Annotated in this window: 207 protein-coding genes, 4 riboswitches and 1 other annotated feature (2 of these 212 cut by a window edge); of the genes, 39 read left to right on the forward strand and 168 right to left on the reverse strand. The window is 49.5% G+C overall.

All coding sequences use genetic code 11. From position 1 onward, the window contains the following. The 7 genes from SY83_RS08195 to SY83_RS22675 all read right to left on the reverse strand — a co-directional run. On the reverse strand, positions 1-367 hold the start of the coding sequence (locus SY83_RS08195) for a polysaccharide biosynthesis protein (protein ID WP_068610989.1). 1,466 nt of this gene lie to the left of the window's left edge; 367 of the gene's 1,833 nt are visible here — the first part of the coding sequence; the start codon lies at positions 365-367; its stop codon lies beyond the left edge, outside the window. Between the two features lie 298 nt (positions 368-665). Then, complete coding sequence (locus SY83_RS08200; RefSeq protein WP_157279929.1) at positions 666-1,292, reverse strand: CpsD/CapB family tyrosine-protein kinase; 627 nt, start codon at positions 1,290-1,292, stop codon at positions 666-668. 16 nt (positions 1,293-1,308) lie between these two features. Next, on the reverse strand, positions 1,309-2,055 hold the full coding sequence (locus SY83_RS08205; protein ID WP_068605798.1) for a YveK family protein: 747 nt from the start codon (positions 2,053-2,055) through the stop codon (positions 1,309-1,311). Positions 2,056-2,160: 105 nt separating this feature from the next. Next, the gene (locus SY83_RS08210) at positions 2,161-2,517 is read right to left on the reverse strand and encodes a helix-turn-helix domain-containing protein (protein WP_068605799.1); all 357 of its coding nucleotides are present in this window, start codon (positions 2,515-2,517) and stop codon (positions 2,161-2,163) included. A gap of 62 nt (positions 2,518-2,579) precedes the next feature. Further along, entirely contained in the window at positions 2,580-3,662 is a 1,083-nt protein-coding gene (locus SY83_RS08215; protein WP_068605800.1) for a lipid II:glycine glycyltransferase FemX, read from the reverse strand. A 165-nt stretch (positions 3,663-3,827) separates the two neighbouring features. Next, on the reverse strand, positions 3,828-4,580 hold the full coding sequence (locus SY83_RS08220) for a GNAT family N-acetyltransferase (protein ID WP_068605801.1): 753 nt from the start codon (positions 4,578-4,580) through the stop codon (positions 3,828-3,830). Continuing rightward, the gene (locus SY83_RS22675) at positions 4,577-4,729 is read right to left on the reverse strand and encodes an anti-repressor SinI family protein (protein WP_082882394.1); all 153 of its coding nucleotides are present in this window, start codon (positions 4,727-4,729) and stop codon (positions 4,577-4,579) included. Before SY83_RS22675 ends, SY83_RS08220 begins: the two co-directional genes overlap by 4 nt. 30 nt (positions 4,730-4,759) lie before the next feature. Then, a riboswitch (cyclic di-GMP riboswitch) is annotated at positions 4,760-4,849 on the reverse strand. Between the two features lie 199 nt (positions 4,850-5,048). On the opposite strand from SY83_RS22675, the gene SY83_RS08225 reads away from it, so the two are divergent. Then, entirely contained in the window at positions 5,049-5,387 is a 339-nt protein-coding gene (locus tag SY83_RS08225; RefSeq protein ID WP_068605802.1) for a helix-turn-helix domain-containing protein, read from the forward strand. A gap of 13 nt (positions 5,388-5,400) precedes the next feature. Then, positions 5,401-6,261 carry a metallophosphoesterase gene (locus SY83_RS08230; RefSeq protein ID WP_068605803.1) on the forward strand — a complete coding sequence of 287 codons (861 nt, stop codon included), beginning with the start codon at positions 5,401-5,403 and terminating at the stop codon, positions 6,259-6,261. 54 nt (positions 6,262-6,315) lie between these two features. Here the strand turns inward: SY83_RS08230 and SY83_RS08235 are convergent, their stop codons facing one another. The 20 genes from SY83_RS08235 to SY83_RS08330 form a co-directional block, all read right to left on the reverse strand. Beyond that, positions 6,316-8,391: a right-handed parallel beta-helix repeat-containing protein gene (locus tag SY83_RS08235; protein ID WP_197479996.1), complete on the reverse strand. Its 2,076-nt coding sequence runs from the start codon at positions 8,389-8,391 to the stop codon at positions 6,316-6,318. A 165-nt stretch (positions 8,392-8,556) separates the two neighbouring features. After that, positions 8,557-9,270, reverse strand: a complete 714-nt coding sequence (locus tag SY83_RS08240; RefSeq protein WP_068605805.1) for a FadR/GntR family transcriptional regulator — start codon at positions 9,268-9,270, stop codon at positions 8,557-8,559. A gap of 17 nt (positions 9,271-9,287) precedes the next feature. Continuing rightward, positions 9,288-10,019 carry a LutC/YkgG family protein gene (locus tag SY83_RS08245; RefSeq protein WP_068605806.1) on the reverse strand — a complete coding sequence of 244 codons (732 nt, stop codon included), beginning with the start codon at positions 10,017-10,019 and terminating at the stop codon, positions 9,288-9,290. Positions 10,020-10,025: 6 nt separating this feature from the next. Then, positions 10,026-11,546: a LutB/LldF family L-lactate oxidation iron-sulfur protein gene (locus tag SY83_RS08250; RefSeq protein ID WP_068605807.1), complete on the reverse strand. Its 1,521-nt coding sequence runs from the start codon at positions 11,544-11,546 to the stop codon at positions 10,026-10,028. Next, positions 11,543-12,271, reverse strand: coding sequence for a (Fe-S)-binding protein (locus tag SY83_RS08255; RefSeq protein ID WP_068605808.1), 729 nt, complete (start codon positions 12,269-12,271; stop codon positions 11,543-11,545). Before SY83_RS08255 ends, SY83_RS08250 begins: the two co-directional genes overlap by 4 nt. 128 nt (positions 12,272-12,399) lie before the next feature. After that, positions 12,400-13,158: a DeoR/GlpR family DNA-binding transcription regulator gene (locus SY83_RS08260; RefSeq protein WP_068605809.1), complete on the reverse strand. Its 759-nt coding sequence runs from the start codon at positions 13,156-13,158 to the stop codon at positions 12,400-12,402. Between the two features lie 26 nt (positions 13,159-13,184). Then, a complete protein-coding gene (locus SY83_RS08265) occupies positions 13,185-14,654 on the reverse strand; it encodes a rhamnulokinase (RefSeq protein WP_068605810.1) in 1,470 nt (489 codons plus the stop codon). Next, on the reverse strand, positions 14,651-15,871 hold the full coding sequence (gene rhaI / locus SY83_RS08270) for an L-rhamnose isomerase (protein WP_068605811.1): 1,221 nt from the start codon (positions 15,869-15,871) through the stop codon (positions 14,651-14,653). Before rhaI ends, SY83_RS08265 begins: the two co-directional genes overlap by 4 nt. 40 nt (positions 15,872-15,911) lie before the next feature. Further along, entirely contained in the window at positions 15,912-17,981 is a 2,070-nt protein-coding gene (locus SY83_RS08275) for a bifunctional aldolase/short-chain dehydrogenase (RefSeq protein WP_068605812.1), read from the reverse strand. A gap of 127 nt (positions 17,982-18,108) precedes the next feature. Beyond that, a complete protein-coding gene (locus tag SY83_RS08280; protein ID WP_068605813.1) occupies positions 18,109-18,933 on the reverse strand; it encodes a carbohydrate ABC transporter permease in 825 nt (274 codons plus the stop codon). Further along, positions 18,926-19,741, reverse strand: a complete 816-nt coding sequence (locus SY83_RS08285) for a carbohydrate ABC transporter permease (RefSeq protein ID WP_157279930.1) — start codon at positions 19,739-19,741, stop codon at positions 18,926-18,928. Before SY83_RS08285 ends, SY83_RS08280 begins: the two co-directional genes overlap by 8 nt. 238 nt (positions 19,742-19,979) lie before the next feature. Then, complete coding sequence (locus SY83_RS08290) at positions 19,980-21,269, reverse strand: ABC transporter substrate-binding protein (protein WP_068605815.1); 1,290 nt, start codon at positions 21,267-21,269, stop codon at positions 19,980-19,982. Between the two features lie 177 nt (positions 21,270-21,446). Further along, positions 21,447-23,213 carry a cache domain-containing sensor histidine kinase gene (locus SY83_RS08295; protein WP_068605816.1) on the reverse strand — a complete coding sequence of 589 codons (1,767 nt, stop codon included), beginning with the start codon at positions 23,211-23,213 and terminating at the stop codon, positions 21,447-21,449. Positions 23,214-23,232: 19 nt separating this feature from the next. Further along, entirely contained in the window at positions 23,233-24,753 is a 1,521-nt protein-coding gene (locus SY83_RS08300) for a response regulator transcription factor (RefSeq protein WP_068610990.1), read from the reverse strand. 59 nt (positions 24,754-24,812) lie between these two features. Then, complete coding sequence (locus SY83_RS08305; RefSeq protein ID WP_068605817.1) at positions 24,813-25,385, reverse strand: sulfite oxidase-like oxidoreductase; 573 nt, start codon at positions 25,383-25,385, stop codon at positions 24,813-24,815. Positions 25,386-25,426: 41 nt separating this feature from the next. Then, positions 25,427-26,728 carry an MFS transporter gene (locus SY83_RS08310; protein ID WP_068605818.1) on the reverse strand — a complete coding sequence of 434 codons (1,302 nt, stop codon included), beginning with the start codon at positions 26,726-26,728 and terminating at the stop codon, positions 25,427-25,429. 12 nt (positions 26,729-26,740) lie between these two features. Further along, entirely contained in the window at positions 26,741-28,282 is a 1,542-nt protein-coding gene (locus tag SY83_RS08315; protein WP_082882397.1) for a leucyl aminopeptidase, read from the reverse strand. 165 nt (positions 28,283-28,447) lie between these two features. Next, entirely contained in the window at positions 28,448-30,094 is a 1,647-nt protein-coding gene (locus tag SY83_RS08320) for an anti-sigma factor domain-containing protein (RefSeq protein WP_068605819.1), read from the reverse strand. Continuing rightward, complete coding sequence (sigI, locus tag SY83_RS08325) at positions 30,087-30,896, reverse strand: RNA polymerase sigma factor SigI (RefSeq protein WP_068605820.1); 810 nt, start codon at positions 30,894-30,896, stop codon at positions 30,087-30,089. The genes SY83_RS08320 and sigI overlap by 8 nt, the downstream gene beginning before the upstream one ends. 101 nt (positions 30,897-30,997) lie before the next feature. Next, on the reverse strand, positions 30,998-31,426 hold the full coding sequence (locus SY83_RS08330; protein ID WP_068605821.1) for a hypothetical protein: 429 nt from the start codon (positions 31,424-31,426) through the stop codon (positions 30,998-31,000). Positions 31,427-31,654: 228 nt separating this feature from the next. Between SY83_RS08330 and SY83_RS08335 the strand changes: the two genes are divergently transcribed. The 3 genes from SY83_RS08335 (at position 31,655) to SY83_RS08345 (ending at position 35,947) form a co-directional block, all read left to right on the forward strand. Next, complete coding sequence (locus SY83_RS08335) at positions 31,655-31,861, forward strand: KTSC domain-containing protein (RefSeq protein ID WP_068605822.1); 207 nt, start codon at positions 31,655-31,657, stop codon at positions 31,859-31,861. Between the two features lie 127 nt (positions 31,862-31,988). Then, on the forward strand, positions 31,989-33,860 hold the full coding sequence (locus SY83_RS08340; protein ID WP_197479997.1) for a glycosyltransferase family 4 protein: 1,872 nt from the start codon (positions 31,989-31,991) through the stop codon (positions 33,858-33,860). Between the two features lie 125 nt (positions 33,861-33,985). Continuing rightward, positions 33,986-35,947: a glycoside hydrolase family 15 protein gene (locus SY83_RS08345; RefSeq protein WP_068605824.1), complete on the forward strand. Its 1,962-nt coding sequence runs from the start codon at positions 33,986-33,988 to the stop codon at positions 35,945-35,947. A 66-nt stretch (positions 35,948-36,013) separates the two neighbouring features. On the opposite strand, the gene SY83_RS08350 is transcribed toward SY83_RS08345, so the two are convergent. Together SY83_RS08350 and SY83_RS08355 are read right to left on the reverse strand one after the other, a co-directional pair. Continuing rightward, positions 36,014-36,232 (reverse strand): hypothetical protein, encoded by a 219-nt coding sequence (locus SY83_RS08350; RefSeq protein ID WP_157279822.1) that lies wholly within the window; start codon positions 36,230-36,232, stop codon positions 36,014-36,016. Continuing rightward, positions 36,213-36,419: a hypothetical protein gene (locus SY83_RS08355; RefSeq protein ID WP_068605826.1), complete on the reverse strand. Its 207-nt coding sequence runs from the start codon at positions 36,417-36,419 to the stop codon at positions 36,213-36,215. Before SY83_RS08355 ends, SY83_RS08350 begins: the two co-directional genes overlap by 20 nt. A gap of 166 nt (positions 36,420-36,585) precedes the next feature. Here SY83_RS08355 and SY83_RS08360 point away from each other — a divergent pair, with 166 nt between their 5' ends. Next, entirely contained in the window at positions 36,586-37,281 is a 696-nt protein-coding gene (locus tag SY83_RS08360; protein WP_068605827.1) for a LexA family protein, read from the forward strand. 69 nt (positions 37,282-37,350) lie between these two features. On the opposite strand, the gene SY83_RS08365 is transcribed toward SY83_RS08360, so the two are convergent. After that, positions 37,351-37,899 carry a peroxiredoxin gene (locus SY83_RS08365; RefSeq protein ID WP_068605828.1) on the reverse strand — a complete coding sequence of 183 codons (549 nt, stop codon included), beginning with the start codon at positions 37,897-37,899 and terminating at the stop codon, positions 37,351-37,353. A gap of 192 nt (positions 37,900-38,091) precedes the next feature. Then, positions 38,092-39,168, reverse strand: a complete 1,077-nt coding sequence (gene leuB, locus SY83_RS08370) for a 3-isopropylmalate dehydrogenase (RefSeq protein ID WP_068605829.1) — start codon at positions 39,166-39,168, stop codon at positions 38,092-38,094. A gap of 364 nt (positions 39,169-39,532) precedes the next feature. Between leuB and SY83_RS08375 the strand changes: the two genes are divergently transcribed. After that, the gene (locus tag SY83_RS08375; RefSeq protein WP_068605830.1) at positions 39,533-40,447 is read left to right on the forward strand and encodes a transposase; all 915 of its coding nucleotides are present in this window, start codon (positions 39,533-39,535) and stop codon (positions 40,445-40,447) included. Positions 40,448-40,625: 178 nt separating this feature from the next. Here SY83_RS08375 and SY83_RS08380 read toward each other — a convergent pair whose 3' ends face one another. From SY83_RS08380 to ilvB, 4 genes are all read right to left on the reverse strand, one after another. Beyond that, positions 40,626-42,179 (reverse strand): 2-isopropylmalate synthase, encoded by a 1,554-nt coding sequence (locus tag SY83_RS08380; protein WP_068605831.1) that lies wholly within the window; start codon positions 42,177-42,179, stop codon positions 40,626-40,628. Positions 42,180-42,285: 106 nt separating this feature from the next. Next, complete coding sequence (gene ilvC / locus SY83_RS08385; protein WP_068605832.1) at positions 42,286-43,278, reverse strand: ketol-acid reductoisomerase; 993 nt, start codon at positions 43,276-43,278, stop codon at positions 42,286-42,288. 175 nt (positions 43,279-43,453) lie between these two features. Beyond that, the gene (ilvN, locus tag SY83_RS08390; protein ID WP_068610992.1) at positions 43,454-43,939 is read right to left on the reverse strand and encodes an acetolactate synthase small subunit; all 486 of its coding nucleotides are present in this window, start codon (positions 43,937-43,939) and stop codon (positions 43,454-43,456) included. A gap of 7 nt (positions 43,940-43,946) precedes the next feature. Further along, complete coding sequence (gene ilvB / locus SY83_RS08395) at positions 43,947-45,692, reverse strand: biosynthetic-type acetolactate synthase large subunit (RefSeq protein WP_068605833.1); 1,746 nt, start codon at positions 45,690-45,692, stop codon at positions 43,947-43,949. Positions 45,693-46,301: 609 nt separating this feature from the next. On the opposite strand from ilvB, the gene SY83_RS08400 reads away from it, so the two are divergent. Further along, complete coding sequence (locus tag SY83_RS08400; protein ID WP_068605834.1) at positions 46,302-46,754, forward strand: GNAT family N-acetyltransferase; 453 nt, start codon at positions 46,302-46,304, stop codon at positions 46,752-46,754. Here the strand turns inward: SY83_RS08400 and SY83_RS08405 are convergent. From SY83_RS08405 to SY83_RS08430, 6 genes are all read right to left on the reverse strand, one after another. After that, complete coding sequence (locus tag SY83_RS08405; protein WP_068605835.1) at positions 46,751-47,101, reverse strand: hypothetical protein; 351 nt, start codon at positions 47,099-47,101, stop codon at positions 46,751-46,753. The two genes, SY83_RS08400 and SY83_RS08405, sit on opposite strands and share 4 nt — an antisense overlap. A 163-nt stretch (positions 47,102-47,264) precedes the next feature. After that, positions 47,265-47,624, reverse strand: a complete 360-nt coding sequence (rplT, locus tag SY83_RS08410; protein ID WP_068605836.1) for a 50S ribosomal protein L20 — start codon at positions 47,622-47,624, stop codon at positions 47,265-47,267. Between the two features lie 37 nt (positions 47,625-47,661). After that, complete coding sequence (gene rpmI, locus SY83_RS08415; RefSeq protein ID WP_068605837.1) at positions 47,662-47,859, reverse strand: 50S ribosomal protein L35; 198 nt, start codon at positions 47,857-47,859, stop codon at positions 47,662-47,664. A 22-nt stretch (positions 47,860-47,881) separates the two neighbouring features. After that, positions 47,882-48,379, reverse strand: a complete 498-nt coding sequence (gene infC / locus SY83_RS08420; RefSeq protein ID WP_068605838.1) for a translation initiation factor IF-3 — start codon at positions 48,377-48,379, stop codon at positions 47,882-47,884. 108 nt (positions 48,380-48,487) lie between these two features. Then, positions 48,488-48,615: a sequence feature (ribosomal protein L20 leader region), on the reverse strand. 58 nt (positions 48,616-48,673) lie between these two features. Then, positions 48,674-49,912, reverse strand: coding sequence for a glycosyltransferase family 2 protein (locus tag SY83_RS08425; protein WP_068605839.1), 1,239 nt, complete (start codon positions 49,910-49,912; stop codon positions 48,674-48,676). Between the two features lie 147 nt (positions 49,913-50,059). Next, positions 50,060-51,238, reverse strand: a complete 1,179-nt coding sequence (locus tag SY83_RS08430) for a glycosyltransferase family 4 protein (RefSeq protein ID WP_068605840.1) — start codon at positions 51,236-51,238, stop codon at positions 50,060-50,062. A gap of 247 nt (positions 51,239-51,485) precedes the next feature. Between SY83_RS08430 and SY83_RS08435 the strand changes: the two genes are divergently transcribed. Together SY83_RS08435 and SY83_RS08440 are read left to right on the forward strand one after the other, a co-directional pair. Next, positions 51,486-52,013 (forward strand): phosphatase PAP2 family protein, encoded by a 528-nt coding sequence (locus SY83_RS08435; protein ID WP_068605841.1) that lies wholly within the window; start codon positions 51,486-51,488, stop codon positions 52,011-52,013. Between the two features lie 68 nt (positions 52,014-52,081). Further along, complete coding sequence (locus tag SY83_RS08440) at positions 52,082-53,227, forward strand: MGDG synthase family glycosyltransferase (RefSeq protein WP_068605842.1); 1,146 nt, start codon at positions 52,082-52,084, stop codon at positions 53,225-53,227. A 51-nt stretch (positions 53,228-53,278) separates the two neighbouring features. Here SY83_RS08440 and SY83_RS08445 read toward each other — a convergent pair whose 3' ends face one another. The 7 genes from SY83_RS08445 to SY83_RS23285 all read right to left on the reverse strand — a co-directional run bounded on the left by SY83_RS08445 (position 53,279) and on the right by SY83_RS23285 (position 58,195). Beyond that, positions 53,279-53,617 (reverse strand): hypothetical protein, encoded by a 339-nt coding sequence (locus tag SY83_RS08445; RefSeq protein ID WP_068605843.1) that lies wholly within the window; start codon positions 53,615-53,617, stop codon positions 53,279-53,281. A 6-nt stretch (positions 53,618-53,623) separates the two neighbouring features. Next, positions 53,624-54,367, reverse strand: coding sequence for a hypothetical protein (locus tag SY83_RS08450; RefSeq protein ID WP_068605844.1), 744 nt, complete (start codon positions 54,365-54,367; stop codon positions 53,624-53,626). Then, on the reverse strand, positions 54,364-54,747 hold the full coding sequence (locus SY83_RS08455; protein ID WP_068605845.1) for an STAS domain-containing protein: 384 nt from the start codon (positions 54,745-54,747) through the stop codon (positions 54,364-54,366). The genes SY83_RS08450 and SY83_RS08455 overlap by 4 nt, the downstream gene beginning before the upstream one ends. Beyond that, the gene (locus SY83_RS08460; RefSeq protein ID WP_068605846.1) at positions 54,737-55,177 is read right to left on the reverse strand and encodes an ATP-binding protein; all 441 of its coding nucleotides are present in this window, start codon (positions 55,175-55,177) and stop codon (positions 54,737-54,739) included. The genes SY83_RS08455 and SY83_RS08460 overlap by 11 nt, the downstream gene beginning before the upstream one ends. Further along, positions 55,158-56,903, reverse strand: coding sequence for a SpoIIE family protein phosphatase (locus tag SY83_RS08465; protein ID WP_068605847.1), 1,746 nt, complete (start codon positions 56,901-56,903; stop codon positions 55,158-55,160). The genes SY83_RS08460 and SY83_RS08465 overlap by 20 nt, the downstream gene beginning before the upstream one ends. A gap of 178 nt (positions 56,904-57,081) precedes the next feature. Continuing rightward, positions 57,082-57,849 (reverse strand): tRNA (guanosine(46)-N7)-methyltransferase TrmB, encoded by a 768-nt coding sequence (trmB, locus tag SY83_RS08470; RefSeq protein WP_068605848.1) that lies wholly within the window; start codon positions 57,847-57,849, stop codon positions 57,082-57,084. 175 nt (positions 57,850-58,024) lie between these two features. After that, positions 58,025-58,195 (reverse strand): hypothetical protein, encoded by a 171-nt coding sequence (locus SY83_RS23285; RefSeq protein ID WP_197479998.1) that lies wholly within the window; start codon positions 58,193-58,195, stop codon positions 58,025-58,027. A 318-nt stretch (positions 58,196-58,513) separates the two neighbouring features. On the opposite strand from SY83_RS23285, the gene SY83_RS08475 reads away from it, so the two are divergent. The 4 genes from SY83_RS08475 (at position 58,514) to SY83_RS08490 (ending at position 61,694) form a co-directional block, all read left to right on the forward strand. Then, a complete protein-coding gene (locus SY83_RS08475) occupies positions 58,514-59,467 on the forward strand; it encodes a tRNA modification radical SAM protein MnmL/YtqA (protein ID WP_068605849.1) in 954 nt (317 codons plus the stop codon). A 2-nt stretch (positions 59,468-59,469) separates the two neighbouring features. Next, complete coding sequence (locus SY83_RS08480; protein ID WP_068605850.1) at positions 59,470-60,090, forward strand: MnmM family RNA methyltransferase; 621 nt, start codon at positions 59,470-59,472, stop codon at positions 60,088-60,090. Between the two features lie 46 nt (positions 60,091-60,136). Beyond that, a complete protein-coding gene (locus SY83_RS08485) occupies positions 60,137-60,532 on the forward strand; it encodes a VOC family protein (protein ID WP_068605851.1) in 396 nt (131 codons plus the stop codon). A gap of 196 nt (positions 60,533-60,728) precedes the next feature. After that, positions 60,729-61,694, forward strand: coding sequence for a type I phosphomannose isomerase catalytic subunit (locus tag SY83_RS08490; protein WP_068605852.1), 966 nt, complete (start codon positions 60,729-60,731; stop codon positions 61,692-61,694). Positions 61,695-61,940: 246 nt separating this feature from the next. Here SY83_RS08490 and SY83_RS08495 read toward each other — a convergent pair whose 3' ends face one another. Beyond that, entirely contained in the window at positions 61,941-62,441 is a 501-nt protein-coding gene (locus tag SY83_RS08495; protein ID WP_068605853.1) for a hypothetical protein, read from the reverse strand. A 282-nt stretch (positions 62,442-62,723) separates the two neighbouring features. Between SY83_RS08495 and SY83_RS08500 the strand changes: the two genes are divergently transcribed. Then, positions 62,724-63,107, forward strand: coding sequence for a VOC family protein (locus tag SY83_RS08500; RefSeq protein ID WP_068605854.1), 384 nt, complete (start codon positions 62,724-62,726; stop codon positions 63,105-63,107). 13 nt (positions 63,108-63,120) lie between these two features. Beyond that, positions 63,121-63,876 carry a class I SAM-dependent methyltransferase gene (locus tag SY83_RS08505; protein WP_068610993.1) on the forward strand — a complete coding sequence of 252 codons (756 nt, stop codon included), beginning with the start codon at positions 63,121-63,123 and terminating at the stop codon, positions 63,874-63,876. A 121-nt stretch (positions 63,877-63,997) separates the two neighbouring features. Here SY83_RS08505 and SY83_RS08510 read toward each other — a convergent pair whose 3' ends face one another. From SY83_RS08510 to SY83_RS08540, 7 genes are all read right to left on the reverse strand, one after another. Continuing rightward, complete coding sequence (locus SY83_RS08510) at positions 63,998-64,435, reverse strand: NUDIX hydrolase (RefSeq protein WP_068605855.1); 438 nt, start codon at positions 64,433-64,435, stop codon at positions 63,998-64,000. Between the two features lie 85 nt (positions 64,436-64,520). Continuing rightward, positions 64,521-64,952 carry a DUF350 domain-containing protein gene (locus SY83_RS08515; protein ID WP_407944616.1) on the reverse strand — a complete coding sequence of 144 codons (432 nt, stop codon included), beginning with the start codon at positions 64,950-64,952 and terminating at the stop codon, positions 64,521-64,523. A gap of 17 nt (positions 64,953-64,969) precedes the next feature. Next, on the reverse strand, positions 64,970-66,382 hold the full coding sequence (locus SY83_RS08520) for a glutathionylspermidine synthase family protein (protein WP_068605857.1): 1,413 nt from the start codon (positions 66,380-66,382) through the stop codon (positions 64,970-64,972). A 2-nt stretch (positions 66,383-66,384) separates the two neighbouring features. Beyond that, the gene (locus SY83_RS08525; RefSeq protein ID WP_068605858.1) at positions 66,385-66,744 is read right to left on the reverse strand and encodes a hypothetical protein; all 360 of its coding nucleotides are present in this window, start codon (positions 66,742-66,744) and stop codon (positions 66,385-66,387) included. A 16-nt stretch (positions 66,745-66,760) separates the two neighbouring features. Beyond that, on the reverse strand, positions 66,761-67,243 hold the full coding sequence (locus tag SY83_RS08530) for a hypothetical protein (protein WP_068605859.1): 483 nt from the start codon (positions 67,241-67,243) through the stop codon (positions 66,761-66,763). A gap of 9 nt (positions 67,244-67,252) precedes the next feature. After that, on the reverse strand, positions 67,253-68,281 hold the full coding sequence (locus SY83_RS08535; protein ID WP_231891400.1) for an ion channel: 1,029 nt from the start codon (positions 68,279-68,281) through the stop codon (positions 67,253-67,255). An 83-nt stretch (positions 68,282-68,364) separates the two neighbouring features. Next, entirely contained in the window at positions 68,365-69,639 is a 1,275-nt protein-coding gene (locus tag SY83_RS08540; protein ID WP_197479999.1) for an outer membrane protein assembly factor BamB family protein, read from the reverse strand. Between the two features lie 136 nt (positions 69,640-69,775). Here SY83_RS08540 and SY83_RS23290 point away from each other — a divergent pair, with 136 nt between their 5' ends. Continuing rightward, a complete protein-coding gene (locus SY83_RS23290) occupies positions 69,776-70,159 on the forward strand; it encodes a hypothetical protein (RefSeq protein ID WP_197480000.1) in 384 nt (127 codons plus the stop codon). A 337-nt stretch (positions 70,160-70,496) separates the two neighbouring features. On the opposite strand, the gene pdxR is transcribed toward SY83_RS23290, so the two are convergent. Beyond that, complete coding sequence (gene pdxR / locus SY83_RS08545) at positions 70,497-71,867, reverse strand: MocR-like pyridoxine biosynthesis transcription factor PdxR (protein WP_068605862.1); 1,371 nt, start codon at positions 71,865-71,867, stop codon at positions 70,497-70,499. Positions 71,868-71,979: 112 nt separating this feature from the next. Here pdxR and SY83_RS08550 point away from each other — a divergent pair, with 112 nt between their 5' ends. After that, positions 71,980-72,951, forward strand: coding sequence for a DMT family transporter (locus tag SY83_RS08550; protein WP_068605863.1), 972 nt, complete (start codon positions 71,980-71,982; stop codon positions 72,949-72,951). 30 nt (positions 72,952-72,981) lie between these two features. Here SY83_RS08550 and SY83_RS08555 read toward each other — a convergent pair whose 3' ends face one another. Together SY83_RS08555 and SY83_RS08560 are read right to left on the reverse strand one after the other, a co-directional pair. After that, positions 72,982-74,787, reverse strand: a complete 1,806-nt coding sequence (locus SY83_RS08555) for a B12-binding domain-containing radical SAM protein (RefSeq protein WP_068605864.1) — start codon at positions 74,785-74,787, stop codon at positions 72,982-72,984. A 92-nt stretch (positions 74,788-74,879) separates the two neighbouring features. Continuing rightward, complete coding sequence (locus tag SY83_RS08560; protein WP_197480002.1) at positions 74,880-75,746, reverse strand: helix-turn-helix domain-containing protein; 867 nt, start codon at positions 75,744-75,746, stop codon at positions 74,880-74,882. Positions 75,747-75,917: 171 nt separating this feature from the next. On the opposite strand from SY83_RS08560, the gene SY83_RS08565 reads away from it, so the two are divergent. Next, complete coding sequence (locus SY83_RS08565; protein ID WP_082882403.1) at positions 75,918-78,725, forward strand: glycosyl hydrolase family 8; 2,808 nt, start codon at positions 75,918-75,920, stop codon at positions 78,723-78,725. Between the two features lie 47 nt (positions 78,726-78,772). On the opposite strand, the gene SY83_RS08570 is transcribed toward SY83_RS08565, so the two are convergent. The 11 genes from SY83_RS08570 to SY83_RS08620 form a co-directional block, all read right to left on the reverse strand. Beyond that, complete coding sequence (locus tag SY83_RS08570) at positions 78,773-78,982, reverse strand: hypothetical protein (protein WP_068605866.1); 210 nt, start codon at positions 78,980-78,982, stop codon at positions 78,773-78,775. Between the two features lie 104 nt (positions 78,983-79,086). After that, the gene (gene thiE, locus SY83_RS08575; RefSeq protein WP_068605867.1) at positions 79,087-79,758 is read right to left on the reverse strand and encodes a thiamine phosphate synthase; all 672 of its coding nucleotides are present in this window, start codon (positions 79,756-79,758) and stop codon (positions 79,087-79,089) included. Further along, the gene (gene thiD / locus SY83_RS08580) at positions 79,755-80,699 is read right to left on the reverse strand and encodes a bifunctional hydroxymethylpyrimidine kinase/phosphomethylpyrimidine kinase (protein ID WP_068605868.1); all 945 of its coding nucleotides are present in this window, start codon (positions 80,697-80,699) and stop codon (positions 79,755-79,757) included. The genes thiE and thiD overlap by 4 nt, the downstream gene beginning before the upstream one ends. Before the next feature lie 448 nt (positions 80,700-81,147). Further along, a complete protein-coding gene (locus tag SY83_RS08585) occupies positions 81,148-82,005 on the reverse strand; it encodes a thiazole synthase (RefSeq protein ID WP_231891401.1) in 858 nt (285 codons plus the stop codon). A gap of 5 nt (positions 82,006-82,010) precedes the next feature. Further along, positions 82,011-82,214, reverse strand: coding sequence for a sulfur carrier protein ThiS (thiS, locus tag SY83_RS08590; RefSeq protein ID WP_068605869.1), 204 nt, complete (start codon positions 82,212-82,214; stop codon positions 82,011-82,013). A gap of 55 nt (positions 82,215-82,269) precedes the next feature. Beyond that, positions 82,270-83,430 carry a glycine oxidase ThiO gene (gene thiO / locus SY83_RS08595; protein WP_068605870.1) on the reverse strand — a complete coding sequence of 387 codons (1,161 nt, stop codon included), beginning with the start codon at positions 83,428-83,430 and terminating at the stop codon, positions 82,270-82,272. Beyond that, the gene (locus tag SY83_RS08600) at positions 83,427-84,236 is read right to left on the reverse strand and encodes a thiamine phosphate synthase (protein WP_231891402.1); all 810 of its coding nucleotides are present in this window, start codon (positions 84,234-84,236) and stop codon (positions 83,427-83,429) included. Before SY83_RS08600 ends, thiO begins: the two co-directional genes overlap by 4 nt. Positions 84,237-84,259: 23 nt before the next feature. Continuing rightward, a complete protein-coding gene (gene thiC, locus SY83_RS08605; RefSeq protein ID WP_068605871.1) occupies positions 84,260-86,032 on the reverse strand; it encodes a phosphomethylpyrimidine synthase ThiC in 1,773 nt (590 codons plus the stop codon). Positions 86,033-86,175: 143 nt separating this feature from the next. Further along, a riboswitch (TPP riboswitch) is annotated at positions 86,176-86,288 on the reverse strand. 70 nt (positions 86,289-86,358) lie between these two features. Next, a complete protein-coding gene (locus SY83_RS08610; protein WP_068605872.1) occupies positions 86,359-87,468 on the reverse strand; it encodes a Ger(x)C family spore germination protein in 1,110 nt (369 codons plus the stop codon). Then, entirely contained in the window at positions 87,458-88,555 is a 1,098-nt protein-coding gene (locus tag SY83_RS08615) for a GerAB/ArcD/ProY family transporter (protein ID WP_068605873.1), read from the reverse strand. Before SY83_RS08615 ends, SY83_RS08610 begins: the two co-directional genes overlap by 11 nt. Positions 88,556-88,561: 6 nt before the next feature. Then, complete coding sequence (locus SY83_RS08620; protein ID WP_068605874.1) at positions 88,562-89,995, reverse strand: spore germination protein; 1,434 nt, start codon at positions 89,993-89,995, stop codon at positions 88,562-88,564. A 202-nt stretch (positions 89,996-90,197) separates the two neighbouring features. Between SY83_RS08620 and SY83_RS08625 the strand changes: the two genes are divergently transcribed. Continuing rightward, complete coding sequence (locus SY83_RS08625; RefSeq protein ID WP_068605875.1) at positions 90,198-91,493, forward strand: glycoside hydrolase family 140 protein; 1,296 nt, start codon at positions 90,198-90,200, stop codon at positions 91,491-91,493. A gap of 156 nt (positions 91,494-91,649) precedes the next feature. Here the strand turns inward: SY83_RS08625 and SY83_RS08630 are convergent, their stop codons facing one another. From SY83_RS08630 to SY83_RS08650, 5 genes are all read right to left on the reverse strand, one after another. Then, complete coding sequence (locus SY83_RS08630) at positions 91,650-92,750, reverse strand: ABC transporter permease (protein WP_068605876.1); 1,101 nt, start codon at positions 92,748-92,750, stop codon at positions 91,650-91,652. After that, a complete protein-coding gene (locus SY83_RS08635; protein WP_068605877.1) occupies positions 92,747-93,721 on the reverse strand; it encodes an ABC transporter ATP-binding protein in 975 nt (324 codons plus the stop codon). Before SY83_RS08635 ends, SY83_RS08630 begins: the two co-directional genes overlap by 4 nt. Before the next feature lie 53 nt (positions 93,722-93,774). Then, the gene (locus SY83_RS08640; RefSeq protein WP_068605878.1) at positions 93,775-94,218 is read right to left on the reverse strand and encodes a DUF6376 family protein; all 444 of its coding nucleotides are present in this window, start codon (positions 94,216-94,218) and stop codon (positions 93,775-93,777) included. Between the two features lie 69 nt (positions 94,219-94,287). Beyond that, on the reverse strand, positions 94,288-94,785 hold the full coding sequence (locus SY83_RS08645; protein WP_068605879.1) for a DinB family protein: 498 nt from the start codon (positions 94,783-94,785) through the stop codon (positions 94,288-94,290). A 119-nt stretch (positions 94,786-94,904) separates the two neighbouring features. Continuing rightward, the gene (locus SY83_RS08650; RefSeq protein ID WP_068605880.1) at positions 94,905-95,975 is read right to left on the reverse strand and encodes a glycoside hydrolase family 172 protein; all 1,071 of its coding nucleotides are present in this window, start codon (positions 95,973-95,975) and stop codon (positions 94,905-94,907) included. Between the two features lie 391 nt (positions 95,976-96,366). On the opposite strand from SY83_RS08650, the gene SY83_RS08655 reads away from it, so the two are divergent. Then, the gene (locus SY83_RS08655; RefSeq protein WP_197480003.1) at positions 96,367-97,227 is read left to right on the forward strand and encodes an AraC family transcriptional regulator; all 861 of its coding nucleotides are present in this window, start codon (positions 96,367-96,369) and stop codon (positions 97,225-97,227) included. Here SY83_RS08655 and SY83_RS08660 read toward each other — a convergent pair. After that, entirely contained in the window at positions 97,209-97,940 is a 732-nt protein-coding gene (locus SY83_RS08660; RefSeq protein ID WP_068605881.1) for a ZIP family metal transporter, read from the reverse strand. The genes SY83_RS08655 and SY83_RS08660 overlap by 19 nt on opposite strands. Positions 97,941-98,024: 84 nt before the next feature. Here SY83_RS08660 and SY83_RS08665 point away from each other — a divergent pair, with 84 nt between their 5' ends. Beyond that, complete coding sequence (locus SY83_RS08665) at positions 98,025-98,936, forward strand: DMT family transporter (RefSeq protein ID WP_068605882.1); 912 nt, start codon at positions 98,025-98,027, stop codon at positions 98,934-98,936. Positions 98,937-98,946: 10 nt separating this feature from the next. Continuing rightward, entirely contained in the window at positions 98,947-99,753 is an 807-nt protein-coding gene (locus tag SY83_RS08670) for a Cof-type HAD-IIB family hydrolase (protein WP_068605883.1), read from the forward strand. Between the two features lie 66 nt (positions 99,754-99,819). Here the strand turns inward: SY83_RS08670 and SY83_RS08675 are convergent, their stop codons facing one another. From SY83_RS08675 to SY83_RS08690, 4 genes are all read right to left on the reverse strand, one after another. Next, a complete protein-coding gene (locus SY83_RS08675) occupies positions 99,820-100,884 on the reverse strand; it encodes a sulfate/molybdate ABC transporter ATP-binding protein (protein ID WP_068605884.1) in 1,065 nt (354 codons plus the stop codon). 284 nt (positions 100,885-101,168) lie between these two features. Next, positions 101,169-101,945 (reverse strand): sporulation protein, encoded by a 777-nt coding sequence (locus SY83_RS08680; RefSeq protein ID WP_068605885.1) that lies wholly within the window; start codon positions 101,943-101,945, stop codon positions 101,169-101,171. Between the two features lie 150 nt (positions 101,946-102,095). Beyond that, positions 102,096-102,671 (reverse strand): TetR/AcrR family transcriptional regulator, encoded by a 576-nt coding sequence (locus SY83_RS08685; RefSeq protein ID WP_068610997.1) that lies wholly within the window; start codon positions 102,669-102,671, stop codon positions 102,096-102,098. Between the two features lie 160 nt (positions 102,672-102,831). Further along, positions 102,832-103,458, reverse strand: a complete 627-nt coding sequence (locus SY83_RS08690) for a YigZ family protein (protein WP_068605886.1) — start codon at positions 103,456-103,458, stop codon at positions 102,832-102,834. A 533-nt stretch (positions 103,459-103,991) separates the two neighbouring features. Between SY83_RS08690 and SY83_RS23295 the strand changes: the two genes are divergently transcribed. Next, entirely contained in the window at positions 103,992-104,252 is a 261-nt protein-coding gene (locus SY83_RS23295) for a hypothetical protein (protein WP_197480004.1), read from the forward strand. A gap of 424 nt (positions 104,253-104,676) precedes the next feature. Here SY83_RS23295 and SY83_RS08695 read toward each other — a convergent pair whose 3' ends face one another. Continuing rightward, the gene (locus SY83_RS08695; RefSeq protein ID WP_068605887.1) at positions 104,677-106,032 is read right to left on the reverse strand and encodes a glucose-6-phosphate isomerase; all 1,356 of its coding nucleotides are present in this window, start codon (positions 106,030-106,032) and stop codon (positions 104,677-104,679) included. Positions 106,033-106,221: 189 nt separating this feature from the next. Between SY83_RS08695 and SY83_RS08700 the strand changes: the two genes are divergently transcribed. Beyond that, complete coding sequence (locus SY83_RS08700) at positions 106,222-107,505, forward strand: NAD(P)-binding domain-containing protein (protein WP_068605888.1); 1,284 nt, start codon at positions 106,222-106,224, stop codon at positions 107,503-107,505. A 43-nt stretch (positions 107,506-107,548) separates the two neighbouring features. Here the strand turns inward: SY83_RS08700 and ppnP are convergent, their stop codons facing one another. From ppnP to SY83_RS08720, 4 genes are all read right to left on the reverse strand, one after another. After that, positions 107,549-107,863 (reverse strand): pyrimidine/purine nucleoside phosphorylase, encoded by a 315-nt coding sequence (gene ppnP / locus SY83_RS08705; protein WP_068605889.1) that lies wholly within the window; start codon positions 107,861-107,863, stop codon positions 107,549-107,551. 67 nt (positions 107,864-107,930) lie between these two features. Beyond that, positions 107,931-109,943, reverse strand: coding sequence for a transketolase (tkt, locus tag SY83_RS08710; RefSeq protein WP_068605890.1), 2,013 nt, complete (start codon positions 109,941-109,943; stop codon positions 107,931-107,933). Positions 109,944-110,308: 365 nt separating this feature from the next. Then, the gene (gene purU / locus SY83_RS08715) at positions 110,309-111,208 is read right to left on the reverse strand and encodes a formyltetrahydrofolate deformylase (protein ID WP_068605891.1); all 900 of its coding nucleotides are present in this window, start codon (positions 111,206-111,208) and stop codon (positions 110,309-110,311) included. 65 nt (positions 111,209-111,273) lie between these two features. Then, positions 111,274-112,401, reverse strand: coding sequence for a deoxyribonuclease IV (locus SY83_RS08720; protein ID WP_068605892.1), 1,128 nt, complete (start codon positions 112,399-112,401; stop codon positions 111,274-111,276). A gap of 170 nt (positions 112,402-112,571) precedes the next feature. Between SY83_RS08720 and SY83_RS08725 the strand changes: the two genes are divergently transcribed. Together SY83_RS08725 and SY83_RS08730 are read left to right on the forward strand one after the other, a co-directional pair. Then, entirely contained in the window at positions 112,572-113,009 is a 438-nt protein-coding gene (locus SY83_RS08725; protein WP_068605893.1) for a DUF2621 domain-containing protein, read from the forward strand. A 59-nt stretch (positions 113,010-113,068) separates the two neighbouring features. Then, positions 113,069-114,013 (forward strand): hypothetical protein, encoded by a 945-nt coding sequence (locus tag SY83_RS08730; RefSeq protein ID WP_068605894.1) that lies wholly within the window; start codon positions 113,069-113,071, stop codon positions 114,011-114,013. Between the two features lie 21 nt (positions 114,014-114,034). Here the strand turns inward: SY83_RS08730 and SY83_RS08735 are convergent, their stop codons facing one another. Beyond that, positions 114,035-115,012, reverse strand: coding sequence for an alpha/beta hydrolase (locus SY83_RS08735; RefSeq protein WP_068605895.1), 978 nt, complete (start codon positions 115,010-115,012; stop codon positions 114,035-114,037). A gap of 206 nt (positions 115,013-115,218) precedes the next feature. Here SY83_RS08735 and SY83_RS23500 point away from each other — a divergent pair, with 206 nt between their 5' ends. Then, the gene (locus tag SY83_RS23500; protein ID WP_231891440.1) at positions 115,219-115,278 is read left to right on the forward strand and encodes a putative holin-like toxin; all 60 of its coding nucleotides are present in this window, start codon (positions 115,219-115,221) and stop codon (positions 115,276-115,278) included. A 754-nt stretch (positions 115,279-116,032) separates the two neighbouring features. Here SY83_RS23500 and SY83_RS08740 read toward each other — a convergent pair. The 5 genes from SY83_RS08740 to SY83_RS08760 form a co-directional block, all read right to left on the reverse strand. Then, positions 116,033-116,785 carry a C40 family peptidase gene (locus SY83_RS08740; RefSeq protein WP_197480005.1) on the reverse strand — a complete coding sequence of 251 codons (753 nt, stop codon included), beginning with the start codon at positions 116,783-116,785 and terminating at the stop codon, positions 116,033-116,035. Between the two features lie 44 nt (positions 116,786-116,829). Further along, a riboswitch (cyclic di-AMP (ydaO/yuaA leader) is annotated at positions 116,830-116,976 on the reverse strand. 88 nt (positions 116,977-117,064) lie between these two features. Beyond that, positions 117,065-119,512, reverse strand: a complete 2,448-nt coding sequence (locus SY83_RS08745) for a UvrD-helicase domain-containing protein (protein WP_068605897.1) — start codon at positions 119,510-119,512, stop codon at positions 117,065-117,067. Between the two features lie 77 nt (positions 119,513-119,589). After that, the gene (locus SY83_RS08750) at positions 119,590-120,054 is read right to left on the reverse strand and encodes a thiol-disulfide oxidoreductase DCC family protein (RefSeq protein WP_082882407.1); all 465 of its coding nucleotides are present in this window, start codon (positions 120,052-120,054) and stop codon (positions 119,590-119,592) included. Positions 120,055-120,132: 78 nt separating this feature from the next. Further along, a complete protein-coding gene (locus tag SY83_RS08755) occupies positions 120,133-120,753 on the reverse strand; it encodes a response regulator transcription factor (protein WP_068605898.1) in 621 nt (206 codons plus the stop codon). Then, entirely contained in the window at positions 120,750-122,135 is a 1,386-nt protein-coding gene (locus tag SY83_RS08760; RefSeq protein WP_068605899.1) for a sensor histidine kinase, read from the reverse strand. Before SY83_RS08760 ends, SY83_RS08755 begins: the two co-directional genes overlap by 4 nt. 136 nt (positions 122,136-122,271) lie before the next feature. Between SY83_RS08760 and SY83_RS08765 the strand changes: the two genes are divergently transcribed. The 3 genes from SY83_RS08765 (at position 122,272) to SY83_RS23635 (ending at position 124,342) form a co-directional block, all read left to right on the forward strand. After that, entirely contained in the window at positions 122,272-122,676 is a 405-nt protein-coding gene (locus SY83_RS08765) for a pyridoxamine 5'-phosphate oxidase family protein (RefSeq protein WP_082882408.1), read from the forward strand. A 219-nt stretch (positions 122,677-122,895) separates the two neighbouring features. Then, positions 122,896-124,203, forward strand: a complete 1,308-nt coding sequence (locus SY83_RS08770; RefSeq protein WP_157279933.1) for a multi antimicrobial extrusion protein MatE — start codon at positions 122,896-122,898, stop codon at positions 124,201-124,203. Positions 124,204-124,213: 10 nt separating this feature from the next. Continuing rightward, positions 124,214-124,342: a hypothetical protein gene (locus tag SY83_RS23635; RefSeq protein WP_269453474.1), complete on the forward strand. Its 129-nt coding sequence runs from the start codon at positions 124,214-124,216 to the stop codon at positions 124,340-124,342. Between the two features lie 149 nt (positions 124,343-124,491). Here SY83_RS23635 and SY83_RS08775 read toward each other — a convergent pair whose 3' ends face one another. The 13 genes from SY83_RS08775 to SY83_RS08835 form a co-directional block, all read right to left on the reverse strand. Continuing rightward, positions 124,492-125,403: a transposase gene (locus tag SY83_RS08775; RefSeq protein WP_068605901.1), complete on the reverse strand. Its 912-nt coding sequence runs from the start codon at positions 125,401-125,403 to the stop codon at positions 124,492-124,494. A gap of 407 nt (positions 125,404-125,810) precedes the next feature. After that, positions 125,811-126,782: an adenosylcobinamide-phosphate synthase CbiB gene (cbiB, locus tag SY83_RS08780; protein WP_068605902.1), complete on the reverse strand. Its 972-nt coding sequence runs from the start codon at positions 126,780-126,782 to the stop codon at positions 125,811-125,813. Positions 126,783-126,788: 6 nt separating this feature from the next. After that, the gene (locus SY83_RS08785) at positions 126,789-127,505 is read right to left on the reverse strand and encodes an adenosylcobinamide amidohydrolase (protein WP_068611000.1); all 717 of its coding nucleotides are present in this window, start codon (positions 127,503-127,505) and stop codon (positions 126,789-126,791) included. Between the two features lie 91 nt (positions 127,506-127,596). Then, positions 127,597-128,337, reverse strand: a complete 741-nt coding sequence (gene cobS, locus SY83_RS08790; protein WP_068605903.1) for an adenosylcobinamide-GDP ribazoletransferase — start codon at positions 128,335-128,337, stop codon at positions 127,597-127,599. Then, on the reverse strand, positions 128,334-128,939 hold the full coding sequence (locus SY83_RS08795) for a bifunctional adenosylcobinamide kinase/adenosylcobinamide-phosphate guanylyltransferase (protein ID WP_068605904.1): 606 nt from the start codon (positions 128,937-128,939) through the stop codon (positions 128,334-128,336). Before SY83_RS08795 ends, cobS begins: the two co-directional genes overlap by 4 nt. Then, on the reverse strand, positions 128,936-130,090 hold the full coding sequence (gene cobD / locus SY83_RS08800; protein WP_068605905.1) for a threonine-phosphate decarboxylase CobD: 1,155 nt from the start codon (positions 130,088-130,090) through the stop codon (positions 128,936-128,938). Before cobD ends, SY83_RS08795 begins: the two co-directional genes overlap by 4 nt. 29 nt (positions 130,091-130,119) lie before the next feature. Continuing rightward, complete coding sequence (locus tag SY83_RS08805; protein ID WP_082882410.1) at positions 130,120-131,829, reverse strand: cobyric acid synthase; 1,710 nt, start codon at positions 131,827-131,829, stop codon at positions 130,120-130,122. After that, the gene (cobT, locus tag SY83_RS08810; protein WP_068605906.1) at positions 131,830-132,879 is read right to left on the reverse strand and encodes a nicotinate-nucleotide--dimethylbenzimidazole phosphoribosyltransferase; all 1,050 of its coding nucleotides are present in this window, start codon (positions 132,877-132,879) and stop codon (positions 131,830-131,832) included. 130 nt (positions 132,880-133,009) lie between these two features. Next, positions 133,010-133,801: an ABC transporter ATP-binding protein gene (locus SY83_RS08815; RefSeq protein WP_068605907.1), complete on the reverse strand. Its 792-nt coding sequence runs from the start codon at positions 133,799-133,801 to the stop codon at positions 133,010-133,012. 3 nt (positions 133,802-133,804) lie between these two features. Next, complete coding sequence (locus SY83_RS08820) at positions 133,805-134,830, reverse strand: FecCD family ABC transporter permease (RefSeq protein WP_068605908.1); 1,026 nt, start codon at positions 134,828-134,830, stop codon at positions 133,805-133,807. Beyond that, a complete protein-coding gene (locus tag SY83_RS08825; protein WP_068605909.1) occupies positions 134,830-135,846 on the reverse strand; it encodes an ABC transporter substrate-binding protein in 1,017 nt (338 codons plus the stop codon). Before SY83_RS08825 ends, SY83_RS08820 begins: the two co-directional genes overlap by 1 nt. Before the next feature lie 179 nt (positions 135,847-136,025). After that, positions 136,026-136,227: riboswitch (cobalamin riboswitch) on the reverse strand. A 102-nt stretch (positions 136,228-136,329) separates the two neighbouring features. Continuing rightward, positions 136,330-136,560, reverse strand: a complete 231-nt coding sequence (locus SY83_RS08830; protein WP_068605910.1) for a hypothetical protein — start codon at positions 136,558-136,560, stop codon at positions 136,330-136,332. 79 nt (positions 136,561-136,639) lie between these two features. Further along, complete coding sequence (locus SY83_RS08835; RefSeq protein ID WP_068605911.1) at positions 136,640-139,333, reverse strand: alpha-L-rhamnosidase; 2,694 nt, start codon at positions 139,331-139,333, stop codon at positions 136,640-136,642. Positions 139,334-139,452: 119 nt separating this feature from the next. Between SY83_RS08835 and SY83_RS08840 the strand changes: the two genes are divergently transcribed. Further along, positions 139,453-139,902, forward strand: a complete 450-nt coding sequence (locus SY83_RS08840) for a hypothetical protein (RefSeq protein WP_068605912.1) — start codon at positions 139,453-139,455, stop codon at positions 139,900-139,902. Between the two features lie 28 nt (positions 139,903-139,930). Here the strand turns inward: SY83_RS08840 and SY83_RS08845 are convergent, their stop codons facing one another. From SY83_RS08845 to SY83_RS09010, 34 genes are all read right to left on the reverse strand, one after another. Continuing rightward, positions 139,931-140,503, reverse strand: coding sequence for a flavodoxin family protein (locus tag SY83_RS08845; protein WP_331709997.1), 573 nt, complete (start codon positions 140,501-140,503; stop codon positions 139,931-139,933). 19 nt (positions 140,504-140,522) lie between these two features. Continuing rightward, entirely contained in the window at positions 140,523-141,779 is a 1,257-nt protein-coding gene (locus SY83_RS08850) for an ATP-grasp domain-containing protein (protein ID WP_157279825.1), read from the reverse strand. 12 nt (positions 141,780-141,791) lie between these two features. Continuing rightward, positions 141,792-143,006, reverse strand: coding sequence for an MFS transporter (locus SY83_RS08855; protein WP_068605915.1), 1,215 nt, complete (start codon positions 143,004-143,006; stop codon positions 141,792-141,794). Next, positions 142,996-143,940: a transketolase family protein gene (locus SY83_RS08860; protein WP_231891403.1), complete on the reverse strand. Its 945-nt coding sequence runs from the start codon at positions 143,938-143,940 to the stop codon at positions 142,996-142,998. Before SY83_RS08860 ends, SY83_RS08855 begins: the two co-directional genes overlap by 11 nt. Further along, complete coding sequence (locus SY83_RS08865; protein WP_231891404.1) at positions 143,937-144,743, reverse strand: 1-deoxy-D-xylulose-5-phosphate synthase N-terminal domain-containing protein; 807 nt, start codon at positions 144,741-144,743, stop codon at positions 143,937-143,939. The genes SY83_RS08860 and SY83_RS08865 overlap by 4 nt, the downstream gene beginning before the upstream one ends. Positions 144,744-144,746: 3 nt before the next feature. Beyond that, a complete protein-coding gene (locus SY83_RS08870; protein WP_068605916.1) occupies positions 144,747-146,594 on the reverse strand; it encodes a M20/M25/M40 family metallo-hydrolase in 1,848 nt (615 codons plus the stop codon). Further along, positions 146,594-147,643: an N-acetyl-gamma-glutamyl-phosphate reductase gene (gene argC / locus SY83_RS08875; RefSeq protein ID WP_068605917.1), complete on the reverse strand. Its 1,050-nt coding sequence runs from the start codon at positions 147,641-147,643 to the stop codon at positions 146,594-146,596. The genes SY83_RS08870 and argC overlap by 1 nt, the downstream gene beginning before the upstream one ends. Then, positions 147,640-148,962: a DegT/DnrJ/EryC1/StrS aminotransferase family protein gene (locus SY83_RS08880; protein WP_068605918.1), complete on the reverse strand. Its 1,323-nt coding sequence runs from the start codon at positions 148,960-148,962 to the stop codon at positions 147,640-147,642. Before SY83_RS08880 ends, argC begins: the two co-directional genes overlap by 4 nt. Beyond that, entirely contained in the window at positions 148,959-149,621 is a 663-nt protein-coding gene (locus SY83_RS08885; RefSeq protein WP_068605919.1) for a degT/DnrJ/EryC1/StrS aminotransferase, read from the reverse strand. The genes SY83_RS08880 and SY83_RS08885 overlap by 4 nt, the downstream gene beginning before the upstream one ends. 27 nt (positions 149,622-149,648) lie before the next feature. Continuing rightward, the gene (locus SY83_RS08890; protein WP_068605920.1) at positions 149,649-150,536 is read right to left on the reverse strand and encodes an ATP-grasp domain-containing protein; all 888 of its coding nucleotides are present in this window, start codon (positions 150,534-150,536) and stop codon (positions 149,649-149,651) included. An 8-nt stretch (positions 150,537-150,544) separates the two neighbouring features. Beyond that, positions 150,545-150,718: a lysine biosynthesis protein LysW gene (locus SY83_RS08895; RefSeq protein ID WP_068605921.1), complete on the reverse strand. Its 174-nt coding sequence runs from the start codon at positions 150,716-150,718 to the stop codon at positions 150,545-150,547. A 153-nt stretch (positions 150,719-150,871) separates the two neighbouring features. Beyond that, a complete protein-coding gene (locus tag SY83_RS08900) occupies positions 150,872-152,206 on the reverse strand; it encodes an LLM class flavin-dependent oxidoreductase (RefSeq protein ID WP_068605922.1) in 1,335 nt (444 codons plus the stop codon). Further along, positions 152,203-152,745 carry a GNAT family N-acetyltransferase gene (locus tag SY83_RS08905; RefSeq protein WP_068611004.1) on the reverse strand — a complete coding sequence of 181 codons (543 nt, stop codon included), beginning with the start codon at positions 152,743-152,745 and terminating at the stop codon, positions 152,203-152,205. Before SY83_RS08905 ends, SY83_RS08900 begins: the two co-directional genes overlap by 4 nt. Before the next feature lie 31 nt (positions 152,746-152,776). Continuing rightward, positions 152,777-153,268 (reverse strand): DinB family protein, encoded by a 492-nt coding sequence (locus SY83_RS08910; protein WP_068605923.1) that lies wholly within the window; start codon positions 153,266-153,268, stop codon positions 152,777-152,779. Beyond that, positions 153,243-154,451 carry an amidohydrolase gene (locus SY83_RS08915; RefSeq protein ID WP_068605924.1) on the reverse strand — a complete coding sequence of 403 codons (1,209 nt, stop codon included), beginning with the start codon at positions 154,449-154,451 and terminating at the stop codon, positions 153,243-153,245. Before SY83_RS08915 ends, SY83_RS08910 begins: the two co-directional genes overlap by 26 nt. Positions 154,452-154,479: 28 nt before the next feature. Next, a complete protein-coding gene (locus SY83_RS08920; RefSeq protein WP_068605925.1) occupies positions 154,480-155,487 on the reverse strand; it encodes an LLM class flavin-dependent oxidoreductase in 1,008 nt (335 codons plus the stop codon). A 19-nt stretch (positions 155,488-155,506) separates the two neighbouring features. Continuing rightward, complete coding sequence (locus tag SY83_RS08925) at positions 155,507-156,259, reverse strand: amino acid ABC transporter ATP-binding protein (protein WP_068605926.1); 753 nt, start codon at positions 156,257-156,259, stop codon at positions 155,507-155,509. After that, complete coding sequence (locus SY83_RS08930) at positions 156,256-156,966, reverse strand: amino acid ABC transporter permease (RefSeq protein WP_068605927.1); 711 nt, start codon at positions 156,964-156,966, stop codon at positions 156,256-156,258. Before SY83_RS08930 ends, SY83_RS08925 begins: the two co-directional genes overlap by 4 nt. Beyond that, a complete protein-coding gene (locus tag SY83_RS08935; protein WP_068605928.1) occupies positions 156,966-157,745 on the reverse strand; it encodes an amino acid ABC transporter permease in 780 nt (259 codons plus the stop codon). The genes SY83_RS08930 and SY83_RS08935 overlap by 1 nt, the downstream gene beginning before the upstream one ends. A 49-nt stretch (positions 157,746-157,794) precedes the next feature. Further along, entirely contained in the window at positions 157,795-158,637 is an 843-nt protein-coding gene (locus SY83_RS08940; RefSeq protein ID WP_068605929.1) for a transporter substrate-binding domain-containing protein, read from the reverse strand. Positions 158,638-158,755: 118 nt separating this feature from the next. Further along, the gene (locus tag SY83_RS08945; protein ID WP_331709998.1) at positions 158,756-159,736 is read right to left on the reverse strand and encodes a LysR family transcriptional regulator; all 981 of its coding nucleotides are present in this window, start codon (positions 159,734-159,736) and stop codon (positions 158,756-158,758) included. A gap of 159 nt (positions 159,737-159,895) precedes the next feature. Beyond that, positions 159,896-161,824 carry a squalene--hopene cyclase gene (gene shc / locus SY83_RS08950; protein ID WP_331709999.1) on the reverse strand — a complete coding sequence of 643 codons (1,929 nt, stop codon included), beginning with the start codon at positions 161,822-161,824 and terminating at the stop codon, positions 159,896-159,898. Positions 161,825-161,951: 127 nt separating this feature from the next. Beyond that, on the reverse strand, positions 161,952-163,166 hold the full coding sequence (locus SY83_RS08955; protein WP_197480007.1) for a hypothetical protein: 1,215 nt from the start codon (positions 163,164-163,166) through the stop codon (positions 161,952-161,954). 144 nt (positions 163,167-163,310) lie between these two features. Beyond that, positions 163,311-164,432, reverse strand: coding sequence for a hypothetical protein (locus tag SY83_RS08960; protein WP_068605931.1), 1,122 nt, complete (start codon positions 164,430-164,432; stop codon positions 163,311-163,313). A 129-nt stretch (positions 164,433-164,561) separates the two neighbouring features. Continuing rightward, positions 164,562-165,914: a sugar phosphate nucleotidyltransferase gene (locus SY83_RS08965; RefSeq protein WP_068605932.1), complete on the reverse strand. Its 1,353-nt coding sequence runs from the start codon at positions 165,912-165,914 to the stop codon at positions 164,562-164,564. Positions 165,915-165,916: 2 nt separating this feature from the next. Continuing rightward, entirely contained in the window at positions 165,917-167,443 is a 1,527-nt protein-coding gene (locus SY83_RS08970) for a lipopolysaccharide biosynthesis protein (protein WP_068605933.1), read from the reverse strand. Between the two features lie 21 nt (positions 167,444-167,464). Next, positions 167,465-168,637 (reverse strand): glycosyltransferase, encoded by a 1,173-nt coding sequence (locus SY83_RS08975; protein ID WP_068605934.1) that lies wholly within the window; start codon positions 168,635-168,637, stop codon positions 167,465-167,467. Between the two features lie 100 nt (positions 168,638-168,737). Beyond that, positions 168,738-169,859, reverse strand: a complete 1,122-nt coding sequence (locus SY83_RS08980; RefSeq protein ID WP_068605935.1) for a glycosyltransferase family 4 protein — start codon at positions 169,857-169,859, stop codon at positions 168,738-168,740. Further along, on the reverse strand, positions 169,810-171,108 hold the full coding sequence (locus tag SY83_RS08985) for a polysaccharide pyruvyl transferase family protein (protein WP_068605936.1): 1,299 nt from the start codon (positions 171,106-171,108) through the stop codon (positions 169,810-169,812). Before SY83_RS08985 ends, SY83_RS08980 begins: the two co-directional genes overlap by 50 nt. Further along, a complete protein-coding gene (locus SY83_RS08990) occupies positions 171,062-172,435 on the reverse strand; it encodes an O-antigen polymerase (RefSeq protein ID WP_068605937.1) in 1,374 nt (457 codons plus the stop codon). Before SY83_RS08990 ends, SY83_RS08985 begins: the two co-directional genes overlap by 47 nt. A 15-nt stretch (positions 172,436-172,450) precedes the next feature. Continuing rightward, positions 172,451-173,107, reverse strand: coding sequence for a sugar transferase (locus SY83_RS08995; RefSeq protein WP_068611007.1), 657 nt, complete (start codon positions 173,105-173,107; stop codon positions 172,451-172,453). Between the two features lie 5 nt (positions 173,108-173,112). Further along, positions 173,113-174,018, reverse strand: coding sequence for a UTP--glucose-1-phosphate uridylyltransferase GalU (gene galU / locus SY83_RS09000; RefSeq protein ID WP_068605938.1), 906 nt, complete (start codon positions 174,016-174,018; stop codon positions 173,113-173,115). Between the two features lie 135 nt (positions 174,019-174,153). After that, complete coding sequence (locus tag SY83_RS09005) at positions 174,154-174,846, reverse strand: CpsD/CapB family tyrosine-protein kinase (RefSeq protein ID WP_068605939.1); 693 nt, start codon at positions 174,844-174,846, stop codon at positions 174,154-174,156. After that, positions 174,827-175,585, reverse strand: a complete 759-nt coding sequence (locus tag SY83_RS09010; protein WP_068605940.1) for a YveK family protein — start codon at positions 175,583-175,585, stop codon at positions 174,827-174,829. The genes SY83_RS09005 and SY83_RS09010 overlap by 20 nt, the downstream gene beginning before the upstream one ends. Before the next feature lie 235 nt (positions 175,586-175,820). Here SY83_RS09010 and SY83_RS09015 point away from each other — a divergent pair, with 235 nt between their 5' ends. Beyond that, a complete protein-coding gene (locus tag SY83_RS09015) occupies positions 175,821-176,189 on the forward strand; it encodes a helix-turn-helix domain-containing protein (protein ID WP_068605941.1) in 369 nt (122 codons plus the stop codon). Here SY83_RS09015 and SY83_RS23060 read toward each other — a convergent pair. Next, complete coding sequence (locus SY83_RS23060) at positions 176,161-176,328, reverse strand: hypothetical protein (protein WP_157279826.1); 168 nt, start codon at positions 176,326-176,328, stop codon at positions 176,161-176,163. The two genes, SY83_RS09015 and SY83_RS23060, sit on opposite strands and share 29 nt — an antisense overlap. A gap of 580 nt (positions 176,329-176,908) precedes the next feature. After that, a complete protein-coding gene (locus SY83_RS09020; protein WP_068605942.1) occupies positions 176,909-178,039 on the reverse strand; it encodes a metallophosphoesterase in 1,131 nt (376 codons plus the stop codon). Between the two features lie 171 nt (positions 178,040-178,210). On the opposite strand from SY83_RS09020, the gene SY83_RS09025 reads away from it, so the two are divergent. Further along, positions 178,211-179,233, forward strand: coding sequence for an LLM class flavin-dependent oxidoreductase (locus SY83_RS09025; protein ID WP_068605943.1), 1,023 nt, complete (start codon positions 178,211-178,213; stop codon positions 179,231-179,233). 58 nt (positions 179,234-179,291) lie between these two features. On the opposite strand, the gene SY83_RS09030 is transcribed toward SY83_RS09025, so the two are convergent. The 5 genes from SY83_RS09030 to SY83_RS09050 form a co-directional block, all read right to left on the reverse strand. Then, the gene (locus tag SY83_RS09030; protein WP_068605944.1) at positions 179,292-180,893 is read right to left on the reverse strand and encodes an ABC transporter substrate-binding protein; all 1,602 of its coding nucleotides are present in this window, start codon (positions 180,891-180,893) and stop codon (positions 179,292-179,294) included. A gap of 56 nt (positions 180,894-180,949) precedes the next feature. Further along, positions 180,950-181,843, reverse strand: a complete 894-nt coding sequence (locus tag SY83_RS09035; RefSeq protein ID WP_068605945.1) for a carbohydrate ABC transporter permease — start codon at positions 181,841-181,843, stop codon at positions 180,950-180,952. Between the two features lie 9 nt (positions 181,844-181,852). Continuing rightward, complete coding sequence (locus tag SY83_RS09040; protein WP_068605946.1) at positions 181,853-182,779, reverse strand: ABC transporter permease; 927 nt, start codon at positions 182,777-182,779, stop codon at positions 181,853-181,855. 144 nt (positions 182,780-182,923) lie between these two features. Further along, complete coding sequence (locus SY83_RS09045; RefSeq protein ID WP_068605947.1) at positions 182,924-184,534, reverse strand: response regulator transcription factor; 1,611 nt, start codon at positions 184,532-184,534, stop codon at positions 182,924-182,926. Further along, a complete protein-coding gene (locus SY83_RS09050; RefSeq protein ID WP_157279827.1) occupies positions 184,527-186,281 on the reverse strand; it encodes a sensor histidine kinase in 1,755 nt (584 codons plus the stop codon). Before SY83_RS09050 ends, SY83_RS09045 begins: the two co-directional genes overlap by 8 nt. Before the next feature lie 144 nt (positions 186,282-186,425). On the opposite strand from SY83_RS09050, the gene SY83_RS23505 reads away from it, so the two are divergent. Both SY83_RS23505 and SY83_RS09060 read left to right on the forward strand, forming a co-directional pair. Further along, complete coding sequence (locus SY83_RS23505; RefSeq protein ID WP_068605949.1) at positions 186,426-187,964, forward strand: glycoside hydrolase family 76 protein; 1,539 nt, start codon at positions 186,426-186,428, stop codon at positions 187,962-187,964. Positions 187,965-188,094: 130 nt separating this feature from the next. Further along, positions 188,095-188,955, forward strand: coding sequence for a helix-turn-helix transcriptional regulator (locus SY83_RS09060; RefSeq protein WP_231891405.1), 861 nt, complete (start codon positions 188,095-188,097; stop codon positions 188,953-188,955). Between the two features lie 18 nt (positions 188,956-188,973). Here the strand turns inward: SY83_RS09060 and SY83_RS09065 are convergent, their stop codons facing one another. After that, positions 188,974-189,885 carry a phytanoyl-CoA dioxygenase family protein gene (locus SY83_RS09065; RefSeq protein WP_068605950.1) on the reverse strand — a complete coding sequence of 304 codons (912 nt, stop codon included), beginning with the start codon at positions 189,883-189,885 and terminating at the stop codon, positions 188,974-188,976. A 223-nt stretch (positions 189,886-190,108) separates the two neighbouring features. Here SY83_RS09065 and SY83_RS09070 point away from each other — a divergent pair, with 223 nt between their 5' ends. Then, on the forward strand, positions 190,109-192,517 hold the full coding sequence (locus SY83_RS09070; RefSeq protein WP_068605951.1) for a glycoside hydrolase family 10-like protein: 2,409 nt from the start codon (positions 190,109-190,111) through the stop codon (positions 192,515-192,517). A gap of 78 nt (positions 192,518-192,595) precedes the next feature. Here SY83_RS09070 and SY83_RS09075 read toward each other — a convergent pair whose 3' ends face one another. The 6 genes from SY83_RS09075 to SY83_RS09100 form a co-directional block, all read right to left on the reverse strand. Beyond that, the gene (locus SY83_RS09075) at positions 192,596-193,456 is read right to left on the reverse strand and encodes a MurR/RpiR family transcriptional regulator (protein WP_082882414.1); all 861 of its coding nucleotides are present in this window, start codon (positions 193,454-193,456) and stop codon (positions 192,596-192,598) included. Between the two features lie 132 nt (positions 193,457-193,588). Then, positions 193,589-194,431, reverse strand: coding sequence for a carbohydrate ABC transporter permease (locus SY83_RS09080; RefSeq protein ID WP_068605952.1), 843 nt, complete (start codon positions 194,429-194,431; stop codon positions 193,589-193,591). Positions 194,432-194,452: 21 nt separating this feature from the next. Beyond that, complete coding sequence (locus SY83_RS09085) at positions 194,453-195,334, reverse strand: carbohydrate ABC transporter permease (RefSeq protein WP_068605953.1); 882 nt, start codon at positions 195,332-195,334, stop codon at positions 194,453-194,455. A gap of 121 nt (positions 195,335-195,455) precedes the next feature. Beyond that, positions 195,456-196,796, reverse strand: coding sequence for an ABC transporter substrate-binding protein (locus tag SY83_RS09090; protein ID WP_068605954.1), 1,341 nt, complete (start codon positions 196,794-196,796; stop codon positions 195,456-195,458). A gap of 112 nt (positions 196,797-196,908) precedes the next feature. Continuing rightward, positions 196,909-198,495 carry a response regulator gene (locus SY83_RS09095; protein ID WP_068605955.1) on the reverse strand — a complete coding sequence of 529 codons (1,587 nt, stop codon included), beginning with the start codon at positions 198,493-198,495 and terminating at the stop codon, positions 196,909-196,911. A gap of 69 nt (positions 198,496-198,564) precedes the next feature. Continuing rightward, entirely contained in the window at positions 198,565-200,601 is a 2,037-nt protein-coding gene (locus SY83_RS09100) for a beta-galactosidase (RefSeq protein WP_068605956.1), read from the reverse strand. A gap of 197 nt (positions 200,602-200,798) precedes the next feature. Here SY83_RS09100 and SY83_RS09105 point away from each other — a divergent pair, with 197 nt between their 5' ends. Next, the gene (locus tag SY83_RS09105) at positions 200,799-202,283 is read left to right on the forward strand and encodes a glycoside hydrolase family 32 protein (RefSeq protein ID WP_082882415.1); all 1,485 of its coding nucleotides are present in this window, start codon (positions 200,799-200,801) and stop codon (positions 202,281-202,283) included. A 96-nt stretch (positions 202,284-202,379) separates the two neighbouring features. Here the strand turns inward: SY83_RS09105 and SY83_RS09110 are convergent, their stop codons facing one another. From SY83_RS09110 to SY83_RS09180, 15 genes are all read right to left on the reverse strand, one after another. Then, the gene (locus SY83_RS09110; protein WP_068605957.1) at positions 202,380-204,164 is read right to left on the reverse strand and encodes a sensor histidine kinase; all 1,785 of its coding nucleotides are present in this window, start codon (positions 204,162-204,164) and stop codon (positions 202,380-202,382) included. A 108-nt stretch (positions 204,165-204,272) separates the two neighbouring features. Next, complete coding sequence (locus tag SY83_RS09115) at positions 204,273-206,276, reverse strand: methyl-accepting chemotaxis protein (RefSeq protein ID WP_082882417.1); 2,004 nt, start codon at positions 206,274-206,276, stop codon at positions 204,273-204,275. Then, complete coding sequence (locus SY83_RS09120) at positions 206,245-208,575, reverse strand: putative bifunctional diguanylate cyclase/phosphodiesterase (protein ID WP_068605958.1); 2,331 nt, start codon at positions 208,573-208,575, stop codon at positions 206,245-206,247. Before SY83_RS09120 ends, SY83_RS09115 begins: the two co-directional genes overlap by 32 nt. Before the next feature lie 134 nt (positions 208,576-208,709). Next, positions 208,710-209,426 carry a response regulator transcription factor gene (locus SY83_RS09125; protein WP_082882418.1) on the reverse strand — a complete coding sequence of 239 codons (717 nt, stop codon included), beginning with the start codon at positions 209,424-209,426 and terminating at the stop codon, positions 208,710-208,712. Positions 209,427-209,563: 137 nt separating this feature from the next. Next, a complete protein-coding gene (locus SY83_RS09130) occupies positions 209,564-213,031 on the reverse strand; it encodes a response regulator (RefSeq protein WP_068605960.1) in 3,468 nt (1,155 codons plus the stop codon). Between the two features lie 61 nt (positions 213,032-213,092). Continuing rightward, a complete protein-coding gene (locus SY83_RS09135) occupies positions 213,093-214,829 on the reverse strand; it encodes a cache domain-containing sensor histidine kinase (RefSeq protein ID WP_082882419.1) in 1,737 nt (578 codons plus the stop codon). 5 nt (positions 214,830-214,834) lie between these two features. Continuing rightward, entirely contained in the window at positions 214,835-216,415 is a 1,581-nt protein-coding gene (locus tag SY83_RS09140; protein ID WP_068605961.1) for a response regulator transcription factor, read from the reverse strand. Between the two features lie 94 nt (positions 216,416-216,509). Further along, positions 216,510-218,231 (reverse strand): type 2 periplasmic-binding domain-containing protein, encoded by a 1,722-nt coding sequence (locus SY83_RS09145; RefSeq protein ID WP_068605962.1) that lies wholly within the window; start codon positions 218,229-218,231, stop codon positions 216,510-216,512. 88 nt (positions 218,232-218,319) lie between these two features. Further along, a complete protein-coding gene (locus SY83_RS09150) occupies positions 218,320-219,177 on the reverse strand; it encodes a carbohydrate ABC transporter permease (RefSeq protein WP_231891441.1) in 858 nt (285 codons plus the stop codon). A 54-nt stretch (positions 219,178-219,231) separates the two neighbouring features. Continuing rightward, positions 219,232-220,197: an ABC transporter permease gene (locus tag SY83_RS09155; RefSeq protein WP_068605964.1), complete on the reverse strand. Its 966-nt coding sequence runs from the start codon at positions 220,195-220,197 to the stop codon at positions 219,232-219,234. 191 nt (positions 220,198-220,388) lie between these two features. Continuing rightward, positions 220,389-222,212 carry a GH39 family glycosyl hydrolase gene (locus tag SY83_RS09160; protein WP_068605965.1) on the reverse strand — a complete coding sequence of 608 codons (1,824 nt, stop codon included), beginning with the start codon at positions 222,210-222,212 and terminating at the stop codon, positions 220,389-220,391. 223 nt (positions 222,213-222,435) lie between these two features. Then, the gene (locus tag SY83_RS09165) at positions 222,436-224,853 is read right to left on the reverse strand and encodes a GH39 family glycosyl hydrolase (protein ID WP_157279829.1); all 2,418 of its coding nucleotides are present in this window, start codon (positions 224,851-224,853) and stop codon (positions 222,436-222,438) included. A gap of 136 nt (positions 224,854-224,989) precedes the next feature. Beyond that, complete coding sequence (locus tag SY83_RS09170; RefSeq protein ID WP_068605967.1) at positions 224,990-226,471, reverse strand: carbohydrate-binding protein; 1,482 nt, start codon at positions 226,469-226,471, stop codon at positions 224,990-224,992. Positions 226,472-227,014: 543 nt separating this feature from the next. Next, positions 227,015-228,463, reverse strand: a complete 1,449-nt coding sequence (locus SY83_RS09175; RefSeq protein WP_068605968.1) for a glycoside hydrolase family 88 protein — start codon at positions 228,461-228,463, stop codon at positions 227,015-227,017. Between the two features lie 194 nt (positions 228,464-228,657). Further along, complete coding sequence (locus SY83_RS09180; protein ID WP_068605969.1) at positions 228,658-229,215, reverse strand: hypothetical protein; 558 nt, start codon at positions 229,213-229,215, stop codon at positions 228,658-228,660. Positions 229,216-229,395: 180 nt separating this feature from the next. Here SY83_RS09180 and SY83_RS09185 point away from each other — a divergent pair, with 180 nt between their 5' ends. Continuing rightward, positions 229,396-229,902, forward strand: a complete 507-nt coding sequence (locus SY83_RS09185) for a helix-turn-helix transcriptional regulator (RefSeq protein ID WP_197480008.1) — start codon at positions 229,396-229,398, stop codon at positions 229,900-229,902. Positions 229,903-229,970: 68 nt separating this feature from the next. On the opposite strand, the gene SY83_RS23510 is transcribed toward SY83_RS09185, so the two are convergent. Continuing rightward, positions 229,971-230,686, reverse strand: partial view of a fibronectin type III domain-containing protein gene (locus SY83_RS23510; protein ID WP_231891406.1) — the 3' portion only. Its footprint extends 2,923 nt past the window's final position; only the last 716 of its 3,639 coding nucleotides appear in the window; its start codon lies off the right edge, out of view — the gene reads right to left on this strand; it ends in the stop codon at positions 229,971-229,973.

Below are 230,686 nucleotides of genomic sequence, written 5' to 3' on the forward strand. Positions count from 1 at the left end.
CCCGCCGATAGAAGCGTGAACCTCCAATCAGCATCACATGAAGCATCCACGTTACCGTAAGCAGACGAAAGTGGATATCCTCCAACCACATTTGTTGGGCCACACCCGCCGTCAGAATGGAGAAAGATACGGCTTTCATAATGGTTATCAGTTCCCCGATGGAGGCGTACTCCCATGCTTTCTTATACAATTTGTATCGCAGGGAATAACAATGATGACTAAGGAGGAGGATGAGCGAGCTTACGACCACAGGTGTCGTAAAAACATTAAAGCTGGCGCTCAGCAGAAACCGGCTAAAAAAAATAGCCGTCAGCACAATGACGGAATCCAACACAATCAAGAACGAGAATCTTTGCCGATACGTCAAAAAGAACCACCCTTCCCGCATTTCACCTGTCACTTTAATGGAACTCTATCTAAAGTGTTTAACTAGGAGGTCCGATTCCAGGGAACTAAACCTCCTAGTTAAAAACACTAGATTTTGTTTAACAGGGCATTAAACCCATCCTCACACCACACTCTTGACGACTGGCGTCTAAGGTTTATTTCAACCCACAGCATGGCCGAGTGCCTCCGCGGATAACGGCTAGGAGACATTCCCAACGAAATATTCTTTATAACGAACGTTTGATTCAAAAAAAATGCGCCTAACTATTTTATTTAAGCTATCTGTGCTTGTTCATGACGACGCCGATGACATTGGCTTTCACCCGTTCCAGCACTTTCTTCGCTTCCAGAGCGGCCGCTTTGTCTGTACGTCCGCTGTTGATGACAAGAATTACGCCGTCGCATTGGTTAGCCATAATGGAAGTATCCGTAACCGTGAGGACGGAAGGACAATCGAACATCACCAGATCGTACCGTTCCCTGGCTTTGTGCAGCAAAATGTTGACGCCGTTCGAAGCGATTAACTCGGCTTCCCTGCCATGGACCGGTCCGCTGCACAACACATCCAGCCCGTGGATTTCCGTGTGACTGACGGCTTCGTGAAGAGTGAGCTTGCCTGTCAACATCCCGGATAGCCCGCTGACGTTCGGCACATTAAAGGTGACATGCAGCCTCGGTTTACTCAGATCCGCATCCACAAGCAGAACCCGATCTCCTCGCAAGGCCATGGAGACTGCCAGATTGACGGCTGTCGTTGTCTTGCCTTCGCCAATACCTGGAGAAGTGATGACCACGGATCGAACGGTTTGTTCACCTGCGAAAAACTTTATTTGATTGCGAATCGCCCGGTACTGCTCTGAAACCCGGGATTGTGGATTTACAAACGTAAGCAAGTTTCTTTTCACTGCCGCTCTGCTAATACTAGGAACCAACGGTATCACCTCTCAGTCCTGCGGGGACGCTATTGCCTTTATTACGCCGAAAATTCGTGTCCTTCTTCCGAATTCGCGAGACGGCCCCAAGGACAGGATAATCGAGCCATTGTTCCACATCCCGTTCCGTCTTTATGCTGTCATCCAGCGATTCCAGAAGAAAAATGATGCCGATGCCTAAGATCATACCTGCCAACAGGCTTAGGATAATCGTGCTTCTTCCGCTTGAAGTCAGCGGTTGAATCTCCGGAGGGGCAACAGCTTGGGAGAGTACTTTAATATCCGTAAAGTTCATTACCTTGGTAACGATTTCTTTATATTTCTCGATCGTGGTATTGGCGATCTTCGCAGCAAGAACAGGATCCGGATCCGCCACAGTTACGATCGCAACCAGGGAGTTATCTACGCTGGAAACTTGGATTTGATCCCGAAGCTCGCTTTCTGTAACCGGAAGGTTAAGCGCCTGAATCACTTGTTCCATGACCGCAGGCTCGCGAACCATCACTTTAAGTGTATTTAGCATTTCCGGTGTGGCTTTAATAACCACCCGTGTAGAGACTTCATACGTTGGAATTTCAGGTTTCATTTCATAAAGAACACCCAATGCAGTGAACACCGTCATGAACAGTAACATCATCCATATTCGACCTTTAATCACAAGCCATAGTTGTTTCAGATTGATTTCTTTACCCGGAACAGGATTTGCTGTGTTGTGTAACGAGTTCGGATTCACCATAATGTTCACCTATGCCCTTAATTAAGTTTTGTTCTTTATAAAGAACTTAATACCCTCATGATAATTCTATATAACGAACAAGTCAATTGTTTTTTACCCTAATGATCAGCTGTTTGAACCTTCTTTATGTTCATTCCATTTTAAATATTGCAGATAATCTTTAAGTCGCCGAAAATCTTTCTTGCTCATTCCTTCGTCAATCGCTTTATGGATCAGGAACTTCCATTCATCATCCAACACTCCGTTAACTTCCAGCCTTGAGGAATAGGTATTTCCCAACAGGTACTCAATGGTGGTGTCCAGAGGCCCGGCAATCTTGGACAGCATCTGCAGGGATGGATTGTTCTGCAGTTCACGTTCGATGTAACTTAGATAGGATTTGGAAATCCCTGCGAGCTCCGCAAGTTCCGATATGGAATAACCTTTACGTTTCCGCAGCTCCTTAATACGTTGTCCGATCATAAGGCTCTCCTTTTTTTGGGGTTCCGCAGGCTTTGAGCCGTTCAACTAACTTGAACATCAACTTAAACGCGGGAATACGTGCTCACACCTAATGAAGAATGTCGATATAACGGAAAAAAGTTGTCTTGAACCTGAATCTGCCGTGTAAGCATTTCGTAAATTTCCGGATTGTGAACTTTGCGTCCGATGTAGAAATCCAGGGGAGCCTTCTTACTAAACGTGCTTTTGAAACGGAATAATTCATCATTACCGCCGTATCCCCCGCCGAGGTGCAAATATTTATATCCCAGGGATTTAAAGTAACTGGCTGCTTCGCAAATCAGCAGATTATACGGCGCGAACTTTAGATAATCTTTATCCGAACCGGTGAGATGATATGTAACGTAGTCATTGTAATGAAGGAAGAACGTTGAGGCAATGACACGGCCCTCATACCGGGCGACAAATAAACTAACGTGCTGATCCAGTAATTGGACCAGGTCTCTAAAGTAGGGTTCCGAGAAGTAATAGTAGGGATGCGCGTGATTCTTATCCATGGTTGCGTAGTACAGTTCAATAAAGTCTTTGATTTGCGCAGGATCTTCTCTGGACACGCGGACTCCGTTCTTCTGAGCATAACGCACTCGGTTCCTGCATCCGGAGGTTAAGCTATCGATTACGTCTTCCCTGGACGATGTCAGATCCATGCACACCGTATTTCGGAGCGGCGTGGGCTGAACTCCGGAATAGTCTTTTTCGTTATGAAAGAGGGGGTGAAAACGCACAAATTCCGTAACGATCCCGACCATGCGGCAATACGCGCTAAATACTTCGCCAAAGCGTTCGAACAAGGATACGCGTTCCTCTTCGTCCTTTACATTGCATAGCGGTCCGCCATAACCGTAAGGTGTAACAATATCGTACATATTGCGTTGAAGTTGCTTTACCTCCGGCAAATTTAAATCATTAATACTTCTCATCAAGAATGCATAACAAATTATGAATTGTTGCTCACGGTAAACGAACAGTCGGGCCATGCCCTCATTGTTGTTTTCCGCCATCGCGCAATATCCCGGAGAGTAGTAAATATCCGCTCCTCCTACCGAGCGAAGGGCGTCATTCCATTCTTCCGTCTGGGAAGTCATGAATACTTCATAACTAAACATGGATCGCCCACCCCAACCTATTCTAAAAATAGTTTCGTTCTTTAAAAAGAACATTTTGATTAAAAAAATAGGCGCTAATCAGCGTCCCATCCACTATCTAGTTTTATTTACCTAGTTTAATTCTTTATAACGAACATGTCAATGCGGGAATACGCGCTTTAATTTTTATAAACATTTATGCATACGGACGTTAGTGCTTATTAAACCGGCTTTAAAGATGCATTTCCATTCCGGCTCAGGCGTTATGATCAACAAAGAACAATGAGGAAATACAGTTACGATCTCCTCAAGTTGATGATCTTGCAGCAGGTTTCCGCTCCCGCCTGTTATCACACGCAAATATTTACGATGCAAGCAAGCCATGTGAACCTGCCCTGAGTCCGTATCCATCGTGATCTGTGATAAGCCGTCATACATGTCCCAAGCTCGAAAGCCATTTACTTGCCGGGCATCCCGATCAGCAACAGGACTTTCAATCATATGCCAATAAGCATTGGTCCTGATCTGAAAACCCAAAGCTTTATAAAGGTTCAACGCGTTATCATTCCATACGAAACAGTCCAATTGAACTTGAGAGACACCTTGTTCGCGGGCGATGTCAAACGTATCGGACAGAAGCCGGCCGCCGATTCCCTTGCCTCGGTCTTGCTGACTCACCGCGAAGTTATTAATAAACAGACCGTCCTCATTCATAAAGTACTCTATAAATCCAGTTAGGCGCGTGCCCTCGTAAGCGCCCATGAAACACGCGCCGGACGAAGAATTTTCAAGAAGGTCTGTGGTGTAAGCAACATATCCCGGACAAGAAAATTTGGTTAAGTGAAACACAGATGGTTGAACCATGGACATCCACTGCTCGGTCCATGCAGGAATATACTTGGCATCTTGCTTATGTAAAGAGTATGTTACGATCTTCATGGTCTAATGGGCTTTAACGATCCCTGCTGCTTGAATTCCGCGAGAAAGCTCCGGACTTCCTCAACGGTAATGCCGAGCTCATAGGCTGACTTTAATAAATCGATCCACTCTGGATCCATATCTTCTCTATTGATCTGGACGGCTTTCATGTTTATCCTCCCCAATGTAAAACACGGATACCAAGCAATCCAGCTGTCTTAGTCAGGATACAACTTTAAGACCTGTGACTTTGCGTCCCTGCTTTTCAGTCAGGTTTGCCCTACGGTTATTTCTACGTATATGATACTAGCTGTATGGTGAAAAGTATGTCGATTTTTATTGTCTAAAAATGTATTTTTTTACCGATATTATGAAGCGGTTACATTTCTTCCGTTAACCTATTGTTAATTAAAACTTTTTCAGGTAACCTTGTGACAAATGCTCTGTTTGAAATGTAATTAAAAATCCCAAAAAAAGGATCGATTCTACATGATAGGACAACGGATTAAGAATTATCGGTTATCGAAGAAGCTGTCCCTATCGGAACTGGCTGAGCGCGCTGGTGTCGCCAAGTCATATCTTAGCAATATGGAACGGGACATTCAGACCAACCCCTCTATTCAGTTCCTTGAGAAGATTGCCGATGCGCTTGACGTGACTGTTGATGATCTGCTGAACCCTATTCAGAAGCCGGAATCATCCGAAGTTGATCCCGACATGGATCCCCAATGGTACGAACTCGTCCGTGAAGCTATGAATTCCGGCATTAGCAAGGAACAGTTCAAGGAGTTTCTGGAATTCACACAATGGAAGATGAATAATAAATGAAGAAGATAAGTATATGAAGCCCGATATTCATTCTTCAAGGAGAAAGTTTCTGAAGCTGAGCGCCATGGTGTTCGGAGGTTTATTGACCGCTCCCTTTGCCGGCTTCAGCTATGCGCGTTACCTGGAGCCGCAATTGTTGAAGATCAAGCGAATATCGTTAACCCTTCCCCGCCTTCCCGCTTCATTCGACGGAATCCGCGTAGTGCATTTCAGTGATATCCATTTGGATTTTCACTATAGTACGGAACGGTTAGCTAAACTTGCCCATACCATTCAACGAATGAAACCGGATCTCATCTGTTTTACCGGGGATTTATATGACCGCTCTATCGGGAATGAGGGGAAACGATGCGCTGAAATCCTGGCGGGTTTGAGCGCCCCTCTGGGCAAATGGGCTGTCCTTGGAAATCATGATCACATAACCGGTCCCGAGCAAGTAACCTCTATTCTGGATCAAGGCGGCTTCAGCGTATTAACGAACCGTTCAGCGGCGCTCACTCTGGATGGCGCTTCCATCTTGATCGCCGGTGTGGACGATGCGCTGATGGGGTCGCCAAATCTCAAAGAAGCTTTGTCCGGAAAGAGCGATATATTCACGTTATTGTTGTCTCATGTACCTGACTTTGCCGATATGGCTGCGCAATATCCGGTTGATTTGCAGCTTTCCGGACACAGCCATGGCGGACAGGTGCGCATCCCGTTCTACGGCCATGTGTTTACGCCGGAATTCGCCAGGAAGTATCCGGACGGCTTATATCAGATCCGTGAAGGCAAGTTTCAACTTTATACGAACAGGGGCATTGGCGTTTCAACGATACCGATTCGGTTCTGGTGCCGCCCTGAGCTTACGGTCTTTACGTTGCGTCATCATTAAAAAAGAAGCTGTTCCCAAGGTTGAGATACCCCCAGGGACAGCTTCTTCTTCATGTTACTGTTCCACATTACCCGTGCTTTTGTCGTTTGGCTTTAATTGAAGTCGAGCCTTAAAGAGCACATTGTTCTCGACCGTATAACTCGGCGCTCCCGCACCTGCATTGACTGTGGAAATACCCTTAGCTGCTATATTAGTGGTAATGGTATTCCATCTAAACTGCGCTTTATATACATCAACCGGAGCCGGTGTTGCCCAGTAACCCTTAACATTAATTACAGGGGTACTGGTAGAGTTCAGAAACATGGACGTAATTTTACTATCCTGGATGAGCACGGATTTGGCCGCCTCGATCGCAATCGTTTCGCCTGTGCCCGTTGTTACGAATGTACTGTTCTGAACCGTAAATTCGCCGGCGGTATTCACCAGCAGCAAACTTGCGTTCTTTCCGGAGAACGTGCAGCGGTCAAATAAATATTGGCCCGCTTTGTTGGCTTGCGGCGCGGCCCCGGTTGTCGTGCGGAATTCGCAGTTGAAGTATTTACCCGCCGGGAGCTCGCTCGCGTTAAAATCATACATCCTGAGGTTCTCGAAGATCATATCGTTATGACCGTTGCCCGTAATCGCACGCACCAAGTTCGGTCCGTACACCGTTACATTTCGGAGATGCTGCGGCTGTCCGTTGACAACAATTGAGTTATGCATTTTGCCTGTATTACGGATCGTTTCGTTCGATATATTCAGGATAAACGGCGCACTACCGGCTAAATCCAGGGTACCGTCCATATAAGTGTTGTTGTTGGCGATGATGTTCGGTCCGAAGAAACGGGCAAACGTATTACGCACCGTATTATTCGTGAAGATGACGTCATGCAACAACAAGGATGGCGCCCCGTCAAACAGGTTGTTACGGATGACCGCGTTATAGAAGTTTGTGCTGGTCGACAAACCGACGACTTTGGACCGCAGGATGTTGTTCTCCACCACCGCATTCGTACCGTCGTAAAGGATAATATCATAGGCCGCATTGTTGTAGAATTCGTTCTGCCGGATCGTAACGTTATTGTTAAGGAATAATCCGCCTTCCAAATCAATGCCCGATTGCGGATTCGCGCCGCTCATATCATGAATCTTATTGTTCGTAATAAGCACGTTTTCCACGCCGCCGATGGTAATCCCCTGGCGGCGGTTAAACGCGAATTCCGAGTTCTTGATCACGGAATGATGCGTGCGGACTTTGGCGTCGTAGCGGACGAGGAAACCGGAAGTGGAAGCTGTGTTGAATACGGCTCTGAAGTAACTTGCGCCCGCTGGAATGAATACATCTTCGTAAGTGTACCGAATCCCTTTTTGACTCGAAAGATAGGTCCCGTCCCCTTTATAAAAATACACATCGTAACGGGAATCCTTCGACACGCCCTGAGGATAGGAAAGCTGAAAAAACGGGACAACTTTAAATGTCTCGGACGTGAAGCCAAGGGGCTGCTTCAATCTGATTTTGCCAGAGTTCGGAATTAATCTGCCGCTGTCATCAATCGCCCCGGACTCCACCTGGGCTTCGCTCACATTTCGAATATAGTTGTCACTCGTTCCAAAGCAAAGTCCGTCTCCCGTAAATTCAATGGCCTTCACACTGTCAATGGTAATGTTGTAACCGCCTTCAACAAGAATACCATATCCGTTTTCGTGAGTTCCTCCGCTGGAGTAATCATGCGTATATCGGTCTCCCTTATACGTCCCCCCGCGTAACGTTACGTTCCTGACCATCCGGTCCACATAAAGCGTTTCATACCTCGACAGGCCGTTGGTTTCTTTCTGGATCACCGCGCGGTCATTCAGCCAGAACGTAATGTTGCTCACCATGTTAATCCGGCTGTTCTTATCAATGAGATAGGTTCCCGCAGGCACGATAAATTCGTTGACACCGTTCTGATTCGCCCAAATTAATGCTTTGTTGATGCCTTGCGTAGTTTCAACCGGGTGCGTCCCATCGTTGTAGATGCCCCATTTCTGCATTTCTAACACATACGTTTTATTAGCTGTGGGAGCCGTTTCCGCAAGCGTGTTGCCTGTTAAACCCAACATAGCAAATACCATCATAACCGCCAGAAACGAAAGGAATGACTTCCTCATGCTCATTTTCTCCTCCTGTGTGTGGAATAGTCACCGAGATACTCTATCATATGCCTGCTAGATTCATATGGAACTGGACAGAATGAGCTGATCATTTGTACCAATTTATGGCAAAATAAAAATAAACCAGCCCTCAAAGGACTGGTCTTGAACGTTCCTATACTTCTATATGTATTTCAAAAGGATCCGCTCCACATGCGAAAGGTGAGCTTTCATACCCGAGGCGGCCGCTTCCGCATCCCTAGTGTTTATAGCGTCGTATATGAACGTATGCTCCTTTAACAGTTGTCGGGACACCTCGGGGTCCGCATAGATCTCCACTCGGCGTATCTGCTGAATCCCTTGCTCCAACGGTTTAAGGACCGCATCAAACAGTTGCACCATGATGGTATTGTGCGTAGCTTCCGCTAATGCCCGATGGAATCCGATATCCAGCCGTTCCCCTTCAAGATCTTGGCCCAAACTGCGCTCCATCTGCTGAATCAGGCTCTGTAAACCTGCAACATCGCCTTCCGTTCTCTTGGCAGCGGCCATTCTGACGATCGACACTTCGAAGGCATGCCGCGCTTCAAGCAGCTCCAACAAGCTGCTCTTGTTCATGCGCAGGGAATGAAGCTCGGGAAAGTCCCTGCCTGCCCCTCCGGGGGCGCTTGTGATGACCGTGCTGCCTCCGCCTTGGCGGATGTCGATATACCCCATCGCTTTCAACGCGCTCAAGGCTTCACGTGTCGTGGAACGACCTACGCCGAATTGCTCGGAGAGTTCCTTCGCGGAAGGCAGTTTGTCTCCCGCTTTGAGCGTACCGTCTATGATTCGGCGTTTTAACTGCTCCGTTATTTCTTCATAATGATTGCGTTTCTCAAGTTTCGATAGTTCCATGGGATCCTCCGGATGGTTTAACCTACGATTAAAGTATAAACGATACCCGGGCCGTGTACACCTATCGTTAAATCATTCTCGATATCGGCGGAGCGGCTCGGGCCGGAGATGAAGTGCAAGCCTGCCGGCAGATGTTCCCGCCCGGCTTCATCAAGACCTACAAGCACTTCCCCAAGCCGGGTTTGCAACCGCTCCAAAGGTAAAATCACAATCAATACCGTAGGCAGTAAGCTTACGGATCTCCCTTGGGTTGCGGAGGAGCGCACGACAATGGATCCGGTATAGGCAACGGCATGGTCCGCCACCACAATGCCGATGTCCGCTTCGGCCGACCGGGCTTTCCAATCCACAGCTGGATCCCGATTCCAGATCGAGACGGTTGCCGAGGGCAGCGCCGCTTCAAGTTCCATCGTATTCAGCAGGGGCTGATCATTCCGAATGATCCATTGCGCGCCCAGCGCCTCAGCGTGCTCTAAGATAAACTGCTTCGCCTCGCTATACTGGTTCATGCGCCTAACATGGCCGCCGGCATTCCGGAAGTGAGTACTGAAATGTTCTATACGCTCCGGCACGGACCACTGCCATTCATTCCAGTAGGCGGGCGCTCCTCTGTAAGGATGCGCAGGCGGTTCCGTCAGAAACGGCCTGTTCAAGCGATTCGTAATATTCGCGATGAAAGCTTCTTGCTTTCTTCGCGATTCCGTTTCGAGCTGATTTAGCCAAGCTTCATGTGTATGCGGGTTAGACATGACCCCTCACCCCTTTCTATTCGCCAAGTGATCTTCCATCCGCTTCTTCATCGCCGGGTCCATCTCTTGAAGACCCGAGCGAATTTCTTGTTCCAAAGTACCCCATTGCTCGCGGAACGAATGCTTGGACAGGCTTGGGGCCACTCTGTACGAGTTCCATCCCTTCAAAGGACCCAATTTCAGGGAGATTCCGCCATCCCGCACGACTAGTCTTTGACCTAAGCGTCCGAGCTTCAGCAATCCTTTGTACCGTCCCGCATCCGACATGACCGCGGCGTAGGCCTTCATACCGAGTTTCTCTGCCGCATCCGTCTTACCGGATTCATTCTTTCTTCTGCGCAAATAGATTAGCATCTCATGCAGAGGAATCTTGACCGGACAAGCTTCATAACATGCGCCGCATAAGCTCGAAGCGTTAGCGATATCGTCCCATTCCTCCACCGTCTTATTTAGCGCGGGTGTCAGCACCGCTCCGATCGGACCGCTGTAAGTGCCGCCGTAAGCATGACCGCCGATATGGCGATACACGGGGCAAGCGTTCAGACAGGCCCCGCAGCGTATACAATTCAGGAGCTCCTGAAATTCGGGATCTCCGAGCTGAAGGGAGCGGCCGTTATCAATGACAATGATATGCATTTCCTCCGGACCGTCGCCTTCTCCATCCCGCCGCGGTCCTGTAATGCCGGACATATAGACCGTAAGTCTCTGTCCGGTGGCGGACCTTGGCAGCAGCGTGGCCATCACCTCCAGATCCGCCCAGGATGGAATAATACGCTCCATACCCATCAGCGTAATCTGTGTCTTCGGAACCGTCGTTACCATGCGCGCGTTTCCTTCGTTCTCGAAGAGAACCATGGAGCCCGTTTCGGCAATGGCGAAGTTACATCCCGTCATCCCGATATCCGCCTCCAGAAACTTCTCCCGCAGTTTTTTACGGACGAATCCCGCAAGGATTGTCGTATCCGGCGCCAAATCCTCGCCGGCTTCCGCGGATAGGAGCTCCGCAATCTGATAGCGATTTTTGTGAATGGCCGGAATGATAATATGGGAGGGTGTTTCTCCCGCCAGCTGAATAATATATTCGCCCAGATCCGTTTCAATAGCCTCCACACCGATTCCCGCCAACGCTTGATTGAGGTGCAGTTCCTCCGTTACCATCGACTTGGATTTAACTACAGTATTCGCCTGTTTCTGCTTTGCGATCGCTAATGATAAGCTCACCGCCTCCGCCGCAGTATCCGCAAAGTGGACATGAACGCCGTTAGCGCGCGCGTTTTCCGCGAATTGCTGCAGATAATAATCCAGATGGGCAATCGTATGCAGACGAATATGCCGTCCCCGATCCCGCCATTCATCCCAGTTCCCGTGATCCTCGGCTGCCGCTTGCTTACCGCCGCGCAGCCGCTCCGTGGTGAACTTAACCGCTTGACGGAGAAAGTCATCGTTCAGAGCGAGATCCGCGCGCTCTTTCACTGTGGCTCCTGCAGCTCCGGCGATGCCTGACCGGTTACCCCCAGCGTTGCTCATGCTCCCTTCACTCCTTCGTATAGCAGCTCCGCCAAGTGCATGACTCGTACCGGCTGATTCCGATACCGTAAATTTCCCGCAATATTCATCAGACAAGCCAGATCCAGACCGACCAACACCTCAGCCTCGGTCTCCAGCACATGATCCGTCTTTTCGGTAACCATAGCTCCGGAGATATCAGACATCTTTACCGCGAACGTCCCGCCAAAGCCGCAGCAATCCTCTGCGAAAGGAAGCGGAATCAGCTCCATGCCCTTAACCTGGTTCAACAGGGCAAGCGGCTCGGCCGTAACCCCCAGTAAGCGGCTGCCGTGACAGGAAGGATGATAAGTAACTTTATGCGGGAACACAGCCCCCACATCGCTTACCCCCAGAACCTGAACCATAAATTGCGTAAATTCATAAGATTTCCGCTGCAATTCCCGGGCCTTCGCAAGCATCACCGGGTCATGTTCGAACAACTTCGGATAATGATGAATCATGCCTGTACAGGAACCGGAAGGCGAGATGACAAAGTCGCTGTCTTGGAACGCCTCAATAATCGTTGCCGCGGTCGCCTTGGCTTCCTTCCAGTACCCGCTGTTGTAAGCCGGCTGCCCGCAGCAAGTCTGAACGGACGGAAACTGCAGACTAACACCGAATCTGGCCAATAACCGAACCATGGCTTCGCCTACCCGGGGATAAACCGCATCACTTAAACAAGTAATAAATAAGGACACTTTCAAGATGAACGCACCTCTTCTGTTAAAAATGAACAAAATATAACATCGATGTTATCAGGTTATCAGACAAGTTGAAGAAAATAAAGCTTATTCTTGAACCATTATACATTCCGCAAGAATAAGCCTAAGTGTTATACCCGGGATACGGTTAACCCCTTCTCCGTTAACTGAACGTGGATGTCGTCCGGCAGCCGCTGATCGGTAATAATGGTATGGACCCGATCGAGTCCGGCGACATGGGTGAAAGCCTGCACACCGAACTTACTGGCATCCGCGAGCAAAAAGGACTGGTCCGCAATAGCGAGCATTTTCTCTTTCACTCTGCCTTGAAGTTCATTCGATTCGCGTATGCCGCGGTCTAAATGCACGCCTTTGCAAGAAAAGAACAATTTGTTCACATGATACGCATCCAGCGTCCGCTCGGCAAGAGGTCCTACGTAGGAAAGGGAACGCGCGGCAAGCAAACCGCCGGTAGAGATGACTTCAATCTTCTCTTTCCCGCTGAGCTCCACCGCCACTTTAATGGAATTGGTCAATACGGTGAGCGGAATGTCAGGAACATACGAGGCCATATACCATGCGGTCGTACTGGCATCCAGAAGGATCCGGTCCATCGGCTGAATCTGCTTCACCGCTTCTTGGGCGATCCGCTTCTTCTCCTCGGCATGCATAATCTCCCGTTCGGTATAGGGCGTCTCCGCGTGAGTATCCCTCACGCTTACCGCGCCGCCATGCGAGCGCCGTAACCGCCCGGATTGCTCCAAGCGATCCAGGTCGCGGCGAATCGTCTCCTCCGTCACCTCGCACAACTCGCTCAGCTCGGTCACCCGCATACTCCCTCTTTCGTTCACCAGTTGAACAATCTTCTCATAGCGCTCCGCTACTAACATAACGTACCTCTTCCTCTGCCTTGAATTTATTGGAGTCCCGTCTTGTTGACATAACGTCCATACGCGTCTTTCCAGATTTCGGAGTGCTGAGGCTCATACGTTATCAACGGAAATGACTCGCGAATGGCTCCCCGCGCCTCGCCGATATGGGCAAATTCGCCCTGGGCAATCCACTGAACGGCCAGATTGCCGATAGCGCTTCCCTCCGCGGGTCCTGCCCAAACCGGTTTCCCGACAGCATTCGCCGTCCATTGACACAAGAGCAAATTGTTAATGCCGCCGCCCACCATATGCAGACCGTTAAACGTCTTGCCGGAAATCTGTTCCGTCAACTCCATAGCATACCGATATTTTAACGCAAGACTTTCCAGGATGCATCTTGTAATTTCCCCCGGACCGTCCGGAACGGGCTGACCCGTCTGCGCGCACCATGTCCGGATTCTCGCGGGCATATCTCCGGGGGTCAAGAACACGGCGCTATCCGGGTCAATCCAGCTTTGAAAAGCCGGCGCCGCCTCGGCGCGTTCGATAAGCTCGGGAAACGAGTACACCGCGCCTGCCCGCTCCCATGCCCGTTTACTCTCCTGCAGCAGCCACAGCCCCATAATGTTCTTCAGCAGCCGGAAGGTGCCGCTAACACCTCCTTCATTGGTGAAGTTTGCGGCCCTAGCCGCATCGCTCAGCACAGGCTTCTCCACTTCCGTTCCGATTAAGGACCAGGTTCCGCAGCTTAGATAGGCAAAAGAAGGCGAAAGCGCCGGCACGGCAGCCACCGCGGAGCCGGTATCATGCTCGGCGGCGGCATACACCTGCACCGCTGATATACCAAGCTCGGCGGTCACAGTTGATCTCAACTGCCCAACGGCTGTGCCGGGCATCACCACTTGACCGAACAGCTTCTCCGGAAGGCCCAGCTGCCCGATTAATGCCCGGTCCCAATCCATCTGCACCGGATTATAAAGCTGCGTCGTCGTGGCGATGGAGAACTCATGATGCTTCTCCCCCGTAAGTAAATATCGCAGCAGCTCCGGCATCAGCAGGAGGTGTTCGGCCTGCCCGAGGATGGAAGAATCCGCTTCTTTCATCGCATAAAGCTGATACAACGTATTGAAGGGTTGAAACTGAATTCCCGTCCGGCCGAAGAGGTCCGCGGCATCGTGCCTCAGCAGCACTTTCTCCATCATCCCCTCTGTATGTCCGTCGCGATAGTGATACGGATTGCCCAGCAACTCGCCGTCCCGGCCCAATAAACCGAAATCCACGCCCCAGGTATCAATAGCGATACTCTTCAACTCCGTACCGCGGTGCTTGGTCTTCAGCAAGCCTTGCTTCATCTCATGCAAGATACGCAGGATATCCCAATGCAAGCGCGAGCCCACTTGAACCGGATCATTGGAAAACCGGTGAATTTCCTCCACCTCGATTCGCTGTCCCTTGATCCGGCCGAGCATCGCTCTGCCGCTGCTTGCACCAAGATCGTAGCCGAGGATGCTCACCAGCCGGCACCGCCCTTTCCTCTGGTCATCACGGACTTCCCATAATCGCTCTCCAAATAGGCTTTCATCGGATCCGCGGGCAAGCCTTGTTCCTCGCGAATCGCCTGCAATAAAGGCGTCACATCAAACTCATGCGCGCGCCGAACCGCGTCCTCCGCCCCCAGCACATCCCTTCGCTCCTGAGCCTCCGCCACTTCGGCATGGTTAACCAGCAGCGCTTTAGCGTACTGATTTTGCACGTTAAGAACAGACCGGATCATGGCGGGGATCTTCATCTCGATATTATGGGATTGATCAATCATATAAGCAATATTGTCGACGGTACCGCGAACGGCTTCATCCGTATCTTGACCCGCGCATAAAATTTGGTAAAAAATCAAGAACAGCTCATACGGGTTCATCGAGCCTACAACCAGATCATCATCAGCGTATTTGCGAGCATTAAAATGAAAGCCGCCTAAACGCTTCTCGTCGATCAGATAAGCTACTATGTGCTCAATATTCGCGCCCTGCAGATGATGCCCGGTATCCACCAGCACCTCGGCTTGCGGTCCAAGCTTCAGCGCGAGATTATAGGCCATGCCCCAATCCGCCAAGTCTGTGTGGTAGAAAGCGGGCTCAAAGCATTTGTACTCAATCAGCATGCGCATCCGCGGCGTAAGCGCTTTATACATTTCGGCCAGACATTCATGCATCCAGGCTTTACGTTTACGGATATCCCCTTGACCGGGATAATTCGTGCCGTCGGCGAACCATAAGCTTATATCCCGTGAACCGGTTTCTTTGGCGATATCCACACATTCAAGCAGATGCTCGGTTGCCTTACGGCGCACAGCCGCGTCTGTATTCGTCACACTGCCCAGCATATACTCCTCTTCCTGAAACAGGTTCGGATTAACGGCCCCGATCGTAAGTCCCAGACCCTCGGCATGACTGCGCAAAGCTCCGTAATCTTCCACATGATCCCATGGAATGTGAATGGCTACCGACGGGCATAAACCCGTCAGCTTGTGCACTTGTGCGGCGTCCTCGAATTTCTCAAACGCGTTGCGGGGCGCGCCTGCCTTCCTGAACACTTTAAAACGGGTGCCGGAATCCCCGTATCCCCAGGAGGGGGTCTCAATTCGCAATGAACTTAACTGCTTCTTTACTTGCTCCAAATCAATGCCTCTGGCTCGTTGTTGCTCTTCAAACAGTACGTAGGCGCGGTCCGTCATGGGACATCTTCCCCTCTGAATTGTAATGTTACAGTCTTGTTTATCTTGTAAAAGCCGCAGGTACGCCGCCGTCGATCGTCAGCATGCAGCCTGTGGTCTTGTCGGATTTCGAAGAAGCGAAGAAGGCAATGCCTTCGGCAATGTCACGCGGATAGATATTAACTAATAATGTAGTCCGTTTACGATAATATTCTTCCAGCTGATCCGGCTCAATGCCGTAAGCCGCGGCCCGTTCGTTACGCCAGCTTCCGTTCCAGATCGCCGAGCCTTGCAAGATCGCATCAGGCAAGATGGTATTGACCCGAATCCCGAACTCCCCGCCTTCCGCCGCGATACAACGCGCCAGGTGAGCCTCCAATGCTTTGGCCGAACTGTAGGCTGTGGCATTCTTGCCGGCGTAGACCGAATTTTTGGAGCCGATAAACACCATATTGCCGCCCAACCCTTGCTCCTTCATAAGCTTAAACGCCTCGCGCGCCACCAGGAAGTACCCGGTTCCGAGCACGCTCATATTCAAATTCCATTCCTTCAACGAAGTTTCATCGAACGGACTGGAAGTGGCCAAGCCGGCATTGTTGACGATAATATCTACACCGCCGTAGTTCAGCGCTGTTTCCGCATAAGCCGCGGCGACTTCTTCTTCCCTTGTCACATCCATCTTAACAGCGAGCGCACGGTTCTCGCCATACTTGCTGTTCATTTCATCGGCTACCTTCTGCGCGCCCTCCAAATTCAGATCCGCCAACACGACGTGCGCGCCTTCCGACACCAGGCGTCGGGCCGTTTCGCTGCCGATGCCGCCGGCGCCCCCGGTAATCAGCGCGATCTTGCGGCTGAATTCCGCTTCAGCCGGAGCCAGCGAGAGCTTATACAGCTCCAGCGGCCAATATTCCACATTGTAAGATTCGTTCTCGCTCAGCGATACGAATTGACCCAAGGCCGTCGCGCCCCGCATAACGGCAATAGCCCGGTGGTACAGGGCCCCGCTGATTTGCGACATGGCCCAGCTTTTGCCGGTATTAATCATACCGATGCCCGGAATGAGAATGACACGGGGAGCTGCTTCAAACATAACATCACCCTCATGCTTATTTCGTTCGAAATAGGCTCTGTATTGCGCTTTATAGGCTTCGATTCCTGATTTAAGTTTCTTCGTTAAACCCTCTAGATCCTCCGCATTCGGCGTCCAATCGATGAACAGTGGAACAACCTTCGTATGGACCAAGTGATCCGGGCAAGCCGCGCCGACTTGGGACAATGTGGCCGCATCCGCGCCGCCGACGAATTGCAGCACATCCGCGCCGTCATCATAACTGAGAATCATCTTCTTCGCATCGCTGACCGCGCCACGGATGACGGGCATAACCGCCGATGTCAATGCGCGTTGCACGTCCTTCGGCAAAGCCTCATGCTTAACTCCCCCGAACAGCTTCTCTTCTTGCACACGCGCTTCGATATAACGTTCCGCCTCGCTGATGATCTTGATCGTCTGCGCATAACAGGCTTCGGAAGTCTCCCCCCAAGTCACTAATCCGTGCTTCTCCATCAGTACGAGCTCCGCCTTCGGATTGGCCAGGACGCCTTCGGCGATCATCTTCGATAACGTGAAGCCCGGCCGCACATAGGGCACCCAGACGAAACGCTCGCCGAAGATTTCCCGCGCTACGGAAGGACCGTTATCCGCGCAGCATAAGGCGATGATCGCATCCGGATGCGTATGGTCCACGTGCTTGAACGGAAGAAACGCGTGTAACAGCGTTTCAATAGAAGCCCTTGGATGCTTGGCATCCACCATGCATTGGCTCAGATAAGCGACCATCTCTTCATCCGGCATTTCGTCGCGGTCGAACAACGGGCGGATGTCTTCCATCCGAAGCCCGGTGAAATTGCCGGCTTTCATGGATGCCAGATCAGAGCCGCTTCCTTTCACATACATCACTTCAATATCCCGGCCCCGAAAGTCTTTAACCGTTGTCTTCGCGGAAGTGTTGCCTCCGCCCCAATTACACACACGGCGATCACTGCCGATTCGGTTGGAGCGGTAAACCAATTCCTCAAGCCCCCCTTGCGCCTTCGATGCCTTATCAGACTCCCACAAACTTTGAACCATGTTTATACCTCCGTTTATGTTTGTTTATTTTTGTTTATAAGGAGTTTACCATGTTTGTTTCATTTTGAATATAGAAAAAACAAAAAAAACCGGAAGTGCACGGTTACGTGCACTTCCGGTTTAAACCTTATTTCACCGAGCCCATCATTCCGGCGACAAAATGCTTCTGCATCGCGAAGAATAACAGCGCTGTCGGTAAAGTTGCGATGACAATGGCTGTCATAATGACCCCGAAATCCGGCGAGTAACTGGAGCCCAGATTGGAAATCAACAGCGGAATCGTCCGTTGCCCGGGCGACTGAAGCACCACCAGCGGCCACAGGAAGTTGTTCCAGCTGGACATGAACGTGATAATCGCGGCAGCGGCATAGGTGGTTTTCATCGTGGGCACATAAATACGGAAGAAGACCCCAAGCTCGTTCAAGCCGTCCATGCGTCCCGCTTCCAGCATATCCTTCGGAAACATCTTCGTGCTCTGACGGAAGAAGAATATCAAGAACGCCGTAGTCACCGTCGGCAGAATCACCGAGGCCGCGGTATCAATCCCGATAAACGGAAGCGCACCCGAGATGCTGCCGAACATACGGTACAGCGGCACCATCAGCGCGGCGAACGGAATCATCATAGACAAGAGCAGAATGTTGAAGATGCGATCCTTGGTTTTGCTTCTGAAAATTTCAAATCCGTATCCCGCTAAGGACGCGATCAGCAACGCCAGCAACGTGGTTGTAACGGATATTTTCGCCGAGTTCATCAAGGCCGGGACCAAGTCGACCGAATCCAGAAGTTTGTTGAAGTTTTGACCCAGATGGCTGCCTGGGAGCAATCGTCCTTTCGTCACATCTACAGACTTATTCGTGGCGCTTATAATCATCCACAGAAAAGGGAAAATCGATACGATCGCGACAACGGTTAAGAAAAGATAAGTTAAACCGCGTTTCAGGTTACCCATTTCGATCACCTGCCACTTTAAACTGAATGATGGAAAAGATTACAATCAGGATTACGATCGCGTAAGACACGGTGGCCGCATATCCGAAATCCGGGGTGTATTTAAACGATAGGTTGTAGATGTACTGGGACAGCGACATGGTCGCATTACCCGGCCCGCCCTTCGTAATATTTACAACTTCATCAAATAATTGCAACGTACCGATGGTTGAAGTAATGGAGGTAAACAGAATGATCGGACGCAGCATCGGCACAGTGATCCTGAAAAATTGCTGAAATGCGCTTGCGCCGTCAATCTTGGCTGCCTCATAGATCGAGTTATCTATATTTTGCAAAGCGGACAGGTAGAAAATCATGTTATAACCGGTCCAACGCCAAGTGATAGCGATAATGATCGTCATTTTGGCCCAGAACGGGTCGGTCAGCCATTGAATCGGTTCACCGATCAGCGCAACCTTCATTAGCATCGTGTTAATCAGTCCGTTATTGCTGAACAAATATTTAAAGATGACGGAATAGGCGACAAGTGATGTCACACACGGCAGGAAGATGGCGGTACGGAAGAAGCCTTTGAACTTCAGCTTCGGATCATTCAACAGCACAGAGATGAACAATGCGAGAATAATCATAACCGGAACCTGAACGATCAGATAAATAAACGTATTGGTCACTGTGGCAATGAACGTTGGATCTGTAAACAGACGCTTGTAGTTATCCAGTCCGACAAATGTCAGGTTGGTGCCCGCTCCGGATTGGAATGACATTAACAATGCCTGGAGCATCGGGTAAAAATAAAATGCGAATATCATAAACACTGCAAGCGCGATAAAGCTCCACCCTACCACATGCGTTTTCGTAAGCAAGTTCTTTCTGGATTGGGATTGGGTTTGTACGGCTCTCAAATCATTCACTCCTTCCGAAGTTTTCTTAAAAGAAATGAGCCTTGGCGGCTCTGCCCGGTTTTCCCGCCAACTCCGCTACCGGGAATCGGAGGAGCCGGCGAGTTCCAAGGCTCTGTTCTGTGCTATAGCGTGCTGTCCTGCTGTGTTACTTCAGCTGCGCTTCCGCTTGCTTCTGCGCATCCTGCAGTACTTTCGTAATTTCTTTGCCGTTCAGGAAATCTTGCATGGCTACAATAATTACATCCTCAATGGCATACGTATGCAAACCATAATTGATTTGAGGAATTTGCTCGGACCACTTGGCGAAATCGCCGATAATGTTCTGTCCGCCGAAGAATTCGTCTTTCACTTGGTAAGCTTCGCCGCCGGCAGCAGGTTTGTAAGTACCCATAGCGCCGATTTCAGTAATAAACTTCTGGTACAACTCTTTGTTGGATCCGAACGTCTTCGCCAGGAAATCAGCCGCTTGCTCTTTACCCGGAACGTTCAGCACATACCATGAGCTGCCGCCCAGGTTGGAAGCGTGAACAGAGTTCGCTACGCCCGGAAGTGTCGGTTGAGGAACAACCGCCCATTTGCCGGATTGGGACGCTTCCGCTTTCACGGACGGTGTGATCCAGTTCCCTGTCGGTACCGTGGCGACTTCACCGCTGTTGAACGCCGCGAGGAATTGGCTCCAGTCGGAGTTTGGCGCAACGATATCCGCGTCAATCATCGCTTTGTAGGATTCAAATGCCACTTTCAATGCTTCATTCTCTGCAACATCCGGCGTCACACCGTCATCTTTCGTGTACCATGCGCCGCTGGATTGAATCATCATTCGGATAAATCCAAGATCATTCGGATCCAGTGTAATCATTTTCTTGCCTGTTTTCTCTTTCACTTTCTTGCCGATTTCAATGTATTGGTTCCAGTCGATATCTTGCAAATCTTCAGTCGTGTAACCCGCGTCTTTCAGGTAATCCGTTCTGACATACATACCCGATACGCCAGTGTCAAAAGGGAGACCATAATTTTTGCCGTCCAGAGAGGTCGGTGCGATTTTGTACTCCGCGAAATCTTCCGTTTTATATTTGCCTGTCATCTCGTAGAAGGAATCCGGGTAAGCTTGCAGGAAGCTTTGCGCCCGGTAGTCCTCAATCAGCACAATGTTCGGCAAACCTTTCGTAGTACCGGAGCTCAGGCCGGTGTTCAGCTTCTGGATAATATCCGCTTGCGCGTTTTCAATCACATTTACTTTTAAATCCGCGTTTTCTTTAGCGTAAGTTTCTTTGGCAAGTTCCAGAGCTTTGATGTTGAAGTTAGGATCCCAAGCCCATACAGAAATTTCTTTCGCTTCTTTGCCCTCTCCGGCATTGTTTCCGTTGCCCGCATTGGATCCGCAGGCGCTTAGGAACATGACACTGACAAGTAAAGCCGCCACCATTTTTCTCATAGAGTACCCCTCCGTCTGTATATACTTTTTTGTAAGCGCTATCTTTATTACTTCATTATGATAGCACTTACAAAGAGATGTTCGTTAGGAATATATTCGTCATGATTTGTTCAAATATCAGGGATTGTATGCGCTTACTTTAATGAAATTTGTAATATATTTAGAATTATAATGATTTCAAGATTTCAGAATATAAGGCAGTCTGATTCTTACTTTCGTACCTTCGTTTAACTTGCTTGTGATCGTCACGCCGTAAGTATCTCCGTACATTAACAGAATACGTTCATGCACATTTCTCACACCGATGCCTTCAAACAGCTTGCGCTTGCTCTTGAATTCCGGTAATTGATCATCCGCGGAAATTCGCATCCCGTCGCCGTTATCCACAACCTCACAAATGAGCGCATCCCCTTCATGCCACACCAAAACATTGATGGACCCTTCGGCCTTGCGGTTGAAGCCATGAAAGAAGGCGTTTTCCATGAACGGTTGAATAATCAGCTTGGGAATCACAACCTCCATACTGTCAGGAGAGATGAAGTAATTCACCTTGATCCGGTCCCCGTAACGCTTGTGGTTAATGAATACGTAATTCTTCAGATTCTCCAGTTCCTGTTCAATCGTAATCGTTTCACTCACATTACCAATCGCGTTCTGCAGCAGGGAAATAAGCGCATGAATGGTCGCGACCGCCTCTTCCTTGCCGCCTTGCTGCACCATAAATTTAATGGACGCCAACGTATTATAGAGGAAATGTGGATTTATCTGCTGTTGTAACGCCGCAAGCTCCGCATTACGAACTTTTTTCTCGGATTGCACCAGGTTTTCCACATATTCATGAAGCTCGTCCAGCATGGAGTTAAAGGCGATGCCGATTTGCCTCGTTTCGTAAGTGCCCGAAACCGCCACATAATGGTCAAAATCATACTTTGAAACATTTCCGATTTGTTTTACCAGTCTGGACAGCGATTTGGTCAATCTCCGCGACACCAGGAATACAATAATCAGCGCAACCGAGACGACCGCGATAATAATCATAACGATCGCTTGTTTATCAATATACCGGCCGATTGCGGTTTCTTTATCAATTCGGTTCACGAGATACATATCCAGTGAAGGCAGATATTCCGCCAGGACGATGTAATGCTTTCCGTTTTCGGTGGAATTCACATAAGAGAGACCTTCTTTTTCAATATTACGGGCATGCTCCAACAACCCCATCGCAGGGTTACCAATCATTTCTGACCGGTTGGAGGATACGACCCTCCCGCTCTTGTTCATAATGACGACATCATTGCCCGTACTTGTATAGCTTGAGTAAAACCTCTTAAATTGATTCTCTTTAATGGCAAAATACATCGCCCCGTAGATCGTCCCCGCACTACGCTCCATGAAAGCTTTAGAGATGATAATGGTAGGCTCGCCGCCTCCGCCAAACGGTGGAATATCATATTGATAGAGCAACCGGCGGGGATCCTCCAGGGTTTTCTTCGTAATGGTATGCCTGCGAAGTTCATCATCGGATACCGGCCAATAGCTTCGGTCCGTTGAAAAGCTGACGCCGTTCGCTCCTGTAATTGTAATTCCCATTTCATAGACATCCAGATTGGATTTCACGCGTTTCATCTGCTGATTAATATTATAATAAGCGCGCATTAACTCCGGATCCTTATAATCTTCCGTGAGAAATCGTTTAATCGCCCCGCTCTGCAATACATTATTAGACGCGATCACGACGGAATAATGAAAGGACTCGAAGCTTTCACGAATTTGATTCATCACTTTAGCGTTGGTAATGGAGAATGTTTCGGCAAACAATTTCTCCGACATCCGAATGGTGGTCCACGTAATGATAACGGACACGGCAATCATGCTGACTACGGTAATGATGAACATTTTTACAAATAACCCGTTATGTTTAAATCGTTCCCGCCACAATTTCATAGGTTATCCATCTCTTCTCTTATCGTAAATGTTGTTTCCTGTATTGGCTTGGCGATACGCCGGTAATCCGTTTAAACACTTTGCAGAAATAACTGTGATCGGCGTAGCCGACCAGCCCGCTGATTTCGGATATGGGCGCGGCCTCTGTAATTAACAAATCCGACGCTTTCTCAATCCGAATTTTGTTCACATACTCAATGAACCCTTCCTTGTTATGCGCTGTGAAGTAACTCGACAGATACGAAGGATTGAAATGAAAGTGTCTGGCCACCTCTGTCAAACTCAGCGGTTCGGCGTAATGCTCTTCAATATAATTCAGCAACATCTTCATATTCCCATTACCGGCGGGCTGCGTTTCGGAAGCCATATGGCGATGAACCTCATCCATGAATTGATGCCACAGCTTTAGTGCCTCCCCGACATGCCGCGCTTCATCCATTGCTTTGAAATAACTGTATTTCGCTTCTTCCAGCGCTTGAATTTTATAGTTCATGGAACTCAGTAACACTGTAATGTTAAATATAATGTTACTAAGAAATGACTTATACTCAAATACATCCATCGTATAGCAGAGAGACAACGCGTTAATATGATCATCAAGGTAAGCCAAGGCGTCATCTGTGCGTTCCCGCTTGAATTTCATCATAAACCGGTTTAAGTCAAACGCCTCCGCGCGCGGGGCCGGTTTGGGCAGTAGACTTCCGGACAAGAGATGCAGATCCGGGAAATAGAATCGATATTGCTGCAGCTTCGAGAGATCATCCTTATAAATCTTGCTTACTTCGTGCAACTCATCGAACGCAGGACTTAACAAGAAACAGGCTTCCGGAACCTCTTGCGTAAATGCCTGCATGACGGCTGAACATTGATCCATCTCCGCTTGCCCGGCGTTAAGGATATAGGTCGCAGTGGAAGAGAAAGGTTTAAGCGGGTAGATTACGGTGAGCGGAAGCTTGTTTCGTACAAACTTCTCCCAGTCCCCTTTAGCGCTCTCCGGTTCTATGCCTGCCAGTACGTATCGGGCATGGGGGAATGTTCGCTCCGCCATGTCCATATCTTGATCTGCGACCTCATACCCGTTTAACAATCTGTCCAGCGTCTGTTCCGGGGAGAAGGGAAGCGAGGGTTCCCGCGCGGAGATTCGCAAGGAGGGAATTCTGCTTGAGGCCGCTTTCAATACATGGAGCAACCCTTCCGCTTCCAGCTTCGGCTTCAGAATGTAGTCCGCGACACCGCTTTGGAACGTGGACCGCACATAGTTGTATTCACCAAAACTGCTTAAGACGATGACCTCAATCTCGGGATAGGCAGTCTTGATGACCCGGGTGAGCTCTTCGCCGTCCATGATCGGCATTACCATATCGGTAATGACAATGTGCGGTCTCTTCGCCTCGATGATGTCCAGCGCCTCTTGCCCGTTGGAAGCCTCACCGACGATTTCGAAGCCTTCCCGCTCCCAGTGAATATAATGTTTGATGCCTTGCCTGATGAGGATCTCGTCGTCAACAATCAATACTTTGCACAATACTTCCGATGACACAATGGTACCCCCTATCACATAGTAAAACGCCAGCCCCAGAGCTGACGTTTCATGCATTTTTAGTCGAAATCATACCTTTCCTCTTTCCAGGGATCTCCGTACATATGATATCCGTTCCGCTCCCAGAACCCCGGCTTATCCTTGGGCATGAATTCAATTCCCCGCAGCCACTTCGCGCTTTTCCAAAAGTACAGATGCGGCACCACCATGCGCACAGGATAACCATGGTCGGGCGTCAGCAATTCGCCGTTATGACGGAAGCCCAGGAAGGAAGTTTCCGCTAAAAAATCCTCAATCGGCAAGTTTGTCGTCCAACCTTCTTCGGCATGCAGCATCACATACTTGGCTTCCGGTTTGAGCTTCACCTTTTCCATAATGGCGGCGACCGGCACCCCTTCCCATACGTTATCCAGCTTCGACCAGGTGGTTACACAATGAATATCATTATGAAACTCTCGGGTTGGCAGCTTCATAAATTCCTTATAGGACAAGGTAATATCCTCTTCAACCAAACCGAAAATCCGCAGATCCCACTTGCTCATGTCGTTATAATAAGGAACGGATCCGTAGTGTAACACCGGAAACCCCTCGGTCAGCCGTTGCCCCGGCGGGGTGCGCTCACTTTTGTCCATGATTCAATCACTCCTTCTCTTATTGTATTTACCCCTAGCATTTACATAGATACAGAGTTCCCTGAGCCCTTCAACCACTTTATCTTCGGCTCCAGCAATATCTTTCTGCCTATCATCACCACAATCCCCAGCATTATCCCGCCAACTACGGCCGCGATGCCATAGGCTTCAATCCAGTTCGGCCAAGTACGCGCCCCCTTGAATAGCATGCCCCCGATCAGGGGCCCCAAGAACCCCGTAATTCCCGTCAAGCCTGAATACACCGCGATATAAATAGGAACATCGGCCCGTGGAGCATCCTCAATGATGAGGTTAAAGACCAGTTGGTTAAATCCTCCGGTACCAAATCCAAGCAGAATATGGATGGCCACCAACACAGGAAGAATCGGCAAGAGGCTGCCTGCTCCCCATAACAGACAAGAAAGACCTATCATCGGTAAGGTCCAAAACAACAAGGTGCGGGTCCGATAACGAGCGTTCAAATTCCCCCAGATGTAATAGCTGGCCATCATGACCAACATTTGCATCGTGGTAATGATGGAAACCCATTGAATGGAAATGCCGTGCACATCAAGCATCATATAGGAGAATAGAGGCACAACCGCATTTTGTAACAGAATCCAGAGCGCCAGAAACAACGATGCCTTAAAAAATGTCCGATCCTTGAAAGGCTTTAACAGCAGCTTGTAAGACTTGCTTTCACTCGCTTCGGCCATAGTCGGGTTGGGGTAGCAGGCCAAATAATAGATGTTGACGACTGTACAGATCAGGGCGATAGCATATAAAATCATAAATCCCGTTTCTTCCGGCCAACGATCCAGAATTTGTCCACCCACCAGAACAGCCAAGGCTGCCACAGCCCCATGAATCGTATTCCGAATTCCGAAATAGCGCCCTCTGACTTTAGCGGGAACGATATCCGCCACCAATGAGGTCCAGAACACGCCTGAAGCGGAAGCCATCACGAAGGATAACAGAAACATCCCGATAAACGTCCCGACCCACAACTCCTTGGGCATAAGGAAAGGAATGAATCCCGTCAAAGCCCACAGGATGCGGTGACTCCCTCCTAGCAGCACTAAAGCCAGTTTCCGGTTAGGGAACCGATGCATATAGAAAGCGATGAACAGTTGAATCAAATTGGCAAAAGCGGGGATCGCGAGCGCGATGCCCACTTGCTCTGAAGTAGCGCCCAGATACAACATATACCCTGTTAAGAACGGCCCACCCAGCAGGTTTCCGACCATTAAAGCCGGTACACCTTCCAGTGTAAGAGTTCTTAAGCTCCGTCGATTCACCGAAGGCGGTTTATGAAGCTGGGCAGCATTTCGGATCCTTTGCATAGTAGTTGCCCCTTATGTCAGGATAAGTTCAAGTACCGTGCGTACCATCGACCCCGTGGCTCCTTTAGGCTCCGTTCCCTTGTCGCTCCATAACCATGCGGTTCCGCCGGTATCCAGATGAATCCAGGGTGCGCCTTCAGCAAAGGTGCCGATGAACAATCCGGCGGTAATGGCCGCCGCCCACCGCCCTTGCGCGTTCTTGATGTCCGCTACGTCGCTCTTCAGCATATCCCAGTATTCGGGGTAAGAAGGGAGCGGCCATACCTTCTCTCCTGCGCGCTTGGAGGCGGCTTGAAGCTCATGCAGAAAAGTCTCGTCATTCGTTACAGCGCCCGTCGCCACATCCCCGAAGTTGATGAGAATCGCACCGGTTAACGTGGCGACATCAATCAGCTTCTCCGCTCCCAATTGTCTGGCGTAAGTCATGCCGTCCGCCAGCACAATCCGTCCTTCCGCATCCGTGTTCAATACTTCAATGGTGCGTCCGCTCATAGAGGTAATGACGTCCCCTGGTTTGAACGCGTTCCCCGCGGGCATGTTCTCAGCCGCGGGGATGACCGTAATTAGGTTTACCTTCGGCTTTAGGCGGCCGACTGCATCCATGACACCCAGCAACGTGGCGGCGCCGCCCATGTCGCTGATCATTTCCTCCATGCCTTCGCCTTTCTTAAGCGAAATACCGCCTGTGTCGAACGTGATACCTTTGCCGACCAGACCCAGCACATCCGTCCATTCGTCGGCGCCTTGGTATTTCATAACGATCATGCGCGGAGGATTTGCGCTGCCTTTTCCCACGGCAGCCAACCCTCCCATACCCAAGCGTTCAATCTCAACTTCATCATGGACCTCGCAGAACATGCCGTGCTTGGAGGCGATCCGGACCGCCTCCTCCGCCATCCCTTGCGGTGTCAGCAGATTGCCGGGCATGTTCGTGAGATCCCGAGCCACATTCGTAGCTTCACCGTAGACATTCCCTATGAGAAGTTCCCGAGCGGAAATTTCTTGCGCAGGGAGTTGTTTCGCCAGAATATTCACCTGTGTTAATCGGACGTCTTCAGATTTCAACATAGCGTAAGTCCGCATCCGGTAACTGCCTAAAGTGATTCCCTCGGCGATTTTACGCAACAGGATGCCATGATCCATAACCAAAGCGGTACTCGCTCCTGTAGCAGCACCCTGAACCCCGTTACTTTCAGGCAGCGGTGACAACGATACGGTTAACGTTTCAATCTGAAGTTTAAATGCCTCTTTCGCGGCGAAGACAGCTCCGTCTCGAAAAGCATCCTCATGATAAGGGTGGCCTCCGATGCCTGCCAATATCAAATAGTCGTAAGGAATAAGACCCAGTGTAGGTAACACTTTGACCTCGTGAGGCTCAGCTTTGAATAATTTATTGTCCTTCAGCCTTTGTATAGCAACGTCTAACTGCGGATGTATCCATGCGTCATGCTCCAACTCTTCTTTAGAAATATAAACAACTGCAGCCTGAGATCCTTGAAATGCAAGTACTGTATCCGCTTGCACTATTTTGAAATCAATTGATGTTCTTTCCATGGTGGGTACTCCTGCCTCTTATGTAATGTAATGCTTAGCCTTTAAACGAATTGTATCATAATCCCATAGGCATGCAAAAAAGGACAAGAGAATTAATTTCTCCTATCCTTTGAACAGAAATAAGCTCCGTATTCTCCTCGTTTAGAGAATGAGCTTTCATCGGGTTTAGTCATGGTGTGGGTTCTTTACGCCGGCGTACTTGTTGTTGTTCAAGGATGGGTTACGAACATTCTTATTATTCACGTCCGCGCCACCCTTGTTCTTGATCAGTTGCTCGTCGTTATCGTTGGATCTGTTCTTGTCATCATCATTGTCATCATTGTCATTATCATCGCTATTGTGCTTGGCATGATCTTTGCGCTTTTCTGCTTCTTTGCGCTTCTCTGCTTCCTTGCGCTTTTCTGCTTCTTCTTTGCGCTTTTCTATTTCTTCTTTTCGCTTCTCCGCTTCTTCTTTGCGCTTCTGATCTTCCCTGCCCTTCTCTTCCTCTTTGCGTTTAAGTTCTTCCAACTTCCTGAGGGCTTCTTTTTTTCTCTCCTCCTCCAGCTTATTGCGCTCGTTCTCAATGAGATTTACTAGACGATCCCGGTCTGACTCGGTTGTATTTTTAGAGTCGTCATCATTTTTAACGTCGTTTTTATCATCGTCTTGGTCTTTATCGTTTTCTTTGTTGTTCTTGTCATCTTTATCATTATCATCTTTTTTATCATTGTCTCTGTTTTTATCTTCTTTCTTGTGCCCGCTGGAAGTTTTGCCGTCTGTATGCTTTTTTAAGTGCTCCCTTGCTAATTGATCCAAAAGTTTCTGAAGCTTTTCGCGTTCCCGTTCCTCAAGCTGTTGCGATGTTTTTGTAACAATCGGTTGTACTACCTCTGCTTTCGGCTTCTCCGCAGCTTTTGACGGCTTCTCTTCATCTTTCGACGGCTTCTCCGACTTCTTCTCTTCTAAGGAATCATCCGTTTGAGGCTTCTTCTCAGCAGGGATTGACTGCTCAAGCATCCGCTTCAGTTCTATGGGATCCGAAGGCTGATCCATGATGACTTTGAGCTCTTTATGTTCTTTCACCATTTTGTGAATGGACTTCTGCTTGAATTCATCCAGCGGAATATCATTGCCTTTACTTTGCGATTGCAGATAATAGGCCATCTTTGCCGTGGACACACCGCTTTGCAGTGCTGCTTTGCGCATTTCCTTAGGTGTTTCTATCGCGGTTACCGGATAAGCCTTTAGCTTCTTGGCAACCACCCGCTTTTCAATGCTCTCGGTTACTTTTTTCTTCACTTTTTCGGTCAAAAGGTGCTGAGCTGTCCTAGTCTTCTCTTCCAGCATCCAAGTACTGGATATGACGATGTCCCCGTCTTCCTGGTCGAGATAACCTTTCTGTCCAGCCTGATCCATGATGATCCCGGTCGCCTGATCTAATGACGAACCCCTGATTTCCAGTTTATCCAATAGTTGTATACCGTCATCGTTGATTCCGCGCACTTCAATAACATTCTCATTCGTGTCGATGCCCAGTTCCACACTGGGATTAATATCCAGAGTAACATAAGCCGCTACGATCGGTTGGGAAGGCTTGGCTCCGAAACCGCCTGAAGCAGAGAAGATGACAAGAAACAGGATGACCGCTGCCGTAGCCGCGCTGAATAAAGCATGCATAGAGCCTTTGCGCCAGGTGTTAGCGGCGGGGCAATCTACCTCATCACCAATGTGAATATCTTGGGGTGAACGTCTAATCTTTCGAAATTGGCCGTCAGGTGTCATGACGATAACGCTCTTCGTGCCCAACTCCATTACGATGCCTTTATTCATGTTCCTTGCTCCCTTCTGCGGAGTCCATTATATGTAAGTAATCAATTAAATATGGAAAGTTACCGTTAAAGATAACAGAAATCGCAATGATGTATTTACGATTACGTTCCAGCGTTTTTCGGGAGACTTCGACTTTCTCTAGAAGCTCTTTGATGGGCAATGTTTTTTTGGTCATAAGTATGGAGAACAGCGTTTCGTCTTCAGAAAGAATTTTACCTATTCGAAAAAACATTTGCCTGGAATCCGTATGCTTTGGCGAGTTGTTTACAAGATCCTGAAAAGTAATGCCGAACCGGGAAAGCTTCTCCGTAAATTGCAGAATTTCATTGCATCGCTCTTCGCGGATTCGTTCCTTCTCGTACTCATGAATCGCCTGATGCACCTCAATCGGATGCAATTGCCCGTCCTCTTCGTCCTCAGCATCGAACGCGCTGTAAGGAACTTGCTGCAGAAATCGTTGCTCCTTGCGCACATAGTCAATAAGACGGCGCCGAATCACCGTTTCCGCAAACCCGATGAATGATCGGCCTGCGCCCGGAACGAACTGATTAATGGCTTCGTTAAAGGCATTCAATGCTATGCTAAACTCATCGTCCTTCGACGGATCAATGTAGCGTTTACTAAATCGGCTTGCGGCTTTAACAACATAAGGCTGATAGTCCGTTATAAACTGATTGCGCAGACGTAAATCACCCTGTTGAATCCGAAGAACTTGCTCCTCGGCTGTTTCTGTCAGGGGTTCTGCTCCGGATTTGTGAGATTGGTGCTTCCCAAGAAATTTCTTAAAGAGTAGTAATAACAACCTTTCCACCTCACACCATAGAATTCGTTCCCATCGGACGAAATACGGGGGGTATGGCACAAAAAGAAAAAAACGCCTCCCAACAGGAGACGTTCGGTGCTTTAGCGTAAGCCGCCCATTTTCTTCTTGTTCCTCAGTTTGGCCCTTCGAGAGCTTAAAGTTCCCAGTCGTTCCTTCAACTGGGATTCCCATTCCGTGTCCTGCAGGGACTTCGCGACGCTGAGTAAATCCAGCGCCATGTCAATCTGATTGCGTACAACCTCCAAGGGATCTTCCTGTTCATGATTGACGCAGTTCTCATATAGTTCATGATCCGCCTTCGGATCAATATAATCGTCGAAATCGACTTCGGGTGCTCCGTCACCGATGGCGTACTCGGATAGGATTTCGTATTCGTTTTCTGCCATGTAGTGAACCTCGATCTTATGGCATACCGGACAGAATAACAACGGAACGTTGTGAATATGGGTACGCATCTGTTTCAGCGTTCCTTTGGTACCAATCATACTGGCGCCGCAACAAAAACTCATATTCTGATACCCCCTAACGTGGTAAGCACAGCCTTTAAGAATAAATATTCTGCACAGAGGTACAACATTCCTTTTTAAACTTTACCTTCTTTTGGATGGAAAGAAAACCCCCAAATGTTTACAGGGTGCAACCTTCAGTTGTACAAATTCTAATTATTAAGGCGTTTTCATAGGCTAAAACAACCGATAAAAACGGATTAACCACGACTTAACGAAGGGGCGGTTGTTATGAATATCATACCCATCGGGTCCAAGCAAATCAGTTACATCCGTTATGATTCCTGCACGCATGAATTGGTGGCGCATTACCATACAGGCGAAGTCCGAACCTATGCGTCCATAAGTGAGCAGGAGTATGATTTACTGGTGCGTTCTTGCAATAAATATGACGCGTTCGTTTATATTACACAAACTCACGGGGATCTGCACGGCTGAAAAATTACAGCCGTTTGTCAGGTCCCTTCCTCTGAGTGAGGCGTCATCCGTGCAGCCGATGATTTGTAATGCTACAATAGAAGGAACGCGAATCTACGGAATGAAAGAGCGCACGGGAGTGTACGATATGGACAAACAGTCTGACGTTAAATCTGCCCCAAACAACGATACGTATTTAACTTATGCCGTAACCCCCGAAGGGGACATTGCCTGGGAATGGAATGTGTCTTCGGCTATGCAAGCCATGATTACAAGGCATATGAAACAACCATGGCATGAAATCCCGTTGGTGATGCGAACCTACACCTTATCTTCGGATGACCGGGAGGCGGCCTATGAAGATTTCCCGATTAGCGATGAACCTTTAGCGGTTAATAGAACAAGGTGCGGGCTAACCTCTCCTTGGGCCGAGCTAGGTTACCTATCGCATGGGAATCCGTTTATCCCGATCTTACGTTGCGGCCAAGATCCCGATAAGCCGTTTCCTATTATTATATCGACCGGGGACATGTCAAATGTAACAGTAGGCGGTTGGTGGGGTACTGAAGTTTTTGACGGGTATGGTTTAGGGTATAAAGGGAATGATGGGCTGCCCCCGCGGTCAGACGATTCAGCCATGGGTAGACCGCCTTCATACGCAGCACCTTCATCATTCAGCGCAGCCCTGTCTTCAATGAGCGCAGCCCTGTCACCATTCAGCGTAGCACCGTCTTCAATGAGCGCAGCCCCTTTACCTTCAGCTGTATCCCGTGGTTGCAAAAGTAATTTTCCCGCTGTACTGATGCTTAGTTGGGAGTACCCGCCCCATGTTGTTGGAGGATTGGCCGCTTCTGTGGAAGGGTTGTCCCGCGGACTGTCCAGGCTAGGGTGGGAGGTTCATGTGCTCACGATCCAAACGGAGCATGCCCCCGCTTATCAATGGAGCGACGGCGTTCATATTCACAGAGAGCCTGATTTACGTTCAGCTACCCCTCTCCCCTTCATGGAATGGGTGTTCGCGATGAATCTGGCTTTCTTGCGAGGCGCGGAGAGGTTGACCCGCGAAGGCTGTCGGTTCGGGCTCATCCATGCCCACGACTGGTTAACCGGCGCAGCCGCGGCCCAGCTTAAACAAAGCTGGAAGGTACCGCTTGCCGCCACAGTCCATTCGACCGAGGCGGGCCGTTCTTTAGGTCATCAAGGAAGCCGAGGTCAGATGGCTATCCGCGAAGCCGACCGCGCCCTGGCGTATGAAGCGGATCATGTTCTCGTCTGCAGCCGCTATATGGCTGCTGAGATCTTCGCGGAGACGGGAATTTCAGTGTCGAAGCTTACGGTTGTGCGCAATGGCGTGGATGCTGAAGCATGGGCCGGGCAGGACGCTGCCGGCGACCCGAAGGACATCCGTGAAACAAGCCATGGCTTCGTTGGCGAGGCGGCTGACTTGTCCAGTCGGTTCGAGCCAGCCGGCGCCGGGGAGCAACACATCGTGTTCCTCGGCCGGCTCGTTCACGAGAAAGGCGCGCAATACTTGCTGCGCGCCATGCCGCTCTTGCTGCGGCGATGCCCGCAGGCGCGGCTGACGCTCGCCGGCGCGGGCCCGTACGAGCCGCAGCTGCGCGCGCTCGCCGCGGAGCTCGGGCTCGCCGCGCCGCGCGTGCGCTTCGCCGGCTTCGCGGGCCCCGCCGCGCGCCGCGCGCTGCTCGCGGGAGCGGCCGTCGTCGCCGTGCCGAGCCTCTACGAGCCGTTCGGGCTCGTAGCGCTCGAGGCGATGGCGGCGGGCCGCCCGCTCGTCGCCTGCGCCAGCGGCGGCCTGACCGAGCTCGTCGAGCATGGCGTCGACGGGCTTCTGGCTGCGCCGCGCAGCGCGGAGGCGCTGGCGGAGCAGCTGGCCGCCGTGCTTGGCGACGGCGCGCTCGCCGCGCGGCTCGCGGCAGGGGCTCAGCGCAAAGCGCTGAGCTGCGGCTGGGCGGAGCCGGCCGCCGAAGTTAGCCGCTTGTATGCGCGGCTGTTAAACTGATGTTTTTTGGTGCAATCTGATGAAACTTGCACATTTAAGTAGGCAAGGCCGTGCCCTTTTGCTACACTATTGCTAAATCATTACAGAGAAATCAATAATGTTCCTATGGATAAGGAAGTGGTAGAGTGCCTAGACACTTAGTCGTTGGAAACGGAAAATTTCTGGTCAATCTGGATCAGAACAGCTATATTCGAGACATTTACTATCCTTATGTCGGCCAGTTAAACCATGTCAGCGGCTACAAGTTTCGGGTCGGTGTCTGGGTAGACGGTCGGTTCAGCTGGCTCAGTGACGCCGGTTGGGAGTTTAAGTTGGCCTATGCCGAGGATTCACTGGTTACGGAAGTAACCGCGGTGCACGCGGAATTGGGTATTTCCCTGCTTATGAATGACGGTGTCCATCAACGGGACAACATCTATCTCAAGCGGATTGCCATCCGTAATGAAGCTTCCACAGCCCGCGAAGTTCGATTGTTCTTCAACCAGGATTTAGTCATTAACGAGACGGAGGTCGGCGATACTTCCTGCTACTATCCTTATAACAATACCGTTTTTCATTACAAAAAAGATAAATACTTCATGTTCAACGGCATGACCTCTAACAGCGGTATATTTCAATACACAACAGGCGTGAAACGGTTCCACAACGCCGAGGGCACATGGAAAGATGCCGAGGATGGACATCTCATGGGTAACCCTATTGCCCAAGGCTCTGTGGACAGTACGCTTTCCCTCAGATTAGTCCTTGCGGGCGGCGAAGAACAAGATGCTTATTACTGGATGAGCGCCGGCGGCAGCTTGGAAGAGGTTAAGAAACTGGATGCTTATGTAAAGGATAGTCATCCGGGGAAATTATTGGATCGCATTCGGATCTATTGGCAGCGATGGGTGAACAAGGCGGACCGGGACTTTGCCGATCTTGGCGAGGGTGTTGAGCGATTATTCAAGCAGAGTTTGCTTATTGTTCGCACCCAAATTGATCAGAACGGCGCAATCATTGCCGCTAACGATACGGATATTCTGCAATATAACCGGGATCATTACAGCTATATGTGGCCTCGCGACGGCGCGCTGGTTGCTTACTCCATGACGGTTGCGGGTTACCAAGGCATGATTGAGCCTTTCTTCCATTTCTGCGCCGCGGCCCTGACCCCGGAAGGCTACTTGCATCACAAGTATAACCCGGACGGTACGGTAGGCTCTTCCTGGCATCCTTACGTTCACAACGGGATGGAGCAGCTTCCGATTCAGGAGGATGAAACAGGACTGGTTCTGTTTACGTTATGGCAAGATTATTTGCATCATGGCGATATCGAACTGCATCAGTCTCTATACCGGACGTTAATCCGCAAAGCGGCCCGTTTTCTTGTAGAATATATGGAACCGACTTTGGGGCTGCCCAAGCCAAGCTATGACTTGTGGGAAGAGCGTTACGGTATTTACACCTTCACGACTTCGGCCGTGTATGGCGGACTTGTGGCTGCGGCCAACTTCTCGAATTTATTCGGTGACGACCGCAGGTGCCAGCAATATCGTAATGCCGCGGAAACTGTGAAAGCCGGGATTCTGAAGCATCTATGGAATGAAGAGGAAGGCCGTTTCGCCAGAGGTCTCTTCCTGAAGGACGGTCGTTGGGAGCAAGATATGACGCCGGAAAGCAGTGTGTACGGCATCTTCGAGTTTGGCGTGTTACCAGCTGCCGATGAACGTGTGGCGCGGACCATGAAATCGATTAAAGAGAAGCTGTCCGTGAAGACTCAAATCGGCGGAATTGCACGTTACTATCACGATTACTATTTCCAGCGTTCTTCGGACATTGAACAGGTACCGGGAAATCCCTGGATCATCTGTACCTTATGGGTTGCGGAGTACGAAATCGAAGCCGCACAGTCGTTAGCCGATCTGGCAGCACCCAAAGCGACGATTGACTGGGTTGTGGCCCATGCGATGGAAAGCGGAGTCCTGTCCGAGCAGTTGGATCCTTTTGACGGAAGTCCGGTGTCCGTAGCTCCGTTGACCTGGTCTCATGCCACGTTCGTGCTGGCCTGTACCAAATATATGAAGAAATACAAAGAGCTGTCCAAGTAAAATCCAATTACTCTAAATTACCTTAAAGGGAGTCCAATCAGGGCTCCTTTTTTTGCTATTAGCCTTCTACTCTCCGACCATCGTTTCATCCAGTATTCTTTGTGTCATCGCTCGTATTGTCTCCTGTGCCTTAAAGTCTTGGATCATTCTGGCCGCGTCCCTTCCTTTCATTAATTGACTGACGTATAGTATCCGGCTTTGACCGCTGGGGCGATTTAAAATTTCTTTGGCCAGCTCTGTGTTAGGATCCATCATCCAACCTGCCTTATTTGATAAAATCATCAAACGGAATGCCCTTCTGAATACAATACTGCCTCAACTTGCCAAGAAACACAGGACCCGCCTTGCTATCCTTGTTAATCAATTTGTGCAGCTGCGAAACCTGCACGTCCAGGATCCGCGCCAACTCCCGATAATTACCCGCCGCCTCTTCATCTAACAGCTTGCGCACTCTGATTTTATTGATCTCCAATACCCTGCCTCCTCTTACATTACCTGTAGACAACACTCAATTTAGTAAAATCTACCACAAAACATTTCCTGCAGTCAACGGACTCGCAACAAATGTTGCCTACAGAGAACACTTCGGTTATACTGAGCTTAGATTGGTAATGTATCAAAGAGGGGGCGAGAGAGTTTTGAGTCATTTTCACAAAGAGGGCTTTGCTGCCTTGTTATCCGCGGCCAAAGGAAGTCGTTCCCTGAATGCCTATGCGCACGACGCCGGCGTTTCCAGCTCTTATTTGTCCCGTTTAACCAGATCATTGGTAGACGCGCCTCCTGAGGCCGGGACCATCCGAAAGTTTGCGGATGCGGCGTGGCACAATGTAAGCTATGAAGATCTGATGAAGGCAGCGGGTCATTGGAAATCGGACCAGACTTATATAGAAAGTTCGGATGTTACCCCGCAAGGACAATGGTCCGAAACACGAGCAACTTACCTCTCACCACCCGTAGCCATTCCCATACTAAGCCGGATCCAAGCTGACCGTTCGCTTCCTGAGCAGGATGCTATTCAAGGACAAACCTATATATCTTTAGACGGCACTTCATCCAAAGCATGCTTTATATTCATAGCCCAAGAGCACCTCTTATCTTCCTCGCGTATTCTTCCAGGAGACAGGGTTCTTGTTGACCCTCGTCAACCGATTGACAGCGGTGATATTGCGCTTTTACATTATCAGTCTGCAGATGCGGTATTGAGACGTGTTCACTTTGTGGATAATCAACTGGTGCTTACAACCGACACTCCCTTAACCCCGCCGATCTTAACGGCAGCTAAACATGTTCGATTGCTGGGCAAGGCCATTACCGCCATGATTCGTCTAACTTAACGCCAAAAAAGACCTCCGAGATTACTCTCGAAGATCTTCCTAGGTAATACACTCAATATAAATTTTAGCTTATTTCGCTACCAAGTTCTTGTCGCCTGGTTTCCAGTTCATTGGGCACAGTCCGCCGGATTGCAGTGCTTGAAGTACGCGAAGAGTTTCGTCTACGCTGCGTCCGATGTTGTTATGGTTTACTACTTGGTATTGAAGTTCGCCTTCAGGGCTGATAATGAATAGACCGCGCAATGCTACGCCTTCTTCTTCAATCAGAACACCGTAGTCGCGGGCAACCGACTTGTGGATGTCAGCAGCAAGCGGGAAGTTCAATTGGCCAAGGCCGTTTTCAGCTACAGGCGTATTGATCCATGCGCGATGAGAGTGAACGCTGTCTGTGCTAACGCCAAGAATTTCAGCGTCAAGACCCTTAAACGTTTCAGCCGCGGCACTCATGGAAGTGATTTCTGTAGGACATACAAATGTGAAGTCCAGTGGGTAGAAGAACAGGACCAGCCATTTGCCTTTGTAATCGGAAAGAGAAACTTTACCAAAGTCCTTACCGTTACCTGTTGCTGTTTCCATTGTGAAATCTGGAGCTTGTTTACCAACTAAAGTTTGTGCCATTGAATAATTACCTCCTCTAAAATTCTCTACATGAGAAATGTTATCATCCGCCATAGCGCTTGTCAATATTAAAACAAATATTAAATAAGAATGATTCTAAATAAGAACTTTACGCTCAAAATAAATCCCCGAAGCCATCAGGATGTTGACATATCATATCTCAACACCCCGCTTGACCCGGGGACTTTATGTTTATTTCATAGCTGCAACGATGAGGTCTCCCATGACCGTCGTGCCGATGGCGCTGTTCTTGTCAACAGCGATATCACCCGTCCGGTGACCTGCATCCAGCACGTTCTTCACGGCTTCTTCAATGGATGCTGCCGCATCTTCGTAGCCGAAGGTCAGGCGGAACATCAAGGCTACCGATAAGATCGTTGCAATCGGATTCGAAATGCCTTGACCCGCGATATCCGGCGCGGAACCGTGTACCGGCTCATATAAGCCGAAGCTGCCTTCGCCCAGGGAGGCGGAGGACAGCATGCCGATCGAGCCGGTCAGCATCGCCGCTTCATCGCTTAGAATGTCTCCGAACATGTTCTCGGTGACAATGACGTCGAAGCTCGAAGGGCGGCGGAGCAGCTGCATTGCGCAGTTGTCGACGAGAACGTGTTCCACCTCAACGTCCGGGTACTCCGGTGCGATGCCGTTTACAACTTCGCGCCATAGGCGGGAGGTCTCCAGCACGTTGGCTTTGTCGACCGAGGCCAGCTTGCGGCGGCGGGTTCTTGCGATATCGAACGCTTGTCTGACGATACGATCGATTTCGGTTACGTTGTACACGCAGGTGTCTACTGCTTCTTGACCTTGTACGCCTTCACGGCGGAACTTATCGCCGAAGTAGATGCCGCCCGTAAGCTCGCGGACAACGATTAAGTCCGTACCTTCGAGAACTTCAGGCTTTAAAGTGGATGCTTCTTTAAGGCAGTCGAATACGGTTGCGGGGCGTATATTGGAAAATAATCCAAGCGCCTTACGGATACCTAGCAAACCGGTTTCCGGGCGAAGCTCCTTCGGGTTGTTGTCCCACTTGGGACCGCCTACCGCGCCGAGTAACACAGCGTCCGCGCCTTTACAAAGTTCCAGCGTTTCTTCCGGGAGTGGTGTGCCTTTCTCATCAATGGCAATTCCTCCGAATAATCCGTGGGCTGTTTCAAATTTATACCCGAACAACTCTTCTGTTCTTTTTAAAACTTTTTCTGCCTCTGCTACAACCTCAGGTCCGATCCCGTCTCCGGCAAGGACTGCTATCTTTTTGACCTCTGACATATGTATCCGCTCCTTTTCGCTTATCAAACGATATAAGAATATTGTTGCATATATAGTCGATTAGGGGAAAGATATTAAATCTATCAACACTATAGGTTTAACCTATTAGCATGTGGGAGGAGGGCGTTGGATTTTGGGACATTAGTACTTGAAATCAGAACGTTCGTTTGAGCATTATAGGTGTCCTTATTCCCGCCAGTGTTGGGGTATCCCGAAGACTCAGTTTCATGGATTTGTGCTTGATCTTAGCGGACTTTTAATTTATTCGTCAAATTTAAAAATAATACTTGCAAACCAAACCTATGCTTGGTAATATTTACTTATACAAGAACAAATGTTCCTATTTATACTTCGGGGGTTGCCCATGCCGGATGCGGATATCACTTTTGAACAGTTTAGAAGTAAGTATAACTGTGAGTCTGTTTGTGTTTCAGTGCTGCATGCCGCGAAGTGGCCTAAGGGCTTTCAATGCCCCCGTTGTGCCTGCCGACACGTAACTGTAATTACGACTCGGCGCTTACCTCTATACGAATGCAGAGGCTGCAGATATCAGTCATCGCTCCTGCGCGGTACGGTGATGGAAGGCAGCCGAACTTCATTACATAAATGGTTTCAAGCTCTGTTTCTGATTGGAAGTCCTACATGCTACATTAATGCCGTACAACTATCCGAATTCATCTCGGTCACTTACAAGACAGCCTGGCTCATTCTACACAAACTCCGTCATGCTATTCGACATGGAGACGCATCTAAACTCCTTACGGGACTTGTTGAAGTCATCTCTACTGTTTATAATCCTCGTGACTCTTTCTTTAGATGGACGGAGCGTAAGCCTAAGAAGCATCAGCACCCTGTTATTGTTGGAGCGGGCTCTTATGGCGGAGACAAGTATGTGAAGCTCAAACAAGTTTATACTTCTCCCGAACACCGCAACAGAGCCATGGATCACTCTGACTTTGCTCAATTCCTCCATGACCACGTTCATTCAACTGTGAAGTTTCCTATTGTACATAACCAATTTAATCACCACAAAGCCTGTGATACCTTGAACATGATCAGCGACTCCGTGACCCAACGAATTAATCAGCGATACTTTGGGGTGAGCGGGAAACACCTTCAAGCTTATCTGGATGAGACCAGTTTCCGTTTAAACCATACTCTGAGACCTAATCGCGCAATTAGCCGACTTTTCAAAATGTTCATCACTACGTCCACGATTACATACAAACAACTCATCGCTTCTACTGTCCCAACTATGACGCGTGAATCGGCTGCATAACCGTGGTTCTAGATTAACTGGACAGTTTCATCAACCATCTGCCCCAAAACTGAGTCGACGGGATACCCCAACACGTGGCTCGGAATAAGAGTAGCAGCTATCAGCAAGTAGCCAGCAGCCCCAGTAACCTCAAACAAAAAGAACCACACCTGATTACAGTGCGGTCCATAAGTTTAGGTTACTTGAAAGAAATCTCTCCGCTGGCAGAACCTTTAGACTGCTTACGTTTTTCGATCATCCGGTTGACGCCGTCCAGGTAAGCTCGCGCGCTCGCCTCCAGAATATCCGTGCTTACACCGCGCCCTTGTACGGAAACCCCGTTCTGTTTCAACAATACATGTACTTCGCCCAAGGCGTCCTTCCCCTGTGTGACGGATTTAATCGAATAATCGGAGAGCTCTACTTCTTCTTTCGTCGCACGATCCAGCGCTTTATAGATTGCATCGACCGAACCATTTCCCAAAGCAACCTCTTCGATAACTTCACCCTCATGCGTATGAACACGAACGGTTGCCGTTGGCACGGATTGGTTTCCATAGGACACATGGATAAAGTCTAACGCGTACATTTCAACTGTATCCACCAGCTTTTCTTCTACTATCGCCCGAATGTCTTCTTCGGTAACGATTTTTTTCTTATCAGCCAGCTCTTTGAACTTCGCGAAAGCGATGTTTAACTGCTCCTCTGACATGCCTTCATAACCAAGCTCCGCCAGGTTCTCACGGAATGCATGGCGACCGGAATGTTTACCGAGAACCAGCTTGCTTTCTTTCAAGCCAATTGTTTCCGGAGACATGATCTCGTACGTTGTTTTCTCTTTCAACATACCGTCTTGATGTATTCCGGACTCATGTGCAAATGCGTTCGCCCCGATGATTGCCTTATTCCCTGGCACCGGCATTCCCGTTAACTTACTGACCAAGCGACTTGTGCGGTAGATTTCGTTCAGTACGAGCGATGTCTTCGCGCCATAGAATTCCTGACGCGTCTCCAGCGCCATGGCTACTTCCTCGATGGCTGTGTTCCCTGCGCGTTCACCGATTCCGTTAATGGTTCCTTCAATTTGATCGGCACCGTTCAGAATAGCTGCCAACGCGTTGGCCGTAGCCATGCCTAAATCATCGTGACAATGTGCGCTGAGCTGTATCTTCTCGACCCCCGGAACTTGCTCCTTCACGGTCTTGAATATGTTACCGTACTCATAGGGCGTCAAAAATCCAACCGTATCGGGGATATTCACCACTTTGGCACCTGCACGAATCGCCATCGCTGTCACTTCACAGATAAAATCCAGTTCCGTGCGGCCCGCGTCTTCCAACGAAAATTCAATTTTGTCAAAATATTTCGAAGCATACTTAATCGCTGCCTCCGCCGCTTCCAACACTTGCCCTTTATCCATCCGCAGCTTGTGCTCTCGATGGATAGGCGACGTTGCCAGAAAGAGATGCAGGCAAGGGTCCGCAGCACCAACTAATGCTTCACGGACCGCGTCTATATCACCTTCACGTGAACGGGACAGACCAATTACCGTCGCATTCTTAACCGCACGGGCAACCGCGTTCACCCCCGCTAAATCACCCGGAGAGGCTGCCGGAAATCCAGCCTCAATCCGGTCAATCCCCAGCTTTTCCAATTGGAGCGCAATCTCCACCTTTTCCTTCACATTCAGATTGACACCCGGAGATTGTTCACCGTCGCGCAGCGTAGTATCAAAAATATAAATTTTACGCATTCCTCGCCACCTCCTTCTTAACGATAAAAGGGAAGCCCCCGCACTCCTTACGGGTGTAAACGGGAACTTCCCAAATTATGAGACTCTATTTATATAAAAGATATGATTACTTTTTGATCCAATGCATCATTTCACGAAGTTGACCGCCGACTTGCTCAATCGGGTGTTCCGCCTCGTTACGGCGTGTAGCTGTCAGGAAAGCACGGTTGGATTGATTTTCAAGAATAAAGTCACGTGCGAATTTACCTTGCTGGATATCCGTCAAAACACGCTTCATTTCGGCTTTAGTCTCAGCGGTTACGATTCTAGGACCCGTTACATAATCGCCGTATTCAGCTGTGTTGGAAATGGAATCGCGCATAGAAGCCAGTCCGCCTTCATAAATCATGTCTACGATCAATTTCAGCTCATGCAAACACTCAAAGTATGCCATTTCAGGAGCATATCCTGCTTCTGTCAATGTTTCAAAGCCTGCTTTCACCAACGCGCTCACACCGCCGCAAAGAACAGCCTGCTCACCGAACAGATCCGTTTCGGTCTCTTCCCGGAAGCTTGTTTCGATAACGCCTGCGCGTGTACAACCGATACCTTTGGCGTAAGCAAGTCCGATGGCTTTCGCATTGCCTGTACCGTCTTGGTGAATGGCAATCAGGCCGGGTACGCCGAAGCCTTCAACATATGTACGGCGAACCATGTGTCCCGGGGACTTAGGAGCAACCAACAATACGTCAGCATCTTTAGGCGCTACAATTTGTCCAAAGTGAATGTTGAAACCGTGGGAGAACATGAGGGCAGCACCTTTTTTCAAATTCGGAGCCACTTCTTCATTGTACACTCTCGCTTGCGTCTCATCCGGCATCAAAATTTGAACAACATCCGCACGGCTTGCAGCTTCCGCTACAGAAACAACTTCGAATCCGTCATTCTTCGCTTTATCGAAAGAGCTTCCTTCACGCAATCCGATAATAACGTTTAATCCGCTGTCACGCAGGTTTTGTGCTTGTGCGTGGCCTTGGGAGCCGTAACCGATTACCGCGATTGTCTTGCCTTGAAGAACACCAAAGTCTGCATCTTTTTCATAAAACATAGTAACTGCCATGTATAATTCCTCCTTAGATTTTGGGCCCTTAAATGGGGGGTTGAAAAGACTTTGACCTATTATAGCGCTAAATCAGTAGAGTTGCACAGCATTACTTGATTAAACTACGCAGCCGCACTTCCGCTCAAATCTCCTCAACCCCCCATTTAAAGACGGGGTTATGTTACTCGAATATTTACTTGATATTTCCTCTAACCATCGCTGTAACTCCTGTACGGCTTAACTCAACAATCCCATAAGGTTGCATAAGCTCAATCATAGCGTCAATCTTGTCCGTGTCCCCTACCGCCTGAACCATCATCGATTCCGTACCGATGTCCACGACAGCCGCGCGGAATGTGTCGACAATGCCCATAATCTCCGGACGTCTCTCGGGCAAAGCCGTAACTTTAATGAGCGCCAACTCCCTGGCAACCATCGGATTCGAACTGATATCATCCACTTTAATGACGTCGATCAGCTTATACAGCTGTTTGCTCATCTGATCCAGCATCTTGTCATCACTGGTCGTGACAATCACCATCCGGGATAGTCCCTTCTCCTCGGATTGACCGACCGTGATGCTTTCAATATTGAAACCCCGGCGTCCGAACAACCCCGAGACGCGCTGCAGCACGCCCGGTTGGTCATTCACAATAACGGCAATCGTATGTTTACGCATAGTCATATTACGCATCCCCCATGATCATCTGGCTAATGGAATCGCCTGCTTTTACCATCGGGAATACGTTCTCTCCCTTGCGGACAACAAATTCCACCACGGCCGGTCCCGGCGTATTCAGAGCTTCTTGCCATGCTCGGCTCGCTTCTTCTTTGTTCGTCGCGCGGAAACCTTTCACTCCGTAAGCTTCTGCAAGCTTTACAAAGTCCGGGCTGCCGGCCAGATCGATATGGCTGTAACGGTTGTCATAAATAATCTCTTGCCACTGGCGAACCATGCCCAGTACCTGATTATTGATGATAACCACTTTCACCGGAATGTTGTTGATGGCGCAAATCGCAAGCTCTTGCGCGCACATCTGCATCCCGCCGTCTCCGTTGATGGATACAACCAATCGTTCCGGATGCGCCATCTGAGCGCCGATCGCGGAAGGAAAACCGAAGCCCATCGTTCCCAGCCCGCCGGATGTGATCCAGGATCTCGGCTGATTGAACTTGTAATACTGCGCTGCCCACATCTGATGCTGTCCTACGTCGGTGGAAACAATGGCTTCCCCGTTCGTCGTCTCGTGAATCATCTCGATTACCCACTGCGGCTTCAGTTCTACTTCTGAATCCTCATAGCTTAAGGGATAATCGCGCTTGTTGGCTTGGATTAAAGAGCGCCATGCTTCCGCTTTCGTTGCCGGCTTCGCCGCCTGGTTCACAGCGGTGAGCACCACCTTGATATCTCCGTGAATGCCGATATCCGTCGGCACATTCTTGCCGATCTCGGCCGGGTCGATATCAATATGGATGACCTTCGCTTGCTGCGCGAAAGCCTCAAGCTTCATCGTTACGCGGTCATCGAACCGCGCACCGATGTTAATTAACAGATCCGAATTTTGGATGGCCATGTTAGCGGTATACGTACCGTGCATACCGGGCATTCCCATCCAAAGCTCATTACCGCTTGGGAAGCCGCCCAATCCCAGCAATGTCGTCGTTACCGGAATATTCGTCTTCGTGACGAATTCCAGTAACTCGTTGTGAGCGCCGGAGTATACAACGCCTCCGCCTGCCAGAATTACCGGGCGCTCCGCTTCCTGAATGGCCTGGATCATCGCCGTGATCGCTTCTCCGTTCGGCTCGGCTGGCGCGTCGTACCCGCGGATAACCACGGGCTCAAGCGCCGGAACGAACGTCGTCTTCTGCGCAGACACGTCTTTCGGGATATCGATCAAAACCGGTCCTTTACGTCCCGTGTTGGCGATATGGAACGCCTCGTGGATAATCCTCGGCAAATCCGCCGCATCGCGCACCAGATAGCTGTGCTTCGTAATCGGCATCGTGATGCCGGTAATATCCGCTTCCTGGAAAGCATCGGTTCCGATAAACTGTTGAGCCACATTTCCTGTGATGACTACCAACGGAACCGAATCCATATATGCGGTAGCAATGCCTGTTACCAGGTTCGTTGCTCCCGGACCGGAAGTTGCGATACATACGCCCGGTTTCCCGGTTGCTCTTGCGTAACCGTCCGCCGCGTGAATAGCTCCTTGCTCATGCCTTGTCAGCAGATGGTTGAAATCCGTGAACCCGTGCATAGCGTCGTAAATGAATAACACCGCGCCGCCAGGGTAACCGAACACGCAATCGACACCTTCTAACAGCAAGCTGCGCAGCAGAATTTCAGAACCTGTAATGACATCCGGTTTCATCCATTTCTCTCGCAATTCTTCTTTGGACCGCATCGTCGCTTGACCACTACTCATAAGTCATCCTCCTCGATCTATAGTTGCCGTTCCCGGCGTTACACCCATGTGTTCACACAAAAAAACCTCAATCATCCCAAACGCATAGCGTATGCGGGACGAAAGAGGTTGTCGCTTCCGTGGTACCACCCAAGTTTGTCGCTCATCTCGCGATAAGCAACCTTAGCAGGTTTGACGCCGTCATGAAACACGGTTCAAACCTTCAGCATGTTAACGTATGCCAATCCGATTTCTCCTAATAACCGCACGCGTTCCGGTGCGTCTTTCAGAGAAACAGCTCCGAGGTGAGCTCGTATAGAAAGGATTAAGGCGTCGATTTCAGCAGGTTCGACACTCTCTGGAACTTAAGGGCCTTTCAAACTTCGTCCTCTTCATAGCCGATCAAATGTAATGTGTAATTTAGAGTTAATTATATGCAGTCATGTAAGGTGTGTCAATAGGATTTGCAATAAATAATTATAATAGTCTTAATTATCTAAATATATTGGACATTTTATTTCAAGTACCCATTCCGCCGGGTTCCTGCCAAATTTTCATCGAAAACGAACCCCAATGCCCCTGCCCACATACACTGCGTAAAGGACAATAAGGGAGGGATAATTCAAGCCCATGATTCGCTACCGGCAACCCCTGAAGGATGACAAAGCCATCTGCGGTTTAGTGTTTAGAGAGCTGCTTCCGGTTTCTTACAAAATACGCGACAACATTGACATTGACTATAGATTTGTACAAAAGGATGTTAAAAAACGACTATACAAGGGAACCACCTTCGTGGCCGTTAACCGCCAAAAGGTGCCGTTCGCTTTCATTCATCTCATCCCAAAAAAAGAAGAGCTTTTCATCGACATGCTGGCCGTCGATAAGAAGCTCCAGAGCAAGGGTTGGGGCGCGCGTTTGCTTTCCTTAGGAGAACGCTACGCCGCGGCCCGGAATATGCGCTCGGTCACATTGTTCGTGGACATCCTTAACAGTAAAGCACAGCGCTTCTATGCAAGCAAAGGATACCGTTTGCAGAGCTTTCATCCGCAGATCCAGTGCTATCGGTTGACGAAATCGCTTTAGAAGAAGAACGGGTCCCGTCCGCCGAAACCGCCTCCACCGAAGCCGCCGCCGAATGGCCCTCCGAAACCGCCGCCTCCGAACGGACCGCCGAAGCCGCCGCCAAACGGACCTCCAAACCCTCCGCCAAAGCCGCCTCCGAAAGGTCCTGTGCCGATTGCCAACAGATCAAACAGTACAAGAGGTATAAACGCGGTGGTTTTCGCCTTTTTGCTTTTGCGCTGCAGGACAAGCTCTGAACCTTTGATACGCACCAATTTGCCGGTAACGACTGTACCGTCTTTTTTCAAAGCATAAATGTTCTTGCCCAATAGTTCTCTAGCCTGTTGCTTCGTAACTGTTTTCCGCATGATATACGCTCCTCTCTTCACTTGAGACTATACAGCGTATGCCGGACGTAGGTTCACCGCTTGTACCCTCGTCTATCGATTAGAAAGATAGGTTTATAGACAGATATGATTCACAGTAAGAAAAGAACAAAAAATCCCCTCCGAAGAACGGAGAGGATTGGAATTACGCGTTTAATTTCTGTTTGGCAACGCCTGCAAGGTCGTTAAATGCTTTCAGGTCGTTTACTGCAAGATCAGCAAGCATCTTACGGTTCACTTCAACACCTGCAAGTTTCAAGCCGTGCATGAATTTGCTGTAGGAAAGACCGTTAGTGCGGGCAGCCGCATTGATACGAACGATCCACAATTTACGGAAATCACGTTTTTTCTGACGACGGTCACGGTATGCATACAGCAGGGACTTCATTACCTGTTGATTTGCTGTTTTGAAAATTCTATGTTTAGAGCCAAAGTAACCTTTAGCCAATTTCAAGATTTTTTTGTGACGACGACGCGTTACGAACCCGCCTTTTACTCTTGCCATTGTTGTTCTACCTCCTGGATTTTTAAGTTAATAGATTTTAGAGTTGAGCCAGACCTTGTTTCAAGCGGCTAGCATCGCCTTTAGCCATGTTCGGGCTAGTGGAAAGTACGCGCTTCTGGCGGTTGGACTTTCCGGAAAGAAGATGGTTTTTGTAAGCTTTATGTCTCTTGATTTTACCTGTGCCTGTTACTTTAAAGCGGTCTTTAAGACTGCTGTGTGTTTTCATCTTTGGCATCTGGAGTTCCTCCTAAATGATATTATTGGGGTTTAGGTCCTAGAATCATAATCATGCTGCGGCCTTCCAGCTTCGGAGCGCGTTCTACAACGCAGATCTCTTCAACTTCTCTTGCCGCTTTCTCAAGAACACGACGTCCGATCTCGGAATGCGTGATTTCACGACCGCGGAAACGAATCGTGCACTTCACTTTATCGCCGTCTTTCAGGAACTTCACGACGTTGCGCAGCTTCGTCTGATAATCGTGATCCTCGATTGTAGCGCTGAAACGCACTTCTTTCAATTCAACGATCTTCTGATTCTTGCGTGCTTCTTTTTCTTTCTTCTGCATTTCGTAACGATATTTACCGTAGTCCATAATGCGGCAAACCGGCGGTTTGGCAGTAGGTGCCACGTTAACCAGATCCATATTCAAATCAATCGCCATCTGTAAAGCTTCACGAAACGGCTTAATCCCGATTTGCTCACCCTCCGGTCCAACAAGACGGACCTCTTTGGCACGAATTTCTTCGTTGATCATGTTATCCTTACTAATAATCTTCCACCTCCGAGTGTGAATGCTAGCATAATAGCCCCAAAAAGTGATGTAAAGACTCTGAAGTTTACTTCCATACTTCTTGGGGATCCCGCATAATAAAAAGGATGCAGGCGCAAAGGCCCACATCCTTATGATCAAAGTTAATTACATACTTCGTTCATCGCAACCAGCCGACTGTTCATCGATCAGGTGAGAAGCGGGCGCTTCTGCTTAAACAACAATTCACTTAAAATAATATACCATCCACAAAACCCCGTGTCAACCTTCGCAGTTTTCCTAAATTTGCTTGCTTTGAATTTCTTCCAACCGCATAACCCGGGTATGCTGTGTATGGCTCCATTGCTTGTTATTCTGTGTGAAGAATGCGTAGAACGTAATGGGAACCCATGAAAGCATGAAGAACGGGAACGTGAAGAACGACAAGTACACTTTTACCGATTTCACTCCTTCAAGAATCAAGGCCAACGGGAAGTGAATCAAGTTGATCGCTGTAAAGATGATCGGTACCCACAGCGGCAAATAATAATACATGGACGTAAAGGCTGGCTCGCTGGCAAACAATTGATCCGCCATCAGCACCACCGTCGTAATAGTACTCAATAATACGTTATATACAGTAATGGTATAAAGCGCTGTGTCGAATTTAGTTAAACTCTTATCCTTAATACTTTGCCATAGCAACGGGAAGAAGTACTTTCTGGCCACTGTGAAATGACCTTGCATCCATCTCAACCTCTGTTTAGCGGATGCGCCGAACGTAAGCGGCTTCTCGTCATACACTTTGGCATCGTAGTTAAACTTCGGTTTAACTCCCCGCTGTACGCAACGCACGGTGAATTCCAGATCCTCTACCAAGCTTGTCGCGCCCCAGCCCATTTCCTTCAGCAGCTGGTGATCAAAGCACATTCCGGTGCCGCCGAGAAAATTGGCCATGTTCAGGTTGGTTCTCGGCAACTGCCACAGACGGTTGCAGAACCAGTAAGTGATCCCGTAAGCGGACGTAATCCAGGAATCCTCAGGGTTCTTCGTATCCAGGTAACCCTGAATCACTTGGGAACCTTGCAACAGATCGGTATTCATCTCCATCAGATAGTTCTCGCTGACCAGGTTGTCCGCATCGAGGATTACAATCGCGTCATAATCCCGGGGAGCTCTCGTCAGCTCCTTAAGCATCCACTCAATGGCATAGCCTTTGCCGCGCAATACTTTATTATTGCGGACCGCGGCGTTAACACCCATCTTGCGGGAAATCTGCGCCGTGCTGTCTGTACAGTTATCACAAATCACATGGATGTCGTATAATTCTTTAGGATAATTCAGATTCTTCAAATTCTCAATCAACGGACCGATAACCTGTTCCTCATTATGTGCGGCTACGAGAATCGCGAATGTTTTGTCCGGCGGTAATAAACTTCTCGACTTTTTGCGATAATAACCGAAAAAGGTCAATATCAGTTGATACACACCCACAACTGCAAGATAAATTTGCGCGCTTAATAAAAGCGTGTCCAGCATGGTTCTTTAACCCCCTTGTTTAATACGATCCCGTGTTCTCTCTCTCTCTATAGGACGTTCGTATATGACCCTTTATTTGAATCCTAATTAGTATACGCAACTTCCAAGACGCTTACAACTTTACAGCTTGACGATACAACGCGGCACTCATCGAATCTGCGCATACCGTTCTTCCAGATCGGCGCTGCTGCTTTGCGAACCCGCCTCTTCAAACGACTCCAACAGCTTGAAAAAGATACGGTCCCATGTCTGCTCTTGACTATAAGCACGCCCCCGCGCAGCCATGTTTTCCCTCAGCAGTGTATTATCATACAACAGGGTCAACGCTTCTGTAAATGCGTCGATATTACCAACCGGACACAGCAACCCTGTCAACCCGTGTTGAATATTGTCGCGAACTCCCCCGCTGTCCGCCCCGATGACAGGGGTCCCGCAGCCCATAGCTTCGAGAACGACATTACCGAACGTCTCGGTCGCGGACGGAAATAAAAACACGTCCGCCGCGGAATACAATTCCGCCAATTCCTCACCATGTACAAATCCCGTAAAACGAATATCTTCGTCTTCTTCATAACGTCCCGCGAGTTCCTTATAAAGCGGTCCGTCTCCGGCAATAACCAGATAGCTATTGCTCTTTACCCGCTCCGGAAGATTTTCAAACGCAGCAATCGCAATATCCACACTTTTTTCCGGCGCAAGCCTTCCGACAAACAGGATCATATGCTTAGATTCTGAAAATCCCCAACGTTGACATGCTTCTACACGGCTTGTTCTGGGGTAAAACCTTTGTAAGTCCAATCCGCGTCCCCAAATTTCCAGGTTTCGCATCCCTTTACTTTCCAGATGGGTCAAGGTTGTCGGTGACGGAACATAGATTTTGCGGGCATCTTGATGAAACCAGTGCATATACTTCCACAGGATAGCCTCCATCCATTGGAGCTTATAGTACGAAAGGTACTGGTCAAAGTGGGTATGATAGGACGCGACAAACGGAACTTTATGTTTTTTGGCGTAATGAATGCCGTGAAGTCCCAGATTAAAGGGGGTTGCAACATGGATCAGCGTAGGATTAAAGGCCTTCAGCATGGATTTCATCTGGATAGGATTGGGAATGGCCATGCGACATTCAGGGTACAATAAGAAGGGAATACTGTAAAACCGCTCCACCATCGTCTGGTCGGCGGTCTGCACGTTCTGCGGCGTATCCGGCGCGAATACCTTACATGCTATCCCCCGTGATTCCAGGTATTGCACCCAGCGCCCCAAAGTACGGGCTACTCCGTTGACATCAGGCAGAAAGGTGTCAGTAAACAAGGCAATTCTCATTACGACCCGGCCTCCTTCAAGTCTTGTCGGTTAATCAGTAAATAACCATCATCCTATTTCTATGGGACAACTAGAAAGGATATGACCCTGAATGAAACCTTTACCTTACTATAATCGTTTAATGTTAAGCGAAAGTAAGGGCTGCATTAAATTTGTATCGCTTTAATTTAGCATTCCGATAACATTCCAGTAACAATGAAGCATTATAATGGATGTTAGGATTAAATTATTCCTGGGAGGGGTTTTTATGAGTCGTGTCGTAACCTGGTTACAGCGTCATGAAAATCGCATGTTTTTCTGGGCCAATCATAAACTAAATCATGCGGTGTTGGACTACCTGTTCTCCTATATCACTCACTTGGGCGGAGCCACGTTTACCATTGCGTGTTCTGTGCTAACGGCCATCTTCGCACCCGCACCTTGGAATACGGTTGGTTTACAAGCCATGACGGCGCTTGCCGTGAGTCACATTCCCGTGGCGATTATTAAGAAGAAGTATCCTAGATTACGTCCCTATCTCGTATTGCCGCAAACCAATATCGGTAAGAGCCAATTGACGGATCACTCTTTCCCTTCAGGTCATACAACCGCTGCCTTCTCTGTGCTGGTTCCGTTTATTATGGCTTATCCGATGTTAAGCACCGCTCTGATTCCGCTTGGCGTCCTGGTGGGATTATCACGTATGTATCTTGGGCTGCACTATCCGTCCGACGTTCTCGCAGGCTGTGCCGTTGGCACGATCACCGCAATGGCTACGGTTGCATTCTTTCATTAAAATCGATATTGTTAAGAGAATGCCATTGTTACGATAATGTAAATCTTGATTAAGATAGGTGAGCTGTCGTGAGAAAGAAAAGAGTTCTGTTGCTATCGGAGGGGTTCGGCGCCGGACATACTCAGGCCGCCCACGCGCTTTCCGTCAGCTTGCGTAAGCTCTCACCCGGCATCCAAACCCGGGTATTCGAGCTCGGAAGCTTCTTGCATCCAACAATAGGACCTTGGATTCTGTCGGCCTACCGTAAAACGGTTACGACGCAACCCAGACTTGTCGGTATGATGTACCGTTCAAATTATAAGAAATCGTTAAACCGTTTTACTCAATTGGCCTTGCATCGGATATTCTATACCCAGGCCACCACAATAATAAGGCAGCTTCGTCCGGACGCTATTGTGTGCACTCACCCGATTCCGAACGCGGTCATCTCCAGGTTAAAGAGACTGGGTTTGAACGTGCCGCTCGTGACGGTCATTACCGATTACGATGCCCACGGAACGTGGATTTATCCTGAAGTTAACAAGTATATGGTCTCCACCGCGGAAGTGAAACAAAAACTGCTGCAAAGAGGCGTACCTTCCACCAAGATTCAAATTACAGGCATTCCTGTACATCCGAACTTTTGGGAACAGCATAATAAAGATGAAATTCGGCAGCAATTCGGTTTAAAGAGTATGCCTACGGCGCTTGTAATGGGCGGAGGTTGGGGTCTGGTCAACAACCAGGAGCTTCTCGAGCATATGGCCAACTGGAACCGCGATGTTCAAATTATCATATGTTTAGGAAGCAATGAGAAAGCAAGAGCTTCTCTTGCGGAGAATCCGATTTTCCAAAAAGCTAACATCCATCTGCTCGGTTTCACGAAAGAAGTCGACAAGTTAATGGAAGTCTCGGACTTATTGATTACCAAGCCCGGCGGCATGACCTGTACAGAAGGCATGGCTAAAGGCATACCGATGCTTTTCTATTCACCTCTTCCGGGACAAGAGGAAGAGAATTGTCATTATTTCACGCAACTGGGATTCGGCGAGCCCATTTCATCCTTCCAGACGGTCACGGATTGGTTTGACCTGTTGAAGGATGATTATGAAACCGTGTCAGCCAGACGTCTTGAAGTCACCCGTACCATTAACCGTTACAACCCTAATGATTCATCGGTTGCCATCCTGCAGATGCTCGAGCGCAACCACCAAATGGTTAGCACAGCCCCTTAAATCACAACAAGCCGTCGCACTCAGCGCCGGCTTGTTTTAATTCGATCAGGATTAAGGAATGTCGCTTTCGGACCCGGGTATAGATACTGAAACCTGCACCTCAGCGTCTGGCACCAACATTGTCGCATCCGAGCCCTCTGACTCCTTGGACTGCGATTTAAGCTTCTCCTTCCGGGAGGAGGCCATATGATCAACAACCCCCTGCAAAGCGTTCACACCGCCTACCGTCAGAATCAACGTCGATAATATCATCGTCAGATTATCCGGGATGTCGCCGTCCTTCATACACAAAGCCAAACCATACCCCATTCCCGCGAGCAGGCATAGAATTAAAGCGGAATATTTAGCCTCATCCAAACTCAGCAACCCTTGATACCATTTAGGTTTCACCGTTATTCACCGATCCCCGATAATAATTTTCACTACACCGTTACTGTTCACCCTGTGCAGAAGTCCTTGAGTTTCCGCGGCATCGATGGCTCTTTTAAGCTCCCCTCCGGTATATTCGACGCCCTGATACACCAGCAGATCAACTACTTCCAATAAGGAAACTTCTGTCCCCGGCTCAAATTGCTTTCGAATCAACGCGTCCAGCGCTTGATCAATAGCTGACGGTTGTACTCGGGCTGAAAATCGGCCGCGGATTTTGGCGATCTCCGATTCGAATTTCTTCCGATATTGTGCCGAGATCGCCTTTTCTAAATCTTCGGATACCTCGAAACCATTCTCCCGTAAGGAGTGAAATATAGAGCCTACGTCTTTGGAAGCTTTATCTGTCACCTTGTTCAACATGGAAATGAGATGATCATTGGATTCCTTGGAGTCGCGGCGCATGTCCGACAATTCCTGTTTAATTTCCTTAAATTCGTCTACTTTACTGCTGATTTGATGAAGAGCTTGCTGCACTTGCCTGTTCTGATTGGACGATTCAAAGGACTGAAAGTATGAATACACCATGGCCACCAAGGCAAGCAGGATGGAAGCCAACGTGGACCCGAATGATATTTGATTAATGAGCTCCTGCGCGGAATGAAACCGCCATACACTAACGAGGATCATAAACAGGACCAGATCGGTTATGATAAAAAGATAAATCAGATCCTTATGGTTCCGCCATCGCCATCCCGGCTCTCCGCTCATTGAATCCGCCCCCGAAGAACAGCCTGAGCTTCTTCCGGGCTCTCGCATAAGGTGAACAGTAAATCAAGCTTCGCAATCAAAAACAATTCCCGCAATAACTCGTCATTCACCACAATCGCCATTCGACTCCCGTTCACACAATACCTTTTATTAAAATGAATAAGCACTCCAAAACCGGTACTATCAATTAATGTCAGTTTCGAAAGGTCCAGCACATAACCGGGCCGAGCCTCTACCAGCCTGCTGAGCATCTCCTTGGCAGCTTCACTGTTTCCGTAAGTGAGCTTACCGGCGGCCTGGATCCACTGGATGTCCTCCGTCAACTTGGAGGTAAACGATATTCCGGCCGGATCTCGCTTGCCATAAGGTTCACGGTTCATTTATACAACCTCCTTTCTTGCGAAATTCTATGGATACGATGCCAAACTCATTTTGCTCAACCCTCAATTCATCAGACAAATGTCTCGCCAGCAACAATCCCCGACCGCTTTCCTCGCTGAGCATCTCCTCGAAATGACGATCCTGATTCCGCCGTATGGCTTCAAGGGAATTATACTGTCCGGTGTTGGTAACCTTCACAATAATATCCTCATGCTCCAGACGAATGGTCAACGCAATGGAACTGCAGTCCGCCGCCTTTCCGTAAGCGCGGTAAGTAGCTTCCATCGCGTTTATGATCAGCTCATGAATGGCAAAACACAGTTTGCGGGTATGAACGGTATCCAGACGACTTAGAAGGTGCTCGGTCATTTGGTCCAGATGATCCATGTTCTCCCAGCTTGGCACACATTCAATTGTCATTCGAAACATGAGATTCACGCTCCTCGGGAGTGTCGGACCAATGACCCGCATCCAAACAGACAAGGCATATGTCATCGGGTCTTTCGGTTAATGCCTGGATGTCTTTATCCAATAAATTCATCACGGATTGGTTGTTCCCGTGCCGGCAAGCGGTTAACACATTCCTTATGGCATCCGTTGTAAGACCGGGTCTGCCCTTATAAACTTCAAATAATCCATCCGTGTACATCAACAACCTGCAATGTTCGCCGTACTTGAAATGACCGGAGTGATACGCCGCTTCCCGCACAATGCCGAGCGTAATCCCGCCCCGATCCAATTTCACGAATTGACCTTCATCGGTTAACGCGATTCCATGCGGATGTCCCGCATTGACGTAACGGACCGTATGGTCGCGCGTGTCCAATGTTACGCAAAGGGCCGTGCACAACACGGTTTCCGTATTGCTTTTGCTATGGAACAAGTCGTGAACATGATAATTGAGCCGTTTCATAATAGCTGCAGGATCATCCATGTACGTGAGCAGTTCCTGCAGGAAGGAATGGATATGCATGCCGACAAGGGAGGAAGCCACACTATGACCCATGACGTCAATGAGAATGACGGTACACTTCTCCCCGTTCGTATGCCATGTATACATATCTCCGGCGAGCTGTTCGGAGGGCAATTGTTTCCCGTGAATATTCAATCTTGTACCTTCATACCACTTAGGCAGCACGGATTGTTGAATACGCTTCGATAACTCCAATTCCACGGCAAGCTTCAGTTCCGAACGCCTGCGCTCTGTGATATCCATCAAGGTACCCAAGGTGCCGGCGTATCGGTTCTCCTCATCTCTTCTGGACTGGGCAAACCATTCCACCCAACGATAATCGCCGTCCGCGGTAACAATTCGAAGCTCACGCTTGATCCAAGGCACTCGAAAACCGGACAACCCCTCCCCTGCTCCTTTAAGAAGGAGCGCATCCTCCGGGTGGATATACAGGCGAACAGGCATCTGCAATGAATTCCCCACCGTGAATCCCGTGATCTCCGTCCAAGCGGGATTCAGGAAAGTCCAGCGTCCCTCTTCATCGGTTTGAAAGATGACTTCTTTCACATGATCCACCACCGAACGGTAGCGGTCCGACATGGACTTATAATTGTTCTCGCTGATTCTTAATTGGCGGAAGAGCCGGTTCGATTCCAGAATATACTCCAAGATGTAAAAAGCTACACTGCCCCCGACAACGGCGATCAGCGAGGTTTGCAAATACAACAACAGCACTTCGGATTTCCTCATGGCGAACCACAGGAACCCGCCGACGATAGGAATCTGAATTCCGTTAAACAATTGAAACGCCTTCCAGCGGACAATAGGGACTTTGGCAAGTGAACCGAGTAAGACGGCTATCATTAACATGACGGCGGTGGCGCTGAAAGAAATGATATTTGAATCAAAAAAGGTCAAGCGGCCGATCGCAATAATTACGGCTGAAACAAGTGCCGAAACCATTCCTCCATAAACAGCCGCGAGCACAACGACAACATGTCTTAAATCCGTCTTTACCGTATCCGTTACCGGGATGCTGAATACAATCAGAATGATTCCCAGTCCTCCGAGCAACACCCCCAAACGAACGCGTATTCCGATCGGCGCATCAAGGGCGGGAGGCTCCATTTTGAAAAAACGACCCATAATAAACAGATACGAAAGCAGCACGCATAAATTGACAGCCAACTCCTTAAACACCATTTTGCACGTCCTCCCAGCAGGCCCTGGAGGGCAATCTATAGTAAATCTACTATTAGCATATGGGAATCTAGTAAATTCGGAACGGACAAGTTCACTTGGTGAATCATCTAAGTTTACGGGCAAAAAGAAAACGCCAAACCCTCGTAAAGAGAGTCGGCGTTTGGTGTGTAAATATTACTTATTCAGATTCGTTGTCGGTATCTTCTGAAGTATCTTCGGGCTCAGCCGCTTCAGCGGCTTTAAAAGCTTCTGTGCGCGCATGGTGGTTCGCGACGGCGTCTGTTCCGATTACGACTTCCATCCGGAAAATCGGCATGTTCCGCTTCGTAAACTTCGTTTCGTATTCGGTCATAACGTGTTCCTCTTCCGATACTCCCGCGCGGTGAAGGTTCAAGGAAATGTTCTTCATCTGCAGACGAAGGTCGGAGAAAGAGTTCAAGGAGAACTCAAACAGGGTTTCCGAATCTGTCTTGAAATGAATTTCGCCGTCCTTGTTCAGCACCTTGCGGTACTTGTTTACGAAGTTGGCGTGTGTCAGTCTGCGGCGGGCATGCTTCGCCTTCGGCCAAGGATCGCTGAAATTAAGGTAGATCCGTTCCAGTTCACCTTCTTCGAAGACATCCTCCAGGTCCAGAATGTTGAACCGGGCCAACGCCAGATTCGGCGGGGTCATATCCTCCGTCTCGCTCCAGATCGCCCGGGCTTTCACCGCTGCCCTGCGAACCAACTCATCATACATATCCACGCCGATGTAATTAATTTCGGGGTTTCTCTTGCTCATACCGCTGATAAAGCGGCCTTTGCCCATACCCAGCTCCGCGTGGATCGGATGATCATTCCCGAAAAACTCTCTCCAACGGCCTTTATACGGATGTGGTTCCAACACCACCAGATCTTTCTGCTGCTCTAATTCTTCTTTAATGCCTTTACGGCCTCGTAATCGCATGGGTTGTCCTCCAATAGGTTCTGCGGAAAGTGTTCTTTTTAACAAAAATCAATTTATATTCTGACAACATTCGGCCCAAAAGTAAAGCAATTTCAAACCCGCGGCTTCTTCCAATGAAAAAAGGAGTGTTCACTGTTTCCAGTGTCCCACTCCCAGGCTGCGTCTATTTGAACAACTAATTGGAAATTAATTTCTTCTCGATGCTCTTCATCAATTTCTTCTTCGCGTCAACGGAAACTTCCGGGTTGTGGTTGAACCGGGTACCCGTCAATGCCAGCGCTTCTTTAACAGTCAGCTGCACATTGATTGTCTCGTTGCCGTGTAGATCGCTCTCGCGTGTTGCCATGAATATCACCTCACCGTGAATTTACCTTCAGTGTGCCCGGAAACAGGTTAAACTATTTCATGGCCCCTGATTGGAGGTTTCCTTGTTATTCCTCGTTTTTAATATAACACATCATGTAAGGTTACGCAAGCATTTTTCCCAAATATTTTTTCGACAAAAAGCCCGTATTTATTGAGTGTATTCGCTTTCAACTTTTTAATGGAATTGGAAATTATTTTGGGCAAATGAACGGTATATCCGGGGGATTCGCAATCCTCGCCCTTTTTGGGATACAATAGAATAAGCATGCTTTTTTGGAGATGAAAGGAGCTTTACGCTATGCAAGCTACACCCATACACGAGCCTCTCCTGTGGGGAGACAAACGTTTTCATACATGGAATTACGAAATGCGCGAGGTGTTTCATGAGAAAGTATTTAAAGTAATGCTCGACGCGGGCTTTACCTGCCCCAACCGGGACGGCAGCATCGCCAAAGGCGGATGCACGTTCTGCAGCGCGCGCGGTTCCGGTGATTTCGCTGGAAGTCGGCGGGATGATCTCGTTACCCAATTCAACAATATTCGCGACAAACAGCATATAAAGTGGCCGAGCGCCAAATATATCGGCTATTTCCAGGCCTACACGAATACGTACGCGCCGGTTGAAGAACTGCGGGAATATTATGAAGAGATTTTGCTTCAGCCCGGGGTGGTCGGCTTGTCGATTGCAACGCGTCCCGACTGTCTGCCCGACGATGTCGTTGATTATTTGGCGGAATTGAATGAACGTACGTATCTGTGGGTAGAAATGGGACTGCAAACGGTGCACGAAAGCACTTCGACGCTGATTAATCGCGCCCATGATACCGACTGCTATCTCGAAGCGGTGGAAAAGCTGCGCAAACGGGGCATTCGCGTATGCGCCCATATCATTTATGGCCTGCCGCAGGAAACGCATGAAATGATGCTGGACACCGGACGGGCCGTTGCGGCTATGGATGTGCAAGGCATCAAGATTCACCTGCTGCACCTCATGCGCAAAACACCGATGGTGAAGCAATATGAAGCCGGCTTGCTTCGTTTCCTGGAGCAGGACGAATATATTAAACTGGTCGTCGACACGCTGAAGTTCCTGCCGCCGGAGATGATTGTGCACCGGCTAACCGGAGACGCGCCGCGCGACTTGCTGATCGGCCCCACTTGGAGTCTGAAGAAGTGGGAAGTGCTCAACGCAATTGACACGGAGCTCCGCGAGCGCGACACGTGGCAGGGCAAGTTCTGGAGAGGAAACTGACGATGGGCTTCCTCTCCATTTTGTCTTTCGCGCACGCGCTGATTCGGGAGCGGCTGCGACCGGGAGAGCTCGCGATCGACGCCACGGTCGGCAACGGCGTCGATACGCTGTTTCTCTGTGAGACGGTGGGTCCAAAGGGCACCGTCTACGGGTTTGACGTACAGCCGCAGGCGCTCGAGAGCGCATCCCTGCGGCTGGCCGCGCGCGGGCACGGCCGCGTCGGCGCCGGCGGCAGCAACGCTGTGGGCGCGGGCAGCGGGTGCACGAAGGTGCACCTGCTGCTGCGCAGCCACGCGGAGCTGCTGCGGGCGGTACCCGAGGAGGAACACGGGACGGCGGGAGCCGTCATGTTCAATCTCGGGTACCTGCCCGGCGCCGACCGGGCGGTCGTGACCGCGCCGGCGTCGACGCTGCCGGCCCTGGCGGCCGCGCTCACGCTGCTGCGCCGCGGCGGCGTGGCGACCATCGCGCTGTACACCGGCCACGAAGGCGGCGCGGCGGAAGCGGAGGCGGTCGCCGCCTGGGCGGCTATGCTACCACAGTCGCAGTACAGGGTGCTGCAGTACCAATTTTTGAACCAAAAGAACGCTCCTCCCTATCTTATCGCGATTGAAAAGGTATAATAGATTTGGAAATCCTAAATTCGATAGAGAGTGGTGGAGAAAACAGATGGCTGTGAAGAAATTAGAACATGTGGGCATTATGGTGCGTGATATTGAAGCTTCTGCGGCTTGGTACCGCGATGTCATTGGCATGGAGATTGTCGGGATGCTTGCTCATAACAATGAGGTGATTAAGCTAGCCTTCTTATCCTTCCCCGGATATCCGGAGTCCCAGGTGGAACTGATCGAAGGGTATAACGCCGATTTGCCGGATGAAGGTAAAGTGCATCATATCGCATTCACCGTGGATGACATTGATCAGGAATGGAACCGTTTGAAAGATCTTGAAGTAAAATTCATAGATTCGGAGATTACGTTGCTGTCCAACGGCGCGCGGTACTTCTTCTTTTACGGTCCGGATGGGGAGCGGATTGAGATGTTCCAGCCGGGGAGCCCGGCATAGCAGATTTACGCGGAATGCCGGCTTATCCCTTTGACTCAGGCTGGGTGCATACCGTTGATACTGCGCGGAATGCCGGCTTATCCCTTTGACTCAGGTTGGGGTGAGTTCTTCTCTAATTCCTTTGAAATTCATATTTTATACTTATAAGAAACAATCAGTTGAATGAACATTCCTATGGAAAGAAGGTCACCTACATATGAAACCGTATCCTTTACAATTTAAAGCGGAAATGAAAGAACGGGTCTGGGGCGGACGCGCGCTGGAGCAATTTGGCTTGGAGCTGCCGGAGGGCGCGATTGGCGAGGGTTGGATGATTGGCGATCACCCGAACGGAACAACGAAAGTCATGAACGGGGAATTAGCGGGCATGGGTTTGGATGAGGTTCGCGAGAAATACGGTAAAGAGCTGTTCGGGACCAAAGGTTTTTCCGAGAAATCCGGCCGCTTTCCGCTTCTGATCAAATTGCTGGACTGCAATGACGACTTGTCCGTGCAAGTGCATCCGAACGATGATTATGACCGTCTTCCCGCCGGCGAGTTGGGCAAAACGGAGATGTGGTATATTTTGCACGCGGAGCCTGGGGCCAAAATCATTTACGGTCTGAAAGAAGGCGTAGACGCGGCTTCATTTAAGGCTTCCATCGAGGAAGACCGCATTATGGATTCCCTTCAGGAAGTCACGGTGGAAGCTGGGGATTCCTTTTATATTCCGGCGGGAACCGTCCATGCGTTAGGCGCCGGCGTGCTCGTCGCTGAAATTCAACAGAATTCGGACACCACCTACCGCCTGTATGATTACAAAAGACCGGGCCTCGACGGCAACCTTCGCGAATTGCATGTGGAGGACTCCCTTAACGTGACGGATTACGAAGGCACCTCGGCTACCCGAATGAAGACGGACATCGAGACGCCGAACGAATGGTTGCGGCTTGCGGCATCTCCTTATTTTGTAACGGATAAAGGGATTGTCGACGGGGTTTGGAGCTTGCAGACGGATCCGGGCAGCTTTGTCATTGTTATCGTGGCTGAAGGCCGAGGCTCTTTGACTTGGGACGGCGGCAACCTGGATGCCAAAGCGGGCGACTGCTTCCTGATTCCTGCCAATTTGGGTAACTATGCGCTGGAAGGCAACTTTACCGTGCTTCGGAGTATGTTGCCTTAGTTCGTTTTCTATGTAGAGCTACTTTCGTGCTCTAAGGTATGTTTTTCGTTGATGAGTTGGCCAGTTACGTTATATCCTCACTGGTATTATTTTGATATCTGCAAACAAGGAAACGAATTTCCCTCGTGTGTCTTCCCGGAGACAGGTGTGAGAAATTCGTTTCTTTATTTTTAGCTATGGTAAATCTTTAATGTTTATATTTGGGTGATAAAAAAGAATGCCTCCGAATATAGCATTTTTCAATGTTTATGACCATTTTTCTTCATCATCAATCCATTCATTATTGTTTAAATCATATGATTTATAATCATCGTGAAATACAAAATACGATGGTAAATTCAATGAAGCTCCGCCTGCTTTTTTCCAACATTGACTAAACCAGTCTGTAAAAACTTTTTGCTCTTGTGGAAATAACGTCTCCTCATTTTGCTCATAAAACTCAAAAAAATCATCTAACTGACCGTCGTTTAACTGATGATATTCGATTTCTGGCAGTATCTCTTCACTACCAGCAAAAACTGTTGTGTCATTTCCTCCATAGAAAACTTCATTGGCTTCTTTATCCATTGAGAACATTCTTATTGATAACTCGAACCTTGTAGGTTCAATGAATGCAGAGAAATCCAATAATTCTATATCAGTTGAGAAGTTGTATGCAAAGATTCTTTTGAGATTACTCACTAACAAATCAGATTGTTTCTCAAGGTTGGTTTTAACAGAACCAATATAATTATCGACTGTAAACATAATATAAACCTCCACAAAAAATTTGAAGTTAAGCGGTAGATCGGGATAGTCTTAGTGTTCAATCTATTTCATTAACTGGGTACAAACAAAATGAAAAATCATCATGTCCTTTAAATTCTTTACTGAGCCTTAAAATCCCTCTATCTCAAGAAAACGAAACAATGCCAAATAATGCTCCAAACTATTTTGATTAATTACAATAGACACTTGTTTCCAATTCAGGTATCATATTTAATGAAACGATGTTGCATACAATGAAACTGAAGGAAGGGGATAACGGCTATGTCGTACGCTTTTATAGGTCTGGATCATGTTCAACTCGCGGCTCCTGAAGGAAGCGAATCTGTTGCGCGCGAATTTTACGGAAAGGTACTCGGATGGACTGAGATTCCGAAGCCTGCAAATTTGCTTAAACGAGGCGGGGTTTGGTTTCAATGCGGTTTTCATCAGCTACATATCGGCATTCAAACTGATTTTGTGCCTGCAATTAAAGCGCATCCCGCATTTCAAGTAAAACACCTCGAAACTCTCAAAGCAACCCTCACTCAACAAGGCATCAGCGTTACAGAAGATTACGAACGTCAGGATGAAGGTGTGTCCCGCTTCTATCTTCATGATCCTTTTGGAAATCGACTGGAGTTTATGGAACGGCACTATGTCAACTAGGAGTGATATGATGATGGACAATAAAGAACGATTTTCGGACCGGGTAGACACTTATGTCAAGTACCGCCCCAGTTACCCCAGCGATGCAATCGATTATTTGTATCACCAGGTCGGCCTGAGCCCTAATTCTATGGTTGCTGATATAGGCGCCGGAACAGGTATCTTTTCAAAACTATTGCTTGCGAGAGGCAGCCGGGTCGTCGCGGTGGAACCTAACCGTAATATGAGGGAAGCTGCAGAGGCAATGCTTGGCGAAACCCCTAACTTCCATGCTGTAGGCGGAGCTGCTGAAGCAACAGGACTTTTAGATCAATCCGTCGATTATATTGTTTGCGCCCAGGCATTTCACTGGTTTGACCGAAGGGTGACATCTGTGGAATTTCGCAGAATTCTAAGACCGGGCGGAAAAGTCGTACTGATTTGGAACTCGCGTTTAACCCAAGGCACACCATTTCTTGAGGCTTACGAGCAGATGCTTCAACGCTTCGGAACAGATTACAAGCAAGTCAATCATAAGAACATCTCATGGGATACGCTACAATCTTTCTTTCAAAAAGGATGGCCACAAACCGCTCGCTTTGACAATACACAAGTTTGTGATTTTGATCAATTACAAGGAAGACTGCTCTCCTCATCCTATTGTCCCGCACCCGGTCATCCTGCCTATGAGCCCATGATGTTGGAATTACATCGTGTCTTCAATGCCTATAACCTGGATGGTCATGTAAATCTCAAATATGAAACCGAACTATACTGGGGAGATGTTTAAAATAACCTCTATTTAGGCCTCCCAGGATGGGTGTCTGCGTTTAAAGGTTGGTTAATATGGTAACCAAAACAAAGAGCAAGGTCTCCCATCGCGATGAGAATCCTTGCTCTTATATTTTGCTTTAAGCTCTGGAAACGACCCGCTCCAGCACCTCATCCAGATAATCCCCGTGCCCTTCGGCCAAGTGAATTTCATCCTTACGGGTAATCCAGAAGTATACGAAAACCTGTCCCGCTTCCTTCCCCCCGCCCGTCGGCAGGTGGTACCATTCATTGCGCTCTTCCTCGATAGGGATATGGAAGAAATAACGGTCTTGCTCTTGCCCCTCCGAATCTGTCCATTGATCGAATCCAATCAGACTATGGATCTTCAATCCGGACAGTCCGGTTTCCTCAGCCATTTCCCTCAGGACGGCTTCCTCCGGATTTTCACCCGCGTTTACGGTGCCTTTAGGGATTTGAAACCCGTTGCCCGCCTCCGGATGCTTGAGGATCAACACTTCCGTACGGCCCTCATGTACACGGGTAATATAAGCATAAGCTTTCAACACGCGATCCATCGTTCGTTCCTCCTTAATAGGTACTAGATAAGGAGATTTACCCTATAGTTGCTGAGTCAGAAACCCATTTACCAATTCTTAAACTTTACATCAAGAACGTCCCGATCACCAACGAAACGCCCACAATAATGGATCTGAGCAATTGCGCGACCGACTTATTGCCTTTTTCAATTTCCTCACACACATGCAATGCCGGCGTCAGGAAATCAAATATAATATAGACCAAACACAACGCGACAATCCCGACAACGGACCAAATAATCATATCGACCCAAGCATCTGTGCTGTAAGACACCATACCCACGATAATCGCTAATCCCAACAGCTTACCGCCCATGTAAATACCTGCGGCTTCATTCCCTTTTTGGATTTCGGCATAGTCATTGAACTTCGTCAGTTTGCTGAAAATAAAGTAACCCAGTGCCATCATCACCAGTATTAATACCATTCCTATGAACACATGCGACAAATCGTTTAAGTACCCTTCCATACCGCGCAACCCCTTTTCATAGTTCATATGTAATATTGCTATTGCTAATCAACTTGCTCTACTACGGCCGCCGGGCAAAAATAAGCCAGATCTCCCGTAATCAATCCGCCTACGCGAGGCAAAATCCCGGCAAACTTCCCGCCGATGACATATACGCCGGTTAGCAAGTATCCATCGACAAGACCATGTTCTGATTCAGCCCGCACTTTCTCCATCGAAATCCGCTGCTGGTAGACTTTCTGCTGATTATTGTAATAGGCGGCTGTTTCTTCGGGATCCCCTGCGTCCATTGCATCCCCTGCGTTCAAGGGGTCCACGGTATTCACGATATTCATGGAATCAGCATCTACTGCGACATGCTGATCCCCCGCCTGAGGCGACGCGTTCATGCCAGCTTCATCATACAGTACGGTTCCCTTTCCCTCGCGTCCCCAATACCCTTTGGCAACATAGGCCTGGTTACAATTCTGAAATAGGTCAGGTGTAGTATAAGTGGGAAGCAGGTAGGTTTTTATCGTGTCCGCTTCTTCCGCCGTGAACAGACTTTCTTCATCGGATTGGATCAATCCGCTTGCGGCTAATTCCTTGCCATGCTCATAAAGCGACCAGATCAACGCCATGAAGCCTTTGCTCTGCGTTATAACGCTTTGAGCGGGGTTGATGATGCACAGTTTCCCTTGTTCCATCAGTTGAAATACGTCCCGGCCAATCGGCCGACCCTCGCTATCTTCATCCCAAACAAGGTATTCCATCGGATACAGCCGGTACCAGATGCCGATCCGCCCTCCCTCATGAAACACGCCCTCGTTCGGGATGATTTCAATGTCTTCAAGTGGAGCATACCGCGCTTCATAACCCGCTTCCCGTACGCGTTCCATCAAGTAGCGCGTGTTGGCCGCATCCTCGGTGTGATCACCGTAGCTGCTGAACACCAAGTCGCCGTCCTCTCCGCCTGCTCGATAATGTTGGATTAACTCCGTGAATGCCTCACGAATTCTTTGATCCATCCCGGCGGAAGGATTACGGTAAGTTGTGCGCTCTTTCAGTACAGACCCTGCCAGCCACGCCGTCTCCGGAATTCCTGTAGGCGTGTCGGTATTGTTCTCAATACATTTCAACCACTCGCCGGCGGGATCCAAAATCCAATCTTGACGGGACACCCCGTGCATGGGCACTTCCATCCGCGCCGCGGTTAACATCGCCGGGTGTAACCCCAGAAGTTTAATCAACACGATGTCAGGGAGCTCCCGCTGAGCCCAGCGTAACACCTTGCGATAAACCCGGTCCAGACGCTCGGAGGCCACCCTCAGCTTCTCTGCTTCGCCGGCGCTGTAACGCGTCACGGACGGTAATACATATTGCTTCCCGTACATTCGGTGGTAGGGAATCACTTCTTCCCTGCCGCAGCACCTATACAGTTCATCATGAAGCACGCCTAGACTTTCGATTCTGGGCATACCTAGCCCCCGCTCCAGGATCCTTTGCTCGTGCCGCCGCTGCCGAATCCTTTGGCTTTATAATAGGCGGTACCCGCTTTGATGGCGGATTTCTTGGACGAGTAACCATGTGTGCTGTACCAGCTGGATGAACTGGTGTCATCGTCACAATCGTACTCGTACCCGTATTTCTCCTTCTCCCATTGGCATTCGCTATAGGCATCCGCCGAGGCCGCATTACTGGAACAACCTGTCGTTGCTGCAGGCAGGGCCATCATTAAAGTGAAGGCTAGCAGCTTTTTGGCTCTGGGCGTCTTGCCCGACTCCATACCCACGGAGGAACACTGCTGTTCATACCAGGTGTCGATGTTCTTGTTATCCATATGTCTCTTCCTTTCTTTACGCTTCCGTCATAAATAAGAGCAGTTTATTACGGTCTGTGTCCAAAATCGTATAGACGATTTCATAATCCGTTTGTTGTACGTTTCGGTAATGATCCACCAAGATCGTGACCGTTTCGTAAGGTTCTCCCATCCCTTGTTGCAAAAACCTCTCAAAACGCTCTCCGCGGTACCGGTAATATTCCACTTCCCCATATTCAGCGATATCGCTGTATTCATAGAGCGCCTCGCGTACGGCTTCCCCATAGACAGGCAGGCTTGCGGGTGTCCAGGGCTTCACATAGATCATGGACTCGCCCGCACCGTCTGTTTCATGAGAGGTGTGCTCTCCCGCTTTGTTGCGTAACACCGTTGCATTCACCAGCTTACGAATACACAGTTGTTCTCTGGTAACCGGCAGCTTCAACCAGATGCCGGCCACCCTGCTAAGGGCTTCATCCCACTCACAATAGGTGAGGGAAGTTTCTTTCATCTCGGTCATGTTCGCTACTCACCTTTCTTCGGAATGCTTCAGTTTGACATAGACGGACTCCTCACAAATCACGTATAGCCGTGTCTCTTCCGGAATCGTTGTATCCATTAGATGATTCACACCAAGCCGATGTTGGTCGGCAATTAATGTCGCACCTTCTGCAAGTAAAGCGTTGAACGCATCCCGGTAGGTTTTCCATTCTTTTCTTGGCTTGATCTCAAACAGTTCCCCGCCTTCTTCCTCGCCGCGGCGAATGAGGCGGTTGTAAAGGGTCGTAATGCCTTTGGATAATGCAGACCTTACAGCAAGACGCGAAATCGTTTCCTGCGCGAGAATGAAATCATTCACATGAATGTGATTAAAGTTCTGGATATGCTTTTCTTGCATAATTTCCACGGTTGTATGTACATCCGGAGCCAAGCTTTCGATGGTAGACGCGATTAGTAACGATTTCCCGTCTGTTAAAGAAGCATCGTGAATGAGTTCATCAGCGAAGATGATCGCGGCTTTCGCATTTAGCGTATTCGCTTTTAACAGCGTTTCCCGGTCGGTCGGGTCGCCCTGGATGTAATGGAGCCTCTCATGGTTTAACGGAAGACGGTCCGTCTGAGCGATTACAATAATATCCGTGAACGTATCCGATTCCAGCACTTCGTTTACGGCAATCTCGGTTTTTTTGCTCCAACCGATCATGATAATATGCTTTCTCCCTTTGTAAATCAATCGGCCTTCCTCCTTCCTGCGCGTAAATGAGCCTAATCCGTCCACCACTTTCCCAATCACGACACCCACGAGCCCGATGCCAAACACAAACATAAACATCGCGACCACTTTCCCCGCGGCTGTTTCCGGAAATAAATCCCCATAACCGACAGTTGTTACGGTAGTCATGACATACCATATCGCGTTAAAGAACGTAGTGAATCGCTCCGGTTCCAACGTTCGCATCAGGATCGCGCAGATGATGACGAATGCGGAGGCGGCCAGCAGCAAGGAGATATTGTTGAATTTGCGAATCAGTGTAGCTAATCTTCGTATGGTAAACACGGCAAACACCTCCCCCATACATACGTCGTTTATTAGTAAATGTTTCACTGAAGTTCCATAAATTCGCTCTTTATCCTAACATACTATCTCATCACAATTCCATGGATTTTTCCTCCACGTGTAGCCACAACAATGGTATCGTCAAAAATAGCCGGAGATGCCTCTATGTTGGCTCCCAAACTGATTTCATGAAGAACCTTTCCGTTCCGCGCGTCCAAAAGGTGGAGATTTCCCACGGAATCCCCCTGAACGATGTAGGGATTTCCTGCGATGTCCTCGAAATCTACAGGTGAAGACCAGGCATAGTTGGACATTGTCCAGCGCCAAGCTTCTTTGCCCGTTTTCTTCTCCAGGGCGATCATCAGGCCTCCGCTCAGATTGCCGTAGCGGGCAACCGTGAAGATCATCAGGTGGCTGATCTTGCCCTTTCCCTTGACGGGGGTGGCCAGAAGTCCGCCGTTGACGGGATGTTCCCCCTTCACGGTAAGTGCGGGGATGTTCTTTTGCCATAAAGTAACGCCCGTCAGCCCGTCGATTTTGCGGAGAATCGCATTCCCTTTGCTTCCCTGCTTATCCACTTCGGTGCCTGTATATAGGAAGGGGTGATCATTCTCAACCTCCACCACCAACGTTGCGTCGGTATCGTCGGTATGCGGCGTTGCCCATACCGGCTGCATCGTCAGGAGATTCACACATTGTAATGCGCCCATATTATCGCTGAAATAGGCAAAGTTTTTGTATACCGCTACCGAGTTTTCAATTCCGTGGTAGGTATTTCCTTGCTTGCCCGCTATGACATAGCGGTATTTCAACGGTTTTGGTTGAACGGAGATGGATGGGCCGGACCGGTCGAACTTGGTGTTTAGCTTAAGCGTATACAATAAACCGTTTTCTCCGCCAACTGTTAACGTATCGGCGTTTCGGTTAAACAACGCCGAGCTGTCGAATGCGCCCCATCTGCGATAGGCGTAGGGTTCGATCCCTTTTTGATAATAAAGACGTTTGCCGTCGATCAGACTGTATATGCCGAAGCCGATTCCGCCTTTCTCGGGAATGCCTTCGCCGACATAAAGCAGCGGATACCCGCGAGAATCAAGAGAAGCACTGCCTTTAATCGGATTCCCCGTACGAATCGGCTCGCGAGTCAACTTACCGGTTGCCGTGTCGAGGAAATAGACGTTACCGTCCAAGGAGGCGTAAATCGCTTCAACGAAGTTTGGTTGTGTTCGGTAAGCTGCATTAAGATTCATGATCTTCTTCGTCTCTTCTTTCCAGCGAACCAGAATTGGCTGCCCCGTCCATCCCGCTCCGCCGCCCCAAGAAGAACTGCTAGTGGTAAATGACCATGCGGGAACCAACTTCCTTTCCGTTAAGTTACGCTTTCCATAAGATGGCGCGTCTCTTAGATGGTTTCCGCGAAACGTAAGTACTCCTTCAATCTCCGTATATTGCTCGGGAAATGTCTGGGGGGAGGGTGTACCTTGGTGTTGAAAGGTGATTGGTTGGTTGGTCGTCGCCACCGCTTGCAGGGGTAACCATGCTTTCCCCTTTGTGCCGCCGGAGGACTTATCGTCCGGATTTGGAGGTAATGGTGGTTTAGTGTTAGGTGCTGTTGATTTAGTGTTAGATGATGTTGATGGAGTCAATTTAGTTTCAGATGGAGATGAATTCGGTTTAGGTGATAATGGCGTTCGATTCGTTGCTTTTGTCTGTTCAATGCTCGGATTTTCCGATTCGGTAAACTGGGTCGTTCCGGCGCATCCGCATGCCAATCCTAACAACACCATAAGAGCGCATTTCAGTTTCATGGACACCCCCCTCTCTCCCTCTCATTCCTATTCAGGCAGGGGTGGAATATTGTCCATTTTTTTTGCTTAGTGTGGGTTATACCGACGCAGTTCGATTGAGGCCTTATCGGAACGTTGCCTCTTCCATTAACCAACCTTAACGTAGAAATTTTATGCTATTTGCAGAACTATCAGAAATAGCGTTGAAATTTTACGTTATTTTTGAGATCTTCCCCTTCCTATGGAAGAAATACGCCAAAAGCTCATAATAACGTAAATAAAATACGCTATTATTTTATTTTTTTTAATAGCGTAATTTTCTTACGTTATTCAACGTATGCAGATTCCCTATACCAATACACGCACATAAGCCGGCTCTAACATCAAGCCGGCTTGTTTCTACCCTATGATTTCGTGTCAACCCTTTTTTACATCCTCATCGCTTTACCGATCCGAAGAACTCCCTCGAGAATCTGCTCCTCATTCAAATGGCCATATCCCAACAACAAACCATTACCGGAAATCAGAGCCCCGTAGACACCCTCTTCTCGGAATCGTTCCTGAAGTCCGTCCGGGAACGGAGCTTCAAAATCCGCAACTAAATGTAGCCCCGCGGCGCGGCCGCAAATGCGGAAATCCCCGCCGAATTGATCCGTCAACGCGCTTAGAAGGATATTACGTCTCCTCCGATACAGCTTCTTCATCTTCTGAATATGCCTGCTGAGATGACCCTGATTTATAAAGTGAACCAGCGCAAGCTGTTCCAAGCTTGGGGTCTGATAATCAGAGAGCCGTTTCAATTGTCTGAAGCCATCCACTAGCGGTTCAGGCACAATCATGTATCCTATCCGAAGTGAAGGAAACATGGTCTTGCTGAACGTTCCGATGTATAGGACCTGGTCCGGGCATAAACTTTGAAGTGATTGAACAGGAGCCCCGTCATACCGAAATTCACTGTCATAATCATCCTCAATAATGTAACCGACGGTTTGCCGCACATATTCAATCAGTTCAATTCGACGCTGAATCGGCAGGATGCCGCCCATAGGAAACTGATGGGATGGCGTAACATAGATGCATTGGGGCGAAACGTCCGCCGGAAACAGGTGTGTCATTATGCCAAAATCATCAACAGGGATCCCTTGTAAAGCCGCTCCGGTAGAAGTTAAGATGCTCTTCAAATCCTCATTAGACGGATCTTCGACCAACACATGATCACGGGATGACAACAAGAGTCTCACGATCAGTTGCAGAGCCTGTACTGCACCACTCGTGATCACAATCTGCTCCGGTCTGCAGATGACCCCTCTTGTTTTCCACAGATGTTCCGCCAGGACAAGACGCAGCTCCGGTACTCCACAAGAATCTCCATAGCCTAAGTTTGCCGCGGTAGCATCCATACAGACGCTTTGGAGAATAGTTCCCCATTTCTTCATGGGAAACAAATCCACTGCTGGAAGTCCCGTTCGAAAAGAGATCAAATCTCTTTCGGACTCTTCCGACTCTGGCTTACTCGCAAAAGAAAGAACCGGTTCCATAGGCGAATAAGAGCGCAACTGAGTCCCTTCCGCCACATAAGTTCCCGCACCGGAACGACCTGTTATGTAACCTTCGGCTAACAGCAGTTCATATGCTTCCAGAATCACGTTGCGTGAGATATGGAGTTCTGCCGCCAACTCCCTAGTCGAAGGCAGTTTGTAACCGGCAGGCATCTTTCCCGTCAAAATAGATTCCCGAAATGCTTCAAATACCTGACGAAACATCGGGATATCGCCCTCTGAATCAATTGAGAACCACAAGTGACTCCCTCCCTCGAAGTGGTACTGTCTAAATGGTCTAATAACGGCACTACAACAGACCATTAGCCTTTGTTACAGTATACATGAAAGAAGAAGAAAGGGGTCGTAATAAATGGGATTTTCTAGAAATGCCGCTTATATTGAACTAACCGTCGCTGCTATGTTGGTTGGAAGCTCTGTGGTGGTCGGCAAGCTGACAACGATGCAAATGCCTGTCTTCCTGTCGCAATCAGCCAGTCTTGCGGTGGCTTTAGTGTTGCTGATCCCGCTGGCGTTGAATCGTCGTGGCGCCTCCTTGCGGGTCAGAAGAAAAGATTTGTACTCTCTCTTATTGCAAGCTCTCCTAGGGATGTTTCTGTTTCGAATATTCATGCTTTACGGATTGAAATTCGTCTCCGCGGCGGAAGCCGGCATCGTTACGAGTATGACTCCCGCGGTTGTAGTATGTCTCTCCATCTTTATGCTGAAAGAAAAATTAACCAGAAGGCTGCTGCTCGGCGTCTTCTGCTCCCTTGCAGGTATTATCAGCATTCAGGCGACCGGTTGGTTTACATCCGTTCCGTCCGTTGCTTCGGAATCATCCAGTCCGTCCACCGCTCCCTGGATCGGTCTTCTGCTTATATTGGCCGCGGTCACGGGGGAGGCTATGCTTACCATTTTGCGCAAAATGACTGCAAGCCATGTCTCTTCCTTATTAGGCACAACTTATGTAACCTTCTTTTCCTTTCTGATGTTTCTGCCCTTTTCCTTGGTTGAAGCAACGCAGTACGATTGGGCCGCGGCAGGTTACAGAGAATTGGGACTGGTAGTATACTACGGTATTTTCGTGACGGCGTTGGCTTACCTCTTATGGTTTCGAGGAGTATCCAAGGTATCCGCCGGCACCGCCGCGGTCTTTACAAGCTGCATCCCGCTTAGCGCCATGTTGTTGTCCTATGCGGTGTTGCGGGAGCCATTCGCTTGGACTCACCTCGTCGGAGGAGCCTTTGTGATTGTCGGCGTATGGCAAGTTTCCAGTGCTCCCGAGAGAATAGGTCTCAGACATAAACACGGCGACCTCTCTCCGGTGGAATACCGGAACTAGATCGCCGCTTAACTTCATTATGCAGTTAGATTAAGTGACAGATTGCTCCGCCGTCTCCATCAACATCGTGAACGCCAGTGCCGGCACCGCGGCCTCGCCTTGATAGTATACAACCAGCAAGGTCGTGCGTGTCCGGTCTACAGTGCCGTCCGCACGGAATTGCTGGAGGTCGAAGGGAATCACTTCGATGACCGCATGTTTTTGCAACAACTTCTCGTCCGCGCCCAAAGCCGCAAAGCCTTCCGATACCCGCTCCGGATGCGCCGCGATCTCCTTCATATAGCCTGCCCAGTCCGATTTCTCCATGGTGAAATCCCACCAGATTTTGCGCGGCTTATATTTGTGATTCATGAAATAGTCCAGCTTCATCAAGCCGAGAATGACGTCCATATTCTCCGTGCCCCGGTCCTGAAGGAAGCCCAGCAACCTGGTAAACAAATCCTCCAGCTGATGCCCGATCTTCTGCCATCCCCGGTCCTCCCAATAGTTCCCGAACGCTTGGAAGAAATCGAACGGCGAGGCAAACTCCCGCTCTATGAGATACTCCAACGTATGGTCCATCCGATGCGCGTTCCAGTATTTCTCCAGCACATCCTCCACCCGCTTGATCCGCACAATATCGGCAAACGGCAGCAGATCATTGCCCAGAATCTCATATGGCGCATGATCCATATAAATATAGTTGTACTTAGGCGCATCATTACGCATGCCTGTGCCCCGCAGCATCTTCAGGAAACCAAGCTGCAACTCTTCCGGGCGCAGGGCGAACACATCGTTAAACGTAGTGCGGAATGTGTCGTAATCCTCCAGGGGAAGTCCCGCGATGAGATCGAGATGCTGATCGATTTTGCCGCTTTCCTTGATTTTGTTCACCGTGCGGGCGAGTTTGGTGAAGTTCTGCTTCCGCTGAATGATCGCGTTTGTCGGATCATTGGTCGATTGCACGCCGATTTCAAACCGGAACACCCCGGGAGGCGCATGCTCGGACAAGTAATCCAACACTTCCGGACGCATAATATCCGCGGTAATTTCAAACTGAAACACGCAGCCCTGATGATTTTCAATCAAGAATTGAAAGATTTCCAGCGCGTAATCCCTTTTGATATTAAACGTACGATCGACGAACTTGATGAGCTTGGCGCCTTTGTCAATGAGATACAGAATATCCGACTTCGTACGCTCCATGTCAAAATAACGCACTCCCACCTCAATACTCGACAAACAGAACTGGCAGGAGAACGGGCAACCGCGGCTCGTTTCAAAATAAACCACCCGGTTCGAGAGGGTCGGCAAATCCTCCTCGAACCGATGCGGGGATGGCAATTCCGCTAAATTCAGCTTCGGTCGGCCAGGCGTGAGGATGATCTCCTCCCCTTTGCGGTAAGCGAGTCCGTACACGAAATGATATTTCCGCGTTGTCGACAGCTCCGTCAACAGATGATGAAGCGTCTCTTCGCCCTCACCCATCACGATGAAATCTGCCTGGGGAATGCGGTTCATCCAATACTCGGTATCATACGATACCTCCGGACCTCCGAGGATGATCGTAACCTCGGGTTTGATTTTGCGGATCATCTCCATCACCTTAATGGTCTCTTCAATGTTCCAGATATAGCAGGAGAATCCGATCACATCCGGGTTTCGGGTGAACAGGTCGGAGACAATATTCATCACCGGATCCTTAATCGTGTATTCCGCAATATCGATATGGAAATCCTTCGCGCTGAACGCTTTCAGAAAGCGCAAAGCCAAGGAAGTATGGATGTATTTGGCGTTTAACGTCGCTACGACGGTTTTCAGTTGCTTGGCAGGTGCCGGGGTATTGCTAGTCGTCATGGTCTTGTTCCTTTTCTGTATAGATCTAATTTCGGGTTGTTGTGTTTATCTACATTATTCTACATGGAAACACCTTTTTACACAAAAAAGCTCTATTCGGGGAGAATTAAGTTTTTGAAGGACTTCCTATACTGAACGGGAGTCTGTCCGAATTTACTTTTGAACAAACGATAAAAATAACTCAAATTATCAAACCCGGAATCCATAGCCACCTCAATTACTTCCGCATCCGTGGAGCGCAACAGCTTGGACGCGTATTGCAATCGGAATCCGTTGATCCATTCCGTAGGGGTTACACCCAGGTGACGCTTAATACTTCGGCTGATATACTCGGGACTTTTGTCACAATAACTATGCAGGGCAGGCAGACCTTCGATGAAATTCTCTTTTCTTTTCATCGTCATCTGCAGCTCCGTTAACCAGACCGGAATATCCGGCAACACGAGCTCGGGTTTCTGCTGCTTGCTGAATTGTCGAAACAGCACCTCGGTAATCAGAGCTTTAAACAAAGAAGGCACATCGGAGCTTCCTGTCCTATAGGCAGCTGACCACGCAAGTCTATGGAAGCGCTTCTTCAATATCAAGGACTCTGAAACAGGAAGAACGATTTGAGGCGGCGCGGCTGAGTTTATAAGCCTTTCCAGAAATGGGCTGGGACCCAGAAATCGAAACAAATCCTCCATCAGTCTGGCGGGAAAAGCCACATTCATAATATAGCAGTCGGTGTGGTGCAACTCCTCATAGCTATGTCTGTCACGGGGTCGAATAAAGACCAGTGTACCTTCCTGCAAGAGCTCCTTAACCCCGTTTACTTGATGGAGCACACTCCCGCCATAGGTAATAAAAAACTCGTAGAAATCATGCTCATGTAATCCTCTTGTATTTTTGATTGAACAATAATCTGAGAAATGGAATCCGACATCCGGATTAATGAGTTCTGACTCTAAAAACTTTAACAACCCATACACCCCTTCCGACAGAAAATGCATCATTTGTCATCATAGTACAAAAAAAAATCGGTATGAAGCAAGAACTAGAAGTCCTCAGTTTGTATAATCATGACAAATGACTTTAAACGCGGGTTCATTTATGTAAGCGTTTAAATCATTAATCCATGAAGGAGGGTTTTAATGTTGTTATTTCGGAAAACTAAATTTAAAAAGGTATCCAAAGTAGTTGGTTGTACACTTGCGGCGGTGTTAGCTTTTTCTTCAGGTCCTTCGACTTTAATGAAGTTTCCTGTCGCCTCCGCCTCTGCAAATTCCGCTGCAATGCCTGTTTCGGTAAGCAATTCGTTTGCGGCCGAACAGTATCCGTTCCCTCATAACGTCAGTTATCCCCATGGCATCATGCCGAGTCTCGATCGCGAGACTCTGAATCGTGACATGTTGTCGATGTATACCAAGTGGCGTGACTTGTATATTACAACCGAAGGGGCCAAACCCGGGGAGGTCCGAATTCGTGCCAGCGATGCGACCTATAAGAATGGAACATGCTCCGAAGGAATGGGATTTGCCATGCTTATTACGGTATATATGGCAAACGCAAGCAATAGCGGTCATAGCGATTATGACGGACTGCTGCGCTATTACAAGCGTTCTCTATCCCCTGGCTACAACTTTATGGGATGGAAAGTGGACAAGGATGGGAATAGCATAGACCCCTATTCGGCTCCGGACGGCGATCTCGATGTCGCCATTTCTTTGTTGATGGCACATAAACAATGGGGCAGCGGCGGGGAAATTAATTATTTGGAAGAAGCCAATAAGATCATTGCGGATATTATGGAGCACCTGATTTACAAACCCTCTTATATCGTCAAGCAAAGTCAGGCCTCCATCACATCCGTAATCAGTTCCTATGAAATTCCGGGTTGGTTTGATTTATTCGGTGAAATTACGGGTGATACTCGTTGGGATAAAGTCACGGGCGCCGCATACGACATATTTGACCATTTCTATAACTTGAATCCGCAAACCGGATTGGTGCCTTACCGATGGGTTTTGTCGCCAACAGGGGTCCCGACGTATACAGGACCTAACGGACCTGACAACAATTCTACAAGTTATGGTTTTGACCCTTCCAGACTCCCTTGGCGCGTAGGGCAAGATTTCTTGTGGAATGGAACCTCCAATAACGATTTGGCCCATGATCTTCCGGACCGCAATGTGAAATGGTTTATGACGAAAATTAACGGGAATCCCGCCACCGCTGCGCTCAGTTACAATATTGACGGTTCCGTTAGAAATGCGGGACCATCGCCTCGCAACATGGTGGGACCGATGGCCGTCGCTGCTATGGTGGATTCATCCAATCAAGCTTCTTTAGATCTGATGTACAACTATTTAAGAACATTGGAACCGATATCCGATTGGCCGGGCGGTTACTATCAAGACGCGGTAATGATGATGAGCATGCTGGTGCTTACAGGCAACATGCCGAACTTGTACGATTATGCCCCATACCCGAATAATACGCTGCCGGCTCCTCTGCCCGTGACAGACACGGTACCGCCGACTAAGCCCATAGGTGTAACGGTAACGAAATCAACATATAACACCTTGGATCTTTCATGGAGCGCGGCAACCGATGATCAGGGTCCGGTCATCTATGAAATCACAAGAAATGGCAAGCTGTATAATGTGACACCAACGTTGGCAACCAAGATGGAATACCTTGACCCAGGTACAGAATATACCTTTTCCGTCATAGCAAGAGATAAAGCAGGTAACAAAACAGCCAGTGATGAGGTTAAGGGTACTACGGTAACTGATACGGCTGCGCCGCCCAAAACAACGGGAATTACCGCTCAGGCTAAATCTCTGACCAGTATCACCTTAAGATGGAACCGACCTGCAGATAATGATACGATTAATGAACTATCCTATGATGTGCTCATGAATGGTACGAAAATCAATGATAATCCCGTCTATTTTACAAATGATTATGTCATTAAGAACTTGCAGCCGGCCACTTCTTATCGATTCCAAATCGTAGCAAAGGATCTAACCGGTAATTCTTCCGTCAGCGATGTATTCTCGACTTCAACAACTGCGACAGACACGGCTAAACCGACAAGACCTTCTTATGTGAAAGCAACCGAACAAACGAATGACAGCATTACATTAGCCTGGAACGCGTCACTCGATGACAATCCGGCAGGCACGGTTACTTATGATGTGTACAACAGCGGGCAAAAAGTGAATACTACTCCGATTGTCGGCACATCGTTCCCAATCACGAATTTACAGCCAAGTACCGAATATGCGTTTAAAGTGACAGCCCGGGACGCGGCAGGCAACTCGCAAGACAGCTATATTTACGACACAAAGACGACTGAGGTTAAAATCAACGAACGTCTGTATGGTCCAAGCAGCGCTAACTTCGGTCAACGCTTAACGTTGCAATATGGAGTGAACTCTACTGTTCAAAGTACGGTATACACCCTGGATACGGTCATTAGCTATGATCCGGCTGTTCTGCAATTTTCCCAAGCGTCCTCCATCCATCCAGACTATATCATTAAAGAAACCGACACGTCCTTACCCGGTAAAGTCAGGATTAAAGCAACGGGCGTGAACGGGGCTATCCCGGCAAGCGGTGACCTGGCGAATATAACCTGGTTACCCCGGCGCGTGAATCAAAGTGTCACTCTCTCAACCCTTTCCCATGCGCTAAATCAGCGAAATGAGCAAATACCAACGGAGGGTGCCAGTCTAACGATTCAAGTAACGTTTATACCTGAGGATGTAAGCAGTAAAGGCGGCGGAAACCCCGATGGGGTTGTGAACCTATATGATCTTCAGTTTGTAACCAGGCATATGAACAAGTCTTCGAAATCTTCCGATTGGGCTGCTGTTCGTATAGCTGATCTTAATCTGAATGGACGAATTGACGTTGCGGATCTGGCGGCGGTTAAATCCAAAATAGGCCATTAAAATCGAAATGAATAGAATCGGGTGGGAACCCGGTGCAGATTCGTGCCTTATTGGGCTTGTTGGTCATAGTTTAGCGGCAGCGCCAATGCTGACCTGCTCTGTGGAGGGGTGCTCCAAAGCAAGGTTTGGTTCATGAGCCGGGCGAGCACTTGATCTCTTTTGTACTCCAGAAAGGCCATATCCCCTTGACTCAGCCGAATGCTCTGTTTCAAATAATGATACTCGTTCATCCAACATGTCACTTGGTACAAAATCATGCCGCAACCACTCCTCCGGGTAAATAAAGCGTTATTTTCTTTATGCCCAGAGCGGGGGGAGTTTATGTATGTTCGGTGAAATCTCAGCAAACAACAACAAGCAGCTATGAGTTGATGCTCATAGCTGCTTGTTTCAATAGGACCGCGGCGGCGCGGGGATCGGACGCGCCGCTGATGGCGGAGATGACGGCGACCCCGTCGGCGCCGGCAGCCGTTACCGAGGCGGCATTCTCAGACGTAATGCCGCCGATTCCCACAAGCGGCAGCGTGATGCCTGCCGCGCGCAGTTGCCGGACGAGCGCGGGGCCCGCCACCGCGCGCGCGTCCGGCTTCGACGCCGTCGCGTACATCGGGCCGCAGCCGATGTAGTCGGCCCCGGCCGCGGCGGCGCGGCGTGCTTCGTCCACCGTGTGGACGGACACGCCGAGGAGCCTGGCGCCCAAGCGGCGGCGAACCTCCGCCGCGGGCGCATCCTCCTGGCCGACGTGCACGCCGTCGGCCTCTACCGCCAGGGCCAGTTCCACATCGTCGTTGACGATGAACGGAACGCCCCGGCGGCGGCACTGCTCGCGCAGCCCCAGCGCGAGCGCAAACCGGGCCCGGCCGAGCAGCGCGCCGGGCCCTTTCTCTCGAAGCTGGAAGGCGGAGATGCCGCCTTCCAGCGCCGCGGCGAGCGTGCGCAGCAGCGCAAGCTCGCCGCCGGTATTGCCGGTGCCTGCCACGAAGTACAGTGGCAGCATCCGGCGAACCGCCGCAGGCGGCAGCGCGCGGCTCATCGCGCGGCTCCGGCTGCGGGAGCTGGCCCGTGCAGCCGGTACGCGGCGTGCAGCGTGGGCCCGTGCCCGGCGCCGAGCTGCGGCGCGTGCTCCAGAGCCGCTTGGATGAACGCCTTGGCGGTGCCTACCGCCTCGCGTACGCCAGCACCTTTGGCGAGCTCCGCCGTAATCGCCGCCGACAAAGTACATCCCGTGCCGTGCGTGTGTTTCGTATGAATCCGCGGACCCGAATACTCCACAAAACACACGCCGTCATACAGCAAGTCGACGACTTGATTCGTGTACATCCTTTCACCGTCATCCTCCGTATCTGCGCTAAAGCGCTTGTTCACAAACTCCTGAGCATCTGTAGACTCTGTAGATTTCACAGCCTCCGTAGCCGATGTACCTTCAACATCCTCGTCCGCATGTCCTCCTTTAATCAACACATAACGGGCACCCATTTCATGCAATCGAATCGCCGCCTCCCGCCAATCCTTTCGGTTCCGAATCTTCATTCCGGTCAAAAACTCAGCCTCCGGCAAATTAGGCGTAACCAACGTACTTATGGGCAAAAGTTCCTCAACCACAGCGCGAATTGCAGCCAACTCCAATAAAGTCTGCCCGCCCTTGGCTATCATCACGGGATCCACAACAACGAGATTCCACCGGTATTGCCTGATTTTGGCGACAGTTAATTGAATCCGTTCCGCGTCGTATAACATGCCTGTTTTGACCGCTTGAGGCGCTAAATCCGTTCCAATCGCATCCATTTGCGCTTCCAGAGCCTCTGTGGATACAGGAAACACACCATGCACACCCACCGTGTTCTGTGCCGTAACCGCTGTAATCGCGCTCATGCCGAACACATTTAACTCCTGAAAAGTTTTGAGGTCCGCCTGAATACCGGCCCCGCCACCACTGTCCGAGCCTGCGATGGTTAACACTTTGGCAAGCTTCATCTATTTCCCCTCCCCCCAATGCCGGGTTATCCCTTTCACTCAGGAGTGTTCATTTAAGCCATTTATTTACATTTAAATACTAAATTACCAATAACCTTTACCGCCCATCATAACTCAAGGCAATCCAACAATTATATTTTTCATAACCTACCTAGCACGTTCAAAAGAACACTTCGCCATCAACATCCATCACGTTGCAAAATTATTTCTGAAAACTGCACCGTATTTTCAACTCCACCTCATTCGTAAAAACACAAACCGACTTCATCCGTAGCTGATTACGTTCCCCGGTCTGCTCCAAGCATCCTCACTGAGTCTTAGGGATAACCCGGCATGGAGCATTTTGCAGATAATAGCACGTTCCCTGATCTGCACCAAGCACCCTCACTGATTCTAAGGGATAACCCGGCATGGAGCATTTTGCGGATAACAGCACGTTCCACTCTCATCAATAAACGGGACTACTCGCCGTCGCATAGCGCTTAACCGGAATTCGTCCTGCTCCATGGGACAGTCGCCCCGCTTCCACCGCGAGCCGCATTGCCTCGGCCATAGCCACCGGGTTTCCGGACCCGCTTACCGCGGTATTCAGCAACACGCCATCGGCTCCCAACTCCATAGCTTTGGCTGCGTCCGAGGGCGCGCCTATGCCTGCGTCCACAATGACCGGCACGGTTGCTTGCTCAATAATGAAGCTTAGATTTAACGGATTCACGATGCCCTGTCCTGAGCCGATTGGAGAGGCCGCCGGCATAACGGCATGCACGCCCAATTCCTGCAGCCTTCGTGCCAATACCACATCATCCGAAGTATACGTCAACACGATAAATCCCAGCTCGAGCAGCATTTCCGAAGCTTTCAACGTCTCCAGCGGATCGGGATACAATGTACGGTCATCCCCAATCACTTCCACTTTAACCATATCGCATAAGCCGGACGCTTTGGCCAGCTTCGCAATGCGGACAGCTTCAACAGCGGTCTTGGCCCCTGCCGTGTTGGGCAATAAAGTATATTGGGCGATGTCGAGCTTTTGCAAAAGATCCGGTTGCTCCTGATCAAAAATATTCATCCGCCGCACCGCAAACGTGAGGATTTCCGCTCCCGACACTTCCACCGCCGCCTTTTGGACATCCGCACTAGTAAACTTCCCTGTTCCCAGCAACAATCGCGACTGAAACCGATGGGGCCCGATCTTTAATGATTCGTTAACTTGAGCATTTTCCTGAGCACTTTCCTGAGCACTTTCCTGAGCACTTTCCTGAGCACTTTCCTGAGCTTTGTCCTTACCCAAATACGTTTTCATCATTAACCTCATCCCCCTCCCACAAAATGAATCATCTCCACCCGGTCCCCATCCCTCAGTAAAGCTTGATCCCTAATTCCAGCATCTAATATCGTCTCGTTCAACTCCACAATTACGACTTTCCCTCGAAGGTTAAGTTGCCCGAGCAACTCGCCCACTGTTTCACAGATAAGGGGCAGATCTGTGCGCATCCCATTTATCCAAAGAGTCATTATCAACACCAACTCCTTCACTGTCAGCTTACTAAAGATATCCGCGCCAACACATTCAATTCCCGCTCTGCTCAAGCGCTTGTGCCGCAAGTCCTATTCTGGATATGGACAAAGCTTCAATCCCCAGCTCCCAAGCGCCTTTCCCCTCAACAAGATCCGCAATCCATTGACCTGTAATCGGACTCAGGAGCACCCCATTGCGATAATGTCCTGCGGCAATGATTAATCCCTGAACATCCGGGTGAAGCCCTATATACGGTAATCCGTCAGGTGTTTGCGGGCGAAGCCCTGTCCAACCTCGTTCGAATTCCGTATGAACAATACCGGGCAGAATCGCCGATGCGCGTTCTAGTAAAGTTAGTACTCCCTGTGTGGTTAACCGTTTGTCATACGTCCCTTCGGTTGAGGTGGCCCCGATGAGGATCCGATTTCCCCGTTTTGGAACGAGATAACAGCAGTGACTAAATAAAGTAGATCGCAGCAACGGCTTATCGGCGATGACAGAGATACACTCCCCTTTCACAGGAATCATGGGCAGTACTAATCCGGTTTCTTTGAGTACATTTCCCGTCCAGCAACCCGCCGTCACGACCACCTGATGGGCAAAATACGTCTTCCGCGCCGTCCGAACACCGCGCACCTTTCCCCGTTCAGTCCATATTTCATGAATGTTTTCGTATTCTCTAAATGCGGCCCCATACGCTTCCGCAGCAAGTTTGTACCCCTTTACCAGCTGCGGTGCTGAAACTTGGCCGTCTCCCGGGATTGATAATGCGCCTAGCATCCATGCCGAGAGTTCCGGCTCCCGCGCTTGAAGCGCTTCGGAATCCAGCCATTCCGCTTCTTCGCCGGAAAGTCTTTGCCATTGCGCTGCCGTTTGCAACTCATCTTTGCCTTCCTCGGTGAGCACGGGAATCAAAAGGCCTTCTCGCATCAACTCTATGTCCACTCCGCTCAGATTTTTCAATTCCTGAGCTAATGCCGGAAACATTCCACGGCTTTCCAACGCCCATGCATAGAGCGGTCCCCCCTGTTGCATCTCCGCTTGCGCCGCAAGCATACCTGCTGCCGCGCCAGAAGCTTCCCCGCCCATGCCCCCGCTGTCGAGCACAATGACTTTCATGCCGCGTTTGGCCATTTGAAACGCTGCAGAGCATCCTATGATCCCGCCTCCGACGACTATGACATCCGCATGCTTCACATTCGTCTCGCTCATGCTTGCTTCTCACCTCTTACAGCGTATACTGAGTAAGCATCGAGGGCGGCGCGGTAACACCTGGCGGCTTCGACCGGATCAGCGGCTTCCCAAATGCCGGACATGACGGCAATGCCCGCCGCGCCTGCTGCGCAAACTTCCGCCACTTGCGACGTACCGATGCCGCCGATGGCGATCACCCCGGCAGCTGTTGCCGCACAGCGCACCGCCGCCGCAAGCTCCCGCACGCCGCGCCCGGGTCTGCCGGGCTTGGACGGCGTCGCGAATACGTGCCCGAAGAGCACGTACCGCGCTCCCTGCGCAGCCGCATCCCCAGCCTCTTCCGGACGGTGCACCGACCGTCCGTACACGAGGCCCGGGAAGCGATCCCTCACCTGGGCCGCCGACAGACTGCGGCCGCCCAACTGCACGCCGCCTGTGCGCATCGCCCAGGCGACGTCGGCGCGGTCGTTGACGATCAGCCGTTCCAACGAAACGCCTGCGGCCGTCAGCGCGCCGATCAACTCGCATAGCATGGCTGCGCCTGCTTGCGGCTCCCGCAAGTGGATCGCGCTGACCACCGGCGCGATCTCCGCGGCAATGCGAATCAGCCGGTCCCAAGGCTGCTTCCCATCGGTAATCACGTGCAGCTCATGCACCGCCAGCCCATCTTGTTCTGGGCGCTGGGCTTGCTGTCCCCGTGGATCTCCTTGCGCCTCACCCTTAAACGGTGATGTTCCCCCCGTATTTGCCATGCCTTCTCTTCCTGCCGTACCTTCTCTTCCTGCTATGCCTTCTCTTCCTGGCATGCCTTCTCTTGCTGCCATGCCTTCTCTTCCCGCCGAACCGCTCACCGCCGGCTCTCCGAATACTCGCGGGCTTTCTCCTCCAGGCCGCGCTCCAGTGCTTCTTCCGTTTCCATTCCATGCCGCTTCGCGTACTCCCTAATATCCTGGGTGATCCGCATGGAACAGAATTTCGGGCCGCACATGGAGCAGAAGTGCGCACTCTTCGCGCCTTCCGCAGGCAGCGTCTCATCGTGGAATTCCATCGCTCTCTCCGGATCGAGCGACAAAGCAAACTGGTCGCGCCACCTGAACTCGAACCGCGCTTTGGACAGCGCGTCATCCCGCTCTTGCGCGCCCGGATGCCCCTTGGCCAAATCCGCCGCATGCGCCGCGATTTTGTACGCGATCACGCCTTCCCGAACATCGTTCTTGTTCGGCAGGCCCAGATGTTCCTTCGGCGTCACATAGCACAGCATCGACGTGCCGAAGGAACCGATCAACGCCGCACCGATGGCGGATGTGATATGGTCGTAGCCCGGCGCGATGTCCGTCGTCAGCGGACCCAGCGTATAGAATGGAGCTTCTTTACAAATCTCCATCTGTAACTCCACGTTCTCCTTGATTTTGTGTAACGGAACATGACCCGGACCTTCAATCATCACCTGCACATCATGTCTCCATGCGATTTCCGTCAATTCCCCCAGCGTTTGCAATTCCGCAAATTGCGCCTCATCGTTGGCATCGGCAATGGATCCCGGACGCAAACCGTCGCCAAGCGAGAACGCGATATCATACGCCTTCATAATTTCGCAAATTTCCTCAAAATGCGTATACAGGAAATTTTCCTTGTGATGAGCCAAACACCACGAAGCCATAATCGATCCGCCCCGGGAGACGATGCCCGTAACCCGTTTCGCCGTCATCGGCACATAACGCAGGAGCACGCCGGCATGGATTGTGAAATAGTCAACCCCTTGTTCCGCCTGCTCAATCAACGTGTCCCTGTAGATGTCCCAGGTCAGCGCCTCCGCTTTGCCTCCCACTTTTTCCAGCGCCTGATAAAGAGGCACCGTTCCCACCGGAACCGGGGAGTTACGTATAATCCACTCTCTTGTCGTATGGATATGCTGACCTGTAGAAAGGTCCATGATCGTGTCTGCTCCCCAGCGAATGGCCCATGTCATCTTCTCCACTTCTTCCTCAATGGATGAGGATACGGCGGAGTTGCCGATATTAGCGTTGATCTTCACCAGGAAGTGCCTTCCGATTAACATCGGTTCACTTTCAGGATGATTAATATTGTTGGGCAAAATAGCCCGGCCGCAAGCAATCTCATTCCGCACAAATTCAGGATCCATCCCTTCCCGGATGGCCGCGAATTCCATCTCCGGGGTAATAATGCCCCTGCGGGCGTAATGCATCTGCGTCACATTCTGACCTGCTTTGGCCCGAAGCGGATTCGAATGAACCCGCGGAAACCTTTCCTCCGCTTCCTGACTCCGCCATCCCGCGGCCGGCATTCCGTTATCTTCCGGTTTCACCGTACGCCCTTCATATGTTTCAACATCGCCCCGGCGCGTAATCCAAGGTTGCCGAAGAGCGGGTAATCCTTGACGGATATCGGTCTGGTGCTCCCCGTCCGTATACAAACCGCTTGTATCATATACCCGTACAGGCGCGTTATGTTCAACACCTTCTGAAGTCTCCGTGTCGCTTAATGCAATTTCCCGCATCGGCACCCGTACGTCATCCGCGGTACCCTCCACATAAATTTTCCTGCTCGCCGGAAAAGCCTTGATATACGGCGCTCCCGTTTCTTCTGCCATTTTGGACATAGCCAAAAAACCTCCTCAACATGATTTAGCCGCTCTCGATCAGCGCATGAAACATCTTCAGAGGTCCGCCTGGACATCCGGAACCGCAATTTCCCGACAAAAAAAGACCGCAAGCATAAACAAGCGGTCCTGTGGTCAGTCGTTACGACTCCAAGGCTTCATTCCTCCGCTGGCATTATCCAGTTCAGGTATAACGGTCAAGTGCCGTATCAGCACTCCTCTCAGCCCGGTTCTCCGAGCTCCCGCGAACAATATGTAATTCCAACCAAGCATACATGAGAAGGTAAAGATTGTAAATCCTTATTTGGCAAAATAGTTCTTTCTGATCATCTCATCGTCCCTGTATTCCGTATTCTCACACGAACATCGATGTTGTACTCCGCATCCTGCATGGATTTTCGCCACTTTTCTCGCGTCCAATCTCCTCTAAACTCAGCCCGTATATATCTTCCGATTCCGGCTGGGTCAATGGAAAGCCTGTTATATTTTTGGATTAACCGATGAACATCTTGTTTAATATGCTTTTCACTTTCACGTTCAAGTTTATTTATATCCGCAGGATCCTCAAGATCCAGTCCATCCTGAAAATCCTGCACGGCACCCTGCTCCATCAGCTTCATATGGATTGTTGCTTTGTCCAGTGAACCCTTTACCGTTGTCTTCATCCGGCTCCTCACAAAGTCAAGGAGTAGATATTGTTGTGAAGAGCCCTCCAGATCCAAATCTACTGTGATATTGGGAATATGTTTATCGCTCCGCATCATCTCCACCATTCGGGTTTCTTCCAACGTATTGAACGCGACCAATCGATCTTCACGGAATAACCCGATTTTTGAGATCTCTACGATCTCCTCGTGCTTTTCCAGGTAAGGAACCATGGGGTCGCTTACCTCATTGGTCACCCGAAAGATAAAGTCCCGTAACGTAGTAAACGGACTGAATGATGTTGATTCCCGAGGATGCAAGAGATCATTTAAATACATACTTTTCTGCTTGGAAGCCATGCCTCCTGACATAAATTCATGTACCGTTCCTTTTACGACAGCGATATAGGCGTTATTGGAAATCAACGGATCACGATATAAATTTAAGAGTGTGGTTAGCAACCCTTCGTTTCTGGCCATTTCCTCGCTGAACAGAATGACTCTGACTTGACGGGCGCTCAATGTTTTTCCGGAACGAGCCGAAAGACGGTATAACATTTCATGGGGCAGTTGCACGACAGAGGACAGCACTTTATCCTCATCCGATTGTTCGTTGGTCGGTTGAGGAACAGATACAGTCACGTTGTATTTATGCCCGGCAGCCTGATCAAATCCGATTACACCCGCCATATCCAAGTCTTCAATTGCTTGCCTTTCCATCTCCGGAGCACAACCTGTCAGGATCAGCAGTATCATGCATGTGCTTAGGCTTATCAAAGCTCTACTTGTCATGACGCGCCGCCTTTCTTTGGCTGATGAAATGCAACCCGAGTAACAATAGGCTCCACAATATTAATATATAGCCTGCAACATTGGCGTATTGATAATAATAAGCGTATTTAATAATGGTTGCGGAAGGTACCCTGATGATTACAAACACGGCGGCAACACAAAGATAAATATGGAGGCTTCGCTTCTTTCTCCATAAACCGTCCAACCCTTTGGCGCTCACCCATAAGTAGGCGGCGGCGGTGGTGACCACTGTAAACAACCATAATGCCAGACCCAGATTCTCAATACGTTCCACAAAGGTAAATTCTACCGATTTCAGAATATCAAGCAAAGGGTATTGCACATTCTCCAGTTGCCAGCGTGAGAAATAAATGACTCCCGCAAAGCTCACTGAAAGATATAACAATACTGTAATCCATAGTCCGATGGATGCATGCTTCAGCGCTTGCTTTCGGTTTATGATGTATGGAAAGTAGAACAGGACCAATTCAAATCCAAACATGGAGGGAAAGCCTGATAGAAACGCAGTCCAAGTATGTTCCCATGGCGCAAGCGGAAACAAGGGCAACAGGTTCGTAAACTCCCCTTTTTGCATAGACCACTTCAGACAATAAATGATCCATCCCGTTAAAATAAAGGAAAGGATACACATCCGGGCAATATGTCGAATGCCGCCAAATACGATGTAGGCGACGACCAGAAGCAGCGCAATCAACGGCAAATACGTGTTCATGTCAGGTAAAGACACCGTGCCCACCAACATGACATAACCTGAAACGACCACCGCCGTTTGGAATACACCATAGATGACAATGGCATAGTTACATACGGAACCAATCCATAACCCAAGCAGCTTGCGATTGATTTCAAACAAGTTTAATTCGGGGTATTTGCCGGCCAAAATCGTCATGGGAATAAGAGTGAGTTGCGCGATAATTGCCATCATAATTACGAGCCACCACTGGGTATGACCGGCGGGACTCAGAAGATGAGGCAGCACAATAACACTGTAACCTACCATCACATTTTGCCCTAGAAAAATAACGTGCACCGGCTTTAAATGTCTGACTCTTGCGGATTGGGTCATTTGCTCTTACTCCTCATCCATCGGACGTTTCACGCGGTTCCCCGCTTTCGCGGCAGCGGATTGTTTCAGCCACTGCAGAATCGGCGCTCTGTAAATACTGGTTCTCCAGTCCGTTTGCTCACTTGTCATGGGGGTAGAAATGTAAACATGTCCCATGGACGTTAGCTTTAGCAGATGACTCAAGAGAAACGCCAGCACCATCATCTGACCGAACAAGCCGAACATCCCTGCACCGAATATGAAGGCATACCGAACGAGACGTCCGGCCGTGCTAAGGAGATAGTTGGCGGGCAGGAAGGACAGCAATGCCGAGATGGATACCAGCACGATGAGCACATTGCTCGCAAGTCCGGCTTCCACAGCCGCCGTACCGATGACGATACCCCCGACTACGCCGATCGTCTGACCTATTTTGGCAGGCATGCGCGCCCCCGCTTCCCTCAGAATTTCGATAACCAACTCAATACACAGCACCTCGATCAGAGGGGAGAAAGGTACTTTGGAACGCGATTCCAATAAGAGTTGCAACAGTTCAGGCGGCAGCATCTCCTGATGAAACGTATTGATGGACACGTACATGGACGTGAGCATTATGCTTATAAAGAAACCGAAGACCCTAAGCAGACGGATTGCCGTCCCGCCCGTCCATCGAATGTACCAATCCTCCGGGCTGATAAACAGTTCATAGAAGGTTATCGGACAAATGATGACCTCCGGACTCCCGTTCATCAGGATGCATACTTTACCGTTCAATAAAGCTTGGGTGACGTTGTCAGGACGCTGGGTAAGACCCAACTGGGGAAATGGAGAGAACGGATGGTCTTCCAGCAGTGAGTTCAGCTGCGAAGCGGATAACAGTCCTGGATGCTCCACATGTTTTAATCTGGAAAGGACCTTGCTCACAAGTGAAGGGTTGGCAATATGCTCCAAATACATGACCGCAACTTCCGTCCCGGATTCCGTTCCGATTCGGAGCCCAGGACTCTTCAGGTAAGGATTGACGATCCGTTTCTTTATCTGGGACAGGTTCGTCTCCAGCGACTCTGTAAACGCATCTTGAGGTCCTAACACCGTGCCTTCGTTCTCTGAAGGCGCAATACTTCGCTGGCTTGTTTTCATCGTGTTTATTTTGTATATTTCATCTGACTGCTCCATGAGCAATACCGTATATCCGTTCAAAATATCTCGAATTAATGAACTTAGATCGTTATCGTTTACTATTTGCGAGAAAGGCAACGCATCCTCAACAGAGCGGGTATCCGTTGAATCCTGTAAAGGTTTAATTACGAGTAGTTGAAGGTTGGCATAATCCTGAAGCGACTTGATATAGATGAGTACCGCTTTCCTCTTAAAGACGGTAATATCTTCGAATTTCGCGTCCTCAATGTCCTTCAGTTGCGATTGGATGGATTCCTTGGTAAATACACTTTTCAGACCCACTTTGATCCCACCTCCTTGCCACCCATCTTTGCCTACTCGACTTTTTTTATACGGCGGAAAAGAGTTCGGATTTCATAACTTAAATCAAGTATTGGATCGGAACTATTAAGTATTCTATCGGTGTACTAATTGTATACAATATAATATTTCTGTGTTAATCTCTTGGAAGATTCATTTATTTATGTTGGCGGAGGGGATCTACATGAAAGCTCTGAAAGTAAGTGAAAACGGACGGTTTTTAGTAACAGAGGATGAGCAGCCTTTCTTCTGGCTGGGGGATACGGCGTGGGAGTTGTTTCATAAGCTGAACCGGGAAGAAGCGGTTGATTACCTAAACCAACGAGCTGCCTTAGGCTTCACGGTTGTGCAAGCGGTTGCTTTGGCCGAACTGGAAGGTCTGACCGTTCCAAATCGGTATGGCCGCCTTCCGTTGGCAGTTGGAAAGGACGGATCCATTGACCCGGAGTCTATTGATGATTCAAGGTACCCGGACTCGGATTATACGTATTGGGACCATGTCGATTACATCCTAGAGACCGCCGCTTCTCTAGGGATTTATGTTGCGCTGCTGCCGACCTGGGGAGATAAATATAATCTCAAGTGGGGGAAAGGCCCGGTCATCTTCAATCCGGACAACGCGCGGGAATACGGACGGTGGATTGGGAAGCGTTACGGACACCTAAAGCATATCATCTGGGTGCTGGGCGGAGACCGGCCGCTCGAAACCGAGGAGCATTATGCCGTCAACAGATCTATGGCGGCGGGCATCAAGGAATCTAGTTCCAACTTGATCACGTTTCATCCTTGCGGTGGCGCCTCTTCATCCCAATGGGTTCATCACGAAGATTGGCTTGATTTCAATATGATACAATCCGGACATAACCTGGCACATTTGCATAATGACGATTGGGTTACGAAGGATTATCATTTGACTCCCGTGAAACCGACGGTAGACGCCGAGCCCCGTTACGAAGATCATCCCATTGATTTTCTGCCGGAGAGCGGGTACTTTGATGACTGGGATGTGCGGCAAGCCGCCTACTGGGGTTTTCTGGCGGGCGGGTTTGGCATCACTTACGGCCATCATTGTGTCTGGCCGATGAACACGGAACCGACACCCTATTTCCCCATGCATTGGCGGGAAGCCCTCGGACGGCCCGCGGCAACCCATATGCAGCACTTAAAGAAACTGGCCCTGTCACACAACCTGTTGGAGTTGTTGCCGGACCAAGGCTTGGTTGTGGTTGCCTATGAGGGCGGCGACCGGTTGGTGGCGGCACGCGGAAAGCAGTATGCTTATGTGTACAGTCCGACCGGCAAGTCCGTTCATGCCCGCTTCGGCCTGTTGGTTGGGGAGCAGGTGGCCGGTTCCTGGTACAATCCGCGCTCGGGTGAAACGATGGCGATTGGGGCTTGGCCGAATACCGGCACCCTTATGCTGCACCCGCCATCTTCCGGGAGAGGTCAGGACTGGGTGTTGGTGCTGGACAGCCGTTAACCCTCCCTCTGTAACATTGTAGAATAACCGCAATCATGGCCTCTCAGGATAGGCGACCGCAGTTAAAGGTTGATTAATATGCCCATTGTAAAAAAGCCCTGTACACGTTCGGAGGGTTCCGATTGTATACAGGGCTTATTTCAAATTCATTTAAGTTTATTCCCACTTAAACGTCAGACTCGCCACAATAAACGCCGCCAAAGTCCAACCTCCTAACAGAGCCAGTTCTCCCCACACCTCGGTAAAGCCCGCGCCTACGTTCATAATCTGACGCATAGCCGTGGATAAATGCGCAATGGGCAGCAGATTCACAATGCCTTGCAGCCATTCCGGCATATCCTTGATGGGAAAGAATACACCGCCCAAGAAGATGAGAGGGAAGGAAATAAAGCCAGCGATAGGACCGGCGCTTTCCGGCGTTTTGGCCAAACCCGCAATAATAAATCCAATCGACATGAACGCAAGTGTTCCCAACACAACAAAGGAGAGCAGAAGCAACCACGAACCGTTCACCTGGGTGCCGAACACTAAACTTCCGATGACTAACACAATAACAGCTTGCATTCCGTTCATCAGTAACCGGGCTGAGATCTGAGCCGCGATAAACGAGCTGGATTGCAGCGGCGTGCTTTGCATCCGGCGCAGAATCCCACGCTCGCGCCAAGAGGAGATCTGCCCCGCCACCCCGTTCAGGTTATTGTTCATAATCATCATGGCTACGATGCCCGGAACAAGAAAGTCTATATATTTCAGATTGATGGATTGGACCCCTTGGGATTGAATAGAAGCCACTTCTTCGTAACCCGTCGCTTTTTTGCTCACAGCATCCACAACGTTGCCCACCATCGTAACGCCTACTTGAGAGGTGGTCATCTCGGTCTCATCATAGAACACATTAATTATGACCGGATTGCTCTTGTTCGCTTCCTGTAAAGCCTTGCCATACCCTTGGGGAATGACCACGAGCATCTGCAAGTCTCCGTCTTTCAATGCCTTCAGTTCTTGTTCCCGGTCTCCTGTCTTGTTCTTCGTGTTGATGCCGGGCACTTGATTTAAAGCCGTTATAAACTCCGCAGCCTGAGGTGTCCCGTCCTCATTGACGACCGAAGCCGTGATGGAAATCCCCCCGCCGTTCCCCATAAACGATCCCAGCATCAACATGAAGAAAATCGGAAAGAACAACGACCAGAACAGCACTTGCCTGTTCCGGCCAAAGATGCGGAGCTGAGCTAAAGTTAATTGGAGATAAGATCTCATGCTTCTCTCAGGCTCCTTCCGGTCATGTGGATGAACACATCCTCCAAGGTCGCTGTGCGTGTCTGCAAATCCGCAAACACAATGCCCGCATCGTCACAGGTTTGGATGAACCCGATGAGCGCTTGCTGCAAGTGGTCTGTATACAGCACGAAAGCATCACCGCGCACATCCGCTTGTTTCACGCCAACAACACGGGACAAGCGGTCATGGACCCGTCTTTTCTCGTCCTCGCTCAGACTCTCGTATCCTGGAATCCTCAACTCCAATGCGCTTTCCGATTCCAGTGAACGCACCAGATTCCTCGGCGTATCAAGCGCGATGATTTCACCGCGATCCATCAGACAGATTCGATCACACAGAATATGGGCCTCATCCATATAATGCGTAGAAAGGACTACCGTCTTGCCTTCTTCCTTCAGCTTCAGAATAATATCCCAGAGGGTCCTGCGCGCCTGAGGGTCAAGCCCTGTTGTCGGCTCATCCAGAAACACAACCTTCGGATCGTTGACAAGCGCCAGCGCGATGGCCAGACGTTGCTTTTGGCCGCCGGATAAGTTCTTTACCCGATCCTTCTTCTTTTCCGTCAGAATCACACTTTCCAACAGCGGATCAATAGGAACGGACCGCGCATAGAAGCTGGCGTACATTTCCGTAATTTCCCTAACGGTCAACAAGTCGAACAGCGAGGTGGATTGAAGCTGCACCCCGATCACTTCTTTCACCTTACGCAGCTCGGTCTTCGTATCATACCCGGCAACCCGCGCCGCACCGCCGTCCGGTCGGCGTAGGCCTTCGATCATCTCCATGGTCGTTGTCTTGCCTGCGCCGTTGGGACCTAAGAGCCCGAACACCTCGCCCTGTTCCACTTGAAAGTGAATCCCGTTCACGGCCGTAAAGTCCCCGTACCTTTTGATTAGTCCTTCTACTTCAATCACAGGTTGCGCGGTCGAAGCTACTCTTTGGACTTGCATCTTTTCCCTCCGAATCCGCCAAAGCGCTCACTTTGGCCTATAAGACTACGTCTCTACTGCCCTAAATTCTTGATTCGCTCCAGCAATTGGGTAATATCGCTGACGGCTTGGAACAGCGGAGCTTGCTGCAAGTTGCCCCAGTCTACGGTTGCCCCTTGAATCTGGTCCAGGTATTTATTAATCTCGGCCAGAAGGGTTTCATTGCGGCTCACCAATTGATCATGCAGATCCTGCGCTAAAGCGGGCGCGTCCGTTGCGTTAAACGCCAATGCTTTGTCCTTCATGCTCTCCAGTTCGTTCACTAGAGAGGTCAACGCCTCCGAGTTGTTCACGGCTTGCTCCGCCATCTGCGGAACCCGCTCGGCAAACGCAGTGGCGTCCGAGATGTACGTTGTTGCTTCATTCGCATAGTTAACGGTACTCGTGGCCGACTCCAGTAACGAACACGCGGGAAGTACCAACACCGCCATCAATAAAATTACCAATTTCCATTTCATACTTAGAACCTCCTAAGATCATTTACTTGTTAATACACAAGCGGACCTTGTTAGGTTTCAAAAAAAGAATCAGTCCTGTAGTTGAGTTTCATTAGGTTGAATGAGTCCCTTGCGGATCAGATTAGCGGACACAGGCGGTTTACCCACTTCCCTGGACCACACTGAAAGCTGCCCCACATGATGAATCTCGTGAGCAATGACGTGACGCATCACTTCGCCCCAGGCTAGGATTTCGACCGTTCCGTCCAGTCTGGGAATATCCAACGGGCGTGTTTCCATCTCGGCATTCCATGAATTAACAAAGGGTTCTACATCTTGCTTAAATTCCTTATCCAGATTTCTAACCTTTTCTAACGTATTATAATTTTCAAAGTCCTCCTGGAAATCCGGTTTATCTTGCAGAACGCGAATCCAGCTCCATTCCACGTCCACAATGTGAAACAACGTGTGCAGTATGCCTCCGACACCGCCGACTCGGACGCGTTGCAGCTCTTCCGGGGTGGTTTCTTCACACCACTGATACCATTGTTCTCTCACAATCCAGTTATATTGAAATAAGGTTTTCATCCCGGCCTCCGCTACTCTTATTTTTTTCAATAAGATTGTAACATCTCGGCCCTGTGACTTCACGGTAATTTATGAATATATAGGTAAAAACCCCGCACCGAATGTAGGGTTTAAATACTTTATACCACTTCTAACTCATTCAATCCGGGAAATACGGGATGGGCGGTATGAGGCTCGATTTGATACCAGAACGCGGTTGAGCTGATGTCATCCTGTAAAGGCAGATAACGTCCGTGGCTTCGCCAACCCAGCGCTTGAATCGTTACTTTCAGGTCATCCTCGAAACGGATTGGGTCCAGAATATGCCACCTATACATCCCGAAGCGTTGCTGACTGCGGTACAATCCATCCGGTTTAATCACCTGAGGCATACCCAGGAATGCCGTCGAATAAGTGCCGTATTGCCCTTGAGGAAATTCAAAGTTCCAGGCTCCGCCGAAGTAATCTTCCGTACCCGTGCCGCAAATGGTGGGATACTCCTGATCTCCGTCCATGAAAAACTTGATTTCACCTTCGCCCCACCAATTGTTACTGTTAACTCCCCAGGCCATGTAGGTCCCTACATAATGACCGTGTCCCTTGATGCCGTCTACAATGGTATGCACTTCTTTGTATGGGAGGGGATTGTTTCTTCTCCATTGCGCATGGAAATAGGCGGCGTCTTCAGGAACCTCTGTTAAGGCATAAGTAAATTGATAATAGAGATGGGTAGCATCATCACTTAGATTTTCAATGGTCCATTTAGCCGAGGTTCTAAAGGGCATCTCCCAGTATGAATTAAACCCTCCTGCCGGATTCACGGCGATGGGGAATGAATTGACGTTACAACGTTCCGTCCAGCCGTTACAGAAGAAATCACCGAAAGGCACCTCGATGGAAGGATTCTCTTCACCGTCCCAATAGGCACGAAGCACAAGCTTTCTCCAATGATGATTATGGCTTGTCATCCAGATATGCTGAATAATGCCGGGACCTTCAATCTCCGCAAGGGTAACTGTGCTCTTTCCCATAAGTTCAATGGACGGGGAAAGCTTCCAGCCTAGGCCTAGTTCCCTTGCGCATTGAGCGCCGGTACCTTCCGTCGCCATACCGCCTTTGCCTTTTTCTCCGGTAAAATTCTCCGCGCTGATTGACCTCGTTTTGGCATGACTTACTCGAGTCAGATTGCTCATAAAGGATCCGTTTAACATGGTATAATTCCTCCTATATCTAGTTTTCTTCATCTTTGTTTCTACGCACTAACAGGATGTCGCTGCCCTCCGCTTACTTGATTAAATATATGGCTATTGTAATGCCAAAGTTTTCATAAATATTTAGCAAAAGTTTAGAACAATTTATCATTTATTAAGAATTCATACCTTGAATTACTATATATTCACTACCTTCATTCGCATAAACCTTGTCATTAATAGCGAATCCACTAAACTCAATAAATAAACCGTATACATTTATTTATCATTTATGTACGATATATTCGTCAAATGCTAGACACTCGAGGAGGCGGCCGCTTTGCCCGATGTCCCTTATTCTCCTTATGTTCGAGTTGCCATGGATCATTGGATGCATCCTGGCACTCACATTATGGAACGAATGCTTTGGGATTATGAACTACTGTATTTAAAGCAGGGGGAATTGGAGGTTACCGTAGAACATTCCATTTATCATGGTTTGCCTGGGGATGTGTTTCTCTTTAAGCCGGGACAGCGCCATTCCATTAAAGTTAAAGGCGACGCGATGGTGGATCAGCCTCATATTCATTTTGATTTATTCGAAAAGCATGACAGCGGGGAGGTTACCGTTTCGTTTCAGATGAAAGATGAAATGAATCCATCGGAACATGCGTGGTTTCGGGAAAATGTGCTTTCGGGACCGGATACGATATTGCCAAACTTTTTCAGACTCAGGGAGCCGCTATCCTTAGAACCCATCCTGTTTGACACCATTCGAGAGTTTCAGATGAGGATGCCTCATTACGAAATTCGTCTGAAAGCCTTGGTTCTTGAACTGCTTGCCTTTCTCTTAAGGGAATCCCAGTGGATGCATCGGCAAGATGAGCCTGATCAATTTACATTATTAATGGAAATACAACGGCATATGAATCTGCATGCCAACAGGGATCTGACTTTGGATGAATTATCTCAACAATTTCATTTGAACAAACACTATTTAATCGGTCTTTTTAAGAACGCTTTTCAGATCACACCAATGCAGTATCATCAACAAATGCGGATGGAGCGGGCCAAGAATTTGCTTAAGTATACCCGATTGTCCATGCAGGAAATATCCGATACACTTGGCTACCCGAGCATCCACTCCTTTAGCCGCGCTTTCAAAAACAAAGAGGGCAGCAGCCCGTCTTTCTATCGCACTTCCTTGTTTCAACACCTCAACCCAAGCTTGAATAGGAGTGAACACGCAATCTCTTATCCCCCGAACCAATGAATGAGATAAATCATCACCAACAGCCCCGAGATGAAAGCATAGGTAGCGGCGGTTTCGTGACCGTCCCCGTGGCTCTCGGGAATCAACTCTTTATACACGATATACAGCATAGCTCCTGCGGCAAAAGAAAGACCGTACGGCACCAATCCCTCCACATATTGCGTAAGCTGGAATCCGATAAAGGCGGTTACAATTTCCACGGCACCGGTCAGCGTCGCAATGGCGATGGCGGCAAACCTGGAAATATTCTGGTTTACCAGAAAAAGACCTACCAGGAAGCCCTCAGGCGCATTTTGCAGACCTATGGCGAACGCAATCAAGGCGCCGAGCCCGTCTGTATTATCGGCGTAACTAACCCCGACAGACAGTCCCTCCGGCAAGTTATGCATGGTAATCGCGGTAATGATCAGCAGAGTTTTCTTGTCGATTTTATTGCCCATTTTGCTCTCAAGATCGAAGTGAGGAATGACCCTGCCTATGAGAGTCAACAGAATGACGCCCATGAAGATGCCCAAAGTAACAATCCTTAGATTAGACTCACTAAGCGCTTGGGGAATCAAGCTGAACGTGGATGCAGCCATCATAATGCCTGCCGTTAAGGCTAACAGAATATCTCTGAACCGATGCGTCGCCGAACGCATAAAGAGAACGGGCAGCGCTCCCGCTCCCGTAGCGAGGGCGGATAGTATACTTCCTAACCACATGCTTTCCATAAAAACCTCCCTGAAACTTTAAATGATGATCACTGCGGGTTATAATAAACATAATTTCGTTGTTACGGTTGGAGGCTCCCTGTTTTGAAACGTACATGGCTTGCAGATCTCTCTCTACTCTTAGTCGCTCTTGTCTGGGGAACCACGTTCGTTATCGTTCAGAACGCCATTCAGACTTTGCCCCCGTTCAGCTTTAATGCCATCCGGTTCGCCATGGCCGCGTTGATGCTGTTGGTCATGATGTTGGTGTTCTTCAGAAGCCAACTTACCGCTTTTCGGGTCGGTATGCTGCTGCCCGGGGTTTTTCTGGGATTTATGCTCTTCTGCGGTTACGCGTTTCAAACCGCCGGTTTACTGTACACCACATCGGCCAACACCGGCTTCATTACCGGTTTGTCTGTCGTGCTTGTACCCCTGTTCGCGGTCTTCCTGCTGAAGGAACAACTGCGGATCCCATCCATACTGGGAGCCGCGGCCGCGGCAGGAGGGCTGTACTTTCTAACGCTGGGCGAGACGTTTGCGGTCAACTTCGGCGATGTCCTGGTGCTCTTATGCGCCGTCGCGTTCGCCCTGCATATTGTGTACACGGGCAAATTCGCGCCCTCGTACCCGCCGCTCCTGCTCGCGCTGATGCAGATTGCTACCGTTGCCGTTCTCAGCAGCTTCGGCGCGCTGTTGCTTGAACCGCGCACCGCGCTTTCCACCGAGGTTCTGCTGCAACCCGATGTGATGTGGGCTTTGCTCATCACATCGCTGTTCGCCACAGCCATCGCGTTTGTCGTGCAGACCGCGTGCCAGCGCTTTACGACGCCGGCGCGGGTAGCCATTATCTTCGCGATGGAGCCGGTTTTCGCGGCTCTGACCGCTGTGTTATGGGCTGGAGAACAGCTCGGCCCGAAAGCCTTGTTTGGCTGCTTGTTAATCTTCGGAGGAATGCTGTTATCTGAATTACAACCGAATGTCCGCGCACTTTCCACCAAATCCAAATCGAGATAGGAGTTTAACCATGTCTAATTACAAATTAATCACAATTGATATTGACGATACCCTTTTGAACGATGAATTACAAGTTACGGACGGCACCAAGCAAGCGATGAAGGCCGCGATCGAACAAGGAGTTGTCGTGACACTGGCTACGGGCCGTATGTATGACTCCGCTCAGAAGATTGCCAAACAGATTAACCTCAATGTACCTCTTATTACTTACCAAGGTGCGTTAATTAAGAATCTGCTGGATGAGCAGGTATTGTACGAGCGTTATGTACCCGATGATGCGGCGGCTGAATTGTATGATTATTGTGAAGCTCGAGGGTATCATCTTCAGGTTTACATCAACGATGTTGTGTATGCGAAGGAAGATAACCAGAAGATTAAGGATTACTGCAAATTATCCAATGTTCCTTATCGGATCGAACCGGATTTCCGCAGTTTGCTGGGACAGCCTTTTGCCAAAATGCTCATGATCGACGATCCCGAGGTATTGGACGCTATCGCCTTGGAGCTTCGTCCGTTGATCGGGGATCGGACCCATATTACGAAATCGAAAGCCCATTACTTAGAGTTTATGCACAAAGAAGGCACAAAAGGACATGCCGTTACATTTTTGGCGAATCATTACGGACTTGAGCTCTCCCAGGTCATTGCCTTGGGCGATGCGTGGAATGATCACGAGATGATTGAAGTAGCCGGACTTGGCGTGGCTATGGGCAATGCCATTCAGCCGCTGAAGGAAGTTGCGGATTACATTACTTTATCCAACAATGAAGACGGTGTGAAGCATGTCATCGACAAGTTCATTCTGAATCCCGCATAACACAAGAAAGCGGAACCCTTATCCCAAGGGTTCCGCTTTCTTGTGTTGCCTAAACCTAATCGGCTTCTAGATATGCACAGGCATCGGGTCTTCCTTCAACCGATTCTCCATAATCCAGCTGTCTTCATCGTTGAACAGGTAAGCTCGATGCACGAGCACTTGAACATCCTCGCCCGGCTGAAGCACATCTTTCTCCAAGGAACGGTAGGTGGTCAGGTTGTATGCGCCTACCTCCACTTCCACTTTCCATTCGCTGCCGCGGAAATGAATATGCTTAATCTTTCCTTGCTCCGTTGCGGAGGCTAGCGCGAATTCGGACGGCTTGCCGATTTCAATATATTCAGGCCGGATTAATGCCTTCGTTCCTTCCCAATCGCCCGCATCTTCAAAACCGCGAAGATTCGAGATGTCATCCAGGAATGTGGATTCGCCCACGAAACTTGCTACGAACGGCGTTTGCGGCTGCTTGTAAATCTCCCAAGGGGTGCCCTTCTGCTCCAACTTGCCATGATTAATGATCATGATTTCATCCGCCACTTCAATGGCTTCCTCTTGGTCATGGGTAACGAAGATCGCAGTGATGCCCACACGCTCGATAATGTCTTTCAACCAGGTGCGCAGCTCGGAACGAATCTTGGCGTCAATGGCCGCAAAGGGCTCATCGAGCAGCAACAGCTGCGGTTCCGGAGCCAATGCGCGAGCGAAAGCCACACGCTGACGCTGTCCGCCGGACAGTTGGTTCGGGTAGCGTTGCTCGAAGCCTTTCAACCCTGTCAGCTCCACCAGTTCTTGCACACGAGCCGTAATGTCGGCTTTCTTCTTCTTCTGAACCTTAAGTCCGAAGGCGATATTCTCAGCGACTGTCATATGTTTGAACAACGCGTAGTTCTGGAATACGAAGCCGATTCCGCGCTCTTGCGGAGGCAGATTGTTCACCTGCTTACCGTGAAAGTAGATCTCGCCGGACGTCGGCGTTTCCAAGCCGGCCAACATGCGCAGAATGGAGGTCTTGCCTCCGCCGCTGGGACCCAGAAGACCGATCAAGCGCCCCTTCTCGATCGAGAAACTTACGTCCTTGACGGCGTGAAAATTGCCGAAACTCTTATCTAAACCGCGTACCTCAATGTGCATCACGAACACTCCCGTCCATTCGAATCCGCTGCGCAACATCTGTTCGGCAGCAAGTATTTTCTATATTATTTATAACAATTCCTATTAAGTTACTGGGGATTATATCAATATTCTAACGGAAAGTCTGCTTCCCAGTCAATACCGACTTAGTAATTTATGAGAAAATATAATGGCTGTCGAAAGAAAAATTTATATAACCTATTCCTGTCACTGCTTATGTGTGATTGACTATCCTTTTCTCGCCAAAAAAAATCCGGCGGAGTCCGCCGGTTTCTTGTAATTCATTAATTCGCGTGTAAGCGAATAATTTCTTCAAGTTTTCTGCCTACAGCCGATGTTCCTTGAGCCAATTCCTGGTTGGTGAAGTAAACCTTCTGTTTCCGTTCATCCATATCCATGGCCTCTTCCAGGAAGCTTGCCAAGCCGCGAGCTTTGCGATCCACCTCGATTACGACCTCGACGCCGTTTTCACTTGGAAAAAAAATCAGATCAATCTCATCCAACTTGCCCCGATAAGCACCGCTAGGATAGTACTCGAATTCTTGCACGAAAGGCAAGCGGCCTTGGTAACGACGATTATATTCATTCTTCGCAGCACGAAGCATAAATCCCAAGTCGGTCATGGCTTCCAGCACCGTCTTCACATTCGCTTGGGGCACCACTTCAACATGATCGTTATCCGTAGGATCCACAGCGCTTTGCACATCCAGTCCGGTACGAATCCAGACAGGCGTGCGTCCCAGGGTCAGCGGAGTTTCCAACGGCAGAGTGAATGTGAAAGGAATGTCTCGTTTCTCCTGTGGATTTAAAGTGAATCCCTGCGCCACTTTAAATTTGGCTATTGTAGCCGTTTCCGTTACTTTATGATCATTAGATTCACGAATATACTGCGTCATCAGGTGCAGATAGATGGTGTCGATTTGTTGTTCCACATTGCCGCCCTCTATGTGTACCGTTCCTTCCACTAACGCACCCGGCGTTAGCTGCGATGTAGCCAAGCGAGTATCAACTTTCGCGTTCCCAATTCCAATACTTGCTAGCATACGGTTAAAAAATGACATGTCTCCATCTCCCCTAACCTAATTTTACGGACCTCTTTACTATATAGGATGCACCAGTCTCTTGGCAAAAAAAAATGCCTCTACCACCATACCGTCCAGGTCTGATTGTACAAGCATTTCTCCACTTTACAGCTTTCTCGCATTACAGTGTTAGGACAGACCTCTGCACAGAAATTTCACATGCTCCCGGGCGGTCAGCTCAATCTGATCATATGGGATCGTGCCGTGAACATGATGCGTTACAAATCCGTGCATGGACAGGAATAAATAATATGCATAATTATTGGCCTTATCACATGTACGTCCTGAGGCTTCCCATACCAAAGAAGAGAATCTTTCATACAATAGGCGCTGCTCCGGTTCCGAATATTTCTTAAGGTCGGCATCCGCGATCAAGAACATGATTTCATAATGATTTGGGTACTCCAGTCCAAACCGGATGAACTTCAGCATGATCATCTCAAGCCGGGTCATGCCTTGCTCGGGCGCTTCCGTCAGCACATCCGACAGCAACTTGTTGAGCAGGATATAGTCTTGAGCTACAAGCGCGCAGAACAGCTCCGCCTTGTCCTTGAAGTGATAATAAAGAGACCCGTGACTGTATCCCAGCTCCTGCCCGATACAGCGCATTGATACTTCCCTGTAGCCTTTGGTGGCGAATAAATTACGCGCCACTTCCATGATGCGAAACCTGCTTAGTTCCTGATCCACTGCCTTTCTGGCCAATCCCAATCACTCGCTTTCTCCCGCCGATTTCGTCCGATTGTCGTTCCGTCGTCTGGTATAAGTTCGTTCATGATGAGGTCAGAATACAACCTTTATATTTGTTACAATATATCATAAATCGCTTTTTGGGGCGATAGTTTTTTCGTATAATTATTAATTATTATGTATAAAAATATTTTATAGCTCCCTTCGTCAGCGCGCCTTGTCCTTGTGTCAAATCGGTCATCCACGCACAGAAAGCATCCGTATCCTCGGCGAGCGGCAGACATGAAATCATGACCTTATCGGTGAACTCTGTTTCCCCTGTTCGGACGCCGCGATTCCTCAGCTCATTCTCCAATTTACCCAGCCACGTGTATTCCACTTCTACCCTTACCTCCTGATGCAATACCATCTCAATCGGCCCCGCGGCTTCAATTGCGGCCACAGCTCCGTCGGTATAGGCGCGTACCAGCCCTCCGGCTCCCAGCATAATACCGCCAAAGTACCTTGTGACCACAATGACGGTATTCTTCAATCCCTGATGCTTCATAACTTCAAGGATCGGCTTGCCTGCGGTTCCGTTTGGTTCGCCATCGTCGGAGGCCTTCTGAAACTGATCCCGTTCGCCGATTAGATAGGCCGAGCAGTTGTGGGTTGCATTCCAATGCTTCTTCTTGATCTCCTCAATGAATTGGAGCGCGTCTTCCTCGGTCTCAACCGGTTTAGCTTGTCCGATGAAACGGGATTTCTTAATGATGATTTCTTGTTCTCCTTGTTGTAACACAGTTTTGTATTGGTGCAGCATGACAATTCTCCTTTACTTTGCGAATAAAATTTGTTGCTTGATGATTGTTTCTTGATGAGTATCGCTTGATAAAGCGTGCTTATTTCAATGCCAAGTATTGAATGGTATTTCAGCGCGGATGCTGGGTTATCCCGAAGAATCAGGTGTAAATTATCTTAAAATTTTTTTGAAAAATTCACTTGAAACCAAACTATTTTATTGGTATTATATAACATACACAGAACATTAGTTCGTATTTTGAAAGCAGGGGTGAGGATTGTGTCCATCAGTGAAGTGACTTTCGATCAATTTAAGCGTAAGTATCATAATGCAGCTTCATGCCTGCCAATCCTGATCACTACCAAGTGGCGCAACGGGTACCGTTGCCCCAGGTGCAATTGCTGTATTGCCACTATCATAACAACGCGCCGATTGCCTCTGTATGAATGCCGGAATTGCAAGTACCAAGCTTCCCTTCTCGTAGGGACTATTATGCAAGGAAGCCGTACTTTACTTCATAAATGGTTTCAAGCTTTATTTCTTATAGCTAACCCTTGGCTTCCATTAATGCGGTTCAACTAGCAACCATCATTCAAGTCACTTATAAGACGGCTTGGTTAATCCTTCACAAGCTTCGCCACGCGATTCAACAAGGAGATGCGGGAAAGCTGCTTACAGGACTTGTCGAAGTAATCTCTGCTGAATACAATCCTTGTAATTTCCATATTAAAGGCTTTAAGACGATCCGGAACGAGCAGCCATTTGTTGGGGAGCTTCTCTTAACTTCTATGGTGAGGTTTCATATGTCAAGTTAAAGCATGTTTTTATACCGAAAAATCATCCTAACAAAGAGCTTAGTTATTGGGATAAATTCTCTATTTCCTTCATTTCATACTTCTATAGTTCCTTCTCAACAAGCTACTTCAAGTCCTTCATGTCATAATTTTCTAATTCTTTTTTTTCCTAAACAATCTCTGGTTGTTTGTTCCCCAGTTTCATGCATACATAATTTCCTTGTTTATATTTAATCTTTATTACCTTTCTTAAAAGCATACTCCAGTTCTTACTCTCAAAAAACTGAGGGATGGGGATAACCCAGCATTCTGATATGAGCAGGAACAATCCACCCCACGAGAAGTCCAACGCTAAAATCGACCAATATTATACATTTTTTATATATGAAAAAGCAGCCCACCCTCTGGTAGACTGCCTCCTCCTATGCTATATCAGACCGGTATATTATTGATTCAGTCTGGACTCCAGCTCCGCTTTCTCTTTCTCAAAGCCCGGTTTGCCCAGCAAGGCGAACATATTCTTCTTATAAGCTTCAACTCCCGGTTGGTCAAACGGATTCACGCCCATCAGATAACAGCTGATTCCGCATGCTTTCTCGAAGAAGTATACCATGTACCCGAAGGAGTACGGGGAGAAATCAGGTAATGTCACGATCAGGTTCGGCACGCCGCCGTCCGTATGCGCGAGCATCGTTCCCTGGAAAGCTTTTTTGTTGACAAAATCCATTGTTTCGCCGCTCAGGAAGTTCAGGCCGTCCAGATTCTCGGAATCAGTCCCGATCTGTATCTGCTCGTTGACCTTATCAATCTGGATTACCGTTTCGAACAGGTTACGCGTACCTTCCTGGATGAATTGACCCATGGAATGCAGATCTGCGGAGAAATCAACCGAAGCAGGATAGATCCCTTTGCCGTCCTTGCCTTCACTCTCACCGAAGAGTTGCTTCCACCATTCCGATACATAATGCATCGATGGCTCGTAATTTACAAGGATTTCAATCGCTTTGCCTTTGCGATACAACGCGTTTCGTACCGCAGCATATTGGTAAGCCTGGTTTTCCGCAAGATTCGGGTTCGCGTACTCTTTCTCCGCGTCCGCCGCGCCCTTCATCATCGATTCGACGTCGATACCCGCTGTTGCAATCGGCAGAAGGCCTACCGCCGTTAGCACCGAGTATCTGCCGCCCACATCATCCGGAATCACGAACGTTTCGTAGCCTTCCGCATCCGCCAAAGTCTTCAACGCGCCTTTAGCCTTGTCCGTAGTGGCATAGATCCTTTTACGCGCTTCTTCTTTACCGTATTTCTTCTCGAGCAATTCACGAAAAATACGGAATGCGATCGCCGGTTCCGTGGTCGTTCCGGATTTGGAAATGACATTCACCGAGAAATCCTTGCCTTCAATTGCTTGAAGAAGATGTGTAATATAAGTCGAGGAAATATTGTTTCCCGCAAAATAAATCTCCGGCGTCTTGCGCTGCTCTTTAGTCAATACGTTATAGAACGAGTGAGACAGCATTTCCAACGCAGCCCGCGCGCCCAGATAAGAGCCTCCGATACCCACTACGATTAACACATCGGAATCGCCTTGAATTTTCTTGGCCGAAGCTTGGATACGTCCGAATTCTTCCTTATCGTAAGCCGAAGGCAGGTTAACCCACCCTAGGTAGTCACTGCCTGCGCCTGTTCCGTTATGTAATTGATCATGAGCCGCTTTCACTTGGTCGGTAAGGTAATCCACCTCGTGTTGTCCAATGAAAGACAAAGCCTTGCTATAGTCGAATTGAATTGTTGATGACATGTAATCATTACCTCCTGTTATCTTTAATTCGCCTTTGAGGCGCCGATTCTCCGATAGCTCGGACAAATTCACATAGCCATATACTACTTCAAAACAGGCATGAACACAAGTGAACACATTCACAATCTGATCCTGGGAACATTCCCAATTTCACTGACAAAATGGTACAATAGTCTGGGGTGATGGCACTTGAAAACAATCGGTTTTATCGGGTTAGGCACCATGGGTAAACCTATGGCAGCCAATCTTATCAAAAAGGGATATGCGGTCATAGTCTATAACCGCACCATGGACAAAGCGGCGGAGTTAGTCGAGTTAGGCGCTGAAACGGCGGCAAACCCGTCTGAAATCGCCAAGCTGTCCGATGTCATCATCACAATGGTTAGCAACGATGCATCGTTGGAGCAGGTCATTTTCGGGCCGGAAGGGATCATTCACGGCATCCGAAGCGGAACTGCCGTAATTGATTGCAGTACGGTATCCCCAACGCTAAGCCGGCGCATCGCGTCCGAACTCGGGGAACATTTCGTCGGATTTCTAGACGCTCCCGTAACGGGCAGTAAACCTGCCGCCATTGACGGGACCCTTCTATTCATGGTCGGCGGCGATAACGCAGTTTTGGATGCCCAGCAGGATGTCTTCGGAACTCTTGGTTCCCGGATCATTCATATGGGACCTTCCGGCTCCGGTTCTTATGCCAAGCTAGCTCATAACACTATTGTAGGCATCAACAACGCCGCATTTGCAGAAGGCATGATGTTGGCTGCACAAGCCGGGTTAGATCCTGAGAAATTTCTGCAGGTTGTGCGTCTGGGCTCCGCGGGAAGTAAAGCGGCTGAGCTTAAAGGCAACAAAATCATTGAACGTGATTTCAGCACACAATTCTCACTTGCCTTGATGTTGAAAGATTTGAAGTTGGCCGCGAGTCTAACGAATGAGTTGCGTATGCCGTCTCCCTTGTTGGATTCAGCCAAGAACTTGTTCCAGATGGCGGACAGCAAGGGCTACAGCGAAGATGATCTTTGTTCGGTAGTACGTGTCTATGAAGAATGGACCAATAACGAGATTCAAACGATCCAGACGGCCACAAATCCGACGACGCAAGATGCCGAAACGGCTGCGGAACTTGCACCCGAACGACGTCGCAGCTCAAGGCTGCAGTTGAATATCCAGCTTCAGATCTCAGTATACCAGTGGGAACAGGAAGGGGCATTTAAAGGTCAGACGATCGAAGGCACCCTTGTGGATCTCTCCAATTCAGGTTTACAAATTCTATCTTCCTTCCCGCTTGCGGAAGATATGTTCATTGTTATTCATTTTCCTAAAGAAGCCGATTTACCGCCTGTTACGGGCAAAATCATTCGCGCCGACCATCAAGAGGATCAATTCCGGTACGGCTGTATGCTCACAGGCTTGCCGCCGCATACCCGCCTTAAACTGGAGTATTATATTGAACGACAACTTAGCTTGTAATAAAACAAATGGCGTTTCGACCAAGGTCGAAACGCCATTCCTTTTACACTACATAAGAACAACAGTAATCCGTCACGGTAAGCACGTTCAATTTAAAAGACGTCTTGGCCGGAACGATGAACTCTCCTGAACCGTTAAAGGTGATCCACTCGCTATCGCCGGCAAGCAATACCTTCAGCTCCCCGCCCAGGATTTCCATAATCTCCTGCACATCCGCACCGAATTCATATTCGCCCGGCATCATCACACCCAGCGTTTTCTTGGATCCGTCCGCGAATAGAACCGTGCGGCTGGTTACTTTCCCGTCAAAATACACATTCGCTTTCTTGACAACCGTTACATTCTCAAATTGTGACAACTTGTCCCACCCTCTCCATGATCGGTAAGCCGTTCTTTTGTTAACAGAACGCAATAGGTTCTCAGGTCTACAGCAATTCCTTCACTTTAGCTACAACATTCTCAACCGTAAAGCCGTATTCCTTAATGACACGATCGCCCGGAGCCGAAGCGCCGAACGTCTCGATCCCCAAGACACTGCCCCCGTCGCCTACAAAACGGTCCCAACCGAACGGATGCGCCATTTCAACCGCCAAGCGCGCTTTCACATCCGGGAGAATAATGGAATCTTTATATTCTTTGGATTGCTTATCGAACAAATCCATACTTGGCATGGAGATGACGCGAACCTGGATGCCTTGCTCAGCCAGCGCGGCTTGAGCTGCCACCGCCAATTGAACCTCGGAACCTGTTGCGATAATTTGCGCTTGCGGCTTGCCTGCTTTGGCATCACTAACAACGTAGGCGCCTTTCGCCAGGTTCGCATAGTCCGAAGTGCCTTCCAGGATCGGCAGGTTCTGACGGGTAAGCACCAATGCCACCGGATTTTCTTTGTTGGCCACAGCGTATTGCCATGCCGCGGAAGTTTCGTTCGCATCCGCCGGACGCAGCACTGTCAAGCCCGGAATGATCCGGATGGATGCCAATTGTTCAATTGGCTCATGGGTCGGACCGTCTTCGCCGACGGCGATGCTGTCATGCGTCAGCACATAAATAACAGGCAGCTTCATAATGGAAGCCAGACGTACCGCCGGACGGAGGTAATCCGTAAAGACGAAGAACGTTCCGCCGTAAACTTTAAGACCGCCGTGGAGCATGATGCCGTTCATGGCTGCCGCCATTCCAAACTCGCGAACGCCGAAGTAAATATTACGACCCGCATAATTTTGGGCAGTAAAGACCGGCAAGCCTTTCATGTTCGTCATTGTAGAGCTTTCCAAATCTGCAGATCCGCCTACAAGCGCCGGGTAGTTCTTAGCGATCCCGTTCAACGCGTTACCGGAAGCCACACGTGTGGAAACCGGCTTGTCTTCCGTCGTGTAGCGGGGAAGCTCGGCATCCCAGCCCTCCGGCAACTCTCCGTTGACTGCCGCTTGGAATTGCGCGCCAAGCTCAGGATTAGCCGATGTATATTCTTGAACCAAAGCGGTCCATTGTTCGTATGCGTTGATTCCTTTGGATTTTAACTCGGCAAAGTGGCCTTTAACCTCTTCGGGAATAAAGAACGGCTCTTCGGAAGTCCAGCCGTAAAATTCCTTCGTCAGTTTCGTTTCTTCCACACCCAGCGGAGATCCGTGAGGTCCCGCGTGTCCGCCTTTGCCGCCTTTGTTCGGAGAGCCGTAACCTATGACGGTCTTTACTTCAATCAGAGTTGGCTTACCGGATTCAGCCCTCGCGTCGGCAATGGCCTTATTAAGAGCGTCAAGATCGTTGCCGTCTTCTACGCGGAGAACATGCCAACCGTAAGCTTCAAAGCGTTGAGCGACATTCTCGGAGAATGAAAGATTCAGCTCACCGTCAAGAGAGATGTCGTTGGAGTCATAAAGAACGACCAGCTTACCCAGTTTCAGGTGTCCGGCCAAGGATGCCGCTTCCGAGGATATCCCTTCCATCAAATCGCCGTCGCCGCAAATGGAATACGTAAAGTGATCAATAACGGAATGCTTGTCCGTATTATATACAGCGGACAATTGCGCTTCCGCCATCGCCATACCTACGGCCATTGCAATTCCTTGTCCCAAAGGACCTGTAGTGGCGTCCACACCTGCCGTATGATGCCATTCCGGGTGACCCGGTGTCAGACTACCCCATTGGCGGAAGTTCTTAAGTTCTTCCAATGGCAGGTCATAACCGGAAAGGTGAAGCAAACTGTAAAGCAACATGGAGCCGTGTCCCGCAGACAGTACGAAGCGGTCGCGGTTAATCCATAGCGGTTGATCCGGATTGTGTTTCATGAAGTTGGAATACAGTTCATACGCCATAGGAGCGGAACCCATCGGCATACCCGGATGTCCGGATTTGGCTTTCTCAATAGCGTCAATCGACAAGGTACGGATCGTATCGATAGATAGTTGTCCGATCGATTTGTTGGTAGCGGTCATTCTTCATTTCCTCCCAGAGATCCTAATTTTTCGCAGAAAACCTATACTCAGGCTTCCCCAATCGAGATACTTGCATTATTGTACCACTCTGTCATTAGCTTTTCCACATTACACCGCTAAAATGAGACCGAAAAATACATTTTTCGCCATCTGTGCACACAGGGTGCACAATACGCGGAGTTTCCGGGGCGGGTGAAAGGTGTGAGGTTATTCCATGAGTGCAGACAGCGAAAACAAAGCACAAAGCACGGAGTTTCCGGCCGAGAGAGAAAGAAGTATGTACTGGCCATGCGCACACGCAGGGAGTACCATACACATAAAGAAAGGTTGAGCCCCGTGGTTTCCCCCACAGCTCAACCTTCAAATTAATTAAACACGACCGTCTTGTTCTGATGTACGAGAATCCGGTCTTGCACATGCCAGGAAACGGCGCGCGCCAACACGATCCGCTCAATGTGACGACCGATTCGCTTCAGGTCGTCCACGTTATCGCGGTGACTGACCCGCTGGACGTCTTGCTCGATAATCGGGCCGCCGTCCAATTCCTCTGTCACATAATGCGCCGTGGCGCCGATGATTTTCACGCCGCGGTTATACGCCTGCGCATACGGCTTCCCGCCGACAAAGGCAGGTAAGAACGAATGATGGATATTAATAATCCGGTTCGGATAATGCTCCAGAAACTTTGGCGAAATGATCTGCATGTAACGGGCCAGAATAATAACATCCACTTGGTCCGCCACGACTTCCAGCTGTTTCCGCTCAGCCTCGGCCTTCGTATCCGCAGTAACCGGAATATGGTGATACGCGATGCCGAACGACTCCACCAGCTCCCGCATATCCGGATGGTTGCTTACAACCATCTCGATATCGGCGTCCAGATCCCCCGCCTGCCACTGCCACAGCAGCTCCAATAAGCAATGATCTTCCTTGGAGACGAAGATGGCCAGACGCTTCTTCTTCGCCGCTCGGAAGATATTCCAATCCATACGGAATTCCTCCGCGATCGGCATGAAATCCTCTTCCAGGCTCGGAAGCCCGCATTCCAGGTCCTTCAGATCAAACTCGATACGGATAAAGAACATGCCGCCTTCCGGATCCATTGTGTATTGATCCGATTGGACGATGTTAGCGCCGTGATCATGCAGAAAGCGCGACACCGCCGCCACAATACCCGGTCGGTCCGGGCAGGAGATCAACATGCGCGCCCGGTCTTTGCGATCTTCATTCCGTTTATGTGCTGAAGGATAATTTACTCTGTTCATCTTCTGTTCCTGCCTCCGAATTCTCTACTTGCAATTATAGGTTGGCCAGACTTTATTCCAAGCAATTATACAGCCGCCATCGTTTCCTTGCCTGTGAACCACGCGGTCAGCCGCTGGTTAATCTGTTCTTCCGAATGCTCCGGGAACAATTCTCCTTCAAGCACCATATCGTACAGGCGCTCCATCGGTTCCCGCGGATCCGCTTTACGAGCTTTGTCGTCTGATTTGATCATATCCCATGTTTCCGTAACATAGGCGCGGTGGTCGATATCCAATCCCGCGAAATACTTGCGAAGCTTGTCCACATCTTCCAGAAACTCAGGTCCAAAGCGCTCAGATACATCCCCGCTAAGCAAGGCAATTTCAGCCTCGTACATCGGCCGCTGCGTCTTATCTTCCTTGCCGATCCAAGGCGTCTCCAGAATCATCGGCAGATGCTGCAGTTTCTCGTGGTTAACGATGGCATGCATCGCTTCAAAACCAATCATGCCCGCCCCTACAGGCGCATGACGGTCTTTCCCTGCTCCGCGCGGATTCTTGCTGTCGTTCAAATGTATAACAGCCAAACGATCGAGCCCGATAATTCGGTCGAACTCAGCCAGCACGCCGTCCAGGTCGTTCACGATATCGTACCCCGCATCATGGATGTGACAGGTGTCCATGCAGATTGTAATCCGCTCATTATTAGGAACCTTCTCAATAATCGCCGCCAGTTCTTCAAAGCTGCGTCCAATCTCCGTCCCTTTGCCGGCCATCGTTTCCAACGCGATATTCACATCGCACTCTTCCGTGCCGCGAAGAACCTCGGTCAAACCTTCAGCTATTCGAGCGATGCCGTATTCCGCGTCTTTATCCGTGTAAGCGCCCGGGTGTAAGACAATATTTTTGACACCGATCTTGGCCGTACGGCGAATTTCCTCTTGCAAAAAGTTGACCGCCAGCTCATAAGTGTTCTCTTTATAGGAACCGAGGTTAATAATATAAGGAGCATGGACAACAATTTCGTTAATCCCGTGCTCTTCCATCAGCAGGCGTCCTTCTTCTATAAACAGATCTTCTATTTTCTTACGGCGCGTGTTTTGCGGCGCGCCGGTATATATCATGAACGTGCTGCCTCCGTACGCAATCGCTTCGTTCGCTGCGGACAATAACCCTTTTGGCCCCATGGATACGTGAGATCCGATTTTTAACATAGCGTTGTAGCACCCCTTTTATTCTCAAGATAGATTCTCGCCTTCAATCATACCTTTTCTATTTTACAGGGATTGTCGAAATAAATCTAGGAATAAGGTATAATCCGAGAAGGGAAGCGGTACTTGCGACCGTCTTTCGGCATTCCATTCACGAGGTGAACTGACGCGCTATGAACGAACCCAATGAAGGTTTTATGCTGTTTATTATGTTCTGGGTATGTATCCTGGTTTTCTTTATGTCCGTCGGCGGTTACTTTATGTTCCGCAAATTTATGAAAGTTCTTCCGAAGGAAGACGGCAAGTCGAAGCTTGATTGGCAAAATCATTATGTGGAAACCAGCAGGCATATGTGGACCGACGATGCCAAGCAGTTTCTGGATACGCTTGTTGAGCCTGTGCCTACCGCATTTCGGGATATCGCCAAGCACTCCATCGCGGCGCAAATCGGCCAAGTCGCTCTTGATAGCGGCGAGCCGCAAGTGACGCGCGATCATTGTATTCAAGGTTATATTATGGCAACGCCCAAGCGGGATTATAAAGTGCTCATGAAGTTTTTGCGCCAAAATCAGATCGATTACAAGCCGTATGAGCATTTGTTGAACAAATAATATTTTGGAACCTTAAGCTTGCGCATTACGTTATTAAGGTTATGGAGGTGCATTTCATCATGAAGCGTAAAGAAGCATACAAACTTAGCATTCACATGGCTTTGGCCGGCGTATTGGCCCTGTCGTTAGCCGCTTGCAGCAATGAACCGATGCAAGGAAAACCCGCAGGCCAACCAACGAACGAAACGAACCAAGAGACGAATCAGAACCAGCAAACACCGCCAGAAGAATCCAAGTCGGCATCGATGTCGGCAGAGGGAATTTACAACGGGTTAATCGATAACCATACCGTCGAGATTGACCAGGACGGCGCGCCGCAAGCGTACCAGCTGGAAGAGAACGTGAAAGCAACCGTGGATACTTTAAGCGAAAAAGCGAAAGTTTCTTTTGATTACTATGAGTTGACCACAAAGGCGGAAGACGGAAGCGAAGTCAAGCAGTTGTTCATAACTTCGATTAAAGCCGTTGGCACATCTGCCGGTGAAGGGGAAGCCACCGTTCCTGGCGAGAATGAAAGCGGCGTAAAGGAACCTTTGCCGCAAACGAAGGATTTGACGGTGAATCTTGAAGGATCCCAAGAAACGATTAAGGGCACGTTGTCGGAGAGCACGAACGGTTATGTGATGTATACGTTGCCTGGTTACATATTGACTTCAGAGGAACCTGGACGGGATGTATTGTACGCGGAAGCGGACGATCAATATATGACCCGAATCGAAGACTTGGGCGCGAATCCTGACTTTGAAGAAATCCGCAAGCTTGCGGAAGCCGAGTTAAAAGAAGTCGGCGATGTGGTGGAGTCGAACGCCCAAATAGGTGAGGGCAGCCTAAAGGAACCCAAGATCATGTTGCATGCAACCAATAATAAGTTGACTAAAGACGTGTTTGTTATCCAAATCGAAGGTAATTGGTATAAGTTTACGATGGACATCCCTGCCGGCGAACGCGCGGAAAGCTTTCAGCCCTCTGTCCTGTCGATGATCGGGACCATGACATCGAAATAACTTCCGCATACGAAAAACCCGCTAAGAGCTCTGCTCACGGCGGGTTTCTTTATGGAGAGGCATGTCTGCATGAACGAAATGCTGCTGAGTACTCAGTTCTTCCAGAAAAGCGCCCACAACCTCATCATAGGCTTTGCGGTCGGTAACATAAGCCATCGCATGATCCGCACCTGGGGCCATATACAGCCGCTTGAAGCCCGGCTTCGCATCATAAAGCTCCTGCGTCATCCGGGGCGGGATGAAACGGTCATCCGCTCCCGTAATAAACAACATCGGCGCGTCGGCGGCGGCAATCTCGCGAATCGGAGAAACTTGTCCGAACGTAAAACCGGAACGTAACCACACAAAGAAATTAGCAATATTTAATAGTGGAAACGCGGGCAGTTTAAAATCTTCTCTCAATCGGTATACTAATTGTTCGCGCAAGTCGGAATAAGGGCAATCGATAACATAGAAGGCGATATCTGTATCCAGCGCAGCATATTGCAGCGCTGTGGCCGCCCCCATGGATTCTCCCATGATCCCAATCTCGCAGCCAGCGCCGTAATGCTCCCGAAGCCATTGCACCCATAGCCCGAGATCCTGTTTCTCATAGTAGCCGTACGTTGTTGTCTTTCCTTCGCTTTGGCCGTGTCTGCGATGGTCGTAAATCAACACATTGTAACCGCGTTTAAGGAAAAGCTCGGAATATTTAATGGACGCATTGGATGACATCGTCACGCCATGAACAATGATGACCGTTTTACACGACTCCTTCACTGCCGCAAGCAGTTTTCCGTGCATTTTGTACCCATGCGCGGAGGTGAGAAATACCGTTTTTTTGACCAGCTTATCATACATTTCGGCGTCAAAACGCTTCGCTTCAAGCTCACTGGCCCATGTCTGTTCAAACGATCTGACCTCGATATGGATCACTCTTCCCGAGAAATACCATCCCGCATAACAGGCCGCAAATAGCAAAAGAATGATCGCGATAATAAGAATCCATAAAGCTAACATGTACAGCTTCCCCTCAATGGCATTGAAATACGCAAATTTTGTCGTAAAAAACAAAGAAGAACTTTAAGATAAAAGTCCTTAAGACCCTGATATATTCGTTCTAATCCCCATATAATGGAATTACAACAGCTTTCAGGCTGGCGGAGGTGCCCTCGATTTGAAAGGAGGAACATCCTCATATGGAAACTTTTCAAGCGATCACGGTTATGTTTTCGTTCGGAATGTTTATTCTAACGTTACTAACTTACATCGAGAAAAGAAAGTGATCCTTCCAGCCCTGGTGCGGATCTAAATAAGGCAAATTTATGAGAGCGCCTCCACAGCCTTGATCAAGCGTTGACTTAGAGTTAGGTCTGGTCACCTGACTCTATTTTTATGGAGAAAAGAATTAAATTATTCATGCGGTTTTAATTACCCTGAATTTAACAAAAGTAAACCATGAACATCGTAGCACGGAGGTATAGAAAAAGAAAGCCCCCAGACGGGAGCTTTCGCGGTAGGTCACTGCTATATTGGTGAACTTGTTCGGTATTTGAGGGTAAAGCAACCGTACAAGCATGTAATCGAACCCCTGTCCCTATGTTTCATTAGGGATGATCCTTCGGTGTCAGACGGAATGGGTTCATTCCGGTCTGTTCGTTTGTGTAGCATCCTAGATAGTGGATTGCTGATACAAAGTTTACGCTTCTAAAACAATGAAAGCCCTGCCTCTCTTTCATCCTTGCGACTCCTCGGCCGCGCCAGTGTGAATTAGCCTGCTTTTCTATTCTGTATGAGCAATCGAAAAACACCTGTACAATTCGTGAGATTGGTTTGTAAAAGGATTGAAATGAGGGGTTATGTTACATTGTGGTTATATAATCTTGCTTTGAGGTTATATAAACTATAGAGGGTGAATATCGACCTACAATGGAGCATTATACAGGATCCCTTATCAAAAAGCAACAAAAAGACGTGCAACCTTTTTTTCAAGGCACACGTCTACAATAATGAGTGATGAAATCAGAAACAAGATATAAATCAGATTACGCTTTTGGCACCGATATAACGCGAACCCCAGTAGCTGCTTCCCATGCTGTCCACGTCTACCCCGTTGTTCGAAGCGGAGATGAACTGGTTGTTGCCGATGTATACACCTACATGGTCCACACCGGATTTTCCGAAGAATACCAGGTCGCCGGGCTCTGGATGCGCTGTGCGTTCTCCGGAGGATTTAAACATTTGAGATGAAGTTCTGGGCAGCGAAACGCCGTTCTTCTCAAATATGTAGTTAATGAATCCTGAACAATCGAAGCCGGCTGTCGTTGTGCCGCCCCATTTGTAAGGAACGCCCAGATAGCTGCGAGCGGATTTAAGGATCTTGTCCGATAAACCGCTGTTATCATATGCCGCCTTCACAGGGTGAAGCACAGGCGGATTCGTGGTGCCGTCCGCATTCACTACGGCCAAATTCACTTTCCCGAACCAATCCACATCGATTCCAAGCTCTTCCGAAACGAACCGAAGCGGTACGAATGTCTTGCCTTTGGCGGACGTTGCAGTTTCGGCCGAACCGAGCACGATATTCTTCTCACCGTTGCTTAACAGCACTTGACCGCTTTCCTTCCACTGCACATCAAACCCAAGATTTTCCGATACGGTACGTAAAGGAATTTGCACTCGGCTTCCGTAAAGGAAAGGCTTCGCATCGCTGTTGAATTTCACGAGATTGTCGTTCACCTGCACATTTACCGCAGCCTGTGATACAACGGGGAGAGCAATAGCCGAAGCCAATACTGCACATGACAAAACCATACTTCTGTACATCTTTTTCAAAAAATGTTCCTCCTATAAGCCTCCGAGGTTAGTTGTCGGGTTCGGGAATAGGTTTCCCTGTGCTCGCAATCATCGGCAAGCCTTCACCCCATAGTAAATCGTCCCCCGTACCGTTACTTTTGCTGTAACGGATTCGGCATTTTTTGTTATGATAGCATACCCCCGCAAAGGGTTACAACACGGTAACAACTCACTCTGTGACCATTTATTGAACATAGGTTACAGATTTTCCAGTCTTTAGTAATACTGCGGTTGAATGCGTGTTTGTACCTCTTTGCTTCCCCGCCGCATCGCCGCGCCGCATAAAGGGCAGGACTTCTCGGACTGGTTCGCGTCATCATACGATATAATCTTCGACCACGCCTTGCAGTTTGTGTCCGTACATAACCACGCGAGCGTCATCTCGCGTGAGGTGACCTCGCCTGCCCTTGCTGCGGCAGGCGTCGGTTTAGGTGAAGGCGCGGCGGGGCTGATCGCGCGCGCCTTCGGCAAGGAGGCCGCGGCTTCGCCGCGCGGCCTCTTGGACTGCGCAGCCGTTGCAGCGGCTGCGGCGCCCGCCGGGCGGGCGGCAGCGAAGGCGTCGCGGAGGAACCGCGACACTTCGGTCTTCTTGCCGCGATACCACGCCGGCGAGGCGATGTAGAGCTGCTCTTTCGCGCGCGTGATCGCGACATAGGCGAGGCGCCGCTCCTCTTCGAGGGCGGCCTCGCCGTCGTCCGCGTTCGCGGGCGCGGAACCGGCGGCGCGTGCGGGAGGTCGCGCCGCTTTCTTGCCGCGGTCCGAGGGGCTCCGCCCCGCCTCAGCCTTCTGCGCTTCAAGGAGCGCTGTGCTGTGCGGCAGAATGCCCTCGGACGCGCCGATCAGGAACACGACGGGGAACTCCAGCCCTTTGGACCGATGAATGGTCATGAGGGATACAGCGTCAGCGTCGTGTTGCTGATGCAACTGCTCGATCTCCTTATGCTTGGCGATCATGCCGTCCACAAACGCGATGAAGTCGGCCGCGGTTTCGAACCGTTTCGCGGAAGCCTCCAGCTCGTCCAACGTTTCCTTGATCGTTTCCTTATGCGAGGTTACGGCCTGACGATCCGTCGCTTCCAGAAATTGATCATAAAATTCGGCGCGAATTTTCTTCACCGCGACCGTAGGCTTGATCGTCGCCAGGCTCTTGATCAGCTTTACCCGCTCCTTGACCTTATCCTTCTGGAAGCTCTTCAGCTCCGGATAAGTGTTCAAATGGATGAGCGGGTATTTCTTGCGCTGGAGCTTTTCTTGCTGCCAGATATAATCCATGCCTTTGTCTTTGGGGATAAAAAGCGCGTGTACCGCGGCCTCCATCGCATCAAACTGACGGGGCTCCGCGGCAAGACGCAGATGATCGATGACCGGCTTTACAATCCAGTGCTCGTAAAACGTCTGATCGCCCATAGAATAGGGGATGAACGGAATATTCTGCAATGCCAATTGCTCAAAAACAGCACGGCTGTTGCTCACCGTTCGATGCAAAATAGCCATATCCTTATAGCTTCGGTTGCCCGCAGTTACCTCGGTTTGAATCTGGCGAATAATCTGCTCCGCTTCTTCGTCCGTCGTTGCCGGGGTGAAAAACTGCGGCGTAAAATCGCTGGTATGAACGGCCTTTAGCGTCTTCACCTTGCGCTTCTGATTGTGACGTATGACCTCGTTGCCCAGACCCACGATACTTGAGGTGGAACGGTAGTTGATATCCAATGTGACGGTGCGAGCACCCGGGAACGTTTGGCCGAATTCCAGAATGAATTCGCTCCGGGCCCCGTTGAACGTGTAAATCGTCTGATCGTCATCCCCGACGACGAACAGATTGCGCGACTTTCGCACCAGCATTTGGACCAACTGATACTGCAGGTAATTCGTATCTTGAAACTCATCCACCATCACGTAAGTGAAGCGCTTCTGCAAGCCGGCCAGCAACTCCGGTTTCTCTTGCAGCATGTCATGAGCTATGACCAGGATGTCGTCGTAATCGATCTTGTTATATTGTTGCTTCCATTGTTCATATCGGGCAAAAATCTGGTTAATCTCCCGCTCCTCAGGCGTGCGGTCCGGCCACTGGTCGGGTTTAAGACCGTTCATCTTGTGCGCGGACAGTTGCGCCAGCACATCCTCCGGCTGGTAAGAATCATGCAGTTGGAGGTCGCGCAGGATTTTTTTGACCACAATCTGTTTGTAGCGATCCGCTCCAAGAATGTCTTGGGCGTGTCCTTTGTGCCGAATCAGCTTTAAGAAAAAAGCATGAAATGTGCTCGCCTGCACACGATTTGCGATGCTTCGGGAAATACCGGGCAGCCTTGCGATGCGTTCTTGCATTTCCATGGATGCTTTCTTCGTGAATGTGACCAGAAGAATATTCTCAGGGGCCACTCTGTGCAGAGTCAGCAAATAGCCCGTACGGGCGACGAGCACGGAGGTTTTGCCGGAACCGGCGCCGGCCAGCGTCAGCAACGGGCCTTGATGATGGCGCACAGCTTCAATCTGAGGCGCGTTAAGGCAGATGCCGCGGTCTTCCAGCGATCGGAAATAATACGCGTCTTGCGCGGTGTCAGGAACCAGCTCGCGGCTGGTTTCGCCGCCGGCGATGGGCGCATACGGAACATGCTTGATTTCGGAGCCAAACGGGGTTTTATAATAAACGGGTTCTATCGTCATATGGATTGGTAACCACCTTCTAAACAACGTGCAATTCATTGTACTGGAAGGCGGCGGAATCGGCAACGGGGAACATTTTACTCTTCCGACAACTCATCCACGAACTTACGCCGGAGCTCGGGTGTCCGCCACAGGCAAACATCCTGTCTTCCAAACCAGAGGTTCCGTCGTTTGGCAATGAAGTCATAGACGGCGTCCCGGATCGGCGCAGGCACCGCCAACAGCACGGACAGCAACGGCCACCCCTTGCCCAAATGGCGCACAACCCGAAGTGCCGCGGAGGATTTAATGTAGTAACGACCTTCCCGAATATACACAAAGGTGTCCATGCGTCCCGGACTCCCTCCAACCTGTTTCAACATGCTGCGTCCAACCTCGGACTGTAGAGCCGCGAAACGAAACCGGTCTCCAAGGTCCCGGGACACCACAAATTTGGTCATTCCCGCGCACAAGATACATTCCCCGTCAATGAGGAGCAGGTGTTTAGGAGTGGAGCGGTTTGTCTTGCCTTCATTAATAGGTTGATGCTGTGAAATTGTCATAACGCACCCCTCTCTATCCCTCTAAAGTGTATCGCCTTGGATTCATTGTGCTAAGTACCAACTTTTATAGAACCTAAGTCACAAGCCTTTCCGCCGAACCTTTTCCACCGCTTCTTTCCCGCTCCGTACGCCAAGCTTTTTCAGTAATTTATTAATTTGATTTTTTAAAGTGCTTTCGGTTTTGAACAATTTGCGTTCCATCTGCGGCTTCGTGTATCCCTGTTCCAACAGATCATACACTTCCCTTTCCGCGGGGGTCAGGGCTTGCAGTTGCTCTTCTTTTTTCAGTCGCGAAAATTCCTTCAGCAAAGCTTCCATAGGCGTACCGTGCAGCACAGCCGTTCGGATGGCATGGGGAAGGTGTTTATAGTTTGTTTTTGACACATAATCCACCGCCCCCGCCGTAAAAGCCTTCGTGATGACCGATTCATCTTCCAGCGAGGTTAACATGATCATTTTGAGCGGACGAATGTCCAGCATCTCCGCCGCCACATGAATGCCGTCAGGCAAATTCCCTGTCAGGTTAATGTCCATCAGCACGACATCCAGCTTGTCCGCGGCGTGGAACAACGTGAGCGCTTCATCTCGGTCCGATGCGATCCCGACAATTTCCAGATCGGGTTCCCGATTCAGAAACATTGCCATAGCCCGCGACCAGTCCGGATCATCCTCCACCAATAGTATACGGATCGTGTTCATGGTCGAACCTCCTCTGCGTTAAGAATACGCGTTACTTTACGACGGGGAAAAACAAACGACACCCGCGTGCCCTCCCCTTCCCGGCTGTGAAATTGCAACGATCCGCCGGTCTGTTTCATGACATAATACGTATAAGTAAGACCCAGTCCGAAGTTCCCCCTGCGGCTTTTGGTCGTATAGAAAGGTTCCATGACTTGTTTCCGCGTCTCCTCACTCATCCCTGAGCCTGTATCCCGAACTGTCAGGATCACGTCTTTACGAGCCGTAGCGTCCATGCTCAGTTCAAGACTTCCTCCGTCCGGCATGGCTTCGACCGCATTCCGAATCACGTTGCCTAGCGCTTCCTTGATGTGGACCTTGTCGCAAATGACGACGGGACGAATGACCGCATGAAACACGACATGAATCTCCATCTGATCCAAGAGAGGCTCCTGCTCCGTAATATTCTCTGTAACCAACTCCAGCAAGGCGACAGGCTCTTCCTGCAGGATTAACGTCCGCATCTGAGCGTGAATTTTAGTGACCATAGCCTGCATATGTTCCGAGGCATTTTTAATAATTTGGAGCTGCGCGTGTACTGCGGGGTCCGTGTCTTCTTTGTCTAACACAGCTTGGATGTTGTCGGTGCTGAGCGAGATTTTGCCAATTTCATTCTTGATTGTGTGGTTGAGGATGGCCGTTCCCGAGCTAATCGCTTTCATCGTACTTTCCAGAGTATCCTGTTCCAAACGCAACCGCACTCCCAGCGCCCCTGTCACAAAAGCAAAACCAAGTCCCGCTCCGAGTGAATAAATAATAAATCCGGCCACATAATTGAAAAAAGGGAACTCAGGGTCTACGACTCTCGCCACATTAATAAACAGCACTACAGCTATTAAAGTCGGCACCATCAACAGCACCGTGATAAACCGCTTTCGCTTGACGTTCGGGTTGGGTTCCCGTATATAGGCTCGAATCAATAGTACACATGTCGCGATATAATAGGGTCCAGCCCAGAGGAGTAAGCTTAACTCGTGCAATTGGATACGCGGGGTAGATGGCGTGAGAATGACCGTTAACACAACCGGTAGCAAAAGGACAAGCCGCAGTCCGCGGGTACCGCGATTCATTACTGCATATTCGGTGAAGAAGCGACCACTTGCCTGATGATCTTGTGTATATGCCAAAGCAAACAGAAGCGCGCCATAAGGGGTCAGCGTCTGGTTGATGATCGTAATTCCGTTAAACAACCAATACCCCGGGAGGGTATTAGCCCATTCGGTAAGTCCGCCCACAGCGGCGCATAACAGGAAGAAGGCTAACGAGCGGTTCACGGCGTGTTTGGGCTGGCTAAGCAACACAATACATGCCGTCACAGCTAGCGCCGCAAAATAATAGATCATGAGTGTTGAGCCTCCCCCTCAGATAGAATGGATAGGTGTAGGTTTTGTATCGATTATGCACCTTACCTATGATTAAGCACAACCCCACAGGGTAAATATAAACGTAGCTTTGAAGTAATGGAAGGATGGGATTTTCTTGGATCAAAGCAATTTAGAACAACGCATTAAGCAAGCGATGGAGCGTCATCCAATCTGCTCCTTTGGCACCGTGGAGGGTAACCGGCCGAAAGTTCGTTATATGAAGTTGTATAATGACGGGCTGACCGTCTATTTAGCTACTGACCGGAAGACACATAAGGTAGACGAGTTGAAGAGCAACCCGAATGTTCACCTACTGTTCGGCCAGGAGAAGGAAGTGGTCGCGATCGAAGGAACAGGCAAGGTCAACGATGATGAAACTGTGCGCAAAAAGCTTTGGAATCGCGAATTCGAGCACTGGTTCAGCGGACCGGATGACCCGGACTACGTTGTGCTTGTAATTGAACCCTCCCGCATTGAATTCTCGGACAGGGACATGAACCTGGAAGTTTGGGAAGCTTAGATTTAACATCAGCTGCAAAGAGGTAAAGCATTCGGTGCTTTGCCTTTTTGTTTTTGACAGCTTAAAAATTTAGTCCGAATTCACCTTGAACTAGTTACAGTCCCTACGGAAATAGAACACAAGGCATATTCCAGGCCAAAAAGTTGGTGGTATAATAGTCCATAACGATTTACCTGTGGAACATAAGACTTGCCAAAGTTAGGATGAAGCCCTGTGAATATCGACCAACCCCAGCTTAAACTGCGACAGTTATTTGCCTTTTTTATCCCTTTAGGTTTGTCTGCAAGCCTGGTGACAATTTCCCATGTCATCATTAACAGCACACTGGCCCGTTCGGCTCAAGCAGAGACCGTCATTGCCAGCTATGCCATAGCGCTCAGCCTGTTGGGTATTACCGAGCGGCCGGCTATCCTGTTGCGGCAATCTTGCTCGGCTCTCGTACGTGACCGGATTTCGTTCCGTGCGATGTCGGCCGTGGCTTATTATGTGTTTGGGGCTATTTTCCTCATCGGATTGCTAGTTTCGTTTACTCCCTTGGGTGAATGGATTTTCCTTTATTTGTTCGGTGTGGAATCGTCCTTGCTAGCTCCCACCGTACATGTGTATCAAATTCTGATGTTTGTTAGCATATTCTCAGCCATACGTTGTCTCTATCACGGCATTATTATCTTCAATTATAGAACCAAATGGCTTACGATCGGGATGGTCATTCGCCTAGTCGTGATGTACCTTATTTCCCTGTATTACATCAACACAGATCGTATTGATAGCGGTAATGTGGGAGCTATTATATTTCTGGCAGGAATGATAGTTGAGGCCATAGTAAGTGTGTTTGAAGGGCGCAGATTGCTGAAAACAATGCCGGAGAAGAAAGCAGACCATCCCGTCTCTTCTTCCAAACATGTCATGCGCTTTTATAAACCATTGCTGTATTCATCGGGGATTGCCGTGTTTTTGGGACCAGCGGTTAATGCCATGTTGGGTAAGACGGTAGACGTCGAATTGTCCATCGCGTCCTTTGCGATTGCGGCCAGTTTAATCCAGCTGGTGTCGAGCTTCTTCACCTATATGCATCAGATGGTGTTGAATTTCTATCCGCGTGATGAGCGTGTTGTGAATCGTTTTGCGTTGTTGTTGGGATTCGTTCCGGCAGTTCTCATGGCTGTGCTATGTTATACGCCGCTTGGGGAATGGTTCATGCTGCATGTGATGGGCGTCAAAGGCCGATTGCTTGAAGAGAGTTTAGATGCTTTGGAAGTGTTTATCCTGTTAGCGCTGATTCTGCCTTGGCTGGATTTCTTGAACGGCATCATTATGTTGCGGGGACAAACCAAAGTGATGGTGTGGTCGCAAGGCGCAAACCTCTTGGTTGCGGCGGTGGTGTTGGTTACATGTGTGGCTTTGGTTCCCGCGTGGGGTGGCCAGATTGGTGCTTTAGCAACCTCCTTGGGATGTGTTGGCGAGATGGGTGTTGTATACTATGTGGTTCGTAAAACCTCTCTTGTTTCTTTAGAGGCGGAGGAGTAATGGCGGATAGGTGAGTTATTTTCTAGAGGCCGGCCGGGCCGGCGGGCGTTCATTATATGTCCAGAACCCCAAAAACCCCGTTATCCCATTGACTCAGCAATGGAGAATGACAATGATGATGACGATTGCGGTTCGATAACGATTATGGTTCAATAACAATTCAATGAAGATCTGAGTGCATTTTATGACGATAACAAGACAATTCGGGAAATGTAAACACAGCTAATTACATATGACGTAGAAAACTAATCATTAAAAAGGCTAGTTGAAAAAACATAAAGTTTCACGTTACGCTGCATTGACGAACTGGTAGGAATGCGGGGGCGTCGATATTAACTGTTTGTATGTGATCGTAGTGGTGGTTGCGAGCAATTTAAACAACTTTACGACTCCTTTGTTAGGCCGTACGGAATTAAGGACACGAAATGAAAGCTCGTCCAAATAGGCCTGGAGGTGCTTAGGGCTTACGCCAAAGTATCTGTCGTTGATGCTGTCGGTGACCATTTGGCATATAAGCAGTAACGTTTCGGAGGCACGAAAATCATTCGTATATTTATACACATTGGGAAATTTAACGTTGGAATGCACATGTTGAATAAGAAAATCTCCCCAATCTGTATCATATGGATCTCTATGTGCTCTGAAAGAGGATATGTGGACATGCTTCAACTTAAAATAGGTCACTTCACCAAATAAATTTAAGGATGCTCCAGCAATGAACGGTTCTTGATTGTGTTGTTGCTGAGACGCGTCTAGCCCGTAGTTCTGATGATTGTAATGGGAGTAAGTTACTTCAACCAATCCATTCAAAAGTTGCTTGGCGTCTGCGCAAGAGATCGAGTAACGAATTTTGTGGAAGATGAGCCAGGCCGTTTTGTAAGTGACAGAGAGGACTTTAGCTAATTGGAGAGCATTAGTGGATGATGAAGGATCTGCAAGAAGAAAAAGAGCATAGAACCACTTATGTAAAGCAGTTCGGCTGCCTTCCATAATTGTTCCTTTAATAAGAGAAGTTTGATGTCTACAGGTATAACACTGATACAGAGGCAACCGGCGGGTGTTGATAATTGTTGCACCGTTATGCCCGCATCGTGAACATACGAACCCGTTACGCCACCTGATCGAAGTCAGTACATCCACGCAAGCCGCTTCATCACAGTACTTCTTACGAAATTGATCGAATGTAACCTCGTCCGCCAAAATCTAACCCCCTCAGAACAGCTCCCGTTAACTTCAAATTAATTATACCAAACAAGTGTTCTTATTTCAATAAAATTAGTAAAATTATTCAAAAATAATATATATATTATATCAGTGGATTATTAATTTATTGGAAATTTTAAGTTGTAGTAGGACCCGCGCTGAGACAATGGGATAACCCCCTTTTTGACCAAAAAAAGAGTAATTGGATCCGTGCAGAGACAATGGGATAACCCCTTTTTGACCGAAAAAAGAGTAACTGGATCCGTGCTGAGACAATGGGATAACCCCCTTTTTGACCAAAAAAAGAGTAATTGGATCCGTGCTGAGACAATGGGATAACCCCTTTTTGGGCAAAAAAAGACCATCGCACCGCGCGACGGATTTTTTAACATTATATTCCATTATCACGCGACCCATAACAATAGCGCAGTAAACACCACAAACAACGCCGACGACCCATACATCAACTTTACCGTGGAGCGAATATGGCCAGGTTGCAGCGATTGCAAGGCATCACCCATCCGGGCGCGGTCCGAAGGAACGCCCTTGTAATAGTTCAGACCGCCAAGCTGCACTCCCAACGCGCCCGCGACGGCGGACTCGGGGAAGCCGCTGTTCGGACTCGGATGGCGGCGCGCATCCCGGCCGACCGTGCGCAGCATGCGCCCAACCGGCAGCCTCATCAAGAAGGCTGCCCCCGCCAATGCCAGCACGGTCAACCGGGCCGGCAACCAGTTCGCGACATCGTCGAGCCGAGCTGAAGCATACCCGAGATGAAGGTAACGCTCGTTCTTATAACCGACCATCGAGTCCAGTGTGTTCACGGCGCGGTAAGCCATCGCAAGCGGCGCGCCGCCGATCGCCGCATAGAACAGCGGCGAAATGATTCCGTCGACGATATTTTCGGCGACGGTCTCCACCGCGCCGCGCGTAATCTCGGCCTCATCCAGGTCGGCGGTATCCCGCCCGACCACCATGCCGAGTGCCCGCCGCGAGGCAATCAAGTCCCCGCGTGCAAGGCAGCGGAAGATGTCCATCCCGGCTTGGGCGAGCCCTTTGGCGGCAACGGTGGTGGCGATCAGCCACACCTCAGCCCCCAAAGCCGCCCAGGGATGGATCATCGCGAGCAGCCGCAGCAGCGCCCAAGTGAGCGCGAAGGAGCCGCCGACGAGCGCGATCGGCAACAGGAAGCCCGCGCGCTTCAGGCCGCGGGCTGACTCTACGCGCCGGCGAATCGCCCGCTCGAGCGCTGAAATGGTTCGCCCCATCCCCACAACAGGATGGGGCACCTTGCGGGGATCGCCGACAATCAGGTCCGTAATGTAGGCGGCAACCAGGATTAGCGGAGGCAGAAAAATGGAGGATAGTATCATCATTGGCGGTTAATCCTCCTTTTGCGTGCGGACCGCTTCGTGCACAGTAGCATATACCAGACGCCCCACCGCATTACCCCATGTGGTTGCAACACCCGCGTACTGATGAGTCAATTCTGAAGGACCCGTCTGGGTGACCGCAACGGCTATAGCATCCGTTGTGGTGCCGGTCGCTTGCAGCCCGTTCTCACGGTCTAGGATGTTCAGCTCTTGCAATGCCGCCGTCTTGGCTTCTGTAGCCGTAATAACCGCGTTAATCATAGCCGCATCCGACAATCGCCCCTCCAGCAAAATAAACGTATTAATCGTTCCCGCCCGGTAAGCCGGGAAGGTTGTTCGCGCCACCCCGGCTCTTGCGCCATTGGATGTTCCTGCCGTACTGCACACGAGCAGCTTATATCCATCCCCCTCTTCTTCAGCAAAAGAGGCATGCGTAAGATGCGCCGCGGTCTGTAAACCCACACAACGTTCTGAAGGATACCCCCAGAACACGAGCTGGCGCCGCATCATGGCTTCCGGATCCGAACAATCATAGCTAAGCGGTACTTTCCAATTGATGAGGTGATCAGCCGTACGCCGACCTCCGCCAAAAGGCGCGCTGCTCACGACATCCATCGTGAAAGGCGCCTTAAACAGCATATGATCTCCCTCTTCCGCCAGCCGGCATTGCCAGTGGGGAAAGAGAAGGGATTTGTATTCTTTTGAACCGCGGAAAGGTTGTGTCATCTCTTTATTCTCCAATTCGTATTCCAATTCGTATCCACTTCGTATCCCACTTCGTATACCAATCCGTTATTTCAATCTAATCCGCCAATGTTCAAAATCGGGTCAAAATCACACATCCCATTAAAGCAGCAATTTCAGCCCATTCAATCAACGCACCATAGCCGTCCCCTGTAAATCCGCCCAGAATACGAACCATTTTGCGACTAAACAACCAGCATGATGCTCCGACGGCCAGCACCCACAGTGCGCCGTACCATCCAAAGATCATCACCGAAGCGGCAGATATCCACATTCCATGCACCCCTAATACAAAAGGAGTTAGATGTGTTTGCAGTCCTGTGCCAAGACCTGATGCTGAAATATACGGGTACTTTCTCATCGCCGCCACCATCATAAATCGCGCTAGTGCTGGTATGAGCAGAAGGGTGAGTAGGGGAGCTTTTGAAATCAGAATCGTGTATACCGCTGCCGTCTTTAACAACAACAGAACGATCGCGGCCAAAACCCCCATCGCGCCGACGCGGCTGTCTTTCATAATCTCCAGCATGCGTTCCCTGCTCCGGTTACTTCCCAGGCCATCCGCCAAATCCATCCAACCGTCCAGATGCAGACCACCCGTGATATAGATCCACAACCCCACCATACATACCGCTGCCAAAGGGGCTCCGAAAAGGTGCTCTAATGGCTCTGAAGCCACTACGATCAGCAATCCGATCATCAGACCGATCAAAGGATAAAATCTCGGACTTCGCTCCCAATCCCCCGGACGGTTGGTGAAAGCGGGCACGGGAATTCGAGTCATGAACGCCAACGCATGCCAAAACGCGCTCATCCTTTCAGCCTCAAGGGAAGGCCGCTAATCACAGCAAATACTTCATCCGCCTCAGCCGCAAGCTGTTGGTTCGCATCCCCGATGACATCTTGAAACCACCGCCCCAGCGGATTCATAGCCACACCGCCCCAGCCCACTTCATCCGTCACTATGAAAACTGCGGCCTCAGTCGATAGTTTTGTTCGCATCGCATGCAACCATTGCTGTATCTCATCTTTTACGTGCATTGTCACTTCGTCGGAACGACATTGCTCCTCCGAAACCGCCATAAGTTGATTGCCCACCCACGCCGAAAGGGAATCGACAAGAATGACAGGATAACCTTCATAGTTAGCAACGCCTTCAGTAAGCTTGTCCGGCGTTTCCAACAGCCCCCATTCGGAGGGGCGGCGATTTCGATGCGCTTCGATTCTGGTCCGCATCTCGTCATCATAAATGTGACCGGTTGCGACGTAGAGGACAGAGCCGTTAGTGATTGGGGATGAAGATTGGGAGGTCGGCAAGATAGTGGAGGCCCCGGCAAGGCTAAGTTGATGGGCCATCTCCTCAGCATAACGGCTCTTCCCTGAACGGACACCGCCGCTAATCATAATCAATTTCATAAGCTGCTTCCTTTCCGCTCCTGCGCAAAGGCTCTTAAAGCCGTCAGCAGCCTGTCATTATCTGCGGGTCCCCGCACCGCGATGCGGAAGTCATGCGGCGTGAGCCCTTCATACATCGCGCAGTTCCGGATCATGATGCCCCGCAATCCCATGGCGCTTTGGAGTTCAGCCGCTGTCCACGGTTCCGGCAGCCGCACTAGCAGGAAATTAGCGGCGCTTGGCCATACGGTCCAGCCTAAATCTGGAGCCTGAAGGGCCTTAACTAATCGCTTACGCTCTCTATGGACCAATGCCCTGGTGGATTGCTCGAATTCGGCCAAGGATGGGTCCAGACAACCTTCACCCGCCAGTAAAGCCAGCGCATTTACGCTCCAAGTCACTTGTTTACCTCGCATGCGTTCCGCCACGGAACGGTGTGCAATTGCATAGCCAAGGCGAAGGCCCGGTATGCCATAAAATTTGGTCATGGAATGGATGATGATTAATCGTGTGTATTTTGACAGCTCAGAGAGTAAGGTAACCCGCTCTTCCGGGGGGATAAAATCGACGAAAGCCTCATCCAACACCAAATACGAACCGACCGCTTCGGCGCGGTCAGCTAATGCTCTCAGCTCCTCCAACGGATACGTGCTGCCTGTCGGGTTGTTGGGATGTCCGAGGAATACCAGATCCGCTTGCTCAAGTAAGGCTAACAGTTCGTCCAACGTAGGGCGGAAATCGCGTTCGGCTTTACCGGTTACCGTGATGACCCGGGAACCGAATTGCTCCGCGAGCGAAGCGTATTCAGAGAAGCAAGGGGCCGCGATGCCCACTGCCCGAACATCCAGCCCCAACAAGGCAAGCGCCATGCATTCGGCGGCACCGTTGCCAACGACTAGTTCTTCTGGGTCGACGCCTAATCTGGCAGCTAATTTTCGCCGAAAGTTACGATGCGCAGGGTCGGGGTAATGTAAAATTTCCGGCAAGCCGTTCACTAACGCTTCGAGTACTTGTACAGGAGTGCCTAGCGGATTAATGTTAGCGCTGAAATCCAACATTTGATTGGGTTTATATCCGAATAGAGCTGCCGCGGTATCCCGGTCCCCTCCGTGTCCGTACGTTTCCAGATTCCCTTGTGTATTCGTGCTCACGATTCCTGTATTCCTGCTCATTACACAACCCCGTTCCCTTAACAAAACTGCTATTTTATATCTATTTCCTTTTGACCAATCTCTATCTTATGGCTAATATCTATCTCGTGGCTAAAACCTATAATGTCATATACGTAATCCATGTTCAGATGCTGCTCCACATGGTCTGCCAGCCGGTCAAATTCAGAGGCCCGCAGTTCACCAAAACGCAGGGGAACGCCTTCATAGGTTGTCCATCCTTTGCTTGTACGAATGGCGTTTAACCAGCTGCGACGAAGCTCATCGTTGTGCAGAATACCGTGCAGATAAGTTCCCCATAAACGTCCGTCCGGAGAACGCACACCGTCAAAGGTTCCATCCTCTAGACGGATAAACGGCATTTGGCCTTCTCCCAGCTTCGTCACACCCATGTGAATCTCATAGCCTTCCACCGGTATAGCACCGGGGCGCAATTGCTTGCGTTGAATATCTTGATGAGCTTGATGGGCTTGATGGGCTTGATCTTGCTCTTCCCGCTCATTCCAACCCGTGGCTGAGCCTTGTACGCGGAGTGTCTTTTTGACTGTAGCAAAAACTGTTTCTGCCGAGATTAAGCCCAGCCCCTCTGCCTGTTGCAGTCCCGGTACTGAGTCCACCCCATGGGGGTCAAGCAGGGTTTCGCCGAGCATCTGATAACCGCCGCAAATCCCTCCGAGCCAGCCGCCTCCCTCCACATACGTCGTAATCTTGCGATCCAACCCGGTGGTCCGGAGGAAGGCGAGGTCGCTGATGGTGTTTTTGCTGCCGGGGAGTAGGACCGCATCCGGTTTGCCGAATTGCTCAGCCTGTTCCACGTAACGAACGGTCACATCGGTTTCCGCAAGCAACGGGTCCGCATCCGTGAAGTTGGATAACCGCGGCAAGCGGATCACGGCAATGTCGAGCCTTGCGGAAGTCGCGCCCTCTTCACTGTGATTGGCAGCGAATTTCGAGGAACGCAGGGATAATGAATCTTCATCCTCCAACGACAAGTTTGGCAAAAAAGGAATAACGCCCACGACCGGCTTCCCCGTTCTGGCCTCCAGCCAATCCAAACCGGGCTGCAACAGCGCCACATCGCCGCGAAATTTGTTGATGATGAAGCCATTGACCCGCTCCCGCTCATGGGGCTCCAGGATGTCCAGGGTACCCACGATGGACGCGAACACCCCGCCCCGATCGATATCCGCCACAAGCAACACCGGCGCATCCGCCCAACCGGCCAGCCGCATGTTGACGATGTCGTTATCCTTCAGGTTCACTTCCGCCGGGCTGCCCGCACCTTCAATCAGGACCAAATCATGCGCTACCCGCAAACGTTCCAGCGCTTCTCTCACAATCGGTTCGGCTTGTTTTAAGTAGTCCCTGCGGTAAGCCTGCGCATCCATGACGGCTAGCGGCTTGCCGTGGACGACAACTTGTGAAGCCATATCGGAAGCAGGTTTAAGCAAAATCGGATTCATATCCGTAGTCGCCTGAATCCCGCAAGCATCCGCCTGCATTCCCTGCGCTCGTCCGATTTCCTTTCCGTCCAAGGTGACGTAGGAGTTGAGGGACATGTTCTGCGATTTGAAAGGCGCAACGGCTAAGCCGGTTCTGGCGAAAATACGGCACAGTGCGGCGGTGAGCAGGCTTTTGCCCACATCGGAGGCCGTACCTTGAATCATGAGCGTCGGCGCTTCCCGCGGAGGCTCGGTCCGTTGTAATAGTTTTGTTGCGCGTTGAACCTTGGAATCTTGCATCTATTTATTGGAGACGCCCGCGCTTTCGAACGTCGCCATCTCCTTCAGTATCCTTTGCGAAGCTTCAATCAGATGGAACGTCAATACCGCTCCCGTTCCTTCGCCCAGCCGCATATCCATATGGAGCACCGGGTTCAATCCGGTCGCTTCCATCAGGCGGGCATGGCCTTGCTCCATGGACAGGTGCGAGCCGACCATGTACCCCAAGGCTAGCGGAGCCAGCCGAACCGCCACCAACGCCGCCGCGGACGAGATGAATCCGTCCACGACGACCAGGCAGCGATGCGCCGCCGCGCCGAGGATCACCCCGACAAGCCCGGCGATTTCCAATCCGCCGAGCTTCGCCAGCACGTCCATCGTGTCGGAAGCATCCGGCGCGTTGACGTCCACCGCGCGGCGCACGACGTCCACCTTGTGGCGCCGCCGCGCTTCATCGATCCCGGTCCCCGCGCCTACGGCCAGGTCCGGATCGAGCCCGGTCAACGCGACCATCATCGCGGCACTCGGCGTCGTATTGCCGATGCCCATCTCCCCGGTCGCGAAGACCCGCACCCCTTGGGCGGCTTGCTCCGCCACAAGGTCAAAGCCCGCGCGCACGGCCGCCTCGGCCTCCGCGCGCGTCATGGCCGGGCCGCGGGCGATGTTGCCCGTGCCGCGGCGGATCTTGCGCTGCTCGAGCCCCGGGTGCTCGAGCTCCGCGTTCACGCCGATGTCCACGCATATGACATCGGCCCCGGCTTGGCGGGCGAGGACGTTGACCGCCGCGCCGCCGGTGAGGAAGTTGAGCACCATCTGCGGCGTGACTTCCGCCGGGAAGGCGCTGACGCCTTCCTCACAAACCCCGTGATCGCCCGCCATCACGATGACGGCTTTGCGGGACAAATCCGGCGTCACCTCGCCTGTAATTCCGGCGGCTTGCTTCGCCAAATCCTCCAACTTGCCCAAGCTGCCCGGGGGCTTCGTCAGGGAGTCCAGCCTGCGCTGCGCACCCTCCATAGCCTCGGCGTCCAACGGCTGAATGCGTTCCACCATTTGTTCAATCGTCAACATTAACAGTTCCCCTTCCATAATTGTTCGATATCAAAGACAAACTTGTATCCACATTTACGCCTTCTATTAGATCTATCCATACGCGTGCAAGGTTGGCGGCAAGTGACGGCTGTCATTTCATAGAAGATAATTATCCCGAAATCCGTCCCGAACGCAGCAACACCTGCGGCAACCCGCTCTCCGGGTGCGGCACGATAATGGGCTTGGTTCCGTAAATTCGCTCAATCCATTCCTCCGCAAGCACCTCGGAAGGTGTTCCGGTCACCGCCACTTTACCCTCGTGAAGAACCGTAAGTTCATCGCAATATTGCGCAGCCAGGTTTAAATCATGCAGAACGGCGATGACCGTCATGCCGCACTCCTTTTGCCAAGTTCGAACATAATCCATCATCTGGATCTGATATCCGATATCCAAAAAAGTCGTAGGCTCATCCAGCAGCAACAGCGCAGGCTCTTGCACCATCGTCTTGCCCAACGCTACCCGTTGGCGTTCGCCGCCGCTCAGCAGGGATACCTCTTGCTCCGAGTACCGCGTAAGTCCGAGTCGCTCCATCACTTCGTCGATGAGCTTGTCCGATGGCTCGGCTTCCGTGCCCAGCCAGCTTTGGTATGGATAACGTCCCATCTCAATGGTCTCCCTAACCGTGAACCCTACAGGCGGCAAGCCGTCTTGTTGCAGAACGGCCATCCGCCGGGCAAGCTCCTTGCGGGAATAGCTGCCGATGTCCTTACCGGCCATCCTCACAGTTCCCCGGTCCGGCTTCTCCACGCCCGAGAGGAGCTTCAGCAACGTGGATTTCCCGCTTCCGTTCGGCCCGATAATGCCGTAGAACGATCCCTCCGGCACGGTCAAAGTCACGTCATGAAGCACGAGACGCCCTGTTTTCCCGTACCTTTTGTCCACATCAACGGCTTCAATCATCCTTTATCCCCTTCCCGTTTTTCGTTTACGCAATAAATAAGCAAAGAAAGGGGCGCCGATGAAAGCGGTAATGACGCCGAGCGGAATCTCTTTCGGGGAAAGCACCAGTCTCGCCAGCGTGTCAGACCACAGAACATAAATCGCTCCGACCAACGCGGATACCGGTATAAGAATGCGGTAATCCGGCCCCAGCACCAACCGTACCAGGTGAGGGACAACCAGGCCGACAAAACCCACCACACCCGCTACCGAAACCGCAGCCGCCGTAAGCAGCGTGGATACGATGAGTACGATCATCTTCGTTCTTTGTACGTGAACGCCCATATGAGCGGCCTGACGTTCCCCTAAAGCAAACAAGTTTAGATCCCTGCTGTATCGGATCAGGACACAGAGCCCGACAATCACATAGGGGAGCAGCATGAACGAGTAGTCCCAGCCCCTTTTGGACAAACTGCCCATCATCCAGTACACAATCTCATTTACAACGTTATTAGACAAAGATACCATAAAGGACACCGTCGAACCGAGAAAAGCCTGTACGACCACACCCGACAAAAGCAGCGTTTCGAGCTCCATCCGGCCGTCATGGTAAGCGAGCCTCAGAACGCCAAACAAGGTAAGCATTCCCGTTATAAACGCGACAAGCGGGATGGTCCATTCGCCAATCCACCCTTGCAGGCCGAACAGGATGAGAAATGCCGCACCGACGGAAGCACCGGTAGCGACACCTAACGTGTAAGGATCCGCTAACGGATTGCGCAGCACTCCCTGAAACCCAGCACCCGCCAGCGCTAGTGATGCACCGACCAGTACTGCCAGCACAACACGGGACAATCTCACCTCTTTAATGATCGTGTATTCCGCTTCATACCCCGTTGTGGAATGACGGATGCCTGGGATCATATCCAGCAAAATATACCATACGCGAACAAACGGCACATGAGCAGCACCCAACGACAGACTGACCATAACGGATAAAAGGAGGAGCACCAGTGCCCCTCCCGCTGCCAAACCCAGCTTGCTCCGCATTACTTCACCCGTTCCGGATGAATCGCTTTCGCCATATCCAGAAGAACTTTCGTCAGGCGAGGTCCGACCCGGCTGATCATGTTATTGTCGAGCGGAAACAACTGCTCGTTCTTAACCGCGTTAATTTCCTTAAAACCCGGACGTTTCATAATCTCATCATAAATGCTGTTCTTCAGCACAGTTTCATCTTTAGCGTACAAAATCAAATCCGGATTCGCCGTAATAATCTCTTCCGGATCAATTTCAAACCATCCCGTCTTGGCTTTGGCTACATTGTCGCCGCCCGCAAGCGTCAACAGTTCGTTCATGTACTCACCGCTGCCCACGGTCCAGCCCGGAGAGAATTCCATATATACTTTCTTTAAGGGTGCACCCTGAACGGCGTCCACCACTTGTTGTTTCTCTGCTCTCATTGTATCGGCCAATGTCTTGGATTTCCCTTGGGTATCCAGAATCTGCCCGAATGTTTCCACCTTGGCGATCACTTCGTCCACCGTCTTCGGATCGGATGCGAACACCTTGATGTTCAGATCGCGAAGCTGCTCAATGACTTCGGACTGCATACTGCTGTGGGCAAATACCACATCCGGCTTCGCCGCCAGCACCGCTTCCATGTTCGTGTTCATGTCGCCGAGCTTCGGCTTGGATTTCGCTTCCTCCGGATAGTCGCTGTATTCGTCCACGCCGACGACACGGTCGCCGCCGCCTACCGCGTATACCATCTCGGTTTCGCTTGGCGCGATGGTGGCGATTTTCTGAGGAGCCGCTTCAAACGTAACATCCGTTCCCGTGCTGTCCTTCAGCGTTAACGGATAAGTCGTCTTTCCTGATGCCGCCGAGTCGTTTCCGTGCTCAGCATTTGACTTTGGCGCATTGCCGTCTTGCTCCACTTTATTGCTGGTGTTCGCGGCATTGCCCGCATCTTCGTTACTCGCACCGCAACCCGCCAATACTAAAGCAAGCACCAAGGTCCATAGTACGATTGCCAGCTTCTTACTTGTTAACCATCTGTTCATTGCGTTTCTCTCCTTCTGATCCCCGGTTTCTATGGTAGGAAAGGAGCTTGTCCGCTTGAATGACCGATAAACGAAAAACCCCCGATCCGCTTAGGACAGGGGGACAGCAAACAAGGATACGTCAAATCCCGATACAGGATCTGATCCAGGTGCGCCGATTCCTTTTCCGCGAAGGATTTCGTCTGCTATACCGAGAGGCAGGTCTCCTGACTTAAGGGTTGCTGATGCGCCTCGCCTTCCCGTTTATGATCAAATAAACAGTGGCATTGTGAGGACATCCCCTAATTACAGTGGCGGGACCGTGCCGGAATTACACCGGCTTCCCTTTTAACCCCGAACATGAATGACACGATGCGGGGCACCTAACGGTTAAGAAGGTTATTCAATTCTATCAAGCTACCAATCTTCCAAAATTATAGTGGAGAACCCTGCCGTTTGCAACAACTTTCGGCATTTCCCGGGAAATTCAACCGATAAATGACACTATTCCCGGAGCGCATTCCGCAGCTTCGTTTCATGATCCGCGTAGCTCGCCGCTTTCTGGGTAGCCATGATACGCCAGCGCTGCGCATCCTGCTTTAAGCGAAGAATCTCTTGCTCCGAGGATGGAATCCATTTCGCTAATTCTTCGTGCTGGTATCCGGCATCCTTGAATAGCTGCAGGAGAACCTCCTGCATCCGCGCCGCTTGCTCTTGTCTTGTTTCTTTCTTCATCGTTAACCCCCGCGCGTTTCGTTAATACAGCCAACATCATACCACGGGGAGGGCATGACGGAAAACACCGATTTCTCGCCTAACTTTTCACAGTCTCCATGCTCTCCATGGACTCCGACAGAGGATACTCGAAACGATATGCTCCCGAACCTGCCTCCAAATGAACTTCTCCGCCCATCTGCCCGACTTGGGTAATGCCTTCACAGGCGTTTAATTTCTCTCCGCCCTCCTGCACACGGTCCTGTAGAGCGCCCGGAAGCACGATTAAGGCTGTCGTATTGGGCGGGACTGTCACATTCACAGTCATGCTCTTACCGTCTTGCCCTATGCGCCACTCGGAACAAATCTGTCCATGCATAGACTCCAAAGTGGCCTTCGAGTAAGTCAGACCTTCTCCCGGCTGAGGCCGGATATGAATTCGCTTATAGCCGGGCTGCTCCTCATCTGTCTTGATGCCCGCGACAACGCCGTATAACCATTCGCCTATGGAACCGTAAGCGTAGTGGTTATACGAGTTCATGTCGTCGCTCCAGAACGAACCGTCCTCCTTGATGCCGTCCCAGTGCTCCCAGATGGTGGTGGCTCCCTTGGTAACGGAATATAACCAGGACGGATAGGAGGTTTGCAGGGCCAGCTTCATCGCCGTAGTATGATACCCGTTGGCGGACAGTGCCGGACACAGATAAGGCGTACCGACAAACCCGGTCGTCAGATGAAACTTATTGTCCTCGATCATGCGATTCAACGTTTGCGCTGTCCGCTCCCGTGCCGGACCTTTAACGAGATCGAACATTAGGGCAAGCACATGCGCCGTCTGTGTCGGTGCCGCTAATCGGTGGCTGGGGGTAAGGAATTCATTCGTAAACTTTTGAACAATATTATCGTATAATTCGCCGAAATGAGCTTCATCCTCTTTTTGCCCCAGAATAGCAGCCGTTTTCCTGACCAGATTCGTTGAATACGCGTAGAAAGCCGTGGCAATCAGATCCGTAGGTGTCGCGCCGATATAGCTGTTTTCCTTCGCATCGAGACCCAGCCAATCCCCGAAATGAAATCCCGTATTCCAAAGGAATTCCTGCTCGCCCTGTCCCCGGATATAACCAATCCATGCCTTCATGCTGTCATACTGTTCTTCGAGCACGCGCACATCGCCGTAGGATTCGTAAATCACCCAAGGACAGATGACCGCCGCATCGCCCCACGCCGCCGAGGAGTGACCGCTGATGACGTTGGGAACCACATAAGGCACACCGCCGTCATCGTGTTGATCCGCCTTCAAATCCCTTAGCCACTTCGTAAAGAAACTCGCCACATCCATGTTGAAAGCCGCCGTACGCACAAACACCTGCGCGTCTCCCGTCCAGCCCAAACGTTCATCCCGCTGCGGACAATCGGTCGGCACATCCAGAAAGTTTCCTCGCTGCCCCCACACAATATTGCTCTGCAGCTGGTTGATGAGCGGGTCCGAGCACTCAAATGTACCTGTGGGTTCCATATCGGTGTACACCACTTTGCCTGTAAACTTCGCCAAATCAACAGTTCCCGGGTATCCTTCCACCTTCACATAACGGAAACCTTGAAACGTAAACCGGGGTTCGAATTGTTCCTGAGCGCCCCCTTTGCACATATAAGTATTGGTCTGCTTGGCGGCCCTTAAGTTGCCTGTGTAGAAGTTGCCTTCCGCATCCAACACCTCCGCATGAGTCAGGGTAATCGTAGTCCCGGGGTTTCCTGTAACGTTGAAGGCGATCCATCCGACCATATTTTGCCCAAAGTCAATGACCGTTTCTCCCTTAGGTGTCGTAATCAGCTCCACGGGCCTAATCTCGTGGACAACACGGGTAGGCTGATTTTCCTGGGCAACAAGTTGATCCTTAGGTTGCTCGAGCACTTCCGTGGACACCCAATCCTTATCGTCATAGTCATACCGATAGTCGTTGTCTTTCTCCAGCCGCGCGTCGTACGTTTCCCCGTGATAAATTTCGGAATACAGCACCGCGCCGGTGGAAGCTTTCCAAGTGGAATCTGTTCCGAATACCCGGGTCTCCCCATCTTCATAGGTCACATGCAGCTGCAATAAAGCCGCTCTCCGGTCGCCGTAAATGTTGGATTTTTTCTCCCATGCCAAATGTCCTTTATACCATCCGTTTGCCAAAGCGATGCCGATAACGTTTCCGCCTGCAAGCAACATCGATGTTACATCATAAGTCTGATATTGCAATCGAGCAGCATAGGAAGTCCATCCCGGCGTCAACCGATCCTGACTGACCCGTGTCCCGTTTAATTGAAGCTCGTACACGCCCAAAGCGGTAGCATAAATACGGGCTCTGCGAATCGGTTTATCCGTCGTAAACGTGTTGCGAAGGAGAAAAGCCGCTTCCGTTTGGGGGTCCATGGCGCTTTCCGAAGGTGTAATCCAGGAAGCCGTCCACTCGGAGTGATGCATGAACGCGGTTTCCCAGTAAGCGGTTTCACTCCATGCCGACACATTCCCTTGCCGATCCCATGCGCGGATACGGACATAGTACCGGGTGCATGAGCTCAACGCTTCACCATCATAAGGCACATGGATGCTGCGGTCGGATACCATTCGGCCCGTGTCCCACACAGTTGACTGAAATAAGGGATCTTCCGCTGACACTTGAATATGGAAGGCCTCCTGCAGTACCCCTCGTTGTTGAGCGCCGAGTTGCCAGCTGATTCGGGGCACAGGATTGTCCAGGCCCACCGGAGTTTCTTTGTATTCGATCCTGATTTTGTTTACGGATAACATGCGCGTTCCTCCTCGAATGAAAGCTATGATTTAACCCCATTGTAATATAGAAACCAGGAACATATTGTGGGCAAATCAGACTTTTATAGGGGGTAAAAGGGACTACTCAACATTTACCAATGACCAAGATTGTTCCAATCGAATATAATCAGCAGGTTCAATACATAACGTTGGGGCGGATAATAAAGATGATTCATTTAGGTTCCAAAAAATACTATATTCTGTACGGTTTCTTCCTAGCGGCAACCGTCTTTTCTTTCTTTGTCATACATAGAGGTTATAGTGATGATCATCCATTTGCTTTATTTGCTATTTATTTTTTAATTTCACTTGTTATCCTAGGACTTATTCTAATCGTCGTCGTTCTCTATGGGTTACGCAAATTAACGCTGGCGCAATTACGAAGCAGAATGATTCTTTTCTTGGCTGTTTATATGGTTTCTACCCTTCTTCATTTCGTATTTTATCGGGAGTGGAGTTTTACTTCTGCTTTAGGCGTATCTTTCTTAGTTGCCTTCATAACCCCCGCACTCTGGAACATCATGGAAAACGACAAAGAAGAGGGCTAAGTTTTACCCGCCCTCTTCGTGTCTCTGCCTAATTCAATGCTTCGCGCCATTTAACCCTTATTTCCTCCACGGAAGCCAATGCGAATTTATCTTCAAGGATGTCGCCAGGCCGATTCGCTTTGCCTAGAATATATCCTTCAAAACTTGTGCCCGTATACTCAAAGATATATTGGAATTGCTGGATGAGCGGAATTCCTTTCAGCTGGGGTTCGTCGTCGCCGATGCCGATCACCCAAGCCGATTTGCCCCGCAGTTTCGCGAGAAATTCGTCCTTGTTTTCCCTCAGTGACTGGGACCAACGGTCAATGAATGTTTTCGTAAGCCCGGACGCCCCGTACCAGTAAATCGGTGTTGCGAACACAAGTCTATCCTGCGCTAACACCCGTTCAATAACGGAACGGTAATCGTCATCGGGATAAGGTTCTTTCTCGGAATGCCGGTAGTCTTTAATGGGCTCAATATGATGCTCAGTCAGATGAATATGATCAACCTCAAACCCTTCCACCAGCCGCTTAGCTAATTGCTCCGAATTCCCGTTTCTTCTTGAGCTTCCGTAAATAACAGCTATACCCATGGTTAATGCCAACTCCTCGTTCTCCAAAATTCACCTATGATCACCGCTAAACGATCCCCGCCTCTTGATTCCGATAGGCGATGCTCAAGCTTTCGAGAAGCGAGAGCGCCAGTCGCTTGGCTTCTTGCGGCGTTTCGCTTGCGACGATGAAGTAAGCAAGCCGATCATCCGAGCTTTTTGCTTTCGTAATGGTATCGCCGGGTGCAACGGCAACGTGCGCGCGAACGACATTTGGATGTTGCTGCACATGATCGAAACCTCTGATATGTTCAAATACGCCGTCGCGTTCCGCCGTTACGTAAGCAATCGATGCCGCCCGGTTATGCTCCGTATTTAAGGAGACAGGTTGATCCAAATAGTAATTCACTGTCGCCTCGAAAATATCAATGCCAAATGCCAACACCAGCAGATCCGACGAAATGTTGTCTCCGCCCGGTCTTCCGTTCACTTCAATAATGCGGGGGCCTGACGGGGAAAGCTTCACTTCAACGTGACTCGGTCCGTCCGTTAAACCAATCGCTTGGAGCGCGTGAACAGCCGTTCGTATAATGTCTTCCTGTCGGTCGGTATGGGACGGGGTCGGCAGCGTATGGAGGGTCTCCACAAAGAACGGCAAAGGCGTCGTCCGTTTCTCTGTAACTGCCGCAAAGATCGCCTCTCCTTTTTGCAAAAATAACTCCACACTGAACTCCGGTCCTTCCAAGTATTGTTCGATCAAATACTCTTCCCGGACTTTGAAGTCCATATACGTAACTTTGAAATCGACAATAATGTCCATCGCGTTCTGCAGCTCCGCTTCATCATGGATGAAATAAACGTTTTGGCTGCTGGCGCAATTCGTAGGTTTCAACACAACGGGATATCTGATTTCTCTCGCCGCGGCGGCCGCTTCATCGAAATTTCTGACTTTCCGAAAATCAGCGCTGGGCACGCCGTGCTCCGCATAAGCCTGCCTTGCCAAATCCTTGTTCCGCGCTTTCAGCGCCGCTTCGTAAGGTACACCTCGCAGGCCAAGCCGCTCCGCGACTTTCGCCGTTAAGTGGGAAGCATAATCCGTTGCTGGAATAAGCGCATCCAGCTTTCCCGAATACGGAGAGTCGGTGATCGCTTGATAAAGAGATTGTTCGTCCCGTATGTCGGCTACGATGAGATCATGATATATGCCCTCATATCCGTATTTCTTAGGATTATCTTTGGACGACACAATTGCAATGACTGTATGCCCTTGCTGATAAGCTGCTCTTGCGAAACTGACACCGTAAAAGCTAGGCTCGACAAAGGCAATCGTTTTAATTGTTGACATCATACTCACTCCTTAAGCCTCTATTCTTTGGTTCTGCGGCGATTTGCTGTTCAGGACGTAATAAGCAATCAATCCGATTAACATCAAAGCACTCATGCAAATAAATCCAAGGCCGGGCGAGTAACGGTCGATGACTACGCCAAGCCCGGTGGCGAAGACCGTCTGCAGCAGCAAGGAAATGCCCATCCAAACCGAAGTTGCCCGCCCCATGTAAGACTTCGAGACCGATTCCATTAATGTGGTCGTCATTAGAATTCGAAGCGAGGAGTTTGTTAAGCCTATCAATACGCAGCCGATATAGAGCAGAAATACGGTCGTATTAAAGGCAATCGCCGCAAGGTTCAGCACAGAGACGAGGAAAATAATCAGAATCGTCCCGTGCTGTGAAAGCTTTCTCGCAAGCGGAGCCGCCAGGAAGCCGGATAACAGACCACCGATGCCATAACACATATCCGACAATCCGAATACAATCGAATCCCCCTTAACCGCAGTGCTCACATAACCCGGTAACACGACGTTGAACACCATCGTCGTCACAAGCGGAATGATCGATACGATGCCGAGAACAAATAATGAAGGGCGCTCTGCCAAGTAGTGAAAGCCGTCTCTGAACGACTTGACGTACGATTCTCCGGCGTTATCGTTTGGCATTGCCGTATATTCAATCCGGCGAAGAAACAGGCTGCTCACGATGAAAGCCGCGGTATTCAATAACAGGATCGCTTCGAAGCCGATAAATTTGTACAGGATGCCAGATAGTCCTCCTGCCGTGAACATACCCACTTGCAAGCTGATCTCAATTAAGGAATTGCCATGGATTAGGTCCTTCTCAGGCAGAAGTTCTTGTACTAGGCTTCGTGAAGCGGTCATATAAAGCGCCCATCCCATTCCGTTGACCGCAGCAAACGCGTATAAGTACTCCAAGTGGAAACCTGTGACCAGGAATGCTAACGCGATTAACAGCAAGGCTATAGCTCTAACGACGTTGGCCCATAATAGAATAGATTTCCTGTTCCACCTGTCTACGAACGTTCCGGCAAACGCGGATACAAGAAATCCGGAAATAACATTAAGCGAGAGCATAAGTCCAACAGACGTTATGGATCCCGTCCGATCCATCAGATACCAGTTGGCGCCGATCGTACTCATGCCTACGCCAAAACCGGATACGATATCCGCGATGAAGTAATTTCGAAATCTTCTTGTCTTCAGCACGTTAAATACCATCCGTACCTCCTAATATGGTCTGGATTTGTCGGCGCAGCGGCTCCAACCCAAAACCTAGATCGGCAAGCACCTCCGTATGCGAGCCCCCATAGGTAGGCCACTGATCTCCGCAGCTATGCGAATAAACCTGATGCTTCGGCATAAGTAAAGCCAGATAAGATGCCGTTCCGCCTGTCGCGCGATGCTCTTCAACGACGAGGAACCGGTTGGATAATGCCTTTAGCGGTTCCACGTAGGTTTGCAAAATCTGACTATCGACATAACAGGCGTGGGCGTGCGTAATCGATTCGTATTCCTTGGCCAACTCCTTGCACAGTTCGGTTGCTTGTTCCCCTACGGATATCAAGCAAAGCTGTGAGAGGCTTTTCGTTAACTTGCCGTCTTCAATTAGAAGTTCTCTACAGGATGAATCCGAAGACCGGTATAAACTATCGAATTTATCATTGCGTGACAATCGAATATAGTATGGTTCCGCGGAAGCGGCCGCTTCCCGTATCACCCTCCGTGTTTCCTCTTCCCCATGCGGGCATGCGATTCGGATATTCTGGAAGGACTGCATGACCGCAATGTCCTCCAACGCATGATGAGTCGTACCGAACCATCCGCCCGACACTCCGCCATAGGCGGCGACGACCTTCACGTTCTTCCCCATGTACCCCATCGATAATTTCACGCTCTCCGATGCCCGCAAAGCGGCGAAAGCGGCAAATGTCGAGATGAACGGCACATACCCCGCTTCGGCGAGACCCGCCGCGATGTCCACGCCTGCAAGCTCCGCAATGCCGAGATTCAGGAATCGTTCCGGATGACGTTTCTGGAACGGGTGGTTCTTACCGCCTAAATCGGTTTCCAGACAAATGATTCGTCCTTCGGTTTCCGCAAGGTTGGCGAGTTCGTCCTTATAAGCATCTCTTCCTGACAACAACACGGTCACGTTAAACTCACCTTCCATCTCTTAGCCAAATTTGCCGGGATTTTGGCGTAGTGCGAATCCGGATGGCCCTCTAATGCGGCTACCCCTTTTCCTTTAATGGTTCGGGCTAGAATGGCGAGCGGTTTATCGCGATCGGGCGCAATCGCTTCGAAGATGTCTTCGTGCCGATGCCCATCGATTTCCTTAACGGCGAACCCGAATGCCTTGAACCGCTCCTTCACATTGCGGATCGGCGAAATATCTTCGATCATGCCGTCGTTCTGACCGCCATTACAATCGATGATATAGACGAAATTGGAGAGCGACTGGGCTTGAGCGATTTGGGCTGTTTCCCAGCAAAGCCCTTCCTGCAGCTCCCCGTCTCCCCCAATCACTATGCCAAGTCCCCCGGTTCCTTTCAACTTCTGCGCTAAAGCCCAACCGGCCGCGTAGGCAACGCCATGCCCCAAACTGCCTGTAGCAAATGGGATGCCGGGAAGCTTATGGTTCGGATGCCCCGTGTAGAGCGAACCTTGCTTCCCGTAGCTTTCCGCGGGATTGGATGACAGTCTTCCATAAACATATAACGAAGCATATAATGCCGCTGCCGCATGTCCCTTGCTTAAGATAACGGAACTATTGGGGTCATGACCGTACTTGGCCAAAGCGACGACCAATAGATCAATGACGGATAAACTGCCCCCGATATGACAGCCGGTTGGGGTTGCCGCCATGTCAATGATCAATTTCCTTGCTTCTTTTGCTTTGTCCGCTATTTCAGAAATGGGCATCTCCCATTCGCTGTACACAGGTATATTTTGCACCACTCATACCTCCGTCCGTAACCGGAACCATTCGCTTACAGCTTCCTTTAGAATGGACCTCGCAGTTTCAACTTCCTTGTAGCTCAAATATTCGTCATTCGTATGATCCAAACTGGAATCGCCCGGTCCGTAAGCCACCATCGGAACGGAAGTCCAAGACGACGCCAGTGTGTTCATGTCGCTCGTTCCACGTTTTTTAAGATAGCGAATCGATTTTCCATGCTTGGCGAAGCTTCGGATGAAAGCTTTCACCAGCGCGTCAGAACGCGGGTTGGCAAAGCCGGGTGTTGCGCGAAGCACATCCACTGTAACTCCTTCACCCACGGACAAATCAACTTTATCCTTATAGCCTTTGCCCGCTTCCGGTGAAATTCTGAAGTTTAAGATAGCGTTGACTTCAATATAACCACGCTCGTTGCGATGCTCGATATCAATCAAGGAAGACAAGCATTGAGGATCGATATCCCGGACTCGCGTGCGGATATCTGACGCAACTTCATACAGCTCGTCGATGGCGCTTATGCTGTCCTTCGCCGCCGTATGCTCCTGCGCTCGCCTAATGGAAATCCGCAGCTTGAACAGCCCGTAATAACCCAAGGTCAAGCTATCTTCACCGCTGGGTTCACCAATAATAACGGCGTCTGCTTGATAATGGTCCCGGATGTAGTGGGCGCCTTTGGAAGACGACACCTCTTCTTCCACAGCGCCGACAACAAGCAGCGAGCCGTTCTCCGGCACATCCACTTCCTGCAGCATATGAATAAAGTTTACGAAACAGCCTTTGGCGTCCACGACACCTCTTCCGGTAAGGCCCTCCCCTTCGGATCGAACAGGCCATACATGGGGAACCGTGTCGAGGTGGCCAAGCAGCATCAGTGTGTGGGAACCGTTACCCTTGCGGAATACAACGTTACCCGCTGAATCGATATGTCCTGTTATGGAGGGCCCTTGGATCTCCTCCAGCAGAAAACGGGCAAGCTCATGTTCGTCTTCGGAAACCGATGGAATTCGGGCGACTTTATTCAGCAGATCGAAGTTGGCAGGCTCGCGCTCCGCTTGCCAAAACCATGTTCTTCCTCCGGTTTCAACCGAGTGCGGTCCCGATATGTTCACGTCGCAGATGCCTCTGCTCACCGCCAATCGCGCCGCTCTAACCTTCTGCTTCATGCGTCCTTGGACGGAAGCCAGTTCTTCATTCCCATACACATCTGGAATGGTCGAACCCGCATCTCCAATATCCCGGAGCAAGCCCGCTGTCCCGGTTATGAAGCGCAAATGATGCGCTTCGAGTTCGACAGCAAGTTCGGCAGCAAGCACGTCAGCATCGATGTTAATGTACGCTTCCAACTCGGAATCCCATATGGGAGGAGTTATACATACGACATCGAAGGCTAGTAAAGCGGACTGCAGAAAGGAAGCTTGGCTGCCCGTATATTGGCCGAACATGGAATCCCTCACGATGACAGTTTTCTGATCGCGGATCGCCTTGATCGGTTTCGCCTTTTGACCGAGTACAAGTCCGTTATCACCGCCAACCTGTCCAAATACACTCAGTCCTTGTTCTTTCAAATGCTTTCGGATCGGCGCCAGGATGTACTCGTGGTACGCTTCTCGAATATAAGGCATCTCCTCCGGGGAGCAATACCTAGCTTCGTCTCCGGTAGGAAGCGTCAGGAACGGCATCGGCCGCGAGATGGACTCATACTTCCGGCGTATCGCTTCCGCTCCGCCCGCGACAAGCAGTAATTGGTTTCCTCTTCTTACGATTCGGCCGATCTCCTCGAATATCTCAGGATGATTCACGATTGTACTGCTTCCGAGCTTTATGACGTATAGACTGCCGCTGCTCATTAAGGCCACGCTCCTTCGCCCTCTTGAGGCAAACCTTCTTCCTCTGAAAAACCAAAATATAGATTTGCCGCTTGAACGGCTTGCCCTGCCGCTCCTTTAAGCAAGTTATCAATCGTCGCCAAGGAAACGCAATTTCTACCTTCCACATACGCTCCGATTTCCGCAAAATTTGTACCGTTGACAGTCTTAATCATGGGGGTTCCGTTGCCTGCAGGGATATAATGTAGAAAAGGCTTGGAGGCGTATGTACTGTAGAAGGCTTTTCTCACATCAACGGCGGTGACGCCTTCTTTGAGTAAAGAATAGGATGTCGCCATAATGCCCCGCGGTATATCGAGACTGTAGACCGAAAATTGAAGCTCTACTGACCGATCCAAGTGATAGGACAGTGCATGTTCAATTTCCGGCTTATGACGGTGGCCGTGCACTTTATAAGCGCGAAAGTTATTCGAACGTTCGGCATGATGCTCGGAAGTCGACTTTCCGCCGCCGCTGGAGCCGGTTTTCGCATCCGTAATGACACGCCCCTCGATGAGGTCATGCGCCACAAGCGGAAACAAGGTGTACAACGTCGCTACCGCCATACATCCCGGCAGATTCACCACCTTCTTCGTCCGGTCGATTTCGCTGAATTCAGGGACAAAATAATGCCAGCCCCCTTCGAAATCATGCTTTAACGTCTCCGGATAATGCTGCTTCAAGAGCGCAGTGTCGGTAATTCGGTAATCTCCGCTTACATTAAAAATAAATTCAGCATGTCCGGCGACCTTACTAATGATTTGGGGTAATTTCCCGGTAGGCAGACACGAGAATACCGCGTCGTAACCCCCCTCCAACTCAGCTGCGCGGCTGAACTTCAGCGAACCGATCTTCTTCTTATGGACAGAACCGGCGTAGTACTTGTCGACGGGAAGACCCGCATTCGATTCAGATGAAATAAACGCCACATCAAAACCGGGATGCTTACGAAGCAGCCTGTATAACTCGGCGCCAGTGAACCCGCTGCCGCCAAGAATGGCTACTCTCTTCCTTCCATCCGCACTACTCATCCTAACCGCGCATCTCTTTCATATACGACTTTCAGGTCGCCGCTGCGCTCCACGAGTTCGCGAATCTTGTGCGGGTTCGCATCGATCTTCTTGAAAGCCAGCGCATAAGCTTGGATCCGTTCATATTCAATTGGAGACCGCAGCTCCCGGCAGATCGTGAGCGTGCTGCGCAGCATCTTCAGTGTCTCGGGAAAGTGGTTCAGATCGTATCCGAAATCTTGGCGTTCCGATAAAGAGAACGGGTATCCGTTGCCAAAGCCCCTCTTGTTCTTGAACGGGAGATGGCCGGGAATCGGCACATTCTGCCATTCCCTTGCGAATACACCTTCGGCATGGATGAGCTGCTCTACCGCGTGTTTGACCCGGTAATCCTCCAGGTCTCCAAGTCCGAGTTGTTCCGGAGAAAGCTTGATGCGATACATATTGTAACTGTGGTTATAGTCTTCGGGTACAAACGGGCCGCTGAACAGTTTCGTCTCCGCAAGAGCACTTGTTAAGTACGCAGCATTCCTCGCGCGTATCGCATCATAATAAGGCAGCCTTTCAAGCTGGCTGATGCCAAACGCCGCGGCAATCCAGGACATACGGTAATCGATGCCCGATGATTCCAAGAATGCCAGTGCACGCTGGTGATCTTCCTTTTCTCTGAAGAACGCAATACCGCCTTCGCCGCCTACAGGAAAGTTTTTGTCAGCCATTAAGCTTTGTCCCGCGGCGTCTCCGATGGATCCTGCCAGTTTGCCGTTAATCGAAGCGGAATGGGCATGGGAGGCATCTTCAATAAGTCGAAGGGAATGTTTATCCGTTACTCGGCGCAAAGCCGGTAAATCGGCCGGCAAGCCGTGCACGTGAACGGGCATGATTGCTTTTGTTTTACGGGTAATGGCTTGCTCGGCTTTTGCAGGATCCAGACAATAGGTAACGGGATCGATATCCACAAATATCGGAATGGCTTTGGCGGCAACAACCGCTTGAGCTGTAGCAATGAACGTGAAGGCGGGCACGATGACCTCATCGCCGGGCTGAATTCCTGCCCCGACTAAAGCAAGGTGCAGGCTCGATGTGCCGCTTGACGTTGCAATCGCATAATTGGCGCCCACGTAGGTGCGGTAAGCTTCCTGGAATTCCTCTACGACGCTTTCGCCGTCTTGCTGGATGGAAACGAACATCTGAATGACGTCTTCTTTGGTTATAATGGGGAAATTGGTTTTTCGGACGTCCTCGGGGATGATGGACGGGCCTCCGTCAACAGCAAGCTGAGATTGGATCCATTGTTCTTCAGGAAGTTGTAGAGGTTTGCGAATGAAATCGGTTTTCATGAGGATTTCTTCCTCCTTAGCAGGGAAATCTTGACGCAGGCCGCTACAAGCGGACTTAACCTGTAATTGAATTGGATGGCCGGCTGCAACTCGGGCGCGCTCTCCTCCTGCGTCCACATGGTCTGCAGGTCGTAGGCTCCGAAAATCTTCAGCCGCTCCGCTTTCTTCCAGATCTGTTCGTCATTCGCCGCGATCGCGGCGACTGGGCCAAAGCCCAGCCCGGTGAAATCCAATACGAATACAGGTGACAGATCTGCGGAAGCCCGCACCGTCTGATCCAAAAGGTGGAGGTTGTTTCCGTCCACCGAAATTAGAGTATACGCCTGTTCCGCAAGAGGATCCGAAACAAGATTGACACCGAGCCATTTCGTAAACTTTCTCTCTTGCTCGCTTGCTTGATCGAGTCGCGCGGTAGAACCGTAATCGAAATCTTGTCCCCACAGCGCTCCGTGAACCGCTCCCGTAAAACTGTTAAATAAGGAAACATATTTGGTATTCGTAAGTTTGGCTATGACCTTCTCAAGCCCTTTCAATTCATGGTCGTTTTTTTCGATGCTCATAATAACGCCCGAATTTAACACTCTCGATAAGACGAAGGATGTTGAGAAATAATGTTCTTTCTCAATCGCCGCCTCGGGTTTCAGTAATGTTTCCGCCATTCATCATTTCCTCCTGACATCCTAAGATTAAACCGTAACATTGACCTTGATTTTGGTATCTATCTTCTCCTTCACATATTCTGCAATATGATGGGCGACATCCACGCCATGTATTTTCCAAGACTTCGCGAATTCGGGATTCTGATTCACTTCACATACGACGTAACACAGCTTCTGGTAATCGAAAAATAAATCTGCGCCGTAAATGCCTTTCCCTAATACGGCGACTAAATCACCGCAAATCGAGGCGATCTCGCGATTGATCTCGATCGGTTCGATCTCCGCCCCAAGATGCGTGTTCGTCTTCCAGTTCTCCGCTGAAACTCGGCGAAATGCGACGATCGGCTTTCGGCCCACAATCACGACTCGAATGTCGTGATCCCCTTTCTCGACGTACTCTTGCACGAGAACGGGGAACGATTGATGGCTCGGATCCACCGACTCCCTGGCAGCAATCCAGCCCTCCAGGCATTCCTTCCCCGTCACTCTGGCAATTCCCCGCCCCCATGATGAGGTTGCGGGTTTAATGACGCATAAATCCCCGAACTTCTGAAGAGCATCAAACAGCTTTGCGGGGGTAAAGACTACTTGAAACCGCGGCTGTGGAATCCCGTGTTTGTCGAACACGATGGCCTGATGAATTTTATTAGTGCAAATCGTAATGGCTTTGCCCGAATTTAACGTTTCCAGTCCGGCAAGCTCAAGGAGCTGGGTACGACTTATCGCATTTTTCTGAGAAAGGCATCGGATGAGAGCAACCCCGAAGGAAGGGACATCGGATGCACCGACGGGCAATTCCATGGAGTCCAAGTTCACTTGGACTCGGATGCCGAGACGACTCAGGTAATCCATGATCCGCCGCTCTTCTTCTCTTAGCTTCGTTACGCACAACAAGACCGTGCTGCTATTCTCCATGGAAGTACCTACTCTCCCCAAGTTTCTTCAATCTCTGGCGCTAATGCAATCGTGACGTTGCTCGCTTCAACTTGTACCTCATGTTCTTGGCCGCATGAATCACATTCGACGATTTCTCCCGTGGTTACGCGCGCTTCAACCTCAATGTCCGACTTGCATACGAGACAGCTTAATTCTGCCATACCCCTTGCACCTCCTATTTGTTTTGGAAAAATATTAATCCTTACAATTCCTATCAGTTTAATAAACTTAAACCTCTTTGAGCATACCTGATTCTAAGAGTTTTGAATAATAGAAGAAATCTATTTGCAAATAGAAGAATTCATGCGCTGCTGTTAACTATGCAGTTTCACCGAGGCGGACGTGTTGCGATTCACCGGAATTTGGAGCCCCAAGTGTTCCCTTAGTGTCTCTGCTTCGTACTCTGTCCTGTAAAGGCCGCGCTCTTGCAAAATCGGCACGACGAGCTCGACAAAATCTCGGAGCGAGCTAGGAAAAGGCGAACTGACAATAAAGCCGTCGGCCGCTTCTTCCTCATGCCATTGCTGAATCAAATCGGCTATTGTATCGGGAGTGCCGACGAACTGCCCCTTCGGCGCCGCGGCTTTCAACGCAACTTGACGCAGGGTCAGACTCTGTTCCCTCGCTGTTCTCTTGATCCGGTCTGTACTGCTGCGGAAGCTGTTGCTCCCGATGTCGCCCAGCTCGGGGAACGGATCGTCCAGCGGATAGCGAGAGAAATCATGGTGATCGAAAAATCGCCCGAGTACTTGCAAAGCAAGCTCGATGCTTACGAGGCCGGCGAGTTCGTCAAACTTCCGATCCGCTTCTTCTTGCGTACGTCCGATAATCGGCCCGATGCCGGGAAGAATAACGATATCGTCCTTCGACCTTCCAGCAGCTGCAGCGCGCGTTTTTACTTCCTTATAGAATGACTTGGCCTCTTCCATACTCTCATGCCCCGAGAAGACGGCATCGGCGCTTTGTGCCGCAAGATTTATGCCGCTTTCCGAAGATCCTGCCTGAAAGACGACCGGCTGCCCTTGCCTGGATCTGGCAATATTAAGCGGACCTTCAACCCTGAAATAACGGCCTTGGTGGTTCAGCCGATGCATCTTCTCCGGATCAAAAAATACACCTGTCTCCTTGTCCCGGACAAATGCGTCATCCTCCCATGAATCCCACAATCCGCGGACTACGTCCAGATGCTCCTCCGCTATTTGGTAGCGTTCGCCATGAGACGGATGTTCGTCCTTGCCGTAGTTTTTCGCAGAGCCTTCAAGCGGAGAAGTCACAATATTCCACCCTGCCCTCCCCCCGCTAATATGGTCAAGTGAAGCAAATTGTCTGGCAACCGTGAAGGGTTCGCTGTAAGAGCTGGATAAAGTGCCCACAAGTCCAATCTTGGACGTGGCGGAGGCTAACGCGGATAGAATCGTAAGCGGCTCGAACCGGTTCAGAAAGTGCGGAATGGACTTTTCATTAATATACAAACCATCGGCTATGAACACGAGATCGAACTTTCCGGCTTCCGCGGTCAACGCTTGCTCCTTATAGAATGGAAAGCTCACGCTTGCGTCAGCCGGGACTTCCGGATGCCGCCAAGCCGCCGCGTTTCCTCCCACGCCGTGGATCAAGGCGCCCAGTTTAATCGATTTACGTTTGCTCATCTCTTGCCTCCTATCGTACGGTCTGCTTCCACCAGAGAGAGCCGGTAGCTCTTCACGACCGAATCTCCTTTATGGATATCCTTATCGTCAGCGCGCTCGAAGCCAAGCCGTTCGTATAGTTGAACAGCAGATTGCATTACGTCGGACGTGTGAAGATATAAGGTGTCGGCTCCCCAAGTTCGCGAACGTTCAATCGTTTCAGCAATCAAAGCAGTCGCAATTCCTTGCCCGCGCGCTTGACGCGTAACCGCAAGCAGCCGCATGATCGGCGCGTGAATGTTTAGTTCAGGCAAGCCATATGCCGCATCGGACGAATGATACAGAAATACGCTGCCGAGTAGGGTTCCCTCTGCTTCGGCGAGCAAATGTGCTTTAACATTGGCGTCAATCAAGGAATTAGCGATATTCTCCTTGTAAGCTTCCCATCGTTCTCTTGATAGCAGCTGCTCATATTCGGCATATGCATTCTCAAGCACCTCCCTTACCGCATCGGTATCCGATGGTTGCGCATCGCGTATGACAATCGTTTGATGTGTCATCTCGGCCCACCCGCTTTCCCGAATTCGTTCGTCATACACCTCTCAAACCGCTTGAGGTTGTTTGCTCATTCCTAATTCTGGCGATCTGCTGCAAGTGATACTGCAGATGGGTGATAAACCCGCGCACCACCCCCGATAAGGTGACCGTCTCTCCTTTAGCGTTCGTTCCGGTCTTCTCCCAATCCTCCGGTTCAAGACGCAGGAACAGCTGGCTATTGTAAATTAGCAGTGATCTAAAAGCAGCAAGGATGTCGGCAGCCTCGCCTTTATTGGCTTTCTGTCCTTCCACCCAAGCATCTTGGGTGAAAGCGGGCAACCTCACCTCTGATTCGGATAAGATTTCTCTTATTCGGAAGGATACGATCAAGTTGTGGTCGGCCACATGAGCAAGTACTTCTGTTACGCTCCATTGATTCGGCGCGGCTTTCGCATGCAACCTTTCCTCTGATAAACCTTCAATAGCTTGTTCCAATTGGTCATATGTGCTCAAATACGTTTCAATATCGATCGCCGATTGGCTCATGATCCCGTCCACCTCTTCCTTCTGTATTAGTCTCTTGCTGGAATTGTTCCAGAGCGTCTAGGGCAAGAGCGGCGAAAAACGCTGCTCCATGCTCCAAAGCACGCTCATCTACATCGAATGCGGGATGATGCCACTCCTGCGGTCCTTCGGTTCCCAAAAAAACAAACAGTCCCGGCGTTTCTTGCAGATAGTAAGCAAAATCTTCACCTGCCGGGGAAGGGGCAGGCACGATAACGCGAAGACTGGTTTTCTCAGCCGATCTCACTGCAAGATCGGCCAAGTTAGTGTCATTGCTCACCGCTGGAGGCCCATCCAACCAGGTTACCTTAGCGCTTGCATCGAATGCGTTCGCCACCCCCGCGACAATATGCTCGAATCTCTCGCGCACGTTCTCCCTTATTCTTGGTTCGAACGTGCGCACAGTTCCTTCGAGGATCGATTTATCCGATATGACGTTCCAAGCGGTCCCGCTCTGTATACGGGTTACGCTCACAACGGCGCTTTCCAGCGCTCCCACGTTGCGGCTGACGATCGACTGCAGGGCGGTCACGATATGTGCGGATGCGACAATCGAGTCAACTCCGGCTTCGGGAATGGCCGCATGGCTTCCTCGGCCAAGCACTTCAATAATAAATCCATCTGCGGCGGCCATGATTGGACCGGCTTTGATACCGATCGTTCCCACAGTCAAATCCGGTTTGTTATGCAAGCCGAATATGGCCCTGACATCCTGAAGTGCGCCGCTTGCGATGACTTGTTGCGCTCCTTTCGCCTTCTCCTCCGCTGGTTGGAACAGAAACCGGACCGTTCCTTGCAACTCGCTCTCTCTCATCTTAAGCAGCATTGCGGCGCCTACGACGGCTGCCGTATGAAAGTCATGCCCGCATGCGTGCATCTTCCCTTTGTTCCGGGAGGCATATGGAAGACCCGTCGCTTCTTGAATCGGCAGCGCGTCGATGTCAGCCCGAATGGCAATGACCGGGCCTTCGCGCATTCCGCCGACTTCCGCGACTGCGCCCGTCTGCAGCGGATAATTCGCTATGCGGATGTTCGCCTCAGACAGCCATCTGAGGATGGTCGCCGTTGTTTCATATTCTTCATGGGACAGTTCGGGGTTGGCATGCAAGTGCCTCCTCATAGCGATTAATCTTTCCCCCAACGGCTCCAGCTTCAAGATACTCATGGCTCTCCTCCCTAGCTTTCATCACTCCTCACGTAACGGCCAATTCCTCAAAGGCTTCTTTCAGCAAAATAAGTGAACGCGCCCGTTTCTCGTAATCGCCGACCACCGTTGTAAACACGAATTCTTCAACGCCATATTGTTCGCTTAATTCCAATATACGGTCACGGGCCGTCTCTTTCGTGCCTTTCGTCACGTCGGCTTCACGCACTTCGGTCGTATAGGACTCCCCTGCTTGCCTTGCGAACTCTTCCGCCTGTTCAAGTGTGCTTACGTTAACAGTCTTGCCGCCGGCAAGCGTAACACGAACGCTTAAGAGATCGCTTGCGATGGCAGATGCTTCTTCTTCCGTATCCGCCGCGATGACGGATAACGCAAGAATCGCTTTGGGGAGCGTTCCCGAGCTGCGGTTGAATTTCGTGCGATACGTTTCGAAAGCTTGCCGTGCTGCGGCAGGATCGTTGTTAATGAATAGAGCGAACACGTAAGGCAAACCTCTTTCGGCCGCAAGTTCGGCGCTGGCCACGCTTGTGCCAAGCAAAAAGATATCCGCAGGATGGCTGGGCAACGGGCTTGCCAGCAGGCCGGCCAGCGAATGATCTTCGCTCAGCGGTCCTCTTAGGAAGAGTTGTAACGCCGTCAACTTCTGCTCCAGCTTATCGCTATTCGCCGTCTGCAAAGCGCGCGTAGACCGCGGCAACCCTCCCGGCGCGCGTCCAATGCCAAGCTCGACCCTTCCCGGTGCCAGCGTTGCCAGTACATTGAAATTCTCGGCAACCTTATAGGGCTGGTAATGCTGAAGCATTACGCCGCCCGAACCGATCCGTATCGATTCCGTCTGGGCAAGCAAATAAGCGATGAGTACCTCGGGGGACGATCCTGCCAGACGTTCCGAATCATGGTGTTCCGACACCCAGAACCGCTCATAACCAAGCGATTCCGCCAATTTGGCTAACTTGACCGTGTTATGCAGCGCTTCTGCAGCCGTCTGTCCAGGGAATATGATGCTTTGGTCCAATATGCCAAGCTTCAATGCCATTGATATCTACTCCTTGCGTTCATATGGAATACGTGCTCTCCGGAGCGAATCTCTTCAGGAATTGCTTCGTTCTCTCCTCCTTCGGCGATCGGAAGATGTCACCCGGCTTTCCCTGCTCCACAATCGTTCCGTTATCCATAAAGACCACATCATTCGCCACATCTTGAGCAAATCCCATCTCATGAGTAACGATGATCATTGTAATGCCTTCTTTCGCAATCTTGCGTATGACGGAAAGCACTTCCCCTACAAGCTCTGGATCAAGCGAGGAGGTTGGCTCGTCAAAGAGAATAACTTTAGGACCCAGCGCCAGCGCCCGAGCGATACCCACTCTCTGCTGTTGCCCACCTGACAACTGGCTCGGATAGGCGTCCAGTTTATCCCCAAGTCCTACTTTCTTAAGCTGCTCTACACTCCGAACCCTCGCCTGTTCCTTAGGCAGTTTATGTACGACCAGGAGCCCCTCCATGACGTTCTCCAGCGCCGTTTTGTGCCGGAACAGGTTATATTGTTGAAACACCATGGCTGTTTTTTTGCGCAAGTTATAGATGCCCGCTTTAGTCGGACGATTGCATTGAACTACTAAACCGTCAATTGAGATTTCCCCGTCGCTTGGCCTCTCCAAATAATTGATGCACCGAAGCAATGTCGTCTTGCCTGAGCCGCTGGGACCCAATATGGCGACGACATCTCCTTTCTCGACGGTCAGGTCGATCCCATGCAGCACTTGCTGCCGCCCATATGATTTTTTGATCTTAGAAAGCTTGATCATGTTACGCCTCCCCGGTTGTAAATCTGGATTCGCTTCTCAGCTATTGCGGTCAAACGCTCAATGAACAACGTCAGCCCCCAATAGATGAGCGCGGCAGCGATGTAGGATTCAAAAAACTTCCAGTTAGAAGAGGCTATAATCTGCGATTTGGCGTTAATGTCAACGACCGAAACGGTGAATACCAGCGTAGAGCCGTGGAGCATGCTGATCGTGCTATTGGACAGATTGGGCAGCATAATGGCGAATGCCTGCGGGAATACAATTCTGCGTATCGCTTGGGACGTTGTCATTCCGACCGAATAAGCCGCTTCGATCTGACCCTTGTCGACCGCAAGCATACCCGAGCGCACGACTTCGGATAAATAGGCACCCGCTGTGATGGAGAATGCGATCAAGGCAAATCCGATCATCGGGATCGACACCGAACGGAAAGACCAGTCGAAATGCACGCATACGGCATCAATGACAAGGGGAAGTCCGAAATACACCAGCAGCAGATGGGTTAACATGGGTGTGCCCCGGATTAGGGTGACATAACCGACAGCGGCAGCATTCAAAAAGGGTACTTTGTTGATTCTTATCAAGGCTACGGCAGAGCCGATGACAAGTCCGCATAAGACGGAAACCGCGGTAATGGCAAGCGTGGTCGGAATGGCTGACAGCAATTGAACCAGCGCCGACCCTATGAAGGATAAATCAATCTTCATTACTGCGCCTCCTTGCTTCGCCATTTCAATACGGTCCTTTTACGGAGAAACGATAGGGTTGGCGAAGGGTCTTTCGTTAAACCCGCAGCTAGCGGCTCATGGCGCAGAAGCCTCATCTCGATCCGGTCGAACAGCTTCTGCAGTGCAAAGCTGATGATGAAATACAGCGCCGCGAGAGAGATATAGATTTCGATAAATCGTTGTGAAAGTGTCCCCATCGTTTGGGCTTTCCCTGTAATGTCCATAATACCGAGCGTGAAGGCAAGCGACGTGTCCTTCAGATTGCCGATGACGATATTGCCGAATACCGGAACGGAGATCGACATCGCTTGCGGAAGGACGATCCGGCTGAATGCCTGATATCCGTTCATCCCGACAGCGTATGCAGCCTCCACTTGCCCGCGGTCCACCGCCGCAACCGCTCCGCGGATGAGTTCTGCAATGTACGCGCCGCTATGAAGAGAATAGGTAAGAATAACGAACACCAACGCAGGTGTTCTCGTAACGTCGAGTTGAACCAGCTTAAGCACTTCAGGAATACCATAGTAAAATAGGAATAGTTGAATAAGAATTGGTGTGCCTCGAAAAAACGAGACGTACAGTTGTGAAAGCCTCCTCAGGATCGGAATGCGGTATAACTGGGGTAGCGCAACGAGAAGCCCGACCAGAGTTCCAATACCTATGGAGCTTCCTACGATTAGAAGCGTAACCTTCAAGGACGGAAGCAATCTGTACAAATATTCGAATACGTAGGCAATCTCAAATTGGTGTTGACCCATCGGTTTGTTTTCACTCCTCCAGCCGTACTCGCATGCTGCTTACGACCTGTTATTTCGAGAAATCTTGGCCAAGCCATTCTTCGCTGATTTTTTTCAACGTACCATCCGCTTTTAGCTCTTTAATTGTAGTATCGATCGCTTCAGCCAGCTTCTTGGATTCCGGATCGTCCTTGCGAAACACGTATTGGATGTTGCCTTCGTTCAGAGGTTCCCCTACCGTCTTGAGTTTTCCTTGCGGATCTTTGATCGGGAGCAGGAAGTCGGCGCCAAGAGTGGCATACGCCCGCCCAGACGTAATCTGCAGCACTTCGTCGTTAGCGTCGTTCTGCTGGTAGACGATATCAATATCTTTCTCATTCTCCTTGTTATAGTTTTCCAACAACTGAGCCTGTGCGCTGGTTGGACCTATGAGTACCTTCTTGCCTTGCAAGTCGTCCAGTGACTTGATCGGATCGGCGTTATCCGATGCTACGATGATTTTGTTCCGCCAATACGCGTACGGCTCTTGATTAAAATCAAATTTTTGTTCACGCTCCGGGTTTTTCTCGAAAAGGTGAGCGGCGATATCAACTTTCTTGGTCTCAAGACTAAGTAAAATGTTTGAGAACTCTAACGTTTGAAACTCGAATTCATATGCTTCCAGCCTTTTGTCGATTTCGCGAATCAGTTCTACATCAAAGCCGGTCAAATTGCCTTTATCATCAAGGAATGCGACTTGTTCAAAGTCGTTCGCCGTACCTACGATAATTTTCTTGGCGGTTTCACCCTCCGCTTTGCCGTTCGCGGTTAAGCTGTCCGCTTTGACGCTTGCGGATTCATTGGTGTTGCTGCCGCATGCAGAAGTAAGAAGAGCCAAAGCAAGCGTGAAAATAACTAACGTAAACTTTTTCATTGTAAAGACCTCCATGTTTTTTTAATTTAATGCCATTATTCCTACTTGTTAAGTATGAATTATGAGTTGAACTAACTGTAGCATCTTGTTTCGCATATGGATAATAGAGAAATTCAATCTATTTATATAACAATTCAATATGATTTCTTTTGTCATACAACTCTTTGCCTATACGCATCATCGCTTCGATAAAGGGGGTATGCTTTCCATGACAAGACACGATGTTCGTCTGCAAGCTTATGATTTCCGATTCTTGCAATCGAACCGGTACAAGCTTCCCGCTTCTTACTTCCTCTTGAGCGCATAGGCTGGGCAGGAAGCTGATGCCCGACTTCAACATGACCAGTTTCTTGGCTGTCTCTGAATTATCCGTAAGGTACTGGATATTCGGGGGATAATCTAGGTTTCCGAACATCCGGTGTACTCGCAGCCAATCTAATGCTCCGCATTCAAAAAATACCAGCGGCTCCGCGGCTATATCCTCAATCGTGACCTTATCCATGGACAGAAACGGATGTTCCTCGTAGACATACAATCGAATAGGGTCCTCATAGAACGGGGTAGATTGCAAAATGGGATGGCTTATGTTACGGACAAATCCGATATCGACCTCTTTGTTGACGACCTTGCCTATCATATCGTCGGTTGTGCCTGTAACGAGTTTAAAATGGGTGTTTGGAAACATGGGCTTCAGCCTTGAAAGGACACCTGGAATCGTATAGTTGGCCACCGAGACCGTACACCCGATTTTAAGTTCTTCCGGCAATGATTTCTTCTGATTGACATGAAGTCTGCCCTTTTGATAAGTCATCAAGATCTGTTGCGCGTAGGGCAAAAACCTCTTCCCTTCTTCCGTTATCTGAATTTGTTTGCCAATGCGGTCGAATAGCTTACAGTTCAACTCGCGCTCCAAGGACTGAATCCTTGCGCTTACCGACGGTTGTGATAAGAACAGGATATCGGCTGCTTTGGTATAACTTCCATAATGGATGATGTATACGAAAGCTTCGATATTATCAATATTAATGGTAGACACCTCCGGTTCGTATGATAGATTTGGTCCGAATAAAACAAAAGAGACCTCCGCAATCACGGCCATGAAAGAGGAAGTCTCCGGTGATCCGGTAGACGCAATATTCGAGTATATTCGCATCCTATTATTCGGTTTCTCTTTATATCATACTTTTCCGATTAAATTACTTGCATTTATATTAGGTTACCATATTTATACAAATAATGTCAATTTATTTTTAAAGCATCAGCCAAACTTATCCCGATACTTCACCAACGTAATCAGCGGCCAAATGTAGTTATAACTCTCATAGCGGATATAAAAGTTCCCCGGCAATCCCGCGCCGGTCGGGTACGCTGTCGCATCGCCACCTTGGTCCATGAGCGCAAGCAAACACCGCAGTCCAGTCGTTATTTCGAGCGATGGGGTGTCGGCATAGGAAATGAGCGCATCCAGAGTCCACGCCGTATGGGAGAGAGTACTGCTGCCCAAAGCCGCGTATTCCCTCTTCACATCACTGCGGCACGATTCTCCCCATCCGCCATCCTTATTCTGAATATCGCGCAACCATTGAATCGCCTTGCTTACAGGGGCCTGCTCCCGGTCTGCACCAACCGCCGCCAATCCTGTCAACGCCGCCCAAGTTCCATATATGTAGCAAATCCCCCATCGGCCGTACCAAGAACCGTCTTCCCGCTGAGCTTGCTTCAGCCAGTGAATCCCGCGTTTCACGAAGGCATGCCGCAGATCCAAACCGCAGGTCTCCCCGAGAAATTCCAGCGTTCTACCGGTCAGATCCGCGGTGGAAGGATCAATTGCCGCTGATTTGGCGCCGTCTATAGGAACGTATTCAAGCCATTTATTTGTTCGGTTCCGTTCAAAAGCGGGCCACCCGCCGTCCTTATTTTGCATGGAGAAAATCCATTGTAATCCTCTGTTCCAGGCCTCCAACCGCTCTGGAGAATCCGATGTTCCCGACTTCAATGCTCTTAGAGCCGCCGTTGTATCATCGACGTCCGGGTGTATGGTGTTGGAATCGGAGAATCCCCATCCTCCTGCTACAGGTGTGCTCACCTCCTGGGCCCAATCGCCAAGCTTATGCTGTTGTTTGGACAACAGGTAGGCGTTCGCGCGAACCAGCGTGTTATCGAAGCGGCTGACTCCGGCTTGTTGCAGTGCATGAGAAAGTAAAGCTGTATCCCACACCGTGGAAGGAGAATTCTGAAGTATGAGCCCGACCTCTGTGTCATACAACATGCTCTTCAACCCTTCAATCGCTTTGGAGATCCGAGGATCATCTTTCGCATAACCCAGCGACATCAAGGCGAAGATCATGAGGATGGTCGAAGTTGCGTAACTGTACAAGGTACCGTCCGGCTCGATTCGCTCTAACATATATTGCTCCGCTTTCGTTACGGCCGATTGATGAAGCTGTTCCGGGAGACCTTGAAGTTGGTAGATCCCGTATTTTAAGGATGAAAGGAATGGGATTTCTCTGGAATCGGCGTTCTGAAACTTTGAAATAGAATTCAGGAATTGCAATGCGTAGTCTTCGTCCAACTCGTCTTCCCTGGGAATGGAACCCGCAGGCTCCCGCAATTGGAGTGGATAAGGGGACTTTATGATAAACTTCTTGTTCGACAGCAGCAAAATAGGGGCAAGATGCACTCGAGCGTAGGAAGAAAATTGCCCGAAATGCAGTGGACCCGCCGGGGGTAACAACAAGATCTCGAGAGGAATGGAAACCGACAATGGCCAGGCGACTTGACCGGTTACAGCGAGCATCACTTTGGAAAGGACATTGGTTACGTTGCCGAGTCCCCCTGCCCGCATGATGTACTCTTTGGCCTGAACCAAGGAGGCATCGGTCGGTTTACTGTACCCGGACACGAGCAAAGCGTAATAGGCATCGACGGTAGCGGACAAGTTTCCTTTCTCACCCGGATACAACTGCCAATATCCATCCGCATGCTGCAGGTTCAGTATGGTTTGATGCAACTGCCGCAACAGTTTCTCATTGGGATAGTCGAGCATTTTCAGTAAAATTAAGAAGTAAGCCGACGTTGATGTGCCGTTGTCGAAACAAAGGCGCCATGTCCCGTCGGCTTGCTGTAAGTGCATGATTCGGCTTACGTAGCCTTTTATGGATTGCTCCACTGCTGCCTCAATATTCACGATGCCCTTCAGCCCTTCCGTCTTTCCGTCTATCTTTTAATTTATGATGACGGGCTTGGGCGACATGCGGCGTTTATTTAAAGACAAAAAAGACTGAGCGGGGCTCAGCCTTTGGGACAACTTGAACTTAATCTTTTAACTGATCCAATAATGCTTGTAATTTAGCATAATAAGCAAGATAGATTTGTACGCGCTCTTCTCTTGTTTTGGCTGCTTTCAGATCTTTGCTGAGCTGTTTGGCCAATTCGTTGATTTGAGCAAGAATCTCCTCATAAGTAGGCTTCTCTTCGCCTTGTCCCGGTTTCTCATTCGTTAGCGTAACAGCTCTTTCAGCCAGCGTACGGTCAAGGAGTTTGGCGACAACCGTTACCGTACCGGTTTTGGCCTTCTTATCAATGGTAACAATCCCTTTGTCGCTCAGTTTCGCCGTAGGGGTCGTTCCCGCTTTCACGGACCATTCAACGAATTGCGACGGGGCTTCTTTATTCGAGACGTTCAAACCCAACTCCACACGGGTTCCGTTGCTGCTGGTTTTCTTCGTGATGATTTCAGACTCGGTACGGATCACCGCGAACATCATCGCTCTGGATGCTGCGACTCCATTCGGGATTCGTGCTTCAAAATTAGTAAACGTCTGAACAAAGCTAGGCAACCAGTTGTTGGAATAGCTGTCGTAGAATTTCATTACTTTACCGACAACATTGCTCTCTACATTAGGTTGCTTAAGTACTTGTTTAAAAACACTAACAAGAAACTGTTTTTTAGCCGATTCATTAGATAGGAGAGCGTAGATCTCCGGCAAAGATAGTTTTTGGATTTGTTGTCTGATGACCGGCTCGACCCCGGTATAAGACTCGTTTCCGAAGATGAACTCGGCGAAGTCGGAGACCTTGATATTCTGATCAACTCCGGCTTTCGCCGCAAATTTACGCGCGGTATCATTGAATTGATTCGCGGCGGCAATGCTCTCAAGCTCTCTGCCGTCTCCATAATACGTGATGGCAAGCACCTGAATGAAACCTACGATATCTTCCCGAATCGCTTGATACTCCTCAGGTTGAAACAGCGGTTTTACAACATTCCATGTCGGATTAATTAAATTCAAGTCGGTTGGTTTGGCAGGATCAATCGTACGAAGTTGATCTCTCGCCGCTCTGACATTCACTAAATCCTGCGGATAATCCACGGAATTCGCGATCAACGCCGTGCGGATCTCATTCATCTTGGCGGTTATGGCCGGATCAATAAATGTTGCCGCTGCGGATACTTCACTAGTCCAGCCTGTCTTTACGGACAAATCTTTCACTCCGAGGGGAGCCACGGTTAAAACACTCGCTGACATACACACGGTTAACAAAGACGCTGCTACTTTTTTACTTAGATTCACTTACCAATCACCTCAACTTTAATTTAATGGTGTTGCAATGTGAGCTTACCTAGTGTTATATAGGCATCATCCCCCTCATTAATGTCCTGCTGGAGGAACCTATTTCATGAGAGAGGATAGTTGTGCTGCTGCGCTTGCTTGCATATTGCTTTTCTCTTCGCTATACTCTGCGCGCCATCGTCCCATAGAAGATGTGCTCCAGCCATTCGCCTTATATTCTTTGTTCGCCTTGCTCATAATGGACTCGAATCTGCCGTCACAAGAACCTTCAGCCGCCGCAATCTTAGGCAAATATTCACCTTGGAGTTTCTTCATTGACAGTCCCCCGCCACCGGCTTCGGACTTAATTTGACCAATCAGCGAGCTGCTCTTGCTGCGGCAACTGGAACGTAATGATGATAACTGAGACTCATATTTACGGTCTGCCGCTTTTTTACCCGCGGTTGTCCCGGTCTTTGAACCAGAACCAGACGGCTTGGCAGTCGGCTTGACGGGCTTGGTTGAAGCTTGCACTGTAGAGCCTTCGGGTTTGCCTGACGAAGCCACGTTGTGTTGGTCCTTCTCTTCGGTTTGTTTCGATGAATCAGCGCCAGACTTATCCGTGGTTATGGAAGTTGCTGCGGTTGTTCCGCCTTCGGGCTTCTTCTTTTCCAGATCCGCCTTGATCTTAGCGCGTTCCTTCTCGTCATAAACCCCAACCAATTCAATAGGATAATTCGGGTCCAGAATCACCAAACCTTTGCCATACTTGGTAGTTACGGAACGCAAAGCTGTAATTTCATTGTCATCCAACTTTTCCAGCAACATTTCCCGCATCTCCAACTTCTTGGCATTGGACAGCTTGTCGGTTGCCTTACCTTGCAAATACATAATTTCTTTCAAGCTTAATCCCGATTTAAGCAAAATCGAAGCGACATCCATCGCATCCTGCGTTTCGATGGGCTTATCCGTTAACTGCCCCGCCTTATGAACCGCGCCTGTAAGAGGCTTGGGCACCGCGGTTCCGCTGCTATTGCCCGTTGCCCCGCTTGCGGCTGCTTCTTTGTTCCGATTCAGAATGTCCCCTGCGGATATCGACTGAAGCTGATAGTACACATAGCCGGCTCCGCACAAAACTAATAATGCCATGGTTGAAATTCCGCCGATTACCCAGCGTTTCCATACACTTGAACTTTTGCTTGCTTTTGCTCCTGAATTGACGCGTTTACGTTTCTTCATCATGTTGTATGCCCTCCAGTATCGCATTTGATAAATCCAAAAGGACGCCCCTTGATCTCAGGTGGCGTATCGCCATCAGACCTTGGGGCTGTCATCCTTGATTTCGCGAATGCGTCCGAAGCTTCGCTTCCGCTAACGCTGAGCGGCTACCTGCCACTCTTCATGTAGTTCTACCGTCTCATCGCTGTAGTGAGCAATGCCGGTCTGGACAACGATAATTTCCAGATCTTCCAATGCCTTTACGCTATGCAGCGTTTTCTTCGGGATATGCACAACATTCCCCGGGGTTAGTTTCATGTAATTGCCGTTATACACGAATTCAGCTTCACCTTTTACGACCGTCCATACTTCATCCACAACCGTATGCATTCTGTAACCGAGGTGGCATCCGTCTTTAATCCCGATTCTTTTCGTTAATACCCCGTAACCGCCGCTGTATTCCTTCGTGTCGAGAATGCGGCTCCAGCCCCATTTTTTCTCCTCAAATCGAGGAATTTGTTTCGTCTTCATAATTTCTTTCACTTTATGGCTCTCCGATTTCGCGGATACCAGAATGCCGTCCGGGCTCGCCGCCACAATGACATCATCCAGTCCGATGACCGTAACCGGAATATCCAGTTCATTCAGTACATGCGTATTGCGGCATTCGTGAACTTGGACCTCTTCACCGAGCGTGTCCGAGGACATCTCTTCTGTTAATGTGTTCCACGTACCTAAATCTTTCCAATATCCGCTGTAAGGAATAACCGTGATGTTGTTGACCTTTTCCACCACTTCATAGTCAAAGCTGATTTTTGGCAACACATCATAATGCTTAAGCAACTCTTCATACTGAATCGGCACTTTCTTCTCAATCAAGGTGTCAATCATGAATCCCAGCTTGAAGGCGAACACGCCGCAGTTCCACAGGGCATTCTTATCCATCAGCATCCGGGCTGTACGGTCATCCGGCTTCTCAGCAAACCGGGCTACTTTGCGATAGGCGGATTCTTCCCCCTCCTCCGGCACAATGTAACCGTATTTCGTGGATGGATATGTAGGGTACACACCCATCAACGCAAGGTCTGATTCCGTCTGACGCAGCGCCGGCTCCAGCTCCTTCAATTTGTAGAAAAATTCATCCTCCACATAGGGATCCACCGGAAGAACTACAACAACTTCATCCAAGGAAACGGATTGTGCCGAATACAGATAAGTAGAAGCTAAGGCAATGGCAGGAAACGTATCTCTGCGATCCGGTTCTACAATCAGAGGAACCTCTTCACCCAGTTGACTGCGCAAAATTTCCACTTGAGTGGAGCTGGTGGCGACCACCGCTTCTCCGCCCAAACCGCAGGAGCGGATCTGCTCCCATACGCGTTGTACCATGGACACCGAATCCCCTTCCGGGGTTTCCAGTACTCTTAGGAACTGTTTGGAACGCGCATCGTTGGACAAAGGCCATAACCGGCTGCCGGATCCGCCTGATAACAGTATGATTTTCATCTCTATCCACTCCTTGACGGTTTCATAGTTTTGCGTTTCAATTTCGTGTACACGTTGGCTTTCTCCTCAGCCGACAGCCCATACCGCCAAAAGGCGGGAACAAATGTGATGGCCGAGGTAACTGATAATGCAACAAGCGACAACAGGAATTCTTCTGAACCCACAACCTGATATACCCCGTAAGTAGCTGCGAAGGATACCGCAATGGCACCCAATGTGCCCCAGTAAGTTCGGGAGAACGGCGTAAATCCTAACTTCTTATACACAATGGCAATCAAGGTTACCTTGAAGAAAATGATGCCGAGAGCTACAGCAAGCACGGCGCCCAGCAATCCCCACAGAGGAATGAGCGTCAGGCTTAGTGCCGTGACTAAAGCAACCTGGCCAATCGTTGTGTAGACTACGATTTTCTGACTGCCTGTCATCATCAGCAAGTACTCGCAAGAGCCTGAAGCGGCGTTGATCAACTGAGCTACCGCCAGCAATTGCAGCGCGTAGGCCGCTGTGGCGAATTGCTCGCCGAACGCGCTCATGATCAGTTCCGCACCGATAATGGCTACAATGGAAATCCAGCCGCCTGTCGCGAAAATCCACTTTGTGATGCTCTTATACAACCGGCTGATCGCATCCATGTCCTTCGTCAGATACATCGTTGCGATCATTGGCGCGAACACCATCTCCAGCGAGCGAAGCGTAAAGGCGATTAGGGCCGCCGTTTGTTGCGATGCCCTGAAGTAACCGAGAAATTCGGCCGCCAGGTAAAGTCCCATGATCAAGGTGACGACAAACGGCGCAATCTGGTTCAGCATCTGGATGGACATGAACTGCGGCGCCAGCTTGATCACTTCGACATCATGCCGTACATCCTTCCGGCGAAACGACAGCTTCGTTGAGGACATCACCCAAGCTCCGGCAAACAGACATGCGAGCACGAAACTGGCCAGATAGCCCCACAGGACGAGTTCGCCGGAATCCCTGAACCAGAGAAGGAACGCGCACAGCATCAGGAAGAAACTGACCGGGCGAATGACATTCTCCGGGAACGTCGAGCGAAGGAATTGGAAATTCGCCTGATTCACAACCCTGGAGTAGACCACCACCGCCTGAAACGGGATGGACGCCAGCATGATGTAGAAGAACATCCGGATGGAACTGGAACTTTCGAACATGCCGCCAAGATAAGGCGATGCGAGCCACAACCCCGCGAGGATCAATAACGATGCGCCGAACGTGTAAGCCAGAGCTGTAACGAGTGTGCCGTTGCTGTCCCGGAACACGCCGCCTTCTCTTCGCTTGGGCAGCAGTACCAGCAGCGTGTTCTCCATGCCCACATTGGCAAAAATGTAAGCGATGGCTAGCAAATTGATGATAAAGCTGTAAATCCCGAAATCATTAATATCGAGAATGCGGGCCACCAACACCAGGTTGACGTATCCGAAAAAAGCACTGACTACGCGGGTTATCGTATTATAAGACGCGCTGCGTACGACCGAGCCTGATCCCGGTACTTTTCGCCCTTCCTGTTCCATGATGACGCACTCCTAAAGGTTTTATTGTCGGGCGGCGCTTGGTTCTAAAGCAAGCTTGCCGCGGTCCGTCTGACGCAGATCGTCCGCGTACATTCGCAGCATACCGCGCGTATTGTTCTTAATGTTGAAGTGCTCTTCGATGAAGCGCTTCGCTTCCGCCTTGATGGCAGCTTTCCGTTCCGGTTGGCTGAGCATCTCCCCGATGACATCCGCAAACCCGGAGGTGCTGTCCACAATAAATCCGTTCAACCCTTGGCGAATCGGATCAATATTGCCCGGCGCCCGGTTCACGATTACGCAGGTCTGCAAGTACATGGCCTCCAATACCGTAATCGGCAACCCTTCCCAGAGGGAAGTTTGCAGATAGATATCGGTATTGTTATCCATCTCGCGGATCGCCTCTTCGTGGCGAACCCAGCCTGTAATGCGAATGCGGTCTTCCAGACCGTATTCTGCAATGCGGGCACGTACGTCGCCTTCCAGCTCGCCGCCGCCAATCCAGAGGAAATCTGCATCAATACCCCGGTCTTGGCAGGCTTTGGCGACTTCAACGAACAAGAGCGGATTCTTCTGCTGGGACAATCGACCGCAAGATACGATCTGCTTCCTGGTTTCAGGACTTGCCCCGCCAGGTTGGCGCTTGCTCTCCAGCATTTCAATATCAATACCGGTATCGATCTTCACGATCGGCGCCCGTAAGGAAACCTCTTCCGCGGCGGATGTTTCCGAATCGGAGATGGGTACTACGGTAGTGCTGCGATTAAAGAGCACCGCCATCCGCTCAAGCATGAAATATACTTTGCGGGCGGCCGGACTCTTCACAATCTGCAGAAACGCATACCCATGGGGGGTATAGTAGGTTGGCGTTTCGCTTCCGCGAACGGCCAACCTGCCGATGAGACCCGCAAAGCTGGAATGATAATGAACGATATGCGGCTTCTCCTGCGCCAACACCCGTTTCACATCCGCACCGTATTTCCAATAGGCGAGCGGGCTGCTTCGCTTGAACTGAAGCTCCGTTAGTTTTACCTTCGGCACGAACATGTTCCGCAAAGCCTCAGGAGGTGGTGTCTGCTCTCTGCGGCAATACACAAGCACAATTTCATGACCCTCTTGGGCCATAAAATTAGCTTGTGTCTGCAGGTAAGTCAGCACACCGCCGCCCAGACATTCCGATAACATAACAATCTTCATAACGTTATCTCCTCTCTGACCGCTAAAATCGGTCGGTGCTCAGAAGTTTCAGTTGCCTCTGGATACAAAATGTATCATATAAGTCATTGATGATTTCGAATTAACTTTGTGTTCCGGGAACGGGCAATTTCCGCCGACGGTCTGATAACACGAGCTCAAGTCCTTTACGGGAAGATACTTCCCAGGAAAATCTCGCCGCACTGGTGATCGCCGCCTTTTCCATGCGGGTTCGCAGCGCTTCGTCTACGTAGATGATCTCGATCGCTTTCTTCAGCGCGTTCACATCCCCTTGGGTGACGAAGATCCCTGCATCTTCCGCGACGGTTTCCAGACCTTCGATCTTGTAACCGACAACAGGCGTTCCGCAGGCATTCGCCTCCACGTAGGTAATGCCGAATCCTTCACGCATGCTCGGACTGGCAAACACCATGCACCGCCGGTAATAGTCCCGTTTCTCTTCTTCGCTGAGAAAACCGGCAAATTCTACCGGCGCATCACCGGCTAATGCCTTTAGCTCCTCCGTGTCGCCCGGCCCGGCTACGACTAAGCGCAGCTCGGGGTAAGTCTTGGACAGCTCCTTGAACGCGGTAATCAGATGATCCACTTTCTTTACGCCGCCCATGCGGCCGATGTAGAAGATCAGCGGTTCTTTCTTCACGCCGGCGTCCGGAGCGAAGTAAGCATTGTTCACGCCCGGCTCAATAATGCTGATGCGGTCCTCAGGAATGCCGTTTCCGGCAAGCTCATGACGGGTCAGTTCACTGACACCCACCATCTTCGTTCTGCGATAAACGACCGGGAGGACAACTTTCTCCATGAACACGCCGATGATCGCTTTCGGCAGGCTCTGGGTAGTCCAGTAATCCTTCCCTGTCAGGTGATGAACAATCGTTGTATTGTTCTTTCCCGGGCTGAGCAAAGGGGATAACATCGGAAAGGACACCATGTTCTCGATCAACCTGTCCGTGGACGACTCCAGATGCTTCTTGTAGTAAGACCAGATCGCCGCAATCGGCGTTCCGGACTTTCCTACACGAATGACTTCAATGCCATCCACATTCTCACGCGGCGGCAATCCGTATTTGTTCTCCACACCACACACGAGCGTGATGTCATGACCCTCTTTCAACCACGGAGCGGCCAAGTACTTAATGTACTCGCGCGCGCCTCCTTTATGTGGATAATTGGTTGGCCCTCTGAGCGACAAAATGGTGATCTTCATTCGTGATTTCCCCCAAGAAAGCAGATTTGTTACGAATCAGGGATTGGATCTGAGGAATCTTGCGACCCAAGTGCTCGTGCAGACGTTCGCGGGAACGCAGGCAATGATGCACCATTTCCACAATATTCGTAGGTGTGATATCTTCGATGTTCACTACATAAGGGTTCAGGTCCAGCATCTGCATGATCCCGTTTGTTTTCTTCTCGTACGCAATCGCAACCGTAGGGATTTCAGCGCCTGTGGCAAAAATGTTGGAGTGCATCCGCGTACCCACGAAAATGTAGAAACGGGAGATCAGCTCTTTAATTTCGCTTGGCGACAAATCTTCAGTCAGAATAATGAAGCTTTCTTTGACCTTATCCGGCAGCATCGCTTTAATTTCGTTCGCGATAATACGATCGTCGTCCCCGTCAAAAATAACCTGCGGGATAAACACGAAGCTTGCGTTCTTTTCCTGGGAAATACGGCGAATCAGGGTAACAACGGACTCCTTGTACTTGGCCGCTGCCGCTTCTTTATCGGCGCTTTTCGGGAAATGCCATTTCCGAACAGTCAGACCGATCAGCGTCTTGTCTTGCGGCAGACGGCTGAAGATCTCATCCACCAACGGGCTGCTTTGTTTCGGTACCATAAAGGCCAGATCCGGCGTAAATGCGAATTTATCTTTGTTCAAAAAAGTCTGGAAGTATTTCACCGTTACATCTTCGCGAGGATAAACATAATCCAGACGCTTCAACACGGTTTCGGTAATTTTCTTAATGATTTTGTTCGTCGGGGGCTCAACGGAGGTTCCCCATAACACGACTTTGCGTTTGAGGAAGGTGGCCAGGAAAATCTGGTGCAAATGAATCAAGCTGTTAAACTTGTTACCGCCCAGGAAGCCGCCGCCGCATACGATGATGAGGTCGCTGTCCTTCAACGTCTTCAACGAAGCATGATTGTTAATGAAGAGTCCGCGGAACAGGAAGAACATAATCATCTGGTAGACCGAAATGAATGCCAGTTTGCTGATCGCGATGAGCTTTCCGATCTTGGTTTTTTTGAACGGATAAGGATTCAGCAGGTTGGTCTTTACCGATTTCACATTGGGCAGCTTGCTGTAACGGGAATAATCCACTTCCGGTGTGAAGGATAGAATATGGATTTCCGGTTTATCCACCACGGCGTTGATCTCGTTCAAATGCCCCATCAGAATGCCGGCATCACCTTTGTTGTACCATGTGTAGGCGTTCATGATTGTAATTTTCATAATTTGGTTTCTCCCCGTTCCTTGGCAATAGTTGTTTATTTGGGTTCATGCTAAGTCTTATTCGAATAGCGACCATCACGAGGATGGCGAAGAAGGAAAGCCATGCCGGAAAAAATCTTCCGGAGGTAAAATAAATGTATCTCGGAAGCTCCGTAAGTCCCAGAAACCAGATCGGATACAGGAACGCGCCGAACATATACCCTTTTTGAAACAACGTATAGATCGAACCTGTAATGATGCCCAGCAGCAGGAAGAACGTTCCCGTGCCGATGATGCCGTAGTCCTGGTAGGGTAACATCATGCCTGACGGATTGTTATACTCAGGATTGCCCATCGTGTACAGCACATTCTTGACCGTATCTTCCGGATTGACATACCATGTGCCCGTGTACACCGAATCCATTAACGGGAATTTCCAAAGCCATTCCAGTGTGAAGAAAGGAAAGGGATTCGACCCCGCACCCAGCTCCTGCAGATACAGCATGCCGGTGTTGAGCGCGTTCACGTAGTAACCCATGAACCGGGTAGTGATAAAATCGAAGTACGACGGATACACGTTTACGTAGTAGTTGATCCATGACCGGAAATACTCCCCGATGCCAAACAGGGTAATGACGAAGAGAAAACCGATCAACGGAAAGGTGGAGATGAACCGAATCTTCTTTCCTTCGCGCAGGCGCATCACTACGTAAATGACCATACCCGGCACCAGCAGCTCCAGAATCGCTAACCGTTCCGAGAAGAAGATGGCCCGAAACACCGCCAGCAAGAAAATGACGACAATCATCTTCTTAATTGTTTTATCCTTGTACAAATAGGTGTAGTACACCGCAAGCACCATGAAGGGTACGCAGAAATTCGTAAGCGACGTAACCCCCGATACCTTCGTCATGAACTTATGCTTAATGTCGAAGATGGCGCCTTGCTCCCCGGTAAGTACAGCAATGAATGTTGCGGGTGTCGCGCCGTTCTGAACCAGCATCAGTCCCCAGAGCATATAGCCGAGCAGCGTTATGCCGAACAAGGCGAATATGACCTTGCGGTAAAAGCCTGCTTGCCGGTCGAAGTTGCTGTAGAAGGCTGTGTTTTTTCTTAGCGACTTCCACAGCATCATGGCCAGCAGGCAGCCGAGAATGAACGACAACAGCGGCATTAAGGCATAGACCACGTTGTTTAACTGTATATACTTTGTAACTCTATAGTAGATATGGTAATTCTCCGCAGGAATCGCCATCGCGCCAGAGATGATCAAGGTGCCGAACATACCGAGCAGGACGGCCGGGTTCAACCACCATACGTTGGTGCTGTGCATTGGACGATCGTTCACGGAATCCACTCCTTCTTAGAACGCGTTCTTTGAACCGGTAAGCGCCTTAATTGTTTTTAGAATAATCATAATGTCGTTCTTGATACTCTTCGTGCGGATATACTGCAGATCCAGCTCCACCATTTCTTCAAAGCCTACGGAGTTTCTCGCGCCGCACTGCCATAATCCCGTGCAACCCGGGGTAACCGTCAGGCGTTGTTTCTGATAAGCCGTATATTCATCTACTTCACGCTGTAAGGGCGGACGCGGTCCGACAAGGCTCATCTCGCCTTTCAACACATTCCACAACTGCGGAAGCTCGTCGATGCTGGTCTTGCGGATGAAAGCGCCGATCCGGGTTACCCTCGGGTCGTTCTTCATCTTGAACATGGCGCCGCTGACTTCGTTCTGTTCCAGCAATTTATCAAGTAACTTCTCCGCATCTGTAACCATGGAACGGAATTTAAACATCATGAACGGGTTCTCGTTCTTGCCGATCCTCTTCTGTTTGAAGAATACCGGTCCCTTCGGATCCTCCCACTTGATGAGGATCGCTACTAATGCGAACAATGGCAGTGCCAGCAGCAATCCGATGGAAGCTCCGCAGATATCCATGATCCGTTTCATCATGAGATAGCCTGCGCTCTCCGTCTTGCGGGTTAGCCTAATCGCCTCATTGTTTGGATTGACCATATTCATTACTCTTCACCCCGTGTCGTTAATATAGAGTTCATGTGAACCCGTTCCAGAATTTCCTCCATGGCGGTAATCAGCGGAAAGCGAATTTCTTTATTTAGCAGCGCGAACTCGAGTGTCGTTGTGATGAAACCCAGCTTCTCACCGACATCGTATCTTGCGCCTTCAAAGTCGTATGCGTACACGCCTTCTTCTTCATTCAACCGTTGGATCGCATCGGTCAGCTGAATTTCGCCGCCTGCTCCTGTTTCTTGCAAAGCCAGATACTTGAAGATGCCCGGAGTCAGTACGTAACGTCCCATGATAGCCAGGTTGGAAGGCGCTTTGCCGATCGGCGGCTTCTCCACGAAATTGCGCACCGTGCTGAGCCTTCCTTGTGAATCAATCGGATCCACGATGCCGTAACGGTTCGTTTCTTCAAAGGAAACCGGTTGAACGCCGATTACGGAATGCTGCGTCTGTTCATACTGCTGAATCAGTTGCCGGATGCATGGCGTTTCCGCTCTTACGATATCATCACCGAGCAATACGGCGAACGGCTCATCGCCGATGAAGTTACGGGCGCACCATACGGCGTGTCCCAATCCTTTAGGTTCTTTTTGACGAATATAATGAATCTCTACTTTGGAGGAACGGCGCACTTCGTCCAGTAACGCTAACTTTCCTTTTTCCATCAGATTCTGTTCCAATTCGAATGCGTTGTCGAAGTGATCTTCGATGGCGCGCTTGCCTTTACCGGTGACGATAATAATGTCTTCAATTCCTGACGCTACACATTCCTCCACAATGTACTGAATGGTAGGCTTGTCTACAATCGGGAGCATTTCCTTGGGCATGGCTTTCGTGGCCGGCAGAAACCTTGTACCTAAACCAGCAGCAGGGATAATTGCTTTTTTAACTTTTCTCATCCTCATCACCCATCCGTTTCTATATATATATAGTTGTGGTTTGGAACCACTTGAAACCTGCTTGATGATACATTTTGTATCTAACAAGACGTGCAATTACCTTTTTGTTCAAGATAATTACATTAAGCAGTGATCCTACTTCGCATCGGCTCCGTAATAATAGTAGTACTCCGTGTCCGCATCCGCGCGCTTCTTGTTGTTGAGTACCACTCCAAGCATATTCGCGTGAACATGGTCAAGACTTGACTTCGCTTTCTGAACCAGCGACCTCTTCGTTGTCGTCGAGTTGATCACCAGCAGTACACCGTCGCTGAAGGAAGAAACGATTAACGCGTCTGTCACGGCTAGGATCGGAGGCGTATCCAGGACGATCATATCAAATTCTTCTCGAAATTGTTCCATCAGGGATGTCATCTTCTTAGATGCCAGCATTTCTGACGGGTTTGGCGGTATAGGACCTGAAGTAATGACTGTGAGGTTCTCCACGCCTGTGTCCCGATATATATCTTTCGCGGTGAAATTCCCGGATAGTACATTGGTTAAGCCGTTGCGGTTATGAACGGCAAACCGGGCATGCACCGTTGGTTTGCGCAAATCACAATCCATCAGGAGTACTTTCTTCCCCTCCTGAGCGTAGACAATGGCCAGATTTGCAGCTGTAGTACTCTTGCCTTCTCCCGGAACAGCAGATCCCACCATAACCACCTGCACCGAAGTATCAATGGCTGAAAACTGAATGTTTGTACGCAGGCTGCGGTAGGCTTCCGATATAGGAGAATGAGGATTGCTTTCAGTAATTAAAATCTGGTTACTGGTTGATTGTCGCATATCCCGCTTCACCTACTCTCTTGTAGTGTTTCGTCGATTTAGGAGCCATGTCGCTTTTCGTCATCGTATGAACGACAGCCAAGGTATTGAGTCCCAAGAACCTTTCCACATCTCTTTCCGTCTTAAAGGTGTCATCCAGCAGTTCGAGAGCGAATGCCAGACCAACGGACAGAATCAGTGATAATACAAACGCTACAATGATATTGAGAATCTTGTTCGGAGCTACGGGAACCGGTACACCCTCGGTCGTGGCGTAATTCAGAATCATGACGTTGTCAATCTTCATAATGGAAGGAATTTGTTCTTTAAACACAACGGAAATCGCGTTCGCCGTGTCCGCCGCCTTCTCATAGGAGGTATCCCGAACCTTCACGGTCATGATTTGTGTGGCATTTACCGAACTTACGGATATTTTCTTGTTAAGCTGTGCAACGCTTGTCTCCAGTTGAGGATATTTAGCCGTTACCTTATCCAGGATCGCTGGTGTTTTAATAATCTCCTTATATGTGTCCACCAGCTTCATATTGGAGTTGATGCGCTCTTCCAGTTTGGTTTGTCCGAGCATTGAAGAATCTTCCCTGAGATTAACGATTAGCTTTGTTGATGCCTCATAGGTCGGCTTGATCATCATGTAGCTGTACAACCCAGCTGCGATTGTTGTGATTAACACAATCGCTACAATCAGCCACAATCTGCGTTTTAATGTGTTCACGTAATCCTTCAACTCACTCGTCTCCATTGTCGTCCTCCAAATGTTAATATTTAGTTAAAATGGATTTGTAAGTAAATCATATTTCGATAAGATGTACTATATGTTACATTTCGTATCATGTCAAACAAAAATATATTAAGAATTCGATAATTAGATACATTTTGTATTATAATATGCATTTTTTTGACCATGATATAGTCAAGTACGAACAAATAATGGATAATGAATATAGATTATAAACACTTAAAGGGGGGCATTCCACATGCCTTATGGGACGATCATTCACAACCTTCGGGAACGAAGAGGACTTACTCAGGAGGAACTATCCAACCGCCTGGGAATTTCTAGAGCTGCTTTATCCCATTACGAAACTAACCGCAGAGAGCCCGATTATGAAACGTTAACTAAAATTGCCGATCTATTCGACGTAAGCATTGACTATTTAATTGGCCGTACACATAATCCCAACAATACACTTGAGCCGGAAGTCAGGGAATTTGTTGATGAACTTGAACTTTCCGATGAGGAATTGCTGAAGAAGTATTCCCTCACGATTGATGGCATGAAGTTAACTAAGGATGAGGCCAAACGATTTATTGCTTTCATCCGAGCGGATAGGTCCATCCGTTAGGGTGGCTATTCTTCCTTTCCGGCATGTTCTTGCTTAATACGGCTTTAGACTGTTCCGCTGAGATTGTAATCCCTAATTGTTCCATAATCTTACGAATGTCTAAATGAATTTTGTTTTCCTGCGTTTTATTCTCTTCCATCCTATTCTCTCCTATCCCCGTATATTCAGGGCTTCGTATGGATCTCTCTACATCTGGGCTGTCGCGTCTGTGGAAACTAATGTAAGGTTATCTTACTTGCAGTTAACTTCTGCTGACCGCGCGGTGTGGATCATGCCTGTCGAATAAGAAAATATGATAGTTTTCTTTACAAACCAACTCTCCTATAAGCATATCTTGACCTGATACCGTAAATCTACGTCCTTTTATCCCTAATTGTTCGGAATTTATTAGGTCCCGCCTACTGTATCTATTTTGATAAAGCGTTTACTTGTCCGGACTGTGCTAAACGTCATGCTCCCTAAGACATGTTTGACAAGATTCAGCACCATCTTCTGCCATTAACTGACACGTCTAGTCCGGAACTCCTTAAAACGCCTTCTACCCCCTCAAATTACCGGTATTGTACGAACTTGCTTTACCAGAGTCTTTACATAATATTCACATGATTCTTTGTCTTTCTGTTTACATTTTAACGAACATATGTTCTTATATCAAGGGTAAAATGGTCTATTTTGGAACTAAAAAACCTCCATGCTTTAGCGCACAGAGGTTCTTTGAATTACCTTTTTTCGAGATGAATGACGATCTCCAGAATCTCAGCGCGGCTCGCCAGACGGATCGGCGGTCCCCATGTGCCAAACCCGGAAGAAACGAAGGCATGCATGGAACCTTTCAGCTTATAGCCCCAATCCAGTTCGAACAGCCGTCGGGTCACCCAATGATTTGGCGCGAATTGTCCACGGTGGGTGTGCCCCGAGAGCATAACATCCGCACCGGCCGCCGCCGCTTTATCCAAGTGATACGGCTGGTGATCGAGCAGAATGATGGGCAGTTCCGGGTTCGTCTGGGCTAGCAGTACATCCACCGGTAATCGTCCGTTGGGATCCGCAGCTTCGGCTGTTTTGTCCTTACGACCGGCGATTTGAAACAGACCTTCCACTTCCACAACCTCATCCCGCAGCACCGGAATTCCCGTTTGCCTCATGACTTCGATATATCGATCCATACTGCCGCCGTAATATTCATGATTGCCCAGAATAGCATATGTTCCGTACGTCGTCTGAATTCGCTTAAGCGCCTCGGGCATGTTCAACCGAATAAAAGGCTCCACTACATCATCAATGATATCTCCGGGTAATAATAAAAGATCCGGCTTCATCAAGTTCACGGCGCGGACGAGCTTCTCCATATGCTTATTGCTTACGATATCCCCCAAATGCAAATCGGACGCCACAGCTATTCTCAACTGTTTCAGGTCACCGGCGCGCTTACTAATCGTAATGTGATGTGTTCGTACAATGGGCGTACGCGCATTCCAGGAACCTCTCAGCATCAGCAACGTGAGAATACCCACAACGGACCATCCAATCACGGGTATATATATAGAAGCATTGGCATGTTGACTGTGCAAGATCCAGACAGTGAAGTCCGCAAGGGGCAACAACAGAATGGCGAATTCCATCACGGCAAAATAATATGACCCCACCCGCTTCAGCCCGCGCCCCAACCCTCCGCCTGGGATTCGGGTGCGACCCAGAATATAAGCAAACACGATGAGAGTAAAGATCATCCAATACAGAACTGGTGGGATGGGGTTATTATAATAGTCAAGCAGCAGATATCCGTTCCAGCCGATATAGAAATTCAGGGCGAGATATGCAAAGAAAAACAGGATAATCGGAAACAGCATGATTTTCTCCTTCTATATATATAGTTGATATAGATTAGTACATCATGATTTTATCATAGCTGAACCGCCCATGATAGCTAGGTTGCAATCGCATTTGCTCGGTGTGCTGAAATGATGTACATTTAATAAGTAACTTTCCATAAATAAGTCTTAAACTTGAGGTGAATAGATATGACTGCGAACAAAATAAAGCTCAGTGTACTGGATCAGTCCCAGATTAATGAAGGAAGCACCGCGCGCGATACCCTGCTGGAAACCACCCGGCTGGCTCAGGAAGCGGATCAGCTAGGCTATACCCGCTTCTGGGTGTCGGAGCATCATGCCTCCAAAGCGCTTGCGCATTCCAGCCCCGAAGTGCTCATAGCGCATATGGCCGCCATGACCCGGCGCATCCGTCTCGGCTCCGGCGGGATTATGCTTACGCATTACAGCGCCTATAAAGTCGCTGAGAATTTCCGACTGCTGGAAGCCTTGCATCCCGGCCGTATTGATCTGGGCACAGGCCGCGCTCCAGGAGGCATGCCCTTGTCCACAAGGGCGTTGCAGGAAGGAAAGCGCAACGAAGTCGATTTATATCCGCGTCAAATCAAGGATTTGCACGGATATCTGAATGACGCGCTGCCACCGGAGCATCGCTTTGCGGGGTTGGAAGCTTCGCCTTCCATCCCCACTTCGCCGGATATCTGGCTCTTGGGTTCGAGCATGGGCACGGCCCGGATCGCCGCTGAACTCGGCGCGTCTTACGCCTATGCCCAATTCTTCGGTGTTCCCGGCAGCGATCAGGCCATCCAGGATTACCTGACGCATTTCAAGCCGTCCGCGATGAATGCGAAACCCCATACGCTCGCAGCCATTATGGTGATTTGCGCGGATACGGAAGAAGAAGCGAACCGGCTGGCACTCAGCTCCGATTTATTCTTCCTCAGCCTGGAGAAAGGCCGGTTGCTCGATACCTTCCCTTCGGTGCAGACGGCCGCGGATTATCCTTATACGCCTTATGATCTGGAGCACTTAAACGCCCGCAGGCACCGCCGTGTCATCGGAACACCGGAGCAAGTGAAAGCCCGCCTTACAGAAATGAGCGAGCTATACGGGACGGATGAGTTTATGATTGTCACCCCCGTGCATAACTTCGCGGCTCGGGTGAAGTCCTATCGGTTAGTTGCTGAAGTGATGGGTCTGCCATCGGAATAAAAGTACGCAAAAAAGGAAAGCAGCGACTTGGCTACTTTCCCTTTTTTGCGTATTTAACCTATTTCCCGTTCGCCGCGCGCCATGCATCCAGCTGCTTCTGCGCTTCAGCCACAACTTTGTCAATTCCCGCTGCTTTCAGCTTATCTTGCAGCTTCGGCAACTGCGTTTCCGGCTCCAACTGGCCGGACAACAAGCCGGGATCGAACGTCTTACGAACATTCGCAATGGCGACAAGCTCATTCTTCACCGGCTCGGAATCGAATACGAAGCCGAGCATCGCAGACGGCTTCTGAGCCGTCAATTCATTGAACTTCTCATAGTTCTCATATTTCTTAATATCCTCGCCAACCCTAGTGTAGTTCAGCATCTGGTTCCCAATCTGCCACATGTTATCGTGGTAGAAGCCGACCGTGTCCGCCTTCTGGCCTTCCGGCAATGCGACTTGACCGTCTTTCAACACATAGTGCTTTCCTTCCACGCCGTAGTTGAACAGCGTCAACAGCTCTTTATCCTTAAAGAACAGATTCAGGAACATCATGGCGCGATCAGGATCCTCCGATGTCTTGGAGATCGCCTGCATGGTAGCCGCCATCTTCCCTGTACGCAAGCCGTCAATGTTAAGAGGCACTTGAATCAGTTCCACGCCGATGGCAGCGGAGCGTCCTGGCATGGGCGCAACCGATCCGACGTTGGCATCCGCTACGATCTCGACATCCGTACCCACCGCGGAGAACGCTTTACCTGACTTGATCTTCGTCCAGTAGTCCAAACCCGGTGTCGTCGCATCCTGATTCAGATATCCCGCCTTGAACCACTTGCGGTTCAGCTTCGCCAGCTCCAGATAACGCGGTGTATCATACATGCTTACAACCTTGAATTGATCTTCCGAATTATCGCTCTTTAAATACAGACCGACAGGATCAATGATCATATCCATATCCCCTGTTCCAAAATAAGCGCTTAGCGCGAAGCTCACGCCAACCGTTGGTGTAACGCCGGGCTCGTTCTTCTTGATCGTTTCCAGCATCGGTTCCACCTTGGAAATATCCCCGTCCTTGAATACACTCAAGTCAAACTTATATTTCTCCACGAGATCTTTACGAAACGCAATGCCTTGCAACCCGCCCAGCTCCTGATGCGTATGGATGCCGTAAAGCTTGCCTCCCCGCATTGCTGCTCCGTGATAATCCTTCTCCACGGCTTCAATATCCGGACCGTGCTTCGCCAGTAATTCATCAAGCGGAAGCAGTGCGCCCTTGTTCACTTGTTGATCGAAGCCCATCCAGTTGGCTGTAAAGAGCAGATCGAATTTCTCCCCGGACGCCATCATCAGATTGGTCTTATCCGCCCAGGCGCCCCAATCCACCGGGTTCAGTTTAACCGTCACATTCATTTCCGGGTACGTTTCTTTCATATAATCATTCATCGCTTCTTGTACAGTGGACAGATCATTCTGTGTATTATCGGGGTAGACCATCACAATCTCGTAAGGCTTTAACTTGCCTTCCGCTTCGCCTTGCGCGCCTTCCTTGGTACCGTTAGTGCCTTTCTCCGCCGGAGTATTGCCAGCTCCATTGTTATTGGAACAACCGGACAAGACAAGAACGAAAGCCAACAGCAATGCAAGTGTAATGCCTGTAACCTTCTTGAACTCCTTCATGTTAAGACCCTCCCATATATGTTATAGCATCTATACTAAATCGGCGAAAGCCGCATCTAGCCTTTGACCGCGCCAACCGTTAAGCCTTTGACAAAATATTTCTGAATAAAAGGAAACACGAGCGCAATCGGTCCGATGGCAAGGATCGCCATGGCCATTCGAATCGATTCCAGCGGAGGCTGCGTCTTGATGGTGGAGTTTGCCATGCTAGAGGTGCTCGCCAGGTTTGCCAGGAATGAGTCGTTCATTAACGTTTTTTGCAAGAAATATTGCAGGCTGTACAGGTTCTGGTTGTTTATAAACACGAGCGAAGTGAACCAGTCGTTCCAGTACGCCACCGTTGTGAATAATCCGATGGTCGCCATTACGGGAAGAGACAAAGGAAGAATGATGCTGTAATACGTTCGATATTCGCTGGCCCCGTCCATCTGTGCGGAATCAATCAGGGAGGGCGGTATGCTGTTGGTAAAGAAAGTACGCATAATAAGCACGTTAAAACCGCTTAGCAACCCCGGAATAATGAGCGCCAGCAACGTATCCTGCAGATTCAGCATTCGGGTGTACACGAGGTACCACGGAAGCAATCCGCCGTTGAACAGCATGGTGAAGAAGACGAAGAAGCTTAGAAATCCCTGCAGAGGGAAATCCTTGCGAGACAAGGTGTACGCCATGGCGGACGTGATGATGAGACTCAAGACTACACCGGTCAGCGTGACGAAGATGGATACGCCGTAAGCCCGAACAATTGGCTCCGCATCATTCGCCAGATATTGGTACGCAGTCAGGTCCCACTGCGCCGGCCAGAAACGATATCCGTCCCGGTCCAGAACGTCCTGGTTCGTCAAGGAAACCACAAGCACCAACCAGAACGGAATGATGCAGGCTACGGAACTTATTAAGAAAAATACGGTAATAGCCGGATGTGTCGATGCTCGGTTACGGTTCTTCATAACTTCCTCCTAGAACAAGGCATTTTCTTTATTGATTCGGCGCACAACCAGGTTAACGGAGATGACGAGGATGAACCCCACAATGGATTGAATGAGACCCGCCGACGATGCCAGTCCCGTGTCGCCGGTAACCAGCAACGCGTTGTACACATAAGTATCAATGACATCCGTCGTAGGCTTGAGCATGCCATTCGCCATCGTAGCCTGATAGAACAAGCCGAAATCCGCATTGAAGATTCTGCCGATTGAAAGTAAAGTCAGAATGATGATGACCGGGGTAATAAGCGGTAACGTAATGTGAAGCACCTGCTTCCACTTTCCCGCACCGTCAATGGTAGCGGCTTCATAGTACTCCTGATCAATTCCGACGATAGCCGCCAAATACACTACCGCTAAATATCCTACGGACTTCCAGGTATTGACCAACGTAAGGATGTATGGCCAATGCTCCGGCGAAGCGTACCAAGGAACAGGCTCTTTCCCTACACGTTCGAGTATCGCGTTGTTGACATAACCGAACTCATGATTCAAGAAAGCGTAGACGAGGTAGCCTACGATGACCATAGAGATGAAATAAGGCAGCAACATCGTACTCTGATACAATTTGGCCATGAACTTGTGCTTTACTTCATTCAGCAGTACCGCAATGAGCACAGCCAATGCGGTGTTAATCACCAGGAAAGCCAAATTGTACAGAAGTGTGTGCTTAATAATGATCCAGACATCGTTGGATGCGAACAAAAACTTGAAATTATCGAAACCGACCCAGTCGCTTCCGAAAATACCGTCGGTATAATTCAGATCGACGAATGCCAACAACACACCGGCCATAGGCAGATAGTTATTGATCAACAACAGCAAAATGCCCGGCAGAGCCAGTACCATCAGAGACCGCAGCTTCCATATTTTTCGCAGATTATACGGGGTACCACCCATGTGACTCACCTTTTTCTCCATTGAATTGATTTTATAATACGAAATTAAACCGTTTTCACCCACCACTTTTGTGTCTAGGCTCTGCCTCTTTTGTGACATAACCACATAAAAAAAACCGCACAATTGTGCGGCTACATCGCAGAATTAACTGCTTCGGTTCCGGTAATCGTGCGGATTAACACCGAACTGCTTCTTGAACATTTTGGCGAAATGCGAGAAGTTGGAATACCCCAGTTGAAGGGCGATCGTGCTTACGGTCTGCTCTGTGCTGTTCAATAACTCCTTGGCGCGATTCATTCGGGTTTCGATCATGAAATCAATCAGACTTTGCTCCGTCTCCCGTTTGAACAACCTCGACAGGTAAGCCGGGTTTAGCCTGACGCTCGCGGCGACGTCTTCTCTGGAAATATCCTCTTCAATGTGATCCTGAATATATTGGACCGCCTTATGGATAATCCCGTCCGATTCCGCCCGGGCGAAGGCGGCATCATATGCGGCTGCCGTCAGGTTGAAAGCCCAGGTGCGAAGTTGGGCTAAACTCCTTATCTGTACTGTGGTCCACAAGGAGAAATTCGGAATCTGATTAACACGGATCCCTTTCATATGCAGGAAATGACAGGTGACTTGGGTGATGTCGTACACGACATTCTCCATCTGCTTTCTCTGAATATCCCCCCTGCGCTCCAATTCCGCCACCAAGCCGTCCACCATGCTCAACATCTTGACGCGATTTCCCGACATCAATGTATGCGTCCATTCCTGCACGTCAATGACCGTAAGCGGTGAAACAACCACCGGCGCAGCGAACACGGCTTCATCATATTGCAGTACGGCATTCGGATGGGCGAGATTCGTCCGCTCCATTCCCTTCAAATGATCGCACATGCCGGCAAGCTCCTGAAGCGGAGTGAAGGTTCCGATGTAACAAGACACTTTGCAATAAAAGTATGATCTGTACGCTTCCAAGAGGCTGCCGCACTTCACGGACCATTCCGCTATGGAAGCCGGGGAGCGCCTAGGCTCCGGGGCATAGATCAGGGCGATGAGAACGCCCGTATAATCATAGAGAACATGTCCTGCGTGATTCTCCAGAAAAGTTTCTTCCGCCGCCTTCTTCAGCGCGTATTCCATGATGCGGACATGGTTATCATCAAGCGGCTTCTCCCATTCTTCCACAGAAATCAAGATGGGAAGGACGGCATGTTCCGGCGATAGCGGCAACTCGGCATCTTGCAACGACCGCTCCAGGAAGTCGCCGAAAGACAAGATGCGGCGCGATAGGAAATCCTGCCAGAACCGCTCGGCCAGCACGGGCTGCTGCTTCGTCCAGAGCGAGTGGTACTTCTGATACATGGCGTTATATTGTTGAACCCTTCGTTTCTCGTCGATGTGTTCCATCATTCTTTCGATAACTTTAAACAATTCCTCGCGCTCCACCGGCTTTAACAGATAATCGAAACTACCCAGCGACACGGCTTGCTTGGCGTAAGCGAATTCGGAATGGCATGTGAGAAATAACGTTTCCGTATGTGAAGAGTGTTCGTTAACCCAGTGTACCAGGCTAAGACCGTTTTCATCAGGCATCTCAATGTCACAGATCAACATATCTATGGTGTTCTCTGTGATCACCCTTCGCGCTTCTTTCGTATGAAGGGCCACGTGAACTTCTTGCACGCCCAACGAATCCCAATCCAGAGCATTGCGAATCCCTTCTGCCGCAAATTTCTCATCATCTACAATCAGCACTTTATACATTTTCACCCATCCCATCCTTTCGGGGGAGCACAAGCTGAACCACGGCCCCGCCCAGCTCTGCGTTCCTAAACGACAACTCCGTTTCGCATTTCCCGTAACGCAGCTGCAATCGTTTCCTCACATTCCAGATGCCTATACTGGATTCGGCGGTCGAAGGCTGATAACCTTCGTCATTCAAGGCGGTCACTTGCTCGTCCGTAAACCCGTGACCGTTATCTTCAATGATCACGCGAAACCGACGATCGTCACCCTCGATCATTCCAACAGCAATAGAGAGCCGGAAAACCTGATCCCGCACACTCATCCCGTGAATCATGCCATTTTCCACAAACGGCTGAACGATTAACGAAGGAATAAGAACCGAACCCAACTCTTGCTCAACCCTGATTTCAAAATCAAACATATCCTGAAAGCGCATCTTCTGAATCTCAAGATAGTTCGTAATGTGCGCAATCTCTTGTTGAATTGTAATCGAATCGCGTCCCGATGTCATAAGAAACCGGAAATAGTTTACAAGAAGGCTCACCGTCTTCTTAATAAGATCCTTGCGCTCCGTATCGGCCAGATGAAAGATGATATTCAGCGTATTCAGGAAAAAGTGCGGGTTAATCTGTGTTTGCAGGTGTTTAAATTCCGCCTTCTGGGCGCGTATACGCTCTTCATATACCCCGATCTTCAGATTCGTAATTTCGTCCATCATACTGTTAAACCCCTGATTAATAATGGAGAAATCAAGCACCTTCGTATCGGCCAACCTGGCGTCAATATCCCCTGTCTTCACTCTGCGAATGACATTAAGCAACTGACGGATCGGCTTCAGTATCAGTTTACGAAGCATCACCAAATAAAGAAGCAACAGTACAAGCACCACCATCGGTAGCATTGTGAAGGCGGCCTGGAAGTAATCCAGCCCCCGAAGCAAGTCTGTGCGCGGCAGAACGACAGCCAGCTGCAGCGGCGTTCGGTCCGAGTGATTATGGACGACGAACAGCTCCTTTCCTCCCGATTCCACTTCGAAATAGTCGGGCTTGTCCAACTGATCCTTCGGGAGAATCAGTTCATCCAGATTCTCCTTCTTATTGGCGGACAGAATCGTACCGTCGTCATGCACGAACATCAGCCTTCCTTCCGTCCCCAGATCCAGACCGGAGAGCGGCTTGGTTAAACTGTTTAAGTTAATCAACGCGCCGATAAACGCGCCGTTATCAAGTTCATCGCTACCGAGACGGAATAAGAAGTGATCTCCGCCCAAGCGGATAATGTTCCACTTGTACAGATATGGTTTCATATCCTGCTCGCGAAACATGGTTCCTACCTCTTCCCGAATGCTTTCGGAATAATCCGCCGACACGCCCGGCATGGACGTTGTAAACAGACTTTGGTTAGGCGCCGAATAGACAAAGTACATATCGACAATGTGATAGTAGGATTGATGTGCCGCGTTACGTTGCATCAACCCAATCTGGGCATAGAAATGGTCCGCGTCCGTTAAACCGGGCTGACCAAACTTCAGGAAATTCTCGTCCTGATTAACAATAATATAAATGTTGCTGGAGATGTCGTCTAAACTTTTGTCAATCATACGAATGTTGGAATCTACTAAATTCTGATAGGAATGTGCGACTTGCGTCAACACGATGTCTTTCGCATAATGACCGACGGCAAACAGAATGATTAGCAATGGCAACAATACCGCGACAAAAATCAACGTTAATCGAGAGCTTAAGGAGATGAACTTGCCGTTCAACGTGTCTCCTCCAATCTGTTAAGGGAATGAATGTCACAAAATAACCTCGATGATGTCACAAAACGCATAGCCGTTCACCTTCAAATCATTTACATTGGAACTGGCGACAAGCCTAATCCCCAAACTTGAGGAGGTAATCATGTTATGGTAAGAAGTTGGAATCTGCGAAAGTGCGTTACAGGCATCGTCATGACCGCTGTGGTTATGACATCAGTATGGTTTGTGAATCCGCAAAAGGCAAGCGCTTTCAGTTCAGCGGACGCGGATGCAGCGATGACGGCGTTCAACAGTAAATTCTACAACAGCCAGACGAAGTGGTTTTATGCCAACACGAACCGCAACAGCGATCAGAGTTTCTGGGTGGAAGCGCATATGTGGAATTTGGTCATGGATGCTTACGAGCGCACCAATAATCCCGCCTACTTGACCCAGATCAACGACATGTACAGCACCTTGGTTGCGCGCCATGGACATGACTGGACATGGAACACGTGGAACGATGACATTATGTGGTGGGCCTTGGCCGCGACAAGAGCTTATGAACTGACAGGCAACGAGATGTATAAGAATGATGCGAAGTCCAACCTGGATTGGGTACTGGACACACAGACGGACCAAGAATTGGGCGGAGGCGTATGGGAGCATAACGATTCTCATTATGACAAAAATTCCTGTATCAACTTTCCCACAGTCATTACGGCTGTAAAAATGTCCAACCTTCTGAACGACAACAGCTATCTTACGGAAGCTCAAAACATTTATAGCTGGGCGAAGTCCGCACTGACGGACGGAAACGGCAAAGTGTACGATGCCATCCGCACGGACGGCACAACCGATATGGGATCTTCCCATTACAACCAGGGCACTTTCATTGGCGCGGCTGTTGCATTGTATGAAGAGACGGGCATAATCGGGTATTTAAATGATGCCGTTGCCGCCGCGAATTGGACAATCAACAATTTGACAACGAACAACATCCTGAATTTCGAGTCCCATGTGGACCTGCAAGGCGGGAAGCTCATCTTTCTTGAGTATTTGAATAAGCTCATAATCGACGGGGGACGTACGGAATTCCGACAATGGTTTGTCGATAACGCGCAAACAGCTTGGGATCACAGGAACAGCGAGAATCTGGTGTGGGGCGACTGGAATCAACCGACTTCGGGAACGTTCAGTTCCTGGGCCGCCGCACCCGCTGTAGCCGCGCTCAACTTGCTCGGCTCGGGAACGCCTTCGACGGGAAGCCCGATTAGCATTGCCAATCCCGGATTCGAGAGCGGCAATCTGTCCGGCTGGTCGGAATGGCATCCCGCCGGACAGTCCGCCAAATATGGGATAGACTCGAATGATGCGCATAGCGGGAATTACAAATTATATTTCTATGATTCTGCCGCGTATCAACAAAGCATACATCAGGTCAAGACGGGATTAGCGAACGGTTCATACACGCTCAAAGCATGGGTGAAAGCTACCGCTTACGGTGCGGCCCCATACACGGTCCGTATGGAAGGACGTTATTACGGCGGCGCCGATGTGTACGCGAACATGACGGTAGACGGCGTCTGGCGGCAGTACACCATGAACGTATCCGTCAGCAACGGACAACTGGATATCGGCTTCTATGTGAATTCTCCGGGTATGACTTCCATGCAGATTGATGATGTTACATTAACGAAGAACTAACTAATTATCCGATTCGCAAGAGAGGGCCGATCCTGATCAGGGATCGGTCTTCTTGGGTTATTTTGACCTATGCATATGATATAATGAGGCTTAAATATCCGGTTATTCTTACACGAAGGCGGTTGTTTCTGTGGATACCAATTACGATTTGTCAGCCATGCAACCTTCCGAAACGCTTGAGATCATGAAAGATTACTACTTTCCGCCCTATATCACGCTTGCTCATATGTTCAACGCCCCCAAAGGATGGGCCGTTCACAACAGGGAGATGACCCAATTCGTGCTGCAATATGTGGTGGACGGGTATGCGCAATATCCTGTGGGTGAACATATGTATGAAACCAGACGCGGCGACCTGTTGTTCCACCGTCCGCATGAACTCCACTCTATCCTGACGGTTGATGATCAGCCCTATGTGTGTATTTCGGTCGTGTTTCATTTTGGACATGCTGCATTTCCTTACGATGAATTGTTCAAGGGGCAACATGTGTTGGGCAACTTTGCGGATCGTCCGATCGAACACTTACTGTCTCAATTAGTAGAGCATTATCGTCAACCGGAGTTCCATCATATGGTGCGTTGTCAGGGTCTGCTCATGCATATTCTGGCCGAAGCGGCGGACCGGATGAACTCGAATCATCCTCTTTCGGGAACACAGGCTGTCCAAATGCCAAAATTAGTTCTCATCAAAAACTTCCTAACCGAACATTACCATAGGGATATTCAAATTAAAGAGCTGGAGCAGGTCAGCGGGCTCAGTAAAAACTATATTTTGAGTTTATTTCGCAAGTATGTGGGGATGTCGCCGATTCAATATTTGACGTGGATTCGTATTAATAAAGCCAAGGAACTGGCGCTGCAAAGCAACCTTTCCATCAGCGAAATCGCGCAGGCAGTGGGATACTCGGATGTGCATACGTTCGGACGAATGTACAAGAAAAAAACCGGGCAGAGTTTAACCCAGTTTTGTGCGAATTTGATTTATTCCTGAGGGAATCGGATTGGATTTCTATGCTCTCCAATATTTATCGTGCGCATACCGGTGTGTTGCCGGCTTCACCGGTTCCGCTACGGCAAAAGCGCCTGTAGGACGGTACTCAAACGGAGTTTCGTCTTTCACATAGTCGGCTTGCTTACGACGCTCGATACAATCGTAGAGCACATGCTGCTTCAACGTCAGGTATTCGAGTGTATGCGGACCGAACTCCATCTCGATTTCACCTGGGCGGAACTCGTAATACACCGTTCTGCGCAGCGCGTTGCCGTCTCCTTCAGGCGATCCGTGCAGAAGCTGGATGTTGTGGAGAATCACATCCCCAGGCTGCATCGGAACCGGCACCGCATCATCGAAGCTGAAATCAGGGCTGGCGCAACGCGCGTCCGCAGATTCGGCGCTCCAGTGGTTACTTCCCGGAATAACCCACAGGCAGGACTTCAGATCCGCTTCGTCCAGATAGAAATCCACGTTGAAGATCGGACGGGGATCGGTGCATCCCTCCGGTACGGCAGAATCCCGATGCCAAGGCACGCTTGCCGCATTCCCCGGGCTTTTCACCACAAGGGAGTCCCAAGTCGGAATCAGGTTACTGCCCTGCAGCTTCTCCACGGTACGAAGGATGAACGGATGTCCCAACAACGCCTTGTTCGCATCCTTCTTCTCAATAATGAACTCCGTGCGCCAGTAGACGCGCTCGCCGTTCTTGCGTTCACGATACCAGTAATCTTCCGCCGTATTCCCTTCGCTCAGCCCCTGGTTCACGACTTCCAGCGTTTGCTCCTGCAGCAGCGCCAATTCTTCTCCTTGAACTACATTGCGAATGACCAAGAAACCGTTATCAAGAAAGAATTGAGCTTGCTCATCTGTAATGACCTCTTGCGTCAACGCGTTCGCTTCCGGAAATTTCATTTGTGTTTCACTCATCTTCATCAACCTCCCGTGGTATGAACTACATTTCTAATATACCGAACAAGAAGTGAAATTGATTTAGTTAAAATGAATTGTTTGGTTGCCAAAAGCACTCTCGTTTAGGTGATAAATTCCGTTTATTTTAAATTAGTGGTGGAAAATTCCTTTTGTTTAAGGTATGATAACCGTGAATTTATTAAACGCTTACATTACTTTATTTATCTTGAGGAGGTATCACATGAGTACATGGAACAAGAAAACAGGTCCTTTGCGTAAAGCCGCTTTAGCGGGTACCACAGCTATAATGTTATTATCCGCTTCCCCTCTGCCCATTTCCCCCCCTCTTACAGCATATGCCCAGGATGAAGGTGCCGGTTATTATGTCACAGCGGCTGACGGCCATCGGGTGACGATTTCCGGGGTCAATATGACTAGAGGACCGGGCATGTTAGTTGCCTATAACCCGATCTGGGGTTACAGTTCATCCACCAATGCATTTGGGGCAGAGGTCGTTCTTGATTCTACCGGAGTTCCGGGCGAATATATGGTCAAGGAAGTCAATTCGGCCTTTGGGGATCTATCCAAAAGCGGTAACAGCACCATCCCACTCCAAGGTTTAGTTTTGTCCGCCGGACCCGGTGGTACACCCGATGTGCGGAAAGACTTGATCTCCCATTTTAAAGCGGGGGATTTAGTTAAAGTCAATGAACCCATCGCTCAGACCTCTGAAGCTCAGGTTCATGCGGTTGATCCTTCACCGTCAAACAATCCCGATGGAGCATTGTTTGACGGTTACCGTGGTCCCAATCAATTGTTGGTTTACACACCGGCTTTCGGCGCAACGACCCGCACCAACCAGTACGGATTTGAAATTACCGTGGTTGACGGTATTGTACAAACAGCAGGCGGAGCCAACTCCGCGATCCCGGATAACGGATTTGTTGTCAGCGCTCACGGAACGCAGGCCGCTTGGTTAAGCTCCATCGCGGAGACGGGCGCCAAAGTACAATTAAACGGCAATCGGCTAACCGTAACTAAAGACGCATCTTCCTATGTATATCAAGCCGAACAAGCGATTAAAGATGCGGAAGCCAGTATCCTGCGCGCCACAGATCACTATTTGAATGTTCCGTTCGACAAAGCCAACCAAAGTATAGCCGAAGCTAAGGCATTAACCGAGAAGGCCGCGGGAACTCTGGAATCAGACCCTGTGAAAAGTGTTTATGTTTCTAAACAAGCCATCTCTGTTGCCCGTGATGCCTTCTACTATTCTCTGCCCAGCAGAGCGGCTGAATCCCGCGGCGTCTGGTACAGGCCGCAAGAGAAGACTCCGGAGCAAATTGCGCAAACGCTCGACCGCATGAAAGCAGCGGGATTTAACGAGCTTTATTTAGAGACCTTGTTTCAGGGATACACGATATTTCCAAGCCAAGTCGCGAAGGACAACGGAATCGTTAATCAGAATCCTATCTTTAAAGGTTGGGATCCACTTCAGGTATTTATGGAAGAAGCCAAGAAACGCGGCATAGCCGTACACGCATGGTTGGACGGATTTATGGTAGGGATCAGCCCAGGCGGAGGACCGATACTGAGCGCCCATCCCGAGTGGTCGGCTGTTGCCCGCAATCAGACCGATGCGGGGAAGCCGATGCCGCAGAAGAGCAACGGTTATTACTGGATGGACATTACGAATCCGGAAGCACAGAATTATCTCTTAAATTTGACTAAAGAAATGGTTACCCGCTATGGTATGGCCGGTGTAAATCTGGATTATATGCGATTCCCGCATGCGTCCGACTGGAAAGAAAGCTATAATTTCAGCGCTTATTCCCGTTCCTCTTTCCAACAAGCCCACGGTGTTGATCCTTACACGATTCAACCTGAGTCGCAACCGGAAATGTGGAAAACTTGGACCGATTGGATTGTTCAAGCCGAAGACAAGTTTGTCCAGAAGGTCTATAATGACATGAAAGCAATCAACAGCCAAATCGTCATCTCCGCAACACCTGAGCCTGGTGCGGAAGCGGAGAAGATCGGGAATTGGTCGCAGTATGTGGACGTGGTCATCCCTCAAGCTTACTCCTATAGTGTAGACAGTGTACGCACTTCCGTAGAGCAACATATGGCTGAGCTAAAGCCCGGCAACTTGACGTACAGCGGCATTTTCCCGATGTATGTCCATATGGGCCCTTATGAGACTGTAGCCCAAGTCCTTGCCGCACGGGACATAGACCATGGCACGACCATCTTTGCTTTCGGTCAGGCCAGTCCTCTGAGTGTGGAAGCTCTTAAGAAAGGACCTTGGCGCGAGGACGCCGTATCCACGGGAATGCATCCTTTTCTTGCGATTACCGCATTAATGGATTCAATCCGGAAGGATATTAAGGAAGTGTATATACCGCGTAAAGCGATCAATGAGAAAACCGCTCAAGAACTAAATCAGAGAATGGATCAGATTACTCATCAACTGGATAAGGATTTACCTTGGGCGGCTTATCAGAGCACGGCTAACCAGATCAGGGCGCTTGAATCTTACCTCCTTGCCGGGAAGCAAGATATGCCTGCCAAGATAGCCGAGAGACTATCGGAACAAACCTCTTATGCGGGAACACTGCTGTCCTATGCGATAACAAAACGAATTCGATAATAGATGAAGTCATAATGAAAAGAGCAACCCAAGCTGGTTCAACAGCAGGGTTGCTCTTCTTATTTTGCTCAGCTTGCACTAGTAGAATTTATCCACAACAGCCTGCGCTGTCTTCTTCTGATATTCCAACGCCGTTTCTTGAGTTACAATCATAAGACCCGTGCACAGCATGTCCACTACGTTCAGTTGAGCAATCTTCGCAGCCAACGAACCGCCCTCCAGTGGTGTTTCCTTGCCAGCCGTTAATAATACGACATCCGACAACTTGGTGATCGGAGAACGCATATAATGGGTGATGGAGATGATATTGGCCCCGTTTTCTTTGGCGATTCTAAGCGCGTCCACGGTATCCCGGGTACTCCCGGAAACCGAAATGCCAATGACTATATCTCCGCGTTTCATGGTAGAGGCGGACATGGATTGGAAGTGAGGATCCGTAATGGCGTCAACCGATATCCCGAAACGCAGAAACTTGCTCTTCGCGTCAAGCGCCGTAATCCCTGAGGTTCCGACTCCATAGATATGGATTCTCCTCGCTGCTACCAGGAAGTGAATCGCCTTGTCTAATGTCGAGGCGTCTATCAGGCTGACACATTCCTGCAAAGCCTTGATGTTGGCTTCGGTAATCTTATGAATTAATGCCAGCGAACCTTCCCTCTGCTCCATATCCATGGATGCGGCTCTGCCAGGCAGAGCGACATCCTGCGCGATCGCAAGCTTAAATTCCTGGTAACCGCGAAAACCTATTTTCCGGCAGAATCGGAGTACTGTAGTCTCTCCAACTTCCGCTTGCTCGGCAAGATCTGTTACTGACATATAGATAACCTGTTCCATATGGCTTAGAACAAAAACAGCTACTTTGCTTTCGGAATTCGTATACGTATTTAATAAACTGTTGAGCTTCGCTTGTAAGGCGCTTGTTCCGCCATTCATGTTCATGAACTAATTCACACCCCGTGTGTAGGAAATTAAGATTATGATGTTAGTATACATGAATAGACGGAAATTGCATCTCATGTTAATGAAAGCTAAATAGCCGAGGGCATACGCCCCCGGCTTTAGTTAATTATATTAACCTTTAACTGCGGATCCTACAGTCAATGCATTCTCCACTTGCTCACTGAACAACACATACAACAATACGGTAGGCAAGGAGGCGATCGTCATCGCCGCACCCATCGCGCCCCAATTCGTTGTGAATTCGCCCTGGAAGAACATAAGACCCAACGGCAGCGTCTTGAGCGACTCTTTGGAGATGAGCACAAGCGCCATCGGAAACTCGTTCCAGGCGGACAAGAAGACGAAGATGACCATCGTCGCAAGCGCCGGTTTCACGATCGGCAGCATAATGGAGAAGAACGTGCGGTAAATGCTCGCCCCGTCCATGCATGCCGATTCTTCCAGCTCAATCGGAATGGTGCGGAAGAAACCGTAGAATACCATGGTCGAAAAAGATAAATTGAACGCGATATACGGTACGATCAGCGCCATATACGTATCGGCAATATTGAGATCGCGCACCAGAATCGCAAGCGGAATCATGATGACCTGAATCGGAATAAACATGCCGAGAATAATATAGGTTCTGGCGACATTGCTCAGCTTCCACTGCATCCGCGCTACAGCGTAGGCGAACAGGACCGACAGGGCAATGGACCCCACAACGGTAACCGCTGAAATAAACACACTGTTCATGAAATACACCGGCACGTTGAAACTGGTTAAGGCCGTGGTATAGTTCTCGATTCGAAAGTTCGTCGGAATGCCAAACGGATTCGTTACGAAGATTTCATTGTTATTCTTAAGGGAGTAGGACACCATCCAGAACAACGGGTAAATCGACAGAATCGCGTAGGCGTATGCAAATACATATAATAATGGCTGATTACGCCTTATTTTCGATATAAAGCCCATCTCGTTTCACCTTCTTATCTGTTAGTAGGTTAACTTCTCTCTTGCAACGAAGCGGTTAATGATCAAGGTAGCCAATAAACACTCGAGAACAAGAATCGCTGCCGATGCGGTACCGTAACCGAATTCGTTGATCCGGAACGCGGAACGGAACATCATGAAGGTAAGGGTGTACGTACTGTTACCCGGACCGCCGTTGGTCATAATAAACATGTTGGCGAATGCGTTCAAGCCGCCGGTGACCGCGAAAACCAGACAGAAGCGGTAAGTCTCGCCTAACAGAGGAATGGTAATTTTACGATGCGCTTGCATCTTGGTGGCACCGTCGATGCGGGCCGCTTCCAGATATTGTTCGGGGATGGATTTCACACCCGCCAAGATTAAAGCGAAGTGGTACCCCATGTACTGCCAAGCATTAACAAAGGCGATTGCGACAATCGCGGTTTTGCCGTTGGACAACCAGTCCTGCTGATATTCCATGCCTACCAAACTGAACAATTTGTTAATTAATCCGTATTCTCCATTGTACATCGCCAGCCATAACTGACACACAACCGTGATGGAAAGGACTACAGGAATAAAGTAGCTGATGCGCAGAAACCGGCGCCCTTTAATTTTCGCATCGGCGATAATGAATGCCAGGATCGTCGCCATTCCGATTTGAAACACCGTGATAATGGCCGCAAAAATTAAACCGTTATATAGAGCTTTAAAAAACAGTCGGTCATGAAACAGCCGGATATAGTTGTCCAGTCCGATGAATGTAGCTGTGCTCAGTCCGTCCCACTCATAGAAACTGCGAAACAGGGTCTGACTCATCGGGTAGAAAACCACCACGGTAAACAGGATCAATGCGGGCAGTGTGAAAAGCGCGATTGCCAGCTTGTTACCTAGAAAGTTCTTCATGCTCACCATCCTCCGTTGATTCGGAATACTCCGTCTTTAGTTTAAAAATCCCACATCAGCCCGGAACAACCCGACGGATGTGAGATTTTCAATTTTCTTTATATTGGATTAGAGTTTATGCTTACTTCGCGCCAACAACCGCATCCACATCGGCAACGAAATCATCAGCCGTGTAAGAGCCTGTCATCAAGTTCTGGGAGCTGTCTTCAATCGCCGCTTTTACTTTAGCGTCAGCCAGTCCCCACGCGAACGCGGAAGTACTTGTAATGTTCGGGATATCTTTGGCCAATTGCTCCATCATCGGAGGGAACTTCTTCACAACCGGCAGATCCACCTTCGTTGCTACCATCGGATTACCGCGTTGCGTGTATTTGAACTCCGCGTATTTAAGGGACATGAACGCCGCTACTTTAGCCGCAAGCTCCTTGTCCTTTGTGGAAGGAGATACCGCGTATCCGCCCGGACCACCGCCGCCGCTGAATGCCAATTTCGTCGCATCCACATCAGCCGCAGAGTTTGCAGGGTAGTACATGTAGCCTACTTTATCGCCAAGCGCTTTCGTAGCCGCTTCAATTTCCCATTGACCGTTCAGGAACATAGCCGCTTTTCCTTCGTGGAACAGAGCCGCCGCTTGGTCATAGTTCATGTTCGTCGCGCCTTTCGAAAGCAGACCCGCTTTCACAAGTTCTTCCACTTTCATCGCGGCGGATTTGAACGCTTCATCAGAAGCTTTCGCTTTACCTTGATCCAGCGCTGTAATACCTGCCGGATTCGAACGTGTCGCGAACATGTCGAACAGAGCTACCGTAGGCCATTTCTCCTTGGCGAACATGGACATTGGCGTTACGTCAGCCGCTTTGAACTTCTTCACGGCATCCAGGAACTCTTCATATGTTGTGGGTACTTTAACGCCGTTCTTCTCGAACAACTCTTTGTTGTAGTAGAGAAGAATAAGCTCGTTACCCGCGTAAGGGAACGCGTACGAGTGGCCGTCTTCGTGTGTCAGCGTATTCATTGCGCTCGGAAGCATCTTGTCTTTGAAGCCTGTGGACGTTACATAATCATCAAGAACCAGAATGTTCTCGGATTTCTTGAACGTGTTGATAATGTCCAGACCCGCTTGGAAGATGTCCGGAAGGTTGCCAGTAGCCGCGTAAGTTTTCAGCTTCTGACCGTCATCTTGTGCCTGAATATCAAGCTCAAGCTCCACATTCGGCATTTCTTTCGCCAGTTCCGCTTTCGCGTAATCAAACGGCGTCTTGGTATCTTCATCTGAATATTGAGCATAGATGCGAAGTTTTGTTTTTCCCTCAGCAGCAGGCTCGGTATTCTTATTGCCTTCATTCGTGGCGGTATTGTTTTCTTTCGTGCTGTTTCCGTTGCCGGCTCCGCACGCTGTAACGGTGAAAGCCATGATCAACGTTAACAGAAGAAGCATGCTTTTCTTTACGTTCCCTTTCATCTGAACCCCTCCAGAACCTCATTAGTTATTAAGTACTACTTCAGTATAGAAGGACTCCCGCCATTATTTAATGGAATAACCGATGCAAACTTGTAAAATCCGTAGATTTATCTTATCTGGAATTTTCGTACTCGCTCGGTGTGATCCCGAAGTGCTTCTTGAACGTCTTACTGAAGTAGCCCGCATCCTTATATCCGACCTGTTCGGAGATATCCGACAGTTTGCTTCGCCCGGTCGCGATGAGCTCCTTGGCTTTCTGCAACCGGACATGCGTAATGTAGTCCGAGACGGTTGTGCCCCATTCTTTTTTGAAGATGGACCGCAAATAACTCGAGTTAATGTAAATATGTCCCGCAATGCGTTCTACACCAAGCTCGGGATCCGAATAATGACCGTCGATGTATTCCTTCGCCGCCATCGCGTTCTTACGCGCCTTGGTCATCTTATGACTTCCCGCGTAGTCCAACGCCAGCCCGTATAGACGCTTCATCCAGGCTTCCGTTTCAACCATTGATTCATGGCGCTTCAATTCGTTAAACGGGGAGAACGAGGTGCCATAAATATCTTCCACGTCATACCCCGCTTCGGTGACAAAAGACAGGCACAATGAAATTACATTCATACAGATCATATAAATGTGATCCACCGACATCCGCTGGTCGCGCAGATAACGGAATATTTCCCGAATCTGCGCTTCAACTTTCACGCTTTCGCCCGAACGCATAAAGGAAAGCAGCCGCTCGTTCATTTCGGCCGGATAGAATCCTTGACCGGAGAAGGCCTCGCGATATTTAGCGTATTCAATGGAACGATCGTTTCCCATGTTGAACTTATTCTGGAGGGAGACTAATGCCTCCATATAAGAGGAATAAATCCCCTTGTAGCCGCGTTGAACCGAACCCACGCCGATGGTAATCGTGAATTTGAGGTGTTTTTTTATGAGTTGGCACAGTTTACCGTAATCATCCAAATCGAATTCACGAATCGCCTCTTCATCTTCGAATTCGAGCAAGGACACAATGCGTCCGTCCGGGTCGGTAAACATGAGATGCTGTCCCCGAATCCCGATAATCTCGCCCAACACATTCGTAACGGCAAACTTCCACAGCAGCTTCTCGCTGATTTCATTCCACTTTTGGTCCAGATGGTCGATTTCGATGCAAGCTGCCTGAAACAGTCCCGTATATGTCGGTAGGTTCAATTCGTTAAACTGGCGCACCGTTTCTTCCCTTGAGGTGCTGTAATCCTTGCTGATCAATTGATGCAACAGACGCTCTTTCAGAATGACCTGCTGTGAGATGGCTGTCGTTTTCTCTTGTTGCTCCACCTCGATTTGTTGGCGCAGCTTTAGCATGGTAAGAAGAAGTTCCTCTTTCGTGAACGGCTTGAGAATGTAGTCTTCCACACCGAGCCGAATCGCCTTGCGCGCATATTCGAATTCGCTGTGGCCTGTAATGAGCACAATCCGTATATTGGGGTAGCGCTCAAACAGCTTTTCCGAAAGCTCAATACCGTCCATGAACGGCATGTTGATGTCCACAAGAGCGATATCCGGCGGATGAAGCGCAGCTTGTTCCAGCGCGTCTACCCCGTTCCTGCCTTCCGATGTAATTTGGAAACCATAGCCGGCCCAGTCAATTGTCGTCTTTAAATATTCCCGAAAAATGGATTCATCATCCACAATCATAATATTAATCATGTGTTAACTCCTCTTCCTGTAACAGCAGAACGCTTGAGCGCATTCCTTCCCATTCTAGCAGAAGAGCCATTAGTATTGAAGAATGGCCACACCATGAGCGGACAATTCAATATCCCCTGAGATTACTTCTTTGCTTATCAGCTCAAAAGCTGAGGAGAGTCCCGTATTTACAATCGTTGACGTATTATTATGATTTAGGATGAAGAGAAAGCTTAAGCCGTCCTTTACCCTTCGAACAGCTTCGATCCCGTGATGATGTTGAGGAAGGAGAGACTCAATGCCCTTTTCCCTGCAAATATGCTGCAGCAGCTTTCTTAATAATTTCTTCTCCGGTCTCGTAGCTACGTAATAAGCCAGACCCTGTCCATAACGATTCATCGTCAACGCGGGCATCCCTGCGTAAAATTCGAAACCATAGGTCCCCAGCACCTCCGCACTCTCGGCATGAATCAAGTCACATAGAAATGAGCAGGAATAGGAACCTTCAAGTTCTTGGAATGAGCTGCTTATTATGATTTCATTCGTTTCCTCGGGATAGAGCGCATCCATTTCTTCTGACCATAGGCCAAGGACGGAACGGAGTCCGCCGGAATACCCGCCTGTAAAGGCAATATCCGTTTCGCCGACAATCCCGCTAAAATAAGTCGTAAGGAAGGTTCCGCCGGCTTGAACGAACTGTTCAACCTTCGTGGCGAATCCTGGTTTGATCATATACATCAACGGAGCAATAATTACATTATACCGCTTGAAATCCGCTTCCAATCCCACCATGTCTGTCGGGATATGCAATTCATACAAGGCATCATAGTATTTGTGAACTTCTTTGACATAATCAAGATCATTGCTCGGACCGCTGGACAACTCCACCGCCCAACGATTCTCCCAATCATAAAGTATGCCTACTTTCGCATCGGAACGCGCGTCAATGAGCCTATCTCCTAGTCTGCCCAGCTCGTCTCCGAGCTCGGCGCATTCCCGGAACACACGAGTATGCTCATGTCCGACATGTTCGATTAACGCTCCATGCATCTTCTCACAAGAACCCAGCGACTTACGCAGTTGAAAGAACATGACCGTATCGGCGCCGTGAGCCACGGCCTGATAGCTCCACTTCTTCATTTCACCCGGCCGCTTTAGTTTGCAATAGGGCTGCCAATTCGCGACACTTGGCGTCTGCTCCATCAACATGAATGGCTGGCCGTCTTTCAGACTGCGCATAAGGGCATGCGTCATGGCATTCATGCTCGGAAGGTGATCGGGGGCCGGATAACTGTCCCAGGATATGACATCCACATAAGGCGCCCAGTCATAGTAGTTCATTTCCTTATAAGTGCCCATAAAGTTTGTCGTTATCGGAATATCTTTGGAATGCTTGCGGATCGCTTCCACTTCAAGCTTGTAACAAGCAAGTAAACTGTCGGATCCGAAACGAAAATAATCCAGTGAAATGCTGTTCTGATTACTTCGCTGCCAGTTCCAGTGCACACCTTCACTAAGTAAATTGGGCGGGACAATTTCGTTCCAATCGTAAAAGGTATGTCCCCAGAATGCGGTATACCAAGCTTTATTCAGCTTTTCGATTGTGCCGTAACGTTGTTTGAGCCATACACGAAACGCCTTGGCGCAATGATCGCAATAACAATATCCGCCGAGCTCATTATTAACATGCCATATAAGCAGTCCAGGGTAATCATGGTAGCGCTCCGCTAATTTATCAACCAGCGCATATGCATATTTACGATAGGTGGGGCTGTTTGGGCACGAGTTATGTCTGCCGCCAAATTTCCGCTTGCGCCCCTCCCAATCCACCCGGAGAATATCTGGATAGCGGTTTGCCATCCACGCGGGGTGTGCGGCCGTGCTCGTTCCGAGACAGACACTAACGTTGCCTTCTTGCATTTTCTTCAAAATATCATCCAGCATAGTGAAATCGTATTCATCTTCTGAAGGCTGCAAGCTCGCCCATGAAAACACATTGACAGTGACTACATCAATCCCGGCTAGTTTAAACAATCGAACATCCTCATCCCAATACGTCTGATCCCACTGTTCTGGGTTGTAGTCTCCTCCATACCATATTTTGTTAAGTTTATCGTTAATGGGCATTGCTTTTCCCTCCTTAATGTATTGAACAAACCTATTTGATCCCGACGGTCTCCATCATCATTAGCTTATCTTCTAACCCCAAGCCATTCTATTAACGAAATGAACAATATCTAATACATAATCAACGAAGGACTGTCATTCCTTCATGACCATCACTATAATGGAGTTGCAATACCGAATTGAGGGGAGGATTGACCTTGTCGACAGGTGCACCATTACACGAACTAGCCTTGCTTAAAGCTCAACAACATGTGGCAACAACCATGCCGTCCATGGAGGAAACTCGCTATCGGCTTCATTATCATGCCATGCCCCCTGTAAATTGGATGAATGATCCGAACGGCTTTATTTATTTTGCTGGCCAATATCATCTGTTCTTCCAGTTTCACCCTTATAGCCCTGAATGGGGGCCAATGCACTGGGGTCATCTGGTCAGCAATGATCTAATGAAATGGGAGTTCCTTTCGATTGCTCTGGCTCCAAGCGAGGACTACGATATCGGGGGTGTGTATTCCGGAACAGCTGTTGAATTTAATGGCACATTGTATCTTTTCTATACAGGCATTACGGGTGACGGGAGACAAGTACAATGCATAGCGAGTAGTACCGACGGCATCCGTTTCGAGAAACATTCCGGAAACCCGGTCATCGGGACCTACCCTCCGGAAGGTTCGCCTGATTTTAGGGATCCGAAGGTTTGGGGGAAGCAAGGCGCATGGAATATGCTGATCGGATCCAGCTGTAATCAAGAAGGTAACGTATTGCTGTATCAATCAAGTAACCTTTTTGACTGGACATATGAGGGGGTTTTTGCCCAAAGTGACGGTAGCTTGGGTACCATGTGGGAGTGTCCCGATTTCTTTATGTTAGAGAATGAAGAGGTGTTGATGCTCTCCCCTATGGGCATGCATAATCGGGCTAATCGCAACATCTTCCTATACGGCAATCTTAATGAATCACATCGACAATTCGAATATTACGGCTGGCGGGACGTGGACGGCGGCCATGATTTCTACGCCGCACAAACGGCTACCGATTCCACCGGAAGACGAATTTTCATCGCCTGGATGGACATGTGGGGCGCGCCTATGCCAAGTAAACAAGAAGGTTGGGCCGGGGCAATGACGCTTCCTAGAATGATTGTTAAGGGAGATGAAGGCCGATTGCTGACACCGCCGGTTCCCGAGGTCGAGTTGCTGCGCCGGGCCATATTGACGGCTGATCCGACAAGGTTGCCCATGGTCATTAGCGGGACAACGTTATTATCCGAGGTAGCCGGCAATACCCTTGAGATCATCGTTGAATTCAACCTCTCCCAATGTGATGCCGAAGAAATCGGAGTTATTGTGCGGCGTTCCGCAGATGGTTCCGAACAAACGCTCATCCTATACCATGTGGCATCTAGTCGAATTCGTGTTGATCGTTCTTGTTCAGGGGAACCACTCGGGGTTGATTATGAAGTTGATTACCACGCCGCAGACGGGAAATTAAAACTCCGAATTTTCGTTGATGTCTCCTCGCTTGAAGTATTCCTGGGAGATGCCGAGACGGTATTGACGAATCGGATCTTTCCCTCTCCGGATAGTGTGGGAACGGCTTTGTTTGCAACTGGCGGATCGGTCGAAGTGACGAGTTTGGAAGCTTGGGCACTCCGTAATCATGAACCGGATGGCGAAGAATAGGCAGCCAGGAATAAATAAAAGACGACTTCTTTTCCAGAAAAAAACGGAATGAGAGTCGTCGCAAACAAATGCTTGTCCTGTCGTAAACCCTAGTTATCAATCATCCTTTAACTCCTCTTCCTGTAATGGCAACACGACACAGACTTCTGTTCCTTGACCAAGCTTACTGTGAATCTGCAATCCGAATTCTTCGCCGAAATACAATTTGATTCGGTGATTCACGTTATACAGACCGAAGGATACCTGAGAACCTTCCCTGTTCTCTGACAGGATCGCCTGGACAAGCTCTTCCGTCATGCCGACTCCGTTGTCCGTAACCTTCAAATAGATGCGATTGTTATCTGTATACCCTTGCACGCTGATATGACCGAAGCTGCCCTTGGCTTTTAAACCGTGATAGATAGCGTTCTCCACCAAGGGTTGTATCGTTAACTTCAGTATCGGATGAGGCAGTACGTCCGGGTGAACTTGAATCTCATAGTCAAACACATCCGAATAACGAATCCGCTGAATCGCAAAATAATCACGGATATTGTCCAATTCTTCCCGAATGGCGATCATCTCCCGGCCTTGGCTTAAAGCTACACGATAGAAGTCAGCCAGTGCCTTCGTTGTCTTCTGCACATCCTTCACTCTGCCCATTTCGGACAAAGTATAGATAACATCGAGCGTGTTATACAGAAAGTGCGGCTTCATCTGCGATTGAATGAGAGCCAGCTCATATTCCCGCTTCTTCCGCTGCTCGACGTTCACCTTATCCAACAGTTCCCGGATTCGGAAGAGCATCGTATTAAAGCCTGAAGCCAAATATCCGATTTCATCGCTGGAGTGGACTTCAATGGAACCGTTAAGATTCCCTTCACGAACCTTGAGCATTTCCTTGGCCAGCCGTTTAACCGGATGCACCACAACATTCGACAAGATCCTGGCGCCGATTAAGGCAATCACCAGACAAGCCGCACCCATGGCGGCGATCAGCCACGTAATCTTGGCATAGTCCTGGGTCAGGAGCTTTAAGGGGGTTACCGTAATCAGTTTCCAGTCCAAAAGAGGGAAAGGATTCGAAATCAGCAGCTCCTTTCCTTCACCGTTGTCAGCGATGATGTTCGCGCTGTTGCGCTTGCGGATCCATTCCCTTGTGCGAAGGTCCGCCACCGGCTTTAACAACGCGGCCGGATCCCCGCCGGATACGACGATGCCGTCGGAATCCGCAATATAGTAAGTACCGTTCGGATTGCTGTTCACAGTGCTATATATCGAAGAGAGCCTGTGCTCATGAATGTTCAGAATTAACCAACCCAGTGTCTGTCCGGTATTGATATCGAATACTTTCTTTCCCATCGTCATAACAGGCATCTCTGAATCCATCGTCAAAAACGTGCGCCGTTGCATAGGAAACCAGATGTTCGTACCGTTTGACCGGTTAATTTCCTTCAGGAGTTCGCTTGATCCCGCTGCTTCCGCTCCTTGCTCCATGTTCGGATGGGATCCGTAAATATGTCCGTCCCGGTCTATAAACGCCGCCGAGGTCACGTCGGGAAAGATCAGCTGCGAGAAGCTGATTTGATTGGTAATCTGGGTATATCGTTGAAGTTCCGACAAGTTCGGACGCTGGGCGAGCAACTTATTCAAGTTGATCGTGAGCATATTCCCGTTACTCTCCACATTGGTGAAGATGCCTTCCATGCGGGTGATGATGAGATTGGAATTATCCGATACATTATTTATCGTTTGGTTTACAATCACGTTCGTATAAATCCGGTTTGAAGCATATCCCAAGATCAGTAACGGGATGACAATCAGCGGAATATAAATGATGACGATTTTATTGCCGATCATCTGGTTGCGGAACCAGGCCGACAATCTGGAATATAAGGACATGGGCATCTACCTTTATAAGTGGACTGTATTGTCAAACCCATTGTATCAAATGGTACCGGCAAAAGAAAAACTAAAACAAAAAGAGGCGCTTCGCGCGCCCCGTTACATCTATACCTTAAAGCGTTCAACCAGCTCTTGCAACTCCAGCGCCATATTGGACAATGCGGCGGAGCTCGCTGCAATTTCCTCCATGGAGGCCAACTGTTGCTGAGCCGCCGCCGACACATTCTGTGTGGCTGATGCATTGCCGGCTACAATAACAGAGATGGACTCTATGGAGCGAACGGTGACTTGTCCTCCCTCGGAAATGTGTTGCGCCGTATTCGACATGTCCTGAATCTGGGCTTCCACCTCCGTTACGGAAGCTTGAATGTTTCTGAAGAGGGTATCGGCATGGTCCATGACCCGAATGCCCGATGAAACTTCATCCGTCGTTTGTTGCATGGACACGACTGCGCGCTCCGCACCCAGTTGCACTTGCCGGATCAACTCCGCAATCTTACGGGAAGATACACCGGTCTCTTCCGAAAGCTTCTTCACTTCCTGGGCCACCACAGCAAATCCCCGACCATGCTCGCCCGCGCGCGCTGCTTCTATTGAAGCGTTGAGGGATAACAGATTGGTCTGGCTGGAAATCTCCCCGATCAGAGTGACGATGCCTCCGATTTCTTCGGAATAGTTCTGCAGGTCCCGAATCACATTCCCTAGATCACCCACCGTGTGATGGATGGATTGCATCTGGTTAATCGCATCTCGGATGACCGAACCGCCTTCCTGGGATTTGCCGGAGGCTTGCACCGCGGACGCCGCGATCAAATGAGCGCTATGGGCAATGTTCTCGACCCCTTGCGACATGGAATGTACGGAAGCGGAGCCCGCTTCAATACTCTCCACCTGACGATCGGCGCCTTCCGCAACTTCCTGAATATTCTCGGCTATGTATTGTGTCGCTTGGGATGTCTGCTCTGAGCTTGCCGTTAATTGCTCTGAAGAAGCGGCCAGCATGCCCGAGGTTTGGTTTACTTCAATCAGTACAGCTTTCAAAGATCCGACCATCCGGTTGAAACTGTCGCTTAGACGGCTGATTTCGTCCTTGCGTCCGCCGTTGTCCACGGTAACGGTCAAGTCGCCGTTGCTGATCTGATCGGCAGCGTCCATTAATTTGCGGATCGGATTCATCACGGAACGGATAATGAGATATACGATACCCGCTCCGGCAACGATGGCGATAATAATGACGATCATCGTGTTCAGGAAAATTGGAAACGTATCCTGCTCCACTTCAGCGAACGGCACAATGCCGAAGAGCCTCCAGCCCGTCTTCCCGTTTGTCGTATATACCCATTTCTCCGTGCCGCCGTTAGCCGCATCCTTGTAATTAAACACGCCCTCAATTGAGCCTGCCACATTCTTGACCACCGATGCGGGAATATCCGAACCCACCTTGCGCTTCGGATCGGCCAACACCTTATCCTGAACATCGGACACCGACACATAGCCCGTCCGCCCGATGGAGGCAGCCGACATTTGTTTAGCGAGCATGTTCAGGTTCAGATCGACAGCTATGACTCTGGAGCCATCGCGTGTCGTGCTCGCGATCGTTACGGTAATCGTGCCGCTGCCGGCATCCACATAAGGCGCTGTTATAATCGACAAACCCGCGTGCGCCATCGCTTCCTTATACCACGGCCGAGTGCGCGGATCATATCCGTCAGGCAGCTTTTGATCCGGAACAAGCATAATCTTTCCTGTCGCTTCGCCTATGTAGGTGTTGCTAATTTCATTGTGCAGTCGCGCGAATTCGCTTAAATATTCACGTACCGCATTGCCGCTCTGATCGGATGGAGGCATCGTCCTCGCCAGAAATTCCACTTCCTTTTGAATTGGATCCAGATAGTTCGTAATCAGTTGGTCCAGAATGCTGACGCTGCCTTGCGCGCTTTCCGTCATCTTCTCTTCCACTTTGGAATGAGCGGATTTGTAAGCTACGGTTCCAATCGTTATTGCGGGTATGAGCAAAATTAAGCTAAATGACAACAACAATCTCATGCGCAACGTCATTCCGGCTTTTCTGGACATTCTAAGCTTGTCCTGCAGCGATTTCTTCAACATGATTCATATTCCTCTCTAATACATCGTTTATAAACTCAGGCAATACCTGACTCGCGATCGGTCTGCTCAGGAAATATCCTTGCACATAATCGCATCCCCACCGTTCCAGAATACGAAGCTGTTCCCCCGTCTCAATGCCCTCCGCCACCACACCAAGCCCTAATTTATGCACCAGCTCGATAATCGATTCGGTAATATCCTGCTCCGCCGTCTCCGAGGTAATATCCCAGATAAAGGACTTGTCTATTTTCAAATAATCAATGGGCAGCCGTTTCAAATAATGCAGGGACGAATATCCGGTACCGAAATCATCAAGAGATATTTTCACCCCCAGCCCGCGAAGTTGCTCCAACACCTCAATACAGCGGTCAAAAGAAGACATCAGGAGGCTTTCGGTAATTTCCAGATCGAGACAGGATGCGGCCATTCCGGTATCTTGCAGGATCGCGATCATTCGCTCAGGGAAGTCATATTCCCTTAGTTGAACAGCTGATACATTTACAGACATCGTCATGTGCATTTGCGAAGATTGCAGCAGCTTGCTATGCATCAGACAGGCTTCCCGAAGCACCCACTCGCCAATGGGAACAATCAATCCTGTTTCTTCCGCAATGGGAATAAAATCGGATGGGGGAATCGGCCCCAATTCGGGATGATGCCATCGAAGCAGCGCCTCGAATCCGCGAATGACTCCTGTGCCCGTACCGTATTGAGGCTGGTAATGCAGAGAGAATTCATTATTCTTCAAGGCTGTCCGCATGGCTTCTTCCAGCCTGGAACGCTTCATGACATGATCTTTCATCGTCGGGGTAAAGAATGCGAAGCGATTAACGCCCAGTTCCTTGGCATAGTAGGATGCGATGTTGGCGTTCTTGATTAATTCCTCCGGCGAAGAGCCGTCCCAAGGGTACTGGGCAATACCGATACAAGTATTCATGTGAATCAATGCTCCGTTTACAAGAAAGGGCTGTTCAAAACTGCTGTTAATTAAGCCTACGGTTCTCATTAACTCATCTTTATCATGGTATTGATCGCTGACAACAATAAATTCATCCGAACCAAACCGTATGGCCGTCTCTCTTGCTCCGCAGCAGCGAAGCAACCGTTGGCTGATTTCCTTCAACAGCTGCTCACCGATGATATGCCCTTTCGTTTCATTCACCCATTTAAAATTCTGAACACCCATGAACAAGACCGCGAAGCTTTCGGATGACTTATACTGATCCATAGAAGCTTGCAATTGCTCCCGCAGCAGCTTTACATTCCCTAATCCTGTCAATGCATCATAGTAAGCGAGCCGCTCAATGTATTTCTCTTTTCTGCGAAGGCCTGTAATGTCATGCACACTTCCCGTTACGGAATGAAGCGATTTCTGTGGACCGAATACCGGCGTTAGCGTAATGATATAGGTATGTCCCCGCCCGTCAGGCATTACGACTTCCCGTTCGAATGAAACGGACGACCCTATGGAAATCATTTCTTGAAGCAGCCCCTCCCAACTTTTCCCTGCATTGGTATATGCGATCATATCCGTAAACTTACTGCCCACGATACTTTCCCTGGTTCGTCCGATTGTTAAACAAAATTTCGTGTTGACGGAAGTAATGACACCATCCGGGTTGCAGCTGAATATAAAGTCTTGCGAGCTCTCTACCAGCGTCCTGTATGTCTCTTCGCTCTCCTCAAGCCTCTGCTTGGTGTTCATCCCCTTTAATTCATAGTTCAGCAGATATCCGAAAGCTAACGTGGCTAACGGGTAGAATACGAGAATCGGAACGATATGCTGCACCAATGCCGACCAAGCGACACCTTGGGGGAGCCCCAGAAACCACAGGAGCGAAGATGCCGCAAGCGTAAGGCCCATGTTCCAATGTAAGGCGTAGGAAAACTCCTGTCTTAGCAAGGGCTTCCTCCCTCTCCTCCATTCGGAGAATACAATACCGATGAGGGTAGCTGTCATGATGGCACCGATCCCCGGAAACCATCCGATCCCGCCCAGATTGAAGCGATACACGCCAGCGGCGGCGGCCGCAAGAAGCCCAGCCAACGGACCGCCGTACAGAGCAGCCACCGCAATAACGACGCCTCGAATATCGACAATAATTCCCTCTGCCAAGGGAATCGGAACCATCATGCCCAGAACGCTCAGAGCACCGAAGAGAACTCCCATAATGATTCCTTTATTGGTTGGATGCAGTCTAACAATGAAGGGATAAGCCTTCGTTAATAATGTTATAAAAAAGAAAATGATCGCTATATTCTCACCCAATCCGATGAAGATCGGAAACCATTCCGTCATTTCATTTCATCCTCCCGCCGCTTATGTAATCAGTATGAAGGAGAGGTGTTCAGAAAGTTAACGGACAACCTTTAGATATTTGTTAAAATAAAAAAACCTTCCTCGTATAAAGGAAGGTTAAGATGCTTATGCGGCTAACTGTGATTGAACATGAATTTGTACCCTACACCCCATACGGTGCGTATGTATTTCGGTTCTTTAGGATCCTCTTCAATCTTCTTGCGAAGATTGGTGATATGGACATCAATGGAGCGGTTTGTAACGAACGAATCAATCCCGCGCAGGGTATTAATTAATTCCTCTCGGCTGTAAACCCGTTCAGGGTTCGCATGAAACAGTCGCATGAGCTCAAACTCCGAGAACGTAGTCTCAATGAATTCGCCCTTCACATAGACAGCCCTTCGGGAAGGATCAAGTTCAATCTTTCGTGAAACTCTGGATTGAATGTCCTCGTGGGAGAAGTGCAATGGGGTTTCTGTCAGAGGACGGATTTGTGATCTGCGGAGCAATGCGCCTACCCGGGCAGTCAGTTCTCTCATGCTGAACGGTTTGCAGAGATAGTCATCCGCCCCGGCAACCAGCGCATTGACACGGTCCACCACGTCCGTCCTCATGGAAACCATGAGAATAGGCACTGACGTGAACTGTCTGATTTTCTCGCATAAGGTGATGCCGCTCATGTCGGGCAGCATTAAATCCAGCAACAAAATATCCGGTTTCCATTCCCTAAGAACTTCAATGCCCTCCGTGCCGGTTGCGGCTTTGCGCACCTCGTAGCCTTCCTCGGCCAAGTACATGGAGAGCATGTCTCCGATCATTGTATCGTCCTCGATAATGAATAGTTTGTGCACGATCCTCAGTCCATTCCTATATATCTAATAAACTATGAATATGTTAGAAAAGTGTTAGGATACACGGTTTACATTTTCTATATTTAATATACTACAGACGCCCTGACACGTCTATGCGGTAAAGTGTTAGGAAACCGTTAGCCCGCTTCCATCGTATCCATCGTTCCTATGGCCCTGATTAAACGCTCCAGCTCCGTTCTTAGAGCTTCACGTTCCGGCGCCAATGCCGACCATTCATTGTCGGTATAGCCTTCTTCCAACCGACTTACAGCGGCGAACAACCGTTCCGCGGACAAGTTACCCGAAGCCCCCTTGAGCGTATGAAGCAGTCTCAGCACGGTGTTATCGTTGCCGGCTTCCGCTTCGTTGGATAGCCTGCTGTGGAATCCCTCATAGTCCATTGCGAACGTTCGTAACATATGCATGAGAATATTCTTCTTCCCGTTCAACCGGTGTAATACCCTTTGTGTGTGGATCCCATCAATCCGCATCCCATCTGTTTCTTCCCACAACAGGTCCATAGGTTGATATCGTGTAGTCGCTTGTTGCGAAGTACGATGCTCCTTAGGAATCAACCATTTCTGCACGGTGTGCAGCAGGGTTTCTTCATCAACCGGCTTCGTGACAATATCATTCATACCGCTGCGATAACATTCGATATGTTCATTTTTTTGAGTGCTGGCTGTTATGGCGATAATCGGTATGGATTCGTAACCGGGTTGACGGCGAATCGCTCTGGCAGTACTTAACCCGTCCATCTCCGGCATATGTAGATCCATTAATATGAGATCCCACGCGGATTTGGGCAACCACTCCATGACTTCCATCCCGTTCGCCGCCACCTGTACTGTATATCCTCTTGCTGAAAGCAGCTCCACTGCAACCTGTTGATTAATAGGATGGTCCTCGGCGAGCAATATCCTTCCTTCCGAGGGAAATGCCGTCCTCAGCAAATCGGGATCCGCCGTGTTTCTTGATCGTCGTTCTACTGTCGAGAGCAGCGCCTGAAACAGATTGGAGCGATCCACAGGCTTGACGATTACCGCACCCGGGCGTTCAACCCGGGTCATCTCCAACATGGCGTCCCGTCCAAACACCGTGGTCAACGCAATGGTTAACGTTCGCTTGCCGGCGATGGCTTGCTGCAGTCGGGACCAGGTTTGTTGCCCGTACATATCCTCGCATTCCATGTCCATGATCAGGTAATCCCATTCTCTATGATCGAATGCTTTCCCCGAGTCCAAGTGATAGAAGGCCTGGTTCCAGCTGCCGGCAACCGTGACCTCAAGGCCCAAGTCTAACAGAACAGATTGCATGTTCCGCAGCAGAACGGGATGATCCTCTACCAACAACACCTTGGCATGATGCATAAAGTCCGGGAGTTGATAGGTTTTGGAACCTGTCTCATGCAACCTGTCAAACTCGAGGCAAAAGGAGAACGAGGTCCCTGAACCGGGAGTGCTCTTTACCTGCAATGTGCCTCCCAACATTTCGATTAAACTCTTGGAAATGACAAGCCCCAAACCTGTTCCCCCGTATTCGCGGCTGGTGGATTCGTCGGCTTGTGTAAACGGGGTAAAGAGACGGGAAAGTTGTTCCTCGGACATGCCGATGCCCGTGTCCTCAACTTGAAACTGGAGCCTTGTCCGCCCTTCACTTCTGTAGATCTCCTGGATTCTCAGCGCAATATGTCCGTGATTCGTAAATTTAATGGCATTCCCGCAAAGATTCAACAGAACTTGTTCAAGGCGCAGTGAATCTCCGATTAAATACCTGGGCAAAGTCAGGTCCACATCAATGATAAACTCCAACGGTTTCTTACCATGAAAGACACTTAACGTATCGGCAACTTTTCGTACCAGTGCCTCAGGCTTAAACCTTACCTTCTCTAACTCGATCTTCCCTGCTTCCGCTTTGGAATAATCAAGGATGTCATTAATAATGTGTAACAGACTCTGGGATGAGGCCTGTATATTATTCAGATAATCTTGCTGGGTATAGGTTAATGTCGTCTTATGCATCAATTGAGAGAGACCGATCATTCCGTTAAGCGGCGTTCTAAGCTCATGGCTCATCCTGGCCAGGAACATACTCTTCTCTCCGCTGGCTTCCACCGCTTCCTCCTTGGCTTTAACCAGTTCGCGGCGAATTTGTTTCTCCTCCGTAATATCCCGCAGTGTAAACACATAACCGCGCTCCTGATCGTTCCCCTGATGAATAACGCCGATATTCAAACTGACAGGGAAGGCGTGCCCGGAGGCATGCACAAGCGTCCACTCTTCCTCCATCTTCATGCCTCTGAGTTTCTTACACACTAAGACTGAGGTGTCCGGCTGTACCAAAGTATCGAGCTCACGGCTGTAAAGCTCGGCTCGTACTGTCACCTCGCGTTCATCCAGCCACAGCATCGGGGTGGCCGTATGTATGACATCCGCGGCGGTATAACCCAACATGTGTTCCGCGGCCCGGTTGAAGTACGTTACCTTAAAGTCCGTATTGACGACAATCATCCCGTAGCCGTTCTGGTTAATAATCGCTTCCAGATGATCAAACATGATCTTCAACTGCCCCACCATCCCGTTGACGGAAGAGGCGAGGGAGTCAATCTCATCATTCTTGGTTAGAGGGATAGGCTGAACCGTAAAGTGACCGGCGGCAACCTTCTTCGTTACCTTGACAATGCCGCTGATTCGTTTAGTAAACCGTTGAATCATGAAGTAAATAACAGCGCAGAGCAGCAATTCGGCGAACAGCACAGTCAACACCGTATTTTGCTGAAGTTTCCGCAAGGGGCTCATATACTGCTCCAAGGGAATGTTAGAAACCAATACCCAGTCCGTATCTTTAATACGGGCAAAAAAAGCAATATCATCATGATGACGGGCTGACCCGGATAACTGGCTGGACATGACCGGCACTATGGCTTCGAATTTCTTCTTGACGGCCGCGGAATCATCAGAACCGCGTGAAGAATACGTTTGCCGTTGATAAATTAATGTGCCGTCTTTCTTCATGATGTAGTGAGTACCCACACTTCCGCTCCGAAAGCCGGTATACTTTCGAAACAGCTCGTCCACATATATAAAGGCGGCTATTACTCCCTTATACTCCTTATGCTCATCATAGACGGGGCCTTCGATCATAAATACTTTGTTGACCGCGCCTTGGAAAATGAAGAAAGGGTCGGAGAGTACATATTTCCCTTGGTGAACCTTAAGGAGTAAATCCGGATTCTGCTGTTCCAGCGATACCATGTAACCGTTGGTGGTGGACATCATGGAGTCGTCTCGCGCGTACCCGAAGTTGCGAATTATATCCGGATCGGAAAAGATACGCTCATTGCGTAAATAGTCCATGATCTCTGTCGCCGTTCCCGTTTGTAGGATGCCGGTATGACTAACCACCCGCAGTTCCGCTTGACGGGTATGCAGCCAGGATGCCAGATCCCCGGCGGAGGACTGAACCTGAGCCCCGGCCTTCGTTTCCAGAGATTCCAGCATATGGCGCTTGGCTTCCTTGTAATTCACTGCGCCTACAAAGGACAGGGCCAGTGTCGTAATGACCAACATCCATATCAGAATCTGGTAACGAAGCGAGTCACGCATAACCGTATCCTCCGAATGAACTAGTTTATAATAACTATATCGGACGCAGAGGATGTAGAATTCACTGTTTTTTATGGGGTAAAGTCAGCTTTACCGTCGTTCCGATCCCTGGCCGGCTGTACATATGCACACCGTAGTCGGGTCCGTATTGGAGCTGAATTCGTTCTTCCACGTTTCGGATGCCGTACCCCGAAGGAATGCCTTGCGGCGTTAATCCCGCATGAAACCTAGCCGTATTCATTCCGATTCCGTTATCGATAACTTTAATGATTACTTTTCCATCTTCCTGAGCGATGACGATGCGAATATGAATTCGTTCTTCAAACCAAGCATGCTTCAATACATTCTCCACGAAAGGCTGCAGAATAAGTTTAATGGTTTCACAACATAACAATTGTTCATCGATATCATATGAGGCTTCAAAGCGGTCTCCGTATTTAATAGTTTGTATATCAATATAAGCCTTAACCTGCTGCAACTCTTTATCGAGCGAGATCAACATATTCCCGTCATTCAGGGTCAGTCTGTAGAACTTGGCCAATCCGGAAACCATACGGCTTAAATTCTCGACCTCACCGAGATTTGCCAGGCTGTTTATGGAAGAAAGGGTGTTGTAGAGGAAATGAGGATTGATCTGAGCTTGCAGTGATTCCAATTCCGCTTCTTTCTTCTGAATGTTCTTCACGTAAACTTCCTGAATCAGTTCTTCTATATTTTGCGCCATCCCGTTAAAGGCTCCCGCAATGCTTGCGAATTCATCGTTACTGGTAAAGCGGACCCGCTTTCCGAATTCCCCGCCCTGAAACGACGTAATCAGAGAGACAAGCTTCCCCACCTTTCTTGCAAAATATCGCGCCACCAACAACCCCAGTCCCGCCATAACGATAAAGCTGACCGTACAGACAAGGATTGTGAAGTTGCGGATGGCCTGTACATCTTTCCTTAACTCCGCTTCGGGTACGACCGCGACAAGCTTCCAGGGAGTTCCCGGGAGCGGCTCCTTAATCGTCAATTGCCCCGGCATGGCCAGATGCGATGGTTCATCGCTTATAGCCTGCCGCATTTTGCTATAAAGCACCGAATCATCCGCCTCGAGCAGCACCATCACATTCGTACCTTCACTAAGCGTAAACGAATCCACCGATTGAAACAGGTCCTTCAGCCCTGTCGTTATCCTCAGATAACCGATGGTAGCGCCGTATTTATCGAAGGATATTAATTTGCGCAATGTGGAAATATTCCCTCGCTCCTGGTCCGTGCCGATCTGGCTCCATTCCGTGCCCATATGTCCCTCTTCCAGCTTGAGATACCAAGGTTCGTTCACAATCCGGCTCATATGGTATATGTTCAGTTGCTTGCCTTGGATAAAGGGGTCTTCAAGCGTTTCGGGCGAGTAGATTTCTTTCAGCTTCTCGTTCTGCACATATAAATTTAACCGGATATTGTTCACGGACAGCTTCAACGTCGATTCCAACTGTGGAAGCAGCGTGTTCACCGTATTATTGTAAATTTGATAGTCGCTCTCGTTACTTTGCAAGAGACGCTGCAGGGTCAAGGAATTAAATAACTGCTCGGAAATGCGATCCATATCGCCGATTTGATATTCCGTATTATCCCGGATTTGCCGCAGCGTGCGTTCCATGTTCGTCCGGATATACTCCTCTTTGGAATCAAGGGCGGCCGTGTACGAGAAATAGCCGATAAGCGCATCCGTAAGCAGCATCAGCAGCAGATAAGGAACCATAATTTTATAGGCAAAAGGGACGTATAACCGCTTTCGGACAGAGAGCATCTGCATGAGCTTCACACCTTATGTTTCTTGCGGTAATCACTGGGTGTCATACCGAATTGCTCTTTGAAATGCCTGTTGAAATAAATCATATTCTTATACCCGATTCGATCCGTAATTTCATAGATTTTCAACGACGGATCAAGCAACAGCTCGCAGGCTTTCTCCAGCCTTCGCTCCATCACATATTCGCTGAAATGAATACCTGTCTCTTCTTTAAATAAGAACCCCAGATAATTCGGTGAGAACGCGAATTGATGCGCCGTATTGCGCAACGTTATTTTACTTTCGATATGCAGATCAATATAAGCCTTGACGGCATGAATGATTTTGCGATCCCTGCCTTGGTGTTTTTTCAGGAGCAGCTCGGACAGTTCAAACAAACGGCGTCTCAGCCATGACTTCATATCATGCACCGTCTCGAATTGGTAGAGCACTTCGAATTGATCATAATCCCACTGCAATATTTCATAAACGCTCTCGTTCATTTTTCGAAACTGCGCATCCAGCTTCGCAACCAGATGCATAACGAAATTATAAACGGATATCTTTGAATCCATATGGTTAACGAAGGCGAATAGCTCCTCTAAGCCGTCATCGATTTTCACAAGATCGTATTCGCGCATGGCATCCATTAAAGGCTCCAGTTTTTCTTCTAAATTTAAAGCGGTCTGTACATGCTGTTCTTTCTTGGCCTCATGGTAAGGGATCACACAACTCTTACCCACAAACAATTTATAGTCCAGCGCTTTCTTTGCCAACTGATAGGAGTCGGTCAACGGTTCCAGTCGGTATACTCTCGGTCCGAGACCAACCGTTATCGTTAAAGGGGTGTTTTTACGAATTAAATCAATAGTCTCCATTAGTATCGTGTGAGCTTGAAGGTGTTCTGTAATTAATGTAATGCGGTGATGGGAGGATTTGAAATAATACCCCAGATGGTAATAATCGAAAGATTCCGTAATCAGGCGGATCGCTTGGTGCAGCAATTCCTGTTGTTTCTCCTTCGGATAATGCATTAATTTCCAATCCATATCATCCACTTCAAGTATTGAAACCAATAAACCGTCCGGTCGCATGTGAATTCCCAATTTTTCCAGTTCTGATACGCTAAAGGCGGAGCTTGTATATCCCTCCAGCCATTGATGTATTAATTCATTTCGTACAAACGGCAGCGTCCGGCTTAATTGTTGCTGTTCATGCACTGTGATATGTTCTTGATCCAATTGATATACAACCGTCTTTAGAATGTCATGAAGCTCTTGATTCTCTACAGGCTTTAACACATAACCGACCGCGTTCAAGGAGATGGCCTGCTTGGCGTAATCAAAGTCCTCATGCCCGCTGATAAAGACAACTTTCATGTTCGGCACAAACTGTCTGGCTTTCTGCGCCAGTTCCAGTCCGGACATGATGGGCATCTTGATATCGGAAATAAGAATATCCACCGGGTTCTCTTCTATAAAGCGCAGCGCTGTAAACGCGCTGTTCGCGGTCGCGCTGATCGTAAGTCCCAGCTCTTCCCACGGCATGCGCCGTTTCAGCCATTCCAAATCCACACGTTCGTCATCCACCAACATGACACGGTATGCCATGGTTGTGCACCTCCTGCGTTCTTCTCCCGTATAGATAAAGAGGATATACCTAAGTATATCCCCTTCCTCCATGTATGCGCTATCTTTCAATCATTTATAAACCCATCTTTTTGATATTCTCTTGCCAGACGCCCGTCATAAACTTAAGCAGCTTATCATACCCCGCCTCATTAACGTTCTTCTTCGCTTCCTCGAAAGCCGCATTGAAATCAGCGTCGTTCTTGGCAAAGACCATCTTGGCCACAGCCTTCTCCATCATTTGTTTCACCTGCGTAAACACCAGTTGTTCTTCTGAATTCGGCGTAAAGTTTTGAACATTATTAAACTGATCGTTACTGATATTAGACCACTTTCCATAGAATAAATTAGCTTTCTCACTCCAGGTTTGCAGTGAAGGATCCTGTTTCAAGCGCGCATCGGAGAGTTCGCCCCAACGCGGTGACCCCTGCATATTGAAATCCCCGATTTTGTCAGTGTTACGCTGATCCGGAGTTGAATTCTTGTAATTATCATTCGGTGTCGGCGCGCCGTTCGCGTCAAATCCTTCCCAGTATAATCCAGGCGGCCCGTAGGCGGCTACAGCGGTTCCTTCCTTGCTCATTAACCAATCGAAGAAGGCGAAGATCGCTTCCGGGTTTTTGGCTGAAGTTGTAATCGTGTTTACGTTCCATCCCAGAGTTCCGTAACCGCCCGGCGATAATTTAGCGGGGTCTTGACCGGGTTTGTGAGGGAACGCCATAAAGTCATATCCGGCGTCCTTATCCTTCGTTTGCAGAATATCATTAGCTTTCTGAACATTGCCGGTCACATCATACACGGCCAACACCGCGATCTTGCCGTTATTTAACTTCTCCCCGAACTGTTCAAGCTTCTGGGTGAAAGCGTCCTGGGTCAGCAGTTTCTCTCTAAATAATTTATTGGTTAACTGGTAAGATTCTTTAAATGCCGGATCATCAAAGATGGAGGTGAATTCCTTCTTGGACATGTCCGGATAAGCGAATAAACCGTCGGTCTTTGTATACCAGGTTTGACGTTCTTCACCCATGCCGCCATAAATAAAGTTCTGTACCTGAACGACCCCGCCGTTTGTATTGGCCGTATCTAACGGTACGACATCCGGGTACTTATCTTTCACCATATTTAAGTAAGCATACAGATCATCGAAGGTTTCAAGCTTGGGAGAACCTAATTCTTTATAAATTTTGCGATTGATAGCCCATCCAGAGTTGTTCGTTCTTGCTCCCTTCGAATTTCCAAACCAGTTCGGGATGCCGTATAATTTGCCGTCCTTGCTGCGCAGCATGTTCAGAGTGGCTTCATCTGCAATTTCTTTAAGATTCGGATATTTCTCCAGGTACTCATCCAGCGCAACCAGCTTGCCTTCTTCAGCCAGCTTGTCGTAATCCGCCCCACGGTCCATCTGGATGACGTCCGGAAATTCATTGGAAGCAATCATCGTACCCAGTTTCTGCAACGCGTTCCCGTTAGCGCTGATTTCCTCAAAATTGACTTTCTTCTCATCTTGCATCCACTTTAGCGTAGGCGTCGTGGCGGAGCCAAAGCCTTTTGGCGCATACCAGTCGTAGTTGACATAGAAGCTGAATTTCAAGGGCTCTTTACCGATTTCAATAGGCCCTTCTGTTTTGGACTGGGCATTCTCGTTTGCGGATTCACCCGCTTTATTTTCCTCAATGCCATTCTTGTTTCCGTTCGCTTCCTTGTCCACATTGGCTGAGTTTGAGTTACAACCTGCCAGAACCGCAGTTAAACCAAATATCAAAATGATTAACAGAATACCGACTTTGTTCCTTTTCATCTTTGTACCCCTTCCCTTTTTTAGACTTACACTGACACTTCAAGCGATAGTTCATTATTTAAAAGCCTTGGCTCTTAAATCATAGGAATTATTCTTTCAGGGAACCTACCAGGACGCCCTTCACGAAATATTTCTGGACAAAAGGGTAGACCATGATAATTGGAATCGTAGCCACCATTAACGTTGCCATCTGCAAGGATTTGGAGGTCACGGTTGATTTCATCCCTTGCACGTTAGTCGTTCCTGTCAGCTGCGCCATCTGCTCCGCGAACGAGTTGGAATTAATAACATTCATCAGGTAGGTCTGAATGGGAAGCAAGTTCTGATTGTTAATGTAAATCCCAGCGTAAAACCACTCATTCCAGAGATACACGGCCGTAAACAGGGACAAGGTGGCGAGCACAGGACCGGATACCGGAAGAACGATGCGGAAGAAAATACCGAAATGGTTACATCCGTCGACTTTCGCGGACTCTTCCAAGCCCTCAGGCAACTCCGCGAAGAAAGTCCGGAAAACAATCATATTCCACACGCTGATTAGTCCCGGGATGATCAGGACCCAGAAATTGTTGAAAAGGTGGAGCTCACGCATCCATAGATAGGTCGGAATAAGTCCTCCGCTGAAGTACATGGTTATAACGGCTGTTACCATGTATCCGCTTCGGCCGATTAGTTCTTTCTTGGACATACTGTATGCGAATATGGCCGTAAAGAAGATGGAGAGCAATGTTCCGGACACCGCACGGGCTGCCGATATGAGCAGGGATTGAAAGAATTGATCGTTGCTGAATACGACTTTATAATTTTCCGTCGTAAACGCTCTTGGCCAGAACGTAATTCCTCCGAGCGATGTATCGGAACCAATGTTGAAAGACATGACGAGCGTATTCCAGAACGGATAGAACGTCACTAGAGCAAGCAGGAGCAATAAGAAATAATTAATCATATTTAGCGATTTATCTTGCCAAGTCAGCTTCACGCCGGTGCACCCCATTTCGTTCTACCATAAAGATTGATTGCCCCACTTTCGGGCCGCCGCGTTCGCTGTAACCAATAAAATGACATTAATGAGAGATTTGAACAACCCGGCTGCCGTCGCGAAAGAATAACGCTGTTCGCCTATGCCGGTCCGGTATACATAAGTATCAATTACTTCAGACACGTCCGTCAAAATGGCATTATTACCGTTATTGGTCAGTACCAGAATATCTTCAAAGCCGGCATTCAGAATATTGCCGATCGCCAAAATCAGGAAGATGATAATCACCGGCGCGATGCTCGGAATGGTAATCGTGAAAATCTGCTTCACTCGGCTCGCCCCGTCTATTGAAGCTGCTTCATACAGGTGCGGATTTACGCCCGCGATGGCGGCAAGGTACACGATCGAGCCAAATCCGATTTCTTTCCATACCCCCGCGGATATCAAAATCGTACGGAAATATTCCGGGATGGATAACCAGTTTACAGGCTCGGTAATCAGGTTCAACCGTATTAACAACCCATTCATGCTGCCTCCGTCCACAGCTAATATGGTGCTTACGAAGCCCGCCACGATAACCCAGGAGATGAAATGGGGCAGGTAGGTAACGGTTTGAATCACCCGCTTGAACGCCACATTACGTACTTCGTTAAACATCAGGGCGAGTAGGATCGGAGCCGGAAACACAAACAGCAGTTTCAGAAAGCTGATCAGCAGCGTATTCTTCATGACGAGCCAGAAATCGGGAGAGTTAAAGAACATGTCAAAGTGTTTAAAGCCCACCCAGGGACTCCCCGAAATCCCGTCAAAAATATTGTAATCCTGAAACGCCATCACCAAGCCGTACATCGGCACGTAGCTGAAAATCAGAATAAACAGGACGGCAGGTATCGCCATCAGCTGAAGATCCCATTGTCTCAGCATACGTCCCGGCAAAGCCTGCTTCCCTCTTCGAGAGTGGACGCTCGCGGGGATCGGTGTATTCATATAAGCACCACCCTTATCTTTGTTTGTGCTTATATTGTAGCGCTTTCAAAGGACTTGTAGCTATTCATGTTTACAACGAAACCCTATACTTTTTCAACGATTGCATAAGACAACCTTGCGCATAATGGGACATAAATTTCCAAACTCGCGGAACGATTAAAGAGCCGGCATGATGCGCCGGCTCTTCCGCTTTAATTCTTGGTTAATTCCACATCATCAATATACACCGAATTTCCCGAGTTGGCTTTGGACCAGAAGCCCACTTCAATCTGTCCGTTCGTGATGTTTACATTGGGAATTGTAATTTGGGACCAGCCTCCTGCCGGAATGTTTACGAAAGCGGCGCTACCGCCATGGTTCTTCGTTTCCATTCTGGATTCGAATTGTCCTCCGCTTGATGTAACCCATGCTTTCAGTGTATAGGTTCCGTTTGTCAATCCGGTAATCGTCTGGTACGTATAAACGCCATAGTAAGCATTCTTCCAGTGAGTCAGATGAGCGCCGTCCCGGCCGCCGTATGTTTCCGTGTAATCCGCTGTATCATCGCCCGCCTGCAATGCCCATGTGCTCCAGCCTGTCATACCTGAATCGAACTTCGGATTCACGATATAATTCGTAGCCGCCGCAGCATAGGTTTTATTATTCTCATCGAGAATGAGCACGGTGACGGTATCGGATGGAAGGTTATAACCCGCCGATGAGGTCAGCACATCGTAACGAACGCTGTCATAGGTGACGCCCCAGCCATAAATGCGCTTTACCGTGAACAAGGTGTTCCCCGGAATCGAGGTGGACCATCCGCTGAAAGACACCTGTACCGTCTGATCCGTCTCGGCCCGGTTCACTAGCGCGAGTTTCTTCCAGCTGCCCCCAAAGGTGCCCATGATATCCACCTTGGTGCTGTTGTTATTCGTCGTCTCCGCAATGGTGCCGCCCATGTCGGTATTGAACAGATTGTAAAGGTGCGCGGACGCCCGCTTGTTATACGGAGCCCAGCCTTCCAATTTGCCGTACCACCCGTCCGATTCGTTCCATGCCATGGATCCGGTTGCGCCGGCCTTCGTAATCGACATTAAGGACAAGGCGTCATAGATCATGCCCTTCTCATTGTTCATCCTGCCGTCCGGCGGGTTCCAGCTGATGTTGTATTCATCGTGAAACGTTTCAATGGCGCGTGTTGTGTGGGACGCGATGATACTTTTGATACTAGTGGTGGTAGCCCCAAGCCCTTGTGCGCTGTTATAAAGTGTCGCATTCGTATCGCTTGTGCTTCCGCTGGTGTAGGTGTGATAGGAAATAAAGTCCAGCTTCGTATGTGCGTTGGCTACAAATGTATTCACTCTCGCGGTTAAATCAGGTCTGGCGAACGAGGGTCCACCGATCTTGATCGTGGAGCTCTTGGCCCGCATTGCGTCGTATGCTTTCTTATATATTGTGGCCATTTCCGCGATATTGTTGGCATAGATGTCATCCTTCTCATTCAATATCTCCCAATATTGAACATTCCGACCCTGATCGATATTCACAATCTGCACCAGCTTCGCGCAGAAGGCCGCATACGCGTCGTACATATTCGTCTTCAGCTTTCCTGTACCGTCATCCATATAGGCGGGCCAGTTCGTAATGTTGATCATGCGGACCGGGTTGTTGCTGAACGTATTGGAAAGCAGATTGCTAATTTTCGGCGCATCCCAATCGTAATTGGACGCACCCGGATTCTTCACCCAGCCTGACCCTGTAGAGGAGTCGCCCATCTGATCCGCGCGATGATACCGAATCATTCCCGGTTTCATGTAGGCCACATTATTCTTATAATCCGCATCCGCGGCTACGGTCCCTTCCTGCGCCTTATAGATGTTCAATCCATAACTGTAGCTGGTCGTTGAACCTTTCGCGCTGCCCCAATTGACCGTAGCGGTTACCGAAGCCGCAGAAGCCGGCACAGCAGTCCATATACCGGCCAATACAGCGGTTACCGTCGCCAGAGCGGTCCACCTTTTCCAATGGTTTTTCATCTTTTTCCTCCTTCAAAATGTGGTGCTTTCAATGGTTCTCCTGTATTCCTGCGTTTGTGTTCAACTCACATCCTTCACCGGTTATTGTAAGCGCTTTACAATAGCTCACACTTCTACAATACTCCTGCTCATCTTGTATAGGCTATGGAGGAAATCAACGAAAACCTATACGAAATTAACACAAACATCCCCGCTGATTTCTCATCAGCGGGGATGTTTAAGTTTACTTTGGCGCCGTTGTCAAAGTCAACGATGTGCTTGCCGGCGAAACATTGCCTGCGGCATCCATGGCTTTAACGGTAATGGTGTAACTTCGGTTGGGTGCCAAATCGTGCAGATAATAGGTTCTTGTCGGCGCGGAAACCCATCCAGCATAAGAGCCGTCTTTGTAGATGATGTAGCCCGTCACCCCGACATGATCGACGGCTTCACCCCAGCTTATGGCGGCGGCATCGGAAGCGGGTTTTGTCATTTCGGCAAGCCCGCCTGGCGCCTCGGGCGGCACACGGTCAGGGATGGACAACGTTGCCCCTTGAAGCCACAGGCTGTTACCCCAATGGTTATAATTCATGACATAACTGATTTTCAGAGTCTGTCCTGGCGAATTAGCTTTGAAATGAATCACCACAGCTTTAGCTGTAGCCCCGCCGCTGCTGTTAATGACCTCAGTAGAGCTGTCTTCGTAGGATGTGACATAGTCCGGAGCGCTGCCGTCGCTTAATTGCGCTGTCAGGACACCTTTGGCTCCCATGACACCCAGATACACTTTTAACTGTTTAACCTCGGGATCCGCCGGTACCGTAAACGTGAACCCGGAACCGGTCCCTTCGGCAACAATGGCCGCGCTTGCCTTCTCGGCTGCCGCCCGCTCAGCCGGCTGTCCGTCCGTCCAGGAAGCATTGTGCGTTCCCCACCATTGCGGAGTATACGCATAAGTATGGCCATCACCGATCCGTTGCACATCGCTAAACTGCTGTTGTGCTTGGTTTTTACGTGTTGCGGCAGCCGGGTTGGCTGGATCCGCACCCCACACAATCCAGTCCAAGGAGCCTTCCGAACTCATATCCACTTCCGAAGAACCGGTGACACGCCCGGACAGATTGGTGATTGCACCCGGATCACCCTCACCCGTGCCCGGTGGCGCGACCGGCGGCTTTAACGGCGGCGGAGCCAGACTAGGCACCTTGGAGCTGTCGGTCCATACTGTGACAGAATGGGCAGGAACGGCCAATGTGCGTCCGTTCGCCTCGCTCCATTCGGTTGAGGTAATGGCATAACCCGCTTCGGAAATTTGGTGCCGCTGGATGGAGCCTCGATGCTTCTTCATTCCCAGGAATGCGGGTTGAACAAGCTGCACATCACCCGAACGGTTGATAATCATGAGGGAATCAACTTGCGACTTCTTATCTTTTACCGCATAGCTGACTACTTTCGATTCATCCGCGGATAAGGCTAAGACCGTGTCGCCTGTGAAATAATTATTCAACAGTTGGTATACATGGGCGGATGGCCTGAACGCGAAGTCCCCTCCTGACATTTTGCCGTAAACACCGTCATATTCATTCCATGCCATCGTTCCGTCCGCCCCACTACGCTGTGCGTAAATCATGGAGATGGCATCGAACACCGCGCCTTTGTGATTGCTCATTCGCGGATCATTATTGGTCCAGGACCAACTGACATTATACTCATCCATCCAGATCGGAATATGCCGCTTAGGACTCGCTTGGTCCACAATCGCGCGGATATCTTTCGTATGCTTCGCCAGGGAATTCACGGAAGCGTCCTTCGGGTTTACACGATCGTAGATGTATTCATCCGATTGCCCAAGATCGCCGCTGGCATAGAAGTGATACGAAAGGAAATCCAGTGTTCCTTCATTTATACTGCCTTGAACGAATCGGCGAACCTGATCATAGAGATCTCCTCGCGCGAAAGCCAAACCTCCGGTTTGAATATCAGGATCGACCGCCTTCATGGCTTTGGCTGTTACGTTGTAAATGTGAATAAGTTCATCCAGACGGTCCGGCTCCTGTTTGTTGTATAAATGCACATAGTACGGGTCATCCCGCTCATTGGTCGGCTCCCAGTATTTCACTTTGAACTTATGCTCCACATTGACGATGCGCACCAGATCCGCACTGAAAGCGGCATAAGCTTCAACTTGGTCGTTGTCCAGATATCCGTCGTCGTCGGTATCCATCCAATCGGGCCAACCGGGGATATTAATGACCAAGGTCGGATGATTCCGGCTAAGCCCGGACAGAGCCTGTTTAATTTTGGCGGAATCCCATTGCTTATTAGCCGTATCGATCCAGCCGTTGCGGGTCGACTTGGAGTCGCCCATCATTTCCCAGCTATGTAACCTCAGCAAACCCGGATTCATATAATCCAGATTGCGGTTATACAGCTCGTTGCCTGCCACATTCGGGTCAAACGTGTTAAATCCGTTTAATCCATACATGAAATCCGTGACCTTACCGGTTTCCTGCTTCCAGTCCACCTGGACGGGGATCGGAGCTTGAGCAGCAGACGATGCTGAGGTTGCACTTACAGCAGGCGCGCATAGGGTCGAAAATACTAAAGCCGCCGTAAGCAATACAGCCGTGAAAGCGGGTTTAAATCGAGAGCCGTACATCATTGCCTTCCTCCTTCATTAGTTGGAATCCCTAAGAATATCTAAGGATATCTAAGGATACCTCAAGGATAAGACAATGATGAAAGCACTTACAACTGCGGAAATCAATGAAATCTAATATATTATCAACTCTTTGTTGTTATTGAAGCACGATTTTGTCCATATTGAAATTTAATGAATGAGTACCGCTTCTTTTCAATTCAATGGTATTCGCACCGGCTTGCAAACCAACGGTTACATTGACGCTTCCCACGGTCCCCCATGAACCGGTTGCATTGAACGTCAACGTGTTGACCTTCGTATTGTTGACATACAGATCCATAACTTTCGCCGTTGAATCCCCGTTCGCATAATGAACCTGCAGGCTGTGGTTACGGGTGGATGTTGCATTCACTCCATATCGTACGGCTGTATTCGGAGCATTCCATAAGGAAACGCAGCCTCTTGCGGAATACGCTTCATAACCGGCTTCATTCGGATGCAGCGTGTACGATCCGGAAACGGTCGCATGCTCAGCCTCATAACTGATGCTGTTGCTTGTAACTCTGCCCATTTCGGCATATTGGTTCATCAGATTGTTCAAGTGCGGCGCCACGTGATCCTTGGCAACCTGAACGCTGTTCTGGTCATTCCACGTCCATACCAGGTATCCCGCGTAGCCGTTTAGGTAGATTTTTTCCCCGATAGAGTAATGATTCTTAGGTGTGGTCGTGCCCGTATATTGCGCGGCAGGATTGGCAAAAATCTCTCCGATAATCACAGGCTTATCCAAACCGAGACTGCTGGCAGGCGTAACCGTCGGGTCAAAATAAGGCGTGTACCAGTCATACCAATGGAAGTCGTAAAAATCCAGACCCAAACCGCTGTAGAAGTTGTACTCTTTGCCTACCCATTTCGCGGACGCGCTTCCCACGCTGATCGGCTGCGTCACATACGGGCGGATGAAATCGACGTTGTTTTTGATAAAGGTACGAAGCTGGCCCAGCGTAAACGCGGTTCTCGCTTGCGGTTGAGCCTGCGTGTTTCCGGCGCCGCCGCCGTCTTCATCGCGAACCATCCATTCGGGCTCGTTGATAATATCCCACCCCATAATTCCGTCGTGATTACCCAGGGCTTGGACAATCGGTTTGATGGCGTTGTTGAAATAGCTGTTCTGAACCGTCGTATTGGAAACAATATCCTCATGATTCGACCATTGGTTCCACGCCATATCCATGTCATGCGCCACGAAGCAATAGTAGGCTTTCATCCCCTTGGAATGCAGGTAGTCGGTAGCTGTCACCATGTTCTGAACCCAGCCGTCAGGCAATCCGGTCACCGTGCTGCCCAGCCCGCTTCCGGAGAAGTTAGGCGCGGACATCATCCCGGCGAATACCCACCATCGAACTGTTTTGACACCCTTGGCTGCCATATCGTCAATTTGAGTCTTGATCGTGTTCCAGTTGGCATTGAAGCTGGCGTTGGAGAAATCATTGCCGTAATCATACCAGGCATAGTTGGTGCCCAGCGGGTAGTAGCTTTGATTGCCTTTCCAAGCGACACTTTGCGCACTCGCCGTGAGGGGCAGCACGCTTGCAAGTAGAGTGATTAGCAGGGTGAACACAAGCCACGTCTTTTTCATTAATTTTAAACCTCCAATAGAGTAATATTCATAGCAAAATTAAGCGCTTACAACTCTAACCTCCTTGGTTCGCTAATTCCGGATGCTTGTGCTTGACCGGTAAACTCAGCATAGCAAATACAGGAAGAACGCATATATAGAAATGTATTAGTTTTCTAGCATTATGTAAGGGATAATATCAAAGCCCGTCGGAAAACTTTCTAACGAATCGTAGTAACGCTTAAACGCTAAATAACACCTTTGTTAATTTCTAACGAATCGCAGGCATCCTTAGGCACGTATTTGTTGGTTATATTCCTCTTATATGCCCTCTAAGCGTCATACCGATTCGTTAGAAATTCAAATCATCGCAAATGCCCTTCTAAGCGTCCTTACGATTTGTTAGAATAAATGCAACGCTGTAAGACACAAATAAGGACAAAGCATCAGATCCAATCTGATTGCTCTGTCCTTATTAAGACCGCTGATTCCGGCAAACTTCGGGATTATTGCCGGAAGTAGAAGCATCTATTACGGTCTGCATCTGCCGATGACTCACCCGATCTAACGCATAACATTACCCGCGGGCAACTCCTCAACACGGGACAGCGCGCTCAGCAACTGGGCGAACAATCCCATCCCCATCTGGGACATTACACGATAGGAGCCCGTCTGTAACTCCATGCCGCCCTTATTCCCCTGCGCTACTCCGGTGAGGATCCCGTCCGGTGTTAAATACCGGATTAGCGACTCCTTGGTTCGGATCAGCGCTGATGGATCCTCCAGACTGTACCAGCCTCCCGCTATGGCCATGGCCGCCGCGGCCGCAATGCCGGCGGAACCGGAGGTGTCAGGCACGGATCCAGGGTCATCTAAGAACACTCCCCACAGACCGTCTTCCCTCTGCCTGCTCATGACCACATTCAGCGACCTGTTAAGCTCGGCCTCGAGTACCGCGGTGTCCTGCGCCTGGCCCAGAACGTTCATCGTTCGGACCAATCCCAGCAGATGCCACGCGTGAGCCCTGGCCCAATCTTTAAAGGAACGGCTGCCATCCTGTTCGAGACGCAGGTACAGCCCATCGTCTTGAACCAGCTTACGCGATCTTAAAGTAAGCTGCTGGACAGCAAGCTTTCTCCATTCCACACCGTACCATTGCGCCGACACAGCCATAGGATAAGCCACCGTATAGCTCCCCTCGGCGGATAGCATCGTTCCGTCCAATATATTTCCCTCTTCATCCCGCGTACCGTACCAGAAATGGAGGGCTTGTTCCACTAAGGGATGGCGGCCCCGCAATCGGGCGATCGCCGCGAACGGCAACGTGCCTTCCATTCCGTAAATTTCATCATCCATCGGTTCGCTGCGCGGATTTTCATACGTTAAGCGTTCCTGTTTATCCAGGAACACCTGCAGATGGGCAGTAGCGGCCGTCCGGTAGCTTTCTTGTCCCGTCGTTTCCGCTAAATCCAGCAGACCGTCCAGCACACAGCCCTCCATCCAGCCGAAGGGATGAATGGAAGAAATGGAAGCCATCGTAGCATAGAAATTCTCTAGAGAATCGCCTTGAACCGCCTGTTCAAACATGAGGTGGGGCAACAGCAGCTCTCCTCCGGCAACCAGATGAGGCTCCGCTGAAATCAAGAACCAGAAGGGGACGCTGCCCTTTACCAGTCGTAAAGAAACGCCTTCCTTCATGACCGCATCCGTCTGCGGCTCCGTTAACGATAACTCATGAGGTTGAAACACATTCGCATAACGGACATCCAGATGTCCAAGGAGCTCCCCCGACTGAGCCAGCTTGACCTCAATCATCATCTCTTCCCGGATATCGATAGCCACCGTCAACCTTAGCCTGGACGGACCTTGCCCTTGAACAGGCGACCAGCCCAAAAAGATATCTTCGCCGTGTGGTACTAAGGCTCTCGCTTTCCAGCCTTTCGGCACTCTTTTTCCTGCCGGAATTTCAACGTTCCCCGCCTCAATCCTGCTGATAACCCGCCTTGCTTCCATGTAAGTTGCACCTTCCCGCTATTTTATCCGTATCATATCCTACGAAAAAGTCAGCGTACATGCAGAATCGTGCGATTTAACTGGATTATTGTTTAATAATCGATAATGATCATCTGATGGCAATCCAGTTTTGGCACGGTGTATTGCACTCTGTTCCCCTCTACCGTGTATGGGAGCGGCGTCATCTGCGGCGCCTAGTACACGTCTTTCACCTCGCGATTACCTATGTTCAGAGGGACGTTCACGTTATTGATCGGAATAATATCCTCGATGATTTCAATTCCGTTCCCCCGCTTAACAGGCGATGCATGGAGTAAATGCTGGACATAGCGTTGTTCCTCTTCCTGATGTTGAAGCGTAATCACCCCTTGTGCCGGCAAGTTGGTAGACACCGTCTTCGCATCAGCCAACAACCGATTCAACGCGTATAACACCGTCTCTTTCAGAATAAGGCTGCCCTTCGTCGCGTAATCCTCGAATACGTTCCAGGCCATATATACGCCATTGGCGCTTTCTACCATTCCCGGTCCGGCGCTGACAAGTGTGCTCGGACTGTGCAAATGGGAGCAGAATGTGAATACATCGCGATTAAAATACGAGTTCTCAACATCCCCAAGTACAGAACCGCCATGAGTAACTTCCACCTGTTGCCCCTTTCCGTACATAACGAAGGAGGATTGACCCAGATTTTCCAGTTCAAAATGGGGCTTAAAATAACTTGGCCTGAAAGCATTCTCACCTTTCCATGTCACTCCTAAATCCAATGCGAATTCGGGTTTGTCCGAATAGAGCCCTGAAGTGCCGGTAGCTAGAATTCGCCCCCCTGAGCGCAGGTATGCTTCGAGTTTCGCCTCAAACCACTTACCGACATTGAATGGAGCCGTATAATTCAGCAGGGAACAGATGTTGATTTGTTACCGCGTGAGCACGCCATGTTTTTGCCTAAATATATAGACGTGGAGGTTGCTGAACTCATTCCTGTGCTCCAGTCGATGCTTCGGATTCATAGTATGATTAACACCGGCAACGCTCTGCAATTGCATATTTACATGCTGGACTTCCTAAACAGGCTGCAGAAACAACTACAGCACTCTTTGAAAGTAACGCCATCCATGAAATTAAACCACCAGATTAAGGAATATTTGTCAGTAAATTATAAGATACCGGTTAAAGCTCAGGATCTGGAAGAGGCGTTGCATTTTCACATTGATTATCTGACGCGTTGCCTTAAGAAACACACGGGTTTGACGCCTCTGCAATATTTAAATTATTTAAGGGTAGAGGATGCCAAATCCTTATTAATTCATACGGATAGCAAAATCTCGGTGATCGCGGCACAAGTTGGTATTGAGAATGACAACTATTTTATCAGGCTTTTCAAAAAGCACACAGGCTATAGTCCCGGTGAATTTCGTAAGGGGAGGCAGGGCTCCGTTTAATTTGTAACAATATAAAGACACCTAAAGCAGCGGATGCCGCTTCAGGTGTCTTTGGCATGGATCCTTGACTAATATGCCGATAGATTGGAAGAGCCGATTACAGTAATGGTACTGATTCCCGGTCCGGTCCAGCCGACCGCGAGATTATCGCCGCCCGCTCCTTCTTTATGGAGCACTTCGAAGTAGTAAGACTGGCCCGCTGTAAGCGTAACAGCAGCGGATTGTTGAGATGAATGCTTATTCCATTCCCTGACGCCGGTATATTCGTAAACGTTAGCGATCATGGATTTATTCGACGGGCTGTTGTTCGTGCTCAGGAACAATTGGTTCTCATCATCGCCGGAGATATAGAACGTATAGGAGCCGGTTGTCGTCGGCGTAATATATCCGCGGATTCGGGCACCATAGTTGTCGGCCCAGTTCGTAGGTCCTTCCAACGTGGTGAGCGTGGAAGTTCCGGACGGGGTGGTGCCGGTTGGAATGCTCGATACGGACGTACCGGCAATGCCGGTCCAGTACTCTCTTGTTACGCTGCCGGTGCCGCCTCCAGAAGCATTCGTCGTAACGTTCAGCGCGTTGCTCGCAGACGATACGTTGTTCGCCGCATCCTTGGCCTTGACCGTAAAGGTATAAGCCGTATTCGCGGTCAGACCGCTAACCGTGAACGTTGTTCCTGGCGCTGAACCGGCTAACGTGGATCCATTATAAACATCGTAACCGGTAACGCCGGTATTATCGGTCGATGCCGTCCAGGACAAGCTTACGCTTGTGCTGGTTTTTGACG

The organism is Paenibacillus swuensis (assembly GCF_001644605.1).
In the GTDB taxonomy this organism is placed as follows: domain Bacteria; phylum Bacillota; class Bacilli; order Paenibacillales; family DY6; genus Paenibacillus_N; species Paenibacillus_N swuensis.

Excerpts from the sequence above, each read along its gene's own strand:
- cobD (WP_068605905.1), bottom strand. The coding sequence starts at position 130,090 with ATGAGCAGGAATACAGGAATCGTGAGCACGAATACACAAGGGAATCTG.
- SY83_RS09160 (WP_068605965.1), bottom strand. The coding sequence starts at position 222,212 with ATGAAAAACCATTGGAAAAGGTGGACCGCTCTGGCGACGGTAACCGCT.
- SY83_RS08460 (WP_068605846.1), bottom strand. The coding sequence starts at position 55,177 with ATGTTTCGAATGACAATTGAATGTGTGCCAAGCTGGGAGAACATGGAT.
- SY83_RS08680 (WP_068605885.1), bottom strand. The coding sequence starts at position 101,945 with ATGTCATTTTTTAACCGTATGCTAGCAAGTATTGGAATTGGGAACGCG.
- SY83_RS08570 (WP_068605866.1), bottom strand. The coding sequence starts at position 78,982 with ATGATTTTGTACCAAGTGACATGTTGGATGAACGAGTATCATTATTTG.
- SY83_RS09095 (WP_068605955.1), bottom strand. The coding sequence starts at position 198,495 with ATGATTAATATTATGATTGTGGATGATGAATCCATTTTTCGGGAATAT.
- SY83_RS08920 (WP_068605925.1), bottom strand. The coding sequence starts at position 155,487 with ATGGCATTGAAGCTTGGCATATTGGACCAAAGCATCATATTCCCTGGA.
- SY83_RS09185 (WP_197480008.1), top strand. The coding sequence starts at position 229,396 with ATGTTTTTGCCTAAATATATAGACGTGGAGGTTGCTGAACTCATTCCT.
- SY83_RS08285 (WP_157279930.1), bottom strand. The coding sequence starts at position 19,741 with ATGATATTCGCATTTTATTTTTACCCGATGCTCCAGGCATTGTTAATG.
- thiE (WP_068605867.1), bottom strand. The coding sequence starts at position 79,758 with ATGAGCCGCGCGCTGCCGCCTGCGGCGGTTCGCCGGATGCTGCCACTG.
- SY83_RS08830 (WP_068605910.1), bottom strand. The coding sequence starts at position 136,560 with ATGAAGAAAGAAACAAGACAAGAGCAAGCGGCGCGGATGCAGGAGGTT.
- SY83_RS08880 (WP_068605918.1), bottom strand. The coding sequence starts at position 148,962 with ATGAAAACCGATTTCATTCGCAAACCTCTACAACTTCCTGAAGAACAA.
- SY83_RS08315 (WP_082882397.1), bottom strand. The coding sequence starts at position 28,282 with ATGGAAAGAACATCAATTGATTTCAAAATAGTGCAAGCGGATACAGTA.
- SY83_RS09025 (WP_068605943.1), top strand. The coding sequence starts at position 178,211 with ATGACTGCGAACAAAATAAAGCTCAGTGTACTGGATCAGTCCCAGATT.
- ilvC (WP_068605832.1), bottom strand. The coding sequence starts at position 43,278 with ATGGCAGTTACTATGTTTTATGAAAAAGATGCAGACTTTGGTGTTCTT.
- SY83_RS08750 (WP_082882407.1), bottom strand. The coding sequence starts at position 120,054 with ATGACAATTTCACAGCATCAACCTATTAATGAAGGCAAGACAAACCGC.
- SY83_RS08515 (WP_407944616.1), bottom strand. The coding sequence starts at position 64,952 with ATGAACTATGAAAAGGGGTTGCGCGGTATGGAAGGGTACTTAAACGAT.
- SY83_RS08935 (WP_068605928.1), bottom strand. The coding sequence starts at position 157,745 with ATGGGTCAACACCAATTTGAGATTGCCTACGTATTCGAATATTTGTAC.
- SY83_RS08275 (WP_068605812.1), bottom strand. The coding sequence starts at position 17,981 with ATGGTTCAAAGTTTGTGGGAGTCTGATAAGGCATCGAAGGCGCAAGGG.
- SY83_RS09030 (WP_068605944.1), bottom strand. The coding sequence starts at position 180,893 with ATGAAGGAGTTCAAGAAGGTTACAGGCATTACACTTGCATTGCTGTTG.
- SY83_RS09045 (WP_068605947.1), bottom strand. The coding sequence starts at position 184,534 with ATGTATAAAGTGCTGATTGTAGATGATGAGAAATTTGCGGCAGAAGGG.
- SY83_RS08615 (WP_068605873.1), bottom strand. The coding sequence starts at position 88,555 with ATGACCCAATCCGCAAGAGTCAGACATTTAAAGCCGGTGCACGTTATT.
- SY83_RS08975 (WP_068605934.1), bottom strand. The coding sequence starts at position 168,637 with ATGAAGATTGTTATGTTATCGGAATGTCTGGGCGGCGGTGTGCTGACT.
- SY83_RS08465 (WP_068605847.1), bottom strand. The coding sequence starts at position 56,903 with ATGGTGTTTAAGGAGTTGGCTGTCAATTTATGCGTGCTGCTTTCGTAT.
- SY83_RS08245 (WP_068605806.1), bottom strand. The coding sequence starts at position 10,019 with ATGTCTAACCCGCATACACATGAAGCTTGGCTAAATCAGCTCGAAACG.
- galU (WP_068605938.1), bottom strand. The coding sequence starts at position 174,018 with ATGAGAAAAGTTAAAAAAGCAATTATCCCTGCTGCTGGTTTAGGTACA.
- SY83_RS09005 (WP_068605939.1), bottom strand. The coding sequence starts at position 174,846 with ATGCGACAATCAACCAGTAACCAGATTTTAATTACTGAAAGCAATCCT.
- SY83_RS08850 (WP_157279825.1), bottom strand. The coding sequence starts at position 141,779 with ATGTCAACAATTAAAACGATTGCCTTTGTCGAGCCTAGCTTTTACGGT.
- SY83_RS08725 (WP_068605893.1), top strand. The coding sequence starts at position 112,572 with ATGAACGAACCCAATGAAGGTTTTATGCTGTTTATTATGTTCTGGGTA.
- rplT (WP_068605836.1), bottom strand. The coding sequence starts at position 47,624 with ATGGCAAGAGTAAAAGGCGGGTTCGTAACGCGTCGTCGTCACAAAAAA.
- SY83_RS08585 (WP_231891401.1), bottom strand. The coding sequence starts at position 82,005 with ATGATGAAAACGTATTTGGGTAAGGACAAAGCTCAGGAAAGTGCTCAG.
- SY83_RS08485 (WP_068605851.1), top strand. The coding sequence starts at position 60,137 with ATGGCTGTGAAGAAATTAGAACATGTGGGCATTATGGTGCGTGATATT.
- SY83_RS08940 (WP_068605929.1), bottom strand. The coding sequence starts at position 158,637 with ATGAAAAAGTTTACGTTAGTTATTTTCACGCTTGCTTTGGCTCTTCTT.
- SY83_RS09110 (WP_068605957.1), bottom strand. The coding sequence starts at position 204,164 with ATGTCCTTATATTCCAGATTGTCGGCCTGGTTCCGCAACCAGATGATC.
- SY83_RS09170 (WP_068605967.1), bottom strand. The coding sequence starts at position 226,471 with ATGAAAAAGACGTGGCTTGTGTTCACCCTGCTAATCACTCTACTTGCA.
- ilvN (WP_068610992.1), bottom strand. The coding sequence starts at position 43,939 with ATGCGTAAACATACGATTGCCGTTATTGTGAATGACCAACCGGGCGTG.
- cobS (WP_068605903.1), bottom strand. The coding sequence starts at position 128,337 with ATGAGCGCGTTTTGGCATGCGTTGGCGTTCATGACTCGAATTCCCGTG.
- SY83_RS09020 (WP_068605942.1), bottom strand. The coding sequence starts at position 178,039 with ATGCTGTTTCCGATTATCCTGTTTTTCTTTGCATATCTCGCCCTGAAT.
- SY83_RS08220 (WP_068605801.1), bottom strand. The coding sequence starts at position 4,580 with ATGAAGATCGTAACATACTCTTTACATAAGCAAGATGCCAAGTATATT.
- SY83_RS09140 (WP_068605961.1), bottom strand. The coding sequence starts at position 216,415 with ATGGCATACCGTGTCATGTTGGTGGATGACGAACGTGTGGATTTGGAA.
- SY83_RS08480 (WP_068605850.1), top strand. The coding sequence starts at position 59,470 with ATGGGCTTCCTCTCCATTTTGTCTTTCGCGCACGCGCTGATTCGGGAG.
- SY83_RS08730 (WP_068605894.1), top strand. The coding sequence starts at position 113,069 with ATGAAGCGTAAAGAAGCATACAAACTTAGCATTCACATGGCTTTGGCC.
- SY83_RS23285 (WP_197479998.1), bottom strand. The coding sequence starts at position 58,195 with ATGGCAACACGCGAGAGCGATCTACACGGCAACGAGACAATCAATGTG.
- SY83_RS08995 (WP_068611007.1), bottom strand. The coding sequence starts at position 173,107 with ATGGTCAATCCAAACAATGAGGCGATTAGGCTAACCCGCAAGACGGAG.
- SY83_RS08955 (WP_197480007.1), bottom strand. The coding sequence starts at position 163,166 with ATGTCAGCGAGTGTTTTAACCGTGGCTCCCCTCGGAGTGAAAGATTTG.
- SY83_RS08815 (WP_068605907.1), bottom strand. The coding sequence starts at position 133,801 with ATGATTGAAGCCGTTGATGTGGACAAAAGGTACGGGAAAACAGGGCGT.
- SY83_RS09100 (WP_068605956.1), bottom strand. The coding sequence starts at position 200,601 with ATGCCCATTAACGATAAACTTAACAAAATATGGTATGGAGGAGACTAC.
- SY83_RS08625 (WP_068605875.1), top strand. The coding sequence starts at position 90,198 with ATGAAAGCTCTGAAAGTAAGTGAAAACGGACGGTTTTTAGTAACAGAG.
- SY83_RS08310 (WP_068605818.1), bottom strand. The coding sequence starts at position 26,728 with ATGCAAAGGATCCGAAATGCTGCCCAGCTTCATAAACCGCCTTCGGTG.
- SY83_RS08205 (WP_068605798.1), bottom strand. The coding sequence starts at position 2,055 with ATGGTGAATCCGAACTCGTTACACAACACAGCAAATCCTGTTCCGGGT.
- cobT (WP_068605906.1), bottom strand. The coding sequence starts at position 132,879 with ATGTTGACGATTGAACAAATGGTGGAACGCATTCAGCCGTTGGACGCC.
- SY83_RS08695 (WP_068605887.1), bottom strand. The coding sequence starts at position 106,032 with ATGTCATCAACAATTCAATTCGACTATAGCAAGGCTTTGTCTTTCATT.
- SY83_RS08890 (WP_068605920.1), bottom strand. The coding sequence starts at position 150,536 with ATGGAGAATAGCAGCACGGTCTTGTTGTGCGTAACGAAGCTAAGAGAA.
- SY83_RS09150 (WP_231891441.1), bottom strand. The coding sequence starts at position 219,177 with ATGATTAATTATTTCTTATTGCTCCTGCTTGCTCTAGTGACGTTCTAT.
- SY83_RS09130 (WP_068605960.1), bottom strand. The coding sequence starts at position 213,031 with ATGCGTGACTCGCTTCGTTACCAGATTCTGATATGGATGTTGGTCATT.
- SY83_RS09065 (WP_068605950.1), bottom strand. The coding sequence starts at position 189,885 with ATGAGTGAAACACAAATGAAATTTCCGGAAGCGAACGCGTTGACGCAA.
- SY83_RS08785 (WP_068611000.1), bottom strand. The coding sequence starts at position 127,505 with ATGACACAACCTTTCCGCGGTTCAAAAGAATACAAATCCCTTCTCTTT.
- SY83_RS08820 (WP_068605908.1), bottom strand. The coding sequence starts at position 134,830 with ATGCGGAGCAAGCTGGGTTTGGCAGCGGGAGGGGCACTGGTGCTCCTC.
- SY83_RS08525 (WP_068605858.1), bottom strand. The coding sequence starts at position 66,744 with ATGGATAACAAGAACATCGACACCTGGTATGAACAGCAGTGTTCCTCC.
- SY83_RS08260 (WP_068605809.1), bottom strand. The coding sequence starts at position 13,158 with ATGTTAGTAGCGGAGCGCTATGAGAAGATTGTTCAACTGGTGAACGAA.
- SY83_RS08425 (WP_068605839.1), bottom strand. The coding sequence starts at position 49,912 with ATGCTGGACACGCTTTTATTAAGCGCGCAAATTTATCTTGCAGTTGTG.
- SY83_RS08760 (WP_068605899.1), bottom strand. The coding sequence starts at position 122,135 with ATGATCTATTATTTTGCGGCGCTAGCTGTGACGGCATGTATTGTGTTG.
- thiS (WP_068605869.1), bottom strand. The coding sequence starts at position 82,214 with ATGACTCTTTGGATAAATGGGATGCGCACAGATCTGCCCCTTATCTGT.
- SY83_RS08840 (WP_068605912.1), top strand. The coding sequence starts at position 139,453 with ATGACCAAGATTGTTCCAATCGAATATAATCAGCAGGTTCAATACATA.
- SY83_RS08565 (WP_082882403.1), top strand. The coding sequence starts at position 75,918 with ATGTTGTTATTTCGGAAAACTAAATTTAAAAAGGTATCCAAAGTAGTT.
- SY83_RS09135 (WP_082882419.1), bottom strand. The coding sequence starts at position 214,829 with ATGCAGATGCTCTCTGTCCGAAAGCGGTTATACGTCCCTTTTGCCTAT.
- SY83_RS08455 (WP_068605845.1), bottom strand. The coding sequence starts at position 54,747 with ATGAACCGTGAACCTTATGGCAAGCGAGATCCGGCCGGAATATCGTTT.
- rpmI (WP_068605837.1), bottom strand. The coding sequence starts at position 47,859 with ATGCCAAAGATGAAAACACACAGCAGTCTTAAAGACCGCTTTAAAGTA.
- SY83_RS08645 (WP_068605879.1), bottom strand. The coding sequence starts at position 94,785 with ATGAAAACCTTATTTCAATATAACTGGATTGTGAGAGAACAATGGTAT.
- SY83_RS08500 (WP_068605854.1), top strand. The coding sequence starts at position 62,724 with ATGTCGTACGCTTTTATAGGTCTGGATCATGTTCAACTCGCGGCTCCT.
- SY83_RS08330 (WP_068605821.1), bottom strand. The coding sequence starts at position 31,426 with ATGAGTTTTTGTTGCGGCGCCAGTATGATTGGTACCAAAGGAACGCTG.
- SY83_RS08405 (WP_068605835.1), bottom strand. The coding sequence starts at position 47,101 with ATGCGGAAAACAGTTACGAAGCAACAGGCTAGAGAACTATTGGGCAAG.
- SY83_RS08490 (WP_068605852.1), top strand. The coding sequence starts at position 60,729 with ATGAAACCGTATCCTTTACAATTTAAAGCGGAAATGAAAGAACGGGTC.
- thiO (WP_068605870.1), bottom strand. The coding sequence starts at position 83,430 with ATGAGCGAGACGAATGTGAAGCATGCGGATGTCATAGTCGTCGGAGGC.
- SY83_RS08915 (WP_068605924.1), bottom strand. The coding sequence starts at position 154,451 with ATGAGTATCTTGAAGCTGGAGCCGTTGGGGGAAAGATTAATCGCTATG.
- SY83_RS09040 (WP_068605946.1), bottom strand. The coding sequence starts at position 182,779 with ATGGGTGGTACCCCGTATAATCTGCGAAAAATATGGAAGCTGCGGTCT.
- SY83_RS08555 (WP_068605864.1), bottom strand. The coding sequence starts at position 74,787 with ATGACGACTAGCAATACCCCGGCACCTGCCAAGCAACTGAAAACCGTC.
- SY83_RS08925 (WP_068605926.1), bottom strand. The coding sequence starts at position 156,259 with ATGATCAAGCTTTCTAAGATCAAAAAATCATATGGGCGGCAGCAAGTG.
- SY83_RS08980 (WP_068605935.1), bottom strand. The coding sequence starts at position 169,859 with ATGAAGATCACCATTTTGTCGCTCAGAGGGCCAACCAATTATCCACAT.
- SY83_RS08550 (WP_068605863.1), top strand. The coding sequence starts at position 71,980 with ATGGGATTTTCTAGAAATGCCGCTTATATTGAACTAACCGTCGCTGCT.
- SY83_RS08660 (WP_068605881.1), bottom strand. The coding sequence starts at position 97,940 with ATGGAAAGCATGTGGTTAGGAAGTATACTATCCGCCCTCGCTACGGGA.
- SY83_RS09165 (WP_157279829.1), bottom strand. The coding sequence starts at position 224,853 with ATGATGTACGGCTCTCGATTTAAACCCGCTTTCACGGCTGTATTGCTT.
- SY83_RS08450 (WP_068605844.1), bottom strand. The coding sequence starts at position 54,367 with ATGAGCGGAGAGCCGGGATGGCGATGGCGGAACCATAAGGATCTGATT.
- SY83_RS22675 (WP_082882394.1), bottom strand. The coding sequence starts at position 4,729 with ATGAAAGCCGTCCAGATCAATAGAGAAGATATGGATCCAGAGTGGATC.
- SY83_RS08510 (WP_068605855.1), bottom strand. The coding sequence starts at position 64,435 with ATGGATCGCGTGTTGAAAGCTTATGCTTATATTACCCGTGTACATGAG.
- SY83_RS09115 (WP_082882417.1), bottom strand. The coding sequence starts at position 206,276 with ATGTTGAAGAAATCGCTGCAGGACAAGCTTAGAATGTCCAGAAAAGCC.
- thiC (WP_068605871.1), bottom strand. The coding sequence starts at position 86,032 with ATGTCCAAAATGGCAGAAGAAACGGGAGCGCCGTATATCAAGGCTTTT.
- SY83_RS08375 (WP_068605830.1), top strand. The coding sequence starts at position 39,533 with ATGCCGGATGCGGATATCACTTTTGAACAGTTTAGAAGTAAGTATAAC.
- SY83_RS08675 (WP_068605884.1), bottom strand. The coding sequence starts at position 100,884 with ATGCACATTGAGGTACGCGGTTTAGATAAGAGTTTCGGCAATTTTCAC.
- SY83_RS08870 (WP_068605916.1), bottom strand. The coding sequence starts at position 146,594 with ATGAGCAGCGGCAGTCTATACGTCATAAAGCTCGGAAGCAGTACAATC.
- SY83_RS08930 (WP_068605927.1), bottom strand. The coding sequence starts at position 156,966 with ATGAAGATTGATTTATCCTTCATAGGGTCGGCGCTGGTTCAATTGCTG.
- SY83_RS08280 (WP_068605813.1), bottom strand. The coding sequence starts at position 18,933 with ATGGGTAACCTGAAACGCGGTTTAACTTATCTTTTCTTAACCGTTGTC.
- SY83_RS08340 (WP_197479997.1), top strand. The coding sequence starts at position 31,989 with ATGGACAAACAGTCTGACGTTAAATCTGCCCCAAACAACGATACGTAT.
- SY83_RS08250 (WP_068605807.1), bottom strand. The coding sequence starts at position 11,546 with ATGAGCAACGCTGGGGGTAACCGGTCAGGCATCGCCGGAGCTGCAGGA.
- SY83_RS09080 (WP_068605952.1), bottom strand. The coding sequence starts at position 194,431 with ATGGGCTTTATATCGAAAATAAGGCGTAATCAGCCATTATTATATGTA.
- SY83_RS09015 (WP_068605941.1), top strand. The coding sequence starts at position 175,821 with ATGCCTTATGGGACGATCATTCACAACCTTCGGGAACGAAGAGGACTT.
- SY83_RS08855 (WP_068605915.1), bottom strand. The coding sequence starts at position 143,006 with ATGGTATTTAACGTGCTGAAGACAAGAAGATTTCGAAATTACTTCATC.
- SY83_RS08640 (WP_068605878.1), bottom strand. The coding sequence starts at position 94,218 with ATGAAATGGAAATTGGTAATTTTATTGATGGCGGTGTTGGTACTTCCC.
- SY83_RS08795 (WP_068605904.1), bottom strand. The coding sequence starts at position 128,939 with ATGAAATTGATTATGATTAGCGGCGGTGTCCGTTCAGGGAAGAGCCGT.
- SY83_RS08230 (WP_068605803.1), top strand. The coding sequence starts at position 5,401 with ATGAAGCCCGATATTCATTCTTCAAGGAGAAAGTTTCTGAAGCTGAGC.
- SY83_RS08600 (WP_231891402.1), bottom strand. The coding sequence starts at position 84,236 with ATGGCAGCAAGAGAAGGCATGCCAGGAAGAGAAGGCATAGCAGGAAGA.
- SY83_RS08335 (WP_068605822.1), top strand. The coding sequence starts at position 31,655 with ATGAATATCATACCCATCGGGTCCAAGCAAATCAGTTACATCCGTTAT.
- argC (WP_068605917.1), bottom strand. The coding sequence starts at position 147,643 with ATGAGTAGTGCGGATGGAAGGAAGAGAGTAGCCATTCTTGGCGGCAGC.
- SY83_RS08965 (WP_068605932.1), bottom strand. The coding sequence starts at position 165,914 with ATGAAAATCATACTGTTATCAGGCGGATCCGGCAGCCGGTTATGGCCT.
- SY83_RS08210 (WP_068605799.1), bottom strand. The coding sequence starts at position 2,517 with ATGATCGGACAACGTATTAAGGAGCTGCGGAAACGTAAAGGTTATTCC.
- SY83_RS23060 (WP_157279826.1), bottom strand. The coding sequence starts at position 176,328 with ATGGAAGAGAATAAAACGCAGGAAAACAAAATTCATTTAGACATTCGT.
- SY83_RS08825 (WP_068605909.1), bottom strand. The coding sequence starts at position 135,846 with ATGAACAGATGGTTAACAAGTAAGAAGCTGGCAATCGTACTATGGACC.
- trmB (WP_068605848.1), bottom strand. The coding sequence starts at position 57,849 with ATGCGATTACGAGGCCGTAAAGGCATTAAAGAAGAATTAGAGCAGCAG.
- SY83_RS08495 (WP_068605853.1), bottom strand. The coding sequence starts at position 62,441 with ATGTTTACAGTCGATAATTATATTGGTTCTGTTAAAACCAACCTTGAG.
- SY83_RS08225 (WP_068605802.1), top strand. The coding sequence starts at position 5,049 with ATGATAGGACAACGGATTAAGAATTATCGGTTATCGAAGAAGCTGTCC.
- SY83_RS08380 (WP_068605831.1), bottom strand. The coding sequence starts at position 42,179 with ATGCGTAAAATTTATATTTTTGATACTACGCTGCGCGACGGTGAACAA.
- SY83_RS08970 (WP_068605933.1), bottom strand. The coding sequence starts at position 167,443 with ATGGAACAGGAAGGGCGAAAAGTACCGGGATCAGGCTCGGTCGTACGC.
- SY83_RS09070 (WP_068605951.1), top strand. The coding sequence starts at position 190,109 with ATGAGTACATGGAACAAGAAAACAGGTCCTTTGCGTAAAGCCGCTTTA.
- SY83_RS23505 (WP_068605949.1), top strand. The coding sequence starts at position 186,426 with ATGGTAAGAAGTTGGAATCTGCGAAAGTGCGTTACAGGCATCGTCATG.
- SY83_RS08430 (WP_068605840.1), bottom strand. The coding sequence starts at position 51,238 with ATGAGAATTGCCTTGTTTACTGACACCTTTCTGCCTGATGTCAACGGA.
- ilvB (WP_068605833.1), bottom strand. The coding sequence starts at position 45,692 with ATGAGTAGTGGTCAAGCGACGATGCGGTCCAAAGAAGAATTGCGAGAG.
- SY83_RS08655 (WP_197480003.1), top strand. The coding sequence starts at position 96,367 with ATGGAACGAATGCTTTGGGATTATGAACTACTGTATTTAAAGCAGGGG.
- SY83_RS09075 (WP_082882414.1), bottom strand. The coding sequence starts at position 193,456 with ATGAACATGAATGGCGGAACAAGCGCCTTACAAGCGAAGCTCAACAGT.
- SY83_RS08745 (WP_068605897.1), bottom strand. The coding sequence starts at position 119,512 with ATGACGATAGAACCCGTTTATTATAAAACCCCGTTTGGCTCCGAAATC.
- rhaI (WP_068605811.1), bottom strand. The coding sequence starts at position 15,871 with ATGACGGACCGCGCCTACGTACTGTTTGAAGAGCAACAACGAGCCAGA.
- thiD (WP_068605868.1), bottom strand. The coding sequence starts at position 80,699 with ATGAAGCTTGCCAAAGTGTTAACCATCGCAGGCTCGGACAGTGGTGGC.
- SY83_RS08630 (WP_068605876.1), bottom strand. The coding sequence starts at position 92,750 with ATGAGATCTTATCTCCAATTAACTTTAGCTCAGCTCCGCATCTTTGGC.
- SY83_RS08910 (WP_068605923.1), bottom strand. The coding sequence starts at position 153,268 with ATGAGCCAATCGGCGATCGATATTGAAACGTATTTGAGCACATATGAC.
- SY83_RS09155 (WP_068605964.1), bottom strand. The coding sequence starts at position 220,197 with ATGAATACACCGATCCCCGCGAGCGTCCACTCTCGAAGAGGGAAGCAG.
- SY83_RS08290 (WP_068605815.1), bottom strand. The coding sequence starts at position 21,269 with ATGAGAAAAATGGTGGCGGCTTTACTTGTCAGTGTCATGTTCCTAAGC.
- SY83_RS08320 (WP_068605819.1), bottom strand. The coding sequence starts at position 30,094 with ATGAATAAAGGCATCGTAATGGAGTTGGGCACGAAGAGCGTTATCGTC.
- SY83_RS08835 (WP_068605911.1), bottom strand. The coding sequence starts at position 139,333 with ATGTTATCCGTAAACAAAATCAGGATCGAATACAAAGAAACTCCGGTG.
- SY83_RS08905 (WP_068611004.1), bottom strand. The coding sequence starts at position 152,745 with ATGACACATCAAACGATTGTCATACGCGATGCGCAACCATCGGATACC.
- SY83_RS09120 (WP_068605958.1), bottom strand. The coding sequence starts at position 208,575 with ATGACGGAATGGTTTCCGATCTTCATCGGATTGGGTGAGAATATAGCG.
- SY83_RS09145 (WP_068605962.1), bottom strand. The coding sequence starts at position 218,231 with ATGAAAAGGAACAAAGTCGGTATTCTGTTAATCATTTTGATATTTGGT.
- SY83_RS08895 (WP_068605921.1), bottom strand. The coding sequence starts at position 150,718 with ATGGCAGAATTAAGCTGTCTCGTATGCAAGTCGGACATTGAGGTTGAA.
- SY83_RS08805 (WP_082882410.1), bottom strand. The coding sequence starts at position 131,829 with ATGCAAGATTCCAAGGTTCAACGCGCAACAAAACTATTACAACGGACC.
- SY83_RS08720 (WP_068605892.1), bottom strand. The coding sequence starts at position 112,401 with ATGTTAAAAATCGGATCTCACGTATCCATGGGGCCAAAAGGGTTATTG.
- SY83_RS08735 (WP_068605895.1), bottom strand. The coding sequence starts at position 115,012 with ATGTTAGCTTTATGGATTCTTATTATCGCGATCATTCTTTTGCTATTT.
- SY83_RS08650 (WP_068605880.1), bottom strand. The coding sequence starts at position 95,975 with ATGTTAAACGGATCCTTTATGAGCAATCTGACTCGAGTAAGTCATGCC.
- SY83_RS08505 (WP_068610993.1), top strand. The coding sequence starts at position 63,121 with ATGGACAATAAAGAACGATTTTCGGACCGGGTAGACACTTATGTCAAG.
- cbiB (WP_068605902.1), bottom strand. The coding sequence starts at position 126,782 with ATGATGATACTATCCTCCATTTTTCTGCCTCCGCTAATCCTGGTTGCC.
- SY83_RS08215 (WP_068605800.1), bottom strand. The coding sequence starts at position 3,662 with ATGTTTAGTTATGAAGTATTCATGACTTCCCAGACGGAAGAATGGAAT.
- SY83_RS09090 (WP_068605954.1), bottom strand. The coding sequence starts at position 196,796 with ATGAAAGGGAACGTAAAGAAAAGCATGCTTCTTCTGTTAACGTTGATC.
- SY83_RS09175 (WP_068605968.1), bottom strand. The coding sequence starts at position 228,463 with ATGGAAGCAAGGCGGGTTATCAGCAGGATTGAGGCGGGGAACGTTGAA.
- SY83_RS08610 (WP_068605872.1), bottom strand. The coding sequence starts at position 87,468 with ATGACAAGTAGAGCTTTGATAAGCCTAAGCACATGCATGATACTGCTG.
- SY83_RS08755 (WP_068605898.1), bottom strand. The coding sequence starts at position 120,753 with ATGAACACGATCCGTATACTATTGGTGGAGGATGATCCGGACTGGTCG.
- SY83_RS08885 (WP_068605919.1), bottom strand. The coding sequence starts at position 149,621 with ATGGCGGAAACATTACTGAAACCCGAGGCGGCGATTGAGAAAGAACAT.
- SY83_RS08945 (WP_331709998.1), bottom strand. The coding sequence starts at position 159,736 with ATGGCCGTGATTGCGGAGGTCTCTTTTGTTTTATTCGGACCAAATCTA.
- SY83_RS08305 (WP_068605817.1), bottom strand. The coding sequence starts at position 25,385 with ATGGACAAAAGTGAGCGCACCCCGCCGGGGCAACGGCTGACCGAGGGG.
- SY83_RS08670 (WP_068605883.1), top strand. The coding sequence starts at position 98,947 with ATGTCTAATTACAAATTAATCACAATTGATATTGACGATACCCTTTTG.
- SY83_RS09085 (WP_068605953.1), bottom strand. The coding sequence starts at position 195,334 with ATGAAGAACTTTCTAGGTAACAAGCTGGCAATCGCGCTTTTCACACTG.
- SY83_RS08900 (WP_068605922.1), bottom strand. The coding sequence starts at position 152,206 with ATGAGCAAACGTAAATCGATTAAACTGGGCGCCTTGATCCACGGCGTG.
- SY83_RS08530 (WP_068605859.1), bottom strand. The coding sequence starts at position 67,243 with ATGACCGAGATGAAAGAAACTTCCCTCACCTATTGTGAGTGGGATGAA.
- tkt (WP_068605890.1), bottom strand. The coding sequence starts at position 109,943 with ATGACCGCTACCAACAAATCGATCGGACAACTATCTATCGATACGATC.
- SY83_RS08690 (WP_068605886.1), bottom strand. The coding sequence starts at position 103,458 with ATGCTGCACCAATACAAAACTGTGTTACAACAAGGAGAACAAGAAATC.
- SY83_RS08365 (WP_068605828.1), bottom strand. The coding sequence starts at position 37,899 with ATGGCACAAACTTTAGTTGGTAAACAAGCTCCAGATTTCACAATGGAA.
- SY83_RS08985 (WP_068605936.1), bottom strand. The coding sequence starts at position 171,108 with ATGAAAATTACAATCATGAACGCCTACACATGGTACAACAAAGGTGAT.
- SY83_RS08635 (WP_068605877.1), bottom strand. The coding sequence starts at position 93,721 with ATGCAAGTCCAAAGAGTAGCTTCGACCGCGCAACCTGTGATTGAAGTA.
- leuB (WP_068605829.1), bottom strand. The coding sequence starts at position 39,168 with ATGTCAGAGGTCAAAAAGATAGCAGTCCTTGCCGGAGACGGGATCGGA.
- SY83_RS08435 (WP_068605841.1), top strand. The coding sequence starts at position 51,486 with ATGAGTCGTGTCGTAACCTGGTTACAGCGTCATGAAAATCGCATGTTT.
- SY83_RS08240 (WP_068605805.1), bottom strand. The coding sequence starts at position 9,270 with ATGGAACTATCGAAACTTGAGAAACGCAATCATTATGAAGAAATAACG.
- SY83_RS08400 (WP_068605834.1), top strand. The coding sequence starts at position 46,302 with ATGATTCGCTACCGGCAACCCCTGAAGGATGACAAAGCCATCTGCGGT.
- purU (WP_068605891.1), bottom strand. The coding sequence starts at position 111,208 with ATGAACAGAGTAAATTATCCTTCAGCACATAAACGGAATGAAGATCGC.
- SY83_RS09010 (WP_068605940.1), bottom strand. The coding sequence starts at position 175,585 with ATGGAGACGAGTGAGTTGAAGGATTACGTGAACACATTAAAACGCAGA.
- SY83_RS08295 (WP_068605816.1), bottom strand. The coding sequence starts at position 23,213 with ATGAAATTGTGGCGGGAACGATTTAAACATAACGGGTTATTTGTAAAA.
- SY83_RS09035 (WP_068605945.1), bottom strand. The coding sequence starts at position 181,843 with ATGAAGAACCGTAACCGAGCATCGACACATCCGGCTATTACCGTATTT.
- SY83_RS08960 (WP_068605931.1), bottom strand. The coding sequence starts at position 164,432 with ATGATGAAGAAACGTAAACGCGTCAATTCAGGAGCAAAAGCAAGCAAA.
- infC (WP_068605838.1), bottom strand. The coding sequence starts at position 48,379 with ATGATCAACGAAGAAATTCGTGCCAAAGAGGTCCGTCTTGTTGGACCG.
- SY83_RS08475 (WP_068605849.1), top strand. The coding sequence starts at position 58,514 with ATGCAAGCTACACCCATACACGAGCCTCTCCTGTGGGGAGACAAACGT.
- SY83_RS08520 (WP_068605857.1), bottom strand. The coding sequence starts at position 66,382 with ATGCCCAGAATCGAAAGTCTAGGCGTGCTTCATGATGAACTGTATAGG.
- SY83_RS08235 (WP_197479996.1), bottom strand. The coding sequence starts at position 8,391 with ATGAGGAAGTCATTCCTTTCGTTTCTGGCGGTTATGATGGTATTTGCT.